Origin of the sequence: Terribacillus sp. JSM ZJ617 (assembly GCF_044383785.1) — a bacterium.
In the GTDB taxonomy this organism is placed as follows: Bacteria; Bacillota; Bacilli; order Bacillales; family Amphibacillaceae; genus Terribacillus.
This window is the reverse complement of record NZ_JBISEQ010000002.1, coordinates 172,515-403,200: the sequence shown is the minus strand read 5'-3', so window position 1 is coordinate 403,200 and position 230,686 is coordinate 172,515. Positions and strand designations below refer to the sequence as shown.

Annotated in this window: 221 protein-coding genes, 2 pseudogenes and 1 riboswitch (2 of these 224 only partly in view); of the genes and pseudogenes, 29 read left to right on the top strand and 194 right to left on the bottom strand. The window is 43.7% G+C overall.

Features of this window, described 5'->3' with window-relative positions; all coding sequences use genetic code 11:
* The 8 genes from ACH6C1_RS08220 to ACH6C1_RS08185 all read right to left on the bottom strand — a co-directional run.
* Positions 1–40 carry the beginning of a CBS domain-containing protein gene (locus ACH6C1_RS08220; protein WP_095222742.1) on the bottom strand. 422 nt of this gene lie to the left of the window's left edge, so 40 of the gene's 462 nt are visible here — the first part of the coding sequence; it begins with the start codon at positions 38–40; its stop codon lies beyond the left edge, outside the window.
* Positions 41–148: 108 nt separating this feature from the next.
* On the bottom strand, positions 149–1,126 hold the full coding sequence (locus tag ACH6C1_RS08215; RefSeq protein ID WP_095222743.1) for a ring-cleaving dioxygenase: 978 nt from the start codon (positions 1,124–1,126) through the stop codon (positions 149–151).
* Between the two features lie 292 nt (positions 1,127–1,418).
* Entirely contained in the window at positions 1,419–1,940 is a 522-nt protein-coding gene (locus tag ACH6C1_RS08210; protein ID WP_374076257.1) for a DUF2812 domain-containing protein, read from the bottom strand.
* The gene (locus ACH6C1_RS08205) at positions 1,937–2,203 is read right to left on the bottom strand and encodes a PadR family transcriptional regulator (protein ID WP_374077170.1); all 267 of its coding nucleotides are present in this window, start codon (positions 2,201–2,203) and stop codon (positions 1,937–1,939) included. The genes ACH6C1_RS08210 and ACH6C1_RS08205 overlap by 4 nt, the downstream gene beginning before the upstream one ends.
* 302 nt (positions 2,204–2,505) lie before the next feature.
* Positions 2,506–2,847: a hypothetical protein gene (locus ACH6C1_RS08200; protein ID WP_038560718.1), complete on the bottom strand. Its 342-nt coding sequence runs from the start codon at positions 2,845–2,847 to the stop codon at positions 2,506–2,508.
* 199 nt (positions 2,848–3,046) lie between these two features.
* Positions 3,047–4,528 carry a D-alanyl-D-alanine carboxypeptidase/D-alanyl-D-alanine endopeptidase gene (gene dacB, locus ACH6C1_RS08195; protein WP_374076254.1) on the bottom strand — a complete coding sequence of 494 codons (1,482 nt, stop codon included), beginning with the start codon at positions 4,526–4,528 and terminating at the stop codon, positions 3,047–3,049.
* 128 nt (positions 4,529–4,656) lie between these two features.
* Positions 4,657–5,424 (bottom strand): exodeoxyribonuclease III, encoded by a 768-nt coding sequence (locus ACH6C1_RS08190; protein ID WP_374076252.1) that lies wholly within the window; start codon positions 5,422–5,424, stop codon positions 4,657–4,659.
* A gap of 26 nt (positions 5,425–5,450) precedes the next feature.
* Complete coding sequence (locus tag ACH6C1_RS08185) at positions 5,451–6,422, bottom strand: quinone oxidoreductase family protein (protein ID WP_374076250.1); 972 nt, start codon at positions 6,420–6,422, stop codon at positions 5,451–5,453.
* A gap of 119 nt (positions 6,423–6,541) precedes the next feature.
* On the opposite strand from ACH6C1_RS08185, the gene shc reads away from it, so the two are divergent.
* Positions 6,542–8,404 carry a squalene--hopene cyclase gene (shc, locus tag ACH6C1_RS08180; protein ID WP_095222748.1) on the top strand — a complete coding sequence of 621 codons (1,863 nt, stop codon included), beginning with the start codon at positions 6,542–6,544 and terminating at the stop codon, positions 8,402–8,404.
* On the opposite strand, the gene ACH6C1_RS08175 is transcribed toward shc, so the two are convergent.
* The 4 genes from ACH6C1_RS08175 to ACH6C1_RS08160 form a co-directional block, all read right to left on the bottom strand.
* A complete protein-coding gene (locus ACH6C1_RS08175; protein WP_374076248.1) occupies positions 8,401–9,195 on the bottom strand; it encodes an SDR family oxidoreductase in 795 nt (264 codons plus the stop codon). The two genes, shc and ACH6C1_RS08175, sit on opposite strands and share 4 nt — an antisense overlap.
* 11 nt (positions 9,196–9,206) lie before the next feature.
* A complete protein-coding gene (locus ACH6C1_RS08170; RefSeq protein ID WP_366249746.1) occupies positions 9,207–9,338 on the bottom strand; it encodes a hypothetical protein in 132 nt (43 codons plus the stop codon).
* A gap of 62 nt (positions 9,339–9,400) precedes the next feature.
* The gene (gene proB, locus ACH6C1_RS08165; RefSeq protein WP_374076246.1) at positions 9,401–10,492 is read right to left on the bottom strand and encodes a glutamate 5-kinase; all 1,092 of its coding nucleotides are present in this window, start codon (positions 10,490–10,492) and stop codon (positions 9,401–9,403) included.
* A gap of 118 nt (positions 10,493–10,610) precedes the next feature.
* Positions 10,611–11,684: a branched-chain amino acid aminotransferase gene (locus tag ACH6C1_RS08160; RefSeq protein WP_095222751.1), complete on the bottom strand. Its 1,074-nt coding sequence runs from the start codon at positions 11,682–11,684 to the stop codon at positions 10,611–10,613.
* Between the two features lie 213 nt (positions 11,685–11,897).
* Between ACH6C1_RS08160 and ACH6C1_RS08155 the strand changes: the two genes are divergently transcribed.
* Complete coding sequence (locus ACH6C1_RS08155; protein ID WP_374076243.1) at positions 11,898–12,206, top strand: hypothetical protein; 309 nt, start codon at positions 11,898–11,900, stop codon at positions 12,204–12,206.
* Between the two features lie 37 nt (positions 12,207–12,243).
* Here the strand turns inward: ACH6C1_RS08155 and ACH6C1_RS08150 are convergent, their stop codons facing one another.
* From ACH6C1_RS08150 to gltB, 3 genes are all read right to left on the bottom strand, one after another.
* Positions 12,244–13,539 (bottom strand): protoglobin domain-containing protein, encoded by a 1,296-nt coding sequence (locus ACH6C1_RS08150; RefSeq protein ID WP_374076241.1) that lies wholly within the window; start codon positions 13,537–13,539, stop codon positions 12,244–12,246.
* Positions 13,540–13,709: 170 nt separating this feature from the next.
* Positions 13,710–15,194: a glutamate synthase small subunit gene (gene gltD / locus ACH6C1_RS08145; RefSeq protein ID WP_366249742.1), complete on the bottom strand. Its 1,485-nt coding sequence runs from the start codon at positions 15,192–15,194 to the stop codon at positions 13,710–13,712.
* A gap of 15 nt (positions 15,195–15,209) precedes the next feature.
* Complete coding sequence (gene gltB, locus ACH6C1_RS08140) at positions 15,210–19,757, bottom strand: glutamate synthase large subunit (RefSeq protein ID WP_374076238.1); 4,548 nt, start codon at positions 19,755–19,757, stop codon at positions 15,210–15,212.
* 132 nt (positions 19,758–19,889) lie between these two features.
* Between gltB and gltC the strand changes: the two genes are divergently transcribed.
* Complete coding sequence (gene gltC, locus ACH6C1_RS08135) at positions 19,890–20,792, top strand: glutamate biosynthesis transcriptional regulator GltC (protein WP_095222756.1); 903 nt, start codon at positions 19,890–19,892, stop codon at positions 20,790–20,792.
* A gap of 33 nt (positions 20,793–20,825) precedes the next feature.
* Here the strand turns inward: gltC and ACH6C1_RS08130 are convergent, their stop codons facing one another.
* Positions 20,826–21,713: a 5'-3' exonuclease gene (locus ACH6C1_RS08130; protein ID WP_374076236.1), complete on the bottom strand. Its 888-nt coding sequence runs from the start codon at positions 21,711–21,713 to the stop codon at positions 20,826–20,828.
* A gap of 112 nt (positions 21,714–21,825) precedes the next feature.
* On the opposite strand from ACH6C1_RS08130, the gene msrA reads away from it, so the two are divergent.
* Positions 21,826–22,356 (top strand): peptide-methionine (S)-S-oxide reductase MsrA, encoded by a 531-nt coding sequence (msrA, locus tag ACH6C1_RS08125; RefSeq protein WP_095222758.1) that lies wholly within the window; start codon positions 21,826–21,828, stop codon positions 22,354–22,356.
* A 39-nt stretch (positions 22,357–22,395) separates the two neighbouring features.
* Here msrA and ACH6C1_RS08120 read toward each other — a convergent pair whose 3' ends face one another.
* From ACH6C1_RS08120 to ACH6C1_RS08110, 3 genes are all read right to left on the bottom strand, one after another.
* A complete protein-coding gene (locus tag ACH6C1_RS08120; protein WP_374076233.1) occupies positions 22,396–23,400 on the bottom strand; it encodes an LLM class flavin-dependent oxidoreductase in 1,005 nt (334 codons plus the stop codon).
* A 191-nt stretch (positions 23,401–23,591) separates the two neighbouring features.
* Positions 23,592–24,143: a GNAT family N-acetyltransferase gene (locus ACH6C1_RS08115; protein WP_374076231.1), complete on the bottom strand. Its 552-nt coding sequence runs from the start codon at positions 24,141–24,143 to the stop codon at positions 23,592–23,594.
* Positions 24,144–24,444: 301 nt separating this feature from the next.
* The gene (locus ACH6C1_RS08110; RefSeq protein WP_374076229.1) at positions 24,445–25,407 is read right to left on the bottom strand and encodes a TRM11 family SAM-dependent methyltransferase; all 963 of its coding nucleotides are present in this window, start codon (positions 25,405–25,407) and stop codon (positions 24,445–24,447) included.
* 134 nt (positions 25,408–25,541) lie between these two features.
* Here ACH6C1_RS08110 and ACH6C1_RS08105 point away from each other — a divergent pair, with 134 nt between their 5' ends.
* Positions 25,542–26,714, top strand: coding sequence for a trans-sulfuration enzyme family protein (locus ACH6C1_RS08105; RefSeq protein ID WP_374076227.1), 1,173 nt, complete (start codon positions 25,542–25,544; stop codon positions 26,712–26,714).
* Between the two features lie 496 nt (positions 26,715–27,210).
* On the opposite strand, the gene xylB is transcribed toward ACH6C1_RS08105, so the two are convergent.
* The 5 genes from xylB to xylF form a co-directional block, all read right to left on the bottom strand.
* The gene (xylB, locus tag ACH6C1_RS08100) at positions 27,211–28,710 is read right to left on the bottom strand and encodes a xylulokinase (RefSeq protein ID WP_374076225.1); all 1,500 of its coding nucleotides are present in this window, start codon (positions 28,708–28,710) and stop codon (positions 27,211–27,213) included.
* A 77-nt stretch (positions 28,711–28,787) separates the two neighbouring features.
* On the bottom strand, positions 28,788–30,110 hold the full coding sequence (gene xylA / locus ACH6C1_RS08095; protein ID WP_374076223.1) for a xylose isomerase: 1,323 nt from the start codon (positions 30,108–30,110) through the stop codon (positions 28,788–28,790).
* A 15-nt stretch (positions 30,111–30,125) separates the two neighbouring features.
* A complete protein-coding gene (locus ACH6C1_RS08090) occupies positions 30,126–31,292 on the bottom strand; it encodes a sugar ABC transporter permease (RefSeq protein WP_374076221.1) in 1,167 nt (388 codons plus the stop codon).
* Positions 31,267–32,802: a xylose ABC transporter ATP-binding protein gene (locus tag ACH6C1_RS08085; RefSeq protein WP_374076219.1), complete on the bottom strand. Its 1,536-nt coding sequence runs from the start codon at positions 32,800–32,802 to the stop codon at positions 31,267–31,269. The genes ACH6C1_RS08090 and ACH6C1_RS08085 overlap by 26 nt, the downstream gene beginning before the upstream one ends.
* Positions 32,803–32,930: 128 nt before the next feature.
* Complete coding sequence (gene xylF, locus ACH6C1_RS08080; RefSeq protein ID WP_374076217.1) at positions 32,931–34,019, bottom strand: D-xylose ABC transporter substrate-binding protein; 1,089 nt, start codon at positions 34,017–34,019, stop codon at positions 32,931–32,933.
* 223 nt (positions 34,020–34,242) lie between these two features.
* Between xylF and ACH6C1_RS08075 the strand changes: the two genes are divergently transcribed.
* Positions 34,243–34,857 (top strand): YesL family protein, encoded by a 615-nt coding sequence (locus ACH6C1_RS08075; protein ID WP_374076215.1) that lies wholly within the window; start codon positions 34,243–34,245, stop codon positions 34,855–34,857.
* A gap of 37 nt (positions 34,858–34,894) precedes the next feature.
* On the opposite strand, the gene ACH6C1_RS08070 is transcribed toward ACH6C1_RS08075, so the two are convergent.
* The 3 genes from ACH6C1_RS08070 to ACH6C1_RS08060 form a co-directional block, all read right to left on the bottom strand.
* Positions 34,895–35,716, bottom strand: coding sequence for a carbohydrate ABC transporter permease (locus ACH6C1_RS08070; protein WP_095222769.1), 822 nt, complete (start codon positions 35,714–35,716; stop codon positions 34,895–34,897).
* A 15-nt stretch (positions 35,717–35,731) separates the two neighbouring features.
* On the bottom strand, positions 35,732–36,610 hold the full coding sequence (locus ACH6C1_RS08065; protein WP_095222770.1) for a carbohydrate ABC transporter permease: 879 nt from the start codon (positions 36,608–36,610) through the stop codon (positions 35,732–35,734).
* Positions 36,611–36,680: 70 nt separating this feature from the next.
* Positions 36,681–37,970, bottom strand: a complete 1,290-nt coding sequence (locus tag ACH6C1_RS08060; RefSeq protein ID WP_374076212.1) for an extracellular solute-binding protein — start codon at positions 37,968–37,970, stop codon at positions 36,681–36,683.
* 151 nt (positions 37,971–38,121) lie between these two features.
* Here ACH6C1_RS08060 and ACH6C1_RS08055 point away from each other — a divergent pair, with 151 nt between their 5' ends.
* Both ACH6C1_RS08055 and ACH6C1_RS08050 read left to right on the top strand, forming a co-directional pair.
* Positions 38,122–39,303 (top strand): ROK family transcriptional regulator, encoded by a 1,182-nt coding sequence (locus ACH6C1_RS08055; RefSeq protein WP_374076210.1) that lies wholly within the window; start codon positions 38,122–38,124, stop codon positions 39,301–39,303.
* 44 nt (positions 39,304–39,347) lie between these two features.
* Entirely contained in the window at positions 39,348–40,964 is a 1,617-nt protein-coding gene (locus ACH6C1_RS08050; RefSeq protein ID WP_374076208.1) for a glycoside hydrolase family 43 protein, read from the top strand.
* A gap of 140 nt (positions 40,965–41,104) precedes the next feature.
* Here ACH6C1_RS08050 and hisIE read toward each other — a convergent pair whose 3' ends face one another.
* The 7 genes from hisIE to ACH6C1_RS08015 are packed head-to-tail and all read right to left on the bottom strand — an operon-like array spanning position 41,105 to position 46,733.
* Complete coding sequence (gene hisIE, locus ACH6C1_RS08045; protein WP_374076207.1) at positions 41,105–41,755, bottom strand: bifunctional phosphoribosyl-AMP cyclohydrolase/phosphoribosyl-ATP diphosphatase HisIE; 651 nt, start codon at positions 41,753–41,755, stop codon at positions 41,105–41,107.
* Positions 41,745–42,503, bottom strand: a complete 759-nt coding sequence (gene hisF, locus ACH6C1_RS08040) for an imidazole glycerol phosphate synthase subunit HisF (protein ID WP_095222775.1) — start codon at positions 42,501–42,503, stop codon at positions 41,745–41,747. The genes hisIE and hisF overlap by 11 nt, the downstream gene beginning before the upstream one ends.
* Positions 42,500–43,123 carry an imidazole glycerol phosphate synthase subunit HisH gene (gene hisH, locus ACH6C1_RS08035; protein WP_374076204.1) on the bottom strand — a complete coding sequence of 208 codons (624 nt, stop codon included), beginning with the start codon at positions 43,121–43,123 and terminating at the stop codon, positions 42,500–42,502. Before hisH ends, hisF begins: the two co-directional genes overlap by 4 nt.
* A complete protein-coding gene (hisB, locus tag ACH6C1_RS08030) occupies positions 43,120–43,707 on the bottom strand; it encodes an imidazoleglycerol-phosphate dehydratase HisB (protein WP_374076202.1) in 588 nt (195 codons plus the stop codon). The genes hisH and hisB overlap by 4 nt, the downstream gene beginning before the upstream one ends.
* A gap of 16 nt (positions 43,708–43,723) precedes the next feature.
* Positions 43,724–45,004, bottom strand: a complete 1,281-nt coding sequence (hisD, locus tag ACH6C1_RS08025) for a histidinol dehydrogenase (protein ID WP_374077168.1) — start codon at positions 45,002–45,004, stop codon at positions 43,724–43,726.
* Complete coding sequence (gene hisG, locus ACH6C1_RS08020; RefSeq protein ID WP_374076200.1) at positions 44,998–45,618, bottom strand: ATP phosphoribosyltransferase; 621 nt, start codon at positions 45,616–45,618, stop codon at positions 44,998–45,000. Before hisG ends, hisD begins: the two co-directional genes overlap by 7 nt.
* On the bottom strand, positions 45,615–46,733 hold the full coding sequence (locus ACH6C1_RS08015; protein ID WP_374076199.1) for an ATP phosphoribosyltransferase regulatory subunit: 1,119 nt from the start codon (positions 46,731–46,733) through the stop codon (positions 45,615–45,617). The genes hisG and ACH6C1_RS08015 overlap by 4 nt, the downstream gene beginning before the upstream one ends.
* 120 nt (positions 46,734–46,853) lie before the next feature.
* On the opposite strand from ACH6C1_RS08015, the gene hisJ reads away from it, so the two are divergent.
* The gene (gene hisJ, locus ACH6C1_RS08010; protein ID WP_374076198.1) at positions 46,854–47,681 is read left to right on the top strand and encodes a histidinol-phosphatase HisJ; all 828 of its coding nucleotides are present in this window, start codon (positions 46,854–46,856) and stop codon (positions 47,679–47,681) included.
* Positions 47,682–47,888: 207 nt separating this feature from the next.
* On the opposite strand, the gene ACH6C1_RS08005 is transcribed toward hisJ, so the two are convergent.
* Positions 47,889–49,178 (bottom strand): Na+/H+ antiporter NhaC family protein, encoded by a 1,290-nt coding sequence (locus tag ACH6C1_RS08005; protein ID WP_374076197.1) that lies wholly within the window; start codon positions 49,176–49,178, stop codon positions 47,889–47,891.
* Between the two features lie 86 nt (positions 49,179–49,264).
* Positions 49,265–49,373, bottom strand: a riboswitch (SAM riboswitch).
* A 358-nt stretch (positions 49,374–49,731) separates the two neighbouring features.
* On the opposite strand from ACH6C1_RS08005, the gene ACH6C1_RS08000 reads away from it, so the two are divergent.
* Entirely contained in the window at positions 49,732–50,931 is a 1,200-nt protein-coding gene (locus tag ACH6C1_RS08000) for an MFS transporter (protein WP_374076195.1), read from the top strand.
* Positions 50,932–51,023: 92 nt separating this feature from the next.
* The gene (locus ACH6C1_RS07995) at positions 51,024–51,632 is read left to right on the top strand and encodes a sugar O-acetyltransferase (protein ID WP_374076193.1); all 609 of its coding nucleotides are present in this window, start codon (positions 51,024–51,026) and stop codon (positions 51,630–51,632) included.
* Positions 51,633–51,778: 146 nt separating this feature from the next.
* On the opposite strand, the gene ACH6C1_RS07990 is transcribed toward ACH6C1_RS07995, so the two are convergent.
* Positions 51,779–52,360 (bottom strand): NAD(P)H-dependent oxidoreductase, encoded by a 582-nt coding sequence (locus ACH6C1_RS07990; RefSeq protein WP_374076191.1) that lies wholly within the window; start codon positions 52,358–52,360, stop codon positions 51,779–51,781.
* Between the two features lie 124 nt (positions 52,361–52,484).
* On the opposite strand from ACH6C1_RS07990, the gene ACH6C1_RS07985 reads away from it, so the two are divergent.
* Complete coding sequence (locus tag ACH6C1_RS07985; RefSeq protein ID WP_374076189.1) at positions 52,485–52,820, top strand: winged helix-turn-helix transcriptional regulator; 336 nt, start codon at positions 52,485–52,487, stop codon at positions 52,818–52,820.
* 83 nt (positions 52,821–52,903) lie between these two features.
* Here ACH6C1_RS07985 and ACH6C1_RS07980 read toward each other — a convergent pair whose 3' ends face one another.
* From ACH6C1_RS07980 to ACH6C1_RS07965, 4 genes and pseudogenes are all read right to left on the bottom strand, one after another.
* Positions 52,904–54,265, bottom strand: a complete 1,362-nt coding sequence (locus ACH6C1_RS07980; RefSeq protein WP_374076187.1) for an amino acid permease — start codon at positions 54,263–54,265, stop codon at positions 52,904–52,906.
* A 511-nt stretch (positions 54,266–54,776) separates the two neighbouring features.
* On the bottom strand, positions 54,777–55,793 hold the full coding sequence (locus ACH6C1_RS07975) for a 2,3-butanediol dehydrogenase (RefSeq protein WP_374076185.1): 1,017 nt from the start codon (positions 55,791–55,793) through the stop codon (positions 54,777–54,779).
* A gap of 45 nt (positions 55,794–55,838) precedes the next feature.
* Positions 55,839–56,666 (bottom strand): methyl-accepting chemotaxis protein, encoded by an 828-nt coding sequence (locus ACH6C1_RS07970; protein ID WP_374076183.1) that lies wholly within the window; start codon positions 56,664–56,666, stop codon positions 55,839–55,841.
* Positions 56,667–56,677: 11 nt separating this feature from the next.
* A pseudogene (locus tag ACH6C1_RS07965) lies at positions 56,678–57,010 on the bottom strand (methyl-accepting chemotaxis protein); the annotation flags it as partial.
* A 1,547-nt stretch (positions 57,011–58,557) separates the two neighbouring features.
* On the opposite strand from ACH6C1_RS07965, the gene ACH6C1_RS07960 reads away from it, so the two are divergent.
* Both ACH6C1_RS07960 and nspC read left to right on the top strand, forming a co-directional pair.
* Complete coding sequence (locus ACH6C1_RS07960; RefSeq protein ID WP_374076181.1) at positions 58,558–59,790, top strand: saccharopine dehydrogenase family protein; 1,233 nt, start codon at positions 58,558–58,560, stop codon at positions 59,788–59,790.
* A 1-nt stretch (position 59,791) separates the two neighbouring features.
* Complete coding sequence (gene nspC / locus ACH6C1_RS07955; protein WP_374076179.1) at positions 59,792–60,919, top strand: carboxynorspermidine decarboxylase; 1,128 nt, start codon at positions 59,792–59,794, stop codon at positions 60,917–60,919.
* A 580-nt stretch (positions 60,920–61,499) separates the two neighbouring features.
* Here the strand turns inward: nspC and ACH6C1_RS07950 are convergent.
* Complete coding sequence (locus ACH6C1_RS07950; protein WP_374076178.1) at positions 61,500–63,131, bottom strand: catalase; 1,632 nt, start codon at positions 63,129–63,131, stop codon at positions 61,500–61,502.
* A 346-nt stretch (positions 63,132–63,477) separates the two neighbouring features.
* On the opposite strand from ACH6C1_RS07950, the gene ACH6C1_RS07945 reads away from it, so the two are divergent.
* The 4 genes from ACH6C1_RS07945 to ACH6C1_RS07930 all read left to right on the top strand — a co-directional run bounded on the left by ACH6C1_RS07945 (position 63,478) and on the right by ACH6C1_RS07930 (position 67,307).
* Positions 63,478–64,869 carry an aminotransferase-like domain-containing protein gene (locus tag ACH6C1_RS07945; RefSeq protein WP_374076176.1) on the top strand — a complete coding sequence of 464 codons (1,392 nt, stop codon included), beginning with the start codon at positions 63,478–63,480 and terminating at the stop codon, positions 64,867–64,869.
* 120 nt (positions 64,870–64,989) lie between these two features.
* Complete coding sequence (locus ACH6C1_RS07940) at positions 64,990–66,249, top strand: MFS transporter (protein WP_374077166.1); 1,260 nt, start codon at positions 64,990–64,992, stop codon at positions 66,247–66,249.
* Between the two features lie 165 nt (positions 66,250–66,414).
* A complete protein-coding gene (locus tag ACH6C1_RS07935) occupies positions 66,415–66,903 on the top strand; it encodes a pyridoxamine 5'-phosphate oxidase family protein (protein ID WP_374076174.1) in 489 nt (162 codons plus the stop codon).
* A 191-nt stretch (positions 66,904–67,094) separates the two neighbouring features.
* On the top strand, positions 67,095–67,307 hold the full coding sequence (locus ACH6C1_RS07930; protein WP_374076172.1) for a hypothetical protein: 213 nt from the start codon (positions 67,095–67,097) through the stop codon (positions 67,305–67,307).
* A 71-nt stretch (positions 67,308–67,378) separates the two neighbouring features.
* On the opposite strand, the gene ACH6C1_RS07925 is transcribed toward ACH6C1_RS07930, so the two are convergent.
* Positions 67,379–68,554, bottom strand: coding sequence for a NupC/NupG family nucleoside CNT transporter (locus ACH6C1_RS07925; RefSeq protein WP_374076170.1), 1,176 nt, complete (start codon positions 68,552–68,554; stop codon positions 67,379–67,381).
* 481 nt (positions 68,555–69,035) lie between these two features.
* Between ACH6C1_RS07925 and ACH6C1_RS07920 the strand changes: the two genes are divergently transcribed.
* A complete protein-coding gene (locus ACH6C1_RS07920; RefSeq protein WP_374076168.1) occupies positions 69,036–69,788 on the top strand; it encodes a hypothetical protein in 753 nt (250 codons plus the stop codon).
* A gap of 75 nt (positions 69,789–69,863) precedes the next feature.
* Entirely contained in the window at positions 69,864–70,388 is a 525-nt protein-coding gene (locus tag ACH6C1_RS07915) for a DUF6141 family protein (protein ID WP_374076166.1), read from the top strand.
* 384 nt (positions 70,389–70,772) lie between these two features.
* Here ACH6C1_RS07915 and ACH6C1_RS07910 read toward each other — a convergent pair whose 3' ends face one another.
* The 5 genes from ACH6C1_RS07910 to ACH6C1_RS07890 form a co-directional block, all read right to left on the bottom strand.
* Complete coding sequence (locus ACH6C1_RS07910) at positions 70,773–71,168, bottom strand: VOC family protein (protein ID WP_374076164.1); 396 nt, start codon at positions 71,166–71,168, stop codon at positions 70,773–70,775.
* Between the two features lie 224 nt (positions 71,169–71,392).
* Complete coding sequence (locus tag ACH6C1_RS07905; RefSeq protein ID WP_374076161.1) at positions 71,393–72,895, bottom strand: FAD-dependent oxidoreductase; 1,503 nt, start codon at positions 72,893–72,895, stop codon at positions 71,393–71,395.
* Between the two features lie 58 nt (positions 72,896–72,953).
* Positions 72,954–76,517, bottom strand: coding sequence for a dynamin family protein (locus ACH6C1_RS07900; protein ID WP_374076159.1), 3,564 nt, complete (start codon positions 76,515–76,517; stop codon positions 72,954–72,956).
* A gap of 88 nt (positions 76,518–76,605) precedes the next feature.
* Positions 76,606–77,652 carry a C45 family autoproteolytic acyltransferase/hydrolase gene (locus tag ACH6C1_RS07895; protein WP_374076157.1) on the bottom strand — a complete coding sequence of 349 codons (1,047 nt, stop codon included), beginning with the start codon at positions 77,650–77,652 and terminating at the stop codon, positions 76,606–76,608.
* Between the two features lie 332 nt (positions 77,653–77,984).
* Positions 77,985–78,155: a hypothetical protein gene (locus ACH6C1_RS07890; RefSeq protein ID WP_374076155.1), complete on the bottom strand. Its 171-nt coding sequence runs from the start codon at positions 78,153–78,155 to the stop codon at positions 77,985–77,987.
* Positions 78,156–78,260: 105 nt separating this feature from the next.
* Here ACH6C1_RS07890 and ACH6C1_RS07885 point away from each other — a divergent pair, with 105 nt between their 5' ends.
* Positions 78,261–78,542 (top strand): hypothetical protein, encoded by a 282-nt coding sequence (locus tag ACH6C1_RS07885; RefSeq protein WP_374076153.1) that lies wholly within the window; start codon positions 78,261–78,263, stop codon positions 78,540–78,542.
* A gap of 39 nt (positions 78,543–78,581) precedes the next feature.
* On the opposite strand, the gene ACH6C1_RS07880 is transcribed toward ACH6C1_RS07885, so the two are convergent.
* From ACH6C1_RS07880 to ACH6C1_RS07835, 10 genes are all read right to left on the bottom strand, one after another.
* The gene (locus ACH6C1_RS07880; RefSeq protein WP_374076151.1) at positions 78,582–79,217 is read right to left on the bottom strand and encodes a PepSY domain-containing protein; all 636 of its coding nucleotides are present in this window, start codon (positions 79,215–79,217) and stop codon (positions 78,582–78,584) included.
* Positions 79,218–79,305: 88 nt separating this feature from the next.
* On the bottom strand, positions 79,306–80,643 hold the full coding sequence (locus tag ACH6C1_RS07875) for a sensor histidine kinase (protein ID WP_374076149.1): 1,338 nt from the start codon (positions 80,641–80,643) through the stop codon (positions 79,306–79,308).
* A complete protein-coding gene (locus ACH6C1_RS07870) occupies positions 80,640–81,335 on the bottom strand; it encodes a response regulator transcription factor (RefSeq protein ID WP_095223234.1) in 696 nt (231 codons plus the stop codon). Before ACH6C1_RS07870 ends, ACH6C1_RS07875 begins: the two co-directional genes overlap by 4 nt.
* Positions 81,336–81,353: 18 nt before the next feature.
* The gene (locus ACH6C1_RS07865) at positions 81,354–81,818 is read right to left on the bottom strand and encodes a flavin reductase family protein (RefSeq protein ID WP_374076147.1); all 465 of its coding nucleotides are present in this window, start codon (positions 81,816–81,818) and stop codon (positions 81,354–81,356) included.
* A 156-nt stretch (positions 81,819–81,974) separates the two neighbouring features.
* A complete protein-coding gene (parC, locus tag ACH6C1_RS07860) occupies positions 81,975–84,416 on the bottom strand; it encodes a DNA topoisomerase IV subunit A (RefSeq protein ID WP_374076145.1) in 2,442 nt (813 codons plus the stop codon).
* Positions 84,417–84,428: 12 nt separating this feature from the next.
* A complete protein-coding gene (parE, locus tag ACH6C1_RS07855; protein WP_374076142.1) occupies positions 84,429–86,387 on the bottom strand; it encodes a DNA topoisomerase IV subunit B in 1,959 nt (652 codons plus the stop codon).
* 438 nt (positions 86,388–86,825) lie between these two features.
* On the bottom strand, positions 86,826–88,250 hold the full coding sequence (locus tag ACH6C1_RS07850) for a protein adenylyltransferase SelO (RefSeq protein ID WP_374076140.1): 1,425 nt from the start codon (positions 88,248–88,250) through the stop codon (positions 86,826–86,828).
* An 86-nt stretch (positions 88,251–88,336) separates the two neighbouring features.
* On the bottom strand, positions 88,337–88,765 hold the full coding sequence (locus ACH6C1_RS07845) for a CoA-binding protein (protein WP_374076138.1): 429 nt from the start codon (positions 88,763–88,765) through the stop codon (positions 88,337–88,339).
* A 17-nt stretch (positions 88,766–88,782) separates the two neighbouring features.
* Complete coding sequence (locus tag ACH6C1_RS07840) at positions 88,783–90,303, bottom strand: ABC transporter permease/substrate-binding protein (protein WP_374076136.1); 1,521 nt, start codon at positions 90,301–90,303, stop codon at positions 88,783–88,785.
* Complete coding sequence (locus ACH6C1_RS07835; protein WP_374076134.1) at positions 90,300–91,367, bottom strand: ABC transporter ATP-binding protein; 1,068 nt, start codon at positions 91,365–91,367, stop codon at positions 90,300–90,302. The genes ACH6C1_RS07840 and ACH6C1_RS07835 overlap by 4 nt, the downstream gene beginning before the upstream one ends.
* A gap of 153 nt (positions 91,368–91,520) precedes the next feature.
* Between ACH6C1_RS07835 and plsY the strand changes: the two genes are divergently transcribed.
* The 3 genes from plsY (at position 91,521) to yidD (ending at position 93,420) form a co-directional block, all read left to right on the top strand.
* Positions 91,521–92,123 carry a glycerol-3-phosphate 1-O-acyltransferase PlsY gene (gene plsY, locus ACH6C1_RS07830; protein WP_374076132.1) on the top strand — a complete coding sequence of 201 codons (603 nt, stop codon included), beginning with the start codon at positions 91,521–91,523 and terminating at the stop codon, positions 92,121–92,123.
* A gap of 114 nt (positions 92,124–92,237) precedes the next feature.
* Positions 92,238–93,170, top strand: coding sequence for a GTP cyclohydrolase FolE2 (gene folE2, locus ACH6C1_RS07825; RefSeq protein WP_374076130.1), 933 nt, complete (start codon positions 92,238–92,240; stop codon positions 93,168–93,170).
* 4 nt (positions 93,171–93,174) lie between these two features.
* The gene (gene yidD, locus ACH6C1_RS07820) at positions 93,175–93,420 is read left to right on the top strand and encodes a membrane protein insertion efficiency factor YidD (RefSeq protein ID WP_038560509.1); all 246 of its coding nucleotides are present in this window, start codon (positions 93,175–93,177) and stop codon (positions 93,418–93,420) included.
* Between the two features lie 11 nt (positions 93,421–93,431).
* Here yidD and ACH6C1_RS07815 read toward each other — a convergent pair whose 3' ends face one another.
* The 5 genes from ACH6C1_RS07815 to acnA all read right to left on the bottom strand — a co-directional run bounded on the left by ACH6C1_RS07815 (position 93,432) and on the right by acnA (position 99,731).
* Entirely contained in the window at positions 93,432–93,749 is a 318-nt protein-coding gene (locus tag ACH6C1_RS07815) for a hypothetical protein (protein ID WP_374076128.1), read from the bottom strand.
* A gap of 3 nt (positions 93,750–93,752) precedes the next feature.
* Positions 93,753–94,172 (bottom strand): acyl-CoA thioesterase, encoded by a 420-nt coding sequence (locus ACH6C1_RS07810; RefSeq protein WP_095223225.1) that lies wholly within the window; start codon positions 94,170–94,172, stop codon positions 93,753–93,755.
* Positions 94,169–96,421 carry an AAA family ATPase gene (locus tag ACH6C1_RS07805; protein ID WP_374076125.1) on the bottom strand — a complete coding sequence of 751 codons (2,253 nt, stop codon included), beginning with the start codon at positions 96,419–96,421 and terminating at the stop codon, positions 94,169–94,171. Before ACH6C1_RS07805 ends, ACH6C1_RS07810 begins: the two co-directional genes overlap by 4 nt.
* A gap of 66 nt (positions 96,422–96,487) precedes the next feature.
* Positions 96,488–96,931, bottom strand: coding sequence for a TlpA family protein disulfide reductase (locus ACH6C1_RS07800; protein WP_374076123.1), 444 nt, complete (start codon positions 96,929–96,931; stop codon positions 96,488–96,490).
* A 91-nt stretch (positions 96,932–97,022) separates the two neighbouring features.
* Positions 97,023–99,731, bottom strand: a complete 2,709-nt coding sequence (gene acnA / locus ACH6C1_RS07795; RefSeq protein ID WP_374076121.1) for an aconitate hydratase AcnA — start codon at positions 99,729–99,731, stop codon at positions 97,023–97,025.
* 245 nt (positions 99,732–99,976) lie between these two features.
* Here acnA and ACH6C1_RS07790 point away from each other — a divergent pair, with 245 nt between their 5' ends.
* Entirely contained in the window at positions 99,977–100,102 is a 126-nt protein-coding gene (locus ACH6C1_RS07790) for a small acid-soluble spore protein P (RefSeq protein WP_095217759.1), read from the top strand.
* Between the two features lie 40 nt (positions 100,103–100,142).
* On the opposite strand, the gene ACH6C1_RS07785 is transcribed toward ACH6C1_RS07790, so the two are convergent.
* From ACH6C1_RS07785 to ACH6C1_RS07730, 12 genes are all read right to left on the bottom strand, one after another.
* A complete protein-coding gene (locus ACH6C1_RS07785) occupies positions 100,143–101,249 on the bottom strand; it encodes an ATP-binding protein (RefSeq protein ID WP_286160739.1) in 1,107 nt (368 codons plus the stop codon).
* 186 nt (positions 101,250–101,435) lie between these two features.
* Positions 101,436–101,909, bottom strand: a complete 474-nt coding sequence (locus ACH6C1_RS07780; RefSeq protein WP_095223222.1) for a CcdC family protein — start codon at positions 101,907–101,909, stop codon at positions 101,436–101,438.
* A gap of 29 nt (positions 101,910–101,938) precedes the next feature.
* Entirely contained in the window at positions 101,939–102,298 is a 360-nt protein-coding gene (locus ACH6C1_RS07775; RefSeq protein WP_176465743.1) for a response regulator, read from the bottom strand.
* Positions 102,273–102,746, bottom strand: a complete 474-nt coding sequence (locus ACH6C1_RS07770; protein WP_095223220.1) for a Na(+)/H(+) antiporter subunit B — start codon at positions 102,744–102,746, stop codon at positions 102,273–102,275. The genes ACH6C1_RS07775 and ACH6C1_RS07770 overlap by 26 nt, the downstream gene beginning before the upstream one ends.
* Positions 102,747–102,800: 54 nt before the next feature.
* Positions 102,801–103,496 (bottom strand): cytochrome c biogenesis CcdA family protein, encoded by a 696-nt coding sequence (locus tag ACH6C1_RS07765; RefSeq protein WP_374076116.1) that lies wholly within the window; start codon positions 103,494–103,496, stop codon positions 102,801–102,803.
* A gap of 86 nt (positions 103,497–103,582) precedes the next feature.
* Positions 103,583–103,996: a YndM family protein gene (locus tag ACH6C1_RS07760; protein WP_374076114.1), complete on the bottom strand. Its 414-nt coding sequence runs from the start codon at positions 103,994–103,996 to the stop codon at positions 103,583–103,585.
* Positions 103,997–104,240: 244 nt separating this feature from the next.
* Positions 104,241–104,987 (bottom strand): nucleotidyltransferase domain-containing protein, encoded by a 747-nt coding sequence (locus ACH6C1_RS07755; RefSeq protein WP_374076112.1) that lies wholly within the window; start codon positions 104,985–104,987, stop codon positions 104,241–104,243.
* A gap of 273 nt (positions 104,988–105,260) precedes the next feature.
* The gene (locus ACH6C1_RS07750; RefSeq protein ID WP_095223217.1) at positions 105,261–105,482 is read right to left on the bottom strand and encodes a YneF family protein; all 222 of its coding nucleotides are present in this window, start codon (positions 105,480–105,482) and stop codon (positions 105,261–105,263) included.
* A 43-nt stretch (positions 105,483–105,525) separates the two neighbouring features.
* Positions 105,526–105,924 carry a sporulation inhibitor of replication protein SirA gene (gene sirA, locus ACH6C1_RS07745; protein WP_366249666.1) on the bottom strand — a complete coding sequence of 133 codons (399 nt, stop codon included), beginning with the start codon at positions 105,922–105,924 and terminating at the stop codon, positions 105,526–105,528.
* A gap of 157 nt (positions 105,925–106,081) precedes the next feature.
* Complete coding sequence (gene tkt / locus ACH6C1_RS07740; RefSeq protein WP_095223215.1) at positions 106,082–108,085, bottom strand: transketolase; 2,004 nt, start codon at positions 108,083–108,085, stop codon at positions 106,082–106,084.
* A 126-nt stretch (positions 108,086–108,211) separates the two neighbouring features.
* Entirely contained in the window at positions 108,212–108,436 is a 225-nt protein-coding gene (locus ACH6C1_RS07735; RefSeq protein ID WP_095223214.1) for a DUF896 domain-containing protein, read from the bottom strand.
* Between the two features lie 42 nt (positions 108,437–108,478).
* Positions 108,479–109,138 (bottom strand): YneB family resolvase-like protein, encoded by a 660-nt coding sequence (locus ACH6C1_RS07730; protein ID WP_095223213.1) that lies wholly within the window; start codon positions 109,136–109,138, stop codon positions 108,479–108,481.
* 284 nt (positions 109,139–109,422) lie between these two features.
* Here ACH6C1_RS07730 and lexA point away from each other — a divergent pair, with 284 nt between their 5' ends.
* A complete protein-coding gene (lexA, locus tag ACH6C1_RS07725) occupies positions 109,423–110,052 on the top strand; it encodes a transcriptional repressor LexA (RefSeq protein ID WP_095223212.1) in 630 nt (209 codons plus the stop codon).
* A 289-nt stretch (positions 110,053–110,341) separates the two neighbouring features.
* Here the strand turns inward: lexA and ACH6C1_RS07720 are convergent, their stop codons facing one another.
* The gene (locus ACH6C1_RS07720) at positions 110,342–110,722 is read right to left on the bottom strand and encodes a hypothetical protein (protein ID WP_374076108.1); all 381 of its coding nucleotides are present in this window, start codon (positions 110,720–110,722) and stop codon (positions 110,342–110,344) included.
* A gap of 180 nt (positions 110,723–110,902) precedes the next feature.
* Here ACH6C1_RS07720 and ACH6C1_RS07715 point away from each other — a divergent pair, with 180 nt between their 5' ends.
* Positions 110,903–111,124, top strand: coding sequence for a DUF2188 domain-containing protein (locus ACH6C1_RS07715; RefSeq protein ID WP_374076106.1), 222 nt, complete (start codon positions 110,903–110,905; stop codon positions 111,122–111,124).
* A gap of 99 nt (positions 111,125–111,223) precedes the next feature.
* On the opposite strand, the gene ACH6C1_RS07710 is transcribed toward ACH6C1_RS07715, so the two are convergent.
* Complete coding sequence (locus ACH6C1_RS07710; protein ID WP_374076104.1) at positions 111,224–111,982, bottom strand: SDR family oxidoreductase; 759 nt, start codon at positions 111,980–111,982, stop codon at positions 111,224–111,226.
* Between the two features lie 143 nt (positions 111,983–112,125).
* Between ACH6C1_RS07710 and ACH6C1_RS07705 the strand changes: the two genes are divergently transcribed.
* A complete protein-coding gene (locus tag ACH6C1_RS07705; RefSeq protein WP_374076102.1) occupies positions 112,126–112,677 on the top strand; it encodes a TetR/AcrR family transcriptional regulator in 552 nt (183 codons plus the stop codon).
* A gap of 269 nt (positions 112,678–112,946) precedes the next feature.
* On the opposite strand, the gene ACH6C1_RS07700 is transcribed toward ACH6C1_RS07705, so the two are convergent.
* Complete coding sequence (locus ACH6C1_RS07700) at positions 112,947–113,219, bottom strand: holin (protein ID WP_374076100.1); 273 nt, start codon at positions 113,217–113,219, stop codon at positions 112,947–112,949.
* 592 nt (positions 113,220–113,811) lie between these two features.
* Between ACH6C1_RS07700 and arr the strand changes: the two genes are divergently transcribed.
* Positions 113,812–114,228: an NAD(+)--rifampin ADP-ribosyltransferase gene (gene arr, locus ACH6C1_RS07695; RefSeq protein ID WP_374076098.1), complete on the top strand. Its 417-nt coding sequence runs from the start codon at positions 113,812–113,814 to the stop codon at positions 114,226–114,228.
* A 167-nt stretch (positions 114,229–114,395) separates the two neighbouring features.
* Here the strand turns inward: arr and ACH6C1_RS07690 are convergent, their stop codons facing one another.
* The 117 genes and pseudogenes from ACH6C1_RS07690 to ACH6C1_RS07110 form a co-directional block, all read right to left on the bottom strand.
* On the bottom strand, positions 114,396–116,069 hold the full coding sequence (locus ACH6C1_RS07690) for a DUF2334 domain-containing protein (RefSeq protein WP_374076096.1): 1,674 nt from the start codon (positions 116,067–116,069) through the stop codon (positions 114,396–114,398).
* A gap of 330 nt (positions 116,070–116,399) precedes the next feature.
* Positions 116,400–117,734: a type I glutamate--ammonia ligase gene (gene glnA, locus ACH6C1_RS07685; protein ID WP_095223198.1), complete on the bottom strand. Its 1,335-nt coding sequence runs from the start codon at positions 117,732–117,734 to the stop codon at positions 116,400–116,402.
* A gap of 16 nt (positions 117,735–117,750) precedes the next feature.
* The gene (locus tag ACH6C1_RS07680) at positions 117,751–118,143 is read right to left on the bottom strand and encodes a MerR family transcriptional regulator (RefSeq protein WP_095223197.1); all 393 of its coding nucleotides are present in this window, start codon (positions 118,141–118,143) and stop codon (positions 117,751–117,753) included.
* 97 nt (positions 118,144–118,240) lie between these two features.
* On the bottom strand, positions 118,241–119,494 hold the full coding sequence (locus ACH6C1_RS07675; protein ID WP_374076093.1) for a methionine gamma-lyase family protein: 1,254 nt from the start codon (positions 119,492–119,494) through the stop codon (positions 118,241–118,243).
* Positions 119,491–120,732: a GTPase HflX gene (gene hflX / locus ACH6C1_RS07670; RefSeq protein ID WP_374076091.1), complete on the bottom strand. Its 1,242-nt coding sequence runs from the start codon at positions 120,730–120,732 to the stop codon at positions 119,491–119,493. The genes ACH6C1_RS07675 and hflX overlap by 4 nt, the downstream gene beginning before the upstream one ends.
* Positions 120,733–120,864: 132 nt before the next feature.
* A complete protein-coding gene (locus tag ACH6C1_RS07665; RefSeq protein WP_374076089.1) occupies positions 120,865–121,992 on the bottom strand; it encodes a Ger(x)C family spore germination protein in 1,128 nt (375 codons plus the stop codon).
* Entirely contained in the window at positions 121,982–123,094 is a 1,113-nt protein-coding gene (locus tag ACH6C1_RS07660; RefSeq protein WP_374076087.1) for a GerAB/ArcD/ProY family transporter, read from the bottom strand. Before ACH6C1_RS07660 ends, ACH6C1_RS07665 begins: the two co-directional genes overlap by 11 nt.
* Positions 123,095–123,106: 12 nt before the next feature.
* Entirely contained in the window at positions 123,107–124,669 is a 1,563-nt protein-coding gene (locus ACH6C1_RS07655; protein WP_374077164.1) for a spore germination protein, read from the bottom strand.
* A gap of 189 nt (positions 124,670–124,858) precedes the next feature.
* The gene (locus ACH6C1_RS07650) at positions 124,859–125,779 is read right to left on the bottom strand and encodes an AAA family ATPase (RefSeq protein WP_374076085.1); all 921 of its coding nucleotides are present in this window, start codon (positions 125,777–125,779) and stop codon (positions 124,859–124,861) included.
* A 142-nt stretch (positions 125,780–125,921) separates the two neighbouring features.
* Entirely contained in the window at positions 125,922–126,155 is a 234-nt protein-coding gene (hfq, locus tag ACH6C1_RS07645; RefSeq protein ID WP_038560416.1) for an RNA chaperone Hfq, read from the bottom strand.
* A gap of 41 nt (positions 126,156–126,196) precedes the next feature.
* Entirely contained in the window at positions 126,197–127,147 is a 951-nt protein-coding gene (miaA, locus tag ACH6C1_RS07640; protein WP_374076082.1) for a tRNA (adenosine(37)-N6)-dimethylallyltransferase MiaA, read from the bottom strand.
* Positions 127,148–127,211: 64 nt separating this feature from the next.
* Positions 127,212–127,667, bottom strand: a complete 456-nt coding sequence (locus tag ACH6C1_RS07635; RefSeq protein ID WP_374076080.1) for a Dps family protein — start codon at positions 127,665–127,667, stop codon at positions 127,212–127,214.
* Positions 127,668–127,703: 36 nt separating this feature from the next.
* On the bottom strand, positions 127,704–127,877 hold the full coding sequence (locus tag ACH6C1_RS07630; RefSeq protein WP_374077162.1) for a peptidoglycan-binding domain-containing protein: 174 nt from the start codon (positions 127,875–127,877) through the stop codon (positions 127,704–127,706).
* Between the two features lie 54 nt (positions 127,878–127,931).
* Positions 127,932–128,327 (bottom strand): annotated as a pseudogene (locus ACH6C1_RS07625) (M23 family metallopeptidase); the annotation flags it as partial.
* A 110-nt stretch (positions 128,328–128,437) separates the two neighbouring features.
* Positions 128,438–130,270, bottom strand: a complete 1,833-nt coding sequence (mutL, locus tag ACH6C1_RS07620) for a DNA mismatch repair endonuclease MutL (protein WP_374076078.1) — start codon at positions 130,268–130,270, stop codon at positions 128,438–128,440.
* Between the two features lie 12 nt (positions 130,271–130,282).
* Positions 130,283–132,877 (bottom strand): DNA mismatch repair protein MutS, encoded by a 2,595-nt coding sequence (gene mutS / locus ACH6C1_RS07615; protein WP_374076076.1) that lies wholly within the window; start codon positions 132,875–132,877, stop codon positions 130,283–130,285.
* Positions 132,878–132,992: 115 nt separating this feature from the next.
* Complete coding sequence (gene cotE / locus ACH6C1_RS07610) at positions 132,993–133,568, bottom strand: outer spore coat protein CotE (protein ID WP_366249648.1); 576 nt, start codon at positions 133,566–133,568, stop codon at positions 132,993–132,995.
* A 178-nt stretch (positions 133,569–133,746) separates the two neighbouring features.
* Positions 133,747–134,109 (bottom strand): YlbF/YmcA family competence regulator, encoded by a 363-nt coding sequence (locus tag ACH6C1_RS07605; RefSeq protein ID WP_374076073.1) that lies wholly within the window; start codon positions 134,107–134,109, stop codon positions 133,747–133,749.
* Positions 134,109–135,668 (bottom strand): tRNA (N6-isopentenyl adenosine(37)-C2)-methylthiotransferase MiaB, encoded by a 1,560-nt coding sequence (miaB, locus tag ACH6C1_RS07600; RefSeq protein WP_374076071.1) that lies wholly within the window; start codon positions 135,666–135,668, stop codon positions 134,109–134,111. The genes ACH6C1_RS07605 and miaB overlap by 1 nt, the downstream gene beginning before the upstream one ends.
* A gap of 104 nt (positions 135,669–135,772) precedes the next feature.
* Positions 135,773–136,033, bottom strand: coding sequence for a stage V sporulation protein S (locus ACH6C1_RS07595; RefSeq protein WP_093726526.1), 261 nt, complete (start codon positions 136,031–136,033; stop codon positions 135,773–135,775).
* A 155-nt stretch (positions 136,034–136,188) separates the two neighbouring features.
* Positions 136,189–136,986 (bottom strand): TIGR00282 family metallophosphoesterase, encoded by a 798-nt coding sequence (locus ACH6C1_RS07590; protein WP_374076069.1) that lies wholly within the window; start codon positions 136,984–136,986, stop codon positions 136,189–136,191.
* 76 nt (positions 136,987–137,062) lie between these two features.
* Entirely contained in the window at positions 137,063–138,625 is a 1,563-nt protein-coding gene (gene rny / locus ACH6C1_RS07585; RefSeq protein WP_095223184.1) for a ribonuclease Y, read from the bottom strand.
* 217 nt (positions 138,626–138,842) lie between these two features.
* Positions 138,843–139,886, bottom strand: coding sequence for a recombinase RecA (recA, locus tag ACH6C1_RS07580; protein ID WP_095223183.1), 1,044 nt, complete (start codon positions 139,884–139,886; stop codon positions 138,843–138,845).
* 166 nt (positions 139,887–140,052) lie between these two features.
* The gene (locus ACH6C1_RS07575; protein ID WP_374076066.1) at positions 140,053–141,300 is read right to left on the bottom strand and encodes a competence/damage-inducible protein A; all 1,248 of its coding nucleotides are present in this window, start codon (positions 141,298–141,300) and stop codon (positions 140,053–140,055) included.
* A gap of 1 nt (position 141,301) precedes the next feature.
* The gene (gene pgsA / locus ACH6C1_RS07570) at positions 141,302–141,880 is read right to left on the bottom strand and encodes a CDP-diacylglycerol--glycerol-3-phosphate 3-phosphatidyltransferase (RefSeq protein ID WP_095223181.1); all 579 of its coding nucleotides are present in this window, start codon (positions 141,878–141,880) and stop codon (positions 141,302–141,304) included.
* A gap of 75 nt (positions 141,881–141,955) precedes the next feature.
* A complete protein-coding gene (locus ACH6C1_RS07565) occupies positions 141,956–142,882 on the bottom strand; it encodes a helix-turn-helix domain-containing protein (RefSeq protein WP_374076063.1) in 927 nt (308 codons plus the stop codon).
* Positions 142,883–142,910: 28 nt separating this feature from the next.
* The gene (locus ACH6C1_RS07560; protein ID WP_095223179.1) at positions 142,911–143,666 is read right to left on the bottom strand and encodes a DUF3388 domain-containing protein; all 756 of its coding nucleotides are present in this window, start codon (positions 143,664–143,666) and stop codon (positions 142,911–142,913) included.
* A 162-nt stretch (positions 143,667–143,828) separates the two neighbouring features.
* Positions 143,829–144,089 carry a DUF3243 domain-containing protein gene (locus ACH6C1_RS07555; RefSeq protein ID WP_095223178.1) on the bottom strand — a complete coding sequence of 87 codons (261 nt, stop codon included), beginning with the start codon at positions 144,087–144,089 and terminating at the stop codon, positions 143,829–143,831.
* Positions 144,090–144,167: 78 nt separating this feature from the next.
* Positions 144,168–144,881, bottom strand: coding sequence for an elongation factor P 5-aminopentanone reductase (gene ymfI / locus ACH6C1_RS07550; RefSeq protein ID WP_374076060.1), 714 nt, complete (start codon positions 144,879–144,881; stop codon positions 144,168–144,170).
* Positions 144,882–144,883: 2 nt separating this feature from the next.
* Positions 144,884–146,173, bottom strand: a complete 1,290-nt coding sequence (gene yfmH, locus ACH6C1_RS07545; RefSeq protein ID WP_374076058.1) for an EF-P 5-aminopentanol modification-associated protein YfmH — start codon at positions 146,171–146,173, stop codon at positions 144,884–144,886.
* Positions 146,166–147,452, bottom strand: a complete 1,287-nt coding sequence (gene yfmF / locus ACH6C1_RS07540; protein WP_374076056.1) for an EF-P 5-aminopentanol modification-associated protein YfmF — start codon at positions 147,450–147,452, stop codon at positions 146,166–146,168. The genes yfmH and yfmF overlap by 8 nt, the downstream gene beginning before the upstream one ends.
* 163 nt (positions 147,453–147,615) lie before the next feature.
* Positions 147,616–148,569: an ABC transporter permease gene (locus ACH6C1_RS07535; RefSeq protein WP_374076054.1), complete on the bottom strand. Its 954-nt coding sequence runs from the start codon at positions 148,567–148,569 to the stop codon at positions 147,616–147,618.
* Position 148,570: 1 nt separating this feature from the next.
* The gene (locus tag ACH6C1_RS07530) at positions 148,571–149,614 is read right to left on the bottom strand and encodes an ABC transporter permease (RefSeq protein WP_095223173.1); all 1,044 of its coding nucleotides are present in this window, start codon (positions 149,612–149,614) and stop codon (positions 148,571–148,573) included.
* Entirely contained in the window at positions 149,614–151,146 is a 1,533-nt protein-coding gene (locus ACH6C1_RS07525; RefSeq protein ID WP_095223172.1) for an ABC transporter ATP-binding protein, read from the bottom strand. Before ACH6C1_RS07525 ends, ACH6C1_RS07530 begins: the two co-directional genes overlap by 1 nt.
* A 150-nt stretch (positions 151,147–151,296) precedes the next feature.
* A complete protein-coding gene (locus ACH6C1_RS07520; RefSeq protein WP_095223171.1) occupies positions 151,297–152,376 on the bottom strand; it encodes a BMP family lipoprotein in 1,080 nt (359 codons plus the stop codon).
* 214 nt (positions 152,377–152,590) lie between these two features.
* Positions 152,591–154,897, bottom strand: a complete 2,307-nt coding sequence (locus ACH6C1_RS07515) for an FtsK/SpoIIIE family DNA translocase (RefSeq protein WP_374076050.1) — start codon at positions 154,895–154,897, stop codon at positions 152,591–152,593.
* A 152-nt stretch (positions 154,898–155,049) separates the two neighbouring features.
* The gene (locus ACH6C1_RS07510; protein WP_366249633.1) at positions 155,050–155,259 is read right to left on the bottom strand and encodes a YlzJ-like family protein; all 210 of its coding nucleotides are present in this window, start codon (positions 155,257–155,259) and stop codon (positions 155,050–155,052) included.
* A complete protein-coding gene (locus tag ACH6C1_RS07505) occupies positions 155,256–155,987 on the bottom strand; it encodes a ClpP family protease (protein WP_095223168.1) in 732 nt (243 codons plus the stop codon). The genes ACH6C1_RS07510 and ACH6C1_RS07505 overlap by 4 nt, the downstream gene beginning before the upstream one ends.
* A gap of 100 nt (positions 155,988–156,087) precedes the next feature.
* Positions 156,088–156,951 carry a 4-hydroxy-tetrahydrodipicolinate synthase gene (gene dapA, locus ACH6C1_RS07500; RefSeq protein WP_374076047.1) on the bottom strand — a complete coding sequence of 288 codons (864 nt, stop codon included), beginning with the start codon at positions 156,949–156,951 and terminating at the stop codon, positions 156,088–156,090.
* A 35-nt stretch (positions 156,952–156,986) separates the two neighbouring features.
* On the bottom strand, positions 156,987–158,198 hold the full coding sequence (gene dapG, locus ACH6C1_RS07495; RefSeq protein WP_374076045.1) for an aspartate kinase: 1,212 nt from the start codon (positions 158,196–158,198) through the stop codon (positions 156,987–156,989).
* A gap of 9 nt (positions 158,199–158,207) precedes the next feature.
* Entirely contained in the window at positions 158,208–159,257 is a 1,050-nt protein-coding gene (locus ACH6C1_RS07490; RefSeq protein ID WP_095223165.1) for an aspartate-semialdehyde dehydrogenase, read from the bottom strand.
* A gap of 118 nt (positions 159,258–159,375) precedes the next feature.
* Positions 159,376–159,966, bottom strand: coding sequence for a dipicolinate synthase subunit B (locus tag ACH6C1_RS07485; protein ID WP_095223164.1), 591 nt, complete (start codon positions 159,964–159,966; stop codon positions 159,376–159,378).
* A gap of 14 nt (positions 159,967–159,980) precedes the next feature.
* Entirely contained in the window at positions 159,981–160,859 is an 879-nt protein-coding gene (gene dpaA / locus ACH6C1_RS07480) for a dipicolinic acid synthetase subunit A (protein ID WP_374076042.1), read from the bottom strand.
* 149 nt (positions 160,860–161,008) lie between these two features.
* Entirely contained in the window at positions 161,009–161,239 is a 231-nt protein-coding gene (locus tag ACH6C1_RS07475; RefSeq protein ID WP_038560328.1) for a YlmC/YmxH family sporulation protein, read from the bottom strand.
* A 16-nt stretch (positions 161,240–161,255) separates the two neighbouring features.
* Positions 161,256–162,470, bottom strand: coding sequence for a M16 family metallopeptidase (locus tag ACH6C1_RS07470; RefSeq protein WP_366249900.1), 1,215 nt, complete (start codon positions 162,468–162,470; stop codon positions 161,256–161,258).
* A gap of 40 nt (positions 162,471–162,510) precedes the next feature.
* The gene (locus tag ACH6C1_RS07465) at positions 162,511–163,464 is read right to left on the bottom strand and encodes a polysaccharide deacetylase family protein (RefSeq protein ID WP_374076039.1); all 954 of its coding nucleotides are present in this window, start codon (positions 163,462–163,464) and stop codon (positions 162,511–162,513) included.
* 115 nt (positions 163,465–163,579) lie between these two features.
* Complete coding sequence (pnp, locus tag ACH6C1_RS07460; RefSeq protein WP_095223161.1) at positions 163,580–165,706, bottom strand: polyribonucleotide nucleotidyltransferase; 2,127 nt, start codon at positions 165,704–165,706, stop codon at positions 163,580–163,582.
* A 138-nt stretch (positions 165,707–165,844) separates the two neighbouring features.
* Positions 165,845–166,114, bottom strand: coding sequence for a 30S ribosomal protein S15 (rpsO, locus tag ACH6C1_RS07455; protein ID WP_095223160.1), 270 nt, complete (start codon positions 166,112–166,114; stop codon positions 165,845–165,847).
* 138 nt (positions 166,115–166,252) lie between these two features.
* The gene (locus tag ACH6C1_RS07450; RefSeq protein ID WP_374076036.1) at positions 166,253–167,191 is read right to left on the bottom strand and encodes a bifunctional riboflavin kinase/FAD synthetase; all 939 of its coding nucleotides are present in this window, start codon (positions 167,189–167,191) and stop codon (positions 166,253–166,255) included.
* Positions 167,178–168,098 (bottom strand): tRNA pseudouridine(55) synthase TruB, encoded by a 921-nt coding sequence (gene truB, locus ACH6C1_RS07445; RefSeq protein WP_374076034.1) that lies wholly within the window; start codon positions 168,096–168,098, stop codon positions 167,178–167,180. Before truB ends, ACH6C1_RS07450 begins: the two co-directional genes overlap by 14 nt.
* Positions 168,099–168,174: 76 nt before the next feature.
* Positions 168,175–168,525: a 30S ribosome-binding factor RbfA gene (gene rbfA / locus ACH6C1_RS07440; protein ID WP_095223157.1), complete on the bottom strand. Its 351-nt coding sequence runs from the start codon at positions 168,523–168,525 to the stop codon at positions 168,175–168,177.
* 30 nt (positions 168,526–168,555) lie between these two features.
* Positions 168,556–168,834: a DUF503 domain-containing protein gene (locus ACH6C1_RS07435; RefSeq protein WP_095223156.1), complete on the bottom strand. Its 279-nt coding sequence runs from the start codon at positions 168,832–168,834 to the stop codon at positions 168,556–168,558.
* Complete coding sequence (gene infB / locus ACH6C1_RS07430) at positions 168,831–170,984, bottom strand: translation initiation factor IF-2 (RefSeq protein WP_095223155.1); 2,154 nt, start codon at positions 170,982–170,984, stop codon at positions 168,831–168,833. Before infB ends, ACH6C1_RS07435 begins: the two co-directional genes overlap by 4 nt.
* A gap of 4 nt (positions 170,985–170,988) precedes the next feature.
* Positions 170,989–171,306: a L7Ae/L30e/S12e/Gadd45 family ribosomal protein gene (locus ACH6C1_RS07425; RefSeq protein WP_374076030.1), complete on the bottom strand. Its 318-nt coding sequence runs from the start codon at positions 171,304–171,306 to the stop codon at positions 170,989–170,991.
* On the bottom strand, positions 171,303–171,575 hold the full coding sequence (rnpM, locus tag ACH6C1_RS07420; RefSeq protein ID WP_374076028.1) for an RNase P modulator RnpM: 273 nt from the start codon (positions 171,573–171,575) through the stop codon (positions 171,303–171,305). The genes ACH6C1_RS07425 and rnpM overlap by 4 nt, the downstream gene beginning before the upstream one ends.
* A 15-nt stretch (positions 171,576–171,590) precedes the next feature.
* Positions 171,591–172,697: a transcription termination factor NusA gene (gene nusA / locus ACH6C1_RS07415; RefSeq protein ID WP_095223152.1), complete on the bottom strand. Its 1,107-nt coding sequence runs from the start codon at positions 172,695–172,697 to the stop codon at positions 171,591–171,593.
* A gap of 14 nt (positions 172,698–172,711) precedes the next feature.
* Positions 172,712–173,185 (bottom strand): ribosome maturation factor RimP, encoded by a 474-nt coding sequence (gene rimP, locus ACH6C1_RS07410; protein WP_095223151.1) that lies wholly within the window; start codon positions 173,183–173,185, stop codon positions 172,712–172,714.
* Between the two features lie 278 nt (positions 173,186–173,463).
* On the bottom strand, positions 173,464–177,756 hold the full coding sequence (locus ACH6C1_RS07405) for a PolC-type DNA polymerase III (protein WP_374076025.1): 4,293 nt from the start codon (positions 177,754–177,756) through the stop codon (positions 173,464–173,466).
* A gap of 80 nt (positions 177,757–177,836) precedes the next feature.
* Entirely contained in the window at positions 177,837–179,534 is a 1,698-nt protein-coding gene (locus ACH6C1_RS07400) for a proline--tRNA ligase (RefSeq protein WP_374076023.1), read from the bottom strand.
* Between the two features lie 15 nt (positions 179,535–179,549).
* Positions 179,550–180,806, bottom strand: a complete 1,257-nt coding sequence (gene rseP, locus ACH6C1_RS07395) for an RIP metalloprotease RseP (RefSeq protein ID WP_095223148.1) — start codon at positions 180,804–180,806, stop codon at positions 179,550–179,552.
* A 15-nt stretch (positions 180,807–180,821) separates the two neighbouring features.
* Positions 180,822–181,967 carry a 1-deoxy-D-xylulose-5-phosphate reductoisomerase gene (locus ACH6C1_RS07390; protein ID WP_374076021.1) on the bottom strand — a complete coding sequence of 382 codons (1,146 nt, stop codon included), beginning with the start codon at positions 181,965–181,967 and terminating at the stop codon, positions 180,822–180,824.
* A gap of 25 nt (positions 181,968–181,992) precedes the next feature.
* A complete protein-coding gene (locus ACH6C1_RS07385; protein WP_095223146.1) occupies positions 181,993–182,817 on the bottom strand; it encodes a phosphatidate cytidylyltransferase in 825 nt (274 codons plus the stop codon).
* 15 nt (positions 182,818–182,832) lie between these two features.
* Positions 182,833–183,597 carry an undecaprenyl pyrophosphate synthase gene (locus ACH6C1_RS07380; protein ID WP_366249620.1) on the bottom strand — a complete coding sequence of 255 codons (765 nt, stop codon included), beginning with the start codon at positions 183,595–183,597 and terminating at the stop codon, positions 182,833–182,835.
* Between the two features lie 145 nt (positions 183,598–183,742).
* The gene (frr, locus tag ACH6C1_RS07375; protein ID WP_095223144.1) at positions 183,743–184,300 is read right to left on the bottom strand and encodes a ribosome recycling factor; all 558 of its coding nucleotides are present in this window, start codon (positions 184,298–184,300) and stop codon (positions 183,743–183,745) included.
* Positions 184,300–185,025, bottom strand: coding sequence for a UMP kinase (pyrH, locus tag ACH6C1_RS07370; protein ID WP_095223143.1), 726 nt, complete (start codon positions 185,023–185,025; stop codon positions 184,300–184,302). The genes frr and pyrH overlap by 1 nt, the downstream gene beginning before the upstream one ends.
* A 65-nt stretch (positions 185,026–185,090) precedes the next feature.
* Positions 185,091–185,972, bottom strand: a complete 882-nt coding sequence (gene tsf, locus ACH6C1_RS07365) for a translation elongation factor Ts (protein WP_095223142.1) — start codon at positions 185,970–185,972, stop codon at positions 185,091–185,093.
* An 83-nt stretch (positions 185,973–186,055) separates the two neighbouring features.
* Positions 186,056–186,796, bottom strand: coding sequence for a 30S ribosomal protein S2 (gene rpsB / locus ACH6C1_RS07360; RefSeq protein ID WP_095223141.1), 741 nt, complete (start codon positions 186,794–186,796; stop codon positions 186,056–186,058).
* A 172-nt stretch (positions 186,797–186,968) separates the two neighbouring features.
* Complete coding sequence (locus ACH6C1_RS07355; RefSeq protein ID WP_374076017.1) at positions 186,969–187,439, bottom strand: DUF6115 domain-containing protein; 471 nt, start codon at positions 187,437–187,439, stop codon at positions 186,969–186,971.
* Between the two features lie 36 nt (positions 187,440–187,475).
* A complete protein-coding gene (locus ACH6C1_RS07350) occupies positions 187,476–188,252 on the bottom strand; it encodes a FliA/WhiG family RNA polymerase sigma factor (RefSeq protein ID WP_374076015.1) in 777 nt (258 codons plus the stop codon).
* Positions 188,253–188,302: 50 nt separating this feature from the next.
* Entirely contained in the window at positions 188,303–188,797 is a 495-nt protein-coding gene (locus ACH6C1_RS07345; protein ID WP_374076013.1) for a chemotaxis protein CheD, read from the bottom strand.
* Positions 188,790–189,434, bottom strand: coding sequence for a chemotaxis protein CheC (locus ACH6C1_RS07340; protein WP_095223138.1), 645 nt, complete (start codon positions 189,432–189,434; stop codon positions 188,790–188,792). The genes ACH6C1_RS07345 and ACH6C1_RS07340 overlap by 8 nt, the downstream gene beginning before the upstream one ends.
* Complete coding sequence (locus tag ACH6C1_RS07335) at positions 189,434–189,904, bottom strand: chemotaxis protein CheW (RefSeq protein WP_374076010.1); 471 nt, start codon at positions 189,902–189,904, stop codon at positions 189,434–189,436. Before ACH6C1_RS07335 ends, ACH6C1_RS07340 begins: the two co-directional genes overlap by 1 nt.
* 12 nt (positions 189,905–189,916) lie before the next feature.
* The gene (locus tag ACH6C1_RS07330) at positions 189,917–191,917 is read right to left on the bottom strand and encodes a chemotaxis protein CheW (protein WP_374076008.1); all 2,001 of its coding nucleotides are present in this window, start codon (positions 191,915–191,917) and stop codon (positions 189,917–189,919) included.
* Complete coding sequence (locus ACH6C1_RS07325) at positions 191,908–192,984, bottom strand: protein-glutamate methylesterase/protein-glutamine glutaminase (RefSeq protein WP_366249614.1); 1,077 nt, start codon at positions 192,982–192,984, stop codon at positions 191,908–191,910. The genes ACH6C1_RS07330 and ACH6C1_RS07325 overlap by 10 nt, the downstream gene beginning before the upstream one ends.
* Positions 192,956–193,840, bottom strand: coding sequence for a MinD/ParA family protein (locus ACH6C1_RS07320; RefSeq protein ID WP_374076006.1), 885 nt, complete (start codon positions 193,838–193,840; stop codon positions 192,956–192,958). Before ACH6C1_RS07320 ends, ACH6C1_RS07325 begins: the two co-directional genes overlap by 29 nt.
* Positions 193,833–194,933: a flagellar biosynthesis GTPase FlhF gene (gene flhF, locus ACH6C1_RS07315; RefSeq protein ID WP_374076004.1), complete on the bottom strand. Its 1,101-nt coding sequence runs from the start codon at positions 194,931–194,933 to the stop codon at positions 193,833–193,835. Before flhF ends, ACH6C1_RS07320 begins: the two co-directional genes overlap by 8 nt.
* Positions 194,930–196,963, bottom strand: a complete 2,034-nt coding sequence (gene flhA / locus ACH6C1_RS07310) for a flagellar biosynthesis protein FlhA (RefSeq protein ID WP_374076002.1) — start codon at positions 196,961–196,963, stop codon at positions 194,930–194,932. Before flhA ends, flhF begins: the two co-directional genes overlap by 4 nt.
* Positions 196,964–196,981: 18 nt before the next feature.
* A complete protein-coding gene (gene flhB, locus ACH6C1_RS07305) occupies positions 196,982–198,061 on the bottom strand; it encodes a flagellar biosynthesis protein FlhB (protein ID WP_374076000.1) in 1,080 nt (359 codons plus the stop codon).
* A complete protein-coding gene (gene fliR / locus ACH6C1_RS07300; protein ID WP_095223130.1) occupies positions 198,062–198,841 on the bottom strand; it encodes a flagellar biosynthetic protein FliR in 780 nt (259 codons plus the stop codon).
* Between the two features lie 4 nt (positions 198,842–198,845).
* On the bottom strand, positions 198,846–199,115 hold the full coding sequence (gene fliQ / locus ACH6C1_RS07295; RefSeq protein WP_038560224.1) for a flagellar biosynthesis protein FliQ: 270 nt from the start codon (positions 199,113–199,115) through the stop codon (positions 198,846–198,848).
* A gap of 22 nt (positions 199,116–199,137) precedes the next feature.
* Positions 199,138–199,803 carry a flagellar type III secretion system pore protein FliP gene (gene fliP / locus ACH6C1_RS07290; RefSeq protein WP_095223129.1) on the bottom strand — a complete coding sequence of 222 codons (666 nt, stop codon included), beginning with the start codon at positions 199,801–199,803 and terminating at the stop codon, positions 199,138–199,140.
* Positions 199,796–200,482, bottom strand: coding sequence for a flagellar biosynthetic protein FliO (locus tag ACH6C1_RS07285; RefSeq protein WP_374075997.1), 687 nt, complete (start codon positions 200,480–200,482; stop codon positions 199,796–199,798). The genes fliP and ACH6C1_RS07285 overlap by 8 nt, the downstream gene beginning before the upstream one ends.
* A 17-nt stretch (positions 200,483–200,499) precedes the next feature.
* Entirely contained in the window at positions 200,500–200,862 is a 363-nt protein-coding gene (locus ACH6C1_RS07280; protein WP_095217667.1) for a response regulator, read from the bottom strand.
* Positions 200,863–200,888: 26 nt separating this feature from the next.
* Positions 200,889–202,016, bottom strand: a complete 1,128-nt coding sequence (fliY, locus tag ACH6C1_RS07275) for a flagellar motor switch phosphatase FliY (RefSeq protein ID WP_374075994.1) — start codon at positions 202,014–202,016, stop codon at positions 200,889–200,891.
* A complete protein-coding gene (fliM, locus tag ACH6C1_RS07270; protein ID WP_374075992.1) occupies positions 202,009–203,010 on the bottom strand; it encodes a flagellar motor switch protein FliM in 1,002 nt (333 codons plus the stop codon). The genes fliY and fliM overlap by 8 nt, the downstream gene beginning before the upstream one ends.
* 32 nt (positions 203,011–203,042) lie before the next feature.
* Positions 203,043–203,456, bottom strand: coding sequence for a flagellar basal body-associated FliL family protein (locus ACH6C1_RS07265; protein ID WP_374075990.1), 414 nt, complete (start codon positions 203,454–203,456; stop codon positions 203,043–203,045).
* Positions 203,446–203,625, bottom strand: coding sequence for a flagellar FlbD family protein (locus ACH6C1_RS07260; RefSeq protein ID WP_374075988.1), 180 nt, complete (start codon positions 203,623–203,625; stop codon positions 203,446–203,448). The genes ACH6C1_RS07265 and ACH6C1_RS07260 overlap by 11 nt, the downstream gene beginning before the upstream one ends.
* Positions 203,626–203,702: 77 nt before the next feature.
* On the bottom strand, positions 203,703–204,527 hold the full coding sequence (gene flgG / locus ACH6C1_RS07255; RefSeq protein WP_374075986.1) for a flagellar basal body rod protein FlgG: 825 nt from the start codon (positions 204,525–204,527) through the stop codon (positions 203,703–203,705).
* A gap of 24 nt (positions 204,528–204,551) precedes the next feature.
* Positions 204,552–204,995, bottom strand: coding sequence for a flagellar hook capping FlgD N-terminal domain-containing protein (locus ACH6C1_RS07250; protein ID WP_095223122.1), 444 nt, complete (start codon positions 204,993–204,995; stop codon positions 204,552–204,554).
* A complete protein-coding gene (locus ACH6C1_RS07245) occupies positions 204,992–206,374 on the bottom strand; it encodes a flagellar hook-length control protein FliK (protein WP_374075983.1) in 1,383 nt (460 codons plus the stop codon). The genes ACH6C1_RS07250 and ACH6C1_RS07245 overlap by 4 nt, the downstream gene beginning before the upstream one ends.
* Positions 206,367–207,014 carry a MotE family protein gene (locus ACH6C1_RS07240; protein WP_374075981.1) on the bottom strand — a complete coding sequence of 216 codons (648 nt, stop codon included), beginning with the start codon at positions 207,012–207,014 and terminating at the stop codon, positions 206,367–206,369. The genes ACH6C1_RS07245 and ACH6C1_RS07240 overlap by 8 nt, the downstream gene beginning before the upstream one ends.
* 3 nt (positions 207,015–207,017) lie before the next feature.
* On the bottom strand, positions 207,018–207,464 hold the full coding sequence (gene fliJ, locus ACH6C1_RS07235; RefSeq protein WP_374075979.1) for a flagellar export protein FliJ: 447 nt from the start codon (positions 207,462–207,464) through the stop codon (positions 207,018–207,020).
* Positions 207,465–207,468: 4 nt separating this feature from the next.
* The gene (gene fliI / locus ACH6C1_RS07230; protein ID WP_374075977.1) at positions 207,469–208,779 is read right to left on the bottom strand and encodes a flagellar protein export ATPase FliI; all 1,311 of its coding nucleotides are present in this window, start codon (positions 208,777–208,779) and stop codon (positions 207,469–207,471) included.
* Positions 208,779–209,525 (bottom strand): flagellar assembly protein FliH, encoded by a 747-nt coding sequence (gene fliH / locus ACH6C1_RS07225; protein ID WP_374075975.1) that lies wholly within the window; start codon positions 209,523–209,525, stop codon positions 208,779–208,781. The genes fliI and fliH overlap by 1 nt, the downstream gene beginning before the upstream one ends.
* Positions 209,518–210,531, bottom strand: coding sequence for a flagellar motor switch protein FliG (gene fliG / locus ACH6C1_RS07220; RefSeq protein ID WP_095223116.1), 1,014 nt, complete (start codon positions 210,529–210,531; stop codon positions 209,518–209,520). Before fliG ends, fliH begins: the two co-directional genes overlap by 8 nt.
* A gap of 15 nt (positions 210,532–210,546) precedes the next feature.
* The gene (gene fliF / locus ACH6C1_RS07215) at positions 210,547–212,163 is read right to left on the bottom strand and encodes a flagellar basal-body MS-ring/collar protein FliF (protein WP_374075973.1); all 1,617 of its coding nucleotides are present in this window, start codon (positions 212,161–212,163) and stop codon (positions 210,547–210,549) included.
* Positions 212,164–212,239: 76 nt separating this feature from the next.
* Positions 212,240–212,539, bottom strand: coding sequence for a flagellar hook-basal body complex protein FliE (gene fliE, locus ACH6C1_RS07210; RefSeq protein WP_374075971.1), 300 nt, complete (start codon positions 212,537–212,539; stop codon positions 212,240–212,242).
* A 13-nt stretch (positions 212,540–212,552) separates the two neighbouring features.
* A complete protein-coding gene (flgC, locus tag ACH6C1_RS07205; RefSeq protein WP_374075969.1) occupies positions 212,553–213,008 on the bottom strand; it encodes a flagellar basal body rod protein FlgC in 456 nt (151 codons plus the stop codon).
* A 2-nt stretch (positions 213,009–213,010) separates the two neighbouring features.
* Positions 213,011–213,409 (bottom strand): flagellar basal body rod protein FlgB, encoded by a 399-nt coding sequence (flgB, locus tag ACH6C1_RS07200; RefSeq protein WP_095223112.1) that lies wholly within the window; start codon positions 213,407–213,409, stop codon positions 213,011–213,013.
* A gap of 411 nt (positions 213,410–213,820) precedes the next feature.
* A complete protein-coding gene (gene codY, locus ACH6C1_RS07195; RefSeq protein WP_095223111.1) occupies positions 213,821–214,597 on the bottom strand; it encodes a GTP-sensing pleiotropic transcriptional regulator CodY in 777 nt (258 codons plus the stop codon).
* A gap of 17 nt (positions 214,598–214,614) precedes the next feature.
* Positions 214,615–216,003, bottom strand: coding sequence for an ATP-dependent protease ATPase subunit HslU (gene hslU / locus ACH6C1_RS07190; RefSeq protein ID WP_374075966.1), 1,389 nt, complete (start codon positions 216,001–216,003; stop codon positions 214,615–214,617).
* Positions 216,004–216,005: 2 nt separating this feature from the next.
* Entirely contained in the window at positions 216,006–216,554 is a 549-nt protein-coding gene (gene hslV, locus ACH6C1_RS07185; RefSeq protein WP_095223109.1) for an ATP-dependent protease subunit HslV, read from the bottom strand.
* Positions 216,555–216,569: 15 nt separating this feature from the next.
* On the bottom strand, positions 216,570–217,478 hold the full coding sequence (gene xerC, locus ACH6C1_RS07180; protein ID WP_095223108.1) for a tyrosine recombinase XerC: 909 nt from the start codon (positions 217,476–217,478) through the stop codon (positions 216,570–216,572).
* A 68-nt stretch (positions 217,479–217,546) separates the two neighbouring features.
* Complete coding sequence (gene trmFO, locus ACH6C1_RS07175; protein WP_374075963.1) at positions 217,547–218,851, bottom strand: FADH(2)-oxidizing methylenetetrahydrofolate--tRNA-(uracil(54)-C(5))-methyltransferase TrmFO; 1,305 nt, start codon at positions 218,849–218,851, stop codon at positions 217,547–217,549.
* Positions 218,852–219,020: 169 nt separating this feature from the next.
* On the bottom strand, positions 219,021–221,099 hold the full coding sequence (gene topA / locus ACH6C1_RS07170) for a type I DNA topoisomerase (protein ID WP_095223106.1): 2,079 nt from the start codon (positions 221,097–221,099) through the stop codon (positions 219,021–219,023).
* A 149-nt stretch (positions 221,100–221,248) separates the two neighbouring features.
* A complete protein-coding gene (gene dprA / locus ACH6C1_RS07165; protein WP_374075960.1) occupies positions 221,249–222,145 on the bottom strand; it encodes a DNA-processing protein DprA in 897 nt (298 codons plus the stop codon).
* Positions 222,146–222,205: 60 nt separating this feature from the next.
* Positions 222,206–223,108: a succinate--CoA ligase subunit alpha gene (sucD, locus tag ACH6C1_RS07160; protein WP_038560150.1), complete on the bottom strand. Its 903-nt coding sequence runs from the start codon at positions 223,106–223,108 to the stop codon at positions 222,206–222,208.
* An 18-nt stretch (positions 223,109–223,126) separates the two neighbouring features.
* Positions 223,127–224,287 carry an ADP-forming succinate--CoA ligase subunit beta gene (gene sucC / locus ACH6C1_RS07155; protein ID WP_095223104.1) on the bottom strand — a complete coding sequence of 387 codons (1,161 nt, stop codon included), beginning with the start codon at positions 224,285–224,287 and terminating at the stop codon, positions 223,127–223,129.
* A gap of 200 nt (positions 224,288–224,487) precedes the next feature.
* Entirely contained in the window at positions 224,488–224,763 is a 276-nt protein-coding gene (locus ACH6C1_RS07150) for an EscU/YscU/HrcU family type III secretion system export apparatus switch protein (RefSeq protein WP_095223103.1), read from the bottom strand.
* A complete protein-coding gene (locus ACH6C1_RS07145) occupies positions 224,760–226,535 on the bottom strand; it encodes a hypothetical protein (protein WP_374075957.1) in 1,776 nt (591 codons plus the stop codon). The genes ACH6C1_RS07150 and ACH6C1_RS07145 overlap by 4 nt, the downstream gene beginning before the upstream one ends.
* Before the next feature lie 15 nt (positions 226,536–226,550).
* On the bottom strand, positions 226,551–227,327 hold the full coding sequence (locus tag ACH6C1_RS07140) for a ribonuclease HII (RefSeq protein WP_374075955.1): 777 nt from the start codon (positions 227,325–227,327) through the stop codon (positions 226,551–226,553).
* An 82-nt stretch (positions 227,328–227,409) separates the two neighbouring features.
* A complete protein-coding gene (gene ylqF / locus ACH6C1_RS07135) occupies positions 227,410–228,261 on the bottom strand; it encodes a ribosome biogenesis GTPase YlqF (RefSeq protein ID WP_374075953.1) in 852 nt (283 codons plus the stop codon).
* A 14-nt stretch (positions 228,262–228,275) separates the two neighbouring features.
* Positions 228,276–228,833, bottom strand: a complete 558-nt coding sequence (lepB, locus tag ACH6C1_RS07130; RefSeq protein WP_095223099.1) for a signal peptidase I — start codon at positions 228,831–228,833, stop codon at positions 228,276–228,278.
* 86 nt (positions 228,834–228,919) lie between these two features.
* Positions 228,920–229,264, bottom strand: coding sequence for a 50S ribosomal protein L19 (gene rplS / locus ACH6C1_RS07125; protein ID WP_038560133.1), 345 nt, complete (start codon positions 229,262–229,264; stop codon positions 228,920–228,922).
* Positions 229,265–229,394: 130 nt separating this feature from the next.
* Entirely contained in the window at positions 229,395–230,123 is a 729-nt protein-coding gene (trmD, locus tag ACH6C1_RS07120; RefSeq protein WP_095223098.1) for a tRNA (guanosine(37)-N1)-methyltransferase TrmD, read from the bottom strand.
* On the bottom strand, positions 230,120–230,641 hold the full coding sequence (gene rimM / locus ACH6C1_RS07115; protein ID WP_095223097.1) for a ribosome maturation factor RimM: 522 nt from the start codon (positions 230,639–230,641) through the stop codon (positions 230,120–230,122). Before rimM ends, trmD begins: the two co-directional genes overlap by 4 nt.
* Before the next feature lie 15 nt (positions 230,642–230,656).
* Positions 230,657–230,686, bottom strand: partial view of a YlqD family protein gene (locus ACH6C1_RS07110; RefSeq protein WP_095223202.1) — the 3' end only. It continues 354 nt past the right edge of the window; 30 of the gene's 384 nt are visible here — the last part of the coding sequence; its start codon lies off the right edge, out of view; it ends in the stop codon at positions 230,657–230,659.

Sequence of the window (230,686 nt, the reverse complement as noted above, 5' to 3'; positions counted from 1 at the left end):
CTGCTATTACATCTGTTATCATGAAGTCTTTTGCTTTCATAAAAAAGCCTTCCTTCTGTTTGGGATGAATGCTACATCTTTATTATACGCTTACCTGACGAAATCTGCTAAAAAAAAGACATCTGCTACATAAGCAGATGTCGGTTTATCATTCTTTTTCAAGCTGTTTTGTGCTGCGTACAGTATCGATCGGACGGACAAGCTTTTCGATTTGGTCACGTTTTGGCTCCAAAAATGGCGGCAAGGAAAGTTTTTCTCCTAGCGTTTCATATGGTTCATCACCCATGAAACCAGGACCGTCAGTCGCAAATTCGAATAAAATCCCTGGTGCTACTCTGGAATACAGCGATTCGAAGAAGTGTCGATCCACATATCCGGAAGTTTGGAATTGGAAGCTATGCATCCGTTCAATCCATTCCTCTAATACTGCTCGATCCTCGACACGGAAAGCAGCATGGTGAACTGTGCCAAATCCTTGTCTTCCGTCTGGCAGAATTGTATTGTGCTCAAGAACGATACTTGCACCATTACCGCCTTCTCCTACTTCATACAAATAGTAGGACCCTTCCTGTGCAACTGGACGGAAAACAAGTACTTTTTCGAGCATTTCCTTGAAATAATCAATATGTGCCGTCCTGACAAAAATCGGACCGAGCCCTGTGATAGCAAACTCCAAAGGTACAGGACCGTTCTGCCATGGTGTTCCAGAAGCCACACCTTCATCATTTTCATCGCTGATCAGCTGATATTGCTGTTCGTCGAAATCTTCGAAAGATAAAGTCTTGGTTCCGAACTGCTCTTTGATACCATGATGCTTTACTTCTAGGCGATCGAATCGTTTTACCCAATAATCCAGGGCAGCATCGGATGGCACGCGGAATGAAGTTTTGTAAATTTCATTCGTGCCATGTGTACCCTTCGGAATGCCAGGGAAATCGAAGAACGTCATATCTGTTCCTGCGCTGCCTTTGTCATCCGCGAAAAACAGATGATATGTTTGGATATCATCTTGGTTCACTGTTTTCTTAACAAGACGCATGCCAAGTACATACGTGAAGAATTCATAGTTTTTTTCTGCACTGCTCGTAATTGCCGTTACATGGTGAATACCTTTTAAATGATTCATCTTTATCACTCCAGCCTGATGATGGAATTACCTCGAATTCGAGATAAATACATTATGACGTACTCTCTCTGTGATGTCAAATGGATAGAAATCAAAGAAAAGCCTTCATATATTTCAATTACATCAATTCATTTCAATTTTCGGCTTACTTGAAGTTATTTTGTATTTTTATTAATTTTTCTTTTTTTGCTTCTTCGGCTCCTCCGGTCGTTTTCGACGGCATTTCACTTTTCTTTCAATTTCTATCCAAAACAATAGAGGTTATTCTGTCCGATCAGAATAACCTCTATTTCTATATCATAATCTCTTTTAGCTTCTTCGCTTTTCTTCTTAGCATATAAACACCAAAAATACCTATTATAGCTATTGGAGCAATAGTTCCCCCTATCCAGAAAGGTATATGGCTTGGATTCGTAATTGCCGGCAACCAGAAAGATAGCACATGCATTGCCAGAATAAATAAAAGATAATTAGATAAACGTATGTATTTAGCAGCTCTTGAATGGACATCTGTAAAAATCTCTAATTTATCTGTTCCATCATCCTTTTTGCAGAAGTAGTACCAGCCTCCAAAAGAACTGACCATATGCCATCCATCCATTTCGAACAAATCGAAATAACTTTTGTCAGGAAAGCCCAGTCTGTAATCCAGCTGATACACTAGTTTCGAAGGCGCTGCAGCCTTAAAGGTGTACGTGAACCATCTGTATTGTTCAAGCACCCAGCCTTCCTGTGCCATTTGCTGGAGCCAAACCTCTTCTTTCTGGTCATCCCATGCCCAAAACAATTTTCTTATCTTCTTTCTCTCTGTCATAATTCTCCCCCTAACTGTTTTTCGCTGATTTCAACAAGCTTGCGAAGCCGCTCATATTCAGCGAATAATAACCTTCTGCCGTTATCCGTCAGCTGATAAGACTTTCTAGTATCCTTCTGCTCCACTTGCGCGATCAACCGAAGCTTCTCTAATTTGCGGAGCGCTCCATAAAGTGTCCCTGGGCCAAGCTTCACTAACTCCTCACTGATAACTTCCACCTCTTTCATTATGCCGTAGCCATGCAGCGGCTGCCGCAGCACCATTAAAATGTAGTAGGTGGTATGCGTTAAAGGCAGTAGTTCCTCTGTTTTCTTCAATTGTTATACCTCCTTTGTTATATCGATATGCGATATATATCGTGTGTCGATACAATACCATATATTATACATTTCAGGTTATCGATAATTCTTATACCCAAGCTAATATGATGATAAAAAGACTTCAAAGGAAAGTGTGATTTTGAATAGAGTTATATATTCGGTACTACTACAAAGTTTCCTTATCGAGAGCTTCCGTCTTCTGCAAAGGACAAAAAAACAAGCGCCAGAACATATGTCCAGGCGCTTTACCAATGCTTGACATCCTTGAAATCCCGCATGATGATGCGCGACTCTTTAATGTCTTGATATAATCGATATGGCTTGCTCGCTAGCCGGATGGGCAGCGTAAAGAGAAATTGGCTTAGGTCATCTTTATACTCCGTCGTCATTCGGGAAGGTTTTGAAAGAATGCGATTTTGCCATTCTTCCTTGAATTCTTTTTGCAGATCCAGTCTGACATCGATAGCATGATGGCATTGCGTACAGCAAATGGTTTTGAGCTTATCATTGATGTACGTAATCGTAAATGGAGACTCCTCGCGACAATGGATACAATATAACTCTGCTTCCATGCGGCTTTGTTTCACCGTTATCTCCTTCTTTCCTAATATCTAGCATCAGAAACCAGAAACACACAGTGAGCGACTTCATTTCCAGAGCAGGATAAGACCTTCTGCTCAGAGCTTTCTCGCTTACTTCTCCGTTCCTGCAAGATTTCTACCGCTTATATTCCCTTCCTGATTAAAACATTTCGCTGTCCGCTTCCTGATATCCTGTCTATAACCTTCAATTTGTATGCATACTTTTCAACTCTTCATAAACAATTTTCAATATCTGGTCTTCTATCAGAGGTCCTTCCTCTTCATCCAGCAGTCCGTTCAGGAGAATGGAGAAAACAACATGTTCCCCTGATTTTGTTTCCATATATCCCGATAATGAACTAACGCCGGTAAGTGTGCCCGTTTTTGCATTAATCTTTCCAGTTAGTTCTGTATCAACAAAGCGACTGCGAAGTGTTCCACCGACCATGCGTTCCGACATACCTGCAACAGGAAGCGAAGTTTTGAACGCTGGATACCAAGACTCCTGTTTTACTTGTGTAAGCAGTGTTGTCAGTTGCCTGGCAGTTATACCATTTACATGTGACAGACCAGACCCATCTCTTATGACCATTTGTTCCGTTGGCAGCTGTTTTTCACTCAGATAATGTTCCATCTGATTGATACCATCTTCCCAGTTCCCGGCTTTTCCTCTGCTTCCGATATGCTTAAGGAACATTTCGGCATGTCCGTTATTGCTCAGTTTCATGAATGGAAGAAGCAGTTCTTTGAGCGGAGCAGATTGCTTCCGCAGAAGCTCGGTTCGATTCGCTGGTGCTTTTGCAGTTTTCGCCGTACCTGTGACTTGGATACCGGATGCTTTCACATAATCCTGAAACAAGTGCAAAACATATTCTGTTGGTTCCCAGACAGCTACCCATTCCTGCTCGCTATCGCCTGTTGCAATCGAGCCAGAAATGACTATATCATTCGTTCCATGTATTCGTTTCACTTCTAATTCCGCTTCTTCATTACCGGATACAATAACAGCATCATTTTGTATCGATACATAATCTGTTTCCGGAACTACATTAACCGACGGTTTCCCTGAAGACGAACTTGCTTCTACCATGACCTTCACTGTTCCCGTATCATGGTCATTATCAGGCGCTGCTGTCAGTGCACTGATTGCTGCTCCATAATAAGCTGATTCATCTTTCCATGTTGTATCTTCACTGTAACGCTCCCGATCAAAATACGTATCGTCCGCAACGATATCACCATTGATCTTCTTTATCCCTAATTCATGCAGCTGACTTGCAAGCTGCTGTACATCTTCATATGTAAGGGAAGGGTCCCCTTTACCAATCAAATACACGTTTCCATTGAGCTGCCCGTTCTTTACTCGGCCATTTGTTGCAACTATCGTTTCGAACCTATGCTCTTCCCCTAATTCATCCAGTGCTGCTGCTGCAGTCAGAAGCTTCATATTGGATGCAGGGCGCATACGCTGGTCAGCACTCTTTTCAAAAATGGTCCTACCTGAATGCTCTTCTGTAATATGGATTGCAAAGGCAGCTCCTTGCAGCTGTTCTTCACTGGCCAGATATTCTGATAATCTATCTTTCATCCTATCCTCTTTTCCGGCTACGTGGACATGCGTATGGGGTACCATACAAGCAAAAAGCAGCAGTCCTGCGGTTAAAATCCGCATAACATTGCGAATCATCAGCATCTCTCCTTATTGCATATCCTACTTAACCTGCACGTTATAATGTATGTGTATGTATCCTATCTTAGTGTACCAAACTATCAGATTATTTAAAATATTGTTCGGGGCATAAAGAAAAGACACCATCACATGGTGTCTTCATCCTTTATATACAAGCATACCGGACAATGGTCGCTGCCCATTGTATCAGCATGTATTTCTGCTTCTTGTATTTTGTTTTTCCACCGTTCAGAGACGATGAAATAATCGATACGCCAGCCGATGTTCCTTTCTCTTACTTTATTCATATACGACCACCAGCTGTACGCGTCCTCACGGTCCGGATAAAGGTATCGGAAACTATCTACAAAACCGGAAGCAAGGAAGGCAGTCATCTTTTCCCGTTCTTCTTTCGTAAAGCCGGAATTGCCGTGATTTGTCTTATGGTTTTTCAAATCTATTTCCTGATGGGCAACATTCAAATCACCGCATAAGATGACAGGTTTCCGGTTATCCAGCTCCTGAACATAAGATAATATCCTATCTTCCCACTCCAGACGCTCAGTCAATCGCGCCAAATCACGTTTGGAATTCGGTGTATACACCGTAACTAAATAGAAATTGTCATATTCCAAGGTAATGATCCTGCCCTCAGGTTCAATAACGCCCTCATCCAGTCCATATGTGACATGGAGAGGTTTATGCTTCGTGAAAACAGCAGTACCTGAGTACCCTTTGCGCTCTGCGTAATTCCAATATTGATAATATCCTGGCAGATCCAATTCAATCTGGCCATCCTGGAGCTTCGTTTCCTGCAAGCAGAAAAAATCTGCATCTTGTTCCTTAAAATAGTCAAGAAAGCCTTTCTTCACACAAGCTCTTATTCCATTCACATTCCATGATACCAACTTCATTTCTCTATTTCCCCCGTTGTATGTCTCTAATCTGCGATGCGCAGTATGATTTTTCCTGCATGTGTCCTGCTTTCCATTAGCTGATGCGCCTTACTCGCATCCTCGAGCTTGAATTCTTGTATGCTTGGGAAAGTGATATCCCCCATCTCAACAAAACTGATAACCTGTTCAGCGATGTGCTTTAAATCTTCTGGTCGTTTCTTACGAGTCGTCCCTAAGCTATAGCCGAGCAGTGACCGGCAGCTTGCGTGGACATCTGATGTTTTTATAGAACCAGCAGCACCGCTAGCGTTCCCATAGTTTACTAATCTACCGTAAGGCGCAAGACACGTAAAACTCTCTTCCATTACAGAGCCGGCTAGTGAATCTAAAATGAGGTCGGCTCCAGCTCCATCGGTCAGTCTTTGGACTGACTCTGATAGATTATCATAAGTAATACAATGATCAGCACCAAGCTTCAAAGGCAAATCCGCTTTATGATCTGTGCTCACTGTCCCTATTATTTTGCCTGCACCTAGCTTTCTTGCGAGCTGAACCAATGTCAGGCCTGTTCCGCCTGATGCAGCATGAATAAGCACTGTTTCTCCGTTTCCTAGTCTCCCAACGCGCTCGAGCAGCATGAAGGATAAAAAGGAAGGAACCGGACAGGCAGCAGCAACAGCTGTATCAACTTGATCTGCAACTGGATATACGAGCATCGCATTTGCTATGGCATACTCCGCATAAGAACCTTCTTTTACGAATGCAATAACTCTTTCTCCAACTTGAATCCCTTTGACATCTTGTCCTACCTTATCAATGATTCCAACAGCATCCAATCCAAGTATGCCTGGATTTCCTGCTCCTTTCATGCCTTTTCGCTTTTTTATATCAGCAAAATGAACACTCGCTTTTAACACCCTTATCCTTACTTCACCTGCTGATGGCTCAGGCACAGTCACTTTTTTGTATTCCAATACATCCAGACCGCCTGTACTTGCCGCTACAATTGCTCGCATAATAAGCCTCCTATTAACTGGGACATAGATGCACGAGTCATAATCAGCTATTCAATGCATATTTTATCATATTGCAGTATATTTTCCGTTCAATAACTCTCGGGAAAAGGAGCTGTATCATGAGCCAGGTCAACATGGAAGATGTGAAGATGGCAATTGAGAAGCGTATAAGTAAGCTTGAAGAGCTACAGCAGGAGGATGGATCTTGGCGTATGTGCTTTGAAGGTGCAATTTTGACAGACTGCTTCTATATAATCACCTTCACTTCTTTCGGCAAAGAACCAGATACTGTAGAGAAGCTGAAAGTCCATTTATTAAAAAAGCAGCGGGACGATGGCAGCTGGACAGCATATCCTGGCGAAAGAAACGGCAACTTATCGGCTACTGTATTGGCTTATGCTGCACTGCGTTTTTCTGGAGTCACCGCTCAAGAGCTGCGGGCAGCAGAACGCTTTATCAGCACGAACGGAGGGATTAACAAAGCCCATTTTATGATCCGCTTCATGCTGGCAGTGCACGGGATGATACCATGGCCGCCTTTTTTGAAGTTCCCTATGACCGCGCTGCTTGTGCCGACCACATTCCCAATAAATTTCTTTCAATTCAGTTCTTATGCCAGAATCCATTTTGTACCGATGCTGCTTTTGCTGAATAAAAAGTTTAAACGAATCAGCCGGCATAGCGTCCAGCTTGAGCATTTATTGTATGAAGATGAATGGGATGATTTAACGGAGATTCGATCGCCCTTTCGTACCATCACAGATGAATGGAGCCGTCTCGCCCGTCTGCCGGCCCGTCTGCACCGTGCCGGCTATAAATATGCGGAACAATATATGGGAGAAAGAATCGAATCAGATGGGACTCTATACAGCTATGCAAGTGCCACTTTCTTCATGATTTACGCTTATCTAGCGCTTGGATATGAAGAAAACAGTCCAAAAATACAGCAGGCATTAAAAGGCATACACGGACTTGTCAATGAGAACTGCAACGGTATCCACGTCGAAAATTCAACATCAACAGTTTGGGATACCGCTTTACTCAGTTATGCACTTCAGCAGGCAGGCGCCCCTGCCAAACATCATATGATTCAATCAGCCAATCATTATCTACTGCAGCGGCAGCATGTTAAGAAAGCAGATTGGCAGATTCATCAGCCTGGTACAGAGCCTGGCGGCTGGGGTTTTTCAGATATCAATACAAATCATCCAGATAACGACGATACATCTGCCGCACTTCGAGCCCTCACAAGGCAGGCACGCCATGACCTTACTGTTAAGCGAGCTTGGAAAAAAGGATCAGATTATCTGTTGGCGATGCAAAATAAAGACGGCGGCTGGGCAGCTTTCGAGAAAGATACAGACTGGTGGGTATTAGGTAAGCTCCCGATTGAAAATGCAGAAGATGCTGCCATTGATCCTTCTACTCCGGATTTGACTGGCCGGGTGATGGAATTCCTTGGAACATATGCAAGTTTGAAAAAAGATCATTCCAGTATGAAAAAGGCTGTCCGCTGGCTTTATAAACACCAGCAATTAAATGGTTCATGGTATGGCAGATGGGGAGTATGTTATTTGTATGGGACGTGGGCTGCTTTGACTGGTCTTGCAGCAGTTGGTGTAAAACCGACAGAAAAGCATATAAAGCGTGCTGTAAATTGGCTAAAAGCCGTCCAGCATGAGGATGGCGGCTGGGGAGAATCGTGCCGAAGTGCTGAAGTAGGAACATATGTAGACTTGCCGATTAGTACGATTGTCCAGACTGCTTGGGCTGTTGATGCCTTAATAGCCAGCGGCGAACAGGATAGTAAGGAGGTACAGCAAGGCATCGCTTTTTTGTTATCAGAGCCTCTGCTGCAAACCTCGATTGACTATCCTACTGGAATTGGTCTTCCTGGACAATTTTATATTCGCTATGAAAGCTATCCGCATATCTTCCCGCTGCTTGCATTAAGTCATTACCGAATCAAAGCAAAGTCTTAACCAATACTTTTGACCATTCCGCCATCCACGACGAAAGCTTGGCCGGTAATATATGAATTGGCAGAAGAGCATAGGAAAACGGCCATGTTGGCAAATTCTTCAGGCGTACCGTATCTTCCCATCGGGATAGTTGCTTGGCTTTGCTGCTGAACGTCCTCCAGGCTTTTGCCTAGTTGATCAGCAGTCTTCTGATCCAGCTGATCGACTCGATCGGTATGTATTTTTCCAGGACCAAGCGTATTGATCAGGATATTGTCTGGTGCCAGTTCTTGCGAAAGAGATTTCGCCAAGCCGACAATCCCTGCACGGAATGTATTTGATAACAGCAAGTTATCGATTGATTGCTTAATGGAAGATGAAGCGATATTAAGAATATGGCCGCCTCCATTTTCCTTCATGATCGGAGCTGCAGCTCGAATGAAACGGACGAAACTCAATAGATTCAGTTCGAAAGCTTGCTGCCAGTCTTCATCGGCGAAATCCATTAATTTACCGGCCGGTGGTCCGCCAGCATTATTAACAAGAATATCAACTGATCCGGTATGCAGCTTAGCTGCCTCGACTGCACGGATGATATCTTGTGCATCCGTTATGTCACAGACCGAATAAGCAACAAGATCACTCCCGGATTCCTTCATTATTTCATCTCGTGTCTTTTTAAGTGCTTGCTCATTACGGCTGACAATATGAACAGAGGCGCCCTCCTTGGCTAATCGCAAGGCTGTCGCCTTACCCAGCCCTTTGCTGGCTGCTACGACCAGTGCTGTCTTGCCTTTTAATCCTAAATCCATATGATCACTCCTTAATCTGCTGCTTTTGCGATTTTACTTCTGATCCAGCGAGCTGCTGTTTCCTCCGGGATCTCGTATGTACCGCCTTCGCGAAGCAGTTGATTTTTATACATTGTTTGGACAAGCATGATTACTTTCATCATTGCCACTCCTTTCTGGTCTTCATTATACACCCAAGCCGCCAAGCAGGCAGGCTTGGCGGCTTTCATAGGAATACAATATAATTTCGATGGACTACAGCTTTATGCCAAACGGAAGACGGATCAGTCTCGCGATTTGTGAGCATTTCGCGCAAATCAGCAGATGAAATATCACTGATACCGCGGGCGATAATATCTCCATCTGTTGTCTTGATTTCCACGACAGCGGACGTGGAAAAAGTGCCATGTACTTCTGTGATTCCAATCGGAAGCAGACTTTTCCCATGCTCAAGCAAAGCTTCTGCTGCACCTGAATCGATTATAAGGCTGCCAGTCGCTCTTGCATGATGCGTGAGCCATTGCTTCGTTTTGCGCTGCACCTCTGTTGCTTCGTCTCCTATATACGTTCCTGCTCCATTGTCTCGGGCAATCTCAAGCAAGGTCGATTGCTCATTCGTTGTACCGATGAATACAGGCACCCCTAACTCAAGCGCAGTTTGAGCAGCCAGTACCTTTGAATACATGCCGCCCGTACCGACCTTGGAACCGGATGTCTGTTCAATGGAAGCCTGCATTTCTGGAGGAATCGCGTCCAGACGCTGATATCGTTTCGCATCAGGATAAGTATTTGGGTTCTTATCGTAGATACCGTCCACATCTGTAATTAGGATCAGTAAATCAGCTTTCACGAGTCCGCTGACATAAGCAGACAGCATATCATTATCACCAAATGTCAGTTCTCGTATGGATACTGAGTCATTTTCATTGATTATTGGAATGATATTGCGCCTCAGCAGCTCCTGCAGCGTATTGTAGCTGTTATGATACTGATCGGCATTTGTAAAGACATCCCGCGTCAAAAGCAGCTGCGCACATTTCATATCATGTTTGCCAAAAGCTTCCGTATAAGCTTGGACGAGCAAACCTTGTCCGATTGCAGCCGCAGCCTGTTTCCCTTCGATTGTCACCGGTCTTGATGGATATCCCAGCTGACGGAATCCTGCTGCCACAGCACCTGATGATACAAGTATCACTTCATGTCCTTCTTTGATTAACGCTACTATTTGGTCCGTATGCTGGCGAATCTTTGATTCACTCATTCCGCCGCCCGATTCAGAAAGCATGCTTGAGCCTATTTTTACAATTATTCTTTTCATCTTCCATTCACCTTTTCATCTAACAACTCATTTTAGTAACGATTATATAGTAAAATAGCCCAAGCTCCTAGTCTCAAAGCTAAAAACCTCCACCGCTATGTGTGGAGGTTCTTCTAAGTTAGTTGACTTCGACTGTCCAGCCGAATGTATCTTCCAGCTCACCTTTTTGAATGCCGACGATCGTATCATAGACACGCCTTGCAACTTCACCAGTGACGCCATTATTGATCTCGTACGTTTCGCCTTCATAGAAGAGCTTGCCGACTGGGGAGATGACTGCTGCTGTCCCGGTACCGAACGCTTCTTCGAGTTTGCCTTCTTTCTGCGCTTGAACCACTTCCGCAATAGAAACACGGCGTTCTGTTACTGGATAACCCCAATGTTTCAGCAACTGCAGGACACTGTCGCGTGTTACTCCCTGAAGGATGCTGCCGTTCAGCTGTGGTGTAACAATCTCGCCATCAATTTTAAAGAATACATTCATACTCCCTACTTCTTCGATGTATTTCTTCTCGACACCATCCAGCCAAAGTACCTGAGAGAAGCCAGAGGCTGCTGCCACTTCTTGCGCCTTAAGGCTTGCAGCATAGTTTCCGCCGGTTTTCGCATCGCCTGTACCGCCTTTGACTGCACGTACATAGTCATTCTCCACTGCAATGCTTACCGGGTTGATACCTTCTTTGTAGTAAGCCCCTACAGGAGACAGAATGATGATGAACTTGTAGCTGACAGATGCAGCTACGCCAAGGAACGGCTCCGTCGAAATGATGAACGGACGGATATAAAGTGAAGTTCCTTCTGCAGTCGGGATCCAATCTTTCTCGACCGAAATAAGCTGTCGCAATGCTTCTAGCGCTAATTCTTCATCTAATCGCGGAATGCACAGTCTGTCGTTTGAACGATTCATACGTTCAAAGTTTTTATCCGGACGGAACAGCAATACTTTTCCTTCCTTGGTTACATAGGCTTTCAAGCCTTCAAAAACCGTCTGGCCATAATGGAAACACATGGCTGCCGGATCCAATTCCAGCGGTGCGTACGGTACGATCTGTGGATCGTGCCATCCTGTATCGACTGAGTAATCCATCGTGAACATATGGTCGGTGAACACCTTACCGAATTGAAGCGTGCTTGCTTCCGGTTTCTGTTTTAAATTTTCGCTGCGTGTAAATGCAAAGGTTTGTTGTTTCAAAGCTAGGACTCCCTGTCATTTAAGATTTTCTTTCTCTTTTTCAGTTGAATTGTTTCTAATGATAGAATATTGCGACAACAATATCTTATCAACAGATTATATAGGAGTTTGCGAACAGTTTCAACCTAAAATTTTAACAAAACTGCATTCTGTATGTTAGGATAAACAAAGATAAGGGAAAAGAAAAGCACATACATAAAGGAGGTACAGCATATGGAAACGGGTACAAGCATGTGGATCATTTGCGGAATCATTATTATCGGCGCACTTGCAATCGCAGCTGTTATGATCATGAAAGCTGTTAAATCAATGCTCGCAACAAAGAATAAAATCAATAAGACAATGGCACCGATGCAAGCGGATATGCAGACAATCAAGCAAGAGCAGACAGTTTTGCAGCAGCATCAGAAAGAAATCCAGTCTAATGTTCAATCGATTACGGAAGGTTCGAAGACTGTTATTTCTTCCATTAAACAAGCACCTTCTGCATTGAAAGAACAATTCAAACAAACACAGTTTTAACACAAACAACCAGCAGTCATCTGACTGCTGGTTTTCTTTATGCTTCCGTAAGTTCATTTAATTGGCGCAGTACGGTTTCTGCCTGTTGCATAGCACGTTTTACATCCATAAGCTCACCAGTGAATTCCTTGATGCTTTCTTCTGTACGGCTGCTTATTTGTTCATTACTTTGCGAATGCGTCATGATATTCTCAAACTTTGTCGTAACATCCCCCAGCTGTAGAGTACCATTTGCAATCAAATCCTCTGCTGTCTCCATGAATTTGCTCACATTATTAATCTGGGAATGCGTATCTTGAATCAGCGCTGTTACATCGGAAACAGATGATTTCGTTTCTTCCGCCAGTTTCCGGACCTCGCTCGCTACGACGGCAAACCCTTTTCCTTGTTCACCGGCCCTTGCCGATTCAATCGAAGCATTAAGAGAAAGAAGGTTCGTCTGTTCAGCAATACCTTCCACTAACACTACAATACTGCCGATCTTAGCAGCTGCTGCCTCCAAAGCAGTTAGTTCCTTTTGCACCATATCCATTTGCTCGCCGATTCGGTGCATCCGCTGCTGCTGGGATGCCAGACCCGCTTGTCCTTGTTCAGAATGGTTCACCACTTCTTTTGCTGTCTGTTTTGTTTCATTACTCTGTTGGGTCAATGTTGCTGAGAATGCAACAAGCTCTTCGACAGCTCGGTTCACCTGCAGGAATATGCTTGTGAGGCTCTCGGAGGTAGCTTGGATTCTTTCATATAATGTATCCTGCTTCTCGATATGTTCAATATGTACACGTTCATGTTCTGTATTATAAGCATCCAACACAATTTGCTGTTCTATGTTAAAGATCTTTGTCGTGGCAAGTACTGCTGAGCGGTAGGCTCCGAAGTCATGGAGATGCTGTTCGAATATGGATAGCATCTGCTGCAGGAGATCCTGGAAAGCTCCCATATACCACTTTGGTTCCAGTCCAATTTTTGCATGAATCAACGCGATACGTTTGCGTTTCTCTACATAATCAGTATCCACTTTGCCATCAAACATTTCCTGTATATGCCGCTTAAGCGTCTGCTTCAATCTATCAACAGAACTATTGCTTTCAATGATTGTGAGTAAATTGTTCTGATTGGTGATGTTCTGATAAAACCGGCTGACGATACTTTCAATCTCCGAACAGACTAGTGGCTGTAATCCTGTTAAAACGCGCAAATCATCTTCTTTCAGATGAATCATATCAAGCTGTTTTTTCAGTTCGCCTTCGATCTTCAATGTGACGTTTGCTTCTCTAGATACATCAGTTTGTTCCACTGTTTCTGCATTTCTCTCTTTTTTGCGTTTCAATAACATGCTGATCCTCCTCGATGAATCCCCCATTCCTTGTATATCGGTTGAATATCAGTAATTTGAAGCATTCTTCCAAAATACTGGCAGGAGATCTGACAAGTTGCTGGCTTGCATTCCATTATGGCGGCATAATAAAAGCAGAACCTCCGTTAAACGGAAATTCTGCTAAATATTTAAGGTAAGACAGTCTCACCCATAAGCTGAAGATCAACCTGTTTGGCAACGTCCCTGCCTTCGTTGATAGCCCAAACGATCAGACTTTGTCCGCGGCGGGCATCGCCGGCAGCGAATACTTTATCTACATTCGTGCGATAATCTCCGTAGGCTGCTTCTACGCGTTTGTTAGGTGTTACATTAACACCAAACTCTGTAAGCAGCGGCGTTTCAGTACCTTCGAAGCCGATGGCGATCAACACGAGCTCAGCAGGCCATACTTTCTCAGATCCTTCAACTTCCTGGTAAACGAACATGCCTTTCTCATTACGTACTTTCTGCATATCGATTGTATGCAATTCCTTAAGATTGCCTTGCTCATCCTTGACGAATTTCGTTGTCTGGATAGAGTATTGGCGCGGGTCTTCCCCGTAAACCGCTTTTGCCTCTTTATGCGCATATTCCAAACCGAATACGTGTGGATACTCCGGCCATTGGTTATCAGCACTGCGAGCAAGCGGAAGCTGTGGGTGTTTCCCGAATTGCGTAACGCTTTTTGCGCCTTGACGGACAGCTGTAGCGATACAATCCGCACCAGTATCTCCGCCGCCAATAACGATGACATCTTTGCCAGCCGCATCGAACTCCGGCTGAACAGCTTGTTTCTCATCAAGCAGAGCTTTTGTCGAAACGGTCAGATAATCCATTGCAATATGAACACCTTTGGATTCTCTTCCTTCGATCACAAGATCGCGCTGCTGTTGAGCTCCTGTACAAAGAATGACAGCATCGTATTGGTCACGAAGCTCTTCAGCAAGGATGTCCTTGCCGATTTCTGTATTCAGGACAAAGTCGATACCTTCCTGACGCAGTAAGTTGATACGACGTTCCACGACTTCTTTTTCCAGCTTCATGTTTGGAATACCATACATAAGCAATCCGCCAGCACGATCAGCACGCTCGTATACGGTTACTGTGTGCCCAGCTTGGTTCAGCTGATCCGCACTAGCCATACCGGCAGGTCCAGATCCGATAATTGCGACCTTTTTACCCGTACGCTTTTGTGGAATGCGCGGTGTAATCCAGCCATTTTCAAAGCCTTTATCGATGATTGCACGTTCTATATTCTTGATGGCAACTGCAGGATCGCTGATTGCTACCGTACAGGAACCTTCACAAGGAGCCGGGCAGACACGGCCAGTGAATTCAGGGAAATTATTCGTCAGCATCAATCGTTCCAATGCCTCTTTCCATTTCCCCTTGTACACAAGGTCGTTCCATTCCGGAATCAAGTTGTAAATAGGACAGCCAGATGTAGCGCCGCCAATCTCCATACCGATGTGACAGAACGGTGTACCGCAGTCCATGCAGCGGGCTCCTTGTGTCTTCAGCGTAGCATCAGAGAAAGGAGCGGCGTATTCGTTCCAGTCCCGGGTCCGTGTCTTTGGATCGCGTTCATTTGCTTCTTCTCTTTTGTAGTCGATAAATCCGGTTGCTTTCCCCATACTTCCACCTCTTTCTTAATGTACTGCTGCAGGTTTCTCGGATTCTTTTACTGGTTTTGGCTGCTGGTTTTTCAATACGAATGCTTCCATGACAGCCTCTTCCTGCGATAGTCCAAGCTCACGCTGTGCATCGATTTGATGCATCATGCTACGGTAATCGATTGGAATCACTTTTACAAAGTATGCCAGTTCCGCTTCCCAGTTTTCCAGGATGAAGGATGCTTTTTCACTATCTGTGTAAGCAGCATGCTTCTCGATCGTGCTGCGAAGCTCCGCAATTTCCCTCTCATCAGACAAATGTTCAAAGTCGATCATTTCTGTATTGCAAAGCTGTTTGAATGCTTCCCGGTCAGCCGTATGAATGTAAGCAATTCCGCCCGACATTCCCGCAGCAAAGTTTTTGCCGACTTCACCAAGTATGACAACTTTACCGCCAGTCATATATTCACAGCCATGCTCTCCGATTCCTTCTACAACAGCTGTTGCTCCACTATTTCGGACAGCAAAACGTTCACCTGCCATACCGTTGATATATGCTTCACCAGAAGTCGCTCCATACAATGCAACATTACCGGCAATAACGTGCTGAGCAGCGGATACTTGGAATCCAGCTGGTTTCTTGACAATCAATTTCGCGCCGGACAAACCTTTACCGACATAGTCATTGGCATCTCCCGTAACTTTCAAGGTCATACCCTTCGGTGTAAATGCACCAAAGCTCTGGCCTGCTGAACCATTGAAATGCAGATTAACAGTGTCTTCCGGAAGCCCTGCTTCAGCAAATTTCCTGCTGATTTCACTGCCAGCAAGTGTTCCGGCTACACGGTTGATATTGCGGATTGGAAGCTCCAGATTCACTTGCTCCTTGCCAGATAATGCTTTTTCAAGATGCGGCAGGATATCTGTCGTATCCAATGCGATATCGATCTTATGGTTCTGCGGAGTATTGTAAGTCCGAGCTCCATCGATCTGATGCAGCAATCTGCTTAAATCCAGCTGTCCTGCTTTCCAATGCGATTGTGCTCGTTCCGAAACTTCAAGTACATCTGTACGGCCGACCATTTCCTCCATTGTGCGGAAACCAAGCTCAGCCATGATTTCTCTTACTTCCTGTGCGATGAATGTCATGAAGTTTACGACATGATCCGGGTCCCCCATGAATTTCTTACGAAGCTCAGGGTTTTGCGTCGCGATACCAACTGGACATGTGTCGATATGACAAACACGCATCATAACACAGCCAAGAACAACTAATGGCGCTGTTGCAAATCCGTACTCCTCTGCTCCGAGCAATGCTGCCATGACAACATCACGGCCAGTCATCAATTTACCGTCAGTCTCCAAACGGACACGGTCACGCAAACCATTCAGCATAAGTGTCTGGTGTGCTTCCGCCAATCCGATCTCCCATGGCAGACCAGCGTGCTTGATGCTAGTTTTCGGTGATGCTCCTGTTCCGCCGTCATAACCACTGATGACGATGACATCTGCGGCACCTTTTGCTACACCGGCAGCAATTGTGCCGACGCCGCCTTTGGCAACTAATTTAACACTGATTCTTGCATCGCTATTCGCATTTTTTAAGTCGTGGATGAGCTGAGCCAGATCCTCGATGCTGTAGATATCATGATGCGGAGGTGGAGAAATCAAACCAACTCCTGGAGTCGATTTTCGAACGTCTGCAACCCATGGATACACTTTCTTTCCTGGCAGCTGTCCGCCTTCCCCAGGTTTTGCACCTTGCGCCACTTTGATTTGAAGCTCATTTGCCTGCACTAGATAAGAGCTCATAACTCCGAAACGGCCAGAAGCAATCTGCTTGATGGCACTTCGGCGTGAATCTCCGTTTTCATCTAGCCTATAGCGCTTCGCGTTTTCGCCACCCTCACCACTATTACTTTTTCCGCCTAGACGGTTCATCGCGATGGCCAATGCTTCATGTGCTTCCTCACTGATCGAGCCGAATGACATAGCACCTGTCTTGAAGCGTGTCACAATGCTTTCAACCGATTCGACTTCTTCAAGCGGAATCGGATTGGACTTCTTGAAATCGAATAAGTTACGAAGGAAACCGAGCCGTTCTTTATCGGCAGCTTCGGTGTATTCCTTGAACAGCTCATAGTTATCACGGCGGCATGCCCATTGTAGCGTATGGATCGTTTTCGGGTTGAACGCATGATGCTCGCCGTTTTTACGCCATTGGTATTCACTGCCTGTTTCCAAGGCTGTGGTTGTTGATTTGTAAGCTGCATGGTGGCGTTTTTTCGCTTCTTCAGCTATCGTCTTTAAGTCGATTCCATCAAGCTGGGAGGTTGTTCCTGTGAAGTACTTGGAAATAACACCATGACTGATACCGACTGCTTCGAAAATTTGTGCGCCGCGGTAGCTTTGCACCGTACTGATGCCCATCTTGGACATCACCTTGACAACACCCTCAGTCATTGCTGCTGCATATTGTCTGACGGCTTCCGGATAAGTCAGCGCGATATCGCCATTATCAATGCTTTCCTTCAGGGTTGCGTATGCTAAATATGGATGAATAGCATCAGCACCATAACCTAGAAGCGTAGCCACATGATGCACTTCGCGAACTTCTCCGGCTGATGCAATCAAACTGACCTTCGTGCGGAGACCTTTCCGTACAAGATGCTGATGCAAGCCGCTTACAGCAAGCAAGGTTGGGATCGGAACATAGATATCAGACATGAGGCGATCTGTCAGCACGAGTACACTGACACCTTTGCTGATCGCATCCTCTGCTTCCTGGAAAATTCGTTCCATACTCTTCTTCAGATTTTCTCCGAACAATGTATGAATTTCCTGCAGCTTGAAATTGCCGCTCGGTTCAGAAACTAGTTGTTCCAGCTGATTGTTCGTAATAACTGGTGAAGCTAACTTGATCCGTCTGCAATTCGTTTCATCCGGATGCAGCAGATTGCCTTCTTTTCCAAGATAAGATAGCGTGCTTGTAACGATTTGTTCCCGATAAGCATCAATCGGCGGGTTCGTTACCTGAGCAAACAGCTGCTTGAAATAAAAGAACAATGATTGCGGGCGGTCAGACAGCACGGCTAACGGTGTGTCATTCCCCATAGCCCCGATTGGGTCTTTGCCTTCTGATACAAGCGGAACAATATACTTCTGCACATCTTCATATGTGTAACCGAAAGCTTTTTGTTTTGTAATAAGGTCTTCAACAGCGCTATCGTCAGAAACAGTCTGATCATGGAGTTCCACAATGTTCTCATCCAGCCACTGCTGATAAGGTGCTTCTGCTGCCATTTCCTGCTTTATTTCCTCATCAGGAATCAAACGGCCTTGCTCCATATCCAGTAGAAGCATCTTGCCAGGGCTAAGACGATCTTTCAATAGGACGTTCTCTTCTTCTACATCAAGCACGCCTACCTCTGAAGATAGGATGAGATGGTCATCTTTCGTTACGTAATAACGTCCTGGACGCAGACCATTACGGTCAAGAACCGCACCAATTTGTTTTCCATTTGTAAATGAAATGGCTGTCGGGCCATCCCATGGCTCCATCAATGTGCTATGATAAGCGTAAAAAGCGCGTTTTTCCTTATCCATATAGGGGTTCTTATCCCATGGTTCAGGAATCATCATCATCGCAGCGTGAGCCGGTTTACGGCCAGCAAGCACGAAGAACTCAAAAGCATTATCCATGATGGAAGAATCGCTTCCGTCTGTATCAAGAATCGGCAGGATCTTTTCTGTGTCTTTGCCGAATGCTTTCGATACTAACTGCTTTTGGCGGGCACGCATCCAGTTGACGTTCCCTTGCAGTGTATTGATCTCTCCATTATGAATCAGGTAGCGGTTTGGATGGGCCCGTTCCCAGCTTGGGAATGTATTTGTACTGAAACGGGAGTGTACAAGTGCAAATGCACTTTCGAATAATGGGTCCTGCAAGTCCAAGTAGAACTGATCCACTTGCACTGAAGTCAGCATTCCTTTATAGACGATCGTCTCACTGGAGAAACTTGCAAAATACAGATGCTGCTGCATTTCTTTCGCTTCGTTTTCCGCCTGTTTGCGGATGACATACAGCTTACGCTCGAATGGAAGACCTTTTTCTGTGTTCTCTCCTTTGCCGACGAAAAGCTGACGGACGAAAGGTTTTACATCCTTCGCCATGATGCCGATGTGCGTGTCATCGACAGGTACCGTGCGCCAGCCGATTACGTGCTGACCTTCTGCTTCTACAAAGGCGGTGATTTTACTTTCCAGCTCTTCCTGCTGAGCATCCTGTGTGTTGAAGAAAATCATGGCAACGCCGTATGAACCAGGCTCCGGTAACGAAAATTCAGTCTTTTCGGAAAAATAACGGTGTGGCAGCTGCACCATGATACCTGCTCCGTCCCCTGATGCAGGATCGCTCCCTTGCCCGCCGCGGTGATCCAGCTGACACAGCAGCTGTAATCCTTTTTGGACAATATAATGGGCGGCTTTACCTTTCATATGCGCGTACAAACCGATTCCGCACGCGTCGTGCTCAAATTCCGGTCGGTATAAGCCTTGTGCTTTTGGTAGGAAATGAAATGCCATTATTAATCCCTCACTCTCTGTCTCGAACCGACATGTTGTCTTATTAAACATTGTAGGTTTTCTAATTGATCGAAACAATATATAATTTAGATAGAATCAATCTCAATTTGAGATAGATCGGAGGATTATAGCATGGAATTGCGTCAACTGCGCTATTTTATCGAGGTTGCCAAGCGGGAGCATATGTCTGAAGCAGCTGAATATTTACTTGTTGCTCAGTCCGCCATCAGCCGCCAAATCAGTAATTTAGAGGATGAACTTGGAGTGGATCTGTTTGAACGGGAAGGCAGAAATGTCAAACTGACTAAAATCGGGCGCACCTTCCTCTCTCATATTGAAACAGCTATGCAAGCAATCGATTATGCCAAAAAGCAAATAGACGAACATTTGGATCCGGAGCGCGGGTCTATCAAAATCGGCTTTCCAACGAGCTTGGCTGGGCAGCTTTTGCCGACAGTTATCTATTCATTCAAAGAAGCTTATCCGAATATCCAGTTCCAGCTACGCCAAGGAACGTATCAATTTCTGATTGAACAAGTGTCCCGCGGTGATATCGATATTGCTTTTATTGGCCCTGTACCGAGGGATCACGATCGAATTGATGGAGAAATTCTGTTTACAGAGAGCTTTTCAGCCCTCGTTCCAGTCGCTCACCGATTTGCTGAACGGGAGCAGCTGCATCTGAAGGATTTGCAGAGCGAGCAGTTCGTACTTTTCCCTGAAGGTTATAAACTGCGCCAGCTTGTGATGGATGGATGCAAAAAAGCTGGATTTGTACCGACTGTATCATCAGAAGGGGAAGATCTGGACGCTATAAAAGGACTCGTTGCAGCCGGCATCGGCATCACTATTTTGCCGGAAAGTACATTCTATGATGCTACGCCCAGGATGACTGCGAAAATTCCAATTACGTTTCCCGAAGTAAGGAGATCGGTCGGTGTCATCATGCCGCGAGAAAGACAAGTAGCGCCGTCCGAAAGGTTATTCTACGAATTTGTCCGGGAATTCTTTTCCCGTTTACAGCAATTCAGATGAAAAAAGCGACTGTGCGTTATGCACAATCGCTTTTTAATTTGCCAGCTGGTCAGCAGCACGCAATAAACGGCTTAGCTTTGTCAGTTCAAATTCCTCAAGCATGGCCTGTTTCTGCTTCTCATCTACGGACCAAACAGCATCTTCAAGTTCACAGCTGATGGGAACCTCGCAATGGATAGCAGCAAGCTTTCTGCTCAAATGCAGGTTATCCAAATCAGATTCGATTTTCTTCCGTACTCCTGCTGGAAGTTCCTCCAGGTTCTCAAGCAGCTTATCGATATTTTCATATTGAGTCAGCAGTTTGATAGCAGTCTTTTCACCAATACCCTTGACTCCAGGATAGTTATCGGAGCTATCTCCCATCAAACCTTTCATATCAATGATCTGCGCTGGTGTCAGTCCTTTTTGTTCGAAAAAGCTTGTTTCCTGGAATATTTCGTAGTTGCCTTCACCTTTTCGCATAATCGCAACATCGATATTCGGCCGGACGAGCTGCAGCATATCCTGATCACCCGTAAGAACGGTAACCTGATGTCCTTCTGCCGCATAAAGGCTGGCCAATGTACCGATGCAGTCATCTGCTTCATAGTTTTTCAATCCGATATTCGGGATACCATATCCAGCTGCAACCTGCTTCACTGCTTCAAATTGTGGAATCAGCTCAACAGGCGGTGCCTCACGATTCCCTTTGTATGTGTCCAGCATTTCGCTGCGGAATGTCTTTGAACCCATATCCCAGCAAGCAGCAACATGTGTCGGTTCAAAATGATCGACAGCAGCAGCCAAATGACGGATAAAGCCATGCAAGCCATTTGTCGGCATACCCTTTGAGTTGATCATAAAATAATTTCGGTAAGCAGTAGCATGAAATGCGCGGAACAAAATCGCCATGCCATCTATTAGTAAAATATGATTTTTCATAACAAGTTTCACTGTCTCCTTTTTTCTTTCATCCTTATAGTTTAACATACTAGTACAAGTTTTATATATAGGGTAAAATAAGTCATATTGCACCAGGGAGGAGCTATTAACTATGACAACAAACTTTGCCAAAGCTACATTCGCAGGAGGATGCTTCTGGTGTATGGTGAAGCCTTTTGATCAATGGGACGGCGTCGAATCCGTCATCTCCGGTTATACAGGCGGACACGTCGAAAATCCGACTTACGAACAAGTGAAAACAGGTACGACAGGACATTATGAAGCTGTCGAAATTACGTATGATCCTACAAAAATAACATATCAGCAAATACTGGACCTATATTGGCCGCAAATCGACCCTACCGATGCAGGCGGACAGTTCCAAGATCGCGGTGACCAATACCGTACAGCTATCTTCTATCATGATGACGTACAGGAAGAACTAGCCCAATTCTCGAAGAAAGCACTTGAAGAAAGCGGCAAGTTCAAGCAGCCGATCGTAACGGAAATTTTGCCGGCAGCTGTTTTCTACCCTGCTGAGGACTATCATCAGGACTTCTATAAGAAAGAAAAAGAAGCTTACGAGGAAGACCGTGCTAAATCCGGACGTGATGAATTCATAGAGGAACATTGGAATAAATAAAAGGAGCGAGTTATTCGCTCCTTGTTTAAAGCATTTAGTTTACATAATAATGTTACGGTCTACCTCTTGTTTGATAAGTTCATATGATTTCCATTTGGCTTCTTTATCGTAGATATTTGTAATCAACATGAACTCATCTGCCTCATATTGCTTTTTAAGCCTTTCAAGTTCCTTCCTTACCTTTTCTGGAGTTCCGATGACACAACGCTTGCGGTTTTGCTGGATTGTTTCTTTATCCTCTTCTGTCAGCTGGCGTTTATTAATGAGTTCCGGAGATGGTACTTGTGTATCTCGTCCTTTTCCGACACTCAGCAGCCAATGATCCTGACTCTCGGCTAACTCTTCCGCCTTTTCTACTGTTTCAGCACATACGACAAATATACAAACGATGCCATATGGCTTTTCCCTCGTGACAGACGGACGGAATGCTTCCTTATATACAGGCATAGCATTCGGCTTAGCAGGACTGATGAAATGGCCGAACACATAGCCGATACCCAATTCACCTGCTCGCTTGGCACTTCCCTCTGACAAACCAAGCACCCATAATGGTGCCGGCTCGCTGACACGCGGGGAAGCTTTTACCGAACGATAAGGATGCTCGCGTGGGAGGGCATTATAAAGGAAACCTTGCAGCTCCGCAAGCTTTCTCGGGAATTCGCCCATCCCGCTTTCTGCTCCGTCTGCTAAAGCACTCCGGGTCTGTTCCGTTCCGCCAGGCGAACGACCAACTCCAAGATCCACTCGACCTGGAAAAAGTCCAGCTATTGTATGAAATGTTTCCGCCACTTTCAGCGGGCTGTACTGCGGCAGCAGCACGCCGCCTGTCCCTACTTTTATTGTAGTTGTCGCACTGGCAATCCTCGTAGCCATAATTTCAGGTGCGACGCTCACTAAACCATTTGTATTATGATGCTCAGCAAACCAATAACGCTCATAGCCTAATCTTTCCGCATGCAGAGCCAATTCCACGCTTTCCTGCAATGCCTCCTCAGGCGTTGAACCTCTCCTGATCGGTGCCTGATCTAGTACGCTAAGCTTCATGCGCCCACCTCTTCTCTGCTCTTCTCATTTCTTATTGTAGGGAAAGTGGCGGGAAGCATACAAGGTATCAGCTCAATAACGCAAAAAGTACTTTAAAAACCGAAACCCACGCCATTTACTCAATGTATTGAGCGCATGAAATTCGATTATTAACCTCGTATTGCGGCAACGCATAAAATTATACCTTTATCTTAATCTACTATTTTTCGTTCTAAAGTATCCTCTACTAAGGACCAGGCCTCATGACAGCTTGGAGCTGTTATATAGGGTCTAAATCCATAATTCAAGTACATATTAATCGCTTGGTAACTTGTTGTTTGCGAAGTAAGATAGGCCTTTGAATGATAGTTAGCCAAGATATTCATAGCTGCACTTAGTAAAGGTTTGGATAGTTTTTTTCCTTGGTATGCAGGAACAATTCCCACCCAATGAATTCTCCCTAATACTTCTCCATCGTCCTTTAAGTTGCCATACCATGCCGTTGTTGTTCCAATCACTTCTTCATGCTCATTCTCGATGAACACACATCTATTCATCATTTCATTAATATAGGGTCCAAATTCTTTATGAAAGTGCTCCAGTGCAGAGTCTTGATTTTCAAATTCACCTACACTGGCTTCCACACGTGCCCAATGATGCTCGTCACCTTTCTCAAATAATCTAATACGAAATCCATCTGGAAGCGCATATTGCGGGATATCCATCAAATCTTCTCTCACCATACGAAGTGAAATTCTCTTCATTTAAGTCAGCTCCTTATATAAATCCATTTTTGTCCATCTAGTCTTTAAAGCGGTTCCTTTCACTAATTCATTTATGTATTCCATAATAGGAGGGCTTAATCTCGAACCATTTTTCTAATAAATTCATCTGAAGACGCATTTCTATTAATCTATCCTGTAACTTTTACGCTTACCCCTCTATTTGTATTCGCTTTCATTTTTGCCTCTCCAGTAAAATCGGAGCATAATTCCATTAGTTTTATTGGTTTTATAAGATAATGATAGAAGCAGCTAATAATTAAGTTTCTCAACGCAAAAAGCTTCATTCACACACTACTACCTGCCTGGAAAACAATGCCTTCAATCCCTTATTAGCAACACATCGATCCATGATCGTAAAGCCTGCTTTCAAAATCATCTCGTCCATATCTTCGATAGTTAGAATGACCACTCTGTCGGCAATCCTTCTGGCATGCTTAATGATCGTGTACTGTTCTTCCGCTGTTGCACGGGAATAAAGATTATATGGCATATCAATAATCGCGACGTCATAGTGCCCTTCTTGCTCGGCAATATCTTGAACTGCCACTTCCCCATGATAGTCAAAGTGGGCAATATTTTCCTGAGCTCCCTTAACCGCAAGAGGATTGCGATCCGCTCCAGTTATGGTTATCCCCATCGAGAGCGCTTCCACCAGGACTGTGCCGATTCCACAGCAAGGATCGATCACACTAACATCTGCCGGGTCTGGAACTGCAATATTCACAACCGCTCTGGCTAGACGTGTACTTAGAGCTGTCGAGTACTCCTGCGGCTTTTTAGCATGTTGCAGCCAGACTGATTCACTCTCGGCATAACTGCCGAAATACCAGCGTCCTTTAAAGGGAATAATTCCAAACAGAACATCAGGGTTTCGCATTTCTGCCTTGCCTATGATATTCCACCCGACTTTCTTCTCGATTGCCCGCTGTTCTTCAAATTCTATTTTCTTGCCGCTTGGCAGGTCATTTATTTTAATATAAAGCACCTTGAACGTCTTATTATCAAGCTCTATTTGATTTACTTGCTTGACGATCTCTTCAACAGAATCTCCGGAATAAAGAATAGTAAGTCTTCCTTTTATAAACGGACTTCTGCTTGGTTCAATCATAGTTGTACTTTTGATAAGATTGTCTGATTCTTGTCCAAAAAGCTCTCTTTGCTCTAGTCTGCAGAGTGAACCTTCCTCCAGACCCTTTGTATATACATATAAATATTCATTTGTTTCGATACTTCGGTTTTCCATGCTTTAAGCCTTTCTTTAAGCCTGTATTCTTGTTAAAAACCCATTATACCAAAAGAAAAGGATTCAACTTAAAAAGTATGAAAAATAATAAAATCCACATAATGAAAACTAGACAAACTCTAGGAGAGTAATCAATGGCAACTAATGAGGAAAGATTGAAGGATATCGAAATATGCATGCATTATGGCGAGGACCCGGAAATCTATAATGGTGCAGTTATTCCACCGACATTTGGTAACACCCTGTTCGTTTACCCGACCTTTGAAGAATTGGGAAACGCAGTGTCGAGGGAACAAGATCATTTTGTTTATACACGTGGAACTAACCCTACCGTGCATATAGCAGAGCGGAAGCTAGCTGAACTGGAACGCGGTGAAGCCTGTAAATGCTTCGCATCGGGAATGGCTGCCATTAGTGCTGCATTACTTAACAGTCTTAAAAGCGGTGATCATGTATTGTGTATCAGCAATGTCTACTTCTCTTCTATGGATTTCCTTACATATATGGAAAAGTTCAATGTATCGCACTCTGTTATATATTCCACAGACATTGCCGCCATTGAACAAGCATTGCTGCCTACTACAAAAGTAATCTATTTAGAATGCCCGACAGATCATAATTTCAGGCTGGTTGATTTAAAGGCGCTTGCCAGCTTGGCCAAAAGCAAAGGAATTCGAACGATTATTGACAACACCTGGGCCACACCGCTTTTTCAAAAACCTTTAACACATGGCATTGACATCGTAGTACATTCCACATCGAAGTATTTAGGTGGACACAGCGATTTAATGGGAGGAGCTGTTATATCGAATAAGCAGATTATAAGTAAACTGTTCACCGATGAATTTATTTTATTTGGAGGAATAATGCCTCCTCAAGAAGCTTCCCAGCTGTTACGCAGCCTGCGAACTTTACCGATACGAATGGCAACACATGAAGCAAATGCCCTCAAAGTTGCGAAGTTCTTAGATTCTCATTCAGCTGTTGAGGCAGTTCATTATCCTGGACTGCCATCCCACCCAGACTATGAATTGGGACAAAGACAACTAACAGGATACTCTGGATTATTAAGCTTTACGCTTAAGAATGCTACCTATGAAACGGTGAAAGAGGTTATAAATAAAGCAAAAGTATTTCAAATTGGCGTATCATGGGGTTCCTTTGAGAGCTTGATCATGTCTCCTAACTATGGGAATAATGCTGAACAGCTGAAAATGGAGTATACCAGCCCAGGGCTTATCCGGATATCTATTGGGCAAGGCGATGCGGATGAGCTAATACAGGATTTGAAGCAAGCATTGGCATGAACAGCATTTTAGCTTGTCTGTGTAATCTTCAGTGATTTGGTGATAAGTTGAATAATAGTATATTCAATGTATTCTTTTAATCATTTACACAGTTTAACTTCAAGTTCTCATTTCCGTTCGTTTCATACTTTGTGAGGGGATCAAACATAAGCATGCAACTCTTATCGGAGGTATGATAGGAATTTTCAAAAATAGCACAATCATTGCTGTTATTGACGTTTCGTATACCTTTGGTAATATAGGGTTTTGGGGTATGAGTAATGGAATCGTTGTTATCGTTTGCTCTATCAGCGATAATAAAAGATTATTACTGGCGGATGGTTACTAATCCTTACTACAGCAACTGGAGTTTATGCTTTTACCGTACTATATTTAATACCAGGTACCATGGCTTTAGTAGCTGGTATCCATTTGTTAAACAAAAGAAGTAGTTAATAAAAGAATTAAAAGGCCAAGTCTACAATAGACTTGGCCAATACACGTTAGAGAAGTTCAGTTATGTTCTATAGGCTTTTAATTCTATGTTCAAACTCTTAGTTTTGGAATAAACTTGCTGGTAAATACTGAACAGCTTTTGGTATTTTTGAACATTAGCCTCTTTCGGTTTGAATTCCTTCATTCTTTCAATGAATACTTCGGCACATTCCTCGAGTGTCGCAAACCATTCAACTCCTACAGCTGCAAGCATTGCTGCGCCGACACCAGGACCTTGTTCACTCTTTAAACGGACAATATTTGCATCAAAAATATCCGCTTGCATTTGTAACCATTCATCATTTTTTGCTCCGCCGCCAATCGAGATAATAGTATCAATAACATTGCCATTTTCCCGGAATATTTGAATTGATTCATTAAGCGAAAAAGTAATTCCTTCCAGAATTGCCCTTACAAAATCCTTTATATTATGAGAAGCGTCCATTCCAATAAAACTACCACGTATAACCGAATCAGCATAGGGAGTCCTCTCGCCAGTAAGATAAGGTGTAAAAAGTAAACCATTGGAACCTGCTGGAACAGTATCAATACCATCAAGTAAATCCTCAAAGTTATACTCTCTAGCGAATACCTCTTTAAACCAGGTTAGACTGTAACCTGCTGACAAAGTAACGCCCATCGTATAAAATGAATCCTTTTTTCCATGGTTAAAATAATGTACCCTTCCTTCAAAATCCGAATCAGAGTTGTCTTCATAAGACAAGATAACGCCAGAAGTCCCAATAGAGCATAAGGTTTCTCCTCTTTTTAAGATACCAGAGCCAATGGCCCCGCAAGCGTTATCTGCCCCTCCTGCAAATACTCTGGTTGATTGGGATAAACCTGACTCAGAAGCAAAGGAGGGTGTTAATGTCCCTATGTATTCATGTGATTCTACAAGCGGAGGACATAAAGAAGAAGCAATACCTATATCGTCACAAATTTCGATACTCCATTTCTTTTCTTTTACATTCAATAAAAGTGTTCCAGCAGCATCTGAATAATCAGTAGCGAGATGTCCTGTCATGCGATAACGCAGATAATCTTTAGGAAGCACGAAAGTCGATGCGTTCTTGAACAATTCAGGTTCATTTTCTTTCACCCATAATAATTTTGGCAGAGTGAATCCCTCAAGAGCTGGGTTTTTAGTTACAGTCAGCAATTTCTCCCTGCCTACTTTATTATAAATTTCCTGACATTGCTTAGTAGTACGCGTATCGTTCCATAATATGGCATCGCGAAGAACATTTCCTTCTTGGTCAAGTAAAACAAGTCCATGCATTTGACCGGAAAAACTGATACCTTCGATGTCTTCTATATTTCCATCAAATTTACTCAAGAGCCCTTTCAAAGCGTTGACCGTCTTACTAACCCACTCCTCCGGATCCTGCTCACTATAACCAGACTTACGTTGAATTAACGGATAAGCAATTGTTTGTTCCAGACAAACTTTCCCTGATTTATTAACTAGCAGCGTTTTGACGGCACTAGTACCTAAATCAATTCCAATAACATATTTCAAGCCTGCTCCCCCTTTACGACATAATAGGATATACCAGAGTCAAGCTACAAATCATCTGGTATATCCCTTTTTTTGCGCTATTTAGATAGAACGTTTAGTAGATATTGATTAATTGTTGCTTTTAACTGTTCCGTTCGACCAGAAGTATTTGAAATTTCCCCTAATCCAAGTGCATACTCCTCCAGTTTATGGAAGTCTGTTTCGTTCTCCACTATCTGTTTTCCAATTCCACTTGCATAGCTGCTGTAACGAGATGCAATAAAATCTTCCAAAACTCGATCTTCTATTAGTTTTTGCGCTGTTTTTAAACCAATTGCAAAGCTGTCCATTCCCGCAATATGTGCGTGGAAAAGATCATCTGCTTCAAATGAACCACGTCGTACCTTCGCATCAAAGTTTAATCCTCCTTTACCAAGCCCGCCGTTTTGCAAGATCTCATACATCGCTAACGTAGTAGTATATAAATCTGTAGGAAATTCATCTGTATCCCAACCAAGCAATGAATCACCTTGGTTTGCATCAACAGAACCCAACAATCCATTAATGCGCGCCACCCGCAGTTCATGTTCAAATGTATGACCTGCCAATGTGGCGTGATTTGCTTCAATATTAAATTTAAAATGATCCTGTAGATCATAATTTTGAAGGAAAGCTAAGCCAGTGGCTACATCAAAATCATATTGATGTTTGGTTGGCTCTTTTGGTTTCGGTTCAATCAAAAATTGTCCTGTAAAACCAATTTCTTTCGCATAATTGACAGCCATATGGAAGAAGCGCCCAAGATTGTCCTGCTCAAGCTTCATGTCTGTATTCAATAGCGTTTCATAACCTTCACGTCCACCCCAGAACACATAATTCTCTGCTCCTAGGTCCTTCGCAACTTCTAGCCCCTTCTTCACCTTGGCAGCGGAATAAGCATACACATCCGCATTAACAGCTGTTGCTGCTCCATGAACAAAGCGTGGATGTGTGAACATATTCGCTGTATTCCACAGAAGCTTTGTTTTACTAGTATTCATATATTCCTTTATCATGGAAACAATTGAATCCAGATTTTGATACGTTTCAGCAAGTGAATTTCCTTCAGGTGCAATATCTACGTCATGAAAACAAAAGAATGGTACATTCAGTTTTTCAAAGAACTCAAATGCAGCCTCAACACGAGCCTTAGCCAAATCCATGCCAGAAAACTTATCCCACGGCCGCTGCATATTGCCGTCTCCAAACGGATCTGAGCCATCCATCGTCATGGTATGCCAATATGCAACACCAAACCGAAGTATCTCTTCCATCGTCTTGCCAGCAATTCTTTCCTCAGGATCATAAAACTTAAACGCTAAAGGATTAGTAGATGCAGCACCTTCGTATACAATTTTATTAACGTTTTCAAAATAACCCATCTTTATTGCCTCCTATTATTTTCTACTTGATATATCTACCCAAACTGCCAGAATGAGAATAAGACCTTTCACGATATATTGCCAAAACGCCTCTATATTCATAATGCTCATACCATTATCGATACTAGCCATTATCAGAGCACCAATCAAAGCTCCGGTGATTCTTCCCTTTCCTCCCATAAGGCTTGTTCCTCCAATGACACAGGCAGCAATAGCATCCAATTCATACATATCACCAGCACTTACAGTTGCTGCATTCAATCTGCTTGTCAGCAAAATCCCACCTATGCCCGCCAAAGCTCCCATCGTGATGAATACCCAAAGTGTATTCCATTTAATATTGATACCTGATAGTGCAGCAGCTTCCTGATTTCCACCAATAGCATACACGTAACGACCGAATGCCGTTTTGTTTGATATAAAGATGAAAATCGCTGCCAGTACGATTACGATGAAGATAGGGACAGGTATTCCTAAGTAGCGATTTAACATATAGGTGGCAAGAAGAATAAAAAAGGAATATAACGATACTTTTCCATAATCTATGATGCCTGCAGGAATCACTAATCCTAACTGCTTCCGTTTAAAACGGTTTCTGTAAGTACCATAGATTAACAATGCAATACTGATCACTGCAAGGATGTATCCTAATACATATGGGAGATAGCTGTTTCCTATTTGTTTAAAACTTTCATTCATAGGAGCAACCGTTTGCCCTTTACTAATTCCAATCAGTATTCCTCTAAAAACCAGCATTCCACCCAAAGTTACAATAAAAGCAGGCACTGCGCGATATGCAACCCACCATCCTTGCCATAAACCTAGCAATGCTCCGGCAATCACAGTCACAATTATGACAGGTATTGTTCCCCATCCGTGCCAGACCTGCAATATAGCGGCAATCCCGCCAAGCAATCCGACCAAAGATCCAACCGACAAGTCAATATGACCTGCTACTATAATCAATGTCATTCCTATTGCCAGTACAGCTATCACTGACATTTGCGTGAATAAATTGGAAATATTTCTTGATGATAGAAACTCCCCACCGGTGAAGATACTAAAAATCACAGCAATCAATACTAATGCAATAATGAGTGTGTATGCTTGTAAGTCCAACTTAAAAGTTAATTTAGGTTGTTTTCCTGATTCACCTTTAGCCGATGGAAGTGGACTGTTCATTTTGCTTTCCTCCTGTGGCACAAGTCATGATTTTCTCTTGAGTGGCATCGGCCCGTAGGAATTCACCTGTGATTTTCCCTTCAGACATAACGATAATTCGATCAGACATACCCATTACTTCAGGGAGTTCTGAAGAAATAATGACGATACCGACTCCTTCCTTGGCGAGTTCATTGATAATTTTATAGATTTCATACTTGGCTCCGACATCTATCCCTCTGGTAGGCTCATCAAGAATAAGTATCTTTGGATTGTTCATTAGCCATTTACTTAGTACTACTTTTTGCTGATTGCCGCCGCTTAACTGGCCAACCTTCGCTTCTAGATTAGGAGCTTTCAATTTCATTTTATCAGTTACCATGGTTGCATTTTTGACTTCCAATGCTGCATCGATCACTTTAAACTTCATTACTTTATTAAGAGCAGCAAGCGTTGTGTTCTTTGTAATTTCCATACCCAATACAAGCCCATATCGCTTCCGGTCTTCTGATACGTAGGCCATTCCGTGCTTAATGGCATTAGAAGGTTGGGTAATATTTTTCTTTGCCCCTTCTATCAGGACAGATCCCTTCTTCTTACCTTTCAAACCTCCAAACAAGCTAACGAACAATTCCGAACGTCCAGCCCCCATTAAACCCGAAAACCCTAGAATCTCTCCTCTTCGAAGGCAAAAAGACACATCTGAGATCAATTTTTTCCCTGATTCATCTGTAAAAGAGTAATCTATGACTTCCAAAACATTATCTCTTCCAATTGCATGCGGCTCATAAGGAAAAAGCTCTGTTAAGTCACGACCAACCATCTTGGATACAATTTTTTGTTCTGTCATATCCTTAATCAGTTCTGTACTAATAGTTTTTCCATCACGTAGAATGGTTACGGTATCAGCTAACTCTAAAACCTCTCCCAGTTTGTGAGAAATGTAGATACAAGTAACTCCTTGGTCCCGTAAGTCATTCAGTAAATTGATCAATACCTTTACATCACTTTCTGTTAATGCAGCCGTCGGTTCGTCAAGAATCAATATCTCTGTTTTCTTTGTTAATGCTTTTGCAATTTCCACTAACTGTTGTTTTCCTACAGTCAGGTCACCTACTTTAACCTGAGGATCTATATTCAGACCGATTTCTGCTAGCTTTTTTTTAGCTTCAGAGTAAATTTTGTTCCAATTAACGATTTTTTGTCGCATTAGATCATGACTAAGAAACAGATTTTCTGCTACCGACATCTCCTCCACTAGTGCTAACTCCTGATAAATAATCCCTACCCCAGCTTCCTGAGATTCTTTAATTGACTTAAACTCTGCCTCCTTTCCATTGATATAGATTTGTCCACTATAACTATTGTGTGGATATACTCCGCTGAGTATTTTCATTAATGTGGATTTTCCAGCGCCGTTTTCACCGCACAGTGCATGTATTTCTCCTTTTCTTACGGAAAATGTTACATTATCTAAAGCACGTACACCTGGGAACTCTTTTGTAATACCTTTCATTTCAAGTGCAAACATGCCTGGTGTCATCTCCTTAAGTCAGTTGTTTTATTGGGATGCCAGCAAGAGTTAACTTTACAGCAGCAGAATCCCCTTACCATCGATCTGAACTCTTCAGATATGATACAGATAACTCACGTGTTTTATTATGGAGATGCTGGTCGCTCACTTTCCGGGACGTTTTTGTACACATCATCAAATGTGTGGAATCCATCATTGATAACAGTTTCTACCAAGTTATCTTTATTTACTTGAATTGGATCTAGTTTGATGAATGGCACATCCTTTGTTCCATTATTAATGCTGGAATCAGCTGTTACTTCTTCTCCCTTTGCAAGCTGCACGGCTACTTCAGCACTCTTTGTTGCTATCTCTTTAATAGGCTTATAGATAGTCATTGTTTGTGTACCTTCTGCAATTCGCTGTACTCCAGCTAGATCGGCATCCTGACCCGATATGGCAACTTTACCGTCCAGTCCCTGAGCTTCAAGTGCCTGAATCGCACCACCAGCAGTACTGTCATTGGAAGCGACAACAGCGTCTATTTCATTTTTATTAGCAGTCAATGCGTTCTCCATGATTTTTAGAGCTTCATTGGCATCCCAGTTCTTAGCCCATTGGTCACCTACAACTTCAATATCCCCACTATCAACTAACTGCTGCAGGATATTCATCTGACCTTCTCTGAATAACTTGGCATTATTGTCAGTAGGAGAACCTCCCATTAAGAAGTACTTACCTGTTGGCACCTGTTCCACCAGATATTCTGCCTGCATTTCTCCTACACGTACATTATCAAAAGAGACATACGCATCTATATCAGTGCCATTAATCAATCGATCATAAGAAAGTACAGAGATTCCTTCTGCTTTAGCCTGATCAACAACTGTGGAAAGAGCGTCTGAATTGATTGCAATGATTACAAGTGCATCAATATCTTGAGACAGCATATTTTGAATCTGTGAAAGCTGCTTAGCTTCGTCTCCATCAGCTGATTGTACAAGAACCTCCGCACCAAGTTCTTCAGCCTTCTCCACAAAAAAGTCACGATCGTGCTGCCAACGCTCAAGCGTTAAGTCGGAAACAGACAAGCCTATCTTTAATCGATTGTCATCATTATCTTGACCTTCACCATTGTTAACGCTTTCATTTCCTGCATCTTGACCACAGGCAGACAAGACCATTACAAGCATACCGATTAGCAATAATGATAGTAAGCCCTTACATTTTTTCATGTTTTTAAGCCTCCCCTTCTCTGCTTACTTTATTTCCATTTGATGATATCACCGAAAACTTAGTTTGTCTAGACGATAAACTAAGTTTTTTTTGATTTCCCAACTCATATTTATTCGTCAGATAATCATATACTTTAGTATTTTTTTATTTTATAATGTAAGTGCTTTCATAACCTTTTTATTTCCTGTCTTAAAACTAACTAGAATAAGGGAGGGTATTGCATTGAATAGACTCAGCAGTTCCTTATATCAACTATTTGAATGGATCACTCGCTTTGCATATCTGAATGTTCTATGGATACTTTTTACAATTGCCGGCGGTTTTATCTTTGGCTTTTTCCCTTCTACTATCGCAATGTTTACCATCATTAGAGATTGGTTAAAAGGAGAATCAGGTTCTGCTTTATTCCCTTCTTTTTGGACATATTTCAGAAGGGAATTTTGGAAAAGCAACCGATTAGGGGTTTTTGTTACAGTGCTTTCTATTATCATTGTTATTGATTTCTGGTATATGCACATCCTTACAACATCCTTGACCTGGACTCATATCCCATTGCTGGTATTCATCCTCTTTTCATTACTTTTATTGTTCTATCTTTTTCCGACTTTTGTTCATTACGACTCAGGTGTGAGAACAATCATCAGGAATGCCTTTCTCATCATGTTGATTCATCCTTTGCATACTTTATTAATTCTTATCTGTCTCGCTTCCTTAACAATGATCATGTACGTGCTCCCTTCCTTGGCATTTCTATTTGGCGGCAGTTCCTATGCATTTATCACTATGTGGCTTAGCCTTCATGCCTTTACTAGTATGAGAAAGAAGAGTACTACGTAAAAAGAGCAATCCATAAGAGGATTGCTCTTTCCTTCTGTTACCCTTTAACTGCACTAGAAGAAATTCCTTCTACCACTTTATTGCTGAAAAATAGGAAGGCAAGCAGTATCGGCAGCATGCTAATGATAAGAGTTGCCCCAATTGCTCCCCAATCCGTCATATATTGTCCGACGAAATTTTGAATTCCGACTGTCAGTGTTTTGTATTCATCTGAACTTATAAATGTATTCACAAAAACAAACTCATTCCAGTTATAAATCATATTAATTATCACCGTGGTAGATATAACAGGAATCGTCATTGGAAGGATGATCTTAAAGAATATCCGATGAACCGAACAGCCGTCCATTATAGCCGCCTCTTCAATTTCACGGGGCAATGTATAATAGAACCCTAATAGGATCATTAAAGTAATCGGCAAATTATAAGCCGTGTAAGTAATGACGATTGACCATGGATTATCTATCATATTCACATTCAAAAACATATTGAATAAAGGAATAATAGAAGAATGGATAGGTATCATCAAACCTACCATAAATAGCCCCAGAACCAGTTTACTCCATTTCCATTGCATCCTGGTAATCGCAAAAGCAGCCATACTTGCTAATAATACTGTAAAAATTATTGCTACTCCTGTAATCCAAACGCTATTCCAGAAGTAACTTCCAATACCGCTATCCCATACCTTTACATAGTTTTCCCATCTGAACTCTGATGGTAACGAAAATGGAGATTTGGAAAAGATCTCTTGGTTATTCTTTAATGAGAAGAGAAATAGCCATAATATCGGAAACACTTGAAAGACTGCTACCGCACTCAAACAAACATAAAGAAGAATGTAACCCACTTTCTTCAATGCATAAACCCCCTCTTAATATTGAAGTTCTTCCTTAGAATCTGTAACCTTTCGGACAATTAAAGTAACAATTAGTGTGATGATCAACAATAAAAAGCCAATAGCACTACCATAACCAAAATCATTACTGGAAAACGCCAGTTTGTACATATAAGACGCCATTACTTCACTAGCACCATTAGGTCCCCCGCCCGTCATAACGTATATTAGATCGAAGTACTTGAGTGAACCTACAACTGCAAGTACAATCGTCACTTTTACAACACCCATTATCAAAGGTAATTTAATTTTATATGCAATCTGAAATGGAGTAGCTCCATCTATTCTAGCTGCTTCAATAATAGACTCGGGGATATTTTTCAATGCAGCATAATAAATCAGTATATAAAAACCAGCATACTGCCAAAGTATTGGAATAAAGATGGCATACAATACCACGGCAGGTTCAGCAAGCCACGCTGGTGGATTGTCTACCCCGAAAGAAGCTAATATGCTATTTAAGATACCGTTGGACGGATTAAATACTTTAATCCATAATTGTGCTATTGCTACAGAAGATAATAGCATCGGAATTAGGTAAATTTTCCTCAGCAAATTGGAGCCTTTAATTTTTGATGCAAGAATCAACGAGATTGCCAAATACACAATCAAACTTAGTGTAGAAAACAAGGCAAGCATGAAAGAATGAAAGGCACTTGACCAAAAAAGTCCATCTTGAATAGCGTTAAAGTAATTTTCCATACCTATGTACTTCATGGCACCAATACCATCCCAGTCCATTAAGCCATAGTATCCGGACAATAACAGAGGAATAAAGATAAAAATACTGATCAGTAAAAATGCCGGGAGAATATACATCCCAATAATCCATTTATTAGACATAACTCTGTTCATAGTGATCGCCTCCCTTTTATAAAAAAAGGGCAATCCAGCTATAGGCTTGCCCTCTTCATCCGTTGATTAATTATTTTGATAGAGCCTCTTCATGCTTCTCGGCAAACTCTTCGGGTGTTACCTCTTTACCGAATAGTGATTGAATCATATCCAAATGGGTTTGGGCAACATCTGCATTCATTTGGACATCTGCAAATAATGTTATATTGCTTGCATTGTTCAAATCATCAAGTACATCTACATACATATCGGGTAAATCTAGCGAAGCAGCATCTACTTTAGTAGCCGGAATGACCCCAGCTTCAGTAACTGATTTCTCGCCCCATTCCTTCACGAAAAATGCTGCAAAATCTTTTGCTTCTTCTTTCACATCAGAATCTTCAGCAACAAACAATCCTACTCCTGGTCCCCCCACATAACTGCTCATTTCACCTTTTCCATCAACTGTTGGGAAAGGGAAGTAACCCACAGAATCGCGGAACTCCTGAGGTACATCCTCATTTGTTGTGTAATTCGGAAGATCCCAAGTTGCGATCAAATACATAGCAGCCTGCTCATTCATAAACATACTTTTTGCTTCCTCGTCTGATAGTCCATTGAATCCTTTAAGGAATGCGTCCTTATCAACCAAGTTCTGTACTTCTTCAGCAGCAGAAACCAATGCAGGATCAGTGAAAGAACCTGAACGGTTGATAGCATTTGTTAAGACATCTCCCCCACCGATCCTGTCAGCAAAATACATGTACCATAGAGATCCTGTCCAGCGATCTTTATTGCCTAAAGCTATTGGAGCCACTCCATTTTTAGCTAGTGTTTCTACTGCATTCTGAAACTCTTCATATGTTTTCGGCGCTTCCAAACCATTCTCTTCAAAGATCTTTTTATTGTAGAATACGGTTGCAATATTTAATTCAAGCGGTAATCCATAGGTACTGCCTTCAATTTCATATGCTTCGGGTATTCCAGAAACAAAGCTGTCTTTTAAATCACCTTCAAGTAAATCATCTAAAGGTGCAAATTTCTTGCCGTCGACATAAGGTTCTAAATAACCTGCAGCCCAAGTCATACCGACATCAGGTAATTCATTGGAAGTAGATAACACTTTAATCTTATCCTTATATTGCTCGTTACTAAGAACCTCCAATTTAACCTTTACATCCGGATTGTCTTCTTCAAAATCAGCGACAATTTCCTTTACGATTTCGTTATGCTGCTTAGAGCTTCCTTCTGGCCATAAATGCATAAACTCAATCGTCTTATCTCCGGAACCTGAAGCACCATCAGAGCCTGAACATCCACTGATCAACAACAACGAGGAAATAATAGCGAAGACAATTGTAACCGCTTTCTTTTTGTTCAATTAAAATACCCCCATTATTCATTTGGAATGGTTTGTTGCTGGAATTAGTGTACCATCGAAAACAATGTTTGTCTAGTGGCTGAACTAAGTTTATAATGTTAATGGATGATGGTAAAATGGAAATATTCAAACAGCAGAATGGAGAAAGCAAATGAAATCCCAAACCTTTAATCAGCATGTTGTAAAAAAAGGAAATAAATCTTTGGTTTTACAAACAATTCAAGAATATACACCTATATCTAGAGCAGATATTGCAAATAAAACGGGTCTGAATAAAGGAACCGTCTCTTCCCAAGTAAGTGAACTTCTTGCGGAAGATTTGATTTTGGAATCAGGACCAGGTGTTTCAAGCGGAGGAAGACGTCCTGTCATGCTCTTATTCAACCACCTTGCAGGCTACTCAATCGGAGTTGATATTGGAGTGAATTATATTCTTGGTATACTGACAGATTTGCAAGGAAATATCACAAATGAAAAAATCACCCATTTTAACGATTTATCTTATGAAGAAATTCAGATCCAACTAAACATGATAATCGACTCCCTGCTTCTTTCCATGCCTCCGAGTTCTTATGGTCTCGTAGGAATCGGTGTCGGTGTACCAGGAACAGTAAGTACAGAAGGCGAAATTCTACTTGCTCCAAACTTAAATTGGAGAAATAAAGACTTGAAAGGATTTTTAGAAGAAAAATATGATGTGCCAGTTCTGATTGAAAACGAAGCAAATGCAGGTGCGTATGGCGAAAAGAAATTTGGAGCTGGTCAATCCTCTGATAATTTAATTTACATAAGTGTAGGTATCGGGATCGGTGTTGGCCTTATCCTAAATGGTGAACTTTATAAAGGCCACAACGGTTTCTCAGGGGAGCTTGGTCATATGACAATAGAAGTGGACGGTCCATTATGCCGATGCGGTAATCAAGGCTGCTGGGAATTGTATGCATCTGAAAAGGCATTACTTAATAGTGCTGCAGAAAAAGGGATCCGTCCAGCAGAAGGACAAAAGCTCTCCCTTGAGATGCTGAATGAACTAGCTGAAGGAGGTGATCCAGTTTCGATTAACATCTTCCAGGAAATTGGCAATTATCTTGGTATAGGAATTAACAATATCATCAATATATTCAATCCAGAACAGATTATCGTTGGAAATCGCCTAGCCTCTTCCGGTAACTTGTTAAGAGAATCCATAAAAGAGAAACAAAAACAAATGCTTCGTACACATCAAAAAGACTTGAATATCTGTTTTTCTCAATTGTCTCGTTATTCAGCTGCCTTAGGGGCATCTGCCTATGCCAGTGAGAATTTCTTGGCTATCAACATTCAAGATATTTAAGCTGCTTGTTATTCCGTATCCTTAAGAAAAGAGAGGTTATACAAATGACAACAATTCAAAATCCAATTTTGACAGGGTTTAATCCCGATCCGAGTATTTGCCGGTCAGGAGAAGATTACTATGTTGCGGTATCTACATTTGAGTGGTTTCCCGGCGTGGGTATCTATCACTCCAGAGATTTAAAGAATTGGCGGCTGGTATCGAGGCCTCTTAATCGTATTAGTCAGCTGAACATGATAGGGAATCCTGATTCCGGAGGAGTATGGGCCCCTGCTCTATCGTATTTTGATGAAAAATTCTGGCTGATTTACTCCGATGTTAAAGTAGTGGATGGTCAATGGAAGGACTGTCATAATTACTTGGTTACCTGTGATACAGTAGAAGGTGAATGGTCCGACCCGATATTTTTGAACAGTTCCGGATTTGATCCTTCCTTGTTCCATGATGACGATGGTAAAAAATATCTTGTAAATATGGTCTGGGATCATCGAGTTGGCAATCATAACTTTCACGGCATAGTACTTCAAGAATATAGTGTTGATGAACAAAAACTAGTAGGCAAAAAAGACATCATCTTCAAAGGAACAGACGTGAAGCTGACAGAAGCCCCCCACCTATATAAAATAAACGGATACTATTACCTTTTAACGGCTGAAGGAGGAACCAAATACGACCACCAAGCTACCATTGCTCGTTCAAAAGATTTGCTTGGACCTTATGAAGTTCATCCGCAGAACCCATTGATTACTTCTTTTCCTTATCCAAGAAATCCGATGCAAAAAGCTGGACACGCCTCCATTGTCCATACTCATACAGATGAATGGTTTTTAGTTCACTTAACTGGACGGCCTTTAAGACATCCAGATAAACCGCTGCTGGATCCGCGTGGTTATTGTCCGCTCGGCCGAGAAACTGCAATTCAACGTTTGGAATGGAATAATGATTGGCCCTATGTAGTTGGCGGAAATCAACCATCTTTAGAAATAGAAGGACCAGCAATAAAGGAAGTAAAATGGAACAGTGACTACGACGTGATAGATGATTTCGATACCAATTCTTTAAATCTTCATTTCCAGTCACTTCGTATTCCACTCGATGAGAAAATCTCAACATTACAAGATAACCCAGGACATTTAAGACTTTACGGCAGAGAATCTCTCACTTCGAAATTTACACAAGCCTTCATTGCGAGAAGGTGGCAGCATTTTAATTTTACTGCAGAAACAAAGATATCATTCAATCCAAGTAGTTTTCAGCAAGCAGCTGGATTGGTTAATTATTATAATACGCAAAATTGGACAGCATTTCAGATTACTTGGGATGAGAATAAAGGCAGGATCCTGGATCTAACGACATGTGATAATTTTGTTTTCGAACAGCCTCTCCTAGATAATCAAATCAGCGTTCCACTTGACGTAGACTATATTTATTTGAGATGTGATGTAAGCGCAAACATTTATAGTTATTCTTATTCTTTTGATGGTGATAATTGGACAGAAGTCCCAGTAACACTTCCCTCCTATAAATTATCCGATGACTATATCAAGGGTGGCGGTTTCTTCACAGGAGCATTTGTTGGAATGCAATGTCAAGATACATCTGGTCAAAGACTGCATGCTGATTTTGATTACTTCATGTATAAAGCGAAAGAATTAGATTAAGATAAGAACTATCGACTTCTAGTGATGTTAAGCACTACCCAATTCGTACTATCTTTCAGGCCATAATAAAAGAATCGACTAGTTCATCTTTTCTAATTTGAATGGGCTAGTCGATTTCTTTAATTTTTTTCTAAATGTCGTCACCACTCTTCTATCGGCGGACGCTCTCCTTTGTTATTGCCTTTCTTCTGAAACCGGCGTGCTAGCTCCGCTTCTACTTCTTGCAGGCTGACGCCTTGGTTTGCAAGCAGGACGAAGCTGTGGTAAAGCAAGTCGCTTACTTCTGCAACCAATTCCTCTGGATCATCATTCTTTGCCGCGATGACTACTTCACCAGCTTCTTCAATCACTTTCTTGCCAATTTTATCGACACCCTTGTTATACAAGTAGTTTGTATAGGAATTCTCTACAGGGTGCTTTTTCCGGTCTTCTGCTTCATCCATAACTGTCCTGAATATATTCGCTTCTCCCTCTGTATCACCAGTAATTGGTGTTTCATTGAAGAAACAGCTCACTTCCCCAGTGTGACACGCTGGTCCTTGTGGTGTGACACTGATCAGAATTGTATCATTGTCACAGTCAAGCTTCATATCGACAACCTGCTGGGTGTTGCCGGAGGTCGCTCCTTTATTCCAAAGCTCCTCTCGCGAGCGGGAATAGAACCATGTTTCTTTCGTTTCTACTGTTTTCCCATATGCTTCTTCATTCATATAAGCAAGCATGAGTACTTGCTTGGTTTGGCTGTCTTGCACAATTGCTGGGACGAGTCCTTTGCTAAAATCAGGCTTCACGAATCCGCACTCCTTCCTGGTGGCAGCTTTGCTTTACTTCTTCGATACTGAAAGTCTTATCATGGAAAATGGACGCTGCAAGAGCTGCGGACACATCTGTTTCCTGGAATACTTCTGTTATATGTTCAGGGCTGCCGCAGCCTCCTGAGGCAATGACAGGGATGCGGACTTCATCAACAATCGCTTTTGTCAGTGGCAGATCATAGCCAGTTTTCACGCCATCAGCATCCATGCTTGTGAGCAAGATCTCCCCTGCTCCTCTCGCTTCTGCCTCCTTCGCCCATTCGATTGCATCTATGCCTGTATCCTTACGGCCGCCGTGTGTTACCACGTGCCAGCCATCCTCAAAACGTTTCGCGTCGATGGCAACGACAATACATTGTGAACCAAACTTCTCTGCTCCCTTTGTGATGAGATCCGGGTCGGCAACTGCTGCTGAGTTAATGGCTACTTTATCCGCTCCAGCCTGAAGCATGGTCGTCATGTCATCAAGTGAGCGAACGCCGCCTCCGACTGTAAAAGGCACGAACACGTGCAATGCAGTCTGACGTACGATGTCCATCATCGTCGCCCGTCCTTCATGTGTTGCGGAAATGTCGAGGAACACAATCTCATCTGCGCCGCTTTTCGAATACGCCGCAGCCATGGCAACAGGATCACCGAGTTCACGCAGTGAAACAAAATTCGTACCCTTGACGACAGTGCCATCCCTCACATCAAGACATGGAATGATACGTTTTGCGATCATATGCCTTCCTCCTTGCTGTACGCCTGCTGGCTGCTTTCAAATACGCTCTGCAATAACAACTGGCCTACTTTCTCACTTTTCTCCGGGTGGAACTGGATACCGCAAATATTCCCTTTCTGCACGATTGCAGGGATCTGTGTCCCATATTCCGTACTGGCAACAATATATTCTTCCGGTGTGTTCGCCTGATAACTGTGAACGAAGTAAACATGTTTACCGTTTTGTTCTGTGTAAGTCGGAAAACTGTCACTTACCTCCAATGCATTCCAGCCAATATGGGGAAGCAGGTGACTTGTTTCTATTTTCTCAACAGTTCCTGGAATCAGACCAAGCCCTTCTGTTTCACCATGTTCGAAGCCCTTCTCAAATAACAACTGCATGCCTACACAAATACCGATGAATGGTTTACGTGCAGCTAAATCAAGAAGCATTTCGCGCAAGTCGCGCTTGTTTATCTCCTCCATCGCGGCTCGGAATGATCCAACACCTGGCAGAATGATATGTGTTGCTTGCTCAAATTCCTCTTTTTTGTCTGTCAGTATCGTTTCATATCCAAGCTGCTTGCAAGCATTGGCGACACTGGCGACATTGCCGACGCCATAATCGACGATTGCGATCATTCGATCATCCCTTTCGTACTGTTGACACCTTTGATATCTGGGTTCACTTTAATGGCAATTGCCAGCGATTGGCCAAGTGCTTTGAACAAAGATTCTGCTTTATGATGCGTATTGGATCCGTAATGAACCTTTGCGTGCAGTGTGATACCTGCGTGCACAGAAAACGCTTGGAAAAATTCGCGTACCAGCTCTGTATCGAAGTTGCCCAGTTTAGGATTTTCGAATTCTGCATCAAACACAAGGAACGGGCGTCCGCTGATATCCAGAGCTACAAAGCCTAATGTTTCATCCATTGGCACAAAGGCGTTGCCATAGCGGTTGATACCTTCCTTTGTACCGAGCGCTTCTTTCATCAGCTGTCCGAGCACAATGCCAGTATCCTCCACTGTGTGGTGACTATCGATATGTAAATCACCTTTTGCTTCTACAACTAGTCCGATTCTGGCATGACTTGCGAACAATGTCAGCATATGATCGAAGAACCCTACCCCAGTATTGATTGAGATGTTGCTGTTGTCATCCAGATTCACCTGCATGTTGATGTCTGTTTCGAACGTTTTACGAGCTTTTTCTGCTGTACGCATTATTGCATCCCCCTGTCTATGACTTGAATCGGATATTGATCGATTCTCCATGTCCTGTCAGCTGTTCCTCTTCTGTCAGCTGAGTGATAGCCGTTCTGCCTTGCTCCAATGCTTGTCTATCATAATACGTGAATGTCGTTTTCTTAATAAAATCATCCACACTGAGCCCTGATGAGAATCTTGCTGTGCCGTTTGTCGGCAATACGTGATTTGTTCCCCCGTAATAGTCACCTAAAGCTGTAGGAGCATAGGAACCAAGGAAGACCGATCCAGCATGTTTTATCTTTCCTAAAGTTGATAGCGGATCAGCTGTCTGGATTTCCAAGTGTTCGGGAGCAAAAGCATTCGATAACTCGAAGCTCTCACCCATAGAATTTGTCAGAACAAGAGCACTTTCCCCGTTTATTGCTTCGCTTGCAATTGCTTTGCGAGGCAGCTTCTCCAACTGGCTTTCCAGCTCTTTTTCTACTGATTGGATCAAAGCCTCACTGTCTGTCAAAAGGACTACTCTTGCATTTTCATCATGTTCTGCCTGGGCCAGCAAATCCGCAGCTATAAATGCAGGATCAGCAGTTGCGTCTGCAATGATAGCTACTTCGGATGGGCCAGCAATCATATCAATCCCAACCTGACCGAAGACGAGCATTTTCGCCGCAGCTACATACGCATTTCCCGGTCCGACAATTTTATCTACTGAAGCGATCGTTTCCGTTCCATATGCCAGAGCTCCAATCGCCTGGGCACCGCCAATTTTATATATTTTATCCACGCCGGCAATTTCAGCTGCAGCCACTAAGACAGGAGCAATCGCCCCATTGTTCTTCACTGGTGTTACCATAATGATTTCCCTCACACCTGCCAGCCGTGCTGGAATGGCATTCATCAGAATTGTCGACGGATATACCGCCTTGCCTCCAGGCACATATATACCGATTCGCTCCATCGGCAAGATGAGCTGACCGAGCTGTTTGCCTTCCTCGGCAGTTATGATGCGGGATGCTGTGACTTGCTTTTCATGAAAAGCACGAATATTTGCCGCCGCTTGCTTTAAAGCTGTCAACGTCTCAGGTGCCAATTTGGCTTTTGCCTCTTTTATCTCAGCTTCCGACACAAGAAGCTGATCTGTTATTGTATCATCGAATTGCTCAGTATATTTCCGTACAGCCTGATCGCCTTCCAGCCGGACATCCTTCAAAATAGCCGATACAGACTGAAGAACCTCAGGGTCAAAACCGCTGTCTGCTTTCCGGGTGCAAAACTGTTCCAGGAATTGCGTACTGGTAAGCTTTCTCATGATTGCGTCACCTCTTCCTGTAAAACAGAAAGGTAAGGCTGGAGAATATTGCGTTTCATTTTTAAAGAAGAACGGTTAGCAATGACTCTGGCCGTGAAGTGCTGGATATCTTCGATTACTTCCAAACCATTCTCTTTCAAGGTCGTACCTGTTTCGACGATATCGACAATGGCATCTGCCAATCCAAGCAGCGGTGCCAATTCCACGGACCCTTCCAGCTTGATGATGTCGACCGACTCGCCTTTTTCTAAATAATATTGCTTCGTGATATTTGTGTACTTGCTGGCGATCCGTTTCTTCCGGTCCGGCCAAACTTTATCCTTCTCAGCAGCAACCGCCATCTTGCAAGCACCAAATGGCAATGGGAAGAGATTGAATACATCTGGCTGGAATTCAGCAATGATGTCTTCTCCTACGATTCCCAGATCTGCAATGCCATGCTGTACATACGTTGTCACATCTACGCCTTTGGCGAAGAAATAGATTGCCTCATCCGTTTCAACGCTTAACTTGCGTCCTTTTTCCACCAATGGTTTGCTGTCGAACCCTCGTTCCTCCAAATATGCGAGGAATTGCTTTTCGACGCGACCTTTCGTTAATGCGATGACTGGTTTCATCTCTCGACCACCTCGTATCCTTCTCCGCTCTGAACCACTTGATAAACTCGATCATAATTTTCGGCTGTTGCTTCTGTCCTGATGTCTACAATTGCATTTGGATATTTATACCGCAGTGCTTCAGCTGCAATCAGACCTTGCTCATCCGTCAGCAAGCATATGCGTTCTTGTCTATGTGGTGCTGGCAGCGCAGCAGCAAGCACGTCCATATCAAATGCCAAGCCGACAGCGCTCATCTTTCCGCCAAACTGTTCGTACAGCTCGTCATATCTGCCGCCAGAGAAGCATTCAGCTCCACTTTCCGCCAGAAAACCTCTGAACATGGCGCCATTGTAGTATGGAAGCTGCTTTACACGCCCCAGATCCACGATGACATCCTGACCAAGCTCTTCCAAAGCAGCCGCAAGCTGCTGAAGCTCTTGGATAACAGGTAATAATTTAGCGTTATTTTCCCACGTCCCAGCGAATTTATCTAAAATAGCTGTTCCGCCAAATGCATCAGCTAATGCAGCGACTGCTTCGGCTGTCTCCTCATTTCCTGCTTCCTTGACAAGACGATATACTTCATCTTTTCGCTTATCGTGCATCGCCTGTCTAATGTTAGAAGCATCAGCATCAATAAGTTCCAGAGAAGAAATAAATGTCTCGAAGATTTCCGTATGCCCGAGCTCGATGCTATACTGCTGCAATCCTAGTTCCCGAAGGAAGCGGACTGCTGTGAACAAACTTTCATATTCCCCATACAGACCTGGGGTCCGGATGATTTCGATACCAGCCTGATGGCTTTCGACGCCTGCATGATCTTTTTTGAATACAGATCCAGCATACGCCCATTTCTGCTGATCAGACTGCTGATTCGCAAGAGCACGAGCAACTGCAATCGTCCAATCCGGGCGCAATACTTCGATTTCCCCTTCTTCATCAAACCATTTGAGCATCTTTTTAAGTGTCATACCGGCATAAGGATTGGTAAATGTTGTGCTATACTCAATAACAGGTGTTTCAATCGATTGATAATTTCGTAAATTCACGACAGATTGGAACTTTTCATATATGCTGACTCGATTGACAAGCTGTCGACCTGTCAAATCACGACTTCCTGCTGGTAAGAACATCTATAAGCCTCCGATTCTTTCTTTATCATTCTACCACTTTACTTAGATAAAGGATTTCTGTTGATTTGAATGTAACATAATGAGATACTAACGTCAACACATAACGAAAGGAGCAAGCAAATGCCAGGAGATTTTCACGTACATACGCAGTATTGCCAGCACGGCGCAGACGATAAAATGGAAGCCTACGTTCTGCAGGCAATCGAAAAAGGACTTACCCATTTATCATTTACAGAACATGCTCCGCTTCCGGAAGGCTTTACGGATCCCGCTCCACATCGTGACAGCACCATGGACCGAAACCAGGTGGAAGCTTATGTAATGGAAGGCAAAGCGCTGCAAAAACAATATAAAAATGAACTGCAAATCAATATTGGCTTTGAAGTTGATTATATCAGAGGCTACGAACAAGAAACACAAACTTTCCTCGATACATACGGTCCTGAAATGGATGATGGTATCCTTTCCGTGCACATGCTCCAAGCACCGGATAAGTCTTTCTTCTGTATTGATCATAGTGAGGAAGAATTTGGACGTGCTGCCGATGCATTTGGAGGACTTTTACCATTATATAAAGCTTATTATGATAATCTCCAGTCTTCCATTGAAGCTGATCTTGGTCACTATAAACCAGGAAGAATTGGTCATGTTACGCTGATTCAAAAATTTCAGCTTGCTTATCAGAAGCCGGCTTCTTTCTCACAGGAACAGAAACACATTCTGGAACTCATAAAGAGAAAAGGATATGAGCTTGATGTGAATACAGCTGGTCTTTATAAACCATTATGTAAAGAAATCTATCCGCCAGTTGAGCTTATAGCGCACGCAGCAAAAATGGGAATTCCGCTTGTTCCTGGTTCAGACAGTCACGCGGCTGGGGGAATTGGTAAGGGTTTTGAATATTTATCTGAGTATTCTCTTCACATTCCGCAGAGATTGGCTTTATAAATAAGAAAAAACAGCTACTTGTTTGTCCCAAGGTTGCAGCTGTTTTTTCTACTCCATACTATTTAGTTTTGTTGTTGTAAAAGTCCGCCTAGTATATTTTTCTATAAGGCAGAACCAGTTTTCACCAATAAGCTAGTATGCGGTATAATTCCGCTTGTTCCCATACTGGAATAAATACATATTTTTCTCTTATGAAAAGCTGAAAAGTCATTTTTCCGAAGTATTTTTCTTTTTTGGATAGCCAATTAAGATGGCGATAATGCCGCAAATACCTACCAAGATTGGATAGAAGCTGTAGGGAATGATACTGATTGGCGAAATTCCTGCTACGGTTGCAGCAGTCAATAATTGCGCTCCATATGGTAGAAGACCTTGGATGGAGCAAGAGAAAAGATCTAATATACTAGCTGACTTTCTTGGCTCTATCCCATACTCATTTGCAATATTTTTGGCTAGTGGACCAGTAATCATTATAGAGATTGTGTTATTAGCAGTTGATACATCAGTTAGGCTAACAAGCCCTGCGATACTAAATTCGGCACCCTTTTTCGTTTTAATTCTACGCGTTGCAAGGTGCAGAATATAATCAATTCCTCCATTAAACTTAATTATCTCTACCATTCCAGCTATTAATATTGCAAGGAAGGCAATTTCATACATACCCGCCATTCCATCACCAATCTGCTGCATCAGGCTCATGAAATGGTAGCTGCCATCTATCCAGCCAACAGCTCCCGCAAGAACTATTCCCAGCACAAGTACGAGGAAGACGTTCATACCAATTAAAGCAAAAACTATGACTAGGACGTAAGGAATTATCTTTATCCAATTATAGTTTATATGTTCTACTTGAGCTGATTCACCAATAGCGATAAATCCTAAAATGATACACGTAACAATAGCTGCAGGCAACACAATCAAAAAATTAACTTTAAATTTATCTTTCATCTGTGCGCCCTGCGTACGAACGGAAGTTATCGTTGTATCTGATATGAAGGATAGATTATCACCGAACATCGACCCACCAACAATCGCTCCCATCACCAAAGCCATCGAAAGACTGGTTTCATCGCTTATCCCAACTCCAATTGGAGCTAGTGCTACAATGGAACCAACAGATGTCCCCATCGACAAGGAAATAAAGCATGCAATGACAAATAAGCCTACAACTAGCAGGTTTTGAGGAACGACTGATGTAGTAAGGTTTACAGCAGACTCCACTGCTCCCATGCCTTTGGCAACTTCAGAAAACGCTCCTGCTAAAATGAATATGATCACCATCAGCATGACATTGCTATTACCTGCACCTTTGCAGAAAATATCAACCTTTTTAGTAAGAGATTCACTTCTATTCATAGACAGAGCTACACCCGCTGCTATTGTGATTGCTACTATGACCGGAAAGTTATAAAAATCTCCTGTGATAACTCCGGATCCAATAAATAAAACTAGAAAAACAATAAATGGGATGAGAGCCCATGGATTTGCTTTCTTCATTGATTCACCTCTGATTTTGTTTTATTGTAAAAAAATAAAGCCCCTCTTAGATCCATAAGAAGAGGCTTTATATCTATAAAACACTCCTCTTATCTATCAAGCCGCAGCTTGCTGGATTTGGCACAGCAACTCCATTACATAAGTTCCGCTGCCGAGATTTCTTCGGGCCAGTCCCTCCATCTCTCTAAATAAGAAGAAAAGAATATTTTTTTCACAGTAAGTAGGATTATACACATCCCCTATTTTTTTATCAATAGTTTTAGGAAGCCCAGGCATTGCTTTCACAATATCTCCTTATTAGAAAGGAAAACACGAGTAAAAGTGCTCTCTTTTGTCCCTTGTAAAATTATTGGCTGTAATGGCCTCTATTCTAATTTATTTCATCCTTAAAAAGTTATCGCTTCTAATTTCATGCATGTTTCCAATGAATGAAGCAGGAGATCGATGAATAAAAATATAATTGATTAAGTTTATGCGAATAACTCGTTAACACAGGGTGGTAATTGCTGTTTATTTGCAGTATAAGCTTCCTTTTTATGAATAGGAGGATATCATGTTCTTCATCTTCTTAATTTACTTATCATTTATCAGCTTAGGTTTACCCGATTCTATATTAGGGTCTGCGTGGCCGCTTATGAATACTGATCTTGGCGTACCGATTGGCAATGCAGGTATTGCTTCCATCATTATCTCTATAGGAACAATAGTATCCAGTCTGTTTTCTTATAGATTAATTAGAATACTAGGTACCGGCAGGATCGTGATAGTAAGTATTTCCATGACTGCTATCGCACTGCTTGGTTTCTCATTTTCTCCTTCATTTATCTGGCTGATAGTATGTGCTATACCATTGGGACTGGGTGCTGGAGCGGTGGATGCAGCTTTAAACAGGTTTGTCGCTACTCACTACGAAGCAAAACATATGAACTGGTTACATGCATTCTGGGGAGTTGGAGCTCTGCTCGGCCCTGTTATATTATCAGTATTGGTGGTTTGGGGGAATTCTTGGAGAAGTGGTTATTTTACCATTTCATTATTACAGTTTGCATTAGTCTTGCTGCTCCTCTTTTCACTTTCAAGGTGGAAAAAATACGAAACTGCTGATAGTAAGAGAATTCAATATACGAAAGAAACCAATTCAGAAAGTAAAATGGGATTGCGGAACTCCTTTAAGAAAAAAGGATCTGCCTTTGGAATGGTGTCATTTTTCTTAATAGCATCAACAGAGGCTTGTATAATGCTCTGGGGTTCAAGTTACTTAGTCAAAATAGAGAATGTCCCAGCCGAAAGTGCCGCTGGTTGGATTTCTTTGTACTTTCTTGGTATGACAGCAGGCCGTATGTTAAGTGGATTTCTATCAATACGTATAAAGAATGAAGCATTAATACGGCTGGGATGTACTTTGGCTGCTTTCGGTTTAGTTATAATGTCACTTCCATTTCCTACAATATTTACTCTATTATCCTTTGTCATTATAGGAACCGGTCTTGCACCAATCTACCCTTCTATGTTACACCAAACTCCTGTATATTTTGGAGTAGATCATTCACAAGCAGCTATGGGAATTCAAATGGCCTTTGCTTACACAGGTGCTACTTTAGTGGCGCCCTTGCTAGGACAGTTGTTGGCCAACATTTCCTTTTTGATATTTCCTTATTTTCTTCTAGTATGTGTAGCAGGGATAATGTTCTGTCGGTTGATTTTAATACGCGCTAACGAAATTAGTGTTAAGCCTAAACGATTGAGCCAATAATCAAGTCTTGAAACTTCTTGATAGGTGAGAACGTAATGAAAGACGTTAGCTGAGACTATAATCAACTTTTTTGAAGAAATGAGGCTGTACATATGGATAAAAGTTTTAAAGATAGACTGCACAATAGCAGTTTGTATCTACCAGGTGATAAAGATTTTGCAGCTCAACAACTAGTATGCCTCGAACGGCTATACGACTTTAATCAAACGCGACCAACCGAAATAGAAAAAAGAGAAGCTTTGCTTAAAGAAATGTTCGCTGAGATTGGGGAAGGTTGCTATATAGAGCCCCCACTCCACGCAAATTGGGGCGGCAACCATGTTCATTTCGGGAAGAATGTTTACGCCAATTTTAATTTAACTTTAGTAGATGACACGCATATTTACGTCGGAGACTATACAATGATAGGCCCTAATGTAACGATAGCAACAGCTGGCCATCCTATCTGGCCCGAACTCCGTGAAGAAGCATATCAATTTAATGTACCAGTAACTGTAGGAAGAAACTGTTGGATAGGTGCTGGTGCGATTCTTCTTCCAGGTATCTCAGTTGGAGACAATACAGTCATTGGGGCTGGCAGTGTAGTGACAAAAGACATACCTTCCAATGTTGTTGCTATAGGTAATCCGTGCCGAGTACTCAGGGAGATTACGGATCATGACAAAGAATATTATTTCAAGAATTTAAGGGTAGATAAGTAATAAGATGAAAGAAGCCACACTTCACTCCAAGTGTGGCTTTTTGCTATGAATTTTTGTGACTGGATTAAGCCGGATACTGTATGACGGGTACTACGTTCTTTTACACCAGACTGATCAATCTGCCAAGGTCAAGCAGAAAAATCAACTCAAAGTTTATGGGGTATTTCTTGTAAGAACAGTTTTCTTTTCTCATCCGTTGTTACGTTTACCCCAGAAAAATGAACCCATTTTGTGTCATTATTTCTTAATCCCAAGTCAGCTAGTGTTCTGTTAATAAAGACTCCCTGAATAGCGTTCCCACCTTCCGATTCAATGTAAGCTTTATCAGTTGTAGAAGTTGAAATGACAGTTGTTTTTCTTATGTTAGTCAATAATCCTTTCAGCCCACCTATTTCTTTGTCTTCTAAAAAAGCAAAGCCACTCAACATCACTTTATCGATGAAACCCTTTAAAATAGCAGGTAAGTCCCACCACCAGACTGGGAAAATAAATATCAATTCCGTGGCTTGGCTTAATTTTGCCTGATATTCCTTTACTAATTTGTACGGCGTTTCTCCCTTGTTAAACAGCTTCAATTCTTCAGCTGTATAGGCGGGGTTAAACTCATCTTTATAAAGATCGATCACTTGAAATTTCTCTCTTTTGGCTTCTAAGTCTTTAGTTATGCTAGTTAAAATCGCATGATTAAAGCTTCCTTCCCAAGGATGAGCATAGACAATGGTCTTCATAATTGTTTCCTCCTATTTCGCTTTCTTTGCATCATAGCTTGATGTACATTTAGTTTATTGAATGCCTTATCCTTCTACAAGTACGGTAATTAAAGTGCGATACTTACCTAAAGGAGAGTGTTGAATGGATCGCTATGAATTTAAAGATCAAATAAAAAATACTGGTTTTGGATTTACGTTGTCTTTAATTGGGGGGAAATACAAAATGTCAGTTTTATATGCCCTATATATAAGCAATGAACCTATTCGCTATAATCAGTTAAAACGGATGCTAGGCAACATTTCTTTTAAAACATTAACCAATACGCTGAAAGAACTTGAAAACGATCAGCTAGTTAATCGCAAAGAATATCCTCAAGTGCCTCCAAAAGTGGAATATAGCCTAACCGAAAAAGGATTATCTTTGATTCCTGTATTAGATGCAATTTGCTATTGGGGAGAAGAGCAATTAGAGAAGTAATCCTTAAGGTAAACGCCTGTCAGGATATACGATAGACAGTAAATCAATAAAAAATGCGTGTCCCTATAATGGACACGCATTTTTTATTTTTTCTTCAGTTTATATCCTATTACGAGTATCAGTACCCACAAAGGCAATATAAATAGAGCCAAACGATAATCCGGCATGAAGCCTATGATGACAAGCACAGCTGCCAGGAATAGCAGTACAACATAATTGGAGATAGGATACAGCGGCAGCTTGAAGGATAACTTGCTTGCTGCTTCCTTTCCTATACGTTTACGGAATGCTAAATGGATGATAATAATCATACTCCAGTTTATGATGCCTGCAACCGTTGCAGTGGCCATCACATAGCCGAACACCTTTTCCGGCATTAAGAAGTTGACTATAACAGCAATTCCTGCCACCCCGGAAGAGAGTAAGATGGCTGGTACTGGTGCACCTGTCCTTTTGCCAGTACGCTGCAGGAACCGTGGTGCGTTGCCTTGCTTCGCTAAGGCATGCAGCATGCGCCCATTGCTGTACAAGCTGCTGTTATGCGCCGACACAGCTGCAGTCAAAACAACAAGATTCAATATTCCAGCGGCTGCCGGTATACCGACGCCATCAAGTATTTGAACAAAGGGACTGCTTTCCCCGTCTATTTGATTCCATGGGAAGATAGCTGTGATTACAATCATTGAACCAACATAGAAGATTAAGATGCGGTAAACAACTTGATTGATTGCTTTAGGAATCGTTTTCTTAGGTGTATCCACTTCACCCGCTGTTATCCCTACCAGCTCGACACCGCCAAAGCTGAACATAACAGGTACAAGTGCCAGAAGAACACCTATCATTCCGTTTGGCAGGAAGCCTCCTTCATCAAATAAGTTGGAGAAACCGGTCGGTACACCGTTATTGCCAAAACCAGTGAAGATGATTATCAAACCTAGAATTATCATGCCAATAATAGCTACCACTTTGATGAGAGCGAAATAAAACTCGAATTCTCCATAAAGCTTGACACTTAATAGGTTTATACAAGTTATCAAGATAAGGAAAGCGAATGCTGTCAGCCAGGACGGTACTTCCGGAAACCAATATTGGACGTATATACCGACGACCGTCAACTCAGCCATCGTTACTGCCACATAATTGAACCAATAGTTCCATCCGGAAAAGAATCCGAAAAAGCCTCCTAAGTTCTCATAAGCATAATAACTGATGGAACCAGAGTTTGGCGTATCAACCGAAAGCTCACCCAGAGCCCGCATGATAAAGAATATCATCAAGCCGCCTACCAGGTAAGCCAGCGGGATTGCCGGTCCTGCTAATCCAATGGAAGAAGCAGAACCATAAAATAAGCCGGTTCCAATTGCTCCGCCCAGTGCAATCATCTGCACATGGCGGTTTTTTAACCCTTTTTGTAAATCATTCGATGTTTGGTTGTTTCTATCCATAACTCATGCCCCTTACTACCTATTCCCACGTATCTTTTTAGGTTGATAGCTAACATCATCAAAAGACTATCTAGTACCACTCCAAAAACCACAGAAGAAAGAAATGTGGGATATATCGTATGCTATTGCAAATATACTTAGTATAAAGAAAGATCATTTATGAACATTCTACGTGCACATTGTACCAGTGTAAGCTTTTCCTTGAATAAAGTCTATTATAACCGAAATCGAGCTCTTACCTCCAACTACGATTGTTAACCTCTATTCCAGCTTTCCATGACTCAAGGATCTCTATTTGAAGCTATTCTGTAATCTAATAAGTTCTTTACAGTTATTTATTCAACTAACTTAAGTTGAACTTTAAATGAATCAAGTGAAAACAATCCCATCCAAAAAGTAAAATTATGATGTATGGAATCCTCAACTTAAAAAAACTCCCCTTCAGTAAACAGTTAGTTTTAACTGTCTACTTGAAAGGGAGCATATCAAACTGATCTTCCTTTTTCCTATCTTAACTAGGTTTAACTAAGATCTTACATTCATTTTTATCACTTATCAGTTTTTCAAAACCATCTGCCACAATGTTGTCCAGCTCTATAATACTCGTAATGACTGGCTTAACATTCAATGATCCTTTAGCTAACAAATCAATTGCTTGGCTAAAAATATTATTATAACCAAGAGAGGAATTGATTTTCTTCTCACTGACTACTTGCATTGTTGGGTGATAGTTAACTGGATTCGCGAAAACACTGACAATCATGAATTCCCCATTAGGTTTGATGCAATCAAGAGATTGATTGAATGTAGCTTCCACCCCGGCAACATCAAAGGAAACATCCACTCCGCCATTCGTATTATTCTTAATGACTTGCACTGCATCTTCCTCTATCGGGTTTATAACGATATCCGCACCCATTTCCAAAGCTAATTTTCTGCGTTCCTCACTAACTTCAGCCACAAAGATCTTACTAGCTCCTGCTGCTCTCAAACTTTCTGATAAAAGCAGTCCGATGGGCCCTGCACCAAAAAGCGCTACGCTGTCGCCAATTTTGAATTTGCTTTTTCTGATTGCTTGTAATACAACAGCTAGAGGTTCTATTAAAGCTGCCAATTCATAGCTAAGTGTATCCGGCAGTGCAAATACATTTGCTTCTTTTACTACAACGTATTCAGCGAAGCCGCCATTCTCATGGATTCCGTATGACTTCATATCAGGACATATATTATAATTTCCTGTTTTACAGGTATCACACTCACCACATCCCCAAATAGGTTCAACGGCTACTCTATCACCAGCTTTAAATTTTGTTACATTGCCGCCCACCTCAACAATTTCACCTGTAAACTCATGACCCAAAATCATTTTATCTTCTGTTACAAAGGTCTTATGCAGGTATTCGTGTAAATCAGTACCGCATATACCTGCGAATTTAACTTTGACTTTAACCGTATCTTGGCTGACCTCTGGCTCAGCGATATTTTCAACCTTTACATCTTTTGATCCGTAATATACTAAAGATTTCATTGTTTTATCCCCTTTTTCAATGAAGTAGTTATGTGCTAGTCCGTCTTAATTTGTGATGTCTTTGATGTATTGTCCAATATCATTGCTTTGTTCATCAAGATTTTGTATATCTTCCATGAACTCTACCATTACACGGGATTGTTCTTCTGAGGCAGTGGATACTTCACCGATGCTCACAGTCAAATTCTCCATATTTGTCCGTATTTCCTGAAGGGATTGGCCGATTGTACCGACTGCCTCCTTCGTCCCGACGGAAAGCTTACGGATTTCATCTGCCACGACGCCGAATCCTCTGCCAGCATCTCCAGAACGGGCTGCTTCAATAGCTGCATTTAAGCCTAACAAGTTCGTCTGTGTAGAAATATCTTCAATCAGTTGAACCACCTTACTGATTTCCTGGGAGTTCTCATTTGCATGAGCTGCTTGTCCATTAATATCCGTGCTCGTAGCGGAAAGTTCCTCAGCCTGCGCTGCAACTTGCTGTACTTTTCCTTGCAGACTGCTGACAATGGTGCGTAATTCATCCAGCTCTTTATCAAGTATTTCTTCGTCTTTCAAGGTTTTGGTGATTTGGAATACACCGACAATCTCCCCATTTTCATCACGAATAGGATTAGCGGAGTATTGCATACCGACACCATAACGCTCTTTTGGAATATGTATTTGTACCTTTTCTCCATTTAATGCCTGACGTAGTATATCGTTGTCCTCAGAAAAAGCAAAATCGCCGACATTAACGCTATAATCTAAGTCTTTCGACTGGGAAGAAAAAATAAAATTCTCTGTGTCGGTAACGACAACAGCACAATTCTCACCAAGGTTTTTTTTGATTTCAGGTGCTAGATGGACCAACGCTTGTAATGTTAGATTCATATTCTAATCTCCTATTCCTGGTTAGTTACTTTCTTCATTGTTTCTATGATTTGTTTGCTCTTTTCGTCCAAAGCTTGAATGTCATTCATGAATTCGACCATGACGACAGACTGCTCCTCTGATGAAGTGGAGACTTCATTAATGCTGAGTGTCAGGTTTTCAATGCTGGATCGTATCTCTGTTAGGGATTTCCCGATTGTCTGAACTGCTTCCTTCGTATTATCGGAAAGTTTGCGGATTTCATCTGCAACAACGCCGAAGCCTTTTCCTGCTTCGCCAGAACGAGCTGCCTCGATGGCTGCATTTAATCCAAGAAGATTTGTCTGTGTGGATATTTGTTCTATCAATTGAACCACTTCACCTATTTGGCGGGAGTTTTGGTTTGCATTGTTCGCTTGCTGGTTGATGTCACTACTAGTAGCAGAAAGTTCCTCTGCTTGTGCAGCTACGTGCTGTACCTTACCTTGCAATGCATCGATGACCTCATTTAGTCTGCTAAGCTCCTTATCTAGCTTATCTTGATGCTCCAATGTCCGAGATAAAGACAAAAGACCAACGATTTCGTTTGTTTCCATATCCCTTATAGGAGTTATGGAGGTCACGACCGGTACGCCGAAAATTTCAGGATCTTCGGTTTTAGAAATAATGTGTTCCCCTTTGATAGCTCGCAAATAAACCTCATGTTCATCAAGTCTTGTTTTTCCTGCTTCAACGTCCAGCTTCAGAAGCGTTGATGGAGCAAAATAGACAAACTTCTCTGTATCCATTACACCTATTGCCGCTGTCGGGCCTAGGGTATCTTTTATAATGGGGGCAATATTGACTACTGCCTGTATCGTAGAATTCATAAAATACTAGCTCCTCTGCACATGATTCCTCTTTATATCGGTAAGAAGTACTAGAAAGTGAAGCTTTTCACTAAAAAAGGTCTGATTTAGTCATATTTTGTCGAAAGGGTTTTAACTGGTTCAATTTCATATATGTAATGGTTAATTTAGTGGAGTTTTCTTCTAAACAACAGAAGGAATCCCCTTCTTGAAGAATGAAAGGGGATTCTTTGTTATGTCTCTCTATGATTATGAAGACACCACGTTATCTTGTTGGTTGAATTCAGAAGCCAGCTTCTTCATCTTTAATTTAATATCTGATGGTTTTCCATCTCGATTACAGTTAATGTATAACCGTGTACTTCTAATTCTGTCATTGCCTTAACTTATATGTGGAACTTCGTCTTCATCAAAACACATAGTGTATGGTAAACCATTCAAGACTTTTATGTCATATTTATAAAAAATATAATGAAATTTGTCTATTGCTATATAAATTATATGTGTTACTATAATAGATGCGTTATTTGGAAAGCTGCTATTCAATATATCTGGATCTTTCCAAGCAGATAATTTTGACCACTTCTCTCTTAAGGGAAGTTTAAGGGCCATACGGACAGCCGGGTCAAATGCCGATTGGCAACTTTAGTTGCCCTATTGATTGAGTTAGAAGCTCAAATTTTATAAGTTGGTTACTTTACAACCAGTGCTTATGCACATCAACTTGTGAAACGGTCAATAAGAGTGGTAAAAGTAATTATTTGCTATTAGACTCTGATCCTATTTGATATATACTTGAATATTAAAAAGCTTTCTTGCAAAAGACTCAGTTAATTAGACTGCTTTTGTTCTGGAGTTACTATGCTATTTTAATATTGATAATTATATCTAAAGCAAGTGTGATGCGCGATTAGCGTTTCTGGCACTTGCTTTTTTGTTTTTAGGGAACTATTTCTAAGTATTTCTTTCCTGCAGCCGTGCAAGTGGCAACGACTCTGATCGCTTGGTTGGTTCAGTATTCTTCTTTGCTAGACAAAAATCTATCTTAGTTAGGAGATAAAAGAATGGGTAAAGCACTTATTATTGGCGCTGGCGGCGTAGCTTCAGTAGCTGTTCACAAAGCCGTTCAAAACAGCGAGGTATTTGAAGAGATTTGTATCGCAAGCCGAACAAAATCTAAATGTGATGAATTAAAAGCAAAATTAGATGGCGGTAAAACAAAAATCACCACTGCGCAAGTGGATGCAGATAATGTAGATGAGCTAATCGCTCTAATCGAAGAAGTAAAACCGGATATTGTCATGAACTTAGCATTGCCGTATCAGGATTTGACGATCATGGATGCTTGTCTTGCAACAAAAACACACTATATGGACACAGCAAACTACGAGCCAGAGGATACAGCTAAATTTGAATACAAATGGCAGTGGGAATACCGGGAGCGTTTTGAAAAAGCAGGAATCACTGCTCTTTTAGGCAGCGGTTTTGATCCAGGTGTTACAGGTGTGTTTTCTGCATATGCACTAAAGCATTACTTTGATGAAATCGAATATATCGATATCCTTGACTGTAATGGCGGAGACCATGGCTATCCTTTCGCAACGAACTTCAATCCTGAAATCAATATCCGTGAGGTTTCTGCTAACGGAAGATATTGGGAAAATGGCGAATGGATCGAAACAGAACCAATGGAAATCAAGCGCGAGTATGACTTTGCTGAAGTTGGAAAAAAAGATATGTACTTGCTTTACCATGAGGAGCTTGAATCTCTTGCTCTGAATATCCCTGGTATCAAGCGTATTCGTTTCTTCATGACATTTGGCCAAAGCTACCTTACACACCTTAAAGCTCTTGAAAATGTAGGAATGACTTCCATCGAACCAATCGAATTCGAAGGAAAACAGATTATTCCACTTCAGTTCCTAAAGGCTGTATTACCAGATCCAGCAACACTTGGACCGCGTACAGTTGGAAAAACAAACATTGGCTGTATCTTCAAAGGTAAAAAAGACGGCAAAGAAAAAACTTACTATGTATACAATGTCTGTGACCACCAAGCATGCTACAGAGAAGTTGGTTCCCAAGCTGTCTCTTATACAACTGGCGTTCCTGCCATGATCGGTGCCGCTATGATCATGACTGGCAAATGGAACAAACCAGGCGTGTTTAACATTGAGGAGTTTGATCCAGATCCATTCATGGAAGAGCTGAACAAATGGGGACTTCCATGGGTAGAAGACTTCAATCCAGTGCTAGTTGATGAGCCTGCAGCTAAAGATCAGGAGTCCGTTCGATAACATGCGGTTTGAAGAATTACCAACCCCTTGTTATGTAGTTGACGAAGGTCTCATCGAAAGGAACCTAAAAATCCTGAATGGTGTCATGCAGCGTACAGGAGCAAAAATCGTGTTAGCTCAAAAAGCTTTTTCCATGACTACAATGTACCCCTTGATTGGAAAATATTTGAGCGGCACAACAGCGAGCGGCCTGTTCGAAGCTCGTCTAGGTTACGAGGAAATGGGCAAGGAAAATCATGTCTTTGCCCCTGCCTACCGTGAAGATGAAATCGACGAAATCATATCCATTTGTGATCATATTATCTTTAACTCTTTCTCACAGCTGGAAAAATTTAAGGATAAGGCTCTTGAGGCTGGCAGAAAAGTTGGCTTGCGTATTAACCCTGAATGTTCCACACAAAATGGACATGAAATCTATGATCCATGCGCCCCTGGTTCCAGATTCGGAGTGAAACAGGAAGATTTCTCTCCAGAATTGCTTGAAGGTGTTTCAGGACTGCACTTCCATACACTTTGCCAGCAGAATTCGGACGATTTAGAGACGACTCTAAAAGCCGTGGAAGAAAAATTCGGTCAATGGCTGCCGCAAATGGAATGGATCAACTTTGGCGGCGGTCACCATATCACTAGAGAGGATTATGATATCCCCACTCTAGAAAAGTGTATTAATAGAATGCAGGAAAAGTACGATTTAGAAGTATATCTTGAGCCAGGAGAAGCCATTGCGCTTAATGCAGGCTATCTGATTACATCAGTGCTTGATATTCATAAGAATGGAATTGAAATAGCCATTCTTGATACTTCCGCAACTTGTCATATGCCAGATGTATTGGAAATGCCATATCGTCCCCCTCTATTAGGCTCAGGCGAATCTGAAGAGAAGCAATTCACATATCGCCTTGGCGGGCAAACATGCCTTACAGGTGATGTAATAGGAGATTATTCTTTCGATCAGCCTTTAAAAAGCGGCGATAGATTAGTTTTCGGAGATATGGCTATTTATTCCATGGTAAAAACCAACACATTCAATGGTATGCCATTACCTGCTATTGCGGTAAGAGATAAAGATGGCGATTGCAAAGTAGTCCGTGAGTTTGGTTATCAAGACTTCAAGGTTAGATTAGCTTAAACGAAAATTATTCATATTCTTCTCTAAGGATTTTGATGCTCTGTACAGAGCATGTTTATAGAGAGGGAATAAAAACCGGATTCCAAAAACGAATCCGGTTTTTATTTTACAGAAAACAGTTACTGAAATACCACTGTTATTTGCTCAGCTATTATGCAGTATAAAAATACAGCTCCATAAATAAAGTTAAAGCTATTTACTGCAATGTATGTTAAAGTGGAGTAAAATCTAAATTATTGATGGCTTTTTATTTGTCAGAACTCCAAAAGTCACCATTAATGGAAAGGGGATCATATGCAGACCCATGACATTAAGAAGACGTTGGAGTTTTTGATTCATTATGAAAATGTTAATATTACACATACTTTTGATAAATACATACTCAGCTATTCCAAGTCGGCCGGTGGGTTTCGTATAGAGAATACTTCAACTGGCCTTATTGATTTACACAAAGACATTGAATCATGTACGGCTGTCTTACATGAAATCTTTCGTAAAAAGGGTGTTTAATACACTCGATAATATTTGTCCGCTCAAAAAGGCCGTCATAATTGACGGCCTTTTTGAGCGGACTTATTTCTTAATACTCATCTGATTTACGGCTATTTTCTACAGCTTCATCAGTAGCTTCATTTGCAGCTAATGAACCTTGCCCAAACTTCGTGTGCCCTGCTTCGCGTCCTGGAAGCTTATTTTCTTCTTTGTTTTCTTTGATTTCTTTCAGCTTCGCCTCAATGCCTTCCTTCACACGACGGCCATATTCCTCATCTGCCTGTGTAAAGTGCTCCACCATGGCGTCTTGGATTGATTCATCACAAACAGCCAAAGCATTGGACAAGTTATTGATTAACTCATCTCGCTCCCAATCCTCAAGGCTGCGATACGTTTCACCTGCTTGCCCGTAGTTATTCGGGCGATCAATCGGCGCGCTCATAGCTGCAGCATTAAATGTTGGACGGTGCTGCGGACGTTCTCCTTTATCGGCTTCCTGCAAACCGCCAAGCATGGATGGTTCATAATTGATATGTGGATTGTCACCAGATTCTCTCGGATCACGGAAATCCATTTGTCCACGATGCTGGTTCGTATGAACAGTAGTTTTAGGTGCATTGACAGGCAATTTCAAGTAGTTTGCACCCACACGATAACGCTGTGTATCAGAATAAGAGAAAGTACGGCCCTGCAACATTTTATCGTCTGAGAAATCCATTCCATCGACAAGCACACCAGTACCAAATGCAGCTTGTTCGATTTCCGCATGGTAATCTACCGGGTTACGATCCAATACCATCTTTCCAACAGGCAACCACGGGAATTTATCTTCCGGCCATAGTTTTGTATCATCAAGAGGATCAAAATCAAGCTCTTCATGATAGTCATCTTCCATGATCTGAACGAATAGCTCCCATTCGGGGTAATCCCCTTGCTCTATTGCCTCATATAAATCTTGTGTTGCATGACTGGTGTTCTTTCCTTGAATGTAATCTGCTTCTTCTTGGGTCAAATTTCGGATGCCTTGCTTCGGTTCCCAGTGGTACTTCACCAGGACTGCTTCTCCCTTTTCATTTACCCATTTATAAGTATTGACACCTGAACCTTGCATATGGCGATATGTTGCTGGTATGCCATATGGCGAGAATAAGAATGTAATCATATGTGTTGCCTCAGGCGTACGTGACACAAAGTCAAACATGCGCTGCGGATTAGGGACGTTTGACGCTGGATCAACTTTGAACGCATGAATCATATCCGGGAACTTCATCGCATCACGGATAAAGAAAATCTTCAGGTTGTTACCAACCAAGTCCCAGTTTCCATCTTCCGTATACATCTTCACTGCAAAACCACGAGGATCTCGAGCAGTTTCCGAAGAATCTTTTGCCCCCGCTACTGTAGAGAAACGAACCATCAATGGCGTTTTCTTACCAGCGCCCGAAAAGACTTTTGCACGTGTATACTTTTCTACAGGCTCGTCCCCTACTTTTCCGTACGTTTCAAAATAACCAAACGCCCCAGCACCCCTTGCGTGTACAACCCGCTCTGGTACCTCTTCCCTGTCAAAATGGGAAATTTTTTCGATAAAGTGATAATTCTCAAGTGTTGCCGGACCTCGGTCACCAATCGTACGGATATTCTGATTGTCCGTTACAGGATGTCCCTGTCTTGTAGTTAAGGTTTTTCTTTCAACGTTCTTATCTTTATTCTCAGCCAAATTGGTGTACCTCCTTATATTATTCGAAATTATTCTAACATTCTAATTTCGATTCTACAATTATTATACTTGTTATTTAATAAAAATTATTCAATTGTAATGATTCCAATAAGTTGATTCATCTTTTCTTTACTCGTGGAAATAATTCGAGCAAAATAGCCTAATTGAATGTAATATTGTTAGCAGAATCAGTTATCGGACATATGGATTCCAATCCCGATCCTTCTGACCAAAAGTTATTATTAACGATATTACTTTTCCCGATTCAACATTGAAATAAACGCTAAATATCAAGTTTTATCCGAGATCGTTTAAAATTATAAAATTTAAAAAGGATGTGTAAGTCATGCCGCCAATCAATTCTTTCGAGAACTATCCCATGAGCTGGAAACCATTTATAGATAAGACGAAAAAGCCTATATATAATGCGATATCAGATAAATTGGAGCAGGATATAATAAACGGTGTTTTGTTACCTGGAACCAAACTTCCTCCTCAAAGAGAACTTGATGATTACCTGGATTTAAACGTAAGTACCATTTCAAAAGCTTTTAAAATTTGTGAATTAAAGGGATTGTTAAGCGCTGCTGTGGGTAGTGGAACATTTGTATCATATGATGCCTTGTCGAATGCTTATTTACTTGAAGATAAAAAACCTGAACACTTAATTGAAATGGGCGCAACCCTGCCAGATGACACGTCTTACGAGCCGTTGCTGCTTCAACTGAAAAGCATGCTTCAAGAGTCGGGATATGAGAAGTGGTTCGGCTATGGCCGGCCAGGCGAGAGCCTATGGCAAAAGGATGCAGCTGTAAAGCTGATCAGAAGAAGTGGATTTGAGACATCTGTCGAACATATTCTGTTTGCGAATGGCGGACAGAATGCGATTGCCACCGCACTGGCAAGCCTATGCAAGCCTGGAGACCGTATCGGTGTCGACCTTCATACATATCCTGGCTTGAAAACAGTTGCTTCCATGTTTAGTGTACAAACTGTACCAATAAAATCGGAAAATTATGAGATGAGTCCAGAATCATTGGAATACGCTTGTAAAAACGAAAATATAAAAGGCATTTATTTGATTCCGGATTATCATAATCCTACCGCTTCCTTTCTATCTGTTGAAAAGCGAAAAAGGATTGCGGAAATAGCAAAGAAGCATAATCTGTTTGTGATAGAAGATGCATCGTATCATCTTCTTCACGAAAATCCGCTGCCCGCACTTGCTTCGTTCGCTCCGGAACAAGTCATACACATTGCGAGCTTATCTAAAACATTGGCTCCAGGACTGCGTCTGGCCTATGTAGTTGTACCAAATCAGTTTAGGGAGGCTATCTCAAAAGCACTTTACAATTTGAATATAACCGTTTCCCCGCTGTTAGCAGAACTTACAGCTCGCACGATTGTGTCCAATCAATTCGAAGTGTTGATCCAAGGGCACCGTGAACAAACAATCCGCAGAAATCAAATCGCAAATAAGTATTTGAAGGACTACACCTGGTTAGGTGCAGATACTGGAATCTTTCGTTGGCTTGTATTACCCGGTACGATCACTGGTGCTGCGTTCGAAACATTAGCGGCACAACAAGGCGTACAAGTGTACGCTGCTGACCGTTTTGTAGTCGGGAACAGTTCTCCTGAAAGGGCTGTAAGGGTTTCTGTGTGCGCACCGAAAACAATTGCAGAGCTGCAGCGAGGACTGGATATCCTTAGGCAGCTGCTTGACAAGATAAAGTGAATTGTTCGCCATACAATTTTCATATTGTATGGCTTTTTTGTGCGTGCTATGATAGTGCAAACCTAGGTTGGAGTTTTTATAAATCGATATAGAGAGGTGATTTATATATTGAAAAATAAAATGGATGTACAAAGCTATGTTCGTTCTGCTGAAAAACAAACATCCTTATACAAACGGACATTATTCGTAGTGAGTATTTCACAAATCTTTGGTGGCGCAGGACTAGCAGCGGGAGTTACCGTAGGTGCGCTCATTGCCCAGCAAATGCTTGGGACCGATGCCTATGCTGGTTTACCTACTGCGTTATTTACATTAGGGTCAGCTGGAGCTGCATTCTCTGTCGGCAGGCTTTCACAACGCTATGGTCGCCGGGCAGGTCTTTCGGCAGGATTCATCATTGGCGGACTTGGAGCAATAGGAGTCATCATTGCAACAGTTATAAATAGTATCCTGCTATTATTTGCTTCCTTACTTATATATGGGGCAGGAACAGCAACCAACCTGCAAGCTCGTTATGCAGGCACAGATTTAGCAAATAGCAAGCAACGTGCCACAGCTATCAGCATGACAATGGTTTTTACAACATTCGGCGCCGTTGCTGGACCAAACTTAGTCAATGTGATGGGTAGATTTGCTGCGTCTATTGGTGTTCCATCACTGGCAGGACCATTTATATTAGCGGCAGCAGCTTACATATCAGCAGGTCTTGTCCTCTTCATTTTCCTTCGTCCGGAACCATTATTCATAGCACGGGAGATCGAAGCAACGAAGCAGGTAATTCGTAAGAATGAAAATCCGGCTACATCTGGTCATTCAAATAAGCGTGGCATCCTAGTTGCTGCAATCATCATGATTCTTACACAAATTGTCATGGTAGCTATCATGACAATGACACCGGTGCACATGCATCATCATGGCCATGAGTTGAGCATGGTAGGTCTTGTTATTGGATTTCATATTGGCGCGATGTATCTCCCCTCTTTATTTACAGGTATTCTTGTCGATAAATTGGGGCGCACAATGATGGCAGTGGCTTCTGGAGTGACGTTACTTCTGGCAGGATTTATTGCCGCATTAGCTCCCGGAGATTCCATGACCCTGCTTATCATTGCTCTATCTTTACTCGGATTGGGATGGAACTTCGGTCTGATAAGCGGTACGGCACTCCTTGTAGATTCAACCGAAATCAGCACGAGAGCGAAAACGCAAGGTACAGTGGATGTTTTGATTGCTTTATCGGGTGCTGCTGGCGGCGCTTTATCCGGGATGGTTGTAGCAGGTTCAAGTTTTCCAACGTTATCCATTGTTGGTGGCGCTCTTTCGGTTCTATTGATTCCAGTGATGATATGGTATCATCGTCAAAACAGGATTAAGGATTAAATAGGATAAAGGCTGTGCCCACTAAACGGTGCAGCCTTTTCGATTTGACTATCTTATATACGCATTTTAAGAAAAACTGTAAATCTCATAGAGTGAGTTTAGTAAGCTGTACACCCGAATAAAAATCGACATGAAGGGTAGTATACCTATATAAACTAGTAAAAGGTGGCGGAAATGATGAAGCAAGAAGAAATGGCAACATTAAGAGAGCTAATCAAAGACGTAGACACTGCGATGCTGACAACTGTAGCTGAAGAAGGACTTGTTTCTCGCCCTATGAAAACGCAAGAAGTAGAGTTCGACGGGGACTTATGGTTTTTCACTAAAAAAGAGACTGATAAATATGAAGAGATCCTGCATGATCGAGATGTGAATGTCGCCTATGCTGGCAAGTCCTATGTATCTGTACGTGGACGAGCGGAAATAGTAGAGGATTTAAACAAGAAAAAAGAATTATGGAGCAAAGCATATGAGAAAATCATGCAAACCTCTTATGATGATTTGAATGTTGTCTTGATAAAGGTACAAGCAGAAGCAGCGGAATATTGGGATACGGGTAATTTCAAGAAACAAATCGCCTTTATGTATAAACGCATGAAAGGAGAAAGTGCCAAATCGACGGATGTTAACGAAACGGTTGAACTGAATCAATAATCAATGATAGAAAGAGAGGCACGGTTTCTTTTGAAACTTCGCCTCTCTTTTTTCTTAATAAACTTACTTACTAATTTAAATACATATTACGTATCGTGTAAGCTGTTGATGACCTTCCAACATTAAGATGCCGATAGGAACAGCAGAATTTTCTCCAGCAATTCCGACTAACGGAGAAGTTACTGGTCCTAATGCAGACTGATTGGAATAGCCGCCGCACTGCAGGAAGCAGGAGAAATCTATGGAGTGACATTGCTGATCATTGTCAGCAGAGCCATGAATTTGACCATTTCAACTCCACTGTAGTTATCACAGATGATTGCAAGGGAGATCACAAGTACTGCTTGGAGAAACCGCAAAACAATGAATCACACTCGCTGATTATTCCTGATCCATTAAGGTAACATAAAACAAAAAAGACTGTACACGAAGTTGTGTACAGTCTTTTTTGATTGTTAGTTAGATACTCACGCTCTTACAGGAACAGTCCTACAATCGTTCCTGTCAAAATTGATCCCATTGTAGCCACTAAAAGAACTTTGAATCCGACTTTAGCCAGCAAGCTTGCCTGCTTTTGATCGATAGCCTGTACCGTACCCAGGATCATTCCAATAGAAGAGAAGTTCGCAAATGAAATCAAGTAAGCCGAAACGATACCTACAGTTTTAGTGGACATGTCAGGCAGTAGTTTAACGAAGTCAGTAATTGCCACAAATTCATTAGCAGCTACTTTTGTACCCATGACAGAACCAGCATTAACAATTTCGGAAGTTGGGATCCCCATGATAAATGCTACTGGAGCAAACACATAACCGATGATTTCCTGGAATGTCATCCCTACTATACCATCCAGAATAAAGTTAACCATTGCTAGTAACGCCATATACGTAAGTAACATTGCTCCTACGATAAGAGCCGTTTTACCACCTAGAATTGTTCCATTACCAATAGCTTCAAAGAAAGATTTCTCATTGTTCATTTCTTTTACATCTATCTCAAAATCTTCTTCCTTTGTAACCGGAGCAACAATGGAAGATAAAATCAGACCTGAGAAAACGTTTAATGGCAGTGCTACTAGAACATATTCAGCTGGAATCAACTGCAAATAGGCCCCTAGTGTTGAACAAGATACCGCTACTAGTGATGAACTAGCTACAATAAACAATCGGTTTGGACTGAGTTTGTGAATCTGTGACTTTACGGACAGAATTGCCGTTGTATTACCGAAGATCATGGAATTTACGGCAACAAATGATTCAATCTTTGGAAGACCAGTTATTCTGGATACAAAACCACCAATATACTTGATTGCGAATGATAGTATTTTGGTATAAGTTAAAATGGATAATAATGCAGATACAAAAATAATCATCAAAAGGACGTCAAAGAAGAAATAACCCTTTGTAGATAAGTCACCCAATAAAAATGCGATTCCTTCATGACCAAATGAAAGTACTTTCGTGAACACATCTACAATCTTCTTGATGATCGTTCTGCCAATGGATGTATTCAGCAGAAACCAAGCTAATATAAGCTGGATAACTAGCATGATACCAACAGCTTTATAATTGATATTCTTTTTATCATTAGACATGGCCCAAGCTACAGCGACTAAAACAAGTATTCCTAAAACCCCAATAACAATAGACAATTCCATTACCTCCAACTCTACTGACCACAATGCTTCAGTGAAATTTTAGCTTTGATCAATTTTAATCTCCTCACAATGAAAGCAGTGAAAATATGTGCCCATCATAATTTGTTAAAATATTTACTATAAATACACGATTATCATTTAATCTGTTTTATAAGCTAACTTAACGCTAAATATTAGCATCTATTATTACATATATACCAATGCATGATAACTCTTTTAGAATTAGTTCTATTATTTACATTTTTCCTAAAATACGCTTAACTAATTTATTAAAATTATTTATTTAAATCTGAAAAAACAGCAAAAAGAAAAACCTAAAACGCTGTGTTATAGGTTTGACCTTTTCCAAGCAAAAATATTCACCTCTACAAGGTTCAGTAAGCATATTAAACCACTATAAATACCCTCAACCGATTTCATTTATTTGGAACAATTACTGCGTTACAATATAGATGACTAAGAAAGGAATGATTTTATGAAGAAGCTTGGTAAGTGCTGGTATTCGTATCCTGCACTTATATTATTTGTGCTAGTGCTTGCTGGCTGTACAAGCACCAATGAGGATTCAAAAGAAGCGTCTTTAGAAACACCAACTGTATCTGCTTCTAATCAGCAAGATGAAGAGTCTGAAGAAAAGAATCTTCCAGACAAAGAAAGGGAAGATAATTCGGGGTCAGCAGCAGAGTCAGAAAAAGCTGCATCAAACCACTCAGAAGAAACCCCTGCCGATTCCTCTGAAACAGAAGAACCTAATCAGTCTTCAGAAGAAACAACAACTAGTGATTCAACCGATACATACGAAAACAAAGTACATGATCCTTTGACTGGATATTCTGCAGAAGAAATCGAATACGCGCGAGTGTGGCTGCAGCTCGGCCCTAACCAGCAAATTGACGGGTTGTATGTACGGCATATTCCAGCTGGTACTCCACTGGAACCAGATTATTTTCCCGTTGTCAGCTATCCTGAAGATGTTGTTCAGCTCAGTGGTTCTCGCATAGTTGATGGATCTGTAACATACAGTTCCAATGGAGATGGCACGATTAATGTGTACAGCGTTCCATTGCCAGGACGTTGGTTTGGTGGCTCACCCGCTCCTCCAGAAGGTTTGGATGAAGACACTATGAGAGAAGATTTAGAGGACATAATTAATAATACGGAGCATGTTTACGTTAATCCCGGAAACGATGAAGCAGTCAAAAAGTTCATTGACTTAATTAATAAATAACTATCTTTACCAATGGTGGGCTGCTATTTAAAGAGCCCGCTATTATTTATTCAAGCCTCTAGATATTCATAGGGAGTGATTAGGATAGAAGCTAAGAATGCTATCTTCAGAGAAGTCCAGCAACCTAGACAGCCTTTGCTTTGGCTTATAGTACTATCAATTGCTGCCTTTACGTGGTACGGATTCATTCGGCAAGTTATTCTAGGACTTCCTTTCGGTAATAAGCCTTCTTCAAATGCTGTATTAATTATAATTTGGACGATTTTTGGAATCGCTTTTCCTATTATCATGCTTAAATGGACTAAGCTGATCCTTGAAGTGCATGAGGACGGCCTTTATATTCGCTTTACGCCTTTCCATTTTCATTATAAAAAGTTTTTATATAAGGACATGGAAAGTTATAAATCAATCAACTACAGTCCATTCAAGCGCTTTGGCGGCTGGGGGTTTCGTGTGAATTTCAAAGGAGAAATGGGCTATATAATGAGCGGGAAGCAAGGGATTGAGTTGACTTTAATATATCAAACAGTAGTGATTAGCACTTATAAACCAGACGAAATTATAAAGGAAATGGACACATTTCAAAAGAGTATCCTCTGAAAGAACTTTTTGCCTTGAATTTAGTTAATCGAACCCACTCTCTTATTTGCATATGCGGGCATCACTTTTTCAACTCCTTGATAAAGTCTTTTTCGCACATTGATGAAATCGTTTAACTGTTCCAAAACGCCTGTTTGGGTGCGTCACTATGAAAAAGCTGCCTGGAATACCAAGCAGCTCATCTTTTCCCCTTTTTGAACTATATAGTGAACGCACCGACGGGCCAACCAAACTTCTCCGGAACGTTACGCTGATCCGTTCTTCACATCGCCCTCACCGATAAGACAGCTCTTCCTAAACTCTACCCTGTCTCAAATAGTCGGCAATCTCATTTCCTTTCACTTCACACAACAGCAAGTGAATCTCTCCAACCAATAGTATGCGTTATGGGAGATTTAACTGCCATGATACTCCGAACTTATCATCCGTCCAGCCGAATTTCCTGCTGAATCCATAGTTATCTAGAGGCATACGTTCAAGTCCATCCTCATTCAGTTTCTGATAAAGATCATCCAGTTCCTTTTCTGTATCACAAGTAACATAGATGGAGAAAGAAGGTGTAAAGGAAAATTGATGTGTCACATTGCTGTCAATGCACATAAATTCCTGCCCTTTTAAGGAGAAAGCAGCCAGCATCACTGTCCCTTCATCTCCAGCTTCATTCGCTCCATATCTAATAATGCTTTTAATTTCTGAATCCTCGATGAGTGATATGTAGTAATTCATTGCTTCTTCTGCTTTGCCATCTTGGAACATTAAGAACGGTGTAACCTTTTCCATTAATAATTACCTCACTTTCATAATCTCACATTTTGGTAGTAGCCCTATTAGTAATGTATGGTTCCGCTAATACTGGGAATTAGCATGAAATCCAGTTAAAGCACAATAATATCTTCTGCGTGACATCTTAAGTTTCCTCTAATAAGACACGATTACTTTCCGTTGCTACGAAAATGTCTTAGCTATTGAAAAAGCCGCCGGGAACCCCAGCAGCTTATTTCCAGTTATTCTCTATCCAATGCCCGCAGCGCCGGCCCCTCCACGACTTCTCCAACAGCTGTAAATCGTGATCCATGACAGGAGCAATCCCATGTATGATCCGCATTATTCCAGGAAACAGGACAGCCGTTATGCGTACAGGATGCACTCATTTCGTGCAGCTCTCCTTGTTCATCCCGATAATAAGCCATTGTCTGACCATCTTTCTCGAGGATGGCACCTTTTCCATTAGGCAAATCATCTGGTTTGACAACCGTTTCATTGCTGATGCGATTTACATCATCCTCACCGATACTGACAGCTTCCGCTTCTTCCATCTCTCGACCCACTTTATATAAATCAGCATATTCATTCTCTTTACCTTCAATCAGATCGGCCAGCAATGTAGCTGCAGCTACACCGTTGGATAAGCCCCATTTGCCGAAGCCTGTTGCGGTGTATATTCCAGGCGTATCGTCACTTACCTTACCGACGAATGGCAACTGATCTGTTGTAAGCAGATCATGGCTGGACCAATGCTGATAGAGTTCTTCTACTCCGAATTGTTCTTCAGCAAATTGATAGATTCTTTCGTATCGATCCAGCACAGAAGAACCATCACCCGTCACGTGGGACTCTCCTCCGACAAGCACATAATGATCATCGCCTTTTTTCAAGCTGCGGATTGAACGTTTTGGCGATTCTAGGCTGATGTACATGCCGTCAGGGTACGGTTTCTTGGACTTGATGGCGATTCCGTAAGAATTCTTAGGGTTCATATTAGAAGAGAAATACTGATTTTCTACTTGCACTGGAAAATGTGTTGCACTGACAACGTGATTCGCTGTAATAGTGTGACCATTCTCCGTATGGACGACAGGCCGTGACTCTGTATCAAATGAGACAGCTAATGTCTGTTCGTAAATGCTGCCTCCCCGCAGCTCAGTTTCCTTTAGTAAGCCTACTAAGTATTTCACTGGATGGAATTGGGCTTGCTGGCGCATGACAGCGGCTGCTTTTATTGGGATATCCAGAGGCATTGAATCCGTCAGATACCCATCAATATGAAGCTTACGGTAAGCCTCTACCTCTTTCTCGATCGTCTCCACGCCTTCATCCAGCTGTGTATAGATGTAGGCTTCTTGCTCCATGAATTCACAATCAATTCCGTGTTCAGCTGCTGTATCTTTTACATAATTGATCGCCTGCAGATTTGCTTGAAAATACTGTTTAGCAGTTTCCTCGCCATAGCGATCAATCAAGCCGTTGTAAATGATGTCATGCTGTGCAGTGAGCTTACTTGTCGTATATCCGGTAGTACCTGAAATCAGCTCGCGCCCTTCGATAAGGACAACACTTCTGCCACGCTTTGTCAGTTCATATGCTGTCGTTATCCCGGTGATACCCGCACCAATTACTAATACATCCGTATCCAGGTCTTTTTCCAGAGCTGGATACGTCGGCAAATCCGTTGAATTACGCCAGTATGATGATGGTTTCTGTGAAAATAGCTTTTTTGTTTGCTCCATAACTGCTAACCTCCTGGATTATTCCTTTTGGTTATACAGTATCCTGGATTGCCCTTGGTCAAACTTCTTCCGGCTGAAGTGAAGCGAAAGTCTGTATCGCTTGCTGAAGCTTCTGACGGGATGATGTGTCTGTTAAAGCCCGTAGCATACCAGTATAATAGCTAGCCAGCTGATTGGCTGCCTTCTGCTGAAGACGTTCTTCTTCCGACTGCCAGATCTCCTTGTAATGGCTTTCCATAGCAGATGTATATACTTGCAGGATTTCAACTAACATTGGCTCCATCAGCTTAAGAAGTTCCTCTTTCAGCTTCTCTTTCTCGTTCCCTTGGAAAAAGGCTTTTGGACCGCGATACAGTTTTTGCAGACGTGTTAATTCACCTTGTTCGAAGCGGAACTGCGTTTCAGGAGGTGCTGTTTCCGGCAGTTTTTCCTCTGCAGACACTGCCAGTGCCAACGTTTCGTTCACCGTTTGTACGTCCTTTTCCAATCCGCTCCTCCACCGCTCCATCTGTTCTCTAACGGTTCTGTCGACACGGATGGTGACTGCACGGTATTCCTGTTCCAGCTGCATTTTGATTTGGCCAGCAAATTCGCGAATCTGCCGAGCCACTTCCTCTTTACCTGATGCTCCATTGCTTCTGATCAAAGAAGGATTAAAGCACTGTTTAAATAAATCATTTGCTTCAAGCAGCTGCCTTTCCTTTACATAATGCAATTGTTTCTCGATACGCTGTGAAATGGCTTGTTGAAAAACAGGCTGTGTATAATGGTGTGCTTTGACTAAGACCTCTTCCTGTTCATGCTTATATTGACGGATTTTCGCTAATTTTGCTTCTTCATCTAAGTCCATGGCGTTGGCATATGCTTGCAGCTGTCCATATTGCCTTTTCAATTCCCGCTTGGCACCTTGAATAATGACTTCTGTCAGCTCATTGCGGATGAACTCATTCAATTCTTCTTCCAGCTTGCCAAGTCCTGAATTGAGTTTTTGGGAAGTCCGTTTCTCTTGCAAGCCAAATAAGCTGCTCAATGCGAAAAGGCGTGGCTGTCTGATTTGGAAGTTTGCCAGATTGTCTGCCACATAGGAGGTGACATAACTGACTTCCTCTTCATCTTTAGCCAAATCACTCGCATTTACGATGAAGAACATATTATCTTTCTCCAAAGCTCCTTTTACTTTACCTAGCTGCTGAAGTACTTGTTCATCAGCTTTTGAGAATGCGTGATTATAGTAAGTCACGAAAAGGATTGCATCGGCATGCTTCATGAATTGGAATGTCACATCCGTATGGCGGGCATTAACAGAGTCAGCGCCGGGAGTATCAATTAAAGTAACGCCTTGCTTAAGGAACGTATTTTCCAAATAAACCGTTATCTGTTCAATGAAGCAGCTTAACGTCTCCTTCGTCACATGGTCACTGAACTCTTTGAAGGGAATTGTTCCTTCTGTACCAAGCTTATCGTGTACCTGACTATAGCCAGTTTGAACCGCTTGGAGAAATGCTTGATGCCTCTTATCCTGTACGAGATCCGCTGGGTTTTCAGATAAGAAATCTCCCATAGCGAGCTTCTTGCCGCTCAGAACTTCAATATCAGCCTCAATGTGCTGGCGGGATTTCCATTTGACGAGCACAGTCTGGTGAGGATGTTGAATTGTCGCTTGCTTCAGCATATTGATCGATGCTGTCGTTGGATTCGGCGACACAGGCAGCAGACTTTCACCGAGCAATGCATTGGCGAAGGAAGATTTACCTGCACTGAAAGCTCCAAAAAGCACTAACGTGTAATCTTGATTCACTAACTTTTCTTTTCTATTCTTGATATCTTCTATTGCTAATTGAAATCCTTCCACGCCGCCGAGAGCAGATGCCGCAGCTTCCAATTGATGCGCCATCTCTTTTGCTGTTAGCTTTGTAGATGAATCACTCTGTACAATCGGTTCTGCCTCCAGCTTCACAGATGGTCCATTGGGGGCGGCCTCCAATAGCTCCACTCTCTCCTTAAGCTGGTATCTATTCCTCATTGCCTGTTTCGCCTGTTCGATCGCTTCTAAATCCATGTTCCGATCTGTCTGATGAATCTTACTTGCCAGTTTTTCGTAGGAATGCTGCAGCTGACTGATTTTATAGTTTATTTGTTCATTTTCAGCAGCTTTTCTATTTTCTTGTTCTTCCATTTTTTCTGCCTGCTTGTAGGCATTTTCAGTCGTCTGTATGGCAGCTTCCACCACTTGCAAAGCAGCCTTTTTATAAGAGAGCTTGATATGATCCTCGACAGCAGCTGTATAGACCAATGTATAGGTACCATTCTTACTCGCTCCCGATTGAACATGCTGCTCAAGCAAATCTGCTGGCAGCTCTACCTCAAAATCCTGCAGCAGCACTTGTACGGACTCTGTATACAGATCATGCTTCCTAGCCCAGTCGCTCAGCTTATCGCGAATCCGCCATGTCAGCTGTTTCTCGATTTGCTGCTGAATAAGCTCCTCTGTCTTAGCCCGTCGCTGCTCCCGTTCTTCAGCTGTCTTCCGCTTACTGCCAAACAGACCTACTTTAAAGTCCGGAAATGTCGATTCCAAATAGACTTCTGCCACTTCGCGTACTTCAAAAGGCATCAAATTCGCGTTCTTTAATGTCTGGTGGATAGCCTCGCGCCCGTCTTCTTCTGCTGTTTTCTGTTTCTCGCGCCAATTACTGGCCGCATCCGCAGCATCCTTATCCAAATGATGACGCCTTTCCATTAATGCTGCTTCCTTTTCTGCTAATTCCTGTTTCATCTCCTGCAGATAATTAGCAATCAAGCGCTTCTTTCCCCGCTCCAGTCCTGCTTTATGCAGCTGCTCCCTATCTTCAAGCAGCTTTTCCATCTTTTCTTTCACCATATTCAGCTGATTATGCTCGTGATTTTCTTCTTTTAGTGTCGTATAATAAACAGCTTCTGGCGTGATATGCCATTGCTCAAATACATTGGATACACCATTTTGAAAAGCAGCCCATGAGAGCTCTTTCTCCCGGTGCTTATCAATTTGATTAATAATCAGATAAAATGGCTGCCCTTGTTCGGATAATTGCTGCAGGAACAGCAAGTTGACTTCCGATTGTACATGATTATAATCCGTTACATAAAACATACTATCTACGAGATGCAGCGCTGACTCCGTCATCAAACGGTCCGCATCGTCACTCGCATCGATACCGGGTGTATCCATTAAGGCGATTTTATCCGGGAGGGATGTCTGCTCATCTTGTATTTCAATCTTACGAATATCTTTATTTCGGCAATATGTATCCAATGTTTCCTTTCGGTACGGCGCCGGAAGTTCATATTTCGTTTCATCCGCTCCATAAGCAAAGACTTTCGGCTGTCCGTGCTGAATGGTTACGATATTGGCACTCGTTGGAATCGGACTGGCTGGCAGCACTTGGTCACCAAGCAAAGCATTGATAAGTGAGCTTTTCCCAGCCGAAAAATGCCCTGTGAAGCAGATAAAAGCAGTTCCTTTCTCCGCTTTCTCTACTAAATCAAGCGCTTTTTCGCTATATTGTGATGCGTTTTCCGTTTCGAAATATTGATATAATGCTGACAGACTGAACAATTCCGTTGATTCCGCTGTTCGTCGCATAGATGGCCCCTCCTTATATGTATGCGCATTCATATTTTTTATTATAAAACAGGAAAACCGCACTTACCATCGTAAATGCGGTTTTTCTTCATTCTCCCATATAAGGAATGCGGACATCGGTGTCTAAATCACCTGTAAACTGGCTGAATGACAAGTCTTCACCCTTGAGCCAGCTGCCGAAATCAACCTCGTTCGGCTGCTGATTTCCGATAGCAAATCCCATCTTCAATTCCTTTGGTTTGTAGACAGAGGTATGGATTGTTCCTCCCCAATTGCGATACTGGTCTGAAAAAACGTCATGTTTTGGATCGTTCAAAAGTCGAAAACCCTCTGATGCATCTATATTTTCTTTATAATGCGTCTGGATAGCATCAAATCGTCGTTTACTGTCAACAAGATGATGACGGTTCTCTTTTGTCAGCACATCAAAATGGTTCGTACTATAGCTCGCTTCTCTAACTGCGGTACCGCGCGGGCTGCCTTCTACCACACGACGGACTCCGGAAGCATCATTTATCATATAGTTGAAGGAGTGGCGATGCGGCATTTGCGTCAGCTTTTCAACTGCTTCTTCTGTCGTCGAACACGTCTCCAGAATGATGCGCGATAGCATATTGCAAATGAAACCTTCCTCCGGAAAGCGTTGATGCACAAAGTTATAGCCGATAGTCAGCCCTTTTTCATTCATACCATCAATACGTCCGAGAATCCGCTGCGATGGACCAATTGTAGCAAAATATTGTCTGTCTGATGGCTGGTATAAAAGGAAGCGACCCTCATATGTTTTCGGGTGGTAATCATAATTACGTGCAAGAAAGTCATTACCCGTGACGATCGAACAGCCGGAGTTGATTCTCCACTCCTGCTGGAAGCCGCTGTAATCCATCAGTGTTTCCTCGATGGATAGGCCAAGTGCATCACTGAGTCCAGTAAGCTCTTCATAAATACCAGGATGATAGCTGCGAAACATGCGGAAAGCATCGGCTGGATCAACCGTGAAACGGCGGCGGTTCCGCTCTTTTTGTCTTTGCTGGTATGCGTATAACGGTGTATTTTTCAGGCGCTCTCCTTGCATGACGCCGAAATCATAATGTGATCCACGGTAAGTGAAAACATCGGAATGTATCTGTTTCATAAGCGGACCCTTCTTTTCTGCATAGTATCCTTCTATTATCCAATACGATGCAGGAACGAGGGAAATGATATGCTTATCAACCTTTTATAGCACAAATGCTAAGTTGGGGAGGATATGATTCTAGGACGCTAGTGTATGTAACTGTTATTTTATCGCTGTCTTGGAGCGGATCAGGTATAGAAGGACTGTAACGTTTTTCTTCTTTTTCAGAAAGATTATATTGCCTATTTCGTGTCCCGTCCATTTTTTGCTGACATTCGAGTGGAGTTGTATCCTGGTTTCCGCATCCAGCTAACAGAATGGCAAGAAGCAGTGTAACGAATGGCCCCTAATCAGTCTTTACCATCGCGGTTTGATAAATAACTGGATAATGGCCTTCCCCAGCTCCATACTCCCGCAAATCCCAATGACCCGATGAGCAGCCAGACAAAAGGATTCTCTTCTCGAAACAGGATGCCGGAAACCATACCAAATAATACATCAAATGACCAAAATATCCTCATTGTCACATTCTCCTGTCTTAGTGAGTCGTTATACTTATTCTAACATTCATCCATTTTATGTAAAATGAAATGATAGCTCAAGTGAATAACGTTAGGAGTGAAGCTATGGGCAAGGGCGCATTCCATGTTTATAACATCATCATTGTCGTTTTATTGGTAGCAATTAATTCCTTAGTTTTATTTGCTTTTGGTATAGGAGAAGGAGGCATGGTATTTTCTAATTGGTTTCCGATAATCCTTTCATTTATCATCTGGGGCATTTTTTACAGAATCCAATTTATAAAACCTTCTAGAAGCTTTAGAATATGCTGGTTTATTTTGATGGTTATCACCCTGTACTTCTGGCAAACCGGATTAGGAGCGATGATTGGCAGAAGTTTATTTTAGTTATGACAATCTAAAAAAAAGAAGCAGCTGTCCGCTGCTTCAATCTTCTTCACTATCATATGCGATGGTTACAATTTCTCCGGACTGAGCATTGATGACAACTTCCGCTTCATCGTCAGCTGTTTTGAGATCAAGCTCATATACCGGCAGCCCGTCCTCTTCATCAAACTCCGCATCAGTAACGCTGCCGCCTACTTCGTCTGTCGCGATTTTTATTGCTTCGTCCATCGTTATTTTCACTTCTGCCTGTGATGCCTGCTTTTGTGATGGAGCTGTCGGCTCTTTATCTGATTGCTGCTGATCGTCAGCAGATTGATCGTTTTCACCCTGTTGCTGATCATCACCAGCTGGCTGACTATGATTTGTATTGTCCGTACTTGGTAAAGTTTTCTGTATGTTGCTCTCTTTCAAACTGATTACTTCACCAGTATTGCCATTCAGTGTCAAATCATAGAGCTTTTCTCCATTTTCCAAATCGATATCATACCTTGGCTCGCTTCCGCTGCGATCCAATTCGATTTCGGTTACGGTTGCATTATATTGTTTCTCCGCTTGCTGACGCGCTTGATCGACTGTCATCTCCGGTTCTCCAGCTGATGCTTGCATTTGATATATACCAAAGATTGCAACTAAAAGCCCGACAACTGCAGCAGGTATAATCCACTTTTTCTTCACTTCTATCGCCTCCAGCTATGATCTATAGCCAGTATATAGCTTCACCATTAAAAGAAAGGTGAGTACTTTATTAGAATTTGATGAGAAATTACACTGGCAGACGTACTGTGAACGTAGAGCCTTCACCCAAGACGCTAGTCACTTCGATCTTCCCGTCATGTAGTTCTACGAGCTGTTTAGCAATGGCCAAACCAAGACCGCTGCCACCTTTTTCACGGGTGCGTGCTTTATCCACTCGGTAGAATCGATCGAATATACGCCGCTGATCTTTCTCATCGAGCCCTTCTCCGTAGTCGGTGACACGCAGGATGGCTTCCTTATGATCCGCTTTGATAGCTATCTCGATATGCTCGTCACTGTATTTGATGCTATTGCTTAACAATATATAGACAACCTGCTTCAGCATATTGCTATCTGCCGAGACCATTACATCAGTCTCTGAGCGGACAATGATTTCTCTTTGGTAAGCTGTTTGCATAGCTGCCGCACAGGTTTCTGCTATACTGTCAAGATCGACAGGTTCTTTTTGCAGCAATTCTGGATCATCTTTTGCTAAAATCAGCAGCTGGTCGACTAAAGCCTGCATCCGTTCTGTCTCACCATGAATTGCTTGCACTGCCTCCTGCTGGACAGCAGGGTCGTCGGCACCCCAGCGATCCAGCAGCTTACTATAGCTTTTAATGATGCTGATCGGAGTCTTCAATTCATGCGAAGCATCAGATACGAATTGCTGCTGCTTTGTGAAGTTTTCTTCGAGCTGGTCAACCATTTCATTAAATGTCTCACTCAAAGCGTGCAATTCATCATGACTTCTTTTTTCGGTTTCCATGCGCTTCCATTTTCCGCTCTTGCGGATGGCCTGCATAGTCGATGTCAAAGCCAGGATTGGCCGTAACAAGAAGCTTCCCAGCAGCCTTCCTCCAAGCATGGATGGAATCAAAATGATCAATCCAGCTATCGTGAGACAATATTTGAGCACCTGGAGCGTCTGCTGGAGACTGACCAGCTCCTCAGCAACTTGCATAGTATAAATGCCATTATCCCGGATAACAGGAATCGACACCTCTGCATACCAGCTGCCATTACGATAATACGTTTGATCCTTTTCCTGTAATGTGTACGAAAAGGGCAGCTCACGATACTTTTCCGCTCTCGTTATCACACCCTCACTTTGTCCATCGGTACCAATGAAACGTACCATCCCTTCTGCTGGCAAATCTGCTTGAAACAAACTGGTACGTGATGTATCCTTCCAGTCGACAGTGGCAGCAGTCTCTGCCAAGGCACGCCCTTGTTCATGCAATCGATCAACACTATTATGCAAACTGACTTGCCGGAACAGAAAGTAGATGGACATATTTACGATCAGCAACAGGATCACCAGTGTAACAGTTATGTATAATTGGATCCTTGTCCGCAGCTTCACTTCTCTTCATCCTTGATCGTATATCCGACACCTCGTACTGTCTTAATCAGCTTGCGTTTCTCACCTGTATCAATTTTTTTCCGCAAATACCGGATATACACATCGACCACATTTGTGTCACCGGAATATTGGAAGCCCCAGACTCTTTCAAGTAGCTGATCGCGTGTCAGCACCTGTTTTTCATGCTTCATGAGGAACAATAATAAATCATATTCCCGCGGTGTCAGCTCAACTTCATTTTTACCGCGGATGACGGTTCTTGTCTTTTCATCAAGCGTTAAATCCCCAACCTGCAGCACCGGATCTTGTACTGGTGCGGCTGTCACAGTATGGCGAAGATGGGCACGTATCCGAGCCAATAATTCTTCGATTTCAAATGGCTTCGTCATATAGTCTGTTGCACCTAGATCAAAACCGCTTACCTTATCAGGTACGGCATCCCTTGCTGTCAGCAGCATGACAGGAACTTGCGCATCCTGCTTACGGATGCGGCGAAGCAATTCCATCCCGCTCAATGACGGCAGCATCACATCAAGCAGGATGAATTGATAGGAATTGGCATAGAATGCTTCTAATGCATCCAAACCGTCGTATTTTACATCAACAGCAAAGCCCTCATGCTCCAGCTCAAGCTGCAGCAGCCTTGCCATATTCTTTTCATCTTCCACTACAAGGATTGTCGTCTGCTCCATAGGCCCTGCTTCCTTTCCTTATGTCGCTTTGATTTCTCGGTAACTGCCACCAAAGTACAGCACTGGATCACCATCACGCAGCACCAAGTCTTCCACTTCTCCGATCAGGATAACATGATCACCAGCGATCACTTTATCCACGACTTTACACGCTAAATTGACAAGAGCACCATCAACAACTGGAACCTCCTTCAGCTTTGTGATCGGCACAGGATTCTCCTGCTCTTTCTGCTTGGCAAATACCATGCTGACATCCTTTTGTTCCTCTTTCAGGACACTAACTCCGAATGTAGGATTTGTTTGCAAAATATCATATAAGGACGCTTTTTTATCGATTGATACGGCAATAAGCTTTGGTTCCAGTGATACGGACATAAAGGCGTTCACTGTCATCCCTTTTATCTCCCCAGCAACCTCAGTCGTAACAATTGTAATACCAGTTGCGAATTTCCCCATTGCATCTCTAAACGTTCGATTATCCATTCTGCTCCCCCGTTCATATTGCTATACGTAAAACTATACCATGTAAATTGCGTCGGCTGTCAATTATTCTATCCTTGCAAAGACTGTCATGTGCGTTAAAAAAGAAAAAGAGAGGCTATCAGCCTCTCTAGTTTACATAATAGTATTATCGTTTACTTAAGCTTTATCTTGCGGAAACGCAATATCGTATACTGCTTCCGGATATGTGGCGATAACCTCTCCATGCTTGTCAGCATCTAAAACATAAGATCCATTGCTATAACGGTCATTTGCATTCAAATTCATTGGCTCAAGAACGTGATCCTGCTTATCCTTCGTTTCCAGATGAATTGTGGCATTCTGCTCCAATACATAAAAACCGACAATTCGATGCGGGTTCTTTTTCAGCTCACGGAGCATCACAACACCGCGTTTTGCTCGGCCGGATGGTTCGAATTCCTTCAGTTTCATCCGTTTTGCTGAGCCTCTATGCGTGATGACAACAACACTTGGCGAATGCTTCAGTTCGAATGCCTGGGCACCGACAATATACTCGCCTTCTTTCAGCTGCATGCCTTTCACGCCTGCTGCACGTATTCCGATCGGGCTTACTTCTTCTTCGGTAAACCATAAACCATATCCTGAATTTGTGGCCATGAACAGCTGCTTGCTTCCATCAGTCAGAGACACGTGACAAACTTCGTCACCAGCTTTCAAATTGATGGCAGTCAGCGATTTATTAGCTCGTGTCGCTTCATAAAGCTGGAGCTCACTTCGTTTGACTGAACCGTTTTTTGTGAAGAAAACAAGATAGCCGCCTTGCTTGAAATCACGTACTGGAATGCTGGCAATCACTTTTTCATCCTTATCCATGCTCACGATATTAGCTAGATGCTGCCCTTGATCCTTCCAGCGGATATCCGGCAGCTCATGCACCGGCATGAAACTGAACTTCCCTTTATTTGTGAAGACGAGCAGTTTATCAGTAGTATTGATTTCCTGCATGCCGATCAGATGATCTTCTTCCTTGATCGCCAAATCCTCACCGTTGGAAGCCTGATAGGAGCGAAGGCTTGTCCGTTTGATATAGCCATCATGTGTAACAGTGACCAGAACGTCCTCTGATGCAACCATTACCTCCAGATTAATCTTCAATTCTTCGATTTCATCCTCAATTTGTGAGCGTCTATCGGTATGATAGGTTTTTTTGATCGTCCGAAGATCCTGTTTGATCACTTTGAGCAATGTCTTTTCGTTCTTCAATATATCCTCGAGCTTTTGGATCTGCTCATCCAGCTCCTGTGCTTCTCGCTGCAGAGCTGTTATGTCCGTATTCGTCAAGCGATATAACTGTAAGTTCACTATCGCTTCTGCTTGTGCCTCTGTAAAGCCGTAAGCTTCCTCGATACGCTGCTTTGCATCAGCTTTATCCCTGGATGCACGAATGGTAGCAATCAATTCGTCAAGAATGGAAATAGCCTTTATCAATCCTTCAACGATATGCTTCCGGTCTTTCGCTTTCTGCAGTGTATAAGCAGATTGTCGCGTGACAACTTCTTTCTGGTGGCCGATATAAGCATCAAGCAAACTCGCTAAACCTAACAGCTGCGGCGTTCTATCCTTGATTGCCACCATATTGAAGTTATAAGAAATCTGCAAATCGGTATTTTTATATAGATAATGCAAGATACCTTGGGCATCTGCTTCTTTTTTGAGTTCGACTACAATTCGCATGCCGGTACGGTCTGTTTCGTCACGCACCTCTGCGACACCCTCGACTTTACGGTCCAGACGCAGTTCGTCCATTCGTTTGACGAGATTCGCTTTATTCACCTCATAAGGAATTTCATCGATGACAATCTGCTGTTTGCCGCCTTTGAGGTCCTCAATGCTTGTTCTTCCGCGAACGATGATCTTGCCTTTACCTGTTTCGTACGCTTTCTTGATTCCGTCTACTCCTTGGATGATACCGCCTGTCGGGAAATCCGGACCTTTCATGACAGTCATCAATTCTTCAACCGTTGCATTCGGTTTATCCATGCGCATAATAACAGCATCGATTACCTCGCCAAGGTGATGCGGCGGTATTTCTGTCGCATACCCAGCAGAGATCCCAGTCGATCCATTGACGAGCAGGTTAGGAAATTTAGCCGGAAGAACAGTTGGTTCCGCGTTCGTATCGTCAAAGTTCGGAACAAATTCTACAGTATTTTTATCAATGTCCCGCAGCAATTCCGAAGCGATGCTTGATAGCCTAGTTTCTGTATAACGCATCGCAGCTGGCGGATCGCCATCTACACTTCCGTTATTCCCATGCATCTCAATTAGTACATTACGGACTTTCCAAGTTTGACTGAGTCGAACCATTGCCTCATAAACCGAAGTGTCTCCGTGTGGATGGAAGTTACCGATTACCGCACCGACGGTCTTGGCAGCCTTCCGAAATGGTTTATCATGCGTATTCCGCTCATCGAACATTGCGTATAAAATCCGGCGCTGCACCGGCTTCAATCCATCTCTGGCATCCGGCAGCGCGCGGTCTTGAATGATATATTTACTGTATCTGCCGAATCGGTCTCCGATGACTTCCTCCAATGGCAGATCCAAATAGTTTTCCAAAAGAAATCCCCCTTAGTTGTGCAACTTGTCGTTTTCGAGGATATTCCCGTCTTCTTCCATACCGAAAGCGACATTACTCTCGATCCATTTACGACGTGGTTCAACCTTGTCGCCCATCAGCGTCGTGATACGACGTTCAGCACGAGCAAAGTCCTCGATCGTTACGCGGATGAGTGTGCGAGTGGCAGGATCCATCGTTGTTTCCCAAAGCTGATCGGCATTCATTTCTCCGAGACCTTTGTAACGCTGGATCGTGTAGCCATTTTTCAATTCCTGGACGATTTCACGCATCTCTTCATCGCTCCAGGCATAACGGATCACTTCTTTTTTGCCTTTGCCTTTTGAAATCTTGTATAAAGGCGGAAGGGCAATGAATACCTTGCCCGCTTCGATCAATTCCTTCATGTACCGGTAGAAGAAAGTGAGCAGCAGGATTTGGATATGAGCACCGTCTGTATCAGCATCGGTCATGATAACAACTTTGTCATACTGCACATCCTCTAAGTCGAATTCAGCTCCGACACCAGCACCGATTGTGTGAATGATCGTTGAAATTTCCTCATTCTTCATAACATCCTGCAGCTTGGCTTTTTCTGTGTTTATGACTTTACCTCGCAGCGGCAGGACAGCTTGGAATTTACGGTCTCGTCCCTGCTTGGCAGAACCGCCGGCAGAGTCTCCCTCTACCAGATACAATTCATTTTTCTGCGGATTGCGCGATTGAGCTGGTGTAAGCTTTCCGCTTAACAGCGTATCTTTTCGTTTCTTCTTCTTTCCGCTGCGGGCATCTTCTCGAGCCTTACGAGCTGCTTCCCGCGCTTCCTTTGCACGTATCGCTTTTTTCACCAGCATACCGGCAATGTCGGGATTTTCGGAAAGGAAATAAGAAAGCTTCTCTGATACAAGAGCATCAACAGCAGAGCGAGCCTCGGATGTACCGAGCTTACTTTTCGTCTGTCCCTCGAATTGAAGCAGTGCTTCTGGTATCCGGACACTGACAATAGCTGTCAAACCTTCCCGGATATCAGTTCCTTCCAAGTTTTTATCTTTTTCTTTCAAAAGATTATTCCGGCGTGCGTATTCATTGAATACACGAGTCATACCGGATTTTGCTCCGGCCTCATGGGTACCGCCATCCTTTGTCCGGACGTTATTGACAAAGCTGAGCATTGTCTCTGTATACCCATCATTGAATTGGAATGCGAAGAAGATTTCGATATCCTGCTGCTCGCCTTCGAAAGCAAGCACAGGATGAAGTGTGTCTTTCTCCTCATTCAAATAATCTACGAAGGACTGCAGTCCATCAGGATACAAATATGTTTCTTCCTTATCGCTGCGCTTATCCTCAATATGGAAAGCCACTCCCTTAAGCAAGAAAGCCGCTTCGCGCAAACGCTCAGCAAGCGTGTCAAAGTTGTAGCTAGTAGTAGAAAACATGGACGGATCCGGCTTGAAATGGATGCTGGTTCCTGTTTTCTTTGTTTTACCTTGTTTCACGAGCGAAGTGGCAGGTTTTCCTCCATGCTCAAACCGTTGAGAGTAAATATTGCCATCCCGGTGGATCGTTACTTCGAGCCACTCGGAAAGAGCGTTAACGACAGATGCACCAACACCGTGCAATCCTCCGCTTGTCGAATATCCGCCCTGACCGAATTTCCCTCCGGCATGAAGTACTGTGAATATGACCTCAGGAGTAGGTCTTCCTGTAGCATGCATGCCGGTAGGCATCCCGCGGCCAAAGTCTTCAACAGATATACTGTTGTCTTCATGAATGGTCACATTAATCTTGTCACCATGCCCTGCAAGTGCCTCATCCACACTATTATCGACAATTTCATAAACTAAATGGTGTAATCCCCGACTGTCAGTACTACCGATATACATGCCGGGACGCTTTCTGACTGCTTCAAGTCCTTCAAGCACTTGAATGGAGTCGTCTGAGTAATGCGATGCTTGTTTTGCCAATGCCACATCGGCTCCCTTCTTCGAACAAAAAACTGTTTCCAAGTCATTTTTCCAGTATTATCGCTGGAAAAAGACAGTACGCTATGTTTATCATAACGCAAACATATGTTTGTGTAAACTAGCTCCCATGCCTAGCAGAGTCCAGTGTATGCCTAATTAAAAGTAGCAGAATAATGCCGGTCAATCAATCCACTTTTTGGGATTTCACGTAATTCCTCGTCTGCTAGAGACGATTTTCGCTTCATTTTCAGCCATTTTGCATGATTTCTTGCAAAACTTACGAAAAATAGCTCTTCGTTTTATTTTCGGTATGATTTTGATAAAAAATGGCGGTAAGCTAAGTGAAATATCATTATCTGTACGCTGCTAACACGTTATTCGATATGTCATCCCTTCATCTTAACTTCCTAATATATGTATACCTGCCAGGAGGCAGGCAGAATATCATGTTCCGCAAAATGTCTGAAATGGTTCTTCAGGTTCTGGAGGATCTTCCGTATATTTTGGATCGATTGGTGCATCGCTGTATGGATCCGAGACGATATCACAAAGACGATTGAACAGCGTATAATCGCCGCTTCCTGCAGCTTCCAATGCTTCCTCCACCAAGTGATTGCGGGGAATCACACTCGGATTAGACTGTCGCATTTTCTCACGGGCAGCTTCGATTCCTTCCGAAGCCAGGCGAGCCTCCCAGCGTTCATTCCACAATTGGAAGCCTTCTGCTTGTTCCAATAAAGCTGTGTCCCCTCTTGTTAATGCACGAAATGTATTCGTGTAATCCACTTCTGCTTGCTCCATTACTTTTAGCAAATCCTCCACTAAAGCTTCATCGCCATCTTTCACATCATCTATGCCTATCTTCTGATACATAATGTCAAGCCAAGACTTTCTGTACATACGCGGATACTCACGCAAAATATCTTCAGCTTTCTTCACAGCTTTCTCTGGAACTTCATCGAAAAGAGGAAGCAGTGCTTCTGCAAAACGTGCTAAGTTCCACGCTGCAATTGGCGGCTGATTGGCGTATGCATAACGCCCTTGAAGGTCAATGGAGCTATATACAGTCATTGGTTCATACGTATCGAGGAAGGCACACGGTCCATAATCAATCGTTTCCCCGCTGATCGTCATATTGTCTGTATTCATCACACCGTGGATGAAACCGACACTTACCCATTTAGCAAGCAGTGCAGCTTGGCGCTCCACCACCGCCTGGAAAAATCGCACATACTTATCAGGCTGATCTGCAAGCTCTGGATAATGACGCTGTATGCTGTAATCAGCCAAAGCCTTCAGCTCAAGCTCTGAACAAAATCTTCTCGCATATTCGAACGTTCCCACACGTATATGGCTTGCTGCGATCCTGGTAAGTACTGCACCAGGCAACTCGGTTTCCCGGTAGATAGGTTCACCTGTAGCAACGACAGCCAAGCTTCGTGTTGTCGGGATACCAAGCCCATGCATGGCTTCACTGATGACATACTCCCGAAGCATCGGGCCGAGTGCTGCACGACCGTCACCGCCTCTTGAATAAGGCGTGCGTCCTGCACCTTTCAGCTGGATATCCACTTTCTTGCCCTTCTGGTCTTGCCATTCACCTAGAAGGATAGCCCGTCCATCACCAAGCATAGTAAAATTGCCGAATTGGTGACCAGCATATGCTTGCGCGATCGGAATTGCTCCCTGCGGAAAAGCATTACCTGCCAAGGCTTCTAGAACACCTTCCTGTTCGATTCCAAGATGGGCTGCTAGCTTCTTGTTCCATTTCACCATCTGCGGATCGCTGACCGGATTCGGTTCCATCCGTGTGTAGAAAGCTTCAGGCAGTGCCGCATACGAACTATCCAATTTACCATCTAAACCCACGTTGATTCCTCCTTTAAAATCTTCATTCGTTCTAGTATATGCTAATGATACAAGAACCCCATCTGCTGGGAGCAGATGGGGTAAAGTCAATTGCGGGTAGGCCCGACAAGCACACTATGGGCGACTTTGATACATAGATCCATCAAGACCGTAAAGCCCTCTTGTTCTAAATAAGCGGCCGCTCTTTCATCATAAACAGCTTGCTGGGTCCAGAAGATACGAGCATTCGTCTTGCTCGCTTCCCTTGCCAAATCCGGCAGGAATTCTGACCGGCGGAAGACATTGATAATATCGATTTCACCAGGTACATCTGCCAAACTCGGATAGGCCTTCTCACCAAGAACTTCGGTCACATGCGGATTGACAGGGATAATTTTATATCCAGCCTGCTGCATCGCCTGGGATACACCATAGGATGTACGATTCGGGGAATCGGAAAGCCCCACTACCGCAATCGTTTTTGCATTTACTAATATGTCACGAATCTGTTCATTCTCTGGATTCTGAAACGTCATTATTCATGCCCCTTTCTTTAGAGTAGACCTTCCTGCTCAAGGAATTCTCTTGCAACATCCTCTGGCTGCTTCCCTTCGAAATCGACTTGATAATTCATCTCTGTCATTTGCTCATCTGTTATCTTACCCGCAAGCTGTCCCAATATGTCAGCAAGCTCCGGGTATTCATCCAGCGTCTCCTGACGCATCAACGGAGCACCTTGGTATGGCGGGAACAGATTTTCAGGGTCGTCCAGGGTGACAAGGTCCAAATCTCTAATATAACTGTCTGTCGAATAAGCGTCGATAATATCTACATCATCCGCTTCAATCGCCTGTTGACGTATACCGGGATCCAATGTACGCAGCTCACCAAACTCGACACCATAAAGTTCCTGAATGCCTAAATAGCCATCTTCCCGATCGCTGAATTCCAATGTGAAACCGGCAGTCATCTCATCATCCATTTTTCGAAGGTCCGCAATCGTCTGCAGGTCGTTCTCCTCTGCGTAAGATCGTTTCACTGCAAGTGTATACGTATTATTGTACGCCATCGGTTCCAAGTATGCCATGTCGAACTTCTCACGCATAGCTTCCTTCGCCTGCTCGTACACTTCTTGACCGTCGTTACTTTCTGCTTGTTCACCTGCTAATGTTACTAGTGCAGTACCGCTGAATTCCGGATAAATATCAATACTGCCGCTTTTCAATGCTTCAAACAGGAAATCTGTTTTACCTAGATTCGGCTCCAATTCCACCTGTAGATCAGATTGATCCTCGATAAGCAGCTTATACATATTGATCAAAATCGTAGGCTCTGCATTCAGTTTCCCGCCAATTACAAGATCAGGCTGGTTATCTTTGGCCACCACAAATGGTGTTAAAACACCGATTATAGCTACGAGAAGCAAGATAACCAGTGATTTGAAGCCAAACTTCCGACTTGTCCGCTCGAAAATACGGATAATCAAATCCAGCAATATCGCTAACAAAGCTGCTGGTATTGCACCAAGAAGGATAAGGTTTACATCGCCGCCACGGTCAATCCCTAATAAAATCAGTTCGCCCAGACCGCCGGCCCCGATCAAAGCGGCAATAGTAGTAGTCCCTACAATCATGACCATCGCAGTCCTTATACCTGCCATGATGATTGGCATCGCAAGCGGAAGCTCAACTTTACGCAATCGTCGGAAACTGTTCATTCCCATACCAGTAGCTGCTTCTTTCAAAGCTGGGTCAACTTCTGTTATACCGGTATATGTATTACGCAGTATAGGAAGAAGGGCATAAATGATAAGTGCTACAACGGCGGGTTTCGTTCCAATACCTATTAATGGAATCAAGAATGCCAATATTGCAAGACTGGGAATTGTCTGCAGGACAGCTGCTACTGCTATAATCGGTTCAGCAAGCTTTTTGGAGCGGCTCAGCAAAAGACCAAGCGGTACGGCAATCGCAATACTTATAAGCAATGCAATGATTGATATTTGCAGATGCTCTCCTAACGCTGTCCAAAAGGAATCACTTCGCTGTTCAAATACCTCAAGGAATGCGTTCATTGGGTCACCACCCCATTCTTGACTTCCGTCTTACTCGCTAGGAACGTCAATAGCTCCTGCTGCGTAAGTGTACCGATCAGTTCGTTGTTTTTAGTGACAGGCAGGATGCTTGTACCAGTATTTTCAAATATTTTTACTGCCTCCAATACATTCAAGTCATTCGGGATTTCCATAACGTTTCGCTGTGTGCCATGCTCCACCGCACACAGTACTTGTCCATCGTCACTTGATAGAATATAGGCTTGATCATGATCATAATCACTTTCTTCGTATGCTGTTTGAGTCAGAATTCTCGAGACAGTTTGGGAGGCAACAATATCCACCGCAGTCTGCCATGGTGATTTCTTATCCCCTATAAAGCTGCGAACGAAGGAATTACGCGGCTCAAGTATCAATTTCTGCGGCGTATCCACCTGGATGATTTCTCCGGTATTCATAAGACAGATCCGGTCACCTAACGCCGTAGCCTCATCGATATCATGCGTCACGAAAACAATCGTCTTCTTAATCTGCTGCTGTAATTTCCTGATATCTTTTTGCAGCCCTTCTCTGCTTATCGGATCCAATGCACTGAAAGGCTCATCCATCAGCAAAATCTGCGGATCAGCTGCGAGAGCACGAATCACACCGACGCGCTGCTGCTGGCCACCGGATAATTCGGATGGCTTCTTTTCCATATAAATGGAAGGCTCCATGCCAACCATCTGCATCAATTCTTTTGCGCGGTTCTGAATTTCTTTCTTCTTCCACTTTTTCATCTCCGGGACCACAGCAATGTTCTCCTCTACCGTCATATGCGGAAAAAGTGCTATTTGTTGTAATACATAGCCGATATTCCATCGTAGTTCATGTATGTTGTATTCTTTTAAAAGTTTTCCATTTATGTATATCTCTCCTGAGGTTGGTTCGACAAGCCGGTTGATCATTTTCATCGTCGTCGTCTTGCCGCAGCCGCTTGGACCGATGAGTGTAAGAAGTTCCCCCTCCTTTATTTCCAGATTGAAGTTTTTGATAGCCTCCGTTCCGTCCGGATACGTCTTATATACACCTTTGAATTCAATCATGCCTTCACCTCGTATTATGTACTAAGTGTTTCATTACCCTTGCTTCTAGGGAATTAATCCTATACTATGTAAAAAGTTATGCTCTTCCATGATACTTCGTGCTAAAATGGATAAGCAAGCTATAGGAACGTTTGTTGTTAAAGGAGAATGTATATGGAATACGTGTTATTCATCCTGCTCGCCTATGTAATCGGTTCGATACCATCTGCCTTGATCGTCGGCAAAGTAGGCTACAATATAGATGTTAGAGAGCACGGAAGCGGTAATCTTGGTGCAACGAACACATTCCGGATACTCGGTAAGAAAGCTGGAATAATCGTTTTGATTGCGGATATCTTAAAAGGAACAATTGCCACCATCCTGCCTGTTCTGTTCGGATTCGACTTATATCTGCTGATCATCGGTCTTGGAGCAGTCATAGGGCACGTTTATCCTATATTCGCCAGATTCAAAGGCGGTAAGGCTGTCGCGACTTCAGCTGGAATCATCTTAGGCGTCAATGCCTTGCTGTTTGCCATCATTATTGCAAGTTTTGTCATCGTGCTGCTCATCAGCAAATATGTATCTCTTGCTTCCATGACAGCTAGCGTGGTAGGCGTTATCGTCTCGCTCTTTATCGCACAGGATGTCGTGCTGACTATCGTCCTCGGATTACTGGCAATATTCATCCTCTATAAGCATAGACAGAATATCGTCCGGATTATCAGACGTGAAGAACCGAAAGCGTCCTTCCTCGTGAAAAACAATTCCAGGTAAGCGGGATTGTTTTTTTCATTTCTCCGGGATTTACCCGGTTCAGACAATTGAATTAAGGGCTTACCATCGGGTATACTTTAAGCTAGTCCATGCGACTTTGAAAGGAGTACTATTATGCAGCACCTACACACACCAACTAAAAAACAGCTGCCATCCAAGGCAGAACGTCATAAATTGTTTGGCTCCGTAGCTCCAGGCAAAAAGACGAAACCAGAAAATAAAGCCGATATGGCTGACTTACAAAATACGAAAAAGAACTTTCTTTTCCATATAGATGCAGTTGGCATTGCGAAAGTTAAACATCCGATCCAAGTGATCAGCAATACACGTCCGGCTATGCAGACTACGATCGGAACGTTCGAATTCACCTCCAGCATCCAGCAGGATAGCAAAGGTACAAATATGAGCCGGTTCACTGAACAGCTGGATTTGTATCATAAAAATGGATTCACTGTTTCTGTGAAAAGCTTGCAGCTATTTGTTGCAGAGCTTGCAGACCGACTGAAACAAGAAGATGCACGTGTGAAAGTAACATTTCCATGGTTCTTCGAGCGAAGCGGTCCTGCATCCGGTATGACTGGATTGAATCATGCAGATGCAACGCTGGAAGTTGCTTACGACAAACAAACTGGCTTCCGCACGACAGCTCAACTTTCCGGCACAGTAACGACACTATGTCCATGCTCGAAAGAAATCAGCGAATACAGCGCGCATAACCAGCGTGGTATTGTTTCAATGGAAGTACAGCTCACAGATACGTTCGATGAAGATGTTCGCGACTGGAAGGAAGACTTGCTCGAAGCTGCCGAAAGCAATGCTAGTGCCCGTATTCACCCAGTCCTGAAGCGTCCGGATGAGAAGATGGTTACGGAGACAGCTTACGAAAACCCGCGCTTTGTCGAGGATATGGTCCGTCTGGTTGCAGCTGATTTGTATGAGCTTGATTACGTGGAGAAATTCACTGTATCCTGCAGCAACGAAGAATCCATCCATTTGCATGACGCTGTGGCAACATTGAGCTACGACAAACGCGACGAAGAGGAGTAAGTATATGGACAAGGTATTTTTAGCCTTGATCCGTTTCTATCGCCGATTCATCAGCCCTGTAACACCGCCATCCTGCCGTTTTTATCCGACCTGCTCGCAATACGGACTGGAGGCAATCAAGCGGTATGGCGCGTGGAAAGGCGGCTGGCTCACTATTAAACGAATCGCTAAATGCCAGCCTTTTCACCGGGGCGGATTTGACCCTGTACCTGGTACAACATGTGAACATCATCATGAAAAAAAGCAGTAATCCTTTTTGGATTACTGCTTTTTATTTGGTAGGAGCTGAAATCTCTCCAGCTGGTCCCATTGCTGTTCGGCTTGAAGTATACGAAGCTGATAATCCCCGATCAGATCGAAATGAAGCAGATCTTCATGCTCGTCAATCCAAGCTTCCTGCAAGCCATACTTCGCTCCCCAATCTATCAGCTTCTGCCGGTCGGCACAGCCTGCCTTTGTCACTGTCTTTGCTTCAGGAAATCGCGCGTCCAGCCAATAGTGGGTCAAAAAAGCAATCTCCCCTTGGCGGACACGTTCCTTCCATACTTTCAGTTCATTACGCCTGATCCCAAATGCCATCCGTTATGCTTCCAAAGCTTTCGAATAAGCAGCATGCCATTCCGGCAGGGAGCGACGAATGGACACCGGGCGGAAGGTTTCCTTTTTCACTACTGTATGAGTCGACGTTCCGGAAACACAAAGCTTACCGTCTTCATTTTTGATTTCATAGCGATACATCGTCCGGATGCCATCATAAGATTGTAGCCATGTTTCCACAATCGGCTTTTCTCCGTACCGTACAGGATAATGGAAATTCAATTTCGCATCCACAACTGGGGAAAGAAAGCCGTCATCCTCCATCGCTGCATAGCGTAATCCCAATGTTTCAATAAAGTCGGTCCGGCCAATCTCAAACCAGACAAGATAATTCACGTGATACACAACACCCATTTGGTCGGTTTCGCCGTATCTCACATTAATTTCTGATGTTGATTTCTTCATAAAGCACTTCTCCTAACCATTTCCCAAGCATTTTCTATATCTTTCTTCTCCAGCACATCCATTTCCGTCTGCTCTTGGGCTTCTACAAGTCGAAGTGACTGGAACTGGATTGCCTCGTCCAAGAGATTCGTTACGAATCTGGCATTCCCCGCTACTGTTACAGCAGCCAGACGATCCTTCAGGAAGTCTTCCGCTTCTCCTGACAGGGTATACGCATAGTTTTCCATTGCATGCTTAAAGATAGCAACAAGCTCTTCACTATTGTAATCAGGAAAAATGAAATACTTCTTAAAACGCGAAGCAAGTCCTGGATTGCTGTCGATAAACTGCTTCATTTCCTGCTGATACCCTGCAAGGACGACAACCAAATTTTCATTATGTTTGGTCATCTCATCCACTAGCGTGTCGATTGCTTCTTTACCGAAATCTTGTGATCCACGGAATAAGCTATACGCTTCATCGATGAATAGCACACCGCCAAGCGCATCACGGATGACTGCTTTCGTCTTTGCAGCAGTCTGGCCAACATAACCTGCTACTAAATCACTTCGTGAAGCAACGACCAAATGTCCCCGCTTCAACAATCCGCGTTCTTTCAGGATATCAGCATAGATTTTCGCAATCGTCGTCTTTCCCGTTCCGGGGTTACCGGTAAAAACAGCATGCAGCTGAATCGGAACTGCAGGAGCTCCTTTATTCTTCCTCGCCTGCTGAACTTGTACAAAGGAAGATAATTTTTTCACTTCTTCCTTTATCGACTGCAGCCCGATCAGCTGTTCAAGCTGCTGCAAAGGCTCTGACTCATCCTCGTTCTGTTTTGGATCTTTCACATCCTGTGCTGAGAGCGTCATGTGATCAATCCAGGAATCCGTCGTCAGTTTGCGATCTGCTCCTTTTTGGAAAATGATCCGCAGTACAATATCCCGAACGGTCCGCGCATTTCCGAATGTATCATCCACACGTGCTTGTTCGATATTATCCTTCACAAGACGAAGTGCTTCTTCCGTAAAGAAGAAATCGTTCGCAAGTGCTGTATTCTCCGCAATCTGCAGCAGTTCCTCGGTCTCGAAGTCCGGAAGCTCGATGTAATTCTGATCCGGTATCCTGCTGCGAAGACCAGGATTGGCAAACAGAAATTGACGTGTCTCTTCTGGATAACCAGCAAGAATAACTGCGAATTTGCCGCCATATTCACTGCTAGTCATACTGGAGACAAGCGTATCGATTACTGCTTGTCCATAATCATTTCCGCTCTGCCCTTCGCGTTTCAAGCTGTAAGCTTCATCTATGAATAGCACGCCGCCGATAGCCTGACGCACATAATTTGTCGTGTTTTCCTCACTCTGACCTAGATACGAACCAACCAAATGCGAGCGGTTTACTTCGACAACATGATCAGACTCTAACAGACCAAGCTGATGATACAGCTTCGCCAGCAGACGTGCTATCGTCGTTTTACCTGTTCCGGGATTGCCTGTGATGACCATATTAAGACCTGGCTCATCTACCATCTGGAATCCGAATTGCTTTCTTTCCTGTTGATAACGGAGATAATGGTAATAGTCGTGAATATACGACTTCACATCCTGCAGCCCGATCAGTTGATCAAGCACTTCAAGCGGTCGGCTCTCGCTTGCCTGGCTCAATACAGCAGGCAGCGCATCCTTTACAGCTGTAAGTGATTTTAATAGTTGCAGAACTGTTGCGTTCATCGCTGTAACAGGCGAACCCGTTTTCCTATTTTCGATCGTTTCGATTGTCTGTTCCAGCAGGACAAGTAAATCCTCCAACTCCTCATAAGAACGGTTGTATGCCGATGCGATTTTGCTGGCACCATCTATTCTTCGAGGATATGCCTGCATTGCATCTGTCAGCTGGCTGTGTAAGGATTGGGATTTCTTCATTTTTGCAGGATCGAAATCCGTTTCCCTAACCGACCATACTGGCAAATCCGTGTTCATCAGCGCTTGGTAGTATTGATTCACTTGTGCGAATTGGTCGATTTCCATAACGATTGGGTGAGTCCGTTCAGAAGCAGCGAGCAGCTGTCTGCTGATTGGATCCTGTTTATGCACGCGCATGATCCGGTAAAAAGCTATAATTCGATATAAGCCCTGTTTTAAGGCCTCTTCCCCAGCATCAAGTTCTGATGCCATACGTAACGCCTCTATCTCGGATAGAGGCGGTGAGATGTCCATTGAACTCCATGCAATTACTTGTTCGGTCAGGGTTTTCTCTGTCTGTGTCACAAGTATGCCCCCCTTTTCTATCATCATTTTAGCATACTACAGCCAGACAGGTGAACTGGAGGGATTTTATTTAACCCATTCCTCCAGCTGTTCCTTTGATACGGGTCCAGGGATGACCCGCTGCTTACCTTTTTTGTCTACAATGATAGTGAAAGGTACTGCTATTTGCCGAAATTGATGGGCCACAATACCGTCCTTATCCAGATAAACTGGTACTTGGAGCGCACTTTTTTCCACAAAGACTTTCACTTGTTTGACGCTTCGCTCACTCTTCGTAGCATTGATGCTGTATACACTCACTTTTTTACCCGCTGAAGCGTGAAAATCCTCCAGTTCCGATAAATCAGACAAACATGTGTCGCACCACGTTGCCCAATACATGATCACTACAGGCTTCCCAGCCGAACCTTCAATCAGAGCTTCTACCGAATCCAATTCCACTGTCTCCGCTTTTACTAGCGACGGAAAGATGAACAGCATAAGGCATAAGAGGAGTAATCCTCGCTTCATAAATATTCCCCCTTTACCGTTTATTTTGGGCTAAAGAGGACCAAACTAACCAAAAAAAGAAGCAGCCGGATCGGCTGCTTCTCCAAAGTTCTTATGCATGCTGCAGTTTGTTGCGTAATACCATGTTCAAGATACCACCGTGACGGTAATAATCAATTTCCACTTCACTGTCGAAACGGGCTACTGCTTCGAATTCGGTTACTTTGCCGTCTTCAGCAGTTGCTTTTACTTTGACAATATCACGCGGAGAAACATTTTCATCAATTGAAACGTCGATGCTTTCGCGGCCAGTCAAGCCAAGTGAATCTGCACTCTCGCCAGGCTGGAATTGCAATGGCAGCACACCCATCATGACAAGGTTGGAACGGTGGATCCGTTCGAAGCTCTGTGCGATGACAGTTTTGATACCAAGCAAGTTTGTACCTTTTGCTGCCCAGTCACGAGAGCTTCCCATACCGTAGTCTTCCCCAGCAAAGATAGCCAGTCCAGTTTGATCAGCTTGATATTTCATTGCCGCATCATAGATTGGCATTACTTCATCTGTCGGCCAGTAAGTTGTGTAACCGCCCTCTGTACCTGGTGCCAGCTGGTTGCGGATACGAATGTTTGCAAATGTACCGCGCATCATTACCTCGTGGTTACCGCGACGGGAACCGTAGGAGTTGAACTCGCGAGGTGTGACACCTTTATCCTGCAAGTATTTACCTGCTGGCATATCTTTCGCAATCGCACCAGCTGGAGAAATGTGATCCGTTGTTACAGAGTCGCCAAACTTCCCGATTACGCGCAAACCTTGTAAAGGCTGCACTGTGCCGCTTCCTCCAGAGATGTTCTCGAAGAAAGTAGGATTTTGGATGTAAGTTGAATCTGCATCCCATTTGTAAAGAGGTTCTTCAGTTGTAGCGATTTCATTCCATTTCGCATTGGAATTGAAAACATCCTCATACTCCTTACGGAAGATTTCCGGTGTAACAACTTCAGCAACTGCATCCCGGATTTCTTTAGGAGATGGCCATAGATCTTTGAAGTAAACTGCGTTTCCGTCTTTATCCGTTCCGATTGGGTCGTTATCCAAGTCGATATCCACTGTACCTGCAAGTGCATAAGCCACAACTAGCGGCGGTGAAGCCAGATAGTTTGCTCGTACAAGCGGGTGGATACGGCCTTCGAAGTTACGGTTGCCAGAAAGTACGGATGCAACCGTCAAATCGCTTGAAGAAATTGCTTCTTCAATTTCAGGCGATAACGGTCCAGAGTTACCGATACATGTCGTACAGCCATACCCTACCAGCGTAAAGCCCAATTGATCAAGATAAGGTGTCAGACCTGCATCATCCAAGTAACGTGTTACTACTTTAGAACCTGGTGCAAGAGATGTTTTCACATACGCTGGCACAGTCAGTCCTTTTTCAACCGCATTCTTTGCAAGAATACCCGCTCCAAGCATTACGTACGGGTTCGAAGTATTCGTACAGGAAGTGATCGCAGCAATTGCGACAGCACCTGTTTTCATTGTGGATGTCTTGCCATCCGGATGATGTACTTCAACTGACTTATCGAATTCACTCTTATCCAGTCCGAATCCTTGGTTGCCAGATGGTGCAGTGATTGAATCAACGAATGATTTCTGCATGCCGGAAAGCGGAATCAAATCCTGCGGACGCTTCGGACCAGATAGGTTCGGCTCCAATGCAGAAAGGTCTATTTCCACCAATTCCGTATACTCGGGATCGCGCGTATCCGGAGTGTACCAGAAGTTGTTTTCCTTTGCATACTTCTCAACCAAGTCGATTTGTTCCTGGCTTCTGCCTGTCAGATGCATGTAGTTCAGTGTTTCTTCGTCAATTGGGAAGAAACCGCATGTCGCTCCGTATTCCGGTGCCATATTCGAGATTGTTGCACGGTCAGCAAGCGGCATATCCGCAAGTCCCGGACCGAAGAATTCCACGAATTTTCCGACTACGCTCTTCTGACGAAGTACTTGTGTCACCTTAAGCGCCAGGTCGGTTGCAGTGGACCCAGCTGGCATCGTACCAACGAATTTCACTCCGATTACATCTGGAGCTGGGAAGTAAGATGGTTGTCCAAGCATGCTTGCTTCTGCTTCGATACCGCCGACACCCCAGCCAAGGACACCCAGTCCATTGATCATCGTCGTATGGGAATCGGTACCAACCAATGTATCAGGATAAGCAGTATACGAACCGTCTGCGTCCTCGTTAGCGTGGACAACATTCGCTAAGTATTCCAGGTTTACCTGGTGGACGATACCAGTTGCTGGCGGAACAGCACGGTAGTTATCGAATGCTTTTTGCGCCCAATTTAAAAATTCATAACGTTCTTTGTTTCGCTCAAATTCCAATTCCATGTTCACTTTCAGCGCATCCTGCGTGCCATACTTGTCAACCTGTACAGAGTGGTCAATGACAAGATCCACCGGGATTTCCGGATTGATCCGATCTGCATCTCCTCCAAGATCGACCATCGCTTTCCTAAGAGAAGCGAGATCCACGACTGCCGGTACACCAGTAAAGTCCTGCAGGATAACACGGGAAGGCTTGAATGGTACATCGGTGATGTTCCCATTCCCCCAGTTTGCTAAGCCTTCAACATGCTCGTCCTTGATTGCAAAGCCATCGTGCTGACGGATCAGCGATTCAAGCAGTACACGGATTGAGAATGGCAAACGGGAGACAGTTCCGAGCCCTTTCTCTTCAAGCGCTTTCAATTGATAGTAATTGTACGTCTTTCCGTTTAATTCAAACTGTTTCTTTGCGTTGTATGAATTATTTCCCACCATCGTATGAACAAACCCCCTTGTGAATTAGCCTGCTCTATCACAATCTTATGATAGAACAGCACGAGCTAACATCGATTTGCACTTTTTATTCTAAATGAAAACGATTCATAAGTAAATTAATTAAGAGCAAAAAACACGCGTAAAATAGGGAAAACTAGCGCATTTTGCGCTCTACCTATAGATTTTGATAACGCTCGCATAAGGGGTTCTGTACAAGGAATAATAGCTACTATGGAGGTGAAAAAATGGGAGATCAGAAAGGGAAACAACGCAAACACCCAGAAAAGGTGAATGAGCCTCTAAGCGGGTCAAAGAAGGTAAAAAACAAAAATCATAGCAGGCAGAAACATAATAGTCATCACGACATGTAAAAGAAACATGGCCTCTTATAAAAGAGGCCATGTATAAATATTATAAGCTAATTGGCAGGGACACCCTGAAGGTACTCCCCTTCGTTTCATTACGGAGGATATCAAGTGCACCATTATGCTTGTCCAGTATTTGCGTACAAATCATCAAACCAAGTCCCGTCCCTTCTTTCTTTGTCGTAAAGAAAGGCTCCTTGAGCTTGGCAAGCACCTCATCCGGGATACCAGGACCCTCATCCACTACATCTACTATGCAATCCCTGCCCACTTGACGCTGGCGAATATCAATCTTGCCTCCGTGTGGCATTTCTTCAAGCGCATTCTTTATAAGATTGATAAAGAGCTGCTTGATTTGAGATCGGTCACATAGCAGTCTGCTGTTTTCCCCTTTTTCAAAGCTTATCTGGACATTTTGCAGACGAGCTTGGGAATAAAGCAATGTGATGACATCCTGCAGCATTTCATGAATCGTTTCCGATTCTTTGTTTTCTGCTACCGGCTTTGAAATGAATAGAAGCTCTGATGTGATTGTTTCGATCTTCTCTATTTCATCAACCATGATCTTGTAATATTCTTCTTTCCGGCTGATTCCGGCCTGAATAAGCTGGAGGAATCCTTTTAGACTAGTCAGCGGATTACGAATCTCGTGTGCAATTCCAGCCGCAAGCTGTCCAGCTACACTCATCTTCTCAGAGCGGAACATCATCTCTTCTATTTCTTTCTTATCGGACACATCCTTAGCCACGCCAATATAATAAGGTACACCCTGATTTTCTGTCAAAGAGATACTCGCTTCCATCCAAATATGCTTGCCGCGATTATCCAGTACAGTCAGATGAAACCTCTGCGGCCATTCTGTTGTCGTCTCGAACCTATTCCGCAGGACAGGCACGTCACATGAATCCAAATATGCTAAAGAAGATGTACCGACCACTTCTTCCGGCAAATAGCCAAGCAGCCTTGTAATCGACGAAGAAGTATAGTGAATCATTCCTTCGTAGTCACAGACGAAAACTATATCAAATCCGTTTTGATCGATCCATTGCAGCATCGGTGCGGGAAGTTCAGCCAAAGAATGTGGATCAAAGCCTGTCGGATTAAATGAAGCCGCTTCTTTCTTTTTCTCTGTCTTATAGTCGTCTTCGTTCAAGCTCCTTCGCCCCCTTTTATGTGACCTTATTCGTGCATCTATGTATGTATAGTCCTTTTGATAAGTATGTTACTACAATTATAGAAAAAACAAAACGTCCATACCACGATTTTCCTAAAACTTGTATAGACAAAACAAATATATGAAAAAAGACCTTCTTACTGGAAGAAAGTCTTTCGCCAACCATCAGGTGATTTGTAAGCGTCTTTCGAGCCGTTTGTACTTCCAAAGCATCGCAATCCGCCAAGAGACGATCATACCGAACGCCAGCAGGAAAAACACCCCACCCATTTCTCCGATTTCAATTGTCTGGCCAATCGCGACCTTCAACAATACCCGAACAAATACGAGTCCGACTATGATTACCGCGAATGCTTTCGAAGGCTTCAGAAATATCTTCTCATCCCTCACTTCAAAATTGGAAGTCAAAATTAAAAGACTGGAGAAAATGATTCCGGCTCCAAGCGAGAACCAGACCTCCCACCACGGCACACGAAACACCGGGAAAAGAAACATTAGTGCACCGGTGCTCATGAATAACGGCGGCAGGATGATTTTCTTCGCCGTTACCGGTCTTGCAGCTGCCCGCATCCGGACCATTGCAACTGCAAGGCCCATACATGCAACCAGGATGGTACTGATGATAACAGGTAATGTCATACCCTTACCTTCTTTCAATTTACATTTCTTTAATTGAGAATGCGTTCAACCGTCTCTATAACCCTCGTATCCTCAAAAGGCTTCGTAATGAAGTCCTTCGCGCCAAGCTCGATCGCTTGCATGACAATGCGCTGCTGCCCCATGGCAGAACACATGATCACCTTTGCATTTGGATCCTGTGTGATAATCTCTTTTAAAGCTGCAAGCCCATCCATATGCGGCATTGTAATATCCATAAAGACGATATCAGGCTCTGTTTTCAGATATTGAGACACAGCCTCGTGTCCATCTGCTGCTTCTCCGGCGATTTCATAATTGTTTTCGATAAGCAGGCCACGCAATGTTTTCCGCATGAATTTTGCATCATCTACTATTAGTATCTTTGCCACTTGCATTCTCCTCACTGCTTGAACGATCTTGTGCGATTGACAGGATGATCGTCAGAGCTATACCAACAACAGTAAGATATACCCCTAGATCAAAAAACGTCGCTGTAGCCAATTCCAGCTCGCCTAAAACAGGCAAGTGGATATATGTAAACGTATGGCTCAGGAATGGCTGTCCAAATAGGAATGACCCTGCACTAGTCAGGATGGCGATAAGCACACCTGTTACTGTCAAAACACGATAGTTGATCGGCAAGATCTTGCTGACTGTCTTGAAGCCATATGCCATATACATGAGCACTAAAGCAGCAGCAGTCCCAAGTCCTCCAATGAATCCTCCACCCGGAGAATTATGGCCTGCAAAGAACAGATAGACCGAAAATCCGAGCAACAAAAAAGATATGAGCACGGTTGTTGTTTTGAAAATAAGATTATTCGGCGAAAATTCCACATTCGACACCCTTTCCCTACATATTTTAAACTACTTCTCTCTTTTTTTCACGATTTAAAAACCGTAAAAAGAGAAAAAACTGGCTAGATAGGAAGTAATCTTTGTCGTTAGATCGAATAAAAGCAGAATGCCTATGAGAATCAGGAAATATCCACTTATTTCATGCAGTATTTTTCCGGTTCTTCTTAATCGTTGCAGTCGAGATCCGAAGAACCCCCAAATGAAGAAAGGAATGCTGAAGCCCAGTACATAAGCTGCCATAAGAGGGACAGCCCCGAACGGCTGCAAGGCAGCGCTTGTCATGATTCCTGCAAGTATAGGGCCTGTACAAGGTGTCCATCCCATTGCGAAGGAAAGTCCGATCAGGAACGAACCAGCATATCCAGGCGGCCTGTTTTTAAAACGCAGCAAGGTTTTGGATGACTGCCACCTTCCTCCTAGCAGCCCTATCTGCACTGCACCAAGCAGAATCAGCATGATTCCTCCGATGACTCGTATATAGGATTGGTATGTAAAAAGCCATTCAGATAACGCTAATGCGCTGTACCCAAGCAGTAAAAAGATTGTTGAAAAGCCAATCAGGAAGAAGACTGTATGCAGAAGCCATCCGTTTTTATATGTTCTTTTATCAGGTGAACCTGGAATGACACCAGTCAGATAAGAAAGAAATGCCGGATAAAGAGGAAGTACACATGGTGAAAGAAAGGAAAGGAACCCAGCCGTTACAGCCAGCAGTATTGTTACCTCCATACGAATTCCTCCTGTTAAAAACTTATAAGCAAAAGGAATCCCCAAAAGGGATTCCTTTCTTTAGTTATTCTCCACTATAGCACAGTTCAGGACATCCCAACAGTTTGGGCATTATGATCCTCGATCACATGATTATTAACATAGCGATGGAAGAACCATTCTCCGATACCAATTACGACCGCGGAGATCAGAGATGCCATCACAACATTATCATCAGGATTCAATAAAGCTTCCCCTAACAGCCAAAGAACGATGAAAGTCAATATTGCGTCACTAACTGTCGCAATTGCGTTCCGCTTTGTAAAATCACCGTCAGGCTTACTTCGGTCACCAGCTCTGCTTAAAATGAGTAAGTCACCAATCACATATGCCGCAATTGTCAAAACGACACTCATCAGTAGCGTATCGCTGAATTCCGTATCGAACATAAGGGTGAAAACAATCCATAAAACAGCTAAAATCATGATGAATTTGATCACAAGTGCTTTCACATGTTTCATTTCTTATCACTCCTTTTTTAATCAAATACCATTATCGCTGCAGATTCAAACCTATTTGTCTGCATTAAGAGTGTTGCCAGATTCATACATTTCATACCTTTGGTCTTCATTAAAAGGAGGATGACAGCACGTTTTCATGAAATGCTAAATCGCATTTTGAAGTATGCAAAGTATATGTAAATATTATCTTACCTTGTGGTCATTACATTCGGCATCTTGATTCTATCTTAATTAATGCTAGGATTTATTTACCAATTGCAGCCGAATTGATACGAATCAAAAGCTGATTAATCGCATGATAATCCGGCTTCTCAGGAAGTGTGGAATGCTCAGCTGCTCTCTTAAGATCATTGTCTAGTAGCTCTATAAGCTCTACAGCTTCACCAAAAGTGTATGCACCCTTCCTACAGTCGAGCAAGAAGCTGCGATTTGGTCTAAATGTGCTAAAATCGCCTGTCTCTAATATCTCAATAGCACTTGTCAATAACCTGACGCTATGCATAAAGAACTTCGTGTCATATCCATAAAGGTCTATCAAGTCCTGTCTGCCTGATCTGCTGACATTTCTTTGTTTTAACTTCTGAATTTGAGAATTAGCATACCCCCCGAACTTCTTTTGGATTGCTTTAGAAAGGAATAGATGCCGGTTATCAATTAGCTGCTGCCCTGGTTCTGTTATTTTTAAGTACTGATCTTTGTTCAAAAACAAGATTTCTATGTTATTTGGTACACCTATCATTGCGTCCTTAACGAACTTTGTAATATGAATAATATTGATATCTACATCGTCTTTCGTATTTTTGAAATTCTTGCCGCCGCTGCTGTTATATTCGTTGAATGATTCCAATCCTAAGAAGTAATTTACTGGCGGAATGCAGATACCTTTGTAGTCTTTATCCGAGTCTTCCGTATTCGTTCCATAAGCATAGCTGCCTGTTAAAGCCATTATAATGGTTCTTTCTTCAAGCCAATCATAATCGATGGATCGCATCTCTTTACCACTCCCCTTCAGTTAGTGTTATCAAGAAATGTATATTAAAAACTTATGATTTTTCAACTGCTCCTCCTGGTCCGCGTTAAATATATTATTTAACATAACCATATAAAACAGGATTTGAACAAATCAAAAAACCACTTTTCCTGCTAAATCTCTTAGCAGAAAAAGTGGTTCCTGGATTCAATTAACTATTACCAGCAATCAAATCCCTTGTTTGCAATGCCAAATCGCCAACTTAAAACGTCAAAGCTATATAGAAATAATTGCTTATTTACCTTGTTGGTTATTCATTGCGCGCATCATTTGGTTGATTTTCTTTTGTGATGGTTTTTGACCCATTTGCATCATCATTGTACGAAGCATCTGTTCATTAATTGGCGGGTTTTTCTTAAGATAGTTCATCATGTATCTTCTGGCGATGAAAAATCCAAGCGCAACGCCGATAATCAATGCAGCCAGTGCTATAAGTACGACCCAGATCGGACTCATATTGGCTTCCTCCTTCAAAATATCTCTAATCTAGTATAGACAATCAAAAGGAAGAATACAATAGATGAACCCGTGATTGCAGGTCATTTTTTATGATAGGCGCAATCCAGCCGCAATTGTTGGCTGCTGGCTCTATAATAAAGAAGGAAGAATCAAAGTGGCGGAGCTCTGAAAAGACAGTCTCTTCGGCCGTCGTCAAGGAATCGCATACCACTCGGAGATAGTGCTGATCCGTCTCGATATAGACGCCATCATCCTGAAGAAGGGCTTGCTGAAGTGACGCTCCGGGAGGAAAATCATAAGTGATATAATCCAGCTGCTCTTGCACATATGCAGTATTCTCCACTTGACTGGAGAGGAAAAAGCGATAGAGGATATCCGATTTATAAAAATAGCGGAAATAGATCTCGTGTTTCACCCAATAGACGAAGTATTCTTTCACAAGCTTGTCCCTCCTTCTCCTTTGAAAGAATAGTATACGCTAGGATCAATGCTTAATCCCTCGGAACTTGTAGCAAAGGGACACGAAGTTAAAAAGGTTTACTCGAATTTTGTCATAAAAGAAAAAGACCGGCCAACATCTACGGCCGGTCTTTCTATTAATCCAAAATGGATTTCACTTTTTCAATCACATTCTCAACAGTAAAGCCGAATGCTTCAATCAATTTATCTCCGTTGCCAGAGGCACCGAAAGTATTAATACCGATTACTTTGCCTTCATCACCGACATATCTTTCCCAGCCTAGCGGAGAAGCCATTTCGATACCAACACGTTTCTTCACTGCTGGAGGAAGGACGCTATCCTTGTAGGACTGCTCCTGAAGCTCGAAACGATCCCAAGAAGGCATGCTGACTACTGACGCCTCGATGTTTTGTTCACGAAGTGCTTCTTGTGCACGTACAGCCAACTGAACTTCTGAACCAGTTGCAAGAAGCAATACATCAGCCGTTTCCTTCTGGGCTGGGCTTACAACATACGCACCCTTCTTCACGCCTTCATACGCAGCTTGCTGCGTGGATGGAAGTGTCGGAAGATCTTGACGAGTCAAAACAAGCGCCGTTGGAACCTTATCAGATTCAAGCGCCAGTCTCCATGCAGCCTGTGTTTCGTTACCGTCTGCAGGACGGACAACACTCAAGCCAGGCATTGCGCGCAAGGATGGCAGCTGTTCGATTGGTTCATGTGTTGGACCATCTTCTCCGACTGCAATAGAATCATGTGTCAATACGTATGTCACAGGTGTTCCCATCAATGCAGACAAACGGATAGCTGGACGCAAGTAATCGCTGAAGACGAAGAAAGTACCACCGTACACTTTCAATCCACCATGAAGTGCCATACCGTTCAGTGCAGCACCCATTGCGAATTCACGTACACCGAACCAGATATTGCGTCCGCTGTAGTTGGCTTTGGAGAAGTTCTCTTCTTTTGCAAGCAATGTTTTATTCGAACCTGCAAGGTCAGCACTTCCGCCGAACAAGCTAGGCACTGCATCTGCGATTGCGTTCAATACTTTACCAGAAGCAGAACGAGTGGCAGTCTTGTCTTTGCCCTCTTCATATGTCGGAAGCGTATCTGCCCAACCTTCTGGCAATTCACCTTTGATTGCAGTAGTCAGTTCTTTTGCAAGCTCAGGGTGCGCTTCCTCATACTTAGCAAATAACTCATTCCAAGCCTTTTCTGCTTCTGCGCCTTTTTTGATGACTTTCTCTTCGAAATCACCATAAACCTCTTCCGGAACGTGGAATTCTTCATGCTCCCACTTGTAATATTCCTTCGTAAGCTTCACTTCATCAACACCTAGCGGTGAACCATGGGAAGCGCTTTTTGCTGATTTGTTCGGAGAACCATATCCAATAACTGTTTTCACTTCGATCAAAGTTGGCTGTGTTGTATTCGCTTTTGCTTGTTTGATTGCCTCACGAATCGCATCTACATTTCTGCCTTCTTCGACGCGGATAACTTGCCAGCCATAAGCTTTGAAGCGATCCTCTACGTTTTCAGAGAAGCTGTGGTGAAGATCACCATCGAGAGAAATATCATTGGAATCATATAGCACGATCAGCTTGTCCAAGCCAAGGTGGCCTGCAAGTGAAGCTGTTTCATGCGAAATACCTTCCATTAAGTCACCATCACCACAAATTGCATATGTGTAGTGATCTACAACAGGGAAGCCCTCTTTATTATACTTCGCTGCAAGATGCGCCTCTGCCATCGCCATACCAGTAGCCATCGCGATACCTTGTCCAAGCGGACCAGTAGTTGCTTCGACACCATCTGTATGATGGACTTCCGGATGTCCTGGTGTACGTGATCCGTACTGGCGGAAGGATTTCAAATCATCAATGGATACTTTGTATCCAGACAAATGCAAGAGGGAATACAATAACATGGAACCATGTCCAGCAGACAATACGAAACGGTCCCGGTTGAACCAATGGGAATTCTTCGGATTGTGAGCCATGAAATCGGTGAAAAGCGTATAAGCCATCGGCGCTGCACCCATCGGCATACCTGGGTGGCCGGAATTCGCTGCTTCGATTGCATCGATTGATAACGTACGAATTGTATTAATGGAAAGCAATTCTGTAGTCTGAACCATGTAAACATCCCTTTCATCTAGCAAATTATGTACTCTTGTTCATCCTATACAAAAATCTTCCGATAAACAAGGATTTATATATAGAAAAAGAAGGGAAAGGCTGTACATAGAGTCAGCCATCCCTTCTTATTCCTCTTCACGTAATTTTTTTACTTTTTCTGGTGTTACGTCATTGCCTTCACGATCCATAACTGTCATCGACTTGAACTGGTTTTTGAATGAAGAACGTACATTTCCCAGATATTCCTGTCTTAGTTCCTTTTGCTCTTTCTGTTCGCTAAGGCTGAGTCCTTCTGCCTTTGCTTTATTTGCTAACGCATTGAGGCGTGCTAATTTGTCTTTACTTAACATGTGTATATGCTCCTTTAAGCATTAAAGTTGATACACACTATGTTACCCGCTAGCGTCTTCCGATTCAAGCGAAAGATATTCCTGGTACCTTCTATGTACGGTCGCCTTTGATACATGAAAGCCCATACCTCGCAGAACAGAGCTGATTTCCTGGAAAGTAAGCTTGTTATTTCGCAGCCTGATCACTTCTTGAATCGGAAAATCAATCCGCTCTCTGCCCGGTGCAGCCTGCTGATTGCTCAGATTCTTGCTTGGATTATATCCTGCCTCGATTGCCCTTCTCATACCCCGCTTGATCTTCATATTATGGATCTTCCGCTGATACTCCTCGACTATACCAACGATTTGGAGCACCATACCATCCGATTCCGAAAGCTGGAATTCGCCATGCTGGCTAAGTGTATAAACCTTGACCTCCAGCTTTTGAAGATGATGGAACAAAGCAATCTTTGTATTGCCTCGCCCCAACCTTGTCTCATCCTGAATGAGGAGACAGTCTGCTTCACGCGCTGTGAACAAATCCAGCATGCGAAAAATCCCCGGCCGTTCGATGTCATAACCGCTCTGCTTTTCTTCGATGATATCGATGACCTCTATGTCGGAGGACGCAGCAAGACTGATGAGCTCCTCGCGCTGGCGCTCAATCGAGCTTGCCTGCTCGTCCTTTTCTGTACTTACTCTGCAATAGATGACTGCTTTCATTGATGTACCCTCTCAGTTCGACTAATTAGACGCTCATTATAAGTGTAAAGTATAAGAAGAAAAGCGTGAAGCCGAAAAGCACATAATAGAATAGATCTGATTTCGCTAGTTTTTTGAACATGGTAGACCCCTCCGTGTTTTAAGAACGTGCGTTCTCTTTGTTAATTCCATTATATACGAACATAGGTTCTAGTCAAGGCTTTTTTTCGAACGGATGTTTGTATATTGCAATCTATCATGGTATACTCTATGTAATAAAAATATATGCACGGGGTGTTCGATACATGATAAAACTATCGAAAAGACAGGAAGCGATTCTAGCATACATAAAGGAGCAGGTACTCGATAAAGGGTACCCGCCATCCGTCAGGGAAATCGGCGAAGCAGTCGGCTTGGCATCAAGCTCTACCGTTCACGGCCACCTTTCCCGTTTAGAGAAGAAAGGTCTTATCCGCCGTGACCCGACAAAGCCGCGTGCCATCGAGGTATTATCATTGGATAGTGATGATCAGACAGATATTCCCCGCGGTGAGGCAAACTATGCTCCCGTTATCGGAAAGGTAACAGCTGGTATTCCAATTACTGCAGTGGAGAATATAGAAGAATATGTACCTGTTCCTAGCCATTTAGTAGGTCCGGATGATAATATATTCGTTCTGGTCATTGTTGGGGAAAGTATGATTGAAGCTGGTATTCTTGACGGAGACATGGTAATCGTCAAACAGCAGCAAACGGCTCAGAACGGAGAAATTGTTGTGGCGATGACCGAGGACAATGAAGCTACTGTGAAACGTTTCTTCAAAGAAGAAAATCAGATACGACTGCAACCGGAAAACAGTACGATGGATCCTATCATTTTGGATAATGTCAGCATTTTAGGGAAAGTAATAGGCTTATATCGCTCCATCCAATAAAATCGGCTTCGGCCGGTTTTTTTTTCATAGAATTTACACAGTTTCTGCCTGCTTTCGACATACTTTTTGGGTATATTAGATTATTCTATTACCAAAAGTTAGAAAGCGGGTGGTATCGTGAAGCTGTTTTACAAGCTTGTCTGCAAGTTGCGAGGCCGTCATAAGATTGATAGTGTCACTGATTCGTGTAAATGTGGATATACCAGAAGCTACCGCAGAGAACAACATAGTATGGATGATTATTATCTTAAAGAACGCTAAACACACATTGTATGAATAAGGAGCTTGCCTATACGGCAAGCTCCTCTTTTGTGCTTTTCATTATTGCCAGTTTCAATGCTTCGAGAAGGATACCTGGTGTCACTTTTTCGTATGTCTCCCCAAGTAGCTGCTTGGCACCATCCAGAATTCGCCGGTTACCCATCAAAGCTAACAGCTCATGTCCTTTTACTAAGATATCGTCAATAAAAACATCTCTATAGTCCTTAGAGTTTGTTACAACACCTAAAATGAACCCTTCCTGCAGCAGCACTTCTGCGTGATGTACGACATCGTATGGTATGCATGTTCCTACAGCGCATCGGTATTCTCTTGCTTTCGTTCCTTGGAGTTGGTCTGCTTCTAACTGTTCCAATATTTCATGAAATAACGTAACACGTAGTTTTGGCATTTGATCTCCTCCTTGTTATGGTTCTATTATTCCACATATCGTTTTTCAATCTCCTGAAAAGTTTGTACATTATTTCACAAATAAGTGACAACTTAGAGAACTGCTTGAACCATACTAACTTGCATTAATATAGCAATTATGTGGTATAGACCTTATGAGCCAATTATTGGAGGTGGAATAATGTCAAACTATCACACTAACCCAGACGGGAATGGCAGTTGGCAAGTTAAGAAAGAAGGGGCAAAGCGTGCTTCAGGCCGTTTTGTCAAGCAGAAAGAAGCAATGGATTATGGGAAAGAACTAGCTAAGCGGACTGAAGGCGAACACTTCATTCACGGACGAGACGGAAGAATTCGGGAACGTGATTCTTATGGAAATGATCCATTCCCGCCAAGGGGCTGAATTTAGTCATGGATAGAACGCAAAGGGCATTTAAAATCTTAAAATAAATAACAAAACCTGAAATAGTTTCAGGTTTTGTTATACATCTTCTGCTTTCTATTAGTATGCAGTCCATCCTGCGTCTGCTGCTATGACCTGCCCATTGACGAAGCTTGACTCATCAGAACCTAAGAAAAGAGCAAGTTGAGCGATTTCAGCTGGTTTCCCTACACGCGGCATTGTTTCATTACCAGTCATTTGACGCCCGGCTCCAAATTCCGAGATACTCGTCATAGATGCACTTATGTTTGTCTCGACCCCACCCGGGGCTATACCATTACACCGGATACCAGAGTGTGCGTACATATATGCCGTATTTTTCGTCAATCCAGTTACTGCATGCTTGGAAGCTGTATATGCTGCTCCTGCACGCGCTCCTCGCAAACCGCCTGCTGATATATTATTGACGATTACACCATGACCTTGTTCCAAGAAGATATTTGTAGCAATACGCATTGCCCTCATGACACCAGTGGTGTTCACAGCAAAGACGCGATCCCACTTCTCATCCGTAATCTCTCCTACCGGTTCCATCCCGTCCATAATACCCGCATTGTTAACCAAAATATCTAATTTACCAAATGCTTCTTTCGTTTCTGCAAATAACCGCTCCAAATCCGCTGACTCTGCGACGTTTGTACGGTTAGCAATTGCCGCGCCGCCCTTCTCCTTTATAGCCTCTGCAACTGCTTGCGCCCCTTCAAAGTTAAAGTCAGATACAACTACTTGTGCCCCTTCTTTTGCGTAAAGTTCTGCTATTGCTTTCCCCATTCCTGAAGCCGCACCTGTTACGATTGCTACTTTATCTTTTAATCTCATAATACAAGTCCCCCTTAGTTATTGTACATTTGTTCGATAAAATAATATTATATATTTGTAACTGTGTTCAATCAGCAGAATTAATCAGATTGTACAATATGGTACAAATTTTAAAAAAGTGTTCAATAAAAGGGGATTCTTCTTTGAATAAAAATGATTTGCGTGTTTTAAAAACAAAACAGAATATACACTTGTCATTAACGAACCTACTAAAAAAGAAGCCTTTAACTCAGATAAAAATAACTGAACTCTGTAAACAAGCCAATATTAATCGCGGGACATTTTATTTTCATTATCAAGAAATTGGAGATGTATTCAAGGAACTTTTTGAAGAGATTATGATAGATCTACGAAAATCCTATAATGAACCATATCGCTATAAAGAATATATTGATAGAGAAAAACTGGACCCAAAAACTGTCCGTATCTTCCATCACGTCAAAAAATATGAAGAGTTTTATAAAATAATCTTATCAAAAGAAGTATCTACCGAGTATTATTACATGCTGTTCGATGAAATACGCTCAATCCTTTTCGAGGATAAACATACAGCTTACCTCGAGGAAAAAGATTATTTATTCTCTTATATGTCAAATTCAATCATAGGTTTAATTATCGAGTGGTACCGCCGTGATTTTCAAGAATCAGCTGATAAAATGAATATACATTTAGTTAATATTCTTAAATTATATTGATATGATTGCAAAAGACGAATCTATATTACATACAAAAACCCCTGACTAGATACCAGGGGTTTGCCTAACAAACGCAGAAACTCCTATCATTTTATTTCAATACTTACCTATCTTTTTTTACGTTTCTTCCTTTACAGCTTTCTACTAATTTTAAATCACCGATCTTAATACGCACCAAATGCACAAACAAATGGGCCATTGTTTTCAAATATATACTTTAACAACAACACAACGAAACTTATAGAGAAGAATTGAAAAAGGCAACCCCCTTAGGCCGCCTTATCATTATTATTATTTGAAATTGTCTTTTTACCCAATGAGTACAATCCTGATGCCGCAAGCCCAGCAAAGCCACCTGACCATAGCCTCAAGACTACATCCAACTCAGTGAACGGCCAAGCCAAAAATCCTACGAGAATACCTATGAGCAAACTAATCAACGGTAAATACCTGTTGTTTACTGTGATTGTCACTTTTATCAGTTGTACTAAAGCAATTACAATGGGGCTGATAATCGAAGCAAAGGTCATTACTTCTTCCATTTATCATCACCTCTCCTGTATTCGTACTTATTAATTCCTTTCTGCATTACTGAATTCCTTCAATTTAAAAAATGTCCCAAGAGTCACTGGATAATTAAAATATAACCCTTTCAGCCTTAGAAATACTGAATAACCTGCTGCAACATGGCGCGTGTTCCTGCTCTTCTGCTAACACGTTTCTGAGCAGTAGTACGGGCAGCTATTTACTCCTATAACCAAAAATTCGGAACAGAACTTTCCGATTAGGATCGAGATTACAAAAACAGAATGCACGAATAATGGTGGGATGCTTTAGGGGTTGGAGTAAAATTCAAGTAGTATATAAAAAAAGAAAAACCCCAGACACCAATGGTATCCGGGGTTTCCTTAAAACGTATTAGAAGTTCTCCATCACTAATCGAGTTCCCATGGGAACTTGTGTGCGGTACAGAATTTAACTAGTTATATCCCATAAAACAAAAGGTAAATATCGTCGTTATCTTTCTATCTATTTACATTGTATCATTACTTGGAAATCATTTATAGACTACTCTTTTTGTAATTCCTACATTATGCTTCTATATACAAATCTAAATATAAGAGGTGTATCGGTATGAATGACAAAAAAGATGTTTTAGATAATGGTCCTTTTTTTCATGGTACGAAAGCAGAACTAAATATTGGGGATTTATTAGTGCCACAGAACTTATCAAATTACCAAGATAAAAAATCTAACTATATATATTTTACTGCAACATTGAATGCTGCTAAATGGGGTGCTGAATTAGCAAGATCTGAATCAAAGGAAAGAATATATATTGTAGAACCATTAGGTGATTTTGAAAATGATCCAAACTTGACTGACAAAAGATTTCCTGGAAACCCAACACGTTCTTATAGGTCAAAATCTCCTTTGAAAATAATTGCTGAATTAAGTTCATGGGAAAGACATTCTGATGAAGAAATAAATCATATGCTTGCATCTTTAAAAAAGTTAACTGAAGAAGGAAAAAATGTAATATATGATTAATCTTTAATATCTATCAGTACTTGAAGTGGAAAAATTGAGATATTGTATTGGCAATATCTCAATTTGTTCATTTTCCTTTTTCGCCACACTTTTTATTAAAATATTGATGTCAATCAGAAATGAAATGTATAGACAAGGATTGAGTGTGCTTCTTACGATTCGACAGATTAGGAGGCGTTTTCTACTTGAGATATGCTTTTTTTCTTTCTTTTTCGTATTAAGAAAATCACTAAAGTTACCCCGACTAAAAGCACCGGAATAGACCATATTAGGCTTTTCCGTATAAGCAAGTTCCTTTCATAGTCACTAGCCAAGAAGGGCTTTTCCACTTGGTACTCTCCGCCTTTTGTAAATATGCTGATATCGTTTACTTGGACCCGATTGTCCCGCTGTTTTAAATCAAGCCATGTTCCATCAACCTCATTTAGATTTTTGACGACTTCTTTAAGCCCTTCTAATCCCAAATAAGGGTGATAAAAGGCAGATAAATAGGAATGATTATATTTTGATTTTATCTCTATTTTTTCCTGCATTTTCTCAATTGCTTTATCATCACCTTCTTCAATATAACCCAAGGTTTCCGGATACACAGTCATACCATGCACAAATTCAGGTCGTGACTCATACGGGGGTGCAAATTCTCCCTTCCAAGTTAAGTCAGTCAACTGCAGCTGTCCAACGTAAGAAGAAAAATGTTCGGATACTATTTTGTATCCTTGTTGAGAAATGGCATAGTGAGGTGCTTCAAAAGCAACGGGATAGAGATCATGAGCTACCAACTCTTCTATTCCGCTTTCTATTGCATTTTCCATATATGTCCTTTCATACTCTTCGCCTTCCTCAACAAAAGCCTCATATGCTGCATAAGTAGGAAAATCCGACATCTGCTTGGCTTTTTCATTGGCTGGCTGATAAATAGGCCTATCATTCTCAGCATCCCAAAATTCGAAGCCTTCACCTGTTTCTGAGCTGCGATATTGGTGCTTGTATCCATGCAACACTATACTTGCACCATTATTTTGCATGTATTTAAGCGTCTTCACTAATTTGGGTGAATCGACAAGGTGCACTGTTTTACCGTTATTCGTATACTCTGGAATTACCGCCACCATGTAAGGGATATCCTTTTCTTTAAGGAATTCTGCTTGTTCCCTTAACTGATCAGGATCTACCATGGGATGCACATCTTCAAGTCGTAGATACTTCGTGATTCCTTTTCCTTCTTCACCAAAGAAATTCATAAGTGACTGGGTTATATATTTTTCAAAAGGATTATAAAGATTTTGACCTGCAAAGTAATAAATATTATTCGAATTAAGCAGTAAAGGAACCGAGCCACTGCCGTCAACTTTATTTCCGACCAAAGAAACAGCAGTACCATTACCCGTCACATCATAAACTATCCGTTCCTCTGTCAAGTTTTGACTCTGATTTTCTGGGACCTCAACCTTATTAACCAAGGCTTCCCCATTTATGTTTAACCAAGGCATCTTTTCTTTAAACTGCTCTGCATTATGATTAATTGCAAAAAATGGGCCCTCGTAATTATTGAAAGTTTCCAGCAAGCTCTCTGACAATGCTTTCTTACCAGCGCCCAAATAAATAACATAATCAAACTCATTTAAATTCGCTTGACCAATATCTGCATCTTCAATGATTTTGTAATCGTCTTTGAATTGACCAACTAAGGTTTCCAAAATACGCACATCTTTTATTTGTTCTTCCTCCGTCTGGCTGTACACAATTAAAACTGAATCTTTACGATCAGCAAAGGAAGCGCTAGGTAAATTCAAAACAAATATTATAATTAGCAGCAACACAATAAATTTTTTTCGCAACATTACCTCTCTCCATTCATTATATCTCTGCATTAAATTTACCATATTTTTGTATAATATATAGTTAAAATTTATTGCCTAGCTCATCTGATCCATATTTATACCAGTTCTCTAAATCAGACCTTTTTGTGTTCCATGAATCTCTTCAGCATGGAGATAACATCGCTATATATTCTCATATTTCAAAAGTAATTAGAACAGAACACATCGGATTAATATGAGGAATAAAAAAATGCGTGGATACATGGGGTGCTTTGGAGGTGGAATAAAACTCACAAAAACAACACAAAAAGAAAAAACCCCTGATACCAGTGGTATCAGGGGTTTCCTCCATTAAAAGTCTTCCATGTACTGTTCGCGTTCCCATGGGTGAACTTGCGTGCGGAACATATCCCACTCGATTTCTTTCGCTTCGATGAAGTGTTCGAATAGGTGATCGCCTAGTGCTTCGACGATGATGTCGTCGGATTTAAGCTGCTCAAGAGCATCGTATAGTGTAGCTGGAAGATCTGCTACGCCGTTCTTTTCTCTTTCTGCTTTATCCATAACGTAGATGTTACGGTCGATGGAAGCAGGTGCTTCCATGTTGTTCTTGATTCCATCAAGACCTGCAGCAAGCAATACACTCATTGCTAGGTACGGGTTTGCAGATGGATCAACACTGCGCACTTCGACACGTGTGCTTGCTCCGCGAGCGGATGGCACACGGATAAGCGGGCTGCGGTTTTTGCCGGACCATGCTACGTAGCATGGAGCTTCATAACCTGGTACAAGACGTTTGTAAGAGTTAACTGTCGGGTTTGTAACCGCTGTGAAGTTAACTGCATGCTTCAATGTACCTGCGATGAACTGGTAAGCTGTTTCAGAAAGCTTCAACTCGCCGCTTTCATCGTAGAAAGCATTTTTGCCGTCTTTGAATAGGGACATGTTACAGTGCATACCAGAACCGTTTACACCGAATAATGGTTTTGGCATGAATGTTGCATGCAAACCATGCTTTCTAGCAATTGTTTTTACTACTAGTTTGAATGTTTGGATGTCATCAGCATGTTTCAGTGCATCAGCATATTTGAAATCGATTTCGTGCTGGCCTGGTGCCACTTCGTGGTGGGAAGCTTCAATTTCAAAGCCCATCTCTTCCAATTCCAATACGATATCACGACGAGTAGTTTCGCCTAGGTCAGTTGGTGCAAGGTCGAAGTAACCGCCTTTATCGTTCAATTCCAATGTCGGCTCGCCTTTTTCATCAAGTTTGAACAAGAAGAATTCCGGCTCTGTACCGATGTTGAATGCGCTGAATCCAAGCTCTTCCATTTTTTTAATGTTACGCTTCAGGTTGTAACGCGGGCAGCCTTCGAATGGCTCTCCTTCTGGAGTGTAGATATCACAGATGAAACGTGCCACTTTGCCTTTTTCGCTTGTCCATGGGAATACGACGAACGTATCCAAGTCCGGGTAAAGCTTCATGTCGGACTCTTCGATGCGTACGAAACCTTCGATGGAAGATCCGTCGAACATCATTTCGTTATCCAATGCTTTGTCCAGCTGGCTAAGCGGGATTTCCACGTTTTTAATTGTGCCAAGCAAGTCGGTGAACTGTAAGCGAATGAACTTTACGTTCTCCTCCTTGATAATCTTGATTACATCTTCTCTAGTAAATTTCGCCATTCTTTCTCCTCCTCTATTAATGGAAGAATCGTGATAACTCTCCCTGACGTAACGAAGCTTTGCCTAATCGTCCGGTATCCATCAGTTCCTGACGCAGCATCTGTCTTAATGCTTTATCAGAGATTTCCGGTTCGATCGGTGTTTCAAGCATTTCTGCTGTCGGTTTTTCTCTGTATGGCAGCATTTGCTTGATTCCGGCAAGGTTGATTCCTTTATCGATCAATTCCTTGATTTCCAGCAGTCGATCCACATCATTGAATGAGAAAAGACGCTGATTGCCTTCTGTTCTTGCTGGGAAAATCAGTCCGTTGTCTTCATAATAACGGATTTGTCTCGCTGTTAATGCAGTAAGTGATTTTACAATACCAATAGAGAACAAGGGCATAGATCGGCGATTCATGTCACTCATTTATCGTCCATCCCCTTTCCTTATGTACTCTACGTCTATTATAAACGTAGGTAATTTTAAATGTCAACACGTGTTAGCTTAGTTGACATGAAAATTTTTAGTATGCTTGATTAGTTGATATCAAGCCTTTTTCTAATAGATTTTGAGCTGCATCCATAATAGCGAGCTTCACATGGGCATAAGTCAAACCGCCCTGGACAAAAGCCGTATATGGCGGGCGGATCGGTCCGTCTGCTGTTAATTCCAGGCTGGCTCCTTGGATGAAGGTTCCGGCTGCCATGATGACATCACTTTCATATCCTGGCATCGGTGCTGCATGCGGCGTCACATGAGCGTTGACAGGTGATGCATGCTGGATTGCCTGACAAAAGGCAATCATCTGATCTGCCGAGTGGAAGTTCACTGATTGAATCAAATCGACGCGTTTGCTGTTGAATTTCGGTGAAGTCGAAAAGCCGAGAAGCTCAAGAAATCTTGATGTAAAGACAGCTCCTTTTAACGCCTCCCCAACAACATGCGGTGCCAGGAAGAATCCTTGGAACAGCTCTTGCAGCATGCCAAGTGATGCTCCTGTTTCTTTTCCGAGTCCCGGTGCAGTCAAACGGTTGGCACACAACTCGATCAAATCAGTCCGGCCGGCAATATAGCCTCCCGCACGTACGATACCGCCGCCTGGATTCTTGATTAGTGATCCGGCAATCAAATCCGCACCAACATGGAGCGGCTCCTCTGTTTCGGCGAATTCTCCATAGCAGTTATCGACGAAAACGATAGCTTCTGGATACTTCCCTTTTACGAAAGAAACCATTTCACCGATTTCTGTAACAGAAAAAGAAGGCCGGTCGGCATATCCTTTGGAACGCTGGATCGCCACCACCTTCGTCTTCTCAGAAAGCTTATCTGCTAAAGCTGGATAGTCGATTGCACCATCCTCTGTCAGATCAACCGCATCGTATGCGACACCGAAATCCTTTAATGAACCTGTATCTTCTTCTCGGTTTCCAATGACGCCTTCCAGCGTGTCATATGGCTTTCCGGTAATATAAAGCAATTGATCACCAGGACGCAAAACACCGAATAATGCAGTTGTTATCGCGTGTGTACCTGAAACGATCTGAGGACGCACAAGTGCATCCTCTCCGCCGAACACTTCTGCGTAAACCTGTTCAAGGGTCTCCCGGCCAAAGTCATCATATCCATAACCCGTTGTGGGATTGAAATGACTGTCACTTACGCGCTGATTGCGGAATGCATCCATCACTCGTTTCTGATTCTTTTCTACAATGGAATCTATTCCAGCGCGCTCGGCGCTTGTTTCTTCTTCTGTTCTTCTTGCTGTTTCGTTTATCATGCTTCATTCTTTCCTTTCAACTGATGGAAAAGCGGATGATTTGGCAATACGTACCCGCTCACTTCATAAGCATCCATTTCCTCGTTGTAATTCCTTTTTGTTAAAATCGTCTCCTGCGCAAGCTTGTCCAATAGACGGCCGCCAGAGGCAGGTACGATTGTATCATAAAATTCACTTGCTTCCTGGATCATTTCCTGTACCTTTTCCATTAAAAGTCTGCGGTCTTCTTCTTTGAATGCAGAGATCTGGACATATGGATGTGCACTAGCAATGAAATCCTCTGTTAATAAATCTGCTTTGTTGTAAACTGTCAAAATCGGCAATTGATCGGCTTCGAGTTCACGGAGCAGCTTCAGTACAGTCGCCTGCTGCTGTTCATGATCCGGATGCGCACTATTCACCATATGAATGATAAAATCAGCTTCTGTCACTTCCTCCAGTGTTGAACGGAAAGCGGCGATAAGAGCTGTCGGAAGGTCCTGGATAAAGCCAACCGTATCCGTGAGCAGCGCTTGAAAACCGGATGGAAGGCGCATACGGCGCGTCATCGGATCCAACGTAGCGAACAGCTGGTCCTGCTCCAGACTGTCGTTTCCAGTCACGCGGTTGAAGATTGTCGATTTACCGGCATTTGTATAGCCGACCAAGGCAATTTGAAAAGCCTGATTTGCTTTTCGTCGTTCCCGGTAACGGGAGCGGTGCGACACGACAGCTTTCAGCTGCTGCTTGATTTCGTCGATCCGGCGTCGAATATGGCGTCTATCGGTTTCAAGCTTCGTTTCACCAGGACCTCTAGTCCCGATACCAGCTCCAAGCCTGCTCATTTCTGTACCTTGTCCATATAGTCTAGGGAGCAAATATTGCATCTGTGCCAGTTCCACCTGCAGTTTACCTTCACGGGTATGTGCACGTGTTGCGAATATATCAAGAATTAGCTGACTCCGGTCGATGACCCGGACCCCGATTCGATTGCTGATATTTTTCAATTGTCCTGGAGACAATTCGTCGTTTGATATGACCAGAAGCGGCTCTTCCTGCTCAACCAGCTCGGCAAGTTCCTCGAGCTTCCCTGATCCGAAATATGTACCAGGATGCAGGCGTTCCCGTTTCTGCGTGACAATCCCTGCCACTTCGCCCCCTGCTGTCTCTGTTAATGCTTCTAATTCATCGAGCGAGGATTGAAACCGCTCCAATGTCTGATTCTGGTGATGGACTGCCATCAATAATACACGTTCCATACTGTCACCCTTTCTATATGTCATTATACCCTATCAGACAAGGAAAAAGCCTTCGCTTTATGCGAAAGCTTTTGGGATGGGAGCATTCGTGAAGATGTAGTTATAATAAATAGTTGAATGTCATCAAATCATCTATTTCACTACATCACCTGTATTGACAATCTTGACGCTGACATTGTACTTCACTTCTGCTTTAGCAAAGTAATTATCCCAATCCTTTTTCATTTTCTGAAATTCTCTAGGATAAGCTATTCGGAAGCTTTCAGAAAAATTCACGACATCAGTCTTATAATCCTGTTGAAGTTTTTTTAGAGTTCCTTCCAATAACCTTTTGACTTCATCTGCTCCCAGCCGTTCCAGATCATTCACATAACTCTCCGACAAATTATGCGCTACTTTAGACCAATCTTCTGTTATCCATCCCTCTGCTTTAATTTGTACTAGGAAAGATAGGCTGCCATTTTGAAAAGTTGGCTCCACCTTTGTTTTATAATTTTGTACCTCGTAAACAATAGTATTTTTTTTCTCGTCCTCGAATTCCAGTAAACCAGCCTTTCCTTCCCCGGTCAGCCAGTTTACCCCCTCCACCTCTTTCACTGTCAAAAAACCGGTAAGTTTTCTTTCTTTTCCTTTAATTACACCAGCCCCGTCCACTTTCAGCGTATTTTTTTGTTTATCTATATTTGGCAGCAAAAAGCTGGTTTGAGACGCGAGATTTGCAGCAATCTTCCCTAAACGTACTTCCGGGAGAATTTTCAGCGTGCTTGTTTTATTCTCGAAAATACTGCTGATGTAGCTGCCAGGTATCTCACCTTCTATATTTGTGTTTAACACGTCACTGGCTTGCTGCTTGCTAAGAACGACTGTAGGGCTCAAACGAGTGACATTATCACGCAGCATCTGGTCAAGTAGAATAGACAGATCATACTTGCTCGCCGCTTCTTCATTTATGATGATACATTCCAAATGATCCGTGTATACAGGATACGGAAGCTGAAGAGAAATATTACGTAAGATATCATGGATAGATCTACCTTCAAGCATCACGTTTTGATACATCTTTCCCTGTGGCGCTGTTCCCTGTTCTCCTTTTTTCTTCGTGACGGCAATCTGCGTGGTATGTTTAATCGAATTCTGTTCATTTTCGCTGTTATCAACCCCAAGCCCGATTACAAACGACATGTCTTCAATATCTGAGCTGTCCCAGCAGCCGCAAAGGAATAACAGGGCTACTAAGCACATGCAGATTTTACGAATCATTTTTTGCTTCACCGCCTCGCTTCAGCCCTCTTACAACTGCAATTATCAGAAGTAATGACGGCACAATAAACGAAAAAACAAAGCTTGTCCAGCCAATAATCGTCCCCATCTTTTCCAGCTGATTCAAATCCTGAGGAATCAAACAAATAAAATAAACTGCAGCCAACAGTATATAGTTAGCTTTTTTATACGATATACGCGTCAGTGTAGAAATACCTTTTGCCGCTACATACTGGCAGATTACATAGGTCGTGAACATCTGAATCAGCCAAACGACTAAAAACAGGGAATCAAAACGCTCAAAAAGAATGCCTTCGTATTCATATTCTTGAATGAGGGCGAAAGTAGGCCATTTCTGATGCTTCATTCTTTCAACTGACAAACCACCCGTGATGATGATTACTGATAACAAGTAAATAGATACGGGTATTGCTAATCCAATTAACGCAACCTTTTTTGCCTTCTTCGGTTTCTGCATCATTGCAATGAATACGAGCAAAAATTCCAATCCGCTGAAAGTAAGGAATGTCGGGGTGATCCCTTTCAGTATCGGCACTGGACCAAGGCCGAATAACGGCCGCAAATTGTCTATCTCAAAAACTTTAAACCCAAGGCAAAAAACTAGTATGAAAACAATTAAGCAGATAGGTGTCAATAGCTCGATCAGCCTCGCTATCGGATTAATGCCGCCTACCAGTAAGTAAATTGCAATCCAGTACATGCTGATCAAAATGACACAGAGCGGTGTCTCTTCCAACAGATAAAACTGTGTCAGTTCACCCATGGAACGTATTTCAAAAGCACCGATCAAGAGTGCGTAGCCGATAAAAAAAGTACTTATTATTGTCCCCAGCCACTTGCCGACAATGAGCTTATTGAATTCAAAAAAGGTAAGGCGTTCAAAACGAAGGCTTAAGGATATGATGATAAGACACGATAAATATCCGCATATACCGCCCAGCAGCACACACACCCATAAATCAGGAGTCCCCACTTTCATTGCCAAATTCCTTGGAAGTGTAAAGATACCCGCAGCGATTAGAGTTGAAGAAAGCAGCGCAACCATTTGTATCGTCGTAATCCGTGTCGTTCCCATTTTCATATGCTGCAACTCCTAATATTTCTTCCTTCTGACCCGATCCTTCGGAAAATATTCAGTAGGGCGATTTCTCATGGTGAACAAAGGCATACGGAAAAAGAAGTCTTTCCAGTCGTCTTTACTATAAAGCGTACCCGGCGTAACAAATGGTACGCCAAAGCTCCGAAGCTTGACCGCATGGACACAAAGCGATAAAAAGAACAAACTGATTCCATATAAACCGAGAAAAGCAGCCGAAAACATAGCAAGGAATCGGAGCGCTCTTTGTGCAATCCCTGCTGCGTAGTGCGGGGAGACAAAGGAAGCTATGGCTGTGGCTGCAACGACAATGACCATGATCGGACTGACCAAACCTGCTTGTACCGCCGCTTCGCCAATGATCAAGGCGCCCACCAAACCGACAGTTTGTCCTACAGGCCGCGGAAGTCTAAGACCTGCTTCCCTTAACAATTCAATAGATATTTCCATCAAGAGCGCTTCAATGATCGTTGGAAAAGGAACACCCACTCTTGTTCCGGCTATTGCCAACGCCAAATCAGTAGGTATCAAGCCTTGATGAAACGAGACGAATGCAATATAAAAGGACGGCAGGAAAATACTAAGAAAGGCCGCTACATACCGCAGCATCCGAATGAGCGACATTGGAAGCCAGCGTTCGTAGTAATCCTCTGGCGACTGCATCATCATGGAGAAAGTTGCCGGTACTATCAAAGCATAGGATGTACCATCAAGCAAAATGGCAACCCTCCCCTCCAAGATCGCCCCCATCACTCGATCCGGACGTTCTGTTGATTGTACTTGCGGAAAAATGGACAGGTAGTCATCCTCGATTAGCTGTTCAATATATCCTGATTCAGCTACATGATCAATATCCATATTTTGAATTCGATTATTTACGTTTTCTAACAACTCTTCATTGGCAATGTCTTTCACATACACAACGGTGAGCTGCCTTTTCGTCCGCTCCCCTACCTCAAAGTCTCTGAAGGTCAAGTTTGGGTCTGTCGTCATTCTGCGCAGAATAGCCGTATTATCCCTAATATTTTCTATAAAACTTAAACGCGGTCCCCTGACAAGTGCTTCAGTGATCGGTTCATTCAAACTTCTTGAAAGCCATTTTTTCACGCTAAGAACCAGAACTTCATCCAGCCCATCAACAAAAAGCAGTACAGACCCCGACAGAAGCTGTCGGACAAATTGATTGGAGTCATTCATCGCTTTCACATCACTGACCTCAATCGCATGATGCAACAGATAATCCTTTATGCTTTCACTTTTAAATAGATTCAGCCCTGGTTTAGACTGCTTGGCGTGCAGCAGCGGATGCATAATGGATTGCTGCAGCAATTGCTGATCAACCAGTCCATCAATTAGTACGATAGCACAGCTGCGATTATCTCTTCCCAGTTTGAACTGGCGATAAATGATATCAGAGCTATCACCAACAATTGCTTTCAGCTCTTTCAGATTGACGGATAATTTTGTAGACAGCGAAAAATTATCCGGCATGAAATGCTGCTCTGTACGTGTATATGGCTTTTTTCGAAGCTCTTTCAGCTTATTGCTTAGCAAGGTCAGCAAAATTGGAACCAAGACAACTATAATTGTGCCTAACCAAACATCTCTTTGAACAAGAAAATCCAGTATATTTCCCATAATGTGCACTCCTTGCTAAGTATGATGCCCCAGTGAAATACTGCTATACAATAACGTTTACAACATAAAAAAGCTCTAAGTGCATTACACACTCGAGCTTCTTTGTACCTGTCATTCTTCTTGATTCAAATCAGCGACAGTCACTTTCATCAGTTCTTCGGTCGACAGATGGTGATCTTGACGTACAAGACGAACTGCTTGCATTCGAATTGCTTTTTCTATGATATTCCGCACAAACCGGGCGTTCGAAAAATCGGCAGTCCGTTTAGCTTTTTGCTGTACGATGATTTCTTTAAGCTTCCATTCTGCTTCTTTCGTCAGCTGGTACTCTTTTTCAGCAAGCATTCCTTTTGCGATATCCATAAGCTGTTCGGACTTATAATCAGGGAATTCGAGCTGAATAGGGAATCGTGATCGCAAACCTGGATTCAAGCTCATGAAGTGACCCATTTCCCTTGGATAGCCCGCAAGGATAAGTATGAAGCGGTTGGAGGCATCCTCCATATGTTTTACAAGTGTATCAATCGCTTCTTTTCCAAAGTCTTTTTCTCCGCCGCGGGCCAGCGAATAGGCCTCGTCTATAAACAGGATCCCGCCCATGGCCCGCTGGACGAGCGCGCGCGTTTTCTGAGCAGTATGCCCAATATATTCTCCAACTAAATCCGCTCTTTCCGCCTCGATGAAATGACCTTTATCCAACACGTTCATGTCGTGGAAGACAGATGCAAGCTTGCGGGCTACTGTTGTTTTCCCAGTACCGGGGTTGCCTTCAAACAGCATATGCAGCACTTGCTTTTCTTGTTTTAAGCCCGCCGCTTCCCGTTTTCCGCTGATATGGACATTTGCATAAATCTCTTTGATAGTTTTTTTGAGCTTTTCCATTCCAATGAAGGCGGAGAATTCTTGGTCGATATGACGGAATGGATCGATATCGCGCTTAACAGTTCCACTTTGCAGCTGCTCCGTCTCCTGCTGTCTGTTTTTGAGGACGATATTGATTTTCCCTTTTGCATTCGTAACTTGAGCTTCCACATGATCACCCCTCACTGCTGTAGTCTACGCTCAAGACAGGTAGGCCGTGACAAATGCCCAATGGTCTTTTTCTACTTTATTCACAAGCCGTACGCTTTACAACCACAAAACAAAACGAGCGCCATATGGCGCTCGCTTCGACTTAGCTCTGTTCTTTATAATCCAGCGATACATTCTTTACTGGGGAGAATGTGGAAATCGCATGTTTGAAGATTAATTGCTGTCTGCCTTCCGTTTCAAACAATACGGTGAAATTGTCAAAAGCCTTCACCGTACCTCGGATTTGAAAGCCATTCGTCAGGAAGACTGTGACTTGCATACGTTCTTTACGTAGCTGATTCAGATATTGGTCTTGGATATTAACAGATTGAGACATCTATTCCCCTCCTAATTTCTATACGGTTCCTATTTCTACCTTTATTCCAGCTTTCCTGCAAGTTCTTCTAAAATAATTCTAAATTTTTCATTTTTTGTTGCAGGTGTGATAGTATACCAGTCCACATCCATTTTATTGCGGAACCACGTATACTGCCGTTTTGCATACCTGCGACTATTTTGCTTCAGCTGGGAAACCGTATCTTCCCATTCCATTTTCCCTTCCAGATACGGAATAAACTCCTTATAGCCGATTGCCCGCATGGATTGGGAATCCCGGATACCGCGTTCGACCAGGCCTTTCACTTCATCCAGCAAGCCTTCAGCAAGCATTTTATCAACCCGCAGATTGATTTGTTCATATAGAAGATCCCGGTCCATTTCCAACCCAATTATTGCAGCGTCATATCGAGCAGCCAGTTCGGTTTCTTCGTGATCACTCATTCTTTTGCCGGTACGGTGGAATATTTCCAGCGCACGGATGACGCGGCGGACATTATTCGGGTGGATGCGCTCCGCTTGCACTGGATCGACTGCCTGCAGCTGTTTGTGCAGGTGAAGCTGGCCGTGGGTTTGTGCTTCCTGCTCGAGCTGCTGCTGATAGCTGTCATCTCGCTTTGCTTGTGAAAAATCATAAGCATAAAGAGCAGCCTGTATGTATAAGCCGGTCCCGCCTGCGATGATAGGCAGTTTTCCTCTGCTTGCAATATCTTGAACACAAGCCTCTACATCGGCTTGAAAATCAGCAGCTGAATAATGTTCATCCGGATTACGGATATCAATCAAATGGTGCGGAATTCCTTGCTGTTCTTCTTTGGTTGCTTTTGCGGTTCCAATATCCATGCTTCTGTATATCTGCATGGAATCGCCGCTGATCACCTCACCGCCAAATCTCTTGGCAATTTCGATACTAAGCTGTGTCTTGCCGACACCAGTAGGCCCGACAACGACGATTACTTTCTGCTTGTCCATGTCATTCTCCTTCTTTAACATGTCATTAGTTTAGCATAACACTGCAAAGAAAGATAAACGAAAAGCCGTGCGCGCCACGCACAGCTTATCGATCGGCATCAATAAGGTATTTCGACAAGCGGATCGCCTCGTATTCCAGCCTGCCAAGGATATCAACAAGCAAACCAGCGGTCGCATCATCTTCCTGCCTTTTCGCAAGCGGTATGCCGGTGATTTTGATCTCTTGTGCCAGCTGGCTGTAATCATGACGCATTGTCTTGACTACCTCATAGTCCTCATCATCTGCTTCGGCTTCCTTTATGGTTGCTTCCTGCAGGAATTTACTCATGACCGCAATTGGTCTGCCGCCGATGGCAAGCACTCGCTTACCTAAGCATTTCTTTATATCATCCAGCTGTTCGTGCAAATCCTCGGTATATTGCTCCATTACATAGCCGTATGGACCTTTTGCATACCAATGGTATCGCTGCAGTTTTACGTGCAGTACACTCACATTGGCTATCTGCTGGTTAAGAAAGTCTACAAGATGCTGATTGTGCATGGCTAACGCCTCCTCTGGCTGTCAGCATGCCCAAAATCAGAACAATCTATTCCAAGTTTCCCTACCGACAATGCCATCTACTCCAAGTCCGTTGCTGCGCTGGAAATTGATGACGGCCTGCCTTGTATTTGGTCCAAATATCCCGTCTGCTGTCACGCCTAGCGCCCGTTGGATACGGCGGACGTTTTCACCCCGTGAACCTGTCCGGATATAGCTTCCCGGGTATCGGGTACTTGCAGTTTGCTGCGCACTGCTTGCTGTTGTACCGATATAGTTAAGCGGGTTGACAGCATTTGATTTTTCCACATTCCATCTGCCTCTGTGCAATTCAAAATGCAGATGCTGACCAGTGGAGTCACCTGTATTACCCATATACCCAATGAATTGCCCTTGTCTGACAGTATCACCTGCACGAACTTGCCGAGACCCCGATCGCATGTGGGCATATACTGTTTCATACGTTTGACCATTCAGCTGATGCACAATGAAGACAACTTCACCATATGATGTTGATACATATGACCGGCTGACAGTACCTGCTGCCGCTGCGACAATACGCACCGTCCCAGACTGAGCCCAGTCGACGCCATTATGGTCTGATCTTGCACCACGAAAACCGCTAGTCAGCCTTCCTGTGGTCGGTTGGATGAATAATGCCATACGAATACTCCTTCCTGTCATTTTTTTGGTTACAGGATAGTATAAGCAAGCTGCATGAGTGACGGAGCGGTGAACACCTAGACAAGCAAAAAAGGCGCAGTTGCCTGCGCCTATTGTACTCGTTTGAAAAGCTTCTCCAGCTCATAGGAAGTAAAACGGATGATAATTGGCCGCCCATGCGGACAGGTAAACGGATCCTGTGATGTGCGCAGCTCTTCCAAGAGATGGAACATATCATCATAATTCAGATGATGATTTGCTTTAATGGATCGCTTGCAGGACATCATGATAGCTGCCTCTTCCCGCAGCTTCCGGATGTCTGCTTTACTTTCCTGCATCACTTGTTCGACGATCTCCCGAATGATTTCCTCTTCAAAGCCTTTCGGGAACCATTGCGGATGGGAACGCACGATATATGTGTGACCCCCGAACGATTCGAAAAACAAACCGACTGCTTCAAGCTCTGTCTTGTGTTGTTCTACTATCAGTGATTCCTGCTGGGTAAAATCAAATGTAAGCGGAATGAGCAGCTCTTGCAGCTCCTTTTCCACTTCCCCGATTTTTTCCCGGTAATATTCATATTTAATACGTTCCTGCGCAGCATGCTGATCAATGAGAAAAAGACCTTCTTCATTTTCTGCAAGAATATACGTACCATGGTGCTGACCAATCGGATACATAGCCGGTACCGCATATTCCGGCTCACTTTCTTTCTCTGCTGGTACATACTCCTGTTCCTGCACTATATCAGGAGATGAATCTTTGAATATCCGAGGTTCAGGATCTTGCTTCTGCTCCTCGATGATCGGAGGGACTGTTTCTTTCACTTTGTCAAAGAACCATTGCTCCTGTTCGGCTTCCGGTTCCTTGACTGGTTTACTTTCAAAGAAAGTGAAGCTTTGCTGTTCACTTTTTTCTTGTATTTTCTTCTGTTTAGGTGCGACGGCTTCCGGAATGAGCCGCTGCTGTCGGAGCGCTTTTGAGACAAGCTGCTCAACAGCATCAAATAATTCCTTTTCTTTGCTGAAACGTACTTCCAGCTTAGCTGGATGCACATTGACATCAACAAGAATGGGATCCATCTCGATAGAAATAACGGCGAGAGGGAATCTGCCGATAGGCAGCAGCGTATGGTATGCCTGCATAACCGCTTTCGCCAAGACTGGATTTCGAATGTACCTGCCATTGACGATAAAAGATACATACTGACGTGACGCACGATTTATTTCTGGTTTGGCCGCGAAAACTTCCAGCTTATAATCCAATGTTTCGTGTGAGGCTCGGACCATTTTTTTCGCTACTGAGTTACCGTAAATCTGAGCAGCAATCTGCAGCATATCTCCTCGGCCGGATGACTGGAACATTGGTTTATCGTTATGGGTCAGTTCAAAACGAATCTCCGGATGAGCAAGTGCAAGCCGGTTGATTACTTCTGATACATGGCCAAGTTCGGTATGAATGGTTTTCATATACTTCAGGCGGGCCGGTGTATTGAAGAACAAATGCCGTACCGTCATTTCGGTTCCTTTACGCGCGTCGCATTTGCCTCTTTCTTTGATGGTACCACCCTCCATCACAAGCTTCACACCAGCATTCTCGCCTGTGCTCGTCTTGATTTCAAGCTGGCTTACCGCTGCAATACTGGCCAATGCTTCCCCTCTAAATCCAAGTGTGCGGACATGGAACAAATCATGCTCATTCCGTATCTTACTTGTGGCGTGACGGAAAAATGCCCGTTCCACATCATCTGGCTCCATGCCATCTCCATTGTCAACAATATTGATCTCTGTGAGCCCTGCTTCCTGGACTGCCACCTTGATGACTGTACTTCCTGCATCGATACTGTTTTCTACCAGTTCCTTGACGACCGAAGCCGGTCGCTCGACCACTTCACCCGCTGCAATCTTATTTGCTAAATCATCCGGCATCAATTGAATCGCCATTTGGGAACCTCCTTACTTTTTTGTTGCCATTTGCTGCAATTTATATAAAAGATTCATAGCTTCAAGCGGTGTTTGTTCCATCAGATTGATTGATGTGAGCTCCGCTATCACTTTATCAGCCTTATTATCTTGTTTTGTTTTTTTCTTTTCAGGTTCAGGCTCTGAGAAGAATGATAGCTGGATATCCTCCTGTTCTTGTGCTGTCGGCTGGTTTACAGCCGGATTTTCTTCCTGTCCCTCCAGCTCGCGGAGAATGTAGGATGCACGCTGAATGAGACTTTCCGGCAGCTTAGCCAATTTCGCAACGTGAATGCCGTAGCTTTCATCTGCCGCTCCTTCACGGATTTGATGGAGGAATACTACATTGCCATCATGTTCTTCTGCCCGTACGTGGACATTTCGGAGTTTATCCAGGTCCTCTTCAAGACTCGTAAGCTCATGATAATGGGTCGAGAATAAAGTCTTGGCATGGATATTGTTATGAACATACTCAATGATGGCTTGCGCCAATGCCATTCCATCATATGTGCTAGTCCCTCTGCCGATTTCATCCAGCAGAATAAGACTCCTATCAGTGGCGTGCTCCAAGGCATGCCTCGACTCCAGCATCTCGACCATAAATGTACTCTGACCAGACACAAGGTCATCTGCTGCACCGATACGAGTGAAAATTTGATCAAACAGCGGGAGATCAGCAGCTTCACACGGAACGAAGCAGCCTATTTGTGCCATGATGCTTGTCAATGCCACTTGGCGCATATAAGTACTTTTACCACTCATATTCGGACCTGTGATCAGCAGGATATCAGATGCATTTCCCATCTGCACATCATTTGGTACGAACTGCCCTGTTTTCATTACTTTTTCAATGACCGGATGACGCCCTTCTGTAATTGCCAAGGACCGATCTTCATTGAATGTCGGACGAGCATATCGCTGCTTTTCACTCACTTCTGCGAAGCTTTGCAGCACATCCAGTTGACTGATTTGATCTGCAAGCAGCTGAAGAGCAGGGATGTACGTTTTGACATGATCCCGAATTTCCATGAACAAGTTATACTCAAGTTCCACGCTCTTTTCCTGCGCTTCCAGGATGAGCGCTTCTTTTTCCTTCAATTCCGGCGTGATGAAGCGTTCTGCGTTACTGAGCGTTTGTTTGCGCTCGTATTTTCCTTCAGGCAGCAGGTGCAAATTCGCACGGGTCACTTCGATATAATAGCCGAATACTTTGTTATAGCCGACTTTAAGCGATTTAATGCCAGTTTCCTCACGCTCACGCTGTTCCAGCGCTGCAATCCATTGCTTTCCGTTTCTTGAAGCATCCCGGTACGTATCAAGCTGTTCATGGAAACCGTCCTTCAAGATACCGCCTTCCCGCACACCGATCGGTGCATCTTCGTGCAAGCTTTTCTCAAGATACTCGCTCAGCTCCGGCAATGGATTAAGCTCCCTGCCCATTTGCTGTACTTCTTCTTCCTCGAAGCCTGACAAGACCTGCTTCAATTCAGGCAGTTTCTCCAAAGTGCGTTTCAGCTGCAGAAGATCTCTGGCATTGACATTACCAAAAGCAACCCGGCCGGAAAGTCTCTCGATATCATAAACAGATTGTAAATGCTGTCGGATTGTATCACGCTCGAAGAAGTGATCGAGAAATGCTTGGACTAAATCCTGACGCTTGGTTATCGCTTCTTTCTGAAGCAGGGGCCGCTCCAGCCATTTCTTCAGCATCCGTGCTCCCATTGCTGTAACTGTGTCATCGAGCACCCATAAAAGGCTTCCGTGCTTGCCTTTCTTCAAAATCGTCTCTGTAAGCTCTAAATTGCGCTTTGAATACATATCCAGCGTCATGAAGTGTTTAAGCTCCATTACTTGAAGCGGCTTCAAATGATCCAAGCCCCGCTTCTGCGTGCGTTCCACATAGTTTAACAGCATACTGAAGCAATCTAGCAATCTTACATCGGTCACGTTTCCAGTAAGTTTTTCATGAGATGTGCTTGTACTGGCATTATCTTGATAGGATAATGTGACACCAAGGCGGACCTGCAGTGCTTCCTGCAGCTGTTGATCCAGCTCTTCGCTAATAACGATTTCTCGTACCGGCTGGTTGTAAAGCTCGCTTAAAAGACTATCAAAGCCGCCTTCAAGCATTGCTGCCCGATTTTCTCCCGTAGATAGGTCATGATAGACAAGACTGTATGTACGGTCACTGTTTTCGTGTACAGCCGCGAGGTAATTATTCTCCTTTTCATCCAGCATACCGTTTTCCATGACAGTACCCGGTGTGATCAGCTGGACTACTTCCCGTTTTACAACCCCTTTGGCTGTCTTCGGATCTTCCACTTGTTCACAGATGGCTACTTTATAGCCTCGTGAAACAAGTGTTCTTATATAATTATCAGCCGAGTGATACGGAACGCCGCACATCGGCACTTTCTCCTCAACACCTGCATTCTTGCTTGTTAAAGTGATTTCCAGTTCTTTTGTGGCTTTCAGCGCATCATCGAAGAACATCTCATAGAAATCCCCAAGCCGGAAGAAAAGGAATGCATCCTTATAATCGGCTTTTATTCTTAAATATTGCTGCATCATCGGTGTGTAACCTGCCATATTTCCTACTCCTCTGTTTCATTGCAATTAGTCCTATTATAACACAGGTATTTTCTCTGTTTCTTCTTGCAGTGTCATTCTGAATAAAACAAAAAACGAGAGCATCTGCTCTCGTTCAGTCTTCATCGTCATCCTTTTTATCTAAGAAGTCCGGATCTACATCCTTGAAATCATCTTCCGTCAGCTCGTAATCCCAGTCTTCTTCTACATCCTCCACTAGACAGCCATCAGGATCTACTTTTACACAAAGCTTCGTTTCCCCGATAACTTCCACAAGGAATTCCTTCTCCACTTCGACGAAAATCTTCTGTCCGTGCTGTACAATCTTGCATTCCAGGCAGTTCGGCTGCTGAATTGCTTTCGCATAAACATCATAATCGTCGTCAAGGCAGTTCTCGTCTTTGATGCTTAATTTGACCAATTCCTTATACTCGACTTTCTCCGAAACAACGTGCGTTTTCGTATTATCATTGTACGAATACCAAACGTTGACATCATAGGAACCGACTACTTCCACCCCTTTATCGCCTTTCTTTTTTGCATGATAGCGGTGGTTGATGATCCAGCAGCCAAGGATGCTTGATGGTTTGTGTTCCGGTCGGATATGATCGATATTCTTGCTGAATTTACGTCCGCGGCCGATGACCGCTTTCGTAATGATCTCACGGTAATTCTGCTCTAGAAAACCCATCTTGCAAAAACCTCCTCTTTTTACATAGTCATGTTATGCAGGGTGTTCACCTATGGTGTCAGAAAAAATACAATCTCGCACCACAGCTGGACGCTCCTTTATTCTATGTAACTGCCTAAAAAGAGGTTATTGATAGCATATCGACTGGAGAGCCCAAAAATAAAAAAAAGAAACGGACTTATTTGTCCGTTTCTCCATCCTGAAAGACCGTCTGCTGGATATTTTGGGAAATGCTCTGCAGAATATGGTTCGTGATAACCTGGGATTCTTTGAATTCCTGGACGACAGGTATGCTGTCGATCTTTGCTTGCAGATCATCAATTTCCTTTTCCATCTGCTGCTGGGCTTCCCGTTTGCCATAAGCCTGCAAATTGACAGCCTGCTTTTGCTTCATTTTAATTTGATTGATATATGTTTGCACCTTTTTGTTCTCATTAAGCTTCGATTCCAGCTGGTGGAAATGTTCAATCTCATCCAGATTGCCCATGTCTTCAGCCAACACTTCAGCTTGTTTGAGGATATCTTCGGTGGAATAACTCATTATATGTGTACCTCCGCTGTTGTTTCTGTTAATTCTCCATCGAGCGACCATGTTTTAGCTTGTTTTATCCGAACGGGGACGATCTTGCCGACCACCGACTTTGGTCCTCGGAAATTGACTAGCTTGTTCTTTTCGGTATAACCAGCCAGCACGTCGGGGTTCCGCTTGCTTTCCCCCTCGACTAGCACATGCACGATCTTGCCTTCATAAGCACGCATCGACTTCGCTGCATGTTCGTCTATCACCCTATTTAATCGCTGCAGGCGCTCTCTTTTCACTTCCATAGGGACATTATCCTCCCATTTGGCAGAAGGTGTCCCTTCACGAGGAGAATAAATATACGTATATGCTGCCTCAAAACCGACTTCCTCTACAAGAGTTAATGTTTCCTGAAACTGCTCCTCGGTCTCATTCGGAAAACCGACAATGATATCTGTCGTAAGTGTAACATTCGGAATAGAACGTCTGATTTTCTTTACAAGAGTCAAGTACTCCTCCCTCGTATAGCGCCGGGCCATTAGCCGGAGTATGTCACTGCTCCCGGATTGAACAGGCAAATGTATGTGATCAAGAAGATTCCCGCCTTGGGCTAGTACCTCTATTAGTTTATCATCAAAGTCCCGTGGATGGGAAGTCGTGAAACGCACTCGCGGTATATCAATCTTCCTGATTTCATTCATAAGATCCCCAAGGCCAAAATCAAGATCAGGCAAATCTTTACCGTATGCGTTCACATTCTGACCCAGCAGTGTGATCTCCTGATATCCTTGAGCCGCCAGCTGTCGCACTTCCTGGATGATATCCTCTGGACGCCGGCTCCGCTCCTTACCGCGCGTGTATGGGACGATACAATATGTGCAGAACTTATCGCAGCCATACATGATATTGACCCATGCCTTAATCTTTCCTTTTCGTGCTTTTGGGAGGTTCTCGATGACATCGCCTTCTTTGGACCATACTTCCAAAACCATTTCCTTGCTGAATTGTGCTTCTTTCAAGAGCTGCGGAAGCCGGTGGATATTGTGTGTCCCAAAAATCAAATCAATATGATGATGCTTATTCAAAATTCGATTTACAACTGCTTCCTCCTGGGACATACATCCGCATACTCCGATAATCAAATCCGGCTTCTCCAGCTTCAATGGCTTCAGATGACCAATCTCACCGAACACTTTATTCTCAGCATTCTCTCGTATGGCACAAGTATTGAGAAGGATCACATCTGCCTCATTTGTTTCAGTTGTCGGAGAATATCCCATTTCCATGAACAGTCCAGCCATCACTTCGGTATCATGTTCATTCATTTGGCATCCGTACGTACGGATGAGGAACTTCTTTCCAAGACCTGCTTCCTGCATTTCTGGGGGAATCGTGAAATCATAATGGAACGTAACATCTTCTCTGCGCCGCTTCTTCGCCTGCTTCAAATTCGGCGGCTGATACGTCGTCTGGAAATACTTCGCGAAATCGTCTGTAGTCTTCTCATGCAGCGGCTTCTCAACTTGTTTGGACTGTTCTGCAGCTATCAAACTCACGGATTTACGCTGTTCTTCATTCACTTATTCCTGCTCCCCCATTCATTCTTGCGTTTGTCTCCAGTATACCAATGCATGATGCTGTGTCCAAGTATTGGAAATAAAAAAAGCCCCGCCTTTGGCGGGACTTATCGTGGTTCTACTATCAATTTGATGGCAGTCCGTTCTTCATTGTCGATCATTATATCCGTAAATGCCGGGATACAAACCAAATCAACACCACTCGGGGCAACAAAGCCTCTCGCAATGGCGACAGCTTTCACTGATTGATTGAGTGCTCCTGCTCCGATTGCCTGGATTTCCGCTGAGCCACGTTCTCTTAATACGTTCGCAAGTGCGCCTGCTACTGAGTTTGGATTGGATTTCGCTGAAACTTTTAGTATATCCAACACTGGTACCTCCTTCGTTTACTGAGCTACTTTCCTTTTTACTATATTTCTGCAAGATAGTAGATATGCCCATTTCGGGCGATGTCTGAAAAAAGTGATATGGCCTGTACTGGTTCATACTGTAAACAAAAGACCTAGTGAAGGAGCAGCAAAGATCAATCCATGTACGGGTGGTCATCATTGATCAGGATGCGTTTGATGGAAGAAGCCTTCCCCGTTTGCGGATCCAGATCGATTACTACTCCATTTAATTGTGATTTACCCTTTTTTGGTACTTCAAAACGTACCGGGAGACCTGTAAGGAATCTTTTAATGACTGCTTCCCGCTCCATCCCGAGGATCGCTTCATATGGCCCTGTCATTCCGGCGTCGGAAATATATGCCGTCCCAGACGGTAATATCCGTTCATCAGCTGTCTGCGTATGTGTGTGGGTACCAACGACAGCACTGACACGTCCATCGACATACCATCCAAAAGCTTGCTTCTCACTGGTTGCTTCTCCGTGGAAATCGACGAAAATCAAATTCGTCCGTTTACGTGCCTCTTCAATGAGGCGATCAGCTTCACGGAATGGATCATCTGCAGGCATCATGAACGTTCTTGCCAGCAAATTGATGATTGCTATTTCATGCTGATTCACCTTCACATAAATAATCCCTTTACCAGGTGTACCTGGCGGTAAATTTGATGGACGGACAAGGTACTTTGCATCATCGATGAATTCAAATATATCCCGCTTATCCCATGTATGGTTACCCATGGTGATCGCTTGTGCTCCCCATTCAAGGAACTGCTTATAAATCCGCTCATTGATACCTTTACCGTCAGCGCTATTTTCTCCATTTATAATGGTAAGCTGCGGCTGATAACGCTGCTTCAAGCGCGGTAAATATTCTTGCACCATCTGACGTCCCGGCTCGCCGACAACATCTCCGATAAATAATAACTTCATAATCAAATCCCTTTCTGCATCTCAACTTGTACTAATTATAGTTTAACACTAAAAAAAGCGGCACAGGGCCGCTTTCTTATTTTGCATATTCAACTGCGCGTGTTTCCCGGATAACCGTGACTTTAATATGTCCTGGATAATCCAACTCGCTTTCAATACGTTTCCGGATATCCCGTGCGACTTTGATGGATTCCAAGTCGTTGATTTCATCCGGTTTAACCATGATACGGATCTCACGTCCAGCCTGAATTGCGAAGGATTTCTCCACACCCTGGAAGGATTCTGAAATCTCCTCCAGTTTCTCCAGACGCTTGATGTAGTTCTCCAGTGTCTCGCTTCTCGCTCCCGGACGGGCTGCGGAAAGGGCATCTGCTGCAGCGACAAGCACTGCAATAATCGATGTTGCTTCCTCATCCCCGTGGTGGGAAGCGATGCTGTTGATGACCACCGGATGCTCTTTGTATTTGATTGCGAGTTCTTTCCCGATTTCAACGTGGCTGCCTTCGACTTCGTGGTCGATTGCTTTACCGATATCATGCAGTAAACCTGCACGTCTTGCCAAGGTAACGTCCTCGCCAAGCTCAGCTGCCAGCAATCCTGCTAGGTAAGCGACTTCTGTCGAGTGCTTCAATACGTTCTGGCCGTAACTTGTGCGATACTTCAATCTTCCGAGTATCTTAACAAGATCCGGATGCAAACCGTGTACACCAACTTCGAAGGTCGTCTCCTCACCTATCTCGCGAATATACTCATCCACTTCGCGTCTGGATTTCTCCACCATTTCCTCGATACGAGCTGGGTGGATACGTCCATCCTGGACAAGTTTCTCGAGTGCGATTCGTGCGATCTCACGACGGACAGGATCAAAACCGGACAGGATGACCGCTTCAGGTGTATCATCAATGATCAGATCAATTCCTGTAAGCGTTTCTAACGTACGAATGTTACGGCCTTCCCGTCCGATAATGCGTCCTTTCATCTCGTCATTCGGCAAGTTCACGACTGATACAGTCGTTTCCGCAACGTGATCGGCTGCGCAGCGCTGAAGTGCAAGGGAAAGAATGCTCTTCGCTTTCTTATCGGCCTCATCCTTGGCACGATGTTCCGCATCTTTGATCATGACAGCTGCATCGAAGGCAACTTCCTTCTCGACTTTATCCAGCACGATTTGACGTGCTTCATCAGACGTATAGCCGGAAATCCGCTCCAACTCGAGCTGCTGTTCTTTCACCAAGACTTCCACTTTGCTTTCCAATTCTTCAATTTGTTGTTGTTTTTCAGCTAATAATTGTTCCTTTTTCTCTAACGTAACTTCACGCTTATCAAGCGTATCGCTTTTACGGTCCAGATTCTCTTCTTTCTGCATCAGACGGTTTTCCTGCTTCTGCAGTTCAAGACGACGCTCACGTAATTCCTGCTCCGTCTGCTGACGCAGCTGGAAGTTCTCATCCTTCGCTTCGAGAAGTGCTTCCTTCTTAGACGTTTCCGCATTGCGATGGCCTTCTTCTACTATTTGCTTCGCCAATTCCTCCGCACTGGAGATCTTTTTCTCAGCAATAGATTTGCGAACAAGATAACCAACAACACCACCGACGATTAGAGCAAGCAAAATGGAGATGATTAGGTAAAATAGTTCCATGATTTCACCTCCCCTGCTATGAAATTGTACAAACATGTCTGTCGGCATGCACAATGTTTTTCATAAAAAAACTATGGTAACCTTTGAGAAGTATAATAAAAAAGAGAATTATACAAATCAATTTTAATCCTGTGTTCGCATGTTGTCAAGAAAACATGGAAAGTACTAGCAGATTATCCTATATAAAAAGCCTTCGGCTGTAACCGAAGGCTCTTTCTTACATATCCAATGATTCCTGTTCTTCTGACAGCGCCTCTTCCGGCAGCTTCTTATCTGCATCTAAGTTATAGTGGTCGCGTACAGTCATCTGAATTGTTGTAGCAATTTCCGGGTTCTCTTTCAGGAACTGCTTCGCATTTTCACGTCCTTGGCCAAGACGCTCCTCATTATAGGAGTACCAAGCTCCGCTTTTCTGAACAATATCCAAGTCGCTTGCGATATCGATGAGTTCCCCTTCTCTGGAAATCCCTTCTCCGTACATAATATCTACTTCCGCTTGTTTGAACGGCGGAGCTACTTTATTTTTCACTACTTTAATTCTCGTTTTGTTACCGACCATGTCATTGCCTTGCTTAAGAGTCTCAGCACGTCGTACTTCCAAACGGACAGAGGAATAGAATTTAAGTGCGCGTCCACCAGGTGTTGTTTCCGGGTTACCGAACATTACGCCGACTTTCTCACGAATCTGGTTGATGAAGATAGCAGTCGTTTTGGACTTGTTGATTGCTCCGGACAATTTACGAAGTGCCTGAGACATCAAACGAGCCTGCAAACCAACGTGAGCATCTCCCATTTCCCCTTCGATCTCTGCTTTCGGTACAAGGGCAGCCACTGAGTCGACAACGACGATGTCAACCGCTCCGCTTCGTACAAGCGCCTCGGCGATTTCCAATGCTTGTTCTCCTGTATCTGGCTGAGAAAGCAAAAGCTCGTCGATATTGACGCCTAGCTTCTGTGCATAAACTGGATCAAGCGCATGCTCTGCATCGATGAAAGCTGCTTGTCCGCCATTGCGCTGTGCTTCTGCAATTGCATGCAGGGCAACAGTTGTTTTACCAGAGGATTCAGGTCCATAAATCTCGATAACACGGCCTTTAGGATATCCGCCTACACCAAGTGCGATATCAAGGGCAAGAGAGCCGCTGGAAACAGTAGAAACCTTCTGTTCTGCTCTTTCGCCTAGTTTCATAATGGAACCTTTCCCGAATTGTTTCTCTATTTGTCTCAAAGCCATATCAAGGGCTTGTTTACGTTCACTCAAATGTATTTCCTCCTTTGGATTATCTATATCTATTCTAACTTGTTTTTTGAGATATAACAAGCAAAAAGCGAATAAATGTTCCCTTTTTTTATTTCTCCCGAACACACCAATAAAGACAATTCATTCAGGTAAAAAGAACATTTATCCGCTTCAAACAAGTGTCAAATCACGATTTTAAATAATGGAACAGCATATCGAAGCCTTTCTTCACCGCTTGCGCCCGTACACCTTGACGCGAGCTCCGAATGGAGAGCTCCGTAGTACGTGTCTGTTTGCCTTTTTCATGGAGGCTGATATAGACAGTTCCAGGCTCCTTACCTTCGGAACTATCCGGGCCGGCAACACCAGTGAAACTGATACCGATATCGGCTCCCGTAAGGCGCACTGCATTTTCGGCCATTTCAATGCTGCATTGCGCACTTACAGTGCCTTCCTTCTGGATCGTTTCCTCCTTCACGCCAAGCACGTGCTGTTTCATGCTAGGTGCATACGTGACAAAACTGCCAAGGAAGACCTCGGAAGCGCCGCTCAAGGAAACGAGGGCATCCGCGAACAGTCCGCCTGTCAGGCTTTCTGCACTGGCCAATGTAAACTGCCGTTTCTTCAGCAGCTCGAACACTTGCTGCTGAACAGATGTTTCATCGTAGCCGTAAAAGTATTGACCGACGCGCGCCATCACTTCTTTTTCAATGACATCGATCAAACGGTCAGCTTCTTCCTTCGTTTCTGCACGGGCTGTAAGCCGCACAGCAACTTCCCCTTCAGAGGCATACGTTGCAATCGTTGGATTTTCCTGTACTTGGATCAAATCAAGCAAGTCCGTTTCAAGCTGTGATTCCCCAATTCCGATGAAATGAAGCAAGCGGGACTGCAACACAGATTGAAGCTGATATTTCTCACGAACATAAGGCATAACATGATCAGACATGATCTGCTTCATTTCACGAGGAACACCTGGCATAAACGCCCATACCACTCCATCATGCTCTACAAGCATGCCTGGCGCCATACCGACTGTATTTTCCAGTACTTTTGCACCTTCAAAAACACGGGCTTGCTTATGGTTGTTCGGAGACATCGTACGGCCTCGTTTAACAAAGAACTCTTTGATACGATCCATGGAAACTTTGTCTTCATGCATCTCTAGGCCGGATATGAGCTGAAAGGCTTCCCTTGTCAGATCATCCTCTGTCGGGCCGAGTCCGCCAGTTACGAGCACCAGGTCTGCATCACGCTGCGCTTTTGCGAAGGACGATTGCACACGAGCAAGATTATCGCCTACCACGTGATGATAAAATACGTTGATTCCGTTATCAGCCAGTAGCTTGGAAATCCATTGTGCATTCGTATTGTTGATTTGACCTATGAGAATCTCTGTTCCTACAGCTATCACTTCTGCATTGATTTGCTTCATTTTATTTCGACTCCTTCATGACACTCCAGTTTCTAACAAAGTAGTCGACTCCAGACACGACCGTCAGAATCAGTGCAAGATACAGGCATATCGTAGCAAACGGAAAACCGAGATATGAAAACGGCCAATTATGCAGCAGCAATGCGCTGATAGCAACAATTTGAACCGCCGTTTTCTGCTTACCCATTTTACCTGCTGCCATTACAAGACCTTCACCTGCGGCAACAAGACGCAATCCTGTAACAGCAAATTCACGGCTGATGATGACGATTGTGATCCAAGCCGGCGCTAAGTCTAATTGTACCAGTAAAATGAGCGCAGCTGAAACAAGTAGCTTATCTGCTAGTGGATCAAGGAATTTCCCAAGATTCGTCACCAGATTATATTTGCGGGCATAGTAACCATCCACCCAGTCAGTACATGATGCAATGATGAATAAAATCGCCCCAGCCAAATGGTTCACTGGGAGTGTTGTGTCACCAATATCGATTGTTCCCCAATCAAATGGAACTGCCAGCAGGATAATGAAAATCGGGATCAGGAAAATTCGGGATAAAGTAATTTTATTAGGTATATTCATGTCTGCCTCCTATGTATGTACAGATAAACATAAGTTAAACCCTTTCCATAAACGTAAAGGGTTTAACTTTTATCATTATTTCTTGATATTTACCGTAATGGTCTGAACATCATTATCAATCGGGAAAGTCAGTTCCTGACCATTGATCTCCAGTTTTGTTGCTCTGGCAAAACCAGTTCTGATGGAAACTGTCTCTAAATCACTTATGTCCTGCTCAACCGGTTCACTTCCGGAAGCGATGGTGCCAGTGTAAACATTGCCGGCGTTATTGCCATCGCCGACTTGCAGCCACGCATCTCCATCTTCTGCAGAAAGTTTCAATGTTACTTCATCACCGGCATTTTCCAGTGTATAAGTTGTAACAGGGTTGCTGGCAGTACCTTCTTCGTCCACAGAAAGTTTTGGTTCTGCCTGCTCCTCTTCCTGCTGTGCTTGCTCTTCTTCAGCAGCATCATTTGCTTGCTCCTCAGAGTCAGCAGCTTGTTCAGCATCGGATTCCTGCTCAGCAGACTGATCACTCTCAGGTGACGTTACCTGATCTTCATTCTGCTGCTGGTTAGCGGAATTATTATCATTATTATCGTTAGATCCGCCTGCATAAATGAAGACGACAACAATAATAGCTGCCAAAACAATCAATCCGATGATGATGGAAGATAAGTACGGAATGCCTTTGCGTTCCTTGCGGGGAGGCCTGTCATTTTCCCGAACGCGGCTGCGTTCCTGGCGGGAAGGTGCCTCACTCTCTTCCTGAACCGGGGCAGCTGCTGTTGCTTCCTGCTGCTGTTGTTTCGGTTCGAGCACTTCATCTGGATTAAGTCCTACTGTCTGCGCGTATTCCTTAATGAAAGCACGTGTGTAGAATTCACCTGGCATGACGCTGTGGTTATTCTCTTCAATCGCTTTCAAATAACGCTTTTGAATTTTGGTGCGCTGTTGTACGTCTTCCAAAGTCATTCCTTTGGACTCTCTTGCCTCCCGGAGCTTTGCACCAATGTCCATTAATACCACCATCCATCTTTAAAATTGCTTAAATCTGTCTGAATTCCGGCTCATAAATGATTTTTTCATCATCGTGATTCCGAAGTTCAATAATATAATCGAAATCATCCAATGTAAACTCCGTATCCCGGACGAATATATCTGGATGTTCGATTACCTTGGCTACAGGGAGCCGCATCACTTCGCGTACTAGCTCCCAATGACGCTCACTCGCGCGGCTTGTCGAAACAATTCCGTCGATGATAAAGAGGTTGTCCTCATTGTATTCATCCTGCAGCAGCTGGTTCCTGGCAGTTTGCTTCAGTAGGGTGCTGGAGACGAATAGCCAGCGTTTATTGGCACTGACACTGGCAGCGACAATCGATTCCGTTTTCCCGACACGAGGCATCCCACGTATTCCTATTACCTTAGAGCCTTCCTGTTTAAACAATTCTGCCATGAAATCGACCAGAAGTCCGATTTCACTCCGGACAAAACGGAATGTCTTCTTATCATCCACATCCCTATGTATATACCTTCCGTGCCTGACAGCAAGCCGATCTCGAAGCTTCGGCTCCCTGGACTTTGTGATATGTACATGTTCCATCGTCCGCAGAATGGAATGGAGACGAATGATCTGTAATTCCTTTTCTGCCGAAAGCAGCATGCCACGCCGTTGGTTCTCCACCCCATTGATCGTCTTGATGTTGATGGATAACATACCGAGCAAAGAAGAGATGTCCCCTAATAATCCCGGCCGGTTATGCTGGATTTCATATTCCAAGTACCATTCCAATGTTTCCATAGAAAAGCTCCTTTACAGGAAAATAGCGTCATATATAACGAAAACCTATTATTACTATAAAGGAAAACGGTAGATTAGAAAAGCCATAACAAACTTATTGGAAGCTACAAAGAAAACCTGCTTCTTAGAAAGAAGCAGGCTTCAATGAAGTTGGCCGCTTATTCAGCGTGTGTGGCCATTGTCTTGGACAAGCTTTACCATAATGTTGGCGATTGCTTGCTTCTCATCCTGGGATGCGACAGTCCAAAGGTCACGAAGGATTTTTTCTTCTGTGTTCTTTGCGTCTACTTTCGTCGCAAGATAATCCCCGATTTCATATGCAATGCCAGAGACAGTATCGTTCTCCATCCCTTTGCTTTGCGCCTGATGCAGGCGATCACCTAGGAAGTCTTTCCAAGAATCAAAATTATCAAGAACAGACATGGTGTATTCCTCCTTCATTAGCTTGCATCTTAGCTTTTGACAGAAGGGGATAACTTATACAAAAAATATGACTTAATTTCACCAGCCGCCGTTTACTTGAAGGGCGTGTCCGTTCACATAGGAAGAATTATCACTCAGCAGGTAACTGACAGCATCCGCTACTTCGCTAACTTGCCCGAAACGGTCCATTGGAATATCTCCTGTCAGCTGCATCTTTTCTTCCTGAGATAGATGGCTGTTCATCCCAGTTTCGATCGCTCCCGGTGTTACAGCATTAACTCGTACACCGTTTGTACCGGCCTCTTTCGCCATACCTTTGACAAAACCGATTTGAGCAGCTTTGACACTGGAATATGCGACTTCAAAGCTCGCCCCTCTTTCTCCCCAAATAGAAGAAACAATGACGATTTCCCCTTTTCTGCGTGCAAGCATCGGCGGCAGAATATGCTGGCATATCCTCCATGGCGCTTTTACATGCACCGCAAGCAAGTCATCCATCTCTTTGTTCGTCATATCCTGGAACATGCCATAATGGGCCATACCGCCAGCATAAACGAACTGATCGATCGGAAAAGACAGAAAACGGAGAAGCTTCGTCAAATCAGCTTCTTCTGTCAAATCAGCTTTGACTGTACCGAGCACACTTTCCGATATATCATGGCAAAGTGCTTCCATCGCTTGTTCATTTTTATTGTAATGAAGCAATAGCTGATGCCCTTCACTGGCAAGCTGACGGGCGCAAGCAGAGCCGATAGCTCCGCTTGCGCCCGTAATGAAAATAACCTTGCCCATGCTTATGCCTCCTGCGGCAGGATCTGGCATACAGCCAACCGATTTTCACTGAACCAGCTTTTCAGAAAATCATTTGCATCGGCCGCAGTCAGTTTTTCGATTGCTGGTACAATATCGAACAGATCCACCCCAGCAAGATGATACTGGATGAAACGATTGGAAACAAACTCCAAGCTGTTCATTGCTCTTAGCATCTGACCAATCGTCTTTTTCTTCATCCGCTCCATTTCCGCTTCGGAAACGGTATGATCTTTCATTCGCTGCAGCATTCCTTTGACTGTATCAGCAAAGCGGTCCGGCTCTTTCGTATTACCGCCGATGATGGAGAAGCCAAAGTTTTTCTCCAGACTCGTTTCGAAGCCGAAGCTGTCATCAATTAAATCATCCTTATATAATTCCTCATAGTAGACGCCGCTCTTGGAGAAATAATAATCCAGTACCATATCCGTTAGCAATTCTTGTTTCAGATACGATTCCGGAGATGCATAATCAGTGTTCTCTTTTATCCCGACCATGCATTTTGACACACTGACCGGCATGCGGACTTGTTTTTTCATTTCTGCCACAGTTTCAGGCTCTTCAGGGAAGAAGCGCTCGATCTTAGCAGGTGGTGCGAATGTCTTGCTATCCTGATTTGCCCGGATAAGTTCAATCATTTTCTCTTCATCAATATTGCCTGTCACGAACAAGGTCATGTTCGATGGATGATAGAATGTGTTATAGCATGTGTAGAGATCTTCTTTCGTAATTTCCTGAATGGATTCCACAGTCCCTGCTATATCAATTCTTACAGGGTGGGATTGGAATAGGCTTTGGATGGTACCAAAGAAAGAGCGCCAATCTGGCTGATCATCATACATACGAATTTCCTGAGCGATGATACCTTTTTCCTTTTCAACCGATTTATCTGAGAAATAAGGATCCTGCACAAAATCAAGCAGGGTTGTCACATTCTCTTCTATATGTGAAGTCGCAGAAAATAGATAAGCTGTCTGCGTGAAGGAAGTGAAAGCATTTGCAGATGCACCTTGTTTGGTGAAGTCCTGAAACACGTCCCGATCCTCTTTTTCAAAAAGCTTATGCTCCAGGAAATGTGCAATACCTTCTGGTACGGTAATTTTCTCTTTGCCATCAAGCGGAACGAAGGTCTGATCGATAGATCCATAATTCGTTGAGAAGATCGCGTATGTTTTCGCCATCTCCGGCTTCGGCTGCAAGAACACCTTCAGACCGTTAGGCAGCGTTTCTGCGTAGATGGATTCCTGTAATTGTTCGTAGTGTTTCTTATGCATTCTTCTCAGCCTCCTTATTCGTCAGCAAGTATACAGTATCCAATTGGACTTTTTTCGCAACTTGAAGTACATCGTCCAGGCTTACTTGTCGGATGGTATCGAGCATCTGCTCGATCGTTATATTTTTGTTCCCCATCACTTGTTGGTATAACGTTTCAATATGACCTGCCGGGTTGTCGATTGTCTCCAATATTTGACTGACGATTAAATCTTTTATTTCTTCAACTTCTGATTCTTCAAATTCTCCTGCCTGCATGGCTGCAAGCTGGGCATCGATGATTTCCTTTGCTTTCTGATAATCTTTCGGATCAATACCGGAGAAAACAAATAACAGGCCTTTGTGACTCTCAAATCGTGAAGCAGCATAATAAGCAAGGCTGTGTTTTTCCCTGACATTCCGGAACAGTTTCGAGCTTGGGAAGCCGCCGAATAATCCATTAAACACCTGCAGCGCTGCATAATCAGGATCGTCGTAACGGATATTCGTCCGATAACCAAGGTGAAGCTTGGCTTGCTGTACATCCTGCGCCTCGATTACTTCCTTTACATCAGCAGAAGCTGGATGTACAGAAGCTGTTCGTTCGTCATGGGAAGCGATATCTCTTTCCAGGAATGGCTGCACGGCCTTTTCGGCAAGTTCTCTCTCTACATCTCCAAGAATGTAAATATCCATTTTGTCCTGCTTCAGCATTTTCTCATAAAAACCATACAGCTTGCGGCCATCCATGTCCTTCAGTTCATCTTCATACCCGTGCACATGAAGGCTGTACGGTTCGCCTTTGCACATTTCATCGATAAGACGCATATTCGCATAGCTCATCTTATCATCCTTCAAAGCAACCATCTTTTGTTTCAGCGTTTGCATTTCGCGTGAAACGATAGACTCTGTGAAGGCTTCATTCTCCGCTTTTGGTTCAAACAAGATTTCACGGAGCAGATCAACTGCTTTTTCGAAGAGCGGAGTCCGGTCGCTCAGATAATTCTCATTGGCAACATCGAGACGAAGGGTGATGATATGCTTCTCGCCCTTTTTCGTACCAGAAATAGACAGGATAGCACCATACAAGTCGTCGAGTTTGAGACGTAATGCACGCGCATCCGTTAGATTGGCTGTACCCTGCTGCAGTACATATGGAAGCAGTGCTCTTGCCGTGATAGTCTCCCGCTCAAGCGGCGCCTGTAGCTTTACGGCTATACTGATTGTCTTATATTTTTTAGTCGGTATAAGGTGCAGCGTCGCACCTTTTCCTGTGATGATTTCTTCTCCTGCGATTTTCATAAGGAACCTCCCTGACTTCTGTTATGTATAGCTTCTCTAGTTTTGCTTATATATATCCGACAATCCTCGCTATGATTACCATATTAATGAAAAAAAGCCCAGAAGTAAACGAATCGGTTTGCACAAAAAGACCCGATGCCTAAAAAGCATCGGGTCTTTCGTCTTAGCGGCTTCCTTTTATATAAGGAACACCGCTTGCTTTTGGCGCTACCGAACGGCCGATGAATCCTGCCAAAGCAAGAATGGTCAGTACGTAAGGTGCAATCAGCAAGTAAACTTGCGGTACATTTTCAAGCAATGGAATGGAAGAACCAACAACGCTTAAAGACTGGGCAAAGCCGAAGAACAAAGCTGCTCCCATTGCCCCAAGCGGGTTCCACTTTCCGAAGATCACTGCTGCAATCGCCATGAATCCTTGACCAGCAATTGTAGATACAGAGAAGTTCTGAGATATAGTCATCGCGAACACTGCACCACCGATTCCGGCGAGTGCACCAGATATGATTACGCCGATATATCTTGTCGTATATACTTTGATACCATTCGTGTCTGCTGCCATTGGATGCTCCCCAACTGCACGGATACGAAGACCAAATGGAGTCTTATAAAGCACATACCATGCAAGGAAGGAAAGAACAATAGCAACATACGACGTAACATACATATTGTTAAAGAACATATTACCGATCACAGGAATGTCGACCAATAATGGAACGTCCGTTGTATAAATCGGCTGTGATATGAAATCCGTTTGGCCTTTTCCGAATATCTGTTTGATCATGAAAACACCAAATCCAAGTGCCAGCATGTTGATCGCTACCCCTGTAACCGTCTGATCTGCACGGAAAGTGATCGTAGCAACCGCATGGATCAAGGAGAATAGCATACCGGCAACCATAGCAACCAATATGGAAATCCAAGGTGTGGCCGTGCCTAAAGCATCAGCATACATCAAATTGAACGTTACCGAAGAGAAAGCCCCTATGACCATGAGGCCTTCCAAGCCGATATTGACAACGCCAGAACGCTCACTATACACACCGCCCAATGCGGTGAAAATAAGAGGAGCGGCAAAGAACAGCGTTTGCGGAATAATGGAATAAAGTATATCCAGCATTTTATTTTTTCTCCCCTTTTTTCAATTGCAGCAGTGCCCAGCGGATGATGAAGCCGGAAGCAACAAAAAGAATGATCAATGCAATGACGATTTCGATGATTTCATTTGGTACACCAGCTGTGGACATATTAAGTGAGCCCACTTTCAGGAATCCGAACAAGCTGGCTGATAATACGACGCCGAACGGGTTGTTTCCGCCTAGAAGCGCTACCGCGATACCATCAAAACCAAGGTTTGAGAATGCTGTATTCGTGAATGCATTACCGAAGCTTCCAAGACCTTGCATTGCCCCAGCAAGTCCTGCGAAAAGACCCGAAATCAGCATTGAGATGACAATGTTTCGTTCCACTTTCATACCTGCATAATTGGAGGCATGCTGGTTGTAACCTACGGCTTTCAACTCATACCCGATCTTCGTGCGTTCAAGGATGACCCACATAACCAGCACCATCAATAGTGCAACGATGAAACCAAGGTGCAAACGGGATCCTGTTAATCCGATCAGGAAATCATTAGTCAAAGAGGCAGTTTGTTTAACTGGCTCTGTTGTCTCCTGGTTATCTGTCAGCACAGATCGGATCAGATAGTTCGTAATATGAAGTGCGATATAGTTCATCATGATGCTGACGATAACTTCATGGACACCGAGCTTCGCTTTCAAGATACCCGGAACAAAAGCCCAAAGTGCTCCTGCAGCAGCTGCTGCAAGAAGTGCTAATGGCAGATGGATAAAGGCTGGTGCATCAACAGCAGTACCTACCCATACAGCCGCAACCCAGCCGACTAGCACCTGACCTTCAGCACCGATATTGAACAATCCGGTACGGAAAGCAAAAGCGATTGCCAAACCGGTCAGTATATATGGTGTGATACGGTTAACAGTTTCCGACATGAAGAACGGGCTGTCAAAAACGCCATTCCATAGTGCCTGATAGCCGAGAATCGGATTATAACCGAATATAAGCATGATGATTGCACCGGCAACCAAACCAAGGATGACCGAGATGATTGGTATGATGAAATTGAACTTTGTGCTGGAAAACATTAGTTTTGCGCCCCTTCTTTCTCAAGCTTCGAACCTGCCATCAATAATCCGAGCTCCTGTTCATTTGTTTCCTTCGGATTTACTGTTGCAATGATTTTCCCATCGAACATAACAGCAATACGATCACTTACATTCAAAATCTCATCTAGTTCGAACGAAACGAGCAGGACAGCTTTTCCTTGGTCACGCTGTTCGATCAGACGCTTATGGATGAATTCAATGGCCCCTACATCAAGACCACGTGTCGGCTGAGCTGCGATCAACAAATCCGGGTTACGGTCAATTTCACGACCAATGATTGCTTTTTGCTGGTTACCCCCGGATAGAGTGCGCGCTTTCGATAAATGACTAGGAGTACGAACGTCGTATTCCGCAATCAGGGCTTTTGCTTTATCGAAAATCCGTTTGAAGGACAGGAAGCCGCCAGTTGAAAAAGGCTTTTGGTAATATGTTTGCAGTACAATGTTTTCTCCGATAGAGTAATCAAGCACGAGACCAAGCTTGTGGCGGTCCTGGGGGATATGCCCTACTCCGCTTTCCGTAATGGCGCGAACTGGCATATTGGTAATATCCTGATTTTTCAATGTGACTTTGCCTGCTGATTTCTTACGAAGTCCGGTTATTGCCTCAATTAATTCTGTTTGACCATTTCCGTCTACTCCGGCAATTCCGACAATTTCGCCTGCTCTGATATCAAGATCCAGTTGTTTCACCATGTCCACATGCCTGGAATCCTGTACTGTCAGACCTTCAATGGAAAGAATTGTTTCTTTTGGTTCGGCTGGTTTCTTCTCCGTTGAGAAGCGTATTTCACGGCCTACCATCAAGGAAGCCAGTTCATTCGGGTTCGTTTCGGATACAACAACTGTTCCGATACCCTGCCCTTTCCTGATTACCGTACAGCGATCACAAACTTCCATGATTTCTTTCAGTTTATGTGTGATCAAAATGATAGACTTGCCTTCTTTGATAAGCGTTCGCAAAATAACGATAAGCTCTTTTATTTCCTGTGGTGTCAATACAGCGGTAGGCTCATCCAGAATGACCACATTTGCACCGCGGTACAATGTTTTCAGGATTTCCACACGCTGCTGCATACCAACGGAAATATCGCTGATTTTCGCTGTGGCATCCACTTGCAGACCGTAACGATCTGAAAGTTCCTGCACTTCACGAACCGCTTTTTTCATATCAATCTTAAGCCCTTTTTTCGGTTCACTGCCAAGCACGATATTTTGTGCAACTGTGAAGGTGTCGATAAGCATGAAGTGCTGGTGCACCATTCCGATACCTAATCTATTGGCAACATTCGGATCATTGATTTCGACTTTCTTTCCGTCTACGCGGATCTCTCCCTTTTCCGGCTGATAAAGACCGAACAGGACGTTCATCAATGTGGACTTTCCTGCGCCATTTTCTCCTAGCAGCGCATGGATTTCTCCTTTTTTCACTTGAAGCGTGATGTTGTCATTGGCGACAATTCCGGGAAATTCTTTGCGAATGTTCAGCATTTCGATTACATAATTCTCCATATTTTACACTCCTTCTCGGAATTACGAACTTTCTTTGATTCTGTTCAAAAAAAAATCGTCAAATGAAGCGGGGAATTGTCTAATATAGACGCTTCAGTTGAAGATTTTTTTATAAAGGGCTAGAGTGCGTACTCTAGCCCTTCTGGTTTCTTATAGAGAATCTACATATGCTTTCAGTTCGTCATCCGTAGTTGGAGCAGTTACATCACCATCGATGATCTTTTGCTTCCATTCGTCTACAGCTGTTTTGATATCGTCTGTGTATGCTTCTTTGTTTGTTTCTGCAATACCGATTCCATCATCTTTCAAACCGTAAGATACGATTTCTCCACCAGGGAAATTGCCATCTTTGGACTTCTGCGCAACATCAGCTACTGCAACATCAACAGCTTTCAGCATGCTTGTAAGAGTCACGTTGTTGTCCCCAATTTGGCCTTCATCATACTGGTCACGGTCAACACCGATTACCCAGTAGTTTCCTTCTGGATCATTGTTTTTCAAATCTTTTGCTTGTGCGAATACACCGTTACCTGTACCACCGGCAGAATGATAGATTACATCTACGCCAGAGTTGTACATGTTGGATGCAATCAATTTACCTTTGTCAGGAGCACCGAAGGAACCTGCATACTGTACATCCACTTCGATATCCTTATTGACTGATTTCGCACCAGCTACGTATCCTGCTTCGAACTTCTTAATCAATTCACTTTCTTCTCCACCAACGAAACCGATTTTACCGGATTCAGATTTCGTCGCTGCAGCTACACCTGCTAGGAATGAGCCCTGCTGCTCTTCGAATACGATGCTCGCTACATTATCTTTTTCTACGACGGAGTCAATGATGGCAAAATGCGTTTCTTTGTTCTGATCAGCAACTTTAGTGATATCCTCTGCAAGCTTGAATCCAACACCGAAGATTAGATCCGTATTAGATTGCACAAGGCGATTCAAGTTGGTTGCATAATCAGATGCACTGTTAGATTGAAGGTAGTCATAGCCTTCTTTCTCTTTTAGGTCGTTGTCTTCACCGAATTGTGTAAGACCTTCCCAAGCAGACTGGTTAAATGATTTATCATCAATACCGCCAGTATCTGTTACCATAGCTGTTTTAAAGCTGTTGCTCTCGCTTCCGCCCTGCTCGGAGCTGCCGCCGGATCCACATGCACTAAGCACGACACCTACGACAAGAAGCAAACCTAAAAGTACTGCATAACGACGCATTTTCAAGATAGTAACCCCCAAATATAGATTAATAACTAAGTTGAAGCCTGATACATAATTAGTAGATTAATAGGACATAATTACTACAATCCGCTTCACTCGAACATAATATAACATGCTTTTTACATAAAATAAATACTTATTTTACAAAAACACGAATATTGTCGATTTTTTTGGGTTGATTCAACTACTTTTTGATACTTTTCTTGAAAATTATGTCCTACGATAGTTTGTCCTCCGCCGACTTGGAAACCAACACCTGCCGTGGCTTACTCCCCTCATAAGGTCCTACTACTCCCCGCTCTTCCATTGCATCTATCAACCTAGCCGCTCTCGTATAACCGATGCGGAATCTGCGCTGCAGCATGGAAACACTGGCACTTTGCATATCTGTTACTAAGAAGACAGCATCATGGTAAAGTTCATCCTCCACCTCTGACTGTACTTCCTGTTCTTCATCTGGAATCATATCTGTCTGATATTGTGCTTTTTGCTGTTCAATACAATGATTTACGACATTCTCCACTTCCTCATCGGAAAGGAAGGCCCCTTGAATACGGGTCGGCTTTGAAGAACCAACCGGTATGAACAGCATATCTCCTCGTCCGAGCAGCTTTTCAGCTCCGCCGCCGTCCAGGATTGTCCGGGAATCGATTTGGGAACTAACGCTAAAAGCGATACGTGACGGGATGTTGGCCTTGATGACGCCAGTTATAACGTCAACAGACGGACGCTGGGTTGCGATAATCAAATGTATCCCCGCAGCACGTGCCATCTGTGCAAGTCTGGTAATGGCATCCTCCACCTCGCTGGAAGCGACCATCATCAAATCGGCAAGCTCATCAACCAGTACGACAATGAATGGCAGGAAAGGCTGCTCTTCATCATTCAATTCATTCTGCTTTTGGATGTACGCATTATACCCTTCGATATTTCTAGTACCAGAATCTGAGAACAGATCATATCTGCGCTCCATCTCGGCTACAACTTTCTTCAATGCCCTGGATGCTTTTTTCGGATCCGTCACGACCGGTGTCAGCAAGTGGGGAATGCCATTATACACATTCAGCTCCACTTTTTTCGGATCAATCATCATCATTTTCACTTCATGCGGTTTGGCCCGCATCAGGATGCTGGTAATGATGCCGTTGATACATACACTTTTCCCGCTTCCAGTAGCACCAGCTACAAGCAAATGGGGCATCTTGTTAAGCTCTGCCACCACTGATTCTCCAGATATGTCACGACCAAGCGCAAAGCTCAGCTTGGATCCGGCTTTCACTTGACTGTTATCCAAAACCTCACGCAGCGATACACTTGCTACTTCTTTATTCGGCACTTCGATTCCAACAGCTGATTTACCTGGTATCGGCGCTTCAATCCGGATATCCTTCGCTGCCAGGGCAAGCGCTAAATCATCGTGCAGGTTGACGATCTTGCTTACTTTCACACCGGTATCCGGATATACTTCATATTTCGTCACTGCTGGACCCACATGTACCTTGCTTACTTTTGCCTTGACTCCAAAGCTTTGGAACGTCTGCTCGAGCTTACGTGCAACAGCCTGAATCTGCGAGCGTTCCTGTTTTTGGCTATTCTTCTTGGGCTGTTTCAGCAACGTGATGCTAGGTAGCTGATAATCCCTGTTTTCCAGCTCAGACGCCGGCAGTGCCTCTTTCTCATCGGTAGATTCTTCTTCTATCTCTTTTGGTTTCTCTTGTATTGGTTCGATGATTTCTGGCTCAGGATCTGCGTAGGCAATATTCGTGAAATCCTGGATGATTGGTTCCTCATGAATAGGCTCTGGCTCTGCCTCTGCTGCTTCTTCCTTTTCTGCTAATACCTGCTGGCGTTTTCGCTTCCTCTGCGGTCGTTCCGTTTTTTTGCGCTCCTTTGTTTCCGAGAGCTTGTCTTTCATTTTATCTGATGTAGCATTTGCTCCTTTTCTCAGAAGCGCGAACAGCTTTTGAACTAAGGAACTGAGGGACGTATTGGTTAAAATCAGAATTCCGATTACTACCAGGAAGAAAGCGATGATCTTAGCACCTGTTGCAGAAAGCAGGTAATAACTTAATGCGAAAAGGATAGCCCCTATCATACCTCCGCCCAGAGCCGCTGGATCGATCGTGTCCTGCACATAAGCTAAATAATAATTCCAGCTTGTCTTGATGATCGATGGCTGCTCCACCTGACTCAGCTTATCCTCAAACGCCTGGATGTGCGTGAATAGTAAAATACCAGCGGTGATTGCATATAATCCGATCAGTTTCTTATGAAGCAGATTCGGTCTTTTACATCTGGCCATCAAGTAGATGCCGACCCCACCCATAAATACTGCAAGCAGGAAATACCAGCTTCCAAAGAAGAAGCGGAACAAATGCTCAAGTGCGTTTGGTATTGCCCCGTCACTGATTGCTCCTGCCCCGCTGCCGAATACAGCAAGAAATACTAATAATAACCCAATTACTTCAAAGCTCATTACTTGCTTGAACTTAGTTTGTCGTTTTTTTGTTTTTCGTTTAGCCATTTTAGGGAATCTCCTTGTTTTGCATTGCTTATGTACTTCTTTAGATGTAAAGAAAACCCCTGCCAACGACAAGGGTTTTCTACTTTGTACGTCAATTTGCCATCTGAATTCAGTATAACATAGCTGACAAAAAGACGAACGTACGTATTCATTTATAAGGAGAACAATTTTCCTGGTGCACAGTTTTCATCAAGAAAATCGGCAGGATCTGTCGACATAAGCTGGTGAACACGGTACATACCGTTTCCCAAATGTTCAGCTTGAACTGTTTTTCCATTGTATTGAATAATTTGGTGAGCCTCAAATTGGGTTGTCTCTACAGGGAAAATATCTTCCGGTGCGAGCGGCGTGTACAAAATCATTGCAATTCCCCGTTCAGGGATGCTTTTCGCTGCTCCATCAATTCATTCAGCTTTTTCATCGCATGCTGTACTCCACCGACTTCATGGATCAGCCCGTAGGAAACTGCATCTGTTCCGACAACATTCGTACCGATGTCACGTGTCAGGTTCCCTTTCGCAAACATAAGCTCCTTGAATTTATCTTCGGTTATCGAAGAATGAGAAGTGACAAAGCTGATGACGCGGTCCTGCATCTTATCCAAGTATTCAAAGGTTTGAGGAACACCTATGACCAGGCCTGTCAGTCTGATTGGATGGATTGTCATCGTCGCTGTTGGTACGATAAAGCTATAGTCCGTACTTACGGCTATAGGCGCCCCGATGCTATGTCCGCCCCCGAGAACGATTGATACGGACGGTTTGGAGAGGGATGCAATCATCTCTGAAAGTGCGAGACCCGCTTCGACATCTCCTCCGACCGTATTCATCAGTACAATCAATCCCTCTATTTTCGGATTCTGTTCGATTGCGATCAATTGGGGAATGACATGCTCGTATTTCGTTGTTTTATTTTGTGGCGGCAGCTGCATATGTCCTTCTATCTGACCGATGATAGACAGCACGTGTACACGGGAATCAGGTGCCTGGGCAACCGATGTCTGGCCGAGCTGCTGGATTTTCTCTAGGATGGATTTACCGCCGGATTCTTCGTTTTCATTCTCTTGGTTATCATTACGTTCCTTTGCCATAGTCCTAGCTCCTTTCCATACTTGCTTTTAGTATGGACAGTGAGCGAGGCAACATACATAAACAAAGAAGCAGGAGGACTCCTCCTGCTTCTTTGTTCATTTATTTCAATAGCTTACTGATATTCTCTTTTTCTTCTTCAGATAGTTCGACTAGCGGCAAACGCACACCGCCTACTGTGATACCTTTTTGGTTCAGCGCTTCTTTCACTGGTGTCGGGTTCGGAGCTTGGAACAATCCTTGCATTACCGGCAGGATCTGCTGATGAATGCGTGCAGCTTCTCCGACGTTGCCAGCTTCATATGCCTGCAGCATAGCCTGCATTTCGTTACCGACAATATGGGAGGATACGGATACGATTCCATTACCGCCGATAGCAGCTACTGGCAGAGACAAATCATCATCACCGCTGTACAGACTAAAATCATCAGGCGTACCAGTAATGACCTTCGTCATACTGCTCAAGTCACCAGTGGAATCTTTCACAGAAACGATATTCGAAATTTTCGATAGTTCCATAACTGTTTCCGGTTCGATCTTTACAACAGAGCGACCTGGAATATTATAAAGCATAATAGGCAGCTTCGTACTATCTGCAACTGCTTTAAAATGCGCATATAATCCTCGCTGGTTTGGTTTATTGTAATATGGCGCAACGATCAGCGCCGCATCGACACCAATTTCTTCTGCCTCTTTTGTAAGATCGATACTCGCTTGCGTGTTGTTACTTCCTGTTCCAGCTATGATCGGAATCCGTCCGTCGACTGTTTTCACTGTATGGCGGAATAAAGAAAGCTTTTCTTCATGGGAAAGCGTTGGCGATTCGCCGGTTGTACCAGCTACCACGACGGCCTCTGTTCCATTCTCAATCAAATAGTCGAGTAAACGAGTAGTTGCATCAAAATCAATCTGACCTTGATTATCGAATGGAGTTACCATTGCTGTAATAACTTTACCGAATTTCATCGTAAAACCCCTCTGCCTTCAACAATTATCATGTCTTATAGACTAAGCTCGAATGTCGCATGCAGCGCATTCACTGCTGCTATAAGATCTTTTTCGTTAATCAGTACCCAAATAGTTGTATGGCTATCCGCAGATTGCAGGATATCGATTTCTTTATCCGTCAATGTTTGGACAATTTTCGCCGTCACTCCAGGTATACCTGTCATACCAGCACCGACTAGGGATACTTTCGCACAGTTGTTAATCACTTTCGGCTCAAGTCCAAGCTCACCAAGGATATCCTGCGCAAGCATCACCTGCTCGGCAGCAATCGTATATACAACACCATTTGGCGAAATATTGATAAAGTCCACAGAAATATTTGCTTCGGCCATCGCTTTGAAAACACGGGACTGTGTTTTATAAGCATCCGTATCCGTTTCGATCTTGATTTGAGAAATACCGGCAAGATGCGCGATACCGGTAATCAGCCGGTCAGGAATATCCTTGCCTGCAAAATTGTCCCTGGACGATGTAACAAGCGTTCCTTCTGATAGCGAACCTGTGGATCTGACACGCATCGGAACCTTTGCCTGCATCGCAATTTCAACTGCACGCGGATGTACCACTTTTGCACCTTGATAAGCCAAATTACATATTTCCGTATACGTGACAACATCCAGCATACGTGCTTCTTCAACGACACGCGGATCGGCTGTCATGATTCCTTCTACATCCGTGAAGATATCGACATACTCTGCTTGTAAAGCAGCGCCGAGTGCAGCTGCGGAAGTATCGCTTCCGCCCCGGCCTATTGTAGTGATTTCTCCATCCTCTGTCATACCTTGGAAGCCAGCTACGACAACGACATCATGTGTCTCTAGCTCCTCCCAAATACGTTCAACTCGCATTTCTTTGATTTTGGCAGCTGTGAATTCTTCATTGGTAATAAAGCCAGCTTGTGCCCCAGTCAATGCAGCAGCTCGGATTCCTTTAGCATTAAGCGCATTCGAGAAGACGACTGATGAGATGACCTCACCGCATGATAGCAGCAAGTCCTTCTCACGTTTTGATATATGCGTCTCACCTGGAATACCGACCAATTGCAGTAAGGAATCAGTTGCATAGGGATCAGGATATCGCCCAATCGCAGATACAACGACCACTACTTTATTCCCTTCCTGGAGCGCCGTTTCAATATGCTGGATGGCTTCCGTCTGATTATCCCTAACAGACGTACCGCCAAACTTCTGGACTAACACTTTCATTTCTACACCTCAGACTGTAAGCAAGTTATGTTGGATCAAGCGTTCTGCGATTTGGACACTATTCCACGCCGCACCCTTCAAAAGGTTATCGGAAACGATCCAAAGGTGGAATCCATTGTCATGATCCGGATCCTTGCGTACTCTTCCTACAAATACTTCTTTCTTGCCAGCTGCAGAAAGCGGTGTTGGGTAAGTCTGTGTACTTGGATCATCCTCCAGCACAATCCCTTCAGCCGCAGCCAGTTTCTCCTGGATTTCTTTAACAGTGAGACCGTTCTGGCCAAGCTCGACATAAACGCTTTCTGCATGGGAAGTGAAGACCGGCAGTCGTACACAAGTCGCCGAAACATGAAGATCCTCTGCATGCATTATTTTTTTCGTTTCATTGATCATTTTCATTTCTTCATATGTGTAGCCATTGTCTTGAAAGACATCGATTTGCGGCAGCGCATTGAATGCTACAGGGAAGTGGCGTTTATCCCCTTTGACTGGAAGGACGCTTGCTTCCATGTCCTCGCCATTCAGGAATTGCTGTGCCTGATCTTTTAATTCGTCAATTGCCACTGCTCCAGCTCCGGATACAGCTTGGTAAGTAGAGACGATGATTCGGGAAAGACCATAAGCTTCTTTCAACGGCTCAAGCGCCGCCACCATCTGGATAGTGGAGCAATTCGGGTTAGCGATGATTCCTTTATGAAGCTTCAAATCACCTTCATTAACTTCAGGTACTACTAGAGGCACATCCGGATCCATACGGAATGCACTTGTATTATCGACAACTACCGCTCCTCGTTTTGCTGCTTCCGGTGCCAATGCTTTGGATACAGATCCGCCAGCAGAGAATAATGCGATATCCACACCTTCAAAGCTTTCCGGTTTGGCTTCCTTTACTGTATAGCTTTTGCCTTTGTAATCTATTTGCTGTCCAGCAGATCTGCTGGATGATAATAAGGATAGCTCGCTGATCGGAAAATTGCGTTCTGCGAGAGTTTCCAGCATTTTTTGGCCTACAGCGCCTGTCGCGCCTACTACTGCGATATGATAACCTTGCTGTGTCATGAATAACCCTCTCCCTGTCTATCTAAATGGATACGTATACTGGTTGGTACGCTATTTGATTTTAACGCTAGCACTATTCTATCACAATTTTTCTATCATAGGTTACCGTTTAGGGAGTTTAGGAAAAACGTTGGACCAGCACGGGCTGCAGCTGCTTGTATTGCAATGCGGCTTCAATCGTTTCCGGAAGTTTTGTCATATCGGCAACAAGGGAGTTTGGCTTCTTATACGGGTCGTCTTGTCCGAATGGTACGAAATACATATATTTTGCTGCCATCAGGCGCATCAAGTTAACTCCATTCAATCCAAGGGCATCATTTGTACTGATTCCCAGTACGATTGGTTTCTCATTGCGCAAGGTTGCTTTTGTCGCCATCAAAACCGGACTATCCGTGAGCGCATTGGCAAGCTTCGACATACTGTTGCCTGTAAGCGGGGCTATGACCATGCAATCCAGTGGTTCCCGCGGTCCTAGAGGCTCTGCTTCCGGAATCGTTTTGATTATCTTCGTTTGTGTCAGATCGCTAATTTTCTGCAAATGATCCTTCGCATCTCCGAAATACGTATCAGTGAATTGAACCGTGTTGCTGACAACCGGCACCACTTCCGCTCCAAGTTTCACCAGCTGTTCGATCTGTGGAAATATCTCACTGTACGTACAATGGGAGCCTGTAATACCGAAGCCGATCCGTTTTCCTGCTAAACTCATAAGTTAATCCTCCTTCAGCTGTTGGTTAAAATCTGTTTAATGACGACGGACAATATATTTCCAGCAGTTTTAGGGGCGACGATACCAGGCAGGCTTAATGCATGGATTGCTTCGATTCCTCGTTTTTTCGCATAGTCGAAGTCTACTCCGCCCGGCTTGGAAGCAAGATCGATGATCAGTGTCTGGACAGGCAGCTGTTCGATGATTGCTTTCTTTACGACAAGGGCTGGTATGGTATTGATCAGGATATCAGTATCCTTTACCATTTCCGGAAGGCGATCGAGGAAGAACGCATGCATTCCCATTTCACTAATCCGTGCTATATCAGCATCGTGGATTGATCCGACCTGCACATTGGCGCCAAGTGCATCGAATTTGCTTGCCACACTTATACCTACACGACCGAATCCAAGTACAACGACCTTGGAGCCATGAATGGTGAAATCAGTATGTTTGATTGCAGTCATGATAGCTCCCTCGGCAGTCGGAATGGAATTATAAATTGCGACGTCATCTCTGTCGAACAAGGAAATAAGACGCAAATTCCGTTTCTCGCATAATTCCGTCAGATAGTCATTTGTAATACCAGTAAAAATGACACAATCCTTAGGCAGTTGATCTACCCAGCTTTCAGTCAGCTGAATATTCTTATCGGAGAATACTGTTTCGATCTGTCCATTAGAGCCAACTCCGGGAATCGGAAGAATAACCGCATTTAGACTATGCGGATCTATGTCCTCTAACTCCCGCTGGATACCGCCGGTGAAGCTTTTACTGATTTGTTCGAAGCCCACCGCAAATACAGATGCATTCGCACTGCATTGCAAGCTGCGAATCATCTCCAAGTAGCGGGCATCACCGCCAAGGACAGCGATAGTCAATTCAGTGGTCAAACTCTCACCTCGCTCTGCAGCGTATTTTATTAGATCTTCATCAAGAGATTAGTTGCTTTCGAGTTATCATATGAGGATTACCGTAAGGAGTGATTGAATTGGGGCATAGTGCAAACACAAAAAAAGCCAGTGCGTTATGCACTGGCTTTTTACGTCCGTATTAAAATCATATGTTTTCCGATTGTCTGGATTTCCTCCCAGGCAATGCGATTATCGCTGCCTTCCTTGCGCAACCCGAACCATTTGTAATTCGGTATGAGAAATGCATCGATTTTTCCTGTGACAGGGTTGAACTCTATATCAGTCTGACCAAGCACACCTAAACGCTCGCCGTTGTTCACATCAATGATCTCTTTATCACCTATGTCCTTGAAACGCAAAGCAGATCAGCTCCTTTTATTTTGGTGCAACAATCGCTCTTGCTTGTTCTTTGCCGAATATCTTCTGGATGACAGCATTGACATCATCCATCGTCACATTATCGATTTTCTCAATCAATTCATTCAAGGAAGGGTGCTTGCCGAGCAGCAATTCATTACGGCCATTTCGGCTCATTCTGCTGTTCGTACTTTCCAGCCCAAGCATATAATTCCCTTTCAGCTGCTCTTTCGTATTGCGGAACTCTTTGTCAGTGATGCCGTCAGCCTTCAGTTTTTCCAGCGTCAAACGGATCGTTTCCTGAAGCTCATCCAGCTGTTCTTTACCCGTTCCAGCATAGATAGTCAGCATGCCGCTGTCCAGGTACGTACTATGGTAGGAATACACGGAATAAGCTAAACCTTTCTCTTCTCGCACATCCTGGAATAATCTTGAGCTCATGCTGCCGCCCAGTACATTGTTCACAACCATCAGACTATAGCTAGCCGGATCGTCCAGTTCCAAACCTTGATACCCAATCGTTAAATGAGCTTGTTCGGTTTCTTTGGATCGGCTGATCGTATTTGGTGTAAATGGCGGTACATCAAGCGCTTTATGGGCAGATTCAGCTTGGAATGTTCCAAACTGGTCTTCTACAGTCTTGATGAAAGATTCATCCACATTTCCAGCGACAGAAATAACCATCTTCTCCGGCACATAATGAGACTCTTTGTAATTTCTTACTGACTCACTTGTGAAACTCATAAGTGTGCTTTCTGTACCGAGAATAGGCAATCCAAGCGGATGTTTTCCGTAAGCAGCTTCTGCCAGCCAGTCGTGGATAATATCATCCGGCGTATCTTCTGCCATCTTGATTTCTTCTAAGACAACTTTCTGCTCTTTCACAATTTCCTCTTGTGCAAATTGAGATTCAAAGAACATGTCAGCTAGGACTTCCAGTGCGTATTCCTTATGTGTATCCAACACTTTCGCGTAATAGCATGTATACTCTTTAGAGGTGAAAGCATTGACCATGCCTCCGATGGCATCGAAAGCTTCCGCTAGTTCTTTGGCGGATCTATTTTTCGTTCCTTTGAAAAACATATGCTCTAAAAAGTGTGACAAACCGTTATTCTTCTCTTCTTCATTTCGTGAACCAGTCAAAATCCAAATGCCGATCGTTACGGAACGTACCGATGGCATGTTTTCTACTACAACTCGTAGTCCATTTTTGCAAGTGTGCGTCTGCAGCAAATTCAAATCCTCCCAATCAGCAGTATATCTCGCTGTACCATTATCTTCCTTCATCCAATATCGTATCCAAAGTCGATACACTGTACCCTTTTTCTTTAATGGCTTTTAACATATCAGCTAATCCAGCCTCCACAACAGGAGTAGGATGCATCAAGATGAAAGCTCCAGGATGCAGTTTTTCGGTCACGCGTTTCATCATAACAGGAACTGTCGGTTTTTGCCAATCAATGGTATCGACAGACCAAAGAATCGTCTCCATCCCCTGTTCATTGGCAGCCTGTATTGTTCCATCATTAAAGCTCCCGCTTGGCGGCGCAAAATAGACTGGTTTGTCACCTGTTATCGCGTGAATGATTTCATTTGTTTGGCTTATCTGTTCCGCCGAATCAGTCTCGCTCATTCGACTCATATCAGGATGGTTATATGCATGGTTCCCGATTACATGTCCTTCTTCTTTAATCATCTCGACTAGCTGGTTATGCTCTTTCGCCCATTTACCCTCGATAAAGAAATTGGCCTTGGCATTTGCATCCTTCAGTGTCTGCAGAATTGCAGGAATATGGTCTTCCCCCCAGGAAACATTGATCAATAAGGCGACCTGTTCCTGATCCTCCCTGGCACGGTATATTGGCGATGCCGGCAGCTCATCAAGTGTGATTTCAGGTTCGACTTCTTCCACTACAAGCAGTTCCCGATCGAATATACCTGCCTTCTTCATCTTTTCCAAAGAAGCGTCGACGTCTACTTTGATGCCAGCCTTTCCAGGCACCTTTTTCCATATCTTATCGATTCGCGCGTTTTCAGCCGGCTGTTCGACTTCTTCGCGCACCGCTTCGATTTCCTGCCGCAGTTCCTGTTCATCTGCTCGTACTGCTATATCAGAAAAAACTGGATGATGGTTGACAGACGCTGCCTGAAAAGGCATATGCCCGCTATCGATGAGCAGAAACAGCAGTGTGATAAATACGACCAGGTGAATGATAATCCGGTGCATTCCCATCCCTCCTCTAGTCTAGCTTATGAGGGGGTAGGACAAGGAAGAACAAGCATAGCATGTTTATCCGCTAAAAAAAAGAAACTGGCTAAACCAGTTTCTTCTCTCTTACATATTATTCAGCAGTTTCCTGCTCTTCTTTTTCTTTCTTAGCTTCGATCAATAACTGTTTGTGAGAAAGGTTGACTCGGCCCTGACGGTCGATTTCCTTGACTTTCACTTTCAGTTTGTCGCCGATCTTGACGACATCCTCAACCTTGCCTACACGTTCTTCTGCAAGTTCAGAGATATGAACCAAGCCATCTTTTCCTTTGAACAATTCAACAAAAGCACCGAATTTCTCGATTCGCTTTACTGTACCATCGTAAACTTCGCCAACTTCGACTTCGCGCACGATGTCACTGATAATCTGCTTCGCTTGTTCGTTCTTCTCAGATTCAGTAGAAGAAATGAATACAGTACCGTCTTGTTCGATATCGATCTTAACGCCAGTTTCTTCAATGATCTTATTGATCTGTTTACCACTTGGTCCGATTACATCACGGATCTTATCCGGATTGATTGTCATCGTCAGGATCTTAGGAGCATAAGCGGAAAGCTCTTGCTTCGGTTCGCTGATTGTAGACATCATATGACCAAGGATCTCCAGACGCCCCTTACGAGCTTGTGTAAGTGCCTCTTCCAGGATTTCACGGCTTAAGCCTTCGATCTTAATATCCATTTGCAGTGCTGTTACACCTTTTTCAGTTCCGGCAACTTTGAAGTCCATATCGCCTAGTGCATCTTCCATGCCTTGGATATCGGTAAGGATTGTATAATCATCACCAGAAGCTACCAGACCCATTGCGATTCCGGCAACTGGTGCTTTGATTGGTACACCTGCATCCATCATAGCCATTGTGCTGGCACAGATACTAGCCTGTGATGTTGAACCATTCGATTCAAGGATCTCAGATACAAGTCGAATTGTATAAGGGAAATCCTTCTCATCTGGAATGACTTTCTCCAAAGCACGCTCACCAAGGGCACCATGACCGATTTCGCGGCGTCCTGGTCCTCTGATTGGCCCAGTCTCTCCGACGCTGAAATGCGGGAAGTTGTAGTGATGCATGAAACGCTTCGTTTCTTCTGTATCAAGACCATCCAGAATCTGTACATCACCAAGTGCGCCCAACGTACAAACACTTAGTGCCTGCGTTTGGCCGCGTGTGAATAAAGCAGACCCGTGTGTACGAGGAAGTACTCCGATACGGGAAGACAATGGACGGATTTCATCCACTCCGCGTCCATCTGGACGGATCTTGTCCTTCGTGATGGCACGGCGGACTTCTTCCTTCACAAGTTTATCAAGGATACCCTTCACTTGCTTGATTGTATCTTCGTCGGTTTCTTGTTCTTCATAGAACGCAACCATTTCGTTCTTCACTTCAGTGATTGCAGCTTCGCGTGCTTTTTTCTCATGCACCTCGATTGCAGCTTTCAGTTGATCGTAGCAGCGGCTTTTCACATCTTCTGTCAATTCCTTGTCCAAATCGAAGAGCTTCACTTCCATCTTCTCTTTGCCGACAGCAGCAACGATCTCTTCCTGGAAAGCGACAAGTCGTTTGATCTCTTCATGACCGAACATGATTGCTTCCAGCATGATGTCTTCCGGCACTTCCTGCGCACCTGCTTCAACCATGTTGATTGCATCTTTTGTTCCAGCTACAGTTAAATCGATGTCACTTTTCTCTTGCTGTTCTTTCGTTGGATTGATGACGAATTCGCCATCAACACGACCGACTACTACACCAGCGATCGGACCATGGAAGGGGATATCAGAAATGCTGATGGCAATGGAAGAACCGATCATTGCAGCAATTTCAGAAGAATAATCCTGATCCACACTCATGACCATGCTGATTACTTGTACATCATTTCGGAATCCATCCGGGAATAAAGGACGAATCGGACGGTCAATCAGGCGTGAAGCAAGTACTGCTTTTTCACTCGGACGACCTTCCCGCTTAATGAAACCGCCTGGTATCTTACCTACTGCATAAAGTCTTTCCTCGTAGTTCACTGTCAGCGGGAAGAACGGTAGGTCCTTCGGTTCCTTCGAACCAGTGACAGTCGATAGTACGGACGTATCGCCGTACTGGATGAGACAAGCGCCGTTCGCTTGCTTGGCAAGTTCTCCAATTTCAACAGAGAAAGTCTGTCCGGAAATTTCAGTGGAGAACACTTGTTTTTGGTCTGCCATGAATAAAGCCCCTCTCATTTATCTTGCATCATGTCCCTGTCTGTATTATGCTCCAGTCCAGGCAACGTTTATCACACTATGTAAAATAGGTTTTCTCCTATAGAAAAAGCGGGAATAATTCCCGCTTCTTAGTCAATCTTATCGGCGTAGGCCAAGTTTTTGAATTAGCTCACGGTAACGTGTAACATCTTTATCGCGAAGATAGTTCAACAAGTTACGACGGCGACCAACCATTTTCAATAGGCCACGACGTGAATGGTGATCTTTTTTGTGTGTACGAAGGTGTTCATTAAGTGTAGTGATTTCCTCCGTCAATACAGCGATCTGTACTTCTGGTGAACCAGTGTCAGTGTCGTGTGTTTTGTATTCTGCGATAAGTTGATTCTTACGTTCTTTAGTAATTGCCATTTGTTATTCCTCCTGAAAATTCTATTTGTAAACCCCATTCCCCGAGCAATCGCCGGAGCAGCAAATTGCCAAGCGAAGGTTTTCCATAGTCCAGATTACACTTTTTACAGATAGATTGCAAGTCTCCCGGACAAGATTCTATGCAAAATATGCGCTAATCTGCTCTTTATCTCGATCAAGCTGCGCAACAAGTGCATCAATTCCATTGAATTTGACTTCTTCCCGAATGAATTTACGCCAAGAGACCGTCACATCTTCACCGTAGATCTGCTCATCGAAGTCAAGGATGTGTACTTCCAGATTCGGCACGACTGCATCCTGCTGGAAGGTAGGTTTGAAGCCGAGGTTTGCCATACCGGCATATGTCTCCCCATTTACAAGCACTTCTACAGCATAAACACCCACCTTTGGAAGAAAATACTCGTCTGCGATTCGGATATTCGCCGTCGGATAGCCGATTGTTCGTCCGCGCTGATCACCAGTGATGACTTCTCCAGTCAATGTAAGCGGATGACCAAGCAAATCCAAAGCATCTTCGATATTTCCTTTGGCTACGAGCTGACGGATTTTTGTGGAACTGATTTTCTCTTCCGCATTTTCCACTTTCGCTACTGCCTCATACGTAAATCCATGGTGCTCGGCAGCATTCTGAAGAGTATCCGCATTACCTGCACCTTTTTTTCCGTATGTGAAATCAAAACCCGATACTAAGTGACGAACTGCTAATCCATCGATAAAGCGTTCGATGAAGTTCTCGGGACTAAGACCAGCTAACTCTTTCGTGAAGCCGATCAAATAAAGATAATCGATGCCCATGCTTTCCAGAATTGCTTCCTTTTCACGGAGCGGAGTGAGATAATCTTCTCTCGTATCCGCTTTACCCAACACAACGGATGGATGCGGATGAAAGGTGATGACCGCACTTTTCAGCTGTTTTTCCTGAGCAGCATCTATCGCATGCTTGATGACTTCTTGATGCCCGCGGTGAATGCCATCGAAAAAGCCAATTGCTGCACTTACAGCAGGCATATCATGTAGTTTCATTGTTTCTGAATAATCCAGTTTAATCGTTTGCATCTGTGCCACCTGCTTTCCCTGATACGAATACTCGTTTTGGCTTCAGTAAATGTGGATAGTCAGGATGTGTCTCGTAAATACCGAGAAGCTGATCAGCTCTTTGCACCCGGTATAGACTTGCTTCTGCCGGCCGAGAGAGTCGCTGGCCGTACCTGACTTTTAGTTCAATTGCATCATCTGCCTCGATCAGCGGCATGAATTCAATCGCTTTCGTGACGGGCTGCAGCAATTGTTCCATATTCCCTGTAAGCATCGCCTCTTCCATTTTAGCAAAAGTGACTGTATCCTGTGTACGAAATGCTCCAGCCTGGATCCGTACCAGGTCGCTCATATGAGCTGGATAGCCTAGTGCTTTTCCTATATCCACACAAAGGGTCCGGATATAGGTGCCTTTCGAACAGCTTACTGTGAACCGGAACACACTTCCATCTTCGTTTACAGATGCATGGTCCAGTACAATTTCATGAATCGTCACATGGCGTATCGGTCGCTCCACGTGCTCTCCTTTCCGCGCGTATTCATATAGTTTACGGCCGTTTACCTTAACTGCAGAATACATTGGCGGTATCTGTTCGATTTCACCGGTGAATGATTCGAGTACCTTCTCGATATCTTGCAAAGAAATCGGTTCAGCGACTTGTTTCTCCTCTATTACCTCCCCGCTTTTATCTTCTGTCTCAGTTGAAGAACCCAGTGTGATCTCAGCCACATAGGTTTTGGAGGTATCCGTCAAATAAGGTACGATCTTTGTCGCCTGGCCGATACAAAGTGGCAATACACCCTCTACATCAGGGTCCAGCGTACCTGTGTGCCCGATTTTCTTCGTCTGTAATATCTTGCGTGCTTTGAACACACAATCGTGGGAGGTCATCCCTTTTGGTTTCCATAATGCTAGGATCCCATCCAATGTCAGCACCCCTTTTTGCTATGTAAAAAAAGAACCCCTTCCTCCCATGAAGGGCGAAGGGATTCTCTGTTGTATCTTATCTGTCGGTATCATTAAGCTCTTTCAGAAGATGCTCAATCCGATTACCTTGATCGACCGCTTCATCGAATTCAAATGCCAGTTCCGGTGTTTTACGCAAACGGATGCGTTTGCCGATTTCGGAACGAATGAATCCTTTCGCTTTTGAAAGGCCAAGAAGTGTATTATGCTTCTGCTTCTCCTCGCCAAGGACGGAGATGTAGACTTTCGCCTGCTGCAGGTCTCCAGTCACTTCGACATCCGTCACCGTGACAAAGCCCACTCGCGGATCTTTTATCTTTCTTGAAATGATGTCGCCTAGTTCTTTTTTCATTTGCTCTGCGACACGATTTGCACGTAGTTCACTCATATTATCACCTCATCATCATTCGGAGGGATGCTAAAGCCACTGCTTATCAGTAGCTGTTCTCTCGATCTCCGGAAAAGAATCAATCAAAGCAAGCGCTTGGTCCATTACCCGTTCAGCACGAACACGATCAGGAGAAGTCGTTACCAGTTCAAAGCAAGTGCGCTGCCATAGATCATGGTAGTCTGCTTCGCTGATAGCGATATTGAAGGATCCCCCGATTCGTGAAGTGATTCGTTTTACGACCGAACGCTTATCCTTGAGAGAATGCGCGTCATAGATCATACATTCTACAACGGCAGCCAGAATCATTTTCTTTCGATTTCTTCCATTACATACGCTTCGAATGTGTCGCCCTCTTTAAGATCGTGGAAGTTCTGCAATGTGATTCCACACTCATAGTTTGTAGCAACTTCACGTACATCATCCTTGAAACGTTTCAAGGAATCAATTTCATCCTCAACGATTACAATACCATCACGGATGACACGGATGGAAGCATCACGTGTGATTTTACCTTCTGTTACATAGCTTCCCGCAATCGTACCGATACGGGAGACCTTGATAATTTGACGAACTTCCGCTTGTCCGATGACTTTCTCCTCGAACTCAGGATCAAGCATCCCTTTCATTGCGGATTCAATTTCTTCGATTACTTTATAGATGATGCGATGCTGGCGGATATCGACATTTTCAGATTCTGCAGCTTTTTTCGCATTTGTATCCGGACGAACGTTGAAACCGATGATAATCGCATTTGAAGCAGATGCCAAAATAACATCAGATTCCGTTATTGCGCCTACACCTGTGTGGATGATGCGGACTTTAACGCCTTCCACTTCGATTTTCTCCAGGGACGCAGCCATCGCTTCTACGGAACCGTGCACGTCCGCTTTCACGATCAAGTTGATATCTTTCACTTCCCCTTGCTTGATCTGGTTAAACAGATCCTCAAGGCTGACACGTGCTCCGCTGGAACGATTTTCTTCCACTTGCTTCTGCTGTCTTGCTTCCCCTACTTGACGAGCTTGTTTCTCGTCTTCGAATACCATGAACTGGTCACCTGCATTCGGTACACTGTTCAAGCCAGTGATCTCAACCGGTGTGGATGGAGGAGCTGTTTTCACACGGCGTCCCAAATCATTCACCATTGCACGCACGCGGCCGAATGTATTACCGACAACAATGCTGTCGCCGATATTAAGCGTACCATTCTGTACAAGCAATGTTGCTACAGGACCGCGACCTTTATCCAATTGTGCTTCGATTACAGTACCCTCTGCAGAACGGTTCGGGTTTGCTTTCAATTCTTCAACTTCGGTTACAAGCAAGATCATTTCAAGCAAATCGTCGATACCTTCACGTTTTTTCGCAGAAAGCTGAACGAAGATTGTATCACCGCCCCAATCCTCAGGGATCAGGTTATGCTCAGTAAGCTCCTGCATCACTCGGTCTGGATTAGCGCCTTCCAAGTCGATTTTGTTAACCGCTACGATGATCGGCACTTCCGCAGCTTTCGCATGGTTGATCGCTTCGACAGTCTGCGGCATAACACCGTCATCTGCAGCTACAACTAAAATCGCGATATCTGTTACTTGTGCACCACGGGAACGCATGCTTGTGAAAGCTGCGTGTCCAGGAGTATCAAGGAAGGTGATCTTCTTGCCATTTTCTTCAACTTGATATGCACCGATATGCTGCGTAATTCCGCCAGCTTCTCCTTCGGTCACTTTCGTATCTCTGATAGAATCAAGCAAAGTTGTTTTACCATGGTCAACGTGTCCCATGATTGTGACAACGGCAGGACGTTCCTGCAGTTCATCAGCTTTATCTTCGATTTTGTAGTTATCCAAATCTGTTACGTCAACATCTACTTCTTCTTCTACTTCGACATCGTATTCTGCACAGATCAATTCAATAGCATCTTTGTCCAAGTCCTGGTTCTTTGTTGCCATGACACCTTGAAGGAAGAGCTTTTTGATGATTTCAGTGGACTCCCTATGAAGCTTTGCTGCCAATTCACTAACAGTCAAAGACTCTTTGAAGGTGATTTTATCTGGAGTCGGCATTTCTGGACGCTTCTGCTGCGGTGCTTTACCCCGGTTATTGTTGCGGCCGCCGCGTCTATTGTTGTTCTGTCCGCCTTTGCCTGGTTTTTTATTACCATTACGCTGCTGGTTGCGGTTCTGTGGACCGCCGCCACTCTTGCTTTTCGGCTTATTGTTCTGTCCGCTATTATTTGCTGAGTTGGTTGTGTTTGTTGAGTTCCCCGTTTTAATCGCTACTTTCTCGCTACCCGCGCTTTTTGCTGTGAAGCTCTTATCCAATTTGTCTTTTGCCGTTTCATTAATCATGGACATATGATTGGATACTTCGATATTCATACTTTTAAGTTTAGTAATGATTTCCTTACTGGAAACGTTCTTCTCTTTTGCGTATTCATAAACACGAATCTTTGACATACGTTCACCTCCGAGTGGATTCAGTGAGCAAAGATTTCAATTTGTCTGCAAAGCCTTGATCCAAAATGGCAATTGCGACTCTGCCGGATTTACCAATCGCTTGTGATAATTGATCCCGGTCCTCCTCTACCTGCAGAAAGGCGATGTTGTAGTAATCGGTCTTGTTGCGAAGTTTCTTCAGGGTTTGGGGACCGACATCACTGGCAGCTATTACTAGCTTTGCTTTCTGCCGCTGGATATCCCGGACAATTGCATCTTCTCCGAAGGTGCACTGCCCGGCACGTACAGCTAAGCCTAACAAATTCAAATAATTTTTACTCATGAGTGCTGACCTTTCGCTAATCGCGCAAGTTCTTCATAAATAGAATCATCGATCTGTGTATTCAAGTGCCGCGCCAGCGTATCTTGTTTTTTCGCTTTTTCTATGATAGCCGCATCCTTCGAGACGTACGCACCGCGACCGTTCTTTTTACCGGTTTCATCCACAAAGACATCGCCTTCCTTGCTGCGGACAACCCGGATCAATTCCTGTTTTGGCTTCATTTCGTTGGAAACCACACATTTTCGAAGCGGAACTTTCTTTTGTTTCATATACAGCGCCCCTTATCAATATGTGTCTTCGTCGTCAAAATCGTCGAAGTCGTCAGCTTCTGCATCCTGCTTAGTCAATATGCCAAGCTCGCGTGCTTCGGTCTCAGATTTAATATCGATTTTCCAGCCTGTCAATTTCGCTGCCAGGCGGGCATTCTGACCACGTTTCCCGATTGCAAGGCTAAGCTGGTAATCAGGTACGATGACCGTTGTCGCTTTTTCTTCCTCATCGACAAGCACAGAGATGACCTTGGAAGGACTAAGCGCATTTGATACGTACTCAACTGGATCTTCCGACCACTCTACGATATCAATTTTTTCACCTTTCAATTCATTCACGATTGCTTGGACACGCTGACCGCGCTGACCAACACAGGAACCGACAGGATCGACTTCCGCTTGGGATGCATAGACAGAAATCTTAGAACGATCTCCAGCCTCACGTGCCACAGAACGAATCTCTACAGTACCATCATAAATTTCTGGCACTTCCATTTCAAATAATCGCTTCAAAAGACCTGGGTGAGTCCTGGAAACGAAGATGCTCGGTCCTTTGTTCGTGTTCTCCACTTTCGTCACGTATACCTTCAAGCGGTCATGGATTTCATATTTTTCCGTAGACATCTGTTCGCTTTCCGGCAATTTCGCTTCGATTTTGCCAAGGTCCACATAAATGAATCTTGGATCGTTACGGGAGACGATACCAGTCATGACATCTTCTTCCCTATCTGCATATTCGCTGAAGATGACGCCGCGCTCTGCCTCACGCACACGCTGTGTAACGACTTGCTTCGCTGCTTGCGCTGCAATACGGCCGAAGTCCTTCGGTGTCACTTCAATTTCAACGACATCGCCGATATCGTACGTACCAGAGATAGCACGAGCTTCATCCAGTGTCATTTGCTGCTGGCTGTCCTCGACTTCCTCGACAACATCTTTACGGGCGAAAACTTTCATGGACCCAGTTGTTTCATTCAAATCAACACGAACATTCGTTGCAGACTTGAAGTTCTTTTTATAAGCGGAGATCAAGGCTGCTTCCAGCGCTTCGATCAGGACGTCTTTGTTAATCCCTTTCTCTTTCTCCAAATAAGTAATGGCATCAAAAAGCTCGCTGCTCACTCGTATATCCCCCTTTAGTTAAACGTTACAGCCAGACGTGCCTTCGCGATTTTCTCATATGGAAGGGACACTTCCTTTTTCCTCGCTTTGATCATGACTTCCAATGTCAATACATCGTCTTCGAACGCCTTCAATGTACCTTGATACTCTTTCTCGTTATCGATCGGCTCATATAGCTTTACATGTACTGTCTTACCGATGCTTTTTGTGATTGCTTGTTTCGTTTTCAGTGGTCTTTCCGCTCCTGGCGAAGAAACCTCCAGAAAGTACGGAAAATCAACCGGGTCATTCTCATCTAGGATCTCACTCAACTTCTCAGAGACGATGGCGCATTCCTCGATATCGATGCCTTCCGTTTTGTCGACATAAACACGCAGGAACCAATTCTTGCCTTCCTTGACGAATTCTACATCAACCAACTCAAGCTGCAGCTCTTCCACGATCGGTTGTAGATAGCTTTCCGTAACTTCCGTTATATTGGCTGCCAAAATGCTTCCTCCTTTACTGCACGCTTTCAGGCGAATATTACTTTTAAATGGGTAAGGGTGTAGCCTCTCAATAGAAAACCCTTGCCCGAAATGGAAGCAAGGGAACAATGTTTATCATGTGCTTTTTGCTACAAAAAACGAAGAGGCGCTCCCCTTACAAACTTGATGCCGAATCCATGGGTATGAAAAAGAGTGGGTAATCCCACTCTTGATCTGGTTCGTATCAATACCGCTATTGGATAATATACCACAAGTTTCTTATTTAGGCAAGAATCCTGTTAGAATAGCGAAAGCTGGTTCTGGTCGGCCATTCCTTCCAGACAGCCATGCTGATCCATATACTCCAATACCGTTTTACTAATCCTGCTTCGTTCACGCAAATCCTCTTTCGACAGAAACTCTCCATCTTCCCGTACTTTCACGATATTGAGCGCAGCATTGGTACCTAGTCCGTCAATTGCATTGAACGGCGGAATCAAGCTGTCTCCGTCAACAAGAAAGTCAGTAGCACTGGATTTGTACAAATCAACCCGCTGGAAATGGAAGCCCCGCTCACACATTTCAAGGGATAGCTCCAGTACCGTCACAAGGTTCTTCTCTTTTGGAGAAGCATCATGACCCTTTTGGTTGATTTCGTTTATACGCTGGCGGATTGCTTCTGGTCCTTTGATCATCGTATCAAGCTCGAAATCACTAGCACGTACACTGAAGTACGCAGCATAGAAGAGAATCGGATGATGCACCTTGAAGTAGGCAATCCTTACAGCCATAAGAACATATGCAGCTGCGTGGGCTTTTGGGAACATGTACTTGATTTTCAGACATGAATCGATATACCAATCCGGTACATTGTTCTTCTTCATCTCTTCGATCCATTCATCCTGAAGCCCTTTCCCTTTTCGGACAGACTCCATGATCTTGAACGCAAGCGATGAATCAAGACCCCGGTGCATCAGATAAACCATGATGTCATCACGACAGCCAATTACTTCAGGTAATGTGCAAATGCCGCTGTTGATCAATTCCTGGGCATTGCCTAGCCATACATCTGTACCATGGGATAGTCCGGAAATCTGGACAAGCTCGGCAAAAGTGGATGGATTCGTATCCTCCAGCATCTGTCGGACAAAACGCGTTCCAAACTCTGGCACGCCGAGTGTACCTGTTTTACACATAATTTGTTCTGCCGTCACACCTAATGCTTCTGGTCCGGAAAAGATCTTCATTACTTCCGGATCATTTGTCGGAATAGTTTTTGGATCGATACCGGACAAATCCTGAAGCATACGGATGACGGTCGGATCATCGTGTCCGAGTATATCCAGTTTCAGCAGATTATCATGAATCGAGTGGAAATCGAAGTGGGTCGTTTTCCATTCTGAATTGCGGTCATCTGCAGGGAACTGGATAGGTGTGAAGTCATATATATCTTGGTCATCCGGCACAACAATTATACCACCTGGATGCTGACCGGTTGTCCTTTTCACCCCAGTACAGCCTTGAACGAGACGGTCCACTTCCGCATTTCGGATATGAAGCTGATTATCGCTGGCATAGCCTTTCACATAACCATAGGCTGTTTTTTCTGCTACAGTACCGATTGTACCGGCACGATATACCTTGTCTTCCCCAAACAGTACCTTCGTATAGTTATGGGCTTGCGGCTGGTAAGCACCGGAGAAGTTCAAATCGATATCGGGAACTTTATCTCCTTTGAAACCAAGGAAGGTTTCGAAAGGAATATCCTGTCCATCCCGCTTCAAAGATTCACCGCATGACGGACAATTCTTCTCAGGCAAATCGTAACCGCTGGCGACAGACCCATCGTTGAAGAACTCGTTATACTTGCAGCTTGGGCATACATAATGCGGCGGCAGCGGGTTAACTTCGGTAATATCGGTAAGCGTCGCGATCAATGACGAACCGACAGATCCACGTGATCCTACCAAGTATCCGTCTTCCAGAGACTTCTTCACTAGCTTGTGTGAAATAAGATAAATAACGGCAAATCCGTGGCCGATTATACTTTTCAGTTCCTTTTCGATTCGTTTCTCGACTATTTCCGGTAATGTATCGCCATAAATGCTGCGGGCACGATCATAGCTCATCTGGCGCATCTCGTCCTCTGCACCATCGATATTAGGCGTGTACAGATCTTCTTTTACCGGTTTTACATCTTCCATCATGTCAGACACTTTTTTCGTGTTCGTCACAACGATCTCTTTCGCTTTTTCAGAAGGCAGGAAATCGAAGCAAGCCAACATCTCAGCTGTCGTGCGGAAATGGACATCCGGCAATGTCTGCCTGCTGAGCGGGTTACCATTTTGTGTCTTGATCAGAATGTTTCGGTACTGTTTTTCATGCTCTTCTATATAGTGCACGTTACCTGTCGCAACAACTGGTTTATCCAGATCCTCGCCTAACTCTACAAGATTCCGAAGAATGTCAAATAGATGTGCTTCATTCTGCACCAGCTCCTTCTCGATCAAATGGTAATAGTTAGCTGGGGGCTGCACTTCAATCACATCATAGAAAGCTGCGGCTTCTGCTGCATCCTCCTTCGATTTTTGCATCATCGCCTCGAACACTTCACCTTTGTCACAGCCAGAGCTGATGATCAAGCCCTCCCGATGCTGTTCAAGCTTCGAACGGGGAATTCTCGGAACACGGTAGAAGTAATCAACATGCGACATGCTGACGAGCTTATACATATTCTTTAAGCCGATTTCATTTTGAACATAAATCGTACAGTGGTAGGGACGGGAACGCTGGTACGCATTTCCTTCCCCCATATAGTTGTTAAGCTGATTATGATTCATGATTTCTTTATTGAATGCTTCTTTTAATAAACGCCAAAGCAGATAACTAGTAGCCTCCGTATCGTAAATTGCCCGGTGATGCTGTGTCAATTCGATATCGAGGAACTTACATAGCGTATTCAAACGGTGGTTCTTCAGCTGCGGAAACAGGAACCTGGCAAGTTCCAATGTATCAATAACCGCATTCGACGCCTTCTCCAAACCAATTCGCTTGAACCCTTGATTCAAAAATCCCATATCAAAGCTGGCGTTATGGGCAACTAGAACATCGTCGCCCATCCAGGCGTTGAAATCATTCAGTACATCCTCGATTTCAGGTGCATCAACGAGCATATCATCCGTTATGCCTGTCAGGTCGATAATCGTCTGACTTAGCTTTTGGTGCGGATTAGCAAACCGTTCAAAGCGGTCGACAATTTCTCCATCATGGAACTTCACTGCAGCCAATTCGATTATCTTATCATAGGAAGCAGAAAGACCTGTCGTCTCCACGTCGAATACGATATAAGTAGCTTTTTCCAAATTGATATCCTTGCTGTTGTATGCAATCGGAACGCCATCGTCGACAAGGTTGGCTTCCAAGCCATAGATTACTTTTACATTGTTTTTCTTACCAGCAGCAAAGGCTTCCGGATAACTCTGTACGACAGCGTGATCCGTGATCGCTATGCTTTCGTGTCCGAATCTGGCTGCTGTTTCAATCAAACGACTGGCCGATGTAACAGCATCCATCTGGCTCATAAGCGTATGCGCATGCAATTCGACACGCTTCTCCCCTTCTTCTGCTTCATCTCGGCGAAGCGTGACAGTGATCTGGTTGATGTCATTTGCCATCATCGTCAGTTCATTTGTGAAGTTGTCTGTCTGGATGCTTCCGCGCGCTTTTATCCACATACCTTTTTTGAGCTGCTTGAATTTATCAGCATCTTCATTGCCCTTAGAGAACATCTTGATTTGGAAACTGTCTGTGTAGTCCGTTACTTTGGCGATGAGCAAGTGACGGCCAGAGCGCAATTCACGAATGTCCACATCAAAAACATACCCCTGAACTGCCATACGACGTTCTTCATCCTGAATATCCCGCATGAGTGTGATTTCGTCATTGATAGCATAACCAATCATAACAGGACCTTGAGGAGTCTCATCCTGCTTCTTCGCACGGTCTTCTGAATCCTTGATAGCCTTTTGAACGAGAAGGCTATCTTCAATTGCTTTCTGCTCACGGAATTTCGTCAGTTCTTCCATGTTCTGTTCTTGAACGGTAACAGTAAGCATGTAAAGGCCTGCACCGATTTTCTCACAATACGTTTGAAAGGCCGGTTCAAGTCTTTTTTTCAGGGCACTAGCTTCTGCTTCATTCCTAGCAGTTAACATAATCTTATTACCGTTAACTAAAGGGACCTGTGTTTGAACAAGATCCTTATAAGCAGGTGACAGTTTTGGATAAGTTAGTACAAAATCCTTCCAATAATCCTGGATGTGTTCAGCTTCCACTGTATTCGTCACACATCGGATCGACCAATTCACAGCTGCAATGTGCGCAAAGGCTTCTGTCAGCTTAGCAGTGAATATTTTATATATGGTTGGAGGCAGCAGATTTGCCAATTGAAAATGAAAGTGCCAGGACTTTTCTTTCGGATCGACTTCCAGTTTCTCCAGCTGACTCTCTTTAAAATGAGCTTCGATAGTTTCTGTATCAAGCTGAATCTGCTCAAGGAGCATGTCCATTTTCTCATTACGGCTTAAACTCATTGTGACTTCTCCTCCCCCGCTACTGGTACTGCGGTCTTGCGAAAGCCCCTGTCAATGGATTGACAAGGGCTTGTACATTTTTATAGGTAAGCAGCTATTTGATCAAGCAAATCATTCTCATGTGAAACTGCTTCTTGTTCTGTATCACGGAACTTCACTTCCACTTGGCCATCAGCGGCAAGTTTGCCTACTGTGATGCGAACTGGAATACCAATCAAATCGCTATCAGCGAATTTGACACCGGCTCGTTCCTTACGATCATCGTACAACACATCGACGCCCGCTTCAAGTAATCTTTCATATAGTCGATCAGCCAATTCACGCTGGTCGTCTTTTTTCGGGTTAAGGCTGATCAGATGTACTTGGAATGGACTGATGGATTTAGGCCATACAATCGCACCTTCCCTGCTATGCTGTTCGACAGCCGCTGCAAGTGTACGCGATACACCTATTCCATAACATCCCATAATTAAGTTCTGCGCTTTCCCTTGTTCATCAAGGAATTTAGCCTGCATTTTTTCCGCATAGAATTCACCAAGCTTAAATACTTGTCCTACTTCGATACCCTCAGCAAATTGGATTGTGCCTTGGCCATCAGGAGAAGGATCACCTGCTTGGATGAAACGAAGATCAGCATATTGCTTCACTTGGAAATCACGTTCTGGGTTCACATTTTTAAAATGGAAGCCATCTTCGTTCGCTCCGCAAGTTACATTAGCTACATATTTAACAGCGTTATCTGCAATAACGTCGATATCTTCATGCACATTGATTGGACCTAGAGAACCAAACCCGGCGCCAAGCAGTTCTTTTACTTCTGCTTCATCGGCAAGTTCGACAATCTGTGCTTGGTAAAGGTTTTTTACCTTAATGTCGTTAATTTCATGATCACCGCGTGAAATAACCATGACAAGACGATCATCCACTTTGAATACAACTGCCTTTAGACCTTCTTCAAGCGTGTGACCAAGATAATCAGCCACTTGCTGCATTGTCTTCACGTTAGGAGTCTCAATCTTCTCAAGGGTAAGTGGTTCTGCATCAGGCTTTTGGCCTTGATCGATTACTTCTGCCATTTCAATATTGGCAGCATAGTCCGATACATCACTGAAGGCGATCGTATCTTCTCCAACAGAAGCAAGTGCCATGAATTCGTGCGTATCCTTACCGCCCATTGCACCTGAGTCAGCCACTACTGCTCGGAAATTCAACCCTACCCGTTTAAAGATGCGATGATAAGCGTCAGAGATAGTCTCATAGGCTTCATCCAAACTTTCGTAGTCCGCATGGAAACTATATGCATCTTTCATGATAAATTCCCGGCCGCGCAATAGACCGAAACGAGGACGCTGTTCATCCCGGTACTTCGTCTGGATCTGATACACCGTAAGCGGTAATTTCTTGTAGCTGTTCAATTCATCACGTACTAAGCTAGTCGTTACTTCCTCATGAGTAGGACCAAGTGCGAATTCCCGATTGTTCCGGTCATGCATACGCATCAGTTCAGGTCCGTAAACCTTCCAGCGGCCTGTCTCTTTCCATAGCTCTGCAGGCTGAAGTGCCGGCATGAGCATCTCGCTCGCTCCGGTGCGATCCAACTCCTCACGGATGATCGCTTCCACTTTTCGCAGCACTCTTGTGCCGAGCGGCAGATAGCTATAGATTCCAGAAGCAGTCTGGCGGATATATCCGCCTTTGACTAGCAGCTGATGGCTGATCGCCTCTGCATCTGCTGGAACTTCTCTTAATGTTGGTATAAATGTTTTACTTTGTCGCATTCTTCCACCTCTGCATCATAAAAATAGCCGCTGTATATCATTCCAGGTGACCACGATCATCAAAAGCATAAGCAGAGCGAACCCAATGAAATGGACCACTGCCTCTTTTTGTGGTTCAACCGGCTTACCTCTCAATGCTTCCACACCGATGAACAACAACCGTCCTCCGTCAAGTGCGGGTAGCGGGACGAGGTTAACGATACCAAGATTGACACTGAGCAGTGCTGTCCACTGGATCAAATTGATCAATCCCGTTTTTACTACTTGATCTGTCGCATCATATATACCAACTGGACCGGAAAGCGCATCGATACTAAGCTGACCAGTTATGAGCTGTCCCAAATTGGTGATAATCATCGTTCCGAATTCCCATGTTTGCTGGAAAGTATAAGGAATCGCTCCTAAGAAACTCTTCTCCATTGCGAGTGTTACACCGATCTGACCAATTTTCTGATCGCCATTTTCCACAAGTGCAGGAGTCATCATCAGCTGCTGTTCCTGGCCGTCCCGTACGATTGTTGCCTCAAGCTCTTTTTCAGGGTTCTCTCGAACAATAGTCGTGAATTCTTCCCAAGTTTGTACAGGTGTACCATCGATTGCTGTAATTTCATCACCTGATCGGATTCCAGCTTCTTGTGCTGCAGAACCGTCTTGTACAGTACCTACAGCTGCATTATCAGCTGGCACCCCCTGTATCAGGGCCAGGATGAAAAACAGCACAAGTGCAAGCAGGAAATTCATCATTGGACCGGCAAACAATTGCATCGCCCGCTGGCGCTTGTTCTTTGAAGCGAATTGGCGGTTATACGGAGCGATTTGTGTTTCTGTCTCATCCATCACGTACATAGCCTTTTCATGGACAGGGAAAGACAGTCGCTCTTCCTCCCCTATTTCATAGCCATATATCATTAGGTTATGGTCCAAATCTGCACTTTCAACTTCAATGACACGTGCATACGGATGCTTGGATTTATTATTGACGATAATCTTCGTTACTTCCTGTTTGTCATTGAATTCTAGACCGATATGATGACCAGGCTTTAATTCCACGATCTCCGGATCTTCACCGGCAACGCGGACATATCCCCCAATCGGGAGAAGTCTGATTGTGTAAAGTGTCTCATTCTTCATCCAGGAAAAGATCTTCGGTCCAAAACCGATGGCGAATTCCCGAGCTAGCATGCCTGCTCGCTTCGCAAAAATTAAATGTCCGAGTTCGTGCACGAAAACGAGCAGTCCGAACACTAGGATAAACGCAATAATAGTTGTCACAATGGGCACCTGCCTTTATTGGATATAGGACCTCACTTGACTCCGCGTGAGACGATCTGTTTCCATGATTGTTTCCAAAGAAGGGAAAGATTCATAGGCATGTGCATCTAATGCGCGTGCTACATAATCCTCGATTGTCAGGAAAGAGATCTTTCCCGCAAGAAACAGGGCTACAGCCTCCTCATTTGCAGCATTCAATACGGTAGTAGCAGTGCCGCCGGCTCTGCCTGCATCGTATGCCATACGCAAACAAGGGAATCGTTCCATACTCATTTCTTCAAAGTGGAGTTTGCCTATTTCCACTAAGTTTAACCTTTTTGAAACTGCTAAATCAAGTCTTTCAGGGTAGGTAAGGGCGTACTGGATCGGAACCCGCATATCAGGTGTACCAAGCTGGGCGATGACACTGTAATCCTTGTACTCTACCATGGAATGGATGATACTCTCGCGGTGCTGGACAACCTCGATATCATCATAATCGATACCGAATAGCCAATGTGCTTCAATGACTTCCAAGCCCTTGTTCATCATTGTTGCGGAATCGATGGTTATTTTTTGTCCCATGCTCCAGTTCGGATGGCGCAGAGCGTCCTCCAATGTTACATGCTTGAGCTCGTCTCTTGTTTTATCACGGAAACTGCCTCCAGAAGCAGTAATGATCAGCTTATTCACATCCTCAAGCTTCTCTCCATTCAGACATTGGAATATTGCAGCATGCTCACTATCTACCGGAAGCAGATTGACACCATGTTTCTTTGCTTCAGCCATGACAAGGTGTCCGGCTGACACAAGCGTCTCCTTATTCGCGAATGCGACTTGCTTCTTGGCACGGATTGCTTCGAGCGTCGCTTCCAGTCCGATACTGCCAAGGACTGCATTTACGACCACATCCACTTCACCTGCTGATGAGATTGCTACCATTCCAGCGGAACCAACCAGTATTTCTGCATTTGGAAGTGTCTGATGAAGTTTCTCTTTGGTCTGTTCATCCTGTACAACTACTACAGCAGGCTCGAATTCCTTGATAAGCGGCATCGCTTTTTCAATGTTACGGCCAAATGCCATACTGTGCAGCCGAAATGCCTCCGGATGGTTGCGGATCACATCCAATGTCTGCAGACCGATCGAACCGGTTGCACCTAATAATGCGATTGTTTTCATCGGACACGCTCCTCTTTATACTCTATTAAATGAATTGAATTAAATGCAGGATTGGGAAAACAAAAATCATACTGTCGAAACGATCCAAAATTCCGCCGTGTCCCGGCAGGATTTTCCCAGAATCTTTTACAAGATAATGACGTTTGAAGGCAGATTCGACCATATCTCCAAGCTGACCGAAGACAGCAATCAGGATACATACACCAGCCACAATTAAAAGGGAGCTGCTCACAGGGGAAATAAACTGGAATACTATTCCTGCTATACAGCCGAGAACGAGGCCGCCTATGCCTCCCTCAATTGTTTTGTTCGGACTGATAGTAGGCCATAGCTTATGTTTACCGAAAGCTTTTCCGAAGAAATAAGCTCCCGAATCAGTTGCCCAAATGACAACCAAGACAAATATGAACTTGGACAATCCGGTAACAATATGATCTCCGATAATTTCATTTGGAGCATTCCTCGTAATAATGAAATAGAGGAAGCCAAAACCGATATACACTACTGTAATCAGCAGGAAACCTGCATCTTCGAAAGTGAATCGGTTCTTTGCCAGTACCGTATAGCTCAAGAGAAGGATAACGGAGAATAAAAGGATGTCCGTTTTATTGATATGTAAATCGAACATGGTGTTGATCATGCCCAAATCCGGGGCTAAAAGGCCCCATAGCAGGAGCACACTCACGATGGATGGTACTTTATATTTCGCGATTTTGCGCATACGCAGCAGCTCGATGAAGGCTATGGTCGCGATCAAATAAATGAACGCTTCGAACCATGCCCCGCCAAGCAATACAAAAATCATGAAGAATATGCCTGCAATAACCGCTGTGATCAATCGTTGCTTCATTGTTTAATATTCACCTCAAATACCGCCATAGCGCCGTTTTCTGTTCTGGAAATCACTGACTGCCTGTTCGAACAGCAATTCATCGAAATCAGGCCACAATACTTCCGTGAACCATAGCTCTGAATAAGCGCTCTGCCAAAGCAGAAAATTGCTTAACCGATGCTCGCCGCTTGTGCGGATTATCAAATCCGGGTCTGCTAATTTTTCAGTATATAAGTAGCGGGAGATACATGACTCATCGATATCTTCCATTTGCAGCTTCTTGTCAGATATATCCTGCATCATATTTTGCACAGCATGAACAAGCTCATACCGTCCGCCATAATTCAATGCGAAGTTAAGGATAAGACCGTCATTGTGCTTCGTCTGCTCCATCGCTTCCTTGACTGCTTCCCTAGTGAAGGAAGGTAAACCGTCCAGATCCCCTATAGTCTGTACTTTAACGTTCTCTTCGATAAGCTCAGGCAAGTAAGTTGTAAGAAACTCCTTTGGGAGCTTCATCAAAAAGTCCACTTCCGCCTGCGGCCGTTTCCAGTTTTCTTTGGAAAAGGCATATAGTGTAAGTACCTTCACATCGATCCTGTTTGCAGCCTTTACAATCCGCCGGACAGTTGTCATCCCTTCTTTGTGTCCAGCAATCCGGGGAAGTCCGCGCTTTTTCGCCCAGCGTCCATTTCCATCCATGATAATGGCCACATGTTCCGGGATATTCTCAAGCTTCAGTGTCGACGGCTGTAACTCTATTCTTCTTTTCCTATTGAAAAAAGGAAGTTTAATCATTTTGAATCCTCCATTGGGCTATTTTCTCTGCTGACTGAAAAGAGCCAGAGGCGCCCTGTGCAGTACTGCTCTTGTATGTCACAAAAAGAGCAAAAACCCCCTTTAGCAAGAGGGTCTTGTAGTACTTATTTTACATGGTTAAGGGTCAAACTTCCATTATTTCTTTTTCTTTGTCTTTTGCAAGACCTTCAAGCTGGCTGATGTGCTTATCCGTTTCCGTCTGCACTTCATCCTGGAAGCCTTTCAAATCATCCGCAGTGATCTCTTTATTCTTTTCAGCTTTCTTCAACTGATCGTTGCTGTCACGGCGAATATTACGGATTTGAACTTTCGCCTCTTCCAAGTATTTAGAAACGACTTTCACTAAATCCTTGCGTCGCTCTTCTGTCAGAGCAGGGATGCTGAGACGGATTACATTACCATCACTGGAAGGAGATAGTCCAAGATCAGCCTTTTGGATAGCTTTCTCGATATCGGAGATTGCCGTTTTATCGTAAGGTGTGATAACAAGCATACGTGCTTCTGGAGCAGTGATACTTGCTAACTGGTTCAATGGTGTGGTAGCACCATAATAATCTGCATATACACTATCCAAAAGAGAAGGATTCGCACGCCCTGCACGTACAGTCGCCAGCTGTCTGGAGAAAGCCTGTACTGCATGTGCCATTTTGCTTTTTGCATCAGAAATGATTGCTGTTGACATTATTTATTCCCCCTTATAATTGTTCCGATATTCTCACCGGAAACTGCTCTTTTAATGTTTCCTTTTTCGCTGATAGAGAACACAAGTAGCGGGATATCATTATCCATACATAGAGAGGAAGCTGTCGCATCCATGACTCCAAGTCCTTCATTTAGGACATCCAAATAAGTCAGGGAGTCATACTTCACAGCGTCTGCTACCAATTTAGGATCTGCATTGTACACGCCATCAACATTATTCTTTGCCATCAGGATTACTTCAGCCTCGATCTCAGCTGCTCTTAAGGCTGCTGTCGTATCAGTCGAGAAGTAAGGGTTTCCTGTACCAGCTGCAAAGATGACGACACGATTTTTTTCAAGGTGACGAATCGCCTTGCGTCGAATGTAAGGCTCAGCTACTTGGCGCATTTCAATAGATGTCTGCACTCTTGTCGGAATACCTAGGTTCTCTAAGCTATCCTGTAACGCTAGTGAGTTCATCACTGTTGCCAGCATACCCATATAGTCAGCATTTGCACGGTCCATTCCCATTTCGCTGCCGACTTTTCCGCGCCAGATGTTACCGCCGCCTACGACGACTGCAACTTCTACTCCCATTTCGGCTACTTCTTTTACTTGTTCTGCAATGGAACGGATGACGGAAGGTTCAATACCATAGCCGACTTGGCCGCTTAATGCTTCTCCACTTAGTTTCAATACGATTCGTTTGTAGCGTGCTGTTGTCATCATTGCCTCCAAAGGTATGTATTTTGTAAAAAAGGGAACACCAAGTGTCCCCTCTTTTGTCGTACTTATTTTTTAACTTGGCTCATTACTTCGTCAACGAAGTTATCTTCACGTTTTTCCATACCTTCGCCTACTTCATAACGAACAAAGTTAACTACAGAAGCACCTTTGTCGGATACGTATTTCTTCACTTTTTGATCTGGATCTTTGATGAAGCTTTGCTCAAGCAAGCAAATCTCTTCGAAGAATTTGCCAAGACGGCCTTCTACCATCTTTTCAACGATATTTTCTGGCTTGCCTTCGTTAAGAGCTTGTGTTTTCAATACTTCGCGCTCGCGTTCTACTTCATCAGCAGCCACTGCATCACGGGAAACGTAACGAGGGTTTACCGCAGCGATGTGCATTGCAACATCTTTACCAAGCTCTGCATCAGTTGTGCCATCAAGCAATGCCAATACACCGATGCGTCCGCCGCCATGTGTATATGCGCCGAAAGCTTGGTTGTCTTCTTTGCTTACTAGTGCAAAGCGGCGAAGGGAAATCTTTTCACCGATTTTCGCGATAGCAGCATTGATGTATTCACCAACAGTTTGGTCAGCGTTGATTTTTTGTTCTGAAGCTTCTTCTACGCTAGCTGGTTTGTTAGTAAGGATATGTTGAGCAAGATCGTTCAAAAGGGTTTTGAACTGATCGTTTTTAGTAACGAAGTCAGTTTCACAGTTCACTTCAAGCAATACAGCATGATTGCCTTCTGTAGCGATGAAAGTCAAACCTTCAGCAGCGATACGATCTGCTTTTTTAGCTGCTTTCGCAATACCGTTCTCGCGAAGGTAATCAATTGCTTTCTCCATGTCACCATCTGTTTGTGTCAAAGCTTTTTTACAATCCATCATACCTGCGCCAGTTTTTTCGCGCAATTCTTTTACCATTTGTGCCGTGATTGCCATCGTAAATGCCTCCTTAAGGGTTTGGACAATTTATTTCTTGAAAAAAGGGTGATAAAAGGTCCCCCCTTATCACCCTTCATCCATTACTCGCTTACAGCTTCTGTAGCTTCTTCAGCTGGAGCTTCTTGATCTTCCAATTCTTCACCTTGCTTGGATTCCAGGATAGCGTCAGCCATTTTGGAAGTAAGCAATTTGACAGCGCGGATAGCGTCGTCATTCGCAGGGATCACGTAATCGATCTCATCCGGATCACAGTTAGTATCAACGATACCGATGATTGGAATGTTCAATTTGTGAGCTTCTGCAATTGCGATTCTTTCTTTGCGTGGGTCGATAACGAATAGAGCGTCAGGAATTCTTTCCATGTCTTTGATACCGCCAAGGAATTTAACAAGACGTTCTTTTTCTTTAAGCAAACCTACTACTTCTTTTTTAGGAAGTACTTCGAAAGTACCGTCTTCTTCCATGCGCTCGATGGATTTCAAACGGTTGATACGTTTGCGGATTGTCTGGAAGTTAGTAAGCGTACCACCCAACCAACGTTGGTTAACGAAGTACTGACCAGAACGGATCGCTTCTTCTTTCACAGATTCCTGTGCTTGTTTTTTCGTACCTACGAATAGAATTGTACCGCCATCAGCAGCAAGTTCTTTCACGTAGTTGTAAGCTTCGTCGACTTTCTTCACAGTTTTCTGAAGGTCGATGATGTAGATGCCGTTACGCTCAGTGAAGATATATTTCTTCATTTTCGGGTTCCAACGGCGAGTCTGGTGACCGAAATGAACACCAGCTTCAAGCAATTGTTTCATTGAAATGACTGACATAGTGTTTCCTCCTAATGGTTTTTTCTCCTCCGACTGCTTCATCTTTTATCGGGAACTGACAACTTCTCAGCACCTCCCGTAAAAATCGGCAGACGTGTGTATTAACACCAAAAATAAATATAGCACAGCTATTACCATCAATCAAGCATCTTAGACATGTTTTTGTACTTTCTCAACTTTTTCTGCTATTTTCACCATTTTTCTTCATCAGCAGAATCAATTCTACTTCTGTCTTCCCCATTCCGAGCTGTTTTGCAATCTCTGTAGAATCAAGTCCCTGGTCATGAAGCTGCAATACACGTCCGAGATTGGACATGGATACTTGATCTTCCTCCTCTGCTGGCTGGGGAGGGGTGTAATCGGAAACAGAAGGTGTATCTTCTTCTGAAGCAGGAGAAGGTTCGTTGATTATCTCCACCATGTTTTTTTTCGTATTGACTTCCCATGGCTGGGGTTCCGCTTGAAGAAGCCGGTCATTTTCTTCTTTCAATTCAACAAGTATGGAGCCTAACATGTCTTCATACGCTTGTTTATCCGTCTGATGGCGGGTTTCCTGCTGCTGTATGTTTGATTGCAACGCGCGGATAGCAATGAAGGTCAGTACATGAAGGAGAAGACTGGCACAGACAAGTAGTGTTAGCATGAAAAACCTTCTTTCTATAAAATAGGGAAATAGCTTTCAGCTGATCGCTGAAAGCTTGGCTAGTGATTCCCGTAATTTGAATATGGCACGTTTGTGAATCTGCGATATTCGTGATGTTGTCAATTCCAGTATGTGCCCGATTTCTGTAAACGTCAATTCTTCCTTATAGAATAGACTGATAACAAGCTGTTCATGCTGATTCAGCTGCTTGATGCTGTCTGTCAGCTGCAGAACAAGTTCCTTCTGCAGCACTGCATCTTCAGGCTGAGGGGTCTTGAGATCAGGAAGGACATAGCTTGTTTCCTGGGTGTCTTGCTTGGGCCGTGCAGGTTTATCATCCATGGAAAGAACATTTGAAAACAGTGCATCCCGCACCGCCTCTTCTACTTCCTCACGGCTTAAGCCCGTCTGTTTCGCAATCTCCACGCTGGTCGGTTTCCGTTCCAGCGTTTGTTCGAGCTTACTGGCAGCCGCTTCTATTTTCTTCACTTTATCACGGACGGTTCTCGGAAGCCAATCTTCCTTCCGCAGACCGTCCATTATTGCCCCTCTTACACGGAAGGAAGCATATGTTTCAAATTTGAAATCCCGGCTTGGCTCGAACTTCTGTAAAGCATCATACAATCCTGTGTAACCGAAGCTTCTGACATCATCTCTGCTCACACTGGAGGGAAGGTGCGCAGCGATGCGCTGCGTATGGTAATCCACTACATGCATATACATTCGCATCAATTCATTGGCAGCATCGCTGTCTTTTTTATAAAACCAGCTGTTCCAATACTGCTGTTCTGTTTCTGATCCATAATTGATCATGAAACTCCCTCCTTTGTTTGCTGTTACGTCATAAGAATGAAGCTGCTCCATTATATGATCTCTTCCTCTTTGCTAACTGTTTTAATCCTCAAACCACATGTATCCGTATTAAATTCAATCGTGCGTCCATTGCTGCCCCCGACATCCTTGCTTTCGATAGGGATGCGGTATTCCCGCAACTTCTGTTCCACCGCTTCGATATTACGAGGACCAATTCGCATTTTCTCGTCACTGGACATGAAGGAGAACATCTGGGCTCCGCCTGCAAGCTTCGCTTTAAAGTGACTCCTGCTTCCGCCTTGGCGCAGCAGATTGGCAATCAGGTCATCCATAGCTGTATCTGCATATTTATTGCGGTTCATCTGAGTCTGTTTAGCTAAACTGGAGTCTGGGAGCATGACATGCGCCAAGCCAGCAATTCCTCTTTGCTTATCGTAAACGACAACACCGACACAGGATCCAAGCCCGGCTGTCCGAAGATGCTGCGGATAGGAAGCGATTTTTGCATCAGCTATCCCGACATGCAAGATTTCGGCCTCAGTCATCTGCCTCTACTCCTAAAGCATGGAATAAATGACCGAATGCATCTGGATCCAATAGCAGCAGAAATTTCCCCTCAACCATGTGCTGCTGCTCATTCGGATCGCTCAGTGAGATGACCGTATCGATAACCACGGTATAATCGCTTTCCTGAGCTATCTCAATTAAGCCATTCGCTAAAATAGCGCCTCCCATATCGACACTGATTTGTGGAACTGAAGGCTGCATATTAACTTTGGCGAAGTCGCTAATCGCAGATAGATAGCTTCCAGCGAGTATGTTTCCCATTTCATGCAAAGCGGAAAGGTTTATGTCATCATGAGTCGTGCTGGACCATGAAAAGCTCTCATTCCCCGTTATATAATGAACGAATAACTCTGCTTCAGCTGGCTGGAGCAAGAAGAACATATTTCCAGGCGCATCTCCCTGAACCCTGAGATAGATAGCTGCCAGCGGCTGCTCAGCTCCGCCAATCGATTCAATCAATTCATTAAAGTGACAGATTCGGACCGCTGGCACTTTCATATCGATGTCTTGGCGGAGCAAAGTAGAAAGCGCTGTAGCTGCATTTCCTGCACCAATGTTTCCTGCTTCTTTTAATGCATCCAGCTGATCTTCCGTTATATAGCGAAGATCATACATCAGCTTTCGATGGACTTGATTGCTTCGATTTCATGGAATTTCAAGACTTTTCGCAGATCAAGTAAAATGACAAGTCTGTCCTCAAGTTTCACTACCCCGTCGATGTAATCAATGTTGATCGCCCCAATGACTTGCGGCGCCTCTTCTATTTTATCTACTGGTATATCCAAGACATCATTCGCTGCATCCACAATCAAACCGATTGACGTGTCATCCAGATCCACAATGATGATTCTTGTATTTTCATCGACCGGTGTCTCTTCAAGTCCGAGACGGCTTCGCAAATCAACGATTGGCGTCACAACACCGCGCATATTGATAACACCTTTGATAAAGCTTTCTGTGTTCGGGACTCTCGTAATATGTTCCATCTTCTCGATAGACCCAACCTGTGTCACAGGTACTGCGTATTCTTCATTTTTCAACTGAAAAACAATAACTTTTACATCTTGTACGATTTCTTCTGCCATGATGAACCCTCCTTATTTGATTAACGCATTGCTGTCGATGATAAGTGCTACTTGGCCATCTCCCAAGATGGTAGCTCCAGAGATAGCGAAGATTTCAGTCAAGTAGTTTCCTAAGGATTTAAGGACGATTTCTTGCTGCCCGATAAATCCATCTACAATCAATCCAGCTGATTTGTCACCTTTTTTAATGATGACAACAGAATAGTGATCCGCCTCTTCTTTCACTTCAGGTACTTGGAAAACGTCTTTCAAGGAAACAAGAGGAACGACTCTGCCCCGGAAATCGATTACTGCTTGATTATGGACATACATGATATCCGCTTTCGGAATAATTGCTGTTTCGATGATAGAAGATAGCGGAACAGCATATTTTTCTTTTTGGATCTCAACAAGCAAGACACTGATAATTGATAATGTCAGCGGCAATTCTATGCTGAATACTGATCCTTTTCCTTCTTCGGAATTGATTGTAATAGTTCCGCCAAGTGATTCGATCGTATTGCGGACAACATCCAAACCAACACCGCGACCTGAAATATCAGAAATAGTGTCAGCTGTTGAAAAGCCGCTCTGCATGATCAAGCCGAATACTTGATTATCAGTCATGATTGCTGCTTGTTCTTTTGTGATAAGTCCATTTTTAATTGCTTTTTCCGTAACTTTCTTACGGTTAATTCCGGCACCATCGTCGGTAATATCAATAAAAACATGATTTCCGGAATGGTAGGCTTTCAGTTTAATTGTTCCTGTTTCTGGCTTGCCTAGCTCACGTCTTACTTCCGGAGTTTCCACGCCATGATCCAGACTGTTGCGGATCAAATGTACAAGCGGGTCACCAATTTCATCGATTACTGTACGGTCCAGCTCTGTTTCAGCGCCTTCGATCTGCAGATCAATTTTCTTGCCAAGATCTTTTGCAAGCTGCCTTACCATACGCGGGAAGCGGTTGAATACTTGATCAATCGAAACCATCCGCATAGTCAGTACGATACTTTGAAGGTCACCAGAGATTCTAGCCATCCGCTCAACTGTCTCGTGCAGTTCTGGATGCTTCACATCTTCGGCAATCTGTTCAAGTCTGCCGCGATCTATGACTAGCTCTTCAAACAGATTCATCAGAATATCCAGGCGTTCAATATTCACGCGAATCGTCTTGTTGCTTTGCTGGGCTTTTTTCTCATTTGTTGTTTCTTGTACCTTTTCTTCAAGCACAGAAGCAGTTACTTCTTCTTTTCCTTCATCCTGTGCGTGCTTATATGTATCGACGAAAAAGTTTTGGATGGAGACAGCATCTATCTCAGATACTTTCAGGACCTTCTCCTCGATAAGTTCTTTCTTCTCTTTTGTCACGAGTAACACTTCAAACGTCAGGTCGAATGCTTCATCCTCAAGCTGGGAAACCTCCGGATTGCTCTTGACTACTTCTCCCAAAGATTCAAGTACTTCGAATACCATGTAAACCCGGGCAGCCTTCAGCATACAATCTTCACGCAACGTAACTTTTGTATAGAAGGTTTGGAATCCTTTTTCTTCGCTTTCCCGTAATACAGACAGCTCGAATTCATCCAGAATAAGACCTGAGGTATCACTAACCTTTTCCTCTGCAACTGCTGCAGCTACCTGAAGCGGTGCTTCGCCAGATTCAATTGCCGCAAGCTGGCTGACCAACTCACTTACCTCTTTTGTTCCTGCTCCACCGGATTCAATATCGAGGACCATCTCTTCCAGACTATCTACAGCCTCAAAAACCACATCAAGAATCTCTGGGTTGATTTTAATCTGATGATTGCGGATTGCATCTAGTACGTTTTCCATTTGATGCGTCAAATTGGCTAAATCCTGATAACCCATCGTAGCCGACATGCCTTTCAGCGTATGAGCGGAACGGAAAATTTCATTGACAACTCCAATATCTTCCGGCTGCTTTTCAAGTTCTAGCAAATGCTGATTCAAAGCTTGAAGATGTTCTTTGCTTTCTTCGATGAATACACCTAAATACTGATCTACTTCCATTTGTTGACCCCCTCTAATAGATTGATTCTCTGCTGGATTGCCGAGGCGATTGACTGGACTGGACAAACATGATGCAACAGTCCGGCCTCAGCTGCCGCTCTCGGCATACCGTAAACAACACAAGACTCTGCCGATTCACCGATGCTGTAGACAGATGGCTGTCTATTCTTGATTTTTCGCAGCCCCTCGGTTCCATCCGCTCCCATGCCTGTCATAATAACGGTACATACATCCACATTTTCCAAACTGCTGATTGATTCGAACATTCTGTCTACAGAAGGCCGATGCCCCTTCACAGGGTCTTCCAATGTCAGTTTGGCAATAAGTCTGCTATCTGCCTGCACAATCGTAAGATGATATCCGCCTGGCGCGATATAAACCACGCCGTTTCTTAAAGTTTCATTTTGTTCGGCTTCCTTGACTTTTATTGCACTGAGACTATCCAGCCTTTCTGCCAGGGACTTCGTGAATCCTACTGGCATATGTTGAACGACAACAACAGGAGCAGCCAGTGCAGCGGGCAGTTTTCCGATTACTTCCTGCAGAGCTCTCGGACCTCCAGTAGAAGTACCAATCGCTACCAAATTGCGATCAGCCCGTTTCTTCTCTGGAGCCTTTGCGAAAACTTTAACCTCAGCAGCTTTTACTTGTTCCCTGATTGATAGACGAGAGGAAGCTGCTGCCACGACTTTGACGACTAGTTCGTCCCGCACTTTATCCAGGTCCAAAGATATGGAACCAGACGGTTTTGCAATGAAATCAACTGCACCGAGCGACATGGCATGAATGGTCATATCTGCACCTTGCTTCGTCAAGCTGGAGAGCATGACAACCGGCAGGGGGTGCTTCAGCATGATTTGCTTCAGCGCATCCAGTCCGTTCATGATCGGCATTTCCACATCCATCGTTACTACATCTGGTTTCAGTTGGCTGATTTGGTCCAGGCCATCCTTGCCATTGCGTGCTGTTCCGATAACTTCCAAGCGATCATCACTGCTCAGTAAATCCGAAATGATTTTCCGCATAAAAGCGGAATCATCAACGACCAAAACGCGGATCTTTCCCATTACGAGTTCCTCCCATCCATATATCTTTCAATCTGCCAATAAACGATGTTCTTTCTATAGCTGTTGATTCTGCTGCAGGCTTCAGATAGCTGGCTGCAAGCCGCTTAATGACTGGACCCGCTTTTGTATCCTTGTGATTTAGGAATGGCTCCTGCATTTTTACCGACTTTGGAACCTGCTTATCTTCCGGCAGGATACCTAATAGCATTATCTCGGTATGAAGAAATGTCTGTATTACTTCCTTCATCCGAGCTGCTGTATCCTGTCCCTCGCGCTTGTCGATTGCACGATTTACAAGCAGGTGCATCGGCAGCGCAGCATCGCGCTGTTTGATATGTTTTATCAGGGCATATGCATCCATCATGCTAGTCGGTTCAGTTGTCGTTACAACGATACTTTCATCCGCGGCCAAGATGAACGATGCACTTTCTTCTGTTAATCCAGCCCCCATATCCAGGAACACAAAGTCATAGATTTGCTGTGCTCTTTCAAACTCTTTTTGAAAATGGGCGAATCCGGCACCATCCATATGAAAGAGTTCATTCATCGCTGCACCAGCAGCAATGAAGTCAAGATTATCTGGTCCTGCTTCCACGATTTGTTCCAGTTTTAAACGATTTTGAATCATTTCCACAAAGGAATGCTTGGCCGATTTGCCAAGCAATATCTCGATGTTCCCCATTCCTAAATCCAAGTCGATAAGCAAGACTGATTTTCCAAGCTTGCTTAAGGCTAACGAAAAGTTAAGAGCGAAATTCGATTTGCCTACTCCGCCTTTTCCGCTGGCAACAGCTATGGTTCTTCCAAGTGAAGTGCGCTGAACACTTGCCCGGAGTTTAGCTGCTTGATCATGCACGGGCTGTCGCCTCCATTACACGTTTTGCCAAGTAAGACGCGGATGGTGTGATAATATCATCCGGTACATCCTGACCGTGGGTTAGATACGCCACACCAATATGTGCTTGCTGAACCAAATTCAGGATACCTCCGTAACGGCTCGCTTCATCTAATTTAGTGAAAATGAACTGCTTGATCGGCAGGTGTGCAAACTGTTCGTAAATCTCCGAAAGATCGCTGGCTCTTGTCGTTATTGACAAAGTTAAATACGTTTCCGCTTCATTCTGCAAATCAAGCGTTTGCTCAAGCTCTTTTACAAAGGCGGAATCTTTGAAGTTTCTTCCTGCTGTATCGACGAATACCACATCATAATCTGCCAGCTTTTCCCTGGCAGATTTATAATCTTCAAGCGTATATGCAACTTCAAGCGGAACTTCCAGTATTTTGGCGTATGTTCGCAGCTGATCGATTGCGGCAATTCTATACGTGTCAGTCGTAATAAAAGCAACTCTTTTTTTATCGACTAAAGCGCTTTTTGCCGCAAGCTTTGCAATCGTTGTCGTCTTACCAACACCAGTCGGACCTACAAGATGTATAAATTTCTTTTCGAATCGTGCGGGCTGCTGGACCTTATCAAATCGCTTTATAAGCGTATCAAGCAGTCTTTGTTCCTCATCCTCATTCACAGCGTCTTCCAAGAGGCGTTCCATAAGACCAGAAGCGATCTGTGGATGAACCTCGTTATGAAGCAGTCGATCATACAATCCTTGCAATGGCAGGGCATAATGTCGGGTCTGGTTAGTAAGAGCAGACATTAATTCCTTTTTAAGATCTGCTATTTCAGCCGAAAAATCTGTTTCTGCTTGATTTGTCTCTTTCTTCTCAAGAGACACAGCAGATGAAATAACTGGTGGCACTGTGCGAGCGCTGCTGGCCACATCCTGCTTGTCCAAAGCCGCAATGACTTCAATCCGTTTCTTTTTAAATAGTCCGAGAAATCCGCCGCTTGTCAGTTCTTTTGTTCGTAGGATGACTGCATCCTTACCTAATTCACGTCTTATCTGAATCATTGCTTCGGGCATTGTGGCAGCTGTATATTTCTTCATTTTCATGCGACATTCACCATCCCGACACTCCTGATTTCTGTTGTATTATCCAATTCGTTGTAAGACAGAACGACTGCATGCGGCAGATTGCGATCGAGCAGCTGTCGCATATACATCCGGATTGTAGGAGAGCACAACACAATTACTGTTTCTTCCCGTAAAGACAAACGTTCTGCTTGTTCCATAACTGACTGTACGATTTTCTGCTGAGATTCAGGATCCAGTGACAAATAATTTCCATGCTCTGTTTGCTGGATATGATCTGCTATGACCTTCTCAACAGCTCCGGATACGGTAATGACCTGCAGCGGCTGACTATTCTGTACATATTGCTTCGTTATTTGCGGTGCAAGTGCTTGGCGTGCATATTCCGCTAACAAATCCGTATCCGTCGTCATCCTGCCGAAGTCAGCGAGTGTTTCGAATATAACCGGCAGATTTCTAACCGATACATGCTCACGCAGCAGCTTTGCCAGTACCTTTTGTACGTCTCCAACTGAAAGCGGATCCGGTGTTACTTCTTCTGCCAATATTGGGTACGATTCCTTTAAGTGATCGATAAGCTGCTTTGTTTCCTGTCTGCCAAGCAGTTCATGCGCATGGCGCTTAATTGTTTCCGTAAGATGAGTAGATACGACGGAAGGAGGATCAACTACCGTGTAGCCTGAAAGCTCCGCATCATCCTTCGTGTCCTCGCTGATCCATTTAGCAGGCAAGCCGAAAGCTGGTTCGAGTGTTTCAATTCCATCCAGACCATCATCTTCCACACCTGGACTCATTGCTAAGTAATGGTCCAGCAGCACTTCACCAGCTGCTACTTCATTTCCTTTTATCTTCAAACGGTATTCATTCGGGCCAAGCTGAATATTATCGCGTATCCGTACAACCGGAATAACGATACCAAGCTCGATTGCAAGCTGTTTGCGTATCATGACAATTCTATCAAGCAAGTCGCCTCCTTGATTCGTATCCGCCAGCGGTATGAGCGCATAACCAAATTCGAATTCGATAGGATCCATACTTAATAGATTCACAACATTGTCCGAAGACTTCATTGTCGCTTCCTCTTGCACTTCCTCTGTGACCTCTGCGACTGTCTCCTGCTTTTTCTGAATCCTGGACAGGAAGTAACCAGACCCGGCAAGTATGGCAGCAATCGTCGTTGTCAGGAAAAAGTTGATCGGTGTCAAGCCGAGCATGAAGATTGTCCCTGCCGCAATATATAACAAACTTGGGTATCGGAATAGCTGCTTTGTAACATCACTGCCCAGGTTCCCTTCCGATGCTACGCGTGTCACCACGATACCTGTTGCAGTAGAAATCAAGATAGCCGGTATTTGTGTGACCAGTCCATCACCGATAGTAAGTCGCATAAACGTATTAATAGCATCCTGGAAGGTCATGCCCATTTGCATCATCCCGATAATCAATCCGAATACGATATTGATCAATACAATAATGATTCCGGCAATGGCATCACCTTTAACGAATTTACTTGCACCATCCATTGCTCCGTAGAAATCCGCTTCATTTTCCACTTTTTCACGGCGCTTTTTAGCTTCTACATCTGATATCATGCCAGCATTCAAATCGGCATCGATACTCATCTGCTTACCTGGCATTGCATCAAGTGTGAACCGGGCTGCTACTTCAGATACCCGCTCCGACCCTTTTGTGATGACCAGGAATTGGATGATAACCAAAATGATGAAAACAACAAAACCGACAAGCGGATTATCACCGATTACAAAGCTGCCGAAAGTCTCTACTACACCCCCGGCATGGCCTTCTGAAAGGATTGCTCTCGTAGTCGATATATTCAATGCCAGCCTGAATAGCGTAAGCAAAAGTAAGAGAGTTGGGAAGATTGAGAATTGCAACGCTTCCTCCGTATTCATCGCCACCAGAATGACGATCAAAGCAAGCGAGATATTCGTCAGGATCAGAACGCTGAGAAGCCAATCCGGCAATGGGATGATCAGCATGACGATCACTAATATAACTGCTATAAGTACTGACATATCCTTAAGTTTCATGTTGTAATTCCTCTTCTCTTACATTTTACGCTCTGTGCGGTACACAAAGGCGAGCACTTCCGCAACCGCCTGGAAGAATTCTTCCTTTATCGGCTGATTCAGCTCTACATTCTTATATAATCCGCGTGCCAGCGGTCTGTTTTCTACCATAGTTACATTGTTCGCCTTCGCGATTTCCTTTATTTTCAGCGCTACATGATCCATTCCTTTTGCAATGACGATCGGTGTATCAGACTTTGTGTCGTCATATTGGATAGCAATTGCAAAGTGTGTCGGGTTCGTAATGACCACATCGGCCTTCGGAACCTCACTCATCATCCTCATCATGGACATTTGGCGCTGTTTTTCTTTTATCTTGGAACGAATCAATGGATTTCCTTCCATGTTTTTATACTCATCCTTGATATCCTGCTTGGACATCCGAATATTCTTTGCGAAATCAAATCGCTGATATGCATAATCCAGAACTGCTATAAACAATAGGGCAATCGTTGCTGCAAAACCCATGTATAAAGTTATTTTCCCAAAGAACTGCATTGCATTTTCAGGAGACTTCAGGAACATAGTCATCACAGTATCCATGTTCTGCCAAAGCACATAGAATGTGACCGCGCCTACCAACCCAATCTTAAGAAGGGATTTTAGTAACTCGACCAAAGCCCGGACTGAAAAAATCCGCTTTGCTCCTTGAATTGGATCGATTTTCTTCAAGTCAAATTTTATTGCTTCCCCGCTGAACAGCAATCCGAACTGCGCAAAATTAGAGACCAGACCAGCCAGAATAGCAATTCCCATGACTGGACCGACTATTTTCGCAAGGGATATGCTCATCTCCACCAGAAGTGTCTGCACAGTATTCGCGGTAATATCCTGATTGAGATAATGATCGAAAACATGTGTGAAGAGCTGGAGGAACTGATTCTTGAAATAGCCGCCCATCAGCGCTAAGACACCCAAAGAAAATAAAAGCAATATGGCAGTGTTGACATCCTGACTCTTGGCTACTTGTCCTTTTTTCCTAGTATCCTGCTGTTTCTTAGGAGTCGCCTTCTCTGTCTTTTCACCAGCGAAAAACTGCAGGTCTAAACGATATTTCATTTAAGCCCCTCCAAACAGCACCATCAAATCGCGCATTGCTACAAGCATATAGTCGAACAGCTGCCGAACTACTGACATATAGATACCCATCGATAGGAACAGCAGCACAAAAGCTATCAGTATCTTAATCGGTGGACCTACGACAAATACGTTCAGCTGCGGCACTGTCCTAGCAACTATACCAATAGCTACATCAACCAAAAACAAACATCCGACAAGAGGAATGCTCATCTGAAATGCTATGAGGAACATTTGGCTGAAGGTACGGAGCACCAGTTCTACAATTGACTGATTGCCGAATGGTACCATCTCATCCAATGGAATCAGCTGATAACTGTAAAAAATTCCATCAATCAAGAGCAAATGACCGTTGACAGACAGCAGGAACAGTGTAGCAATCGTATAAAGGAATTGTCCCGTCAGCGGGCTTTGAGCCCTTGTAACAGGATCAATGACATTGGCAATTGCAAAGCCCATCTGAAAATCGATCAATCCTCCAGCAACATTTATTGCTTGGATGACGATAAAAGCAAGCAAACCAATTGTCAGGCCTACCATTGCTTCCTTGAAAAGTAATAGGAAATACGTGTGGTCGACTGGAATGGTCGGGCGATCTATCGTAAAGAAAATAATCAAGGCAAGGAAGAAGCTGAACCCAATCTTGAATGTTGTTGGCACGTTTCTATATGAAAACAGTGGTACCGTAACAAAAAAAGCAACAAGACGAACTAGGATTAAAGCAAATGCTGGTACAACGGTATAATCAATTTGCGACAGCATCTAATCAGCCCACAAACCGATCCAGATTCTCTAGGATACCTGCAGTGAATTCGACCATTCTTGTCAGCATCCAGGGACCGAAGAAAACCAAACCCACTAATACAGCGACTATTTTAGGAATAAACGCTAACGTCTGTTCCTGAATCTGAGTCGTTGCTTGAAATATACTGACAATCAAACCGACGGCAAGTGCCAGAATAAGCAAAGGTCCGCTGACAATCAGTACTGTATAAATTCCGCGTTCTGCGATGGAAATAACAAATTCACTGCTCATATTACTAACGCTCCTTCATTCGCTAAAACCCTCGCAGCAACGAGGATGTGACCAAATACCAGCCATCCACCAGGATGAATAACAAAATTTTGAATGGTAATGAAATGATTACTGGCGGCAGCATCATCATACCCATCGACATGAGAATACTAGCTACTGCCATATCAATGACAAGAAAAGGAATGAAGATCATAAAACCCATTTGGAAAGCTGTCTTCAGCTCACTGATTGCAAAAGCCGGGACAAGCGTTGATAGCGGAATATCTTCGACTGATTCCGGTCTTTCCATACCGGCATAATTCATAAATAAAGATAAATCCTTTTGCCGTGTTTCTTCCGCCATGAACATCTTGATTGGACCGCTGGCTTCTGTATAAGCCTCATCGAGTGATATTTCATCATTCATCAATGGCGTAATAGCCTGATCATTGATCTCATTGAAAGTTGGCGCCATGATAAAGAAAGTCATGAATAATGCGATCCCGATCAATACTTGCGTCGGCGGAGTCTGCTGTGTACCTAAACTCATTCGCACAAACGACAGCACAACCACTATTCGTGTGAAGCAAGTCATCAGGATCAGTATTCCTGGTGCCAGGGAAAAAACCGTCAATAATAACAGCAGCTTGACCGAGGTAGATACATTCTCGGGGTCGGTTCCAGAAAATATATTGATAAAATCATTCATTGTCTGTATCCTTCCTTTGCTGCTGTTTCAACCTGTTTCGTGACTGCTTCAGCTTCCCTATTTCCTCTTTGAATAAATCCTGAAAATTGCCGGCTGACTCATTTTGTTCCGTTTTTTCTTCTTGGTGCTTCTCTTCTTGCTGTTTTCTGCCTGGAAGAATGTTTGCCAATAAGGCAGATGCCTTCATTTCCTGCTGATCCTGTTCGCTCAGTTCCTTGATTGTCTGCTCATCTTTTATTTCTGTAAGCAAATCGACATTATCGCCGACACCCAGCATGAATACTTTTTCACCGACCCGGACAATCTGGACGGATTTGTTGTTGCCTAGTGCGATTCCGCCAATGTTCTCCATAGCCCGCACCTGCTGAAAAAGTCGATTTCGCTTATTCAAAAACTTCAGTAGGACATAGATCAGTCCGAGCACGACGACTAGCGCCAATGCAAGCTTGACCAGATTCAGAAAGGTCGATGTGCCTCCAGCTGCTGAATCAGCCGAATCTGCTGCTGGTATATTTTCTTGTTGATTTCCGGCTTCGTTCATATCTTTGCATTCATCTGATTGGGCTGCACCTTCTTTTAAGCATTCCTCCACGCTTGCTGCCGCTTCAGCAGTAACCGGGGAAAGGATAAGATGCAGCAATACGACGAGCATGCATGCCCAGACTGTTCTTTTCATCATTTCCTACTCACCTTTTTTTAGCTTAATGCTTTTTGAATTGCCTCTACAACACGATCTGCTTGGAATGGTTTAACGATAAAGTCTTTAGCACCTGCTTGAATTGCATCTATAACCATCGCTTGCTGGCCCATAGCAGAACACATAATAACTTTTGCATCAGGATATTGGCTTCTGATTTCTTTCATTGCAGCAATTCCATCCATTTCGGGCATTGTGATATCCATTGTCACAAGATCCGGAGTCAATTCCTTGTATTTTTCTACAGCCTGCTGGCCATCCTGTGCTTCCCCTACTACTTCAAAGCCGTTCTTTGTCAAGATATCCTTGATCATCATGCGCATGAATGCAGCGTCGTCTACGATTAAAATTCTGTTTCCCATATTTTCTCTTCCTCTCAATGGTCAAATTAGTTAATTGATTTCAATCTGTCTGTTTGGCTCAAGATGTCAGTTACACGTACACCAAAGTTCTCTTCGATGACGACAACCTCACCTTTAGCTATCAATTTATCATTTACATGTATATCCACAGGTTCACCCGCAAGCTTGTCCAATTCAACAACAGAACCGACAGACAGCTCTAGGATTTCCTTGATGGTGCGCTTCGTTCTGCCCAGCTCAACTGATACCTTCAGCGGTATATCCATCAGCAAGTCAAGGTTGCGCGGCTGTTCAGCAGGCGGAGCTGCTGGTGTATCAAAACTCGCAAATGCTGCTTGCTGCACATTTGGTGCTGGCTGAGCAGGCCGCTGCGGTGCACTCTGTTGTGGCGCAGCTTGCTGCATAGCCGGCTGTGTTTGACTTGGAGCAGCTTGCTGCTGTGGTGCAACTGTTTCTTCCGGCTCTGCTGGTGCTGGCTGCAACAGCTCGTTCACCATATCCTTGGCAAACTCAGTTGACAAAAGCTGCATGATAGAAGAATCTATCAGGTTACCAATCTTCAAATCAAAGGAGACACTTACTAGTTGTTCATCCTCAGGCAGTTTATCGGCACCAGTACCAGCAGAAAGGTCCATAAGTGCGATCGACGGCGGAGAAATATCAATTTTCTTACTGAATACAGTACTCATACTTGTTGCAGCTGCACCCATCATTTGATTCATCGCTTCCTGTACAGCGCTCTGATGGATTTCATTGAATTCTTCAGCTGGAGCATTTCCGTCTCCGCCAAGCATCAAGTCTGCAATTATAGCTGCATCCCTCTGCTTAATAACAAAAAGGTTGGCCCCTGAAAATCCTTCTGTATAGCTGACCTCAATCGCCACATTCGGCTGTGGGAATTTATCATATAGATCGGATCTTTTAATTACAGAAGTTTTTGGTGTCGTGATATCGACCTTTTGATTTAAAAGTGTCGATAGTGTTGTTGCCGAACTGCCAAATGAGATATTGCCAATCTCACCAAGCGCATCCACTTCCATAGAATCCAAATTTTCCTCAGGGAGGTGCTGCTCATCATCTGTGCTGCTCGGATTGTCGGCTGGTCCATTTAATAATGCATCTATTTCTTCTTGGGACAACATATTGTCACTCATTTTCTTCCCCCCCTGTTTCAATCTCTTCCATTATTTGTATCGCCATTTTATTTTTATGTTTACCTGGCTGAGCTTTGAATTTCACTTGATTATCCACTCTAACATCAAGAGGTCGGTCGATTTGCTGATTCAGCATTAGCACATCACCTTCCCTAAGGTTGAACAGCTCTTCCACATGAATCGATGTCTCTCCAAGGATCGCCTTCAAATCTATTGAAGCTTTCTGGATACTTGCGGATAGATCCCGCAACTCTGTTTCATTGCCTTGTCTGTCTACTGGAGCCTGCATCCAATAATGTATAGAAAGCTTTGATACAATCGGCTCCAGCACAACATGCGGGATACAAATATTAATCATGCCGGATGTTTCACCGATTGTAGAATTCAGTGTCACAACAACAACAGTTTCGTTCGGTGAAACCATCTGGAGAAATTGCGGGTTGACCTCGAACTCTTCTAATATAGGATCAACATCCTCTACGGATTGCCAAGCCGACTTTAAGTTTTCCATTCCGGATTCGAACAATTGCGTCATGAGTGTCGTTTCTATCTCAGTCAAGTTGTTGATCTTATTTACACTGCTGCCGCGACCGCCTAGAGTCCTATCCAGCATCGCAAAAGCGATGGTCGGATCATACTCAATCAAAATCTTGCCCTCAAGCGGTGCCAGACTGTACGTGTTCAATATAGTCATCGTCGGAATAGATCGTATGAACTCCTCGTAAGGCACTTGATCCACAGATGCGACCGATATTTGTACAAATGTTCGCAGTCTTGCCGAATAGAACGTAGTCAGCAATCTGGCAAAATTCTCATGAATTCGTGTGAGGCTGCGGATCTGATCCTTCGAAAAACGGAGTGCTCTTTTAAAATCGTACGTTTTTACCTTTTTGGCTTTCTCATCCTGTTTCAGCTCATCTGTATCCATCTCACCGGAAGATATAGCGGATAACAGTGCATCGATCTCATTCTGTGATAAGACCTCTTCTGCCATGCACGTCACCTCCGTTCCTGCTTTTCAGTGGTTTATTGTAGTACTTTGCTGATCGTATATACATCTTCGATCTTGCCTTCTTGCATTTCTTCATTCAATTTTTTCTTAAGGTTTTCTTCCAAGTCAGTCAATCCTGCCTGGAAATCCTCTTTGTTGATCGTAGTCATTTCCTTGATCACGATATTTTTCAGCTGGAACTGTCGTGCTGTTACTTCTTCTTTCGCTTTCTCGCCATCTGTGATGAGCTGGAATTGGATCCGGACGATACTGCCATCCTCCAAATCAGTGGTGATCTCATCTGTTGCTACTGAATATTCAGCAAGCTCAGTTGCCGAAGGTTCTTTAGCCTCCGACGTAGGGCTCGTGAAGAAATTCCATGCTGCAAATCCGCCAGCCCCTAAGATCACGACAACCGATAAAATAATAATGATAACTTTAGCGTTCATTTTTTTCTTGTTTCTCCTTCACACCAATCAAACCGATAGATCGATAGAATTCGCGTATTTTTCTCGCTACTTCTATCTCCGACTCCCGAACAATGATCTTCTTGCTGGATGTAAGTGTGATCGTTGTGTCAGGAAAGGATTGTATCTGTTCGATGAATAGTGCATTCAATGTTAATGATTCTCCATTTAATCTTGTTAGCTGAATCATGCTATGAAAGGGAGCTTTTAACTCCCTTCACCCCCCTTTTAACGTTTCAGGTTAACAAGCTCTTCCAAGATTTGATCGGATGTAGTAATGATTCTAGTATTTGCCTGGAATCCACGCTGCGCGATAATCATATTCGTGAACTCTTCTGATAGGTCGACGTTGGACATTTCTAGAGCACCGGATACGATGTCAGCTGTACCATTTTCACCTGGTGCAGAAATACCCGCTTCTGACAGACCAGCATTCGCAGAATTACGATAGGTGCTGTTTCCATTTTTAACAAGACCATCTGGATTGGAGAACTTTGCTAATCCGATAGTTCCAGCTGTTGTTAATTCTCCATCAGCTGAATTATATTGAACCTGACCTTGACTGTTGATACTAATATTAGTAGCTTCTTTATCTATCGTTATTGCTTGACCGTCAATACCAAGAAGGAAAAGCCCGCTGCTATTAACAACTCTGCCTTCTCCGTCAAGGTAGAAGTTCCCTGCTCTTGTAAAACTGACAGTATTTGCATTCAAATCGTCATTTCCTGTAGGAGACGAAGATAGAACAAACATTCCATCTCCTTCTAAAGCAAGGTCCAACGTTCGATCAGTAGTTTGACGGTTCCCTTGTGTATGTACATTATCAATGGAACCGACTTTTGAACCTAATCCAACCTGACTGGCATTTGTCCCACCAGTTGTTGCTGTAGGATCATTGGATGCTTTGATTTGCTGGTTCATCAAATCCTGGAAAGTAATTCTGCTCTTCTTATATCCTGACGTGTTTACGTTAGCGATGTTGTTACCAACCACATCCAAGTTTGTCTGAAAACCTTTCATACCAGAAATACCAGAGTAAAGAGAACGTAACATGCTTCATCATCCTTTTCTTATTTATTATTCGTTGCTTACCTTCGTTACAGCGTCTGCATAAATTGACTTTCCATTTTCGAGCTCCAGCACGGCATAGCCGCCTTGCTGCGTCACAGCTGTAACCTTACTTGTAATGGTGTCGGTGATCTCACCTGTATCTAAGTCATATTCGTTATACGTTACTTGTTTATCAATCATATGACTGTACTGAAGCACAGGCGACATGACTGTCTGATTTCCAGCAAGAGACTGGACAGCTTCCGATATATTCATGACCTGCTCCAGATTAGTGAAGGAAGTCATTTGGTCCACAAACTTTGAATCATCCATTGGACTTGTAGGATCCTGATTTTGCAGCTGAACCATCAAGATCTGTAGAAAATCATCTTTATCCAGCGTTGCACTTGGAGTTCTAGTTTTTTGTGAGTCCAGATAATAGCTGGAGTCTATCGCTCCTGTAGTCGTCATATCTTAATCTCCTTTTGTTCAAGCAAAATGTCCGCAAAGGTGGATTGGTTTTCTTCATGAACTACATTTTCCTTCTGTTTCTGCTGCTGATTCGCCTGTTCCTCATCTTTTTCCTGGAACGTTTGCTGATCATAACTTTCAGCAGACGTTGTCTGGAATTGATCTGCTCGCTCAGCGATTGTTACCTGATGAGGAGAGAACATATGCTTGAGACTTGATATATTGGATTCCAGCAAATCTTTAGCCTGTTTTGATGTTGCAAGAATCTGAACGGTAATGTCTCCGTTCTCACGTACTAATTTCACTTGTAAGTCGCCTAAATTACCCGGCTTCAGCTGAATAGACAATTCCTTCAAGCCGTTTCTGTCAGATAAAATGCCGCTGAACTTCACTGCCTGTTCAAGCTTTTGGATAAGTTCCTCACTAGCTTTCTTCGGCGTCTGATCAGCTTGTTTCAAATGGAATATAAGCTGCTCCTGCTTTGGAACCTGGAACATGCTGACTTGCTTTTGATCTATAACCTGAGAATCACGCTGCTGTGTTACTGCAGTGCTCATCTGTATTTTTTCTTTTCCGCTATCGGCAGCCGCGTCCACAAGCTGACGAACCGCGTTAGCAGTCTCTGTTAGCTTTGTCCCCGACTGCTGCGTCAATGCTGTTTGATTTCTGGCAGCCTGGGATTCCAGCAGGCTGGATCCTGTCAGTGAACGATTCGATAGCACAGACAGTGTGTCACGTCTATCTAATTTAGCTGACAAGGTATCTGAAACTTCATCACTCACTGCATTCTGGACAGACGTACTATCGATAGCAGACTTGGAAGCTAGTGTATCTTTAATATTTAGCAAAGGGATACTCGAAAATTTTGAACCTGCAGCTATGGCTTGCAAAGAAACCATTCCTTTTTCACTATTGCTTACCATGCCTGTCACCGGAAGACTGCCCGTAGACAACTGCTCCTGCAATTGCTCAAGCTGAGCCATTAGGTCATTCACCGCTGACTCATTGTCTTTCGGTTTGATATTTCCCAAAACATTTTCTGCCATTTCTTTTAATTGCGTCGGCAGATAAACTGCTAGCTGATTCTCTCCAAATACTTGTTCCAGCAGTTCCCAAGCATCTTCAGGCTGCTCTTCAAGCTCAAGGGTGCCATCGGACGGAACTTTGTCGAATAATGCATCCAGAATAACCTGCATATCCTGCTGGTCTTGCACATCTAATTGCATCGTTTCACTGCCAGCTTCATTCACATCCGGTTCGCCTGTTTTGGAACTGACTTGCTGGAATAAACTTTGGAACACATCAGACGGTGCAGATGTCTTCTGCGGTACATTAGGAGTGGCACTTGTCGGGAGCATAGACATAATGACATTATTCAACTGCTTCTGCCTCCTTTTCCGCATCGTCGACCATTGCACTTGTATAAGAAGCTGCTGCCTCCGGATCCATTGCAGCAAGAACTGTACCCCGTTTTTTACCGGATAGTTCCTGAAGCACACCTAAAGCCTTCTCTTTATCCAGCTTACTGATGATTGCTGCTGCCTTTGCATCATCCATCTTACTGAAGGATGCAGCAGCTTCTTTAAATGGAGTCGCTGGTTCTTCTCCAGCAGCTGTCTCCCCATCGGCAGTAGCAGCTTGTGCTGCAGCTGTATCAGCTTCAGGTTCAGTGCCGTTAATTTGATTTTCCAGTTTGACGATTTGCTGATTCAAATCATCAATCTCCTTATTTTTAGCATCCTCTGTTTCTTTCATCATATCGATAGTCGCTTGCTGATCCTTGAGCTGCTGTTTCAGCTTTTCCGCATCTGCAGTATTGCCCGATGCTGCGGCAGAATCATCATTGACCATGTTCCCGATGACCGGAATACCAGAGGCCAGCTTTGCAACAGATACACCTGAGAACTCTAATATTGCAATCACAAGTGCTGCTGCCAGTACGACAGGTAATAAGAAGTAGAGGATAAATCCTTTTCCTTTGCCTTTTTTCTTTGGTTGATCTTGTTTTTGTTTTGCCATATACTATCGTGCTCCATTTGCTAAGAATTGGCGGATCGATATGTCATCCATCTGCTTATTTTCTTCTTCCTGCAGCTTGCGCCATGCTTCCTGCCTCTTCTTCTCTAGAAGCTTTTCGATCTTTTTCACTTCAATGTATGCTTCCGATAACAGCTCCTGTTTTTCCATCATAGCGTTACGAGCGAACTGTACAGCTATTTGGGCCCGGTCAATACGCCGGTTGATCGTTTCCAGGAAATCATGATGTTCAGACAGCCGCTGGATAGAAACAGAAGCCGCTAAGCCATTGGACAGCTGCTGTTCGGCATCTTCTTTCTTTTTGAGCAGTTCATACAAAGTAGTTGCTGCTGCTTCGAACTGCTGCTGCTTTTCTGCAAAAGCTTGCTGTGCGGTTTTTCGTTCCCGTTCCTTCATACGCAATATCTTTTCGAATACCTTTGCTTCAGCCATTACATCATCCCTTTCCCAGCAGCTGCTTCATGAGCTGAATTGTGTCTGGACGACTGGTAAACTCATGCATTCCTTGCTTTAGGAACTCCAGAATCGATTTTTGGTAATCGATTGCTTCATCGATCTCATTATTCGTGCCTCTTTTGTATGCACCGATTTGAATCAGTTCACGATTTTCTTCATATAGTGCAAGCATTGTCCGTAAACGCTGTGCTAGCTGGTAGACTTCGTCATCGGTAATTTGCGGCATCACCCGGCTAATTGACTTAAGGACATTCAAAGCTGGGAATTGCCCTTGCTCCGCTAATTTCCGATCTAAAACGAAGTGACCATCCAAAATACCTCGTACTGTATCGGCAATCGGTTCATTCATGTCGTCACCATCCACAAGCACGGTGTAGAATGCAGTAATTGCTCCAAGTTCATTTGTACCTGTTCTTTCAAGCAGTTTTGGCAAAGCTGCAAAAACAGAGGGTGTATAACCTTTTGTCGTTGGCGGTTCGCCTGAGGCAAGACCGATTTCACGCTGTGCCATCGCTACCCGAGTGACCGAATCCATCATCAAGTTGACATGCATTCCTTGATCACGGAAATACTCACAAATAGCAGTTGCAGTATAAGCACCTTTAATCCGCATAAGAGCAGGCTGATCAGATGTTGCCACAACGATTATCGACCTTTTGATGCCTTCCTCGCCCAAATCTTTCTCAATAAATTCGCGAACTTCTCTTCCGCGCTCTCCAATCAATGCAATGACATTGACATCGGCACTTGATTTCCGGGCTATCATTCCCAAAAGCGTACTTTTACCTACGCCGCTTCCGGCGAAAATTCCAACTCGCTGTCCCTGACCGACTGTCAAAAGACTGTCGATTACCCGTACACCAGTTTCCAGCGGTTCTAAGATTCGAGGCCTAGTCATAGGATTCGGCGGATTACGATCTGTCGTAAAGGATTTCAAGCCTTTAGGAAGCATACTGCCATCTAATGGCTGTCCTAGCGGATCAATTATGCTGCCAATCAAGCCATGACCTATCTTGATCGACAATGGTGAACTGGTCGCTTCAACAAGGCAGCCAGGCCCGACATCCTTCAAGGGAGCAAAAGGCATCAGCAGAACTTTTTCGTCATCAAATCCGACGACCTCTGCCAAAAACCTTTCTCCAGAACTTGAAGAAGGATGAATATAACAGATTTCTCCGACACTTGTGACCGGACCGTGTGATTCAATCAGTAATCCAACAACTCTATGGATTCTTCCATATCGTTTATAGGTATCTAATTTATCAAGCTCTTCAACGTATCGCCCTAACATCAAATAGTTTCCTCTCGCCTGATCTCAAAGAGCTTCTCGCGCAGGACGGTCAGCTGAGAATCGATACTCGCATCAATTCTTCCATGCTTGGTTTCAAGGATACAGCCGCCTACAGGCAAATCATGCTGAGGCATAATCATAAGGTCAAAGTCTTTTCCAGTGAGTAAAGTCAATTCTTCCTTCTGCTGCAGAACAAGTTCATAGCTATCTGTATGAACGTAAAGGCGTAGATCGCTCCGTTCCTTCCAGTCAGCAATCGCGCCTTTTACGATCGATAGATAGCTTTCCGGCTCTTTCTCAAGCTTTTCATGAAGAATCTTTTCTGCAAGTTTTAGCCCAAGATCAAGCAGTACGTCCTCACTGCTTTCAACCGTTGCCTTATAGTCTTGCTGCGCCATTTCGATCAACTTTTGTGCTTCTTCCATTTTAGCTTGATAGGATTGCAAACCTTCCTGCTGTCCAGCTTCAAAACCTTTCTGATATCCTTCCAGCTGTGCCTGCTCGATAAATTCCTGCCGCTCTGACTCCCATTGTATCCTTTGCTCTTCTATTGCCTTTTTGGCAGCTGTAAGCATTTGGTCAGCCTCTGTTTTGGCATCCTGGAGGTACTGCTCTGACCGTTCCTTCTCAGCTTGGAAAGATAAAGCTTCTTCGGTACCATCAGCTGTTTCAAGCGATATCTTAATAGGTTTTATACCAATTACTTTTGACTCTTTCACTGCAACTGATTGCCAGATATTAGACAATGATGTCATCTCCTCCGCCACGGGATATGATTATCTCGCCAACTTCTTCCAATCGTCGAATAACTGAAACAATACGGCTTTGTGCTTCTTCTACATCCTTCAAGCGTACAGGACCCATGAATTCCATTTCTTCCTTGAACGTCTGCGCCATCCGGTCAGACATGTTTTGGAATACAATATCTTTCACTTCATCGCTGGCCACTTTCAGTGAAAGCTTGAGGTCATCATTTTCCACTTCGCGAATGACACGCTGTATCGCTCGATTATCCAACGTGACAATATCTTCAAAGATAAACATGCGCTTTTTGATTTCCTCTGCAAGCTCAGGGTCTTGCACTTCCAGTTCATCAAGGATGGTCCTTTCTGTACTGCGGTCAACTCCATTGAGTACTTCTACAACGGCTTGGATACCGCCAGTCTGTGTATAATCCTGTGTCGCAGTTGCAGACAAGTTCTTCTCGAGTATTTGTTCTACCTGACTGATGATTTCAGGCGATGTACTGCTCATTGTAGCGATTCGTTTTGCAACATCAGCCTGCATGTCCTGTGGTAACTCTGACAAAATCTGACCAGATTGTTCCGGATCAAGATAAGAAAGCACCAGTGCAATTGTCTGAGGATGCTCATTTTGAATAAAATTGAGAACCTGCGTTGGATCTGCTTTCCTCGCAAAATCAAATGGCCTTACCTGCAGGGTGGATGTCAGCCTGTTCATAATTGCAGCAGCTTCATCCTCTCCTAAAGCTTTCTCCAGGATTGACTTTGCATAGGCGATTCCGCCTTGGGATATATAATCCTGAGCAATGGCAATCTGGTGGAATTGATCAATGATAGATTCCTTCTCTGCACTGTCCACTTTCTTGACCGAAGAAATCTCGAGAGACATGCGCTCTATCTCTTCTTCTGTCAAATGCTTATATACGTTCGCAGCCGTATCAGCTCCAAGAGAGATCATCAAGACCGCCGCTTTCTGTTTTCCTGTCAAACGTCCTTTCACAGCTGCCATTCCTTCATTGCTCCTTTAATCTTCTGCCATCCAGCTTCGTAATAATTTTGCGAAGTCCTCTGGTGACTCTTGTGCTAATTTTTCCAGTTGTTTTTGTTTCAGTGTGGATTCCGTTTCTTGAGTATCATCTATTTCTTCGACAACAACAGGTGTTGCTCTCACTTCTTCCTCCAGCAAATCCTCTTCCTCTTCTTGATTCCTTCTGGAGCGGATGAGCATGAATACGAGTACTGCTACAGCAGCCAAGAGAACGCCGCCAGCAATATATGCCCATACTGGAATTCCTGAACCTGCTGTATCATCTGCTTGTGAGCCCTGACTTGCAGCAAATGGCTGAAAGACTACTGAAACACTGTTTTCAGGATTTACGGTCTGAGCTACTTCTGCATCTACAGAAGTCGACACGATCGAATTCAGAATCGAGGTAATGCTTTCTTCTACTTGTGTTTGTTCTTGCTGTGTAAGCTGTTGAGCCTCTCCGTTCTGGGCTTCAGTGTTCTTGTTGCTGTCAACAGCGACTTGAATGCCTATATCTCGAATGCTGTAAGGACTCTCGGTAATTTCTTTCTTTATCTTGTTAAATTCATAGTTCACAGATTCTTTCACATTGTTATAAGCGCCGTCTCCGGTAGTTTCGTCCTCGGCAGCTACATTCGGAACCTCTTCTTCACCAGTTCCTGCAACCCCGCCCTCTTCCGTTGGTTCGCCTTCATATGTTTCTGTGATAGTCTCCACACTTACCGGCAGACCTTCATTATTTTCTTCGTCCACAGGCTCAACAAGTTCTTCCGTACGTGTTTCCTGATCAAAGTCGATATCCGTTGTTACCGACACACGAACATTCTCCGCACCAACCATGGCAGCCAGCATTTGCTGCACGCGCTGCTGTATTCCTTGTTCAACTTCTTGCTTAATGCCCATCTGGTTTGTATAGGCATCGCCGCCAGCATTTGCTGCTGTATCCATGTTGATGTACTCAAAATCCTGGTTAGTAATGACAATATTTTCTTCAGGTAGATTTGGCACGGTCTTCGAAACCAATCGATACATTGCTTCTACCTGTTCGGGCTGAAAGTCATACCCTGTTTCTGTATTCAATACGATCGATGCAGAGGCTTGTTCTTGCTCGTCCGTTACGAATACGGGATCAGTAGGTTTATTTATCAGTACTTCAGCACTCTTGATTCCGTCTATATTGGTCAAAAGCGTAGACAATTCTGTCTGCAAGGCATCCAATTTAATAACATCGAATTCGTTATCCGTCATACCCCATGAAGCGTTGTTGCTGAAGAAGGAGTAATCAATACTGCCTGTTTCCGGCAGACCCTCTGCTGCTAAATCTACAAGCAGTCCTTCAGCCTGTGTATCTGGTACAAGTATGGTCGATCCATTTCCTTCAAGCTCATACGTTACGCCCTGTGCATCCAATTCTTCTTTTATCTTCCCAGCTTCTTGGGCAGAAAGATCTTTATACAATGGAACCATCGTTTCTTTATTTGCAAAAAAAGATGTGATTCCGATGATTAGAATAAGAACAATCGGGGTACATATTAATAGTGCTTTTTGCCATCCAGGTCTTGTCTGCCAAAAACTAGTTATCTTTTCTTTGTAACTTGCAATTCGCTGATTCATCTTGTTCCCCCAAAGCATAGGTCAAATTCATAATAAAAGCATATCTACTTTGACTGAGGATACGTCCTATATCCTTCTACATAGACATGCGCATCATTTCTGTATAAGCATCGATTGCTTTCTTCTGTACTTGTACAGCTGCATCCAGTGCTACACTTGCTTTTTGAGACGCAATCATAACATCATGCAGGTTATCAATCTTTCCTGCAGCAAGATCTTGAGTCATCTTATCCGATGCTTGCTGTGTTTCATTCAAGCTATCGATTGCAGATTTTAAGCTTTCCGTAAAGCTTGATTGTGCCTGAGCTGGCGTTGCCTGCTTTATGTTAGTCAGACCGCTCGTGCCGGCCAATCCGCCGATTCCTTCAACTGCCATTAGTCATCCTCCTTTATTTTCCGATTTCCAAAGCTTTTTGTAGCATTCCCTTGGTTGCATTCATGGCTGTGACGTTAGCTTCATATGACCGTGTAGCACTCATCAGATCTGTCATTTCCTTCAAAGGGTCAACATTTGGCATTGCTACATACCCCTCATCGTTCGCATCAGGTGAAGTTGGGTTGTAAACCATCTGAAATTCCGTTTCATCCTCAGTGATTTCAGAAACCCTTACACCGTTAGAACTAGTTGGATTGCCTTGCGCTCGTTCAAGGAATGAAGAGAAACTGTTTGTATTCTGAGTCTCCAGGGAAACCATCTTACGTCTGTACGGAACATAGTTCCCGTTTTCGTCAATGGTTGCTCGTGTCGTCTCTGCATTCGCAATATTGGATGATACAACATCCATCCGCAAACGCTGCGCCGTCAGCGCACTTGCACTAGTATTTAAGGAAGAAAAAATCGTCAAACCTAATTACCTCCTGTAATTACTTTTGATAAGCTATTGAATTTTCCGCTCATCCGGTCAACAAGCGCCTGATAGTATAGTTGATTATCCGCTAATTCGGACATTTCCTTATCGATATCTACGTTGTTCCCACTGTTGGTATAGGAGGTATCCTCCTGCTTGGTTACCTGGAATTCCGATGCTGACTCTGTACTGCCGAATACCAAATGCTTCGGATTCGTACGTTTTGCGGTAAATCCTGCGTCCATCGTCTCCTGCAATGTATCTTTAAATGAAACTGTTTCTGTCTTATACCCAGGTGTATCTGCATTAGCTATATTATTAGCAATGGTCTGATTTTTAAGATTGGCATAATCTAATGATCGATCCAACGATTGAATCGTTTTGCCATATAGGTCCATCGTAGTCCCCCCCAGAGTGCTATGTTTACCGTCGAATCAGCTCTAATGTACACGATAATTGTATTGAAACGAGGAAGATGTGTCTATATATTCTATGATAATTTTCTTATATATGTAAAAATGGTCTAAGCATACTAATCCTTTGTACCTATTCATTAACCAGTAGCTTACAGAAATCAAGGTAATATAGGTATTAACTTTTTATATAACCTGATTAAAATCTAATGTTTCCCTATTTTAGACAAGTTATCTTCCCTATAAATGTGTAATTTCTAAACACTTTTTCCTACACTAATCGGAAATATTTGTAAGGGCTTTCTATTTTACAAGCTCAAATATTTAAAACATAGTATAAGAGTCACAAATACAGCCAAATAAAAGAAGCAGGCTATTTGGCCTGCTTCTTCTGGTTTAGCTTGTATGTTTTTGTAATTCAACTAGGAATTTATTATTAAGGACTTTAATATAAGTTCCTTTCATTCCTAGAGAACGTGACTCGATAACTCCTGCACTTTCCAGCTTACGTAATGCATTAACGATAACGGATCGTGTAATGCCGACACGGTCTGCTACTTTACTAGCTACCAGCAAACCTTCGCTGCCGTCCAATTCCTCAAAGATATGTTCGATTGCTTCCAATTCACTATAAGAAAGAGAGCTGATCGCCATTTGTACAACGGCTTTGCTGCGCGCTTCTGTTTCGATTTCTGCTGTTTTCTGATGAAGGATCTCCATTCCGACAACTGTAGCGCCGTATTCAGCAAGCAGCAAATCATCATCACTGAAGTTTTCTGCAAGACGGCTAAGGATCAATGTACCGAGGCGTTCACCACCACCAATAATCGGTACAATTGTTGTCAAGCCACCCTGGAAAAGATCCTTGTTCTCGACAGGGAATGCTGTGTAAGGGCTGTCGATACCGATGTTAGCAGTTGTTTGCTGAACCTGGAATAGTCCTTCTGTATATTCTTTAGGAAATTGTCTTTCTTCGAGCATTTGCTTCATTCTGTCATTCTCGATTGCCTGGTTGATCGAAACGCCGAGCAATTTACCACGGCGGCTTACGATGAAGATATTACTCTCTATAACCTGTTGCAATGTCTCTGACATATTGTTGAAGTTGACAGCCTTTCCTGCTGTCTTTTGCAGCATAAAGTTTATATCCCTTGCTTTATCTAATAATTTCATGATTTCCTCCTGTAATGTTATAAAATATACTGACTCAGATCTTTGTTTTTTGCAATTGATGCTAGTTTGTCATCTACATAGCTCGGGGTGATCTGGATTGTCCCCATGGTAATATCAGCCGCTTCGAAACTCAAGTCTTCCAGCAGCTTTTCCAAGATTGTATGCAGACGGCGAGCACCGATATTATCAGTTTCCTGGTTCACTTCAAAAGCCACTTCAGCTAGTCTGGTAACAGCTTCGTCCGTAAACTCCACATTTATACCTTCTGTTTCCAATAAAGCCTTATATTGCTTCAGCAAAGCGTTGGAAGGCTCGATAAGGATCTTCTTGAAATCCTCGACCGATAGTTTCTCCAATTCAACACGGATCGGGAAACGTCCCTGCAGCTCCGGAATAAGATCTGAAGGCTTTGCCATATGAAAGGCGCCTGCTGCGACGAATAGAATGTGATCTGTCTTAACAGGACCGTACTTTGTAGTCACAGTAGAACCTTCTACGATTGGAAGAATGTCTCGCTGGACACCTTCTCTGGATACATTAGCACCTTGGTCGCCTTTGGCAGCGACTTTATCGATCTCATCGATGAAGATGATGCCAGCTTGTTCCACAAGCTGTACCGCTTCCTGTGATACTTCGTCCATATCGATCAGCTTTTGCGCTTCCTGCTGAACAAGAAGCGGCCGTGCTTCAGATACAGGCAAACGACGCTTTTTCTTCTTCTTCGGCATGAATTGTCCTAAAGCATCCTGCATATTCATTCCCATTTGCTCCATACCGGAACCTTGGAGCATATCAAACATCGAGGATTGCTGCTCCTCAATCTCTATTGTCACCATCGTGTCTTCCAGCTCGCCCATTTCGAGCATCCGCTCGGTACGAGCTCGTTTGGATTCGATTTCATCAGAAGGTTTTTCTTCTTGCTCTTCACTCTGCTGCTGATTAAAGAGCATCTCGAATGGATTCTTGAAATTGTTCGGCTGCTTTTTAGTTTCAGGTACAAGCAGCTTGACGAGGCGCTTCTTAGCTTGTTCCCCTGCTTTATCCTGTACAGCTTCCATCTTGTTTTCCCGGACAAGCCGTACGGATGCTTCAGCCAAATCCCGCACCATCGATTCTACATCACGGCCGACATAACCGACTTCTGTGAACTTTGTAGCTTCCACTTTAATAAAGGGTGCCCCAACCAGCTTCGCCAGCCTTCTGGCGATTTCTGTTTTACCAACACCTGTCGGCCCGATCATCAGAATATTCTTCGGTGTTATCTCATCGCGCAATTCGCTATCGAGCTGCATGCGGCGATAACGGTTCCGTAATGCCACGGCTACTGATCTCTTTGCATTTTGCTGACCAATGATATAACGATCCAGCTGCGCTACGATTTGTTTCGGGGTCAAATTAGCCTCCATCATTACGCCTCCAATGTCTCCAACGTGATTTGATCGTTCGTGAATACACAGATCTCTCCAGCTATCTCAAGGGCAGCCCGAGCAATTTCAGCTGCAGACTTCTCTTCTGAGTATCTTTTCAGTGCGCGTCCTGCGCTTAAAGCAAAATTGCCGCCTGAGCCGATAGCCAGAATATCATCATCTGGTTCAATGACTTCCCCAGTCCCTGATACAAGGAACATTTGCTCTTTGTTCATCACGATAAGCATCGCTTCCAGCTTCCGAAGGACTTGGTCACTGCGCCATTCCTTCGCCAATTCCACTGCCGCCCTGGCGAGGTTGCCATTATAAGCTTCCAGTTTCCCCTCGAACTTCTCAAATAGCGTGAACGCATCAGCTACGGAACCAGCGAAACCTGCCAGCACCTGGCCTTTGAATAGCCTTCTGACTTTTTTTGCTTTATGCTTCATGACAACTTGGTTGCCGAGTGTCACCTGTCCATCTCCAGACATCGCGCACTCACCTTTATGACGTACGGCGAAAATAGTGGTGGCATGAAATTCCGAACTCATGGCTTTCCATCTCCTTTATTCCCGATTCGCTCTCGGATGGGTATTCATATATATCGTACGCAGCCGATCTTTCGTCACATGCGTATAAATCTGTGTAGAGGACAGATGCTCATGACCAAGTAGTTCCTGCACAGCACGCAAATCAGCACCTTCATTCAGCATGTGCGTGGCAAATGTGTGGCGCAGCTTGTGCGGATGCAGGTGCATATGTACAGCGGACTGCTCAACCAGTTTATTCAGGATGAGACGAATCCCCCGTTCCGTAATCGGTTTTCCTCTGCTGTTCAAAAACAGTTTATCGGTATCTTCCTTCGCCTTTTCCAAAAGACGATTGCGTCCATCCTGTAAATATCTCTGAATTGCTCTTTCCATGAAACTGCCGAACGGAACATATCTCTCCTTACGTCCCTTCCCGCGGACTAGCACGGTCCCTATTGACAAATCTATATCGCCCAATGCAATGCCAGCACATTCACTGACACGCATACCAGTGCCATATAAACATTCAAGGATAGCTTGATCCCGTTGCCCCAGCGGGGATTCCAAATCGGAGGCGTCGAACAGTTTCTCTAGCTCCTGTTCGTATAGGAAGCTTGGTACATAAGCAGGCGCCTTTGGCTGAACCAGCCGCAGAAATGGGTTTGCTGCAACAATATCTTCCCGCTCCAGGAATTTGTAAAAAGAACGAAGGCTGGATATCTTACGTGATACCGTTCGTCTTGACAGCTTTTTCTCATATAATTGTGTAAGGAATACGCGTACTACACTTGGATCTACTTGTTCAAACGAAATAGATTCCGAATGCAGGAATTCCAGGAAAAAATTCACATCATTCAGATAATAGTAAACCGTATGCGGGGAAGCATGTTTCTCCACCTGCAGATAAGATTTGAACTCTTGTACGAACTGTTCTGCGTTTTTCATTTTTAATCGCCTCACTTCAAGCGTATAAAGCTTATCACAACTTCAAGCACAGAAGCAAACGTTAAAAGTCAAATTGTAGAAAAATTCTGAATTGAAGCCAGCGCTCGGTCAGCATAAGCCCGATTGCGATCATGCTTATTTCTGATCGTTTTGTCCAATTCTTTGATCAGACCGAAGTTAGCGTTCATCGGCTGAAAATTCTTACTGTTCGTATGCGTGATATAGTGCGCAAGACTTCCGATGACAGTTTCCTGCGGCAGAACGACAGGTGCTTCTCCTGCGGCTATTTTAGCTGCATTGATGCCTGCAAGCAAACCTGATGCAGCAGACTCGACATACCCTTCCACACCTGTCATCTGACCGGCAAATAACAGATCATCACGATCTTTATATTGATACGTCGGACGCAGCAAGTCCGGAGAATTTAGGAAGGTGTTGCGATGCATCACACCATAGCGGACAATTTCTGCTTCCTCCAAACCAGGAATTAAACGGATCACTTCTTTTTGCGGACCCCATTTAAGGTGAGTCTGGAAACCGACGAGGTTATAAAGTGTTCCTGCAGCGTCATCCTGACGAAGCTGAACGACTGCATATGGCTTTTTCCCAGTTTTCGGATCTTCCAATCCTACCGGTTTCAATGGACCGAAGAGCATTGTCTTTTCTCCGCGTTCTGCCATTACTTCAATCGGCATGCAGCCTTCGAAATAAATCTCCTTCTCGAACTCTTTCAAAGGTACCGTTTCAGCTGAAATAAGAGCTTGATAGAAACGATTGAATTCTTCTTTCGTCATCGGACAGTTCAAATATGCAGCCTCACCTTTATCATAGCGTGATTTGAGGTACACTTTGTCCATATTGATGCTGTCCTTTTCAATGATTGGAGCAGCTGCATCATAGAAGTAGAAATATTCTTCCCCTGTAAGATCCTTTAAAGCATTGGAAAGATCTGCAGATGTTAGCGGACCAGTAGCGATAATGACCGGACCTTCAGGAATTGAAGCAATCTCTTCATTATAAACCGTAACATTCGGATGGTTCTTTACGTGTTCCGTTACAAATGCACTGAACTCATGACGATCCACTGCCAATGCCCCGCCAGCTGGAATCTGGCAGTGATCTGCAGCTTTAATGATAATGGAGTCCAACTGCCGCATTTCTTCCTTTAGAACTCCGACTGCATTCGTAAGGCTGTTTGCCCGCAAAGAGTTGCTGCATACAAGTTCAGCAAACTTATCAGTATGGTGGGCCGCTGTCTGCTTAATAGGCCGCATTTCATATAGACGAACTTTGACGCCGCGCTTTGCCAGCTGCCAAGCCGCTTCACTGCCAGCAAGTCCTGCGCCGATAACGGTTACGAATTCGTTTGTCATCTCGGTATTTCCCCCTCAAGTGTGTCAAGCAAAATCCCTTTCCAATCCGTTATTATAGACCTCGTATAAAACTGTGTCAAATTATTTCCGGTTCCTGCTCTTGTTTTCACAAAGTCTTAACAATTCAAACAAAAGACTCCGGCTTTCCTTAAGCCGGAGTCTTCTTGTACTACTGCTGAACTTCTTCTTTATAGTCGCAGCTGGAGCATGTAATCTGCGTTCCTTTTTTCGCTTTCTTTTCGACAAGCATGGAAGCACATTTTGGACATGGTCTGGAAATAGGTTTATCCCAGCTGAGGAAATCACAGTCCGGATAGCGATCACAGCCGTAGAATACGCGATTCTTTTTCGACTTACGTTCGACAACTTCGCCTTCTTTACATTTCGGACATGTAACCCCGATTTTTTTCAAAATCGGCTTCGTATTGCGGCAATCCGGGAAATTGGAACAAGCGAGGAACTTGCCGTAGCGTCCCATCTTGTATACCATCCCATGTCCGCATTCCTCACAGTCGATGCCGGCCGGTTCATCCCGTATTTCGATTTTCTCCATTTCCTGCTCTGCTTTTTCCAGCCTCACATCGAAGCCTTTGTAAAACTCATCAATGATCGTGACCCACTGTGTTTTGCCATCCTCGATATGGTCAAGGTCTTCCTCCATCTTCACCGTGAACTCCAAATCAATGATTTCCGGGAAGAATTCCTCCAGGATATCGATAACAATTTCTCCTAGTTCAGTCGGCACGAAACGCTTATTGTCCAGCGTGACATAGCCGCGGCGCTGAATAGTATCCAGTGTCGGTGCAAAAGTAGATGGGCGGCCGATTCCCTGCTCTTCCATCGTACGGACCAGCCGAGCTTCTGTATAGCGTGGAGGCGGCTGTGTGAAGTGCTGGTTCGGTGTGATCTCTTCCGCCTTCACTGTCATGCCTTCTTCCAGATTCGGAAGCAGCCTGTCTTTTTCGCTCTTGTTATCATCGTTGCCTTCTACATACACCTTCATGAACCCTTTGAATTTAACCTTGGATCCTGTAGCTCGGAACTCTACCCCTTCATTTACAAGATGGACGGTCATCGTATCCAGGACAGCCTGTGACATCTGGCTTGCGATGAAACGTTCCCATATAAGCTTGTAAAGTCTGAATTGATCACGTGACAGAATCGCCTTCACGCTGTCAGGGTGACGGAACGCTGATGTTGGACGAATACCTTCATGGGCGTCCTGTGCACCTTCGGTTTGTTTCGTTTTGGCGCCTGAACCAAGGAACTCCTCGCCATATGTCTCTTTGATGTAATTAGCTGATTCTTCTTTGGCAGTGTTGGAAATACGCGTGGAGTCGGTACGCATATAAGTGATCAAACCTGTGATACCGCCCTCTTTTTTACCCAAATCTATACCTTCATAAAGCTGCTGCGCCACCATCATTGTCTTACGGGCTCGGAAATTGAGTTTGCGTGCCGCTTCCTGCTGCAGGGAAGAAGTCGTGAACGGAGCTGCTGGGTTTCGTTTGCGTTCCCTTTTGTTCACTTTATCGACTTGGAAATCTTTCCCGTTCAATTTACCAAGAATCTCATTGACTTCTTCTTCGGACGCGAGGCCAACCTTCTCCCCATCAACTCCGTAAAATGCTCCTTCAAAGCTGTCTTTGCCGGATTGGAAAGCGGCATCGATCGACCAGTACTCTTCTGGAATGAATTCTTTGATTTCATTTTCACGATCCATGATCATCTTAACGGCTACAGATTGGACGCGGCCCGCACTTAAGCCTTTCTTCACTTTCTTCCATAACAGCGGGCTGATATTATAACCGACCAGTCGATCCAGGATACGTCGTGCCTGTTGGGCATCGACTAAATCCATATCGATGCTGCGCGGATGTTTGAACGATTCCTTGATCGCATCCTTTGTGATTTCATTAAAGACCACACGGCAATCAGAAGTTTCATCGATGTTCAAGCTATGTGCCAAGTGCCAAGCAATAGCTTCTCCTTCGCGATCGGGGTCGGCTGCGAGATATACTTTCTTAACTTTCTTCGCTGCACTTTTCAGTTCTTTAAGCACAGGCCCTTTTCCGCGGATGGTGATGTAGCGGGGTTCAAAGTCTTCCTCTACATTGATACCCATCTGACTTTTCGGCAAGTCCCGAATATGCCCCATGCTTGCTTTTACTTTATATTTTTTACCTAAATAACGTTCAATTGTTTTCGCTTTAGCTGGAGATTCCACGATTACAAGATAATCTGCCATATTGTTTCCTCCCAAGAGGTTTTCTTTTTCTGTTTATTTTTTATATATTGTCCGATAAATCTTCCCTATTATTAAATACTTATATTCCCTTTGTCAAACATAACTTGCTATTTTTTGTAACAGAGCATACATAATAAAACGAGTTTCTACTATATAAAGTGTATCCATTTTGACTTATTACGTTCCCATTCCTCTAGCAGCTGACCCGGTTCAAAAATGATTCCGGCTCCCTCTGAAATCATCTGATGACAGCCTGCTGTTCGGTCCTCCAGAGGATCTCCGGGTATAGCGAATACGTCTCTCCCCTGTTCCAGTGCATGCATAACGGTATGCATTGTACCGCTATGTTTTTTGGCTTCGACCACAAGGGTGCAGAAACCAAGTGCGCTGATGATTCGATTCCGCTCCGGGAAATGATACTGCTGCGGATGCTGATCAGGAAAATATTCACTTAGAACCAGCTGTGTGTCGGCTAAATTGTTAAATAATTCCCTGTTCGAGCGAGGATATAACTGACGCAACCCGCCTCCCAATACAGCAATAGTATTGCCATTGCTGCGAATTGCTGCGTGGTGTGCCATACTGTCGATGCCTTTTGCCATACCGCTGACAATTGTCCACCCTGCAGCAGCTAACGGATCCACAAAATAAGCCACTTTGTCAGCAGCAGATTTGGTTGGCAGACGAGTACCAACCACGCTGATTGCAGGCTGACTTCTAAGCAGCCCGATGTTACCAGCAGCATAAAGTACAAGCGGCGGGTCTGGTATATGCCTTAGCGCAACGGGATAAGCTTCATCAAGGCAAGTCAGAGTGCAAAAGGTCTGCATGTCCTGTTCCAAGGTGACACGATGCGTTTCGTCCTGCAGTTCATTGAACAAGGTAATTGCAAAAGATTCGGGGAGCTGATAATGACTCATCAGTTCTTGGAAGGATGAATGTAGAAGGATGTCCAATTGAGGGTCAAGTGTGAGGATTCGCTGCATGATTTTACGTCGTCCCCGCAGCACTCGGTGCAGCAACAATAATCTTTTACGTTTCTCCAATTTTCCACTCCTGTCTGAAAAAGATAAGAAAGCGGACCGATTGATCGGTCCACTTTCATCTTAATGCGTTTGACAGATTTCGTACAGTCCCTTTTCTTTCAGCACTTCAATCAAAGTCTCTCCCATAACTGCCGGTGTATCCGCAACTTTTACACCGCAAGCTTCCAAGACCTTGATTTTTTCGTCTGCTGTGCCTTTTCCACCGGAAATGATGGCACCAGCATGACCCATACGTTTGCCTGGAGGTGCTGTTGCACCGCCGATGAAGCCGACGACAGGTTTATTCATATTTTGACGGATCCATTCGGCTGCTTCTTCTTCTGCTGTACCGCCGATTTCTCCAATCATGATGACCGCTTTCGTCTCCCTGTCTTCATTGAATGCTTTTAAAACATCGATGAAATCAGTTCCGTTCACTGGGTCTCCACCGATACCTACCGCGGTAGATTGACCAATGCCAGCCTGGGTGAGCTGATGCACTGCTTCATACGTCAATGTTCCAGAGCGTGACACAACACCGATATGTCCTTTTTTATGGATATATCCAGGCATGATACCGATTTTACACTCTTCCGGTGTGATGACACCTGGGCAGTTCGGACCGATCAATCTTGTCTTTTTGCCTTCCATCGCACGTTTTACTCGAACCATGTCCATAACTGGAATATGCTCCGTAATACAGATGACCAGATCAAGCTCCGCATCCACAGCTTCCAAAATCGCGTCAGCTGCAAAAGCTGCTGGGACATAAATTACAGAAGCAGTAGCACCTGTTTCGTGAACAGCCTCTTTTACTGTATTATATACAGGCACACCTTCTACTTCGGTTCCGCCTTTTTTCGGCGTGACACCGGCAACAATCCGGGTGCCGTATTCAATCATCTGCTTCGTATGGAAAAGCGCAGTGGACCCCGTAATACCCTGTACGAGCACTCTTGTTTCCTTATTTATAAAAACACTCATGAATATATACCTCCCCCGTTAGTTTACAAGTGCGACGATTTTTTCTGCTGCATCTGCCATGGACGCTGCTGATGTAATATTCAATCCGGACTCCTCGAGCAGCTTCTTACCCTGCTCTACGTTCGTTCCTTCCAAACGTACGACAAGCGGAATATCCAATCCTACTTGACGGGATGCACTGATTACACCTTCTGCAATAACGTCACACTTCATAATGCCGCCGAAGATATTGACTAAGATACCTTTAACATTTTGATCAGCAAGAATGATCTTGAAGGCCTCGGTCACTTTTTCAGTCGTAGCACCGCCCCCAACATCGAGGAAGTTAGCGGGATCTCCGCCGTAATGCTTGATAATATCCATCGTTGCCATCGCTAGGCCGGCACCGTTTACCATGCAGCCGATATTCCCATCAAGGGAAATATAACTCAAATCATGCTTGGAGGCTTCTATTTCTTTTTCATCTTCTTCATCCAAGTCGCGAAGCGCGACAATATCTTTATGTCTGTATAGTGCATTTTCGTCAAAGTTCAGTTTGGCATCGAGTGCCAATACTTGACCGTCGCCAGTTGTAACGAGCGGATTAATCTCAGCAATTGAGCAATCCTTCTCTACGAAAGCCTGATATAAGCTCATCATGAATCCGACAGCTTTGTTCAGTGATTCCGGCGGAATATTAATAGCAAATGCCAATCTTCTAGCTTGATAGCCAGTCAAACCGACAACAGGGTCGATCGCTTCCCGGAAGATTTTCTCCGGTGTCTCTGCTGCTACTTCCTCAATCTCTGTACCGCCCTCTTCAGACGCCATCATTACGATTCGGGATGTGCTGCGATCAAGAACAAGACCGATATAGTATTCTTTCTGGATATCACAGCCCTCTTCGATCAGAAGTCTTTTCACTTCTTTTCCTTCCGGGCCTGTCTGATGCGTTACAAGCGTCTTGCCTAAGATTTCCTCCGCGTATGTACGAACTTCATCCAAGCTTTTCGCTACCTTCACTCCGCCTGCTTTTCCGCGTCCGCCAGCGTGGATCTGCGCTTTGACAACGCATACATTTGTGCCCAGGCTTTCAGCCGCTTCCACAGCTTCCTCGACACTGAATGCCACTCTACCAGCAGGAACAGACACACCAAATTCACGTAAAACCTCTTTGCCTTGATACTCATGAATATTCATTCTGTACCCTCCCCGTCAGATTCCGTGCAAGACCATTGTAAACGATTTCTTCTGCAAAAGTCTACCAAAAACTATGGAAAAGACAGAATCTACATAAAACTTATAAGAGCGAATAAAGAAGGGGTTGCCTTTTCACTGAAAATTTATGAAAATGCTTTCATAAGAGAATTTATGGAAAAAGCGTTCCGCTAAACGAACGCTTATTTTCCTGCCTGCTTGTCTGCTTGGTAGATGAATGCAAAGACCTCGGCCACCGCTTCATAAAGATCTGCCGGAATCATCTCGTTTACCTTCAGCTCCGTCAATAGACCTACTAAAGCAGGATCTTGCTGTACTGGTACACCATTTTCTTCTGCACGTTTTATAATAGCCTCCGCTGTCAGACCTTTGCCGCTTGCTGTAAGCACCGGAGCTTGCTTTTTGGCAGCGTCATATTTCAAGGCCGCCGCTTGGCGGACATTCCTTTTCCCTGTCATATACGAAAGTCGACACCTTTCTGTTCGGTATGTACAGCATTCAAGCTTTTATCGAGACGGCTCGCGTCTTTCCCATTAGTGCTGACTGTATATTTTACAGAAGAAAGATGATAGCCGCTCGTATCAAGAGCAGTTTTCAGCTTATTCTGAAGCGGGCGCATGACTTGTTCTGTTTTTTCTGCTGCTGTATAAATATGCAGACTGACAGCCTTTTTCTGTACGTACATATCCACTACCATGTCATCAAGAAAAGATAGATGCAAATAAAACAAAATACGGCAGTGTTCAGAAGATAACTGTCCATCAGCTTCTTTTCTGCTCTCCATCTCCATGAGGATATCTTTATCGAACCCTAACGGAGCACCGGGAAGCTGCAGCTGAATGTAAGCCATTTGCTTATCATCCTGAACCTGAAGCAGCTGGCTTCCGGTTATTTGCTGAAGAAGCTGAGAGGAAAGCTCAGCTCTTTCATTGCCCTGGGCTGCTTGCTGCAGGAGCAAACCTTTCAAAGGAAGATCTGCAGCGTCCGCTTCGTTTAATGTTTGTTCATATGAAAAACCGGTCTGTCGGAAGATATCCTGCAACAGATTTTTGAAAAAATCTCCATCTTTGCTTTCCTCATTCATTTGAGTCACTTGGAGCAACTGAACTAGTTCTGTGCTCTTCGCTAGCAACTGCTGGTTTTCCATGTTCCCTTTTGTCAGCTGGCTGTATATTTCCTGAACCCTTGGAGCTAACTGGAACGGTTCCAGAGCAGTGCGCAGACTGGTGATCATCTCATCAGGCAAGGACCGGTCAGGGAACATACTAAGCAGCTGCCGTGCAGTCGACAGCGCATTCTGGAGCTTTTCTTGGGCAGCCGGAGACTGCTTGCTGACAAGCTGCATCTCGGACATGAAACTATCAAGTACTTCTGAAAATGGCAGTGAACGTGCTGATCTGTTTGATGAGCTTCCCGTGTCCGGTATTAACTGCTGCGGAGCACTCCTGCTTTCATCCATTTGTGCGCCATATGCCTGCCACTCTCCTTGCCAAGCAGCAAAGGTAGGCACAGCTGCCGAAAAAAATGGGCGGATAGCTTGATACATACTCTGTTTTCCTGCTTTTGCTTCTTGTACGATCTGCTGTACAAGCTGTTGTTCATGTACTGCTGGTCCAGCGGGTGCCAATTTCCCGAGTATCTGTTGAAGTGCTGTTGTTTTTTCACTCCCAGGAGCTATTGTACGGCTGAGCTCACGAAGGGAAGCCGTCATATCTTGTGACTGACGCGCTGAGACGGCCTGCAGGACATTTTCAGTCAAAGGCAGCTGTCGCTGAAGCATTAGCTGTAGTGATTCTTTTCTAACTTCTAAGGGCTGTAATTCTTTCTGCTGCAATAGAGCCAGTGCTTGTTTCAGCTGCGGCATCGTAAAAGCTGTTTGCTGCTTTAATAAGCCTTCTACCAAGCTAGTGTTTATTTTATTCGGTTTCATGCCTGCAAGCTCAATCAATTGAGAGACATCCGCTTGCTTCCCTGCTGTTTGGGGCAGGACCTGCATGAGAGGACGTTCGCCCCCTTCTTTCACTTCAAACCAGTAGGTGCTGCCTGCAGTCAGTGATGTCTGTAATTGTGCTATAACTTGCTGGGCCCCGATTTGGAGCAATGCCTTATTATCAGGAAAAAACTTCGTAATCCTTCCTGTTACGACCTCTCCAGGCCGGAAATTTCTTTCCTGTTGGGACTGCTGAGCTTGTTTGATAGTTTGAGAGCTTTGGATACTCAGATGATGCATAATGTCACTTCCTTCCTAGACGCGGGAAAGATCCTTAACAGGGGCAAAACTTAATCGATGTAATGGAGTGACCCCTTGCTTGCGTAATGCTTCCAGATGCTGCTTAGTCCCATAACCCATGTTATCTTTGAAACCATAACCTGGATAGGTTGTATCAGCTTCTTTCATCATTCGATCACGTGTCACTTTCGCAATGATACTTGCTGCGGCAATAGAGACACTGCGCTGATCTCCCTTGATCAATGATTCATAAGTACTAGCCAATTCAGGGAGCGGCATAGCATCTACCAGCACGTGTTCAGGCTGATATTCCAACTCATCTACAGCCTCCAGCATCGCTTGTTTTGCAGCTTGATAGATATTGATTTCATCAATTCTTTGGCTGGTTACGATACCTACTCCATAGGCAATACAATTGTCGATGATTTGCTCATATAAAAATTCCCTTTTTGCCTCGCTCAGCTGCTTGGAATCGTTCAAACCTGCTATGTAAGCATCTCTTGGCAAGATTACTGCCGCGGCAACTACCGGACCTGCAAGCGGCCCTCTGCCTGCTTCATCTATGCCTGCGATATACTGTTTTCCTTTTGCATAATAGGCATTTTCGAAGCTGCACATGCGATCATATTGCTCGCGAAGCTCCTGTTCCTTTACTTGTTTCCTTCTATGTGCATCCAGAAGTTTCTGGACACCTGTACGATGATCCTCCTGCCAGGATGAAAACATCTCTTCTGAAAATGTCCCTTCCTGTAAATGAGTCCGTATCTGCTGGATCGTCAATACATCTTTCATGCACAATCTCCCTTTTCTCTGTTTATCGGTTATGTAGACAAAAAATAAAGACATACATAAAAGAAATATGTATGTCCGTTCCTTACACTGTTGGCTTCTCAAATGTCACATTCGTAATCCGCTTACTGCGAAGATCCCGAATGATGATCTCATACGTTTTTTCATAATTGATTGCACCGCCAGCTTCAAGCGCACCTCTGAATTTGCCGATATGGGTAAACATTTCGACTGTGTCCATGGAAATATCCTCAATGGCATATCTTTCTGCAAGCTGCGTCGGATAGTGATCCTTCAAGTAATTGAGGATAAATGTTGCTACTTCTTCCATCGGCAATATTTGATCCTTGATCGTACCAATAGCAGCTAGCACCAACCCAACCTGTGGGTCCTCAAATTTTGGCCAAAGGATACCTGGTGTATCCAACAGCTCGAAATCCTTTTTCACTTTAATCCACTGCTGTTGTGTGGTAACACCTGGACGGTCGCCTGTCTTGGCGATCTTTTTGCTTGCAAGACGATTGATGAGTGTCGATTTCCCAACATTCGGTATACCGATGATCATCGCGCGACCAGGCGGGGGATTCTGCACACCTCTGCGCTTCCATTTCTCCCGTTTTGCAGCGTGCATATCATGCGCACGCTGGACAACGCGCTGAATGTCGTTCTTCTCATCAGCATTGACAGAAAGAGCCGGAGTACCTTGTTCCTCATAATATCGGATCCAAGCATCTGTTACCGATTTATCAGCCAAATCTTTCTTCATAAGTACTACCATTTTCGGTTTGTCGCCGAGCACTTTACGAAGCATCGGATTCTGTGATGCTTCTGGCGCTCTTGCATCCACCAGCTCGATGACAAAGTCTACGAGCTTCAGTTTTTCTTCTACTTCTCTTCTAGCTTTGGCCATATGGCCGGGAAACCATTGAATCGTCACGAGAAATGTTCCTCCTATTTTGTCAGACCGATGCGATCCAGCGGCCAGAACGTAAGCTGTACTTTACCGACAATCTGATCTTCCGGTATTAAACCGATGTATCTGCTATCGGTTGAGTTTCTGCGATTATCCCCGAGTACGAGCACATAGCCCTCTGGAATCTCCTCGTAATTGCCTGGCAGATCTTCAAGAGTGAAATCATTCGTCAAATTACCGCCATCCTCAAGCGCCGCTTTCTCACTGTCCAGATAAGGCTCATCCACGATTTCACCATTTATATACAATGTATCATCGATCATCTCGACATGATCCCCCGGCACGCCAATCACCCGTTTAATATAATCCTTCGATTCGGTAGCGTGGAAGACTATAATATCCTTCCGATCTGGTTCACCGAAACGATAGCTTATCTTATTCACGATCATGAAGTCATTATCATGCAAGGTTGGCTGCATGGAAGGTCCGTCAACTACAATCGGAGCAAACAGGAACATCCGAACGACCACCGCAATGATGACAGCGATGATCAGAGCCTTCAGCCAATCTAGCCATTCATTTTTCTGTTTGGCCATCTATAAGCCTCCAATTGTCTATTAGATCTATTTGGTCTATATAGCAAAAAAAAGAGCTTGACGAAGCAAGCTCTCTTTTCTGGTACTTAGCGGATTTCTTTAATACGAGCAGCTTTTCCGCGAAGTTTACGTAGGTAATAAAGTTTCGCACGACGTACTTTACCACGACGGCTAACTTCGATTTTTTCCAAACGTGGGCTGTGTACTGGGAAAGTACGCTCTACACCAACGCCAGAAGAAATCTTACGTACTGTGAAAGTCTCAGAAATTCCACCGTTTTGACGTTTGATAACGACACCTTCGAATAACTGGATACGCTCACGTGTTCCCTCTACTACTTTAACGTGAACTTTAACCGTATCTCCGGGACGGAATTCAGGATGATCAGCGCGAAGCTGTTCTTTTGTAATGTCATGAATTAATTCCTGCATTCTATTCAACTCCTTCTCACCAATGCTCATTCTCGCAATTATACGACAGCGGAACATCGTAATATGGCACTTACCGTTGTAAGCACAGCATTTAATATACCATACTTGGCTTATGAATTCAAAGTATTATTCAATCTTTTTGCCACTTTTTCACCTGATCTCGTTCTTTGTCAGAAAGCTCCGCATCCGAAAGCAGATCAGGCCGTCTTGTAGCTGTTCGATAAAGTGACTGTTCCCGGCGCCATGCTTCTATTCTGCCATGATCACCAGAGGTAAGCACCTCCGGCACCTGCATACCTCGGAAGTCAGCAGGACGTGTATAGTGGGGATGTTCCAGCAGTCCGGTCGAGAAGGAATCCTCAGGTGCAGAAGCAGCATTGCCCAATACGTCAGGCAGAAGACGGACTACACTGTCCATAACCGCCATCGCGCCGATTTCTCCCCCAGTCAGCACATAATCTCCGATAGAGATCTCATCTGTTACAAGATTTTCTCGAATGCGTTCATCATATCCTTCATAATGACCGCAAATGAAGATCAAATGCTCCTCTTTCGCCAGTTCCTCTGCTTTTTTCTGATTATACGGTTCACCCTGCGGACACATGAGAATGACCCGGGGCTTAGCTGACCCCTCTGTCACATGCTCAATCGCATCGAAGATCGGCTGCGGCGCCAATACCATGCCTGCTCCGCCTCCATATGGATAATCGTCTACTTTTTTATGCTTGTTTGTTGTGAATTCCCGGAAGTTCACCAGATTTGGCTGAAAGGCTCCAAGGTCTTGGGCTCTTTTCAGAATGGAATGCTGCAGCACGCCTTCGAACATTTCCGGAAAAAGTGTCAGAATATCGATTTTCATAGATCCAGCAATCCTTCCATCGGTTCAATGACGATGCGCTTACTATCAACATCGATCTGTTTGACGACTTGTTCGATATAAGGTATAAGTAGATCCTTCTGCTTTGGCCGCTGTACAACCCAGACATCATTAGCACCAGGTGACAGGATCTCTTTCACTTTTCCGAGGATTTCTCCATCAGCTGTCTCAACTGTACAGCCGATAATCTCGTGATAATAGAACTCATCCTCTTCCAAATCACTTAGCTGATCTTCACGGACTTTCAGGATACCGCCCTTCAATTCTTCCACTTGATTGATCGACGTATACCCTTGGAAAGTAAGCAAATCGAAAGTTTTATGCTTACGGTGTGTGTTTACAATCAGTTTTTGGGGCTTGCTGTTTTCATCTTGGAACCAATACAGTTCCTCTCCAGGCTCAAAGCGTTCATCGAAATCCGTGATCCTTACGACCCGGACCTCTCCAGCTATCCCGTGTGTATTGACGACTTTTCCTACATTAAACATTTTAATATCCATCGTTTTTCACCTTCATTATTCAATCCGGATGACAATGCCATCTTG

Coding starts and splice junctions, on each gene's coding strand:
- ACH6C1_RS08215 (WP_095222743.1), bottom strand. CDS start 1,126: ATGAATCATTTAAAAGGTATTCACCATGTAACGGCAATTACGAGCAGT.
- ACH6C1_RS08210 (WP_374076257.1), bottom strand. CDS start 1,940: ATGACAGAGAGAAAGAAGATAAGAAAATTGTTTTGGGCATGGGATGAC.
- ACH6C1_RS08205 (WP_374077170.1), bottom strand. CDS start 2,203: ATGGTGCTGCGGCAGCCGCTGCATGGCTACGGCATAATGAAAGAGGTG.
- dacB (WP_374076254.1), bottom strand. CDS start 4,528: ATGATTCGCAATGTTATGCGGATTTTAACCGCAGGACTGCTGCTTTTT.
- ACH6C1_RS08190 (WP_374076252.1), bottom strand. CDS start 5,424: ATGAAGTTGGTATCATGGAATGTGAATGGAATAAGAGCTTGTGTGAAG.
- ACH6C1_RS08185 (WP_374076250.1), bottom strand. CDS start 6,422: ATGCGAGCAATTGTAGCGGCAAGTACAGGCGGTCTGGATGTATTGGAA.
- shc (WP_095222748.1), top strand. CDS start 6,542: ATGAGCCAGGTCAACATGGAAGATGTGAAGATGGCAATTGAGAAGCGT.
- ACH6C1_RS08175 (WP_374076248.1), bottom strand. CDS start 9,195: ATGGATTTAGGATTAAAAGGCAAGACAGCACTGGTCGTAGCAGCCAGC.
- ACH6C1_RS08170 (WP_366249746.1), bottom strand. CDS start 9,338: ATGATGAAAGTAATCATGCTTGTCCAAACAATGTATAAAAATCAACTG.
- proB (WP_374076246.1), bottom strand. CDS start 10,492: ATGAAAAGAATAATTGTAAAAATAGGCTCAAGCATGCTTTCTGAATCG.
- ACH6C1_RS08155 (WP_374076243.1), top strand. CDS start 11,898: ATGGAAACGGGTACAAGCATGTGGATCATTTGCGGAATCATTATTATC.
- ACH6C1_RS08150 (WP_374076241.1), bottom strand. CDS start 13,539: ATGTTATTGAAACGCAAAAAAGAGAGAAATGCAGAAACAGTGGAACAA.
- gltD (WP_366249742.1), bottom strand. CDS start 15,194: ATGGGGAAAGCAACCGGATTTATCGACTACAAAAGAGAAGAAGCAAAT.
- gltB (WP_374076238.1), bottom strand. CDS start 19,757: ATGGCATTTCATTTCCTACCAAAAGCACAAGGCTTATACCGACCGGAA.
- gltC (WP_095222756.1), top strand. CDS start 19,890: ATGGAATTGCGTCAACTGCGCTATTTTATCGAGGTTGCCAAGCGGGAG.
- ACH6C1_RS08130 (WP_374076236.1), bottom strand. CDS start 21,713: ATGAAAAATCATATTTTACTAATAGATGGCATGGCGATTTTGTTCCGC.
- msrA (WP_095222758.1), top strand. CDS start 21,826: ATGACAACAAACTTTGCCAAAGCTACATTCGCAGGAGGATGCTTCTGG.
- ACH6C1_RS08120 (WP_374076233.1), bottom strand. CDS start 23,400: ATGAAGCTTAGCGTACTAGATCAGGCACCGATCAGGAGAGGTTCAACG.
- ACH6C1_RS08115 (WP_374076231.1), bottom strand. CDS start 24,143: ATGAAGAGAATTTCACTTCGTATGGTGAGAGAAGATTTGATGGATATC.
- ACH6C1_RS08110 (WP_374076229.1), bottom strand. CDS start 25,407: ATGGAAAACCGAAGTATCGAAACAAATGAATATTTATATGTATATACA.
- ACH6C1_RS08105 (WP_374076227.1), top strand. CDS start 25,542: ATGGCAACTAATGAGGAAAGATTGAAGGATATCGAAATATGCATGCAT.
- xylA (WP_374076223.1), bottom strand. CDS start 30,110: ATGGGTTATTTTGAAAACGTTAATAAAATTGTATACGAAGGTGCTGCA.
- ACH6C1_RS08090 (WP_374076221.1), bottom strand. CDS start 31,292: ATGAACAGTCCACTTCCATCGGCTAAAGGTGAATCAGGAAAACAACCT.
- ACH6C1_RS08085 (WP_374076219.1), bottom strand. CDS start 32,802: ATGTTTGCACTTGAAATGAAAGGTATTACAAAAGAGTTCCCAGGTGTA.
- xylF (WP_374076217.1), bottom strand. CDS start 34,019: ATGAAAAAATGTAAGGGCTTACTATCATTATTGCTAATCGGTATGCTT.
- ACH6C1_RS08065 (WP_095222770.1), bottom strand. CDS start 36,610: ATGAACAGAGTTATGTCTAATAAATGGATTATTGGGATGTATATTCTC.
- ACH6C1_RS08055 (WP_374076210.1), top strand. CDS start 38,122: ATGAAATCCCAAACCTTTAATCAGCATGTTGTAAAAAAAGGAAATAAA.
- ACH6C1_RS08050 (WP_374076208.1), top strand. CDS start 39,348: ATGACAACAATTCAAAATCCAATTTTGACAGGGTTTAATCCCGATCCG.
- hisF (WP_095222775.1), bottom strand. CDS start 42,503: ATGATCGCAAAACGTATCATTCCATGTCTTGATGTGAGGGATGGCACT.
- hisH (WP_374076204.1), bottom strand. CDS start 43,123: ATGATCGCAATCGTCGATTATGGCGTCGGCAATGTCGCCAGTGTCGCC.
- hisB (WP_374076202.1), bottom strand. CDS start 43,707: ATGCGTACAGCAGAAAAAGCTCGTAAAACGTTCGAAACAGACATCAAC.
- hisG (WP_374076200.1), bottom strand. CDS start 45,618: ATGAAACCAGTCATCGCATTAACGAAAGGTCGCGTCGAAAAGCAATTC.
- ACH6C1_RS08015 (WP_374076199.1), bottom strand. CDS start 46,733: ATGTTCTTACCAGCAGGAAGTCGTGATTTGACAGGTCGACAGCTTGTC.
- hisJ (WP_374076198.1), top strand. CDS start 46,854: ATGCCAGGAGATTTTCACGTACATACGCAGTATTGCCAGCACGGCGCA.
- ACH6C1_RS08005 (WP_374076197.1), bottom strand. CDS start 49,178: ATGAAGAAAGCAAATCCATGGGCTCTCATCCCATTTATTGTTTTTCTA.
- ACH6C1_RS08000 (WP_374076195.1), top strand. CDS start 49,732: ATGTTCTTCATCTTCTTAATTTACTTATCATTTATCAGCTTAGGTTTA.
- ACH6C1_RS07995 (WP_374076193.1), top strand. CDS start 51,024: ATGGATAAAAGTTTTAAAGATAGACTGCACAATAGCAGTTTGTATCTA.
- ACH6C1_RS07990 (WP_374076191.1), bottom strand. CDS start 52,360: ATGAAGACCATTGTCTATGCTCATCCTTGGGAAGGAAGCTTTAATCAT.
- ACH6C1_RS07985 (WP_374076189.1), top strand. CDS start 52,485: ATGGATCGCTATGAATTTAAAGATCAAATAAAAAATACTGGTTTTGGA.
- ACH6C1_RS07980 (WP_374076187.1), bottom strand. CDS start 54,265: ATGGATAGAAACAACCAAACATCGAATGATTTACAAAAAGGGTTAAAA.
- ACH6C1_RS07975 (WP_374076185.1), bottom strand. CDS start 55,793: ATGAAATCTTTAGTATATTACGGATCAAAAGATGTAAAGGTTGAAAAT.
- ACH6C1_RS07970 (WP_374076183.1), bottom strand. CDS start 56,666: ATGAATCTAACATTACAAGCGTTGGTCCATCTAGCACCTGAAATCAAA.
- ACH6C1_RS07960 (WP_374076181.1), top strand. CDS start 58,558: ATGGGTAAAGCACTTATTATTGGCGCTGGCGGCGTAGCTTCAGTAGCT.
- nspC (WP_374076179.1), top strand. CDS start 59,792: ATGCGGTTTGAAGAATTACCAACCCCTTGTTATGTAGTTGACGAAGGT.
- ACH6C1_RS07945 (WP_374076176.1), top strand. CDS start 63,478: ATGCCGCCAATCAATTCTTTCGAGAACTATCCCATGAGCTGGAAACCA.
- ACH6C1_RS07940 (WP_374077166.1), top strand. CDS start 64,990: ATGGATGTACAAAGCTATGTTCGTTCTGCTGAAAAACAAACATCCTTA.
- ACH6C1_RS07930 (WP_374076172.1), top strand. CDS start 67,095: ATGCAGACTGATTGGAATAGCCGCCGCACTGCAGGAAGCAGGAGAAAT.
- ACH6C1_RS07920 (WP_374076168.1), top strand. CDS start 69,036: ATGAAGAAGCTTGGTAAGTGCTGGTATTCGTATCCTGCACTTATATTA.
- ACH6C1_RS07910 (WP_374076164.1), bottom strand. CDS start 71,168: ATGGAAAAGGTTACACCGTTCTTAATGTTCCAAGATGGCAAAGCAGAA.
- ACH6C1_RS07905 (WP_374076161.1), bottom strand. CDS start 72,895: ATGGAGCAAACAAAAAAGCTATTTTCACAGAAACCATCATCATACTGG.
- ACH6C1_RS07900 (WP_374076159.1), bottom strand. CDS start 76,517: ATGCGACGAACAGCGGAATCAACGGAATTGTTCAGTCTGTCAGCATTA.
- ACH6C1_RS07895 (WP_374076157.1), bottom strand. CDS start 77,652: ATGAAACAGATACATTCCGATGTTTTCACTTACCGTGGATCACATTAT.
- ACH6C1_RS07890 (WP_374076155.1), bottom strand. CDS start 78,155: ATGAGGATATTTTGGTCATTTGATGTATTATTTGGTATGGTTTCCGGC.
- ACH6C1_RS07885 (WP_374076153.1), top strand. CDS start 78,261: ATGGGCAAGGGCGCATTCCATGTTTATAACATCATCATTGTCGTTTTA.
- ACH6C1_RS07870 (WP_095223234.1), bottom strand. CDS start 81,335: ATGGAGCAGACGACAATCCTTGTAGTGGAAGATGAAAAGAATATGGCA.
- ACH6C1_RS07865 (WP_374076147.1), bottom strand. CDS start 81,818: ATGGATAATCGAACGTTTAGAGATGCAATGGGGAAATTCGCAACTGGT.
- ACH6C1_RS07845 (WP_374076138.1), bottom strand. CDS start 88,765: ATGACGTTTCAGAATCCAGAGAATGAACAGATTCGTGACATATTAGTA.
- ACH6C1_RS07840 (WP_374076136.1), bottom strand. CDS start 90,303: ATGAACGCATTCCTTGAGGTATTTGAACAGCGAAGTGATTCCTTTTGG.
- ACH6C1_RS07835 (WP_374076134.1), bottom strand. CDS start 91,367: ATGATTGAATTCAAAGGTGTATATAAGACGTATCCGGACGGAACGGAG.
- plsY (WP_374076132.1), top strand. CDS start 91,521: ATGGAATACGTGTTATTCATCCTGCTCGCCTATGTAATCGGTTCGATA.
- folE2 (WP_374076130.1), top strand. CDS start 92,238: ATGCAGCACCTACACACACCAACTAAAAAACAGCTGCCATCCAAGGCA.
- yidD (WP_038560509.1), top strand. CDS start 93,175: ATGGACAAGGTATTTTTAGCCTTGATCCGTTTCTATCGCCGATTCATC.
- ACH6C1_RS07815 (WP_374076128.1), bottom strand. CDS start 93,749: ATGGCATTTGGGATCAGGCGTAATGAACTGAAAGTATGGAAGGAACGT.
- ACH6C1_RS07810 (WP_095223225.1), bottom strand. CDS start 94,172: ATGAAGAAATCAACATCAGAAATTAATGTGAGATACGGCGAAACCGAC.
- ACH6C1_RS07800 (WP_374076123.1), bottom strand. CDS start 96,931: ATGAAGCGAGGATTACTCCTCTTATGCCTTATGCTGTTCATCTTTCCG.
- acnA (WP_374076121.1), bottom strand. CDS start 99,731: ATGGTGGGAAATAATTCATACAACGCAAAGAAACAGTTTGAATTAAAC.
- ACH6C1_RS07790 (WP_095217759.1), top strand. CDS start 99,977: ATGGGAGATCAGAAAGGGAAACAACGCAAACACCCAGAAAAGGTGAAT.
- ACH6C1_RS07780 (WP_095223222.1), bottom strand. CDS start 101,909: ATGACATTACCTGTTATCATCAGTACCATCCTGGTTGCATGTATGGGC.
- ACH6C1_RS07765 (WP_374076116.1), bottom strand. CDS start 103,496: ATGGAGGTAACAATACTGCTGGCTGTAACGGCTGGGTTCCTTTCCTTT.
- ACH6C1_RS07760 (WP_374076114.1), bottom strand. CDS start 103,996: ATGAAACATGTGAAAGCACTTGTGATCAAATTCATCATGATTTTAGCT.
- ACH6C1_RS07755 (WP_374076112.1), bottom strand. CDS start 104,987: ATGCGATCCATCGATTATGATTGGCTTGAAGAAAGAACCATTATAATG.
- ACH6C1_RS07750 (WP_095223217.1), bottom strand. CDS start 105,482: ATGAGTCCGATCTGGGTCGTACTTATAGCACTGGCTGCATTGATTATC.
- tkt (WP_095223215.1), bottom strand. CDS start 108,085: ATGGTTCAGACTACAGAATTGCTTTCCATTAATACAATTCGTACGTTA.
- ACH6C1_RS07735 (WP_095223214.1), bottom strand. CDS start 108,436: ATGTTAAGTAAAGACAAATTAGCACGCCTCAATGCGTTAGCAAATAAA.
- ACH6C1_RS07730 (WP_095223213.1), bottom strand. CDS start 109,138: ATGAAAGCAGTCATCTATTGCAGAGTAAGTACAGAAAAGGACGAGCAG.
- lexA (WP_095223212.1), top strand. CDS start 109,423: ATGATAAAACTATCGAAAAGACAGGAAGCGATTCTAGCATACATAAAG.
- ACH6C1_RS07720 (WP_374076108.1), bottom strand. CDS start 110,722: ATGCCAAAACTACGTGTTACGTTATTTCATGAAATATTGGAACAGTTA.
- ACH6C1_RS07715 (WP_374076106.1), top strand. CDS start 110,903: ATGTCAAACTATCACACTAACCCAGACGGGAATGGCAGTTGGCAAGTT.
- ACH6C1_RS07710 (WP_374076104.1), bottom strand. CDS start 111,982: ATGAGATTAAAAGATAAAGTAGCAATCGTAACAGGTGCGGCTTCAGGA.
- ACH6C1_RS07700 (WP_374076100.1), bottom strand. CDS start 113,219: ATGGAAGAAGTAATGACCTTTGCTTCGATTATCAGCCCCATTGTAATT.
- arr (WP_374076098.1), top strand. CDS start 113,812: ATGAATGACAAAAAAGATGTTTTAGATAATGGTCCTTTTTTTCATGGT.
- ACH6C1_RS07690 (WP_374076096.1), bottom strand. CDS start 116,069: ATGTTGCGAAAAAAATTTATTGTGTTGCTGCTAATTATAATATTTGTT.
- glnA (WP_095223198.1), bottom strand. CDS start 117,734: ATGGCGAAATTTACTAGAGAAGATGTAATCAAGATTATCAAGGAGGAG.
- ACH6C1_RS07680 (WP_095223197.1), bottom strand. CDS start 118,143: ATGAGTGACATGAATCGCCGATCTATGCCCTTGTTCTCTATTGGTATT.
- ACH6C1_RS07675 (WP_374076093.1), bottom strand. CDS start 119,494: ATGATAAACGAAACAGCAAGAAGAACAGAAGAAGAAACAAGCGCCGAG.
- hflX (WP_374076091.1), bottom strand. CDS start 120,732: ATGGAACGTGTATTATTGATGGCAGTCCATCACCAGAATCAGACATTG.
- ACH6C1_RS07665 (WP_374076089.1), bottom strand. CDS start 121,992: ATGATTCGTAAAATCTGCATGTGCTTAGTAGCCCTGTTATTCCTTTGC.
- ACH6C1_RS07660 (WP_374076087.1), bottom strand. CDS start 123,094: ATGAAAATGGGAACGACACGGATTACGACGATACAAATGGTTGCGCTG.
- hfq (WP_038560416.1), bottom strand. CDS start 126,155: ATGTCTCAATCTGTTAATATCCAAGACCAATATCTGAATCAGCTACGT.
- miaA (WP_374076082.1), bottom strand. CDS start 127,147: ATGTTAAAGAAGGAGAATGACATGGACAAGCAGAAAGTAATCGTCGTT.
- ACH6C1_RS07635 (WP_374076080.1), bottom strand. CDS start 127,667: ATGCACAATCAGCATCTTGTAGACTTTCTTAACCAGCAGATAGCCAAT.
- mutL (WP_374076078.1), bottom strand. CDS start 130,270: ATGGCGATTCAATTGATGCCGGATGATTTAGCAAATAAGATTGCAGCG.
- mutS (WP_374076076.1), bottom strand. CDS start 132,877: ATGGCAGGTTACACACCGATGATGCAGCAATATTTAAGAATAAAAGCC.
- cotE (WP_366249648.1), bottom strand. CDS start 133,568: ATGGGTTTTCTAGAGCAGAATTACCGTGAGATCATTACGAAAGCGGTC.
- ACH6C1_RS07605 (WP_374076073.1), bottom strand. CDS start 134,109: ATGAGTTATTCCACCGAAGATATCCTCAAACAAGCTGAAGTGTTGGCT.
- ACH6C1_RS07590 (WP_374076069.1), bottom strand. CDS start 136,986: ATGAAGTTATTATTTATCGGAGATGTTGTCGGCGAGCCGGGACGTCAG.
- rny (WP_095223184.1), bottom strand. CDS start 138,625: ATGGAACTATTTTACCTAATCATCTCCATTTTGCTTGCTCTAATCGTC.
- ACH6C1_RS07575 (WP_374076066.1), bottom strand. CDS start 141,300: ATGAAGCAAATCAATGCAGAAGTGATAGCTGTAGGAACAGAGATTCTC.
- pgsA (WP_095223181.1), bottom strand. CDS start 141,880: ATGAATATACCTAATAAAATTACTTTATCCCGAATTTTCCTGATCCCG.
- ACH6C1_RS07565 (WP_374076063.1), bottom strand. CDS start 142,882: ATGGACATTGGTGCAAAGCTCCGGGAGGCAAGAGAGTCCAAAGGAATG.
- ACH6C1_RS07560 (WP_095223179.1), bottom strand. CDS start 143,666: ATGGAAACATTGGAATGGTACTTGGAATATGAAATCCAGCATAACCGG.
- ACH6C1_RS07555 (WP_095223178.1), bottom strand. CDS start 144,089: ATGTCTGTTCTTGATAATTTTGATTCTTGGAAAGACTTCCTAGGTGAT.
- ymfI (WP_374076060.1), bottom strand. CDS start 144,881: ATGGGCAAGGTTATTTTCATTACGGGCGCAAGCGGAGCTATCGGCTCT.
- yfmH (WP_374076058.1), bottom strand. CDS start 146,173: ATGCATAAGAAACACTACGAACAATTACAGGAATCCATCTACGCAGAA.
- yfmF (WP_374076056.1), bottom strand. CDS start 147,452: ATGAAAATCGCAGGAGAAGAAATCATCACAGGAAAAGGTGCGACGCTG.
- ACH6C1_RS07535 (WP_374076054.1), bottom strand. CDS start 148,569: ATGCTGGATATACTTTATTCCATTATTCCGCAAACGCTGTTCTTTGCC.
- ACH6C1_RS07530 (WP_095223173.1), bottom strand. CDS start 149,614: ATGTTTTCCAGCACAAAGTTCAATTTCATCATACCAATCATCTCGGTC.
- ACH6C1_RS07525 (WP_095223172.1), bottom strand. CDS start 151,146: ATGGAGAATTATGTAATCGAAATGCTGAACATTCGCAAAGAATTTCCC.
- ACH6C1_RS07515 (WP_374076050.1), bottom strand. CDS start 154,897: ATGGCTAAACGAAAAACAAAAAAACGACAAACTAAGTTCAAGCAAGTA.
- ACH6C1_RS07510 (WP_366249633.1), bottom strand. CDS start 155,259: ATGATTTTGTACACGCCGCTCGCACCGGAAGATATTTTCCCTGTAGAG.
- ACH6C1_RS07505 (WP_095223168.1), bottom strand. CDS start 155,987: ATGGCAAAGGAACGTAATGATAACCAAGAGAATGAAAACGAAGAATCC.
- dapA (WP_374076047.1), bottom strand. CDS start 156,951: ATGAAATTCGGTAAAGTTATTACAGCAATGGTAACTCCATTCGATAAT.
- dapG (WP_374076045.1), bottom strand. CDS start 158,198: ATGAAAGTGTTAGTCCAGAAGTTTGGCGGTACGTCTGTTAGGGATAAT.
- ACH6C1_RS07490 (WP_095223165.1), bottom strand. CDS start 159,257: ATGACACAGCAAGGTTATCATATCGCAGTAGTAGGCGCGACAGGCGCT.
- ACH6C1_RS07485 (WP_095223164.1), bottom strand. CDS start 159,966: ATGAGTTTAGCAGGAAAACGGATCGGCTTCGGTATTACAGGCTCCCAT.
- ACH6C1_RS07465 (WP_374076039.1), bottom strand. CDS start 163,464: ATGCACCGGATTATCATTCACCTGGTCGTATTTATCACACTGCTGTTT.
- pnp (WP_095223161.1), bottom strand. CDS start 165,706: ATGGCAGACCAAAAACAAGTGTTCTCCACTGAAATTTCCGGACAGACT.
- rpsO (WP_095223160.1), bottom strand. CDS start 166,114: ATGGCAATTACTAAAGAACGTAAGAATCAACTTATCGCAGAATACAAA.
- ACH6C1_RS07450 (WP_374076036.1), bottom strand. CDS start 167,191: ATGCAAACGATTAAACTGGATTATTCAGAAACAATGAAACTACATGAT.
- rbfA (WP_095223157.1), bottom strand. CDS start 168,525: ATGAGTGAACTACGTGCAAATCGTGTCGCAGAGCAAATGAAAAAAGAA.
- ACH6C1_RS07435 (WP_095223156.1), bottom strand. CDS start 168,834: ATGATTCTGGCTGCCGTTGTAGAATGTATGATCTATGACGCGCATTCT.
- infB (WP_095223155.1), bottom strand. CDS start 170,984: ATGTCAAAGATTCGTGTTTATGAATACGCAAAAGAGAAGAACGTTTCC.
- ACH6C1_RS07425 (WP_374076030.1), bottom strand. CDS start 171,306: ATGAGTAAAAATTATTTGAATTTGTTAGGCTTAGCTGTACGTGCCGGG.
- rnpM (WP_374076028.1), bottom strand. CDS start 171,575: ATGAAACAAAAGAAAGTTCCGCTTCGAAAATGTGTGGTTTCCAACGAA.
- ACH6C1_RS07405 (WP_374076025.1), bottom strand. CDS start 177,756: ATGAGTTTAAGCCGTAATGAGAAAATGGACATGCTCCTTGAGCAGATT.
- ACH6C1_RS07400 (WP_374076023.1), bottom strand. CDS start 179,534: ATGCGACAAAGTAAAACATTTATACCAACATTAAGAGAAGTTCCAGCA.
- ACH6C1_RS07390 (WP_374076021.1), bottom strand. CDS start 181,967: ATGAAAACAATCGCATTATTAGGTGCAACCGGTTCGATCGGTCTGCAG.
- ACH6C1_RS07385 (WP_095223146.1), bottom strand. CDS start 182,817: ATGAAGCAACGATTGATCACAGCGGTTATTGCAGGCATATTCTTCATG.
- ACH6C1_RS07380 (WP_366249620.1), bottom strand. CDS start 183,597: ATGATTAAACTTCCTTTTTTCAATAGGAAAAGAAGAATAGAGTTACAG.
- frr (WP_095223144.1), bottom strand. CDS start 184,300: ATGTCAACAGCAATCATTTCTGATGCAAAAAGCAAAATGGCACATGCA.
- pyrH (WP_095223143.1), bottom strand. CDS start 185,025: ATGACAACAGCACGCTACAAACGAATCGTATTGAAACTAAGTGGAGAA.
- tsf (WP_095223142.1), bottom strand. CDS start 185,972: ATGGCAATCACGGCACAAATGGTAAAAGAATTGCGCGAAAAAACTGGC.
- rpsB (WP_095223141.1), bottom strand. CDS start 186,796: ATGTCAGTCATTTCAATGAAACAATTGCTTGAAGCTGGTGTTCATTTC.
- ACH6C1_RS07355 (WP_374076017.1), bottom strand. CDS start 187,439: ATGCTAACACTACTTGTCTGTGCCAGTCTTCTCCTTCATGTACTGACC.
- ACH6C1_RS07350 (WP_374076015.1), bottom strand. CDS start 188,252: ATGATCAATTATGGATCAGAAACAGAACAGCAGTATTGGAACAGCTGG.
- ACH6C1_RS07345 (WP_374076013.1), bottom strand. CDS start 188,797: ATGACTGAGGCCGAAATCTTGCATGTCGGGATAGCTGATGCAAAAATC.
- ACH6C1_RS07340 (WP_095223138.1), bottom strand. CDS start 189,434: ATGTATGATCTTCGCTATATAACGGAAGATCAGCTGGATGCATTAAAA.
- ACH6C1_RS07335 (WP_374076010.1), bottom strand. CDS start 189,904: ATGGCAGAAGAAATCGTACAAGATGTAAAAGTTATTGTTTTTCAGTTG.
- ACH6C1_RS07330 (WP_374076008.1), bottom strand. CDS start 191,917: ATGGAAGTAGATCAGTATTTAGGTGTATTCATCGAAGAAAGCAAAGAA.
- ACH6C1_RS07325 (WP_366249614.1), bottom strand. CDS start 192,984: ATGGGAAAGATCCGCGTTTTGGTCGTTGATGATTCCGCTTTTATGCGG.
- flhF (WP_374076004.1), bottom strand. CDS start 194,933: ATGAAAATGAAGAAATATACAGCTGCCACAATGCCCGAAGCAATGATT.
- flhA (WP_374076002.1), bottom strand. CDS start 196,963: ATGAAACTTAAGGATATGTCAGTACTTATAGCAGTTATATTAGTGATC.
- flhB (WP_374076000.1), bottom strand. CDS start 198,061: ATGAAATATCGTTTAGACCTGCAGTTTTTCGCTGGTGAAAAGACAGAG.
- fliR (WP_095223130.1), bottom strand. CDS start 198,841: ATGCTGTCGCAAATTGATTATACCGTTGTACCAGCATTTGCTTTAATC.
- fliQ (WP_038560224.1), bottom strand. CDS start 199,115: ATGAGCAGTGAATTTGTTATTTCCATCGCAGAACGCGGAATTTATACA.
- fliP (WP_095223129.1), bottom strand. CDS start 199,803: ATGAATGATTTTATCAATATATTTTCTGGAACCGACCCCGAGAATGTA.
- ACH6C1_RS07285 (WP_374075997.1), bottom strand. CDS start 200,482: ATGATGAAAAGAACAGTCTGGGCATGCATGCTCGTCGTATTGCTGCAT.
- ACH6C1_RS07280 (WP_095217667.1), bottom strand. CDS start 200,862: ATGGGAAACAGAATTTTAATCGTAGACGACGCTGCATTCATGCGCATG.
- fliY (WP_374075994.1), bottom strand. CDS start 202,016: ATGAGTGACAATATGTTGTCCCAAGAAGAAATAGATGCATTATTAAAT.
- fliM (WP_374075992.1), bottom strand. CDS start 203,010: ATGGCAGAAGAGGTCTTATCACAGAATGAGATCGATGCACTGTTATCC.
- ACH6C1_RS07265 (WP_374075990.1), bottom strand. CDS start 203,456: ATGAACGCTAAAGTTATCATTATTATTTTATCGGTTGTCGTGATCTTA.
- flgG (WP_374075986.1), bottom strand. CDS start 204,527: ATGTTACGTTCTCTTTACTCTGGTATTTCTGGTATGAAAGGTTTTCAG.
- ACH6C1_RS07250 (WP_095223122.1), bottom strand. CDS start 204,995: ATGACGACTACAGGAGCGATAGACTCCAGCTATTATCTGGACTCACAA.
- ACH6C1_RS07240 (WP_374075981.1), bottom strand. CDS start 207,014: ATGGCAAAACAAAAACAAGATCAACCAAAGAAAAAAGGCAAAGGAAAA.
- fliJ (WP_374075979.1), bottom strand. CDS start 207,464: ATGGCTGAAGCAAAGGTATTCGAAAAGATATTGCGTATGAAGGAACGG.
- fliI (WP_374075977.1), bottom strand. CDS start 208,779: ATGTTAGGGCGATACGTTGAAGAGCTTGATAAATTAGATACCTATAAA.
- fliG (WP_095223116.1), bottom strand. CDS start 210,531: ATGGCAGCTGTGAAAGGACGTTTGACAGGAAAACAGAAAGCGGCGGTC.
- fliF (WP_374075973.1), bottom strand. CDS start 212,163: ATGAATCAGCGAATTGCAAGTTACAAAGAAAAGATAACTAGTTTTTGG.
- fliE (WP_374075971.1), bottom strand. CDS start 212,539: ATGGCAGTTGAAGGAATCGGCGGATTGGCCGGCACGAGCGGTCTGACT.
- flgB (WP_095223112.1), bottom strand. CDS start 213,409: ATGGACCTATATGGCAAAACGATTCAATCGTTGGATCGATCATTAGAT.
- codY (WP_095223111.1), bottom strand. CDS start 214,597: ATGAAATTATTAGATAAAGCAAGGGATATAAACTTTATGCTGCAAAAG.
- hslU (WP_374075966.1), bottom strand. CDS start 216,003: ATGGAGGCTAATTTGACCCCGAAACAAATCGTAGCGCAGCTGGATCGT.
- hslV (WP_095223109.1), bottom strand. CDS start 216,554: ATGAGTTCGGAATTTCATGCCACCACTATTTTCGCCGTACGTCATAAA.
- xerC (WP_095223108.1), bottom strand. CDS start 217,478: ATGAAAAACGCAGAACAGTTCGTACAAGAGTTCAAATCTTATCTGCAG.
- trmFO (WP_374075963.1), bottom strand. CDS start 218,851: ATGACAAACGAATTCGTAACCGTTATCGGCGCAGGACTTGCTGGCAGT.
- topA (WP_095223106.1), bottom strand. CDS start 221,099: ATGGCAGATTATCTTGTAATCGTGGAATCTCCAGCTAAAGCGAAAACA.
- sucD (WP_038560150.1), bottom strand. CDS start 223,108: ATGAGTGTTTTTATAAATAAGGAAACAAGAGTGCTCGTACAGGGTATT.
- sucC (WP_095223104.1), bottom strand. CDS start 224,287: ATGAATATTCATGAGTATCAAGGCAAAGAGGTTTTACGTGAATTTGGT.
- ACH6C1_RS07150 (WP_095223103.1), bottom strand. CDS start 224,763: ATGACAGGGAAAAGGAATGTCCGCCAAGCGGCGGCCTTGAAATATGAC.
- ACH6C1_RS07145 (WP_374075957.1), bottom strand. CDS start 226,535: ATGCATCATCTGAGTATCCAAAGCTCTCAAACTATCAAACAAGCTCAG.
- ACH6C1_RS07140 (WP_374075955.1), bottom strand. CDS start 227,327: ATGAAAGATGTATTGACGATCCAGCAGATACGGACTCATTTACAGGAA.
- lepB (WP_095223099.1), bottom strand. CDS start 228,833: ATGGCCAAACAGAAAAATGAATGGCTAGATTGGCTGAAGGCTCTGATC.
- rplS (WP_038560133.1), bottom strand. CDS start 229,264: ATGCAGGAATTAATTCATGACATTACAAAAGAACAGCTTCGCGCTGAT.
- trmD (WP_095223098.1), bottom strand. CDS start 230,123: ATGAAAATCGATATTCTGACACTTTTTCCGGAAATGTTCGAAGGCGTG.
- rimM (WP_095223097.1), bottom strand. CDS start 230,641: ATGGATATTAAAATGTTTAATGTAGGAAAAGTCGTCAATACACACGGG.